This window comes from Paenibacillus sp. MCAF9 (assembly GCF_052114265.1).
GTDB lineage: Bacteria > Bacillota > Bacilli > Paenibacillales > Paenibacillaceae > Pristimantibacillus.
Genome location: NZ_JBFREL010000003.1, coordinates 1 through 230,686 on the forward strand (window position 1 = coordinate 1; position 230,686 = coordinate 230,686).

At 44.8% G+C, this 230,686-nt stretch carries 212 protein-coding genes, 1 pseudogene, 2 riboswitches and 1 other annotated feature; of the genes and pseudogenes, 54 read left to right on the plus strand and 159 right to left on the minus strand.

The window, feature by feature from the left end; all coding sequences use genetic code 11:
* Positions 1-166: 166 nt before the first annotated feature.
* On the minus strand, positions 167-706 hold the full coding sequence (locus AB4Z45_RS05445; RefSeq protein ID WP_441908252.1) for an NADPH-dependent FMN reductase: 540 nt from the start codon (positions 704-706) through the stop codon (positions 167-169).
* Positions 707-910: 204 nt separating this feature from the next.
* On the opposite strand from AB4Z45_RS05445, the gene AB4Z45_RS05450 reads away from it, so the two are divergent.
* Entirely contained in the window at positions 911-1,909 is a 999-nt protein-coding gene (locus AB4Z45_RS05450) for an NAD(P)/FAD-dependent oxidoreductase (protein WP_441908253.1), read from the plus strand.
* 39 nt (positions 1,910-1,948) lie between these two features.
* Here the strand turns inward: AB4Z45_RS05450 and AB4Z45_RS05455 are convergent, their stop codons facing one another.
* Positions 1,949-2,602, minus strand: coding sequence for a helix-turn-helix transcriptional regulator (locus AB4Z45_RS05455; RefSeq protein WP_441908254.1), 654 nt, complete (start codon positions 2,600-2,602; stop codon positions 1,949-1,951).
* 234 nt (positions 2,603-2,836) lie between these two features.
* On the opposite strand from AB4Z45_RS05455, the gene AB4Z45_RS05460 reads away from it, so the two are divergent.
* Positions 2,837-3,199, plus strand: coding sequence for a HesB/IscA family protein (locus tag AB4Z45_RS05460; RefSeq protein WP_441908255.1), 363 nt, complete (start codon positions 2,837-2,839; stop codon positions 3,197-3,199).
* A gap of 127 nt (positions 3,200-3,326) precedes the next feature.
* Complete coding sequence (locus AB4Z45_RS05465; protein ID WP_441908256.1) at positions 3,327-3,941, plus strand: superoxide dismutase; 615 nt, start codon at positions 3,327-3,329, stop codon at positions 3,939-3,941.
* 58 nt (positions 3,942-3,999) lie between these two features.
* Here the strand turns inward: AB4Z45_RS05465 and AB4Z45_RS05470 are convergent, their stop codons facing one another.
* From AB4Z45_RS05470 to AB4Z45_RS05505, 8 genes are all read right to left on the minus strand, one after another.
* A complete protein-coding gene (locus AB4Z45_RS05470) occupies positions 4,000-4,773 on the minus strand; it encodes a polysaccharide deacetylase family protein (protein ID WP_256710856.1) in 774 nt (257 codons plus the stop codon).
* An 83-nt stretch (positions 4,774-4,856) separates the two neighbouring features.
* On the minus strand, positions 4,857-5,558 hold the full coding sequence (locus AB4Z45_RS05475) for a YhcN/YlaJ family sporulation lipoprotein (RefSeq protein WP_076267616.1): 702 nt from the start codon (positions 5,556-5,558) through the stop codon (positions 4,857-4,859).
* Positions 5,559-5,645: 87 nt separating this feature from the next.
* Positions 5,646-6,482: a polysaccharide deacetylase family protein gene (locus AB4Z45_RS05480; protein WP_441908257.1), complete on the minus strand. Its 837-nt coding sequence runs from the start codon at positions 6,480-6,482 to the stop codon at positions 5,646-5,648.
* A gap of 246 nt (positions 6,483-6,728) precedes the next feature.
* Complete coding sequence (locus AB4Z45_RS05485; RefSeq protein WP_076267615.1) at positions 6,729-7,619, minus strand: transglutaminase family protein; 891 nt, start codon at positions 7,617-7,619, stop codon at positions 6,729-6,731.
* Positions 7,616-8,611 (minus strand): alpha-E domain-containing protein, encoded by a 996-nt coding sequence (locus AB4Z45_RS05490; RefSeq protein ID WP_441908258.1) that lies wholly within the window; start codon positions 8,609-8,611, stop codon positions 7,616-7,618. Before AB4Z45_RS05490 ends, AB4Z45_RS05485 begins: the two co-directional genes overlap by 4 nt.
* A gap of 18 nt (positions 8,612-8,629) precedes the next feature.
* The gene (locus AB4Z45_RS05495; RefSeq protein ID WP_441908259.1) at positions 8,630-10,087 is read right to left on the minus strand and encodes a circularly permuted type 2 ATP-grasp protein; all 1,458 of its coding nucleotides are present in this window, start codon (positions 10,085-10,087) and stop codon (positions 8,630-8,632) included.
* 224 nt (positions 10,088-10,311) lie between these two features.
* Positions 10,312-11,319, minus strand: a complete 1,008-nt coding sequence (locus AB4Z45_RS05500) for a globin-coupled sensor protein (RefSeq protein ID WP_339204376.1) — start codon at positions 11,317-11,319, stop codon at positions 10,312-10,314.
* Positions 11,320-11,483: 164 nt separating this feature from the next.
* Positions 11,484-13,379 carry a PrkA family serine protein kinase gene (locus AB4Z45_RS05505; RefSeq protein ID WP_339204377.1) on the minus strand — a complete coding sequence of 632 codons (1,896 nt, stop codon included), beginning with the start codon at positions 13,377-13,379 and terminating at the stop codon, positions 11,484-11,486.
* Between the two features lie 242 nt (positions 13,380-13,621).
* Between AB4Z45_RS05505 and AB4Z45_RS05510 the strand changes: the two genes are divergently transcribed.
* Positions 13,622-14,347 (plus strand): DUF2161 family putative PD-(D/E)XK-type phosphodiesterase, encoded by a 726-nt coding sequence (locus AB4Z45_RS05510; RefSeq protein ID WP_339204379.1) that lies wholly within the window; start codon positions 13,622-13,624, stop codon positions 14,345-14,347.
* Here AB4Z45_RS05510 and AB4Z45_RS05515 read toward each other — a convergent pair.
* The 3 genes from AB4Z45_RS05515 to trmL all read right to left on the minus strand — a co-directional run bounded on the left by AB4Z45_RS05515 (position 14,331) and on the right by trmL (position 16,757).
* Complete coding sequence (locus tag AB4Z45_RS05515; protein WP_441908260.1) at positions 14,331-15,527, minus strand: aminotransferase-like domain-containing protein; 1,197 nt, start codon at positions 15,525-15,527, stop codon at positions 14,331-14,333. The two genes, AB4Z45_RS05510 and AB4Z45_RS05515, sit on opposite strands and share 17 nt — an antisense overlap.
* A 340-nt stretch (positions 15,528-15,867) precedes the next feature.
* Positions 15,868-16,116 (minus strand): AbrB/MazE/SpoVT family DNA-binding domain-containing protein, encoded by a 249-nt coding sequence (locus AB4Z45_RS05520; RefSeq protein ID WP_054023539.1) that lies wholly within the window; start codon positions 16,114-16,116, stop codon positions 15,868-15,870.
* Between the two features lie 176 nt (positions 16,117-16,292).
* Positions 16,293-16,757, minus strand: coding sequence for a tRNA (uridine(34)/cytosine(34)/5-carboxymethylaminomethyluridine(34)-2'-O)-methyltransferase TrmL (gene trmL, locus AB4Z45_RS05525; RefSeq protein WP_339204382.1), 465 nt, complete (start codon positions 16,755-16,757; stop codon positions 16,293-16,295).
* A 149-nt stretch (positions 16,758-16,906) separates the two neighbouring features.
* On the opposite strand from trmL, the gene AB4Z45_RS05530 reads away from it, so the two are divergent.
* Positions 16,907-17,629 (plus strand): response regulator transcription factor, encoded by a 723-nt coding sequence (locus AB4Z45_RS05530; protein ID WP_076267607.1) that lies wholly within the window; start codon positions 16,907-16,909, stop codon positions 17,627-17,629.
* Between the two features lie 99 nt (positions 17,630-17,728).
* On the opposite strand, the gene serC is transcribed toward AB4Z45_RS05530, so the two are convergent.
* The 11 genes from serC to liaF all read right to left on the minus strand — a co-directional run bounded on the left by serC (position 17,729) and on the right by liaF (position 30,520).
* Positions 17,729-18,814 (minus strand): 3-phosphoserine/phosphohydroxythreonine transaminase, encoded by a 1,086-nt coding sequence (gene serC / locus AB4Z45_RS05535; protein WP_441908261.1) that lies wholly within the window; start codon positions 18,812-18,814, stop codon positions 17,729-17,731.
* Between the two features lie 217 nt (positions 18,815-19,031).
* Complete coding sequence (glnA, locus tag AB4Z45_RS05540; protein ID WP_076267605.1) at positions 19,032-20,456, minus strand: type I glutamate--ammonia ligase; 1,425 nt, start codon at positions 20,454-20,456, stop codon at positions 19,032-19,034.
* A gap of 289 nt (positions 20,457-20,745) precedes the next feature.
* Entirely contained in the window at positions 20,746-21,807 is a 1,062-nt protein-coding gene (gene aroF, locus AB4Z45_RS05545) for a 3-deoxy-7-phosphoheptulonate synthase (protein ID WP_441908262.1), read from the minus strand.
* A gap of 296 nt (positions 21,808-22,103) precedes the next feature.
* Positions 22,104-23,084: a 4-hydroxy-3-methylbut-2-enyl diphosphate reductase gene (locus tag AB4Z45_RS05550; protein ID WP_441908263.1), complete on the minus strand. Its 981-nt coding sequence runs from the start codon at positions 23,082-23,084 to the stop codon at positions 22,104-22,106.
* Positions 23,085-23,121: 37 nt separating this feature from the next.
* Positions 23,122-24,645 carry a sensor histidine kinase gene (locus AB4Z45_RS05555; protein WP_441908264.1) on the minus strand — a complete coding sequence of 508 codons (1,524 nt, stop codon included), beginning with the start codon at positions 24,643-24,645 and terminating at the stop codon, positions 23,122-23,124.
* Between the two features lie 4 nt (positions 24,646-24,649).
* The gene (locus AB4Z45_RS05560; protein ID WP_076267601.1) at positions 24,650-25,342 is read right to left on the minus strand and encodes a response regulator transcription factor; all 693 of its coding nucleotides are present in this window, start codon (positions 25,340-25,342) and stop codon (positions 24,650-24,652) included.
* An 84-nt stretch (positions 25,343-25,426) separates the two neighbouring features.
* Complete coding sequence (locus AB4Z45_RS05565; protein WP_441908265.1) at positions 25,427-27,115, minus strand: S1C family serine protease; 1,689 nt, start codon at positions 27,113-27,115, stop codon at positions 25,427-25,429.
* A 192-nt stretch (positions 27,116-27,307) separates the two neighbouring features.
* Positions 27,308-27,721, minus strand: coding sequence for a YugN family protein (locus AB4Z45_RS05570; RefSeq protein WP_076267599.1), 414 nt, complete (start codon positions 27,719-27,721; stop codon positions 27,308-27,310).
* 75 nt (positions 27,722-27,796) lie between these two features.
* Positions 27,797-28,462 carry a response regulator gene (locus AB4Z45_RS05575; protein ID WP_441908266.1) on the minus strand — a complete coding sequence of 222 codons (666 nt, stop codon included), beginning with the start codon at positions 28,460-28,462 and terminating at the stop codon, positions 27,797-27,799.
* A 17-nt stretch (positions 28,463-28,479) separates the two neighbouring features.
* The gene (locus tag AB4Z45_RS05580) at positions 28,480-29,493 is read right to left on the minus strand and encodes a histidine kinase (RefSeq protein WP_430060077.1); all 1,014 of its coding nucleotides are present in this window, start codon (positions 29,491-29,493) and stop codon (positions 28,480-28,482) included.
* A 7-nt stretch (positions 29,494-29,500) separates the two neighbouring features.
* Entirely contained in the window at positions 29,501-30,520 is a 1,020-nt protein-coding gene (gene liaF, locus AB4Z45_RS05585; protein ID WP_441908267.1) for a cell wall-active antibiotics response protein LiaF, read from the minus strand.
* A gap of 263 nt (positions 30,521-30,783) precedes the next feature.
* Here liaF and AB4Z45_RS05590 point away from each other — a divergent pair, with 263 nt between their 5' ends.
* Positions 30,784-32,079 (plus strand): ammonium transporter, encoded by a 1,296-nt coding sequence (locus AB4Z45_RS05590; protein ID WP_441908268.1) that lies wholly within the window; start codon positions 30,784-30,786, stop codon positions 32,077-32,079.
* 68 nt (positions 32,080-32,147) lie between these two features.
* Here the strand turns inward: AB4Z45_RS05590 and AB4Z45_RS05595 are convergent, their stop codons facing one another.
* The 9 genes from AB4Z45_RS05595 to metA all read right to left on the minus strand — a co-directional run bounded on the left by AB4Z45_RS05595 (position 32,148) and on the right by metA (position 41,623).
* The gene (locus AB4Z45_RS05595; protein ID WP_441908269.1) at positions 32,148-32,531 is read right to left on the minus strand and encodes a hypothetical protein; all 384 of its coding nucleotides are present in this window, start codon (positions 32,529-32,531) and stop codon (positions 32,148-32,150) included.
* A gap of 181 nt (positions 32,532-32,712) precedes the next feature.
* Complete coding sequence (locus AB4Z45_RS05600) at positions 32,713-32,841, minus strand: hypothetical protein (RefSeq protein ID WP_256710855.1); 129 nt, start codon at positions 32,839-32,841, stop codon at positions 32,713-32,715.
* 61 nt (positions 32,842-32,902) lie between these two features.
* On the minus strand, positions 32,903-33,496 hold the full coding sequence (locus tag AB4Z45_RS05605) for a 3D domain-containing protein (protein WP_441908270.1): 594 nt from the start codon (positions 33,494-33,496) through the stop codon (positions 32,903-32,905).
* A 60-nt stretch (positions 33,497-33,556) separates the two neighbouring features.
* Positions 33,557-35,494 carry a threonine--tRNA ligase gene (gene thrS, locus AB4Z45_RS05610; RefSeq protein WP_076267592.1) on the minus strand — a complete coding sequence of 646 codons (1,938 nt, stop codon included), beginning with the start codon at positions 35,492-35,494 and terminating at the stop codon, positions 33,557-33,559.
* A 448-nt stretch (positions 35,495-35,942) separates the two neighbouring features.
* Positions 35,943-36,875 carry a sporulation protein YtxC gene (ytxC, locus tag AB4Z45_RS05615; RefSeq protein WP_441908271.1) on the minus strand — a complete coding sequence of 311 codons (933 nt, stop codon included), beginning with the start codon at positions 36,873-36,875 and terminating at the stop codon, positions 35,943-35,945.
* Positions 36,876-37,039: 164 nt separating this feature from the next.
* Complete coding sequence (mqnC, locus tag AB4Z45_RS05620; RefSeq protein WP_076267590.1) at positions 37,040-38,176, minus strand: cyclic dehypoxanthinyl futalosine synthase; 1,137 nt, start codon at positions 38,174-38,176, stop codon at positions 37,040-37,042.
* A gap of 166 nt (positions 38,177-38,342) precedes the next feature.
* The gene (locus tag AB4Z45_RS05625) at positions 38,343-39,509 is read right to left on the minus strand and encodes a trans-sulfuration enzyme family protein (RefSeq protein WP_430060067.1); all 1,167 of its coding nucleotides are present in this window, start codon (positions 39,507-39,509) and stop codon (positions 38,343-38,345) included.
* Entirely contained in the window at positions 39,509-40,675 is a 1,167-nt protein-coding gene (locus tag AB4Z45_RS05630; RefSeq protein ID WP_441908272.1) for an aminotransferase class I/II-fold pyridoxal phosphate-dependent enzyme, read from the minus strand. Before AB4Z45_RS05630 ends, AB4Z45_RS05625 begins: the two co-directional genes overlap by 1 nt.
* Positions 40,676-40,705: 30 nt before the next feature.
* A complete protein-coding gene (metA, locus tag AB4Z45_RS05635) occupies positions 40,706-41,623 on the minus strand; it encodes a homoserine O-acetyltransferase MetA (protein ID WP_441908273.1) in 918 nt (305 codons plus the stop codon).
* A gap of 100 nt (positions 41,624-41,723) precedes the next feature.
* Positions 41,724-41,833: riboswitch (SAM riboswitch) on the minus strand.
* 307 nt (positions 41,834-42,140) lie between these two features.
* On the opposite strand from metA, the gene corA reads away from it, so the two are divergent.
* From corA to AB4Z45_RS05660, 5 genes are all read left to right on the plus strand, one after another.
* Positions 42,141-43,076 (plus strand): magnesium/cobalt transporter CorA, encoded by a 936-nt coding sequence (gene corA, locus AB4Z45_RS05640; RefSeq protein ID WP_076267586.1) that lies wholly within the window; start codon positions 42,141-42,143, stop codon positions 43,074-43,076.
* 147 nt (positions 43,077-43,223) lie between these two features.
* Positions 43,224-44,126 (plus strand): LysR family transcriptional regulator, encoded by a 903-nt coding sequence (locus AB4Z45_RS05645; protein WP_076267585.1) that lies wholly within the window; start codon positions 43,224-43,226, stop codon positions 44,124-44,126.
* Positions 44,127-44,171: 45 nt separating this feature from the next.
* A complete protein-coding gene (locus AB4Z45_RS05650) occupies positions 44,172-44,981 on the plus strand; it encodes a histidinol-phosphatase (protein WP_441908274.1) in 810 nt (269 codons plus the stop codon).
* Between the two features lie 164 nt (positions 44,982-45,145).
* Complete coding sequence (locus tag AB4Z45_RS05655; protein WP_441908275.1) at positions 45,146-45,991, plus strand: EamA family transporter; 846 nt, start codon at positions 45,146-45,148, stop codon at positions 45,989-45,991.
* Positions 45,992-46,134: 143 nt separating this feature from the next.
* On the plus strand, positions 46,135-46,443 hold the full coding sequence (locus AB4Z45_RS05660; RefSeq protein ID WP_076267582.1) for a winged helix-turn-helix transcriptional regulator: 309 nt from the start codon (positions 46,135-46,137) through the stop codon (positions 46,441-46,443).
* 162 nt (positions 46,444-46,605) lie between these two features.
* Here the strand turns inward: AB4Z45_RS05660 and sdhB are convergent, their stop codons facing one another.
* The 3 genes from sdhB to AB4Z45_RS05675 are packed head-to-tail and all read right to left on the minus strand — an operon-like array spanning position 46,606 to position 49,826.
* Complete coding sequence (gene sdhB / locus AB4Z45_RS05665; protein WP_441908603.1) at positions 46,606-47,370, minus strand: succinate dehydrogenase iron-sulfur subunit; 765 nt, start codon at positions 47,368-47,370, stop codon at positions 46,606-46,608.
* Between the two features lie 2 nt (positions 47,371-47,372).
* Positions 47,373-49,130: a succinate dehydrogenase flavoprotein subunit gene (sdhA, locus tag AB4Z45_RS05670; RefSeq protein ID WP_441908276.1), complete on the minus strand. Its 1,758-nt coding sequence runs from the start codon at positions 49,128-49,130 to the stop codon at positions 47,373-47,375.
* 24 nt (positions 49,131-49,154) lie between these two features.
* The gene (locus AB4Z45_RS05675) at positions 49,155-49,826 is read right to left on the minus strand and encodes a succinate dehydrogenase cytochrome b558 subunit (protein ID WP_441908277.1); all 672 of its coding nucleotides are present in this window, start codon (positions 49,824-49,826) and stop codon (positions 49,155-49,157) included.
* Between the two features lie 304 nt (positions 49,827-50,130).
* Here AB4Z45_RS05675 and AB4Z45_RS05680 point away from each other — a divergent pair, with 304 nt between their 5' ends.
* Positions 50,131-51,039 (plus strand): LysR family transcriptional regulator, encoded by a 909-nt coding sequence (locus AB4Z45_RS05680; protein WP_076267578.1) that lies wholly within the window; start codon positions 50,131-50,133, stop codon positions 51,037-51,039.
* A 101-nt stretch (positions 51,040-51,140) separates the two neighbouring features.
* Here the strand turns inward: AB4Z45_RS05680 and AB4Z45_RS05685 are convergent, their stop codons facing one another.
* Positions 51,141-51,803, minus strand: coding sequence for a potassium channel family protein (locus AB4Z45_RS05685; RefSeq protein WP_076267751.1), 663 nt, complete (start codon positions 51,801-51,803; stop codon positions 51,141-51,143).
* 18 nt (positions 51,804-51,821) lie between these two features.
* Positions 51,822-53,162 (minus strand): TrkH family potassium uptake protein, encoded by a 1,341-nt coding sequence (locus tag AB4Z45_RS05690; protein ID WP_441908278.1) that lies wholly within the window; start codon positions 53,160-53,162, stop codon positions 51,822-51,824.
* A 90-nt stretch (positions 53,163-53,252) separates the two neighbouring features.
* A riboswitch (cyclic di-AMP (ydaO/yuaA leader) is annotated at positions 53,253-53,458 on the minus strand.
* A gap of 245 nt (positions 53,459-53,703) precedes the next feature.
* Here AB4Z45_RS05690 and AB4Z45_RS05695 point away from each other — a divergent pair.
* On the plus strand, positions 53,704-55,332 hold the full coding sequence (locus AB4Z45_RS05695; protein ID WP_441908279.1) for a CPBP family intramembrane glutamic endopeptidase: 1,629 nt from the start codon (positions 53,704-53,706) through the stop codon (positions 55,330-55,332).
* Here the strand turns inward: AB4Z45_RS05695 and uvrC are convergent.
* The gene (gene uvrC / locus AB4Z45_RS05700; protein WP_441908604.1) at positions 55,298-57,187 is read right to left on the minus strand and encodes an excinuclease ABC subunit UvrC; all 1,890 of its coding nucleotides are present in this window, start codon (positions 57,185-57,187) and stop codon (positions 55,298-55,300) included. The two genes, AB4Z45_RS05695 and uvrC, sit on opposite strands and share 35 nt — an antisense overlap.
* Positions 57,188-57,410: 223 nt before the next feature.
* Here uvrC and AB4Z45_RS05705 point away from each other — a divergent pair, with 223 nt between their 5' ends.
* A complete protein-coding gene (locus tag AB4Z45_RS05705; protein ID WP_144376731.1) occupies positions 57,411-57,557 on the plus strand; it encodes a YqzM family protein in 147 nt (48 codons plus the stop codon).
* Between the two features lie 76 nt (positions 57,558-57,633).
* Here AB4Z45_RS05705 and AB4Z45_RS05710 read toward each other — a convergent pair whose 3' ends face one another.
* The 8 genes from AB4Z45_RS05710 to AB4Z45_RS05745 form a co-directional block, all read right to left on the minus strand.
* Entirely contained in the window at positions 57,634-59,568 is a 1,935-nt protein-coding gene (locus AB4Z45_RS05710) for a hypothetical protein (protein WP_441908280.1), read from the minus strand.
* 98 nt (positions 59,569-59,666) lie between these two features.
* Positions 59,667-59,909 carry a YezD family protein gene (locus AB4Z45_RS05715; RefSeq protein WP_076267573.1) on the minus strand — a complete coding sequence of 81 codons (243 nt, stop codon included), beginning with the start codon at positions 59,907-59,909 and terminating at the stop codon, positions 59,667-59,669.
* A 24-nt stretch (positions 59,910-59,933) separates the two neighbouring features.
* Complete coding sequence (cysW, locus tag AB4Z45_RS05720; protein ID WP_441908281.1) at positions 59,934-60,818, minus strand: sulfate ABC transporter permease subunit CysW; 885 nt, start codon at positions 60,816-60,818, stop codon at positions 59,934-59,936.
* A gap of 17 nt (positions 60,819-60,835) precedes the next feature.
* On the minus strand, positions 60,836-61,669 hold the full coding sequence (gene cysT / locus AB4Z45_RS05725; RefSeq protein WP_076267571.1) for a sulfate ABC transporter permease subunit CysT: 834 nt from the start codon (positions 61,667-61,669) through the stop codon (positions 60,836-60,838).
* 34 nt (positions 61,670-61,703) lie between these two features.
* Positions 61,704-62,810: a sulfate ABC transporter substrate-binding protein gene (locus AB4Z45_RS05730; RefSeq protein ID WP_441908282.1), complete on the minus strand. Its 1,107-nt coding sequence runs from the start codon at positions 62,808-62,810 to the stop codon at positions 61,704-61,706.
* A 388-nt stretch (positions 62,811-63,198) separates the two neighbouring features.
* The gene (dnaI, locus tag AB4Z45_RS05735; protein WP_076267750.1) at positions 63,199-64,155 is read right to left on the minus strand and encodes a primosomal protein DnaI; all 957 of its coding nucleotides are present in this window, start codon (positions 64,153-64,155) and stop codon (positions 63,199-63,201) included.
* Between the two features lie 21 nt (positions 64,156-64,176).
* On the minus strand, positions 64,177-65,709 hold the full coding sequence (locus AB4Z45_RS05740; RefSeq protein WP_441908283.1) for a helicase DnaB: 1,533 nt from the start codon (positions 65,707-65,709) through the stop codon (positions 64,177-64,179).
* Between the two features lie 208 nt (positions 65,710-65,917).
* Complete coding sequence (locus AB4Z45_RS05745) at positions 65,918-66,208, minus strand: YuiB family protein (RefSeq protein ID WP_076267568.1); 291 nt, start codon at positions 66,206-66,208, stop codon at positions 65,918-65,920.
* A 164-nt stretch (positions 66,209-66,372) separates the two neighbouring features.
* Here AB4Z45_RS05745 and hemQ point away from each other — a divergent pair, with 164 nt between their 5' ends.
* Entirely contained in the window at positions 66,373-67,119 is a 747-nt protein-coding gene (hemQ, locus tag AB4Z45_RS05750) for a hydrogen peroxide-dependent heme synthase (RefSeq protein ID WP_441908284.1), read from the plus strand.
* 130 nt (positions 67,120-67,249) lie between these two features.
* Here hemQ and AB4Z45_RS05755 read toward each other — a convergent pair whose 3' ends face one another.
* Positions 67,250-67,522 (minus strand): hypothetical protein, encoded by a 273-nt coding sequence (locus AB4Z45_RS05755; RefSeq protein ID WP_441908285.1) that lies wholly within the window; start codon positions 67,520-67,522, stop codon positions 67,250-67,252.
* A complete protein-coding gene (locus AB4Z45_RS05760; protein WP_076267566.1) occupies positions 67,522-68,715 on the minus strand; it encodes an NAD(P)/FAD-dependent oxidoreductase in 1,194 nt (397 codons plus the stop codon). The genes AB4Z45_RS05755 and AB4Z45_RS05760 overlap by 1 nt, the downstream gene beginning before the upstream one ends.
* Positions 68,716-69,048: 333 nt before the next feature.
* Between AB4Z45_RS05760 and AB4Z45_RS05765 the strand changes: the two genes are divergently transcribed.
* Positions 69,049-70,050, plus strand: coding sequence for an NAD(P)/FAD-dependent oxidoreductase (locus tag AB4Z45_RS05765; RefSeq protein WP_441908286.1), 1,002 nt, complete (start codon positions 69,049-69,051; stop codon positions 70,048-70,050).
* A 117-nt stretch (positions 70,051-70,167) separates the two neighbouring features.
* Positions 70,168-70,407, plus strand: coding sequence for a hypothetical protein (locus AB4Z45_RS05770; RefSeq protein WP_441876756.1), 240 nt, complete (start codon positions 70,168-70,170; stop codon positions 70,405-70,407).
* 31 nt (positions 70,408-70,438) lie between these two features.
* Here the strand turns inward: AB4Z45_RS05770 and sda are convergent, their stop codons facing one another.
* From sda to AB4Z45_RS05805, 7 genes are all read right to left on the minus strand, one after another.
* The gene (gene sda, locus AB4Z45_RS05775; protein WP_076267563.1) at positions 70,439-70,582 is read right to left on the minus strand and encodes a sporulation histidine kinase inhibitor Sda; all 144 of its coding nucleotides are present in this window, start codon (positions 70,580-70,582) and stop codon (positions 70,439-70,441) included.
* A 428-nt stretch (positions 70,583-71,010) separates the two neighbouring features.
* Positions 71,011-71,841 (minus strand): metallophosphoesterase family protein, encoded by an 831-nt coding sequence (locus tag AB4Z45_RS05780; RefSeq protein WP_441908287.1) that lies wholly within the window; start codon positions 71,839-71,841, stop codon positions 71,011-71,013.
* 27 nt (positions 71,842-71,868) lie between these two features.
* Positions 71,869-72,210, minus strand: coding sequence for a DMT family transporter (locus AB4Z45_RS05785; protein WP_076267561.1), 342 nt, complete (start codon positions 72,208-72,210; stop codon positions 71,869-71,871).
* Positions 72,200-72,994 (minus strand): HAD family hydrolase, encoded by a 795-nt coding sequence (locus tag AB4Z45_RS05790; protein ID WP_441908288.1) that lies wholly within the window; start codon positions 72,992-72,994, stop codon positions 72,200-72,202. Before AB4Z45_RS05790 ends, AB4Z45_RS05785 begins: the two co-directional genes overlap by 11 nt.
* 14 nt (positions 72,995-73,008) lie before the next feature.
* The gene (locus AB4Z45_RS05795) at positions 73,009-74,355 is read right to left on the minus strand and encodes an extracellular solute-binding protein (protein WP_441908289.1); all 1,347 of its coding nucleotides are present in this window, start codon (positions 74,353-74,355) and stop codon (positions 73,009-73,011) included.
* Positions 74,356-74,408: 53 nt separating this feature from the next.
* Positions 74,409-75,251, minus strand: a complete 843-nt coding sequence (locus tag AB4Z45_RS05800) for a carbohydrate ABC transporter permease (RefSeq protein ID WP_076267558.1) — start codon at positions 75,249-75,251, stop codon at positions 74,409-74,411.
* 31 nt (positions 75,252-75,282) lie between these two features.
* Complete coding sequence (locus AB4Z45_RS05805; RefSeq protein ID WP_441876741.1) at positions 75,283-76,152, minus strand: carbohydrate ABC transporter permease; 870 nt, start codon at positions 76,150-76,152, stop codon at positions 75,283-75,285.
* A 248-nt stretch (positions 76,153-76,400) separates the two neighbouring features.
* On the opposite strand from AB4Z45_RS05805, the gene AB4Z45_RS05810 reads away from it, so the two are divergent.
* The gene (locus tag AB4Z45_RS05810; RefSeq protein ID WP_441908290.1) at positions 76,401-76,967 is read left to right on the plus strand and encodes a GbsR/MarR family transcriptional regulator; all 567 of its coding nucleotides are present in this window, start codon (positions 76,401-76,403) and stop codon (positions 76,965-76,967) included.
* A gap of 160 nt (positions 76,968-77,127) precedes the next feature.
* On the opposite strand, the gene AB4Z45_RS05815 is transcribed toward AB4Z45_RS05810, so the two are convergent.
* From AB4Z45_RS05815 to AB4Z45_RS05830, 4 genes are all read right to left on the minus strand, one after another.
* Positions 77,128-77,799, minus strand: a complete 672-nt coding sequence (locus AB4Z45_RS05815; RefSeq protein WP_441908291.1) for a YheC/YheD family protein — start codon at positions 77,797-77,799, stop codon at positions 77,128-77,130.
* Positions 77,800-77,878: 79 nt separating this feature from the next.
* Positions 77,879-78,466, minus strand: coding sequence for an NAD(P)H-dependent oxidoreductase (locus tag AB4Z45_RS05820; protein ID WP_441908292.1), 588 nt, complete (start codon positions 78,464-78,466; stop codon positions 77,879-77,881).
* 86 nt (positions 78,467-78,552) lie between these two features.
* Positions 78,553-79,164, minus strand: coding sequence for a TetR/AcrR family transcriptional regulator (locus tag AB4Z45_RS05825; RefSeq protein WP_441908293.1), 612 nt, complete (start codon positions 79,162-79,164; stop codon positions 78,553-78,555).
* Between the two features lie 204 nt (positions 79,165-79,368).
* Entirely contained in the window at positions 79,369-81,534 is a 2,166-nt protein-coding gene (locus tag AB4Z45_RS05830) for a DNA topoisomerase III (protein WP_441908605.1), read from the minus strand.
* Positions 81,535-81,815: 281 nt separating this feature from the next.
* On the opposite strand from AB4Z45_RS05830, the gene AB4Z45_RS05835 reads away from it, so the two are divergent.
* Entirely contained in the window at positions 81,816-82,964 is a 1,149-nt protein-coding gene (locus tag AB4Z45_RS05835) for a metallophosphoesterase (RefSeq protein WP_441908294.1), read from the plus strand.
* Positions 82,965-83,125: 161 nt separating this feature from the next.
* On the opposite strand, the gene AB4Z45_RS05840 is transcribed toward AB4Z45_RS05835, so the two are convergent.
* Together AB4Z45_RS05840 and AB4Z45_RS05845 are read right to left on the minus strand one after the other, a co-directional pair.
* Positions 83,126-84,016, minus strand: a complete 891-nt coding sequence (locus AB4Z45_RS05840) for a hypothetical protein (RefSeq protein ID WP_441908295.1) — start codon at positions 84,014-84,016, stop codon at positions 83,126-83,128.
* A 21-nt stretch (positions 84,017-84,037) separates the two neighbouring features.
* Positions 84,038-84,325, minus strand: a pseudogene (locus AB4Z45_RS05845) (iron chelate uptake ABC transporter family permease subunit); the annotation flags it as partial.
* A gap of 546 nt (positions 84,326-84,871) precedes the next feature.
* Between AB4Z45_RS05845 and AB4Z45_RS05850 the strand changes: the two are divergent.
* Positions 84,872-85,621, plus strand: a complete 750-nt coding sequence (locus tag AB4Z45_RS05850; RefSeq protein ID WP_441908296.1) for an MBL fold metallo-hydrolase — start codon at positions 84,872-84,874, stop codon at positions 85,619-85,621.
* A gap of 54 nt (positions 85,622-85,675) precedes the next feature.
* On the opposite strand, the gene uvrA is transcribed toward AB4Z45_RS05850, so the two are convergent.
* Positions 85,676-88,189: an excinuclease ABC subunit UvrA gene (gene uvrA / locus AB4Z45_RS05855; RefSeq protein WP_441908297.1), complete on the minus strand. Its 2,514-nt coding sequence runs from the start codon at positions 88,187-88,189 to the stop codon at positions 85,676-85,678.
* 205 nt (positions 88,190-88,394) lie between these two features.
* Between uvrA and AB4Z45_RS05860 the strand changes: the two genes are divergently transcribed.
* Positions 88,395-89,099, plus strand: coding sequence for a MerR family transcriptional regulator (locus tag AB4Z45_RS05860; RefSeq protein ID WP_441908298.1), 705 nt, complete (start codon positions 88,395-88,397; stop codon positions 89,097-89,099).
* 3 nt (positions 89,100-89,102) lie between these two features.
* Here the strand turns inward: AB4Z45_RS05860 and AB4Z45_RS05865 are convergent, their stop codons facing one another.
* Both AB4Z45_RS05865 and AB4Z45_RS05870 read right to left on the minus strand, forming a co-directional pair.
* A complete protein-coding gene (locus AB4Z45_RS05865; RefSeq protein WP_441908606.1) occupies positions 89,103-89,432 on the minus strand; it encodes a low molecular weight protein tyrosine phosphatase family protein in 330 nt (109 codons plus the stop codon).
* Positions 89,433-89,461: 29 nt separating this feature from the next.
* Positions 89,462-90,571 carry a hypothetical protein gene (locus AB4Z45_RS05870; RefSeq protein WP_441908299.1) on the minus strand — a complete coding sequence of 370 codons (1,110 nt, stop codon included), beginning with the start codon at positions 90,569-90,571 and terminating at the stop codon, positions 89,462-89,464.
* A 51-nt stretch (positions 90,572-90,622) separates the two neighbouring features.
* Between AB4Z45_RS05870 and AB4Z45_RS05875 the strand changes: the two genes are divergently transcribed.
* Positions 90,623-91,012, plus strand: coding sequence for a hypothetical protein (locus AB4Z45_RS05875; RefSeq protein WP_441908300.1), 390 nt, complete (start codon positions 90,623-90,625; stop codon positions 91,010-91,012).
* Positions 91,013-91,091: 79 nt separating this feature from the next.
* Here AB4Z45_RS05875 and AB4Z45_RS05880 read toward each other — a convergent pair whose 3' ends face one another.
* The 9 genes from AB4Z45_RS05880 to AB4Z45_RS05920 form a co-directional block, all read right to left on the minus strand.
* Positions 91,092-91,508, minus strand: a complete 417-nt coding sequence (locus AB4Z45_RS05880) for a VOC family protein (protein WP_441908301.1) — start codon at positions 91,506-91,508, stop codon at positions 91,092-91,094.
* Between the two features lie 145 nt (positions 91,509-91,653).
* Positions 91,654-91,959 carry a DUF7667 family protein gene (locus AB4Z45_RS05885; RefSeq protein ID WP_441908302.1) on the minus strand — a complete coding sequence of 102 codons (306 nt, stop codon included), beginning with the start codon at positions 91,957-91,959 and terminating at the stop codon, positions 91,654-91,656.
* 165 nt (positions 91,960-92,124) lie between these two features.
* The gene (locus AB4Z45_RS05890; protein WP_441908303.1) at positions 92,125-94,206 is read right to left on the minus strand and encodes a glycoside hydrolase family 43 protein; all 2,082 of its coding nucleotides are present in this window, start codon (positions 94,204-94,206) and stop codon (positions 92,125-92,127) included.
* Positions 94,207-94,245: 39 nt separating this feature from the next.
* Positions 94,246-95,052, minus strand: coding sequence for a carbohydrate ABC transporter permease (locus AB4Z45_RS05895; protein ID WP_076267542.1), 807 nt, complete (start codon positions 95,050-95,052; stop codon positions 94,246-94,248).
* A gap of 19 nt (positions 95,053-95,071) precedes the next feature.
* The gene (locus AB4Z45_RS05900) at positions 95,072-95,962 is read right to left on the minus strand and encodes a carbohydrate ABC transporter permease (protein ID WP_339204444.1); all 891 of its coding nucleotides are present in this window, start codon (positions 95,960-95,962) and stop codon (positions 95,072-95,074) included.
* A 126-nt stretch (positions 95,963-96,088) separates the two neighbouring features.
* On the minus strand, positions 96,089-97,438 hold the full coding sequence (locus tag AB4Z45_RS05905; RefSeq protein WP_441908304.1) for an ABC transporter substrate-binding protein: 1,350 nt from the start codon (positions 97,436-97,438) through the stop codon (positions 96,089-96,091).
* A 125-nt stretch (positions 97,439-97,563) separates the two neighbouring features.
* A complete protein-coding gene (locus tag AB4Z45_RS05910; RefSeq protein ID WP_441908305.1) occupies positions 97,564-99,195 on the minus strand; it encodes a response regulator transcription factor in 1,632 nt (543 codons plus the stop codon).
* Positions 99,188-100,969, minus strand: a complete 1,782-nt coding sequence (locus tag AB4Z45_RS05915; protein ID WP_441908306.1) for a sensor histidine kinase — start codon at positions 100,967-100,969, stop codon at positions 99,188-99,190. Before AB4Z45_RS05915 ends, AB4Z45_RS05910 begins: the two co-directional genes overlap by 8 nt.
* A 128-nt stretch (positions 100,970-101,097) precedes the next feature.
* Positions 101,098-101,685, minus strand: a complete 588-nt coding sequence (locus AB4Z45_RS05920) for an NAD(P)H-dependent oxidoreductase (RefSeq protein ID WP_441908307.1) — start codon at positions 101,683-101,685, stop codon at positions 101,098-101,100.
* Between the two features lie 210 nt (positions 101,686-101,895).
* Between AB4Z45_RS05920 and AB4Z45_RS05925 the strand changes: the two genes are divergently transcribed.
* Together AB4Z45_RS05925 and AB4Z45_RS05930 are read left to right on the plus strand one after the other, a co-directional pair.
* On the plus strand, positions 101,896-102,660 hold the full coding sequence (locus AB4Z45_RS05925) for a VCBS repeat-containing protein (RefSeq protein WP_441908308.1): 765 nt from the start codon (positions 101,896-101,898) through the stop codon (positions 102,658-102,660).
* Between the two features lie 100 nt (positions 102,661-102,760).
* A complete protein-coding gene (locus tag AB4Z45_RS05930) occupies positions 102,761-103,144 on the plus strand; it encodes a hypothetical protein (protein WP_441908309.1) in 384 nt (127 codons plus the stop codon).
* A gap of 70 nt (positions 103,145-103,214) precedes the next feature.
* Here AB4Z45_RS05930 and AB4Z45_RS05935 read toward each other — a convergent pair whose 3' ends face one another.
* The 9 genes from AB4Z45_RS05935 to erpA all read right to left on the minus strand — a co-directional run bounded on the left by AB4Z45_RS05935 (position 103,215) and on the right by erpA (position 111,574).
* Complete coding sequence (locus tag AB4Z45_RS05935) at positions 103,215-105,158, minus strand: FtsX-like permease family protein (protein WP_441908310.1); 1,944 nt, start codon at positions 105,156-105,158, stop codon at positions 103,215-103,217.
* A complete protein-coding gene (locus AB4Z45_RS05940; protein WP_076267534.1) occupies positions 105,133-105,909 on the minus strand; it encodes an ABC transporter ATP-binding protein in 777 nt (258 codons plus the stop codon). Before AB4Z45_RS05940 ends, AB4Z45_RS05935 begins: the two co-directional genes overlap by 26 nt.
* A gap of 124 nt (positions 105,910-106,033) precedes the next feature.
* Positions 106,034-107,131, minus strand: coding sequence for a sensor histidine kinase (locus AB4Z45_RS05945; protein ID WP_441908311.1), 1,098 nt, complete (start codon positions 107,129-107,131; stop codon positions 106,034-106,036).
* The gene (locus AB4Z45_RS05950) at positions 107,128-107,868 is read right to left on the minus strand and encodes a response regulator transcription factor (RefSeq protein ID WP_441908312.1); all 741 of its coding nucleotides are present in this window, start codon (positions 107,866-107,868) and stop codon (positions 107,128-107,130) included. The genes AB4Z45_RS05945 and AB4Z45_RS05950 overlap by 4 nt, the downstream gene beginning before the upstream one ends.
* A gap of 10 nt (positions 107,869-107,878) precedes the next feature.
* Positions 107,879-109,018 (minus strand): PAS domain-containing sensor histidine kinase, encoded by a 1,140-nt coding sequence (locus AB4Z45_RS05955; protein WP_441908313.1) that lies wholly within the window; start codon positions 109,016-109,018, stop codon positions 107,879-107,881.
* Positions 109,011-109,667, minus strand: coding sequence for a response regulator transcription factor (locus tag AB4Z45_RS05960; RefSeq protein ID WP_441908314.1), 657 nt, complete (start codon positions 109,665-109,667; stop codon positions 109,011-109,013). The genes AB4Z45_RS05955 and AB4Z45_RS05960 overlap by 8 nt, the downstream gene beginning before the upstream one ends.
* Positions 109,668-109,786: 119 nt before the next feature.
* Positions 109,787-110,218 carry a GAF domain-containing protein gene (locus AB4Z45_RS05965; RefSeq protein ID WP_441908315.1) on the minus strand — a complete coding sequence of 144 codons (432 nt, stop codon included), beginning with the start codon at positions 110,216-110,218 and terminating at the stop codon, positions 109,787-109,789.
* A 479-nt stretch (positions 110,219-110,697) separates the two neighbouring features.
* Positions 110,698-111,090, minus strand: a complete 393-nt coding sequence (locus tag AB4Z45_RS05970) for a hypothetical protein (RefSeq protein WP_441876661.1) — start codon at positions 111,088-111,090, stop codon at positions 110,698-110,700.
* 121 nt (positions 111,091-111,211) lie between these two features.
* The gene (gene erpA / locus AB4Z45_RS05975; protein ID WP_339204459.1) at positions 111,212-111,574 is read right to left on the minus strand and encodes an iron-sulfur cluster insertion protein ErpA; all 363 of its coding nucleotides are present in this window, start codon (positions 111,572-111,574) and stop codon (positions 111,212-111,214) included.
* A gap of 250 nt (positions 111,575-111,824) precedes the next feature.
* Between erpA and mqnE the strand changes: the two genes are divergently transcribed.
* Together mqnE and AB4Z45_RS05985 are read left to right on the plus strand one after the other, a co-directional pair.
* Positions 111,825-112,928 carry an aminofutalosine synthase MqnE gene (gene mqnE / locus AB4Z45_RS05980; RefSeq protein ID WP_076267527.1) on the plus strand — a complete coding sequence of 368 codons (1,104 nt, stop codon included), beginning with the start codon at positions 111,825-111,827 and terminating at the stop codon, positions 112,926-112,928.
* A gap of 62 nt (positions 112,929-112,990) precedes the next feature.
* Entirely contained in the window at positions 112,991-114,058 is a 1,068-nt protein-coding gene (locus AB4Z45_RS05985) for an NAD(P)/FAD-dependent oxidoreductase (RefSeq protein ID WP_441908316.1), read from the plus strand.
* 9 nt (positions 114,059-114,067) lie between these two features.
* On the opposite strand, the gene AB4Z45_RS05990 is transcribed toward AB4Z45_RS05985, so the two are convergent.
* Positions 114,068-114,340 (minus strand): YuzB family protein, encoded by a 273-nt coding sequence (locus AB4Z45_RS05990; protein ID WP_076267525.1) that lies wholly within the window; start codon positions 114,338-114,340, stop codon positions 114,068-114,070.
* A gap of 86 nt (positions 114,341-114,426) precedes the next feature.
* On the opposite strand from AB4Z45_RS05990, the gene AB4Z45_RS05995 reads away from it, so the two are divergent.
* The gene (locus tag AB4Z45_RS05995; protein ID WP_054026871.1) at positions 114,427-114,672 is read left to right on the plus strand and encodes a NifU family protein; all 246 of its coding nucleotides are present in this window, start codon (positions 114,427-114,429) and stop codon (positions 114,670-114,672) included.
* A gap of 119 nt (positions 114,673-114,791) precedes the next feature.
* Here the strand turns inward: AB4Z45_RS05995 and AB4Z45_RS06000 are convergent, their stop codons facing one another.
* From AB4Z45_RS06000 to AB4Z45_RS06100, 21 genes are all read right to left on the minus strand, one after another.
* Positions 114,792-115,574 (minus strand): SDR family oxidoreductase, encoded by a 783-nt coding sequence (locus AB4Z45_RS06000; protein ID WP_076267524.1) that lies wholly within the window; start codon positions 115,572-115,574, stop codon positions 114,792-114,794.
* 19 nt (positions 115,575-115,593) lie between these two features.
* The gene (locus AB4Z45_RS06005; protein ID WP_339204464.1) at positions 115,594-116,310 is read right to left on the minus strand and encodes a Cthe_2314 family HEPN domain-containing protein; all 717 of its coding nucleotides are present in this window, start codon (positions 116,308-116,310) and stop codon (positions 115,594-115,596) included.
* Positions 116,311-116,371: 61 nt separating this feature from the next.
* Entirely contained in the window at positions 116,372-117,301 is a 930-nt protein-coding gene (locus tag AB4Z45_RS06010; RefSeq protein WP_441908317.1) for a COX15/CtaA family protein, read from the minus strand.
* A gap of 156 nt (positions 117,302-117,457) precedes the next feature.
* Positions 117,458-117,805 carry a thioredoxin family protein gene (locus AB4Z45_RS06015; RefSeq protein ID WP_441908318.1) on the minus strand — a complete coding sequence of 116 codons (348 nt, stop codon included), beginning with the start codon at positions 117,803-117,805 and terminating at the stop codon, positions 117,458-117,460.
* Positions 117,806-117,850: 45 nt separating this feature from the next.
* Positions 117,851-119,470, minus strand: coding sequence for a copper amine oxidase N-terminal domain-containing protein (locus AB4Z45_RS06020; protein WP_441908319.1), 1,620 nt, complete (start codon positions 119,468-119,470; stop codon positions 117,851-117,853).
* 144 nt (positions 119,471-119,614) lie between these two features.
* Positions 119,615-120,796, minus strand: coding sequence for a polysaccharide deacetylase family protein (locus AB4Z45_RS06025; RefSeq protein WP_441908320.1), 1,182 nt, complete (start codon positions 120,794-120,796; stop codon positions 119,615-119,617).
* Between the two features lie 96 nt (positions 120,797-120,892).
* Positions 120,893-122,236 (minus strand): sensor histidine kinase, encoded by a 1,344-nt coding sequence (locus AB4Z45_RS06030; RefSeq protein WP_441908321.1) that lies wholly within the window; start codon positions 122,234-122,236, stop codon positions 120,893-120,895.
* Between the two features lie 66 nt (positions 122,237-122,302).
* Positions 122,303-123,001 (minus strand): response regulator transcription factor, encoded by a 699-nt coding sequence (locus tag AB4Z45_RS06035; RefSeq protein WP_076267519.1) that lies wholly within the window; start codon positions 122,999-123,001, stop codon positions 122,303-122,305.
* A gap of 156 nt (positions 123,002-123,157) precedes the next feature.
* Complete coding sequence (locus AB4Z45_RS06040; protein ID WP_441908322.1) at positions 123,158-124,591, minus strand: ABC transporter substrate-binding protein; 1,434 nt, start codon at positions 124,589-124,591, stop codon at positions 123,158-123,160.
* A gap of 221 nt (positions 124,592-124,812) precedes the next feature.
* Positions 124,813-126,456: a putative polysaccharide biosynthesis protein gene (locus AB4Z45_RS06045; RefSeq protein ID WP_441908323.1), complete on the minus strand. Its 1,644-nt coding sequence runs from the start codon at positions 126,454-126,456 to the stop codon at positions 124,813-124,815.
* Between the two features lie 20 nt (positions 126,457-126,476).
* A complete protein-coding gene (locus AB4Z45_RS06050) occupies positions 126,477-127,202 on the minus strand; it encodes a ThuA domain-containing protein (RefSeq protein ID WP_441908324.1) in 726 nt (241 codons plus the stop codon).
* 32 nt (positions 127,203-127,234) lie between these two features.
* On the minus strand, positions 127,235-127,717 hold the full coding sequence (locus AB4Z45_RS06055; protein WP_076267515.1) for a DUF456 domain-containing protein: 483 nt from the start codon (positions 127,715-127,717) through the stop codon (positions 127,235-127,237).
* Between the two features lie 7 nt (positions 127,718-127,724).
* Positions 127,725-128,477, minus strand: coding sequence for a Cof-type HAD-IIB family hydrolase (locus AB4Z45_RS06060; protein ID WP_441908325.1), 753 nt, complete (start codon positions 128,475-128,477; stop codon positions 127,725-127,727).
* Positions 128,478-128,654: 177 nt separating this feature from the next.
* Positions 128,655-130,109, minus strand: a complete 1,455-nt coding sequence (locus tag AB4Z45_RS06065; RefSeq protein ID WP_441908326.1) for an ABC transporter substrate-binding protein — start codon at positions 130,107-130,109, stop codon at positions 128,655-128,657.
* 141 nt (positions 130,110-130,250) lie between these two features.
* Positions 130,251-131,120 carry a metal ABC transporter permease gene (locus AB4Z45_RS06070; protein ID WP_076267512.1) on the minus strand — a complete coding sequence of 290 codons (870 nt, stop codon included), beginning with the start codon at positions 131,118-131,120 and terminating at the stop codon, positions 130,251-130,253.
* Complete coding sequence (locus AB4Z45_RS06075) at positions 131,117-132,058, minus strand: metal ABC transporter permease (RefSeq protein ID WP_441908327.1); 942 nt, start codon at positions 132,056-132,058, stop codon at positions 131,117-131,119. Before AB4Z45_RS06075 ends, AB4Z45_RS06070 begins: the two co-directional genes overlap by 4 nt.
* 3 nt (positions 132,059-132,061) lie before the next feature.
* Positions 132,062-132,868 (minus strand): metal ABC transporter ATP-binding protein, encoded by an 807-nt coding sequence (locus AB4Z45_RS06080; RefSeq protein WP_441908328.1) that lies wholly within the window; start codon positions 132,866-132,868, stop codon positions 132,062-132,064.
* Positions 132,869-132,902: 34 nt separating this feature from the next.
* On the minus strand, positions 132,903-133,856 hold the full coding sequence (locus AB4Z45_RS06085; RefSeq protein WP_441908329.1) for a metal ABC transporter solute-binding protein, Zn/Mn family: 954 nt from the start codon (positions 133,854-133,856) through the stop codon (positions 132,903-132,905).
* A gap of 202 nt (positions 133,857-134,058) precedes the next feature.
* Positions 134,059-136,134 (minus strand): peptidoglycan D,D-transpeptidase FtsI family protein, encoded by a 2,076-nt coding sequence (locus AB4Z45_RS06090; RefSeq protein WP_441908330.1) that lies wholly within the window; start codon positions 136,132-136,134, stop codon positions 134,059-134,061.
* Positions 136,135-136,166: 32 nt separating this feature from the next.
* Complete coding sequence (locus AB4Z45_RS06095; RefSeq protein WP_441908331.1) at positions 136,167-137,330, minus strand: transglutaminase domain-containing protein; 1,164 nt, start codon at positions 137,328-137,330, stop codon at positions 136,167-136,169.
* A complete protein-coding gene (locus AB4Z45_RS06100) occupies positions 137,330-137,779 on the minus strand; it encodes a hypothetical protein (protein WP_441908332.1) in 450 nt (149 codons plus the stop codon). The genes AB4Z45_RS06095 and AB4Z45_RS06100 overlap by 1 nt, the downstream gene beginning before the upstream one ends.
* Before the next feature lie 162 nt (positions 137,780-137,941).
* Here AB4Z45_RS06100 and AB4Z45_RS06105 point away from each other — a divergent pair, with 162 nt between their 5' ends.
* Positions 137,942-139,105 (plus strand): MFS transporter, encoded by a 1,164-nt coding sequence (locus AB4Z45_RS06105; RefSeq protein WP_339204485.1) that lies wholly within the window; start codon positions 137,942-137,944, stop codon positions 139,103-139,105.
* Positions 139,106-139,289: 184 nt separating this feature from the next.
* Here AB4Z45_RS06105 and AB4Z45_RS06110 read toward each other — a convergent pair whose 3' ends face one another.
* Positions 139,290-139,466, minus strand: a complete 177-nt coding sequence (locus tag AB4Z45_RS06110; protein WP_441908333.1) for a hypothetical protein — start codon at positions 139,464-139,466, stop codon at positions 139,290-139,292.
* Between the two features lie 45 nt (positions 139,467-139,511).
* Here AB4Z45_RS06110 and AB4Z45_RS06115 point away from each other — a divergent pair, with 45 nt between their 5' ends.
* Positions 139,512-139,883, plus strand: a complete 372-nt coding sequence (locus tag AB4Z45_RS06115) for a toprim domain-containing protein (RefSeq protein WP_441908334.1) — start codon at positions 139,512-139,514, stop codon at positions 139,881-139,883.
* Here the strand turns inward: AB4Z45_RS06115 and AB4Z45_RS06120 are convergent.
* Positions 139,880-140,485, minus strand: a complete 606-nt coding sequence (locus AB4Z45_RS06120; protein WP_441908335.1) for an SCO family protein — start codon at positions 140,483-140,485, stop codon at positions 139,880-139,882. The genes AB4Z45_RS06115 and AB4Z45_RS06120 overlap by 4 nt on opposite strands.
* Positions 140,486-140,509: 24 nt before the next feature.
* Entirely contained in the window at positions 140,510-141,367 is an 858-nt protein-coding gene (gene cyoE / locus AB4Z45_RS06125) for a heme o synthase (RefSeq protein ID WP_441908336.1), read from the minus strand.
* 261 nt (positions 141,368-141,628) lie between these two features.
* Here cyoE and AB4Z45_RS06130 point away from each other — a divergent pair, with 261 nt between their 5' ends.
* Positions 141,629-142,051, plus strand: a complete 423-nt coding sequence (locus AB4Z45_RS06130; protein ID WP_076267501.1) for a cell wall hydrolase — start codon at positions 141,629-141,631, stop codon at positions 142,049-142,051.
* A 36-nt stretch (positions 142,052-142,087) separates the two neighbouring features.
* Complete coding sequence (gene gerQ, locus AB4Z45_RS06135) at positions 142,088-142,651, plus strand: spore coat protein GerQ (RefSeq protein ID WP_441908337.1); 564 nt, start codon at positions 142,088-142,090, stop codon at positions 142,649-142,651.
* Here gerQ and AB4Z45_RS06140 read toward each other — a convergent pair.
* Positions 142,641-142,949 (minus strand): hypothetical protein, encoded by a 309-nt coding sequence (locus AB4Z45_RS06140; protein WP_441908338.1) that lies wholly within the window; start codon positions 142,947-142,949, stop codon positions 142,641-142,643. The two genes, gerQ and AB4Z45_RS06140, sit on opposite strands and share 11 nt — an antisense overlap.
* An 87-nt stretch (positions 142,950-143,036) precedes the next feature.
* Between AB4Z45_RS06140 and AB4Z45_RS06145 the strand changes: the two genes are divergently transcribed.
* Complete coding sequence (locus tag AB4Z45_RS06145) at positions 143,037-144,023, plus strand: metal-dependent hydrolase (RefSeq protein WP_441908339.1); 987 nt, start codon at positions 143,037-143,039, stop codon at positions 144,021-144,023.
* Between the two features lie 166 nt (positions 144,024-144,189).
* Here the strand turns inward: AB4Z45_RS06145 and AB4Z45_RS06150 are convergent, their stop codons facing one another.
* Complete coding sequence (locus tag AB4Z45_RS06150; RefSeq protein WP_054023438.1) at positions 144,190-144,402, minus strand: alpha/beta-type small acid-soluble spore protein; 213 nt, start codon at positions 144,400-144,402, stop codon at positions 144,190-144,192.
* A 132-nt stretch (positions 144,403-144,534) separates the two neighbouring features.
* Here AB4Z45_RS06150 and AB4Z45_RS06155 point away from each other — a divergent pair, with 132 nt between their 5' ends.
* Positions 144,535-144,711 carry a DUF5325 family protein gene (locus AB4Z45_RS06155; protein WP_179089778.1) on the plus strand — a complete coding sequence of 59 codons (177 nt, stop codon included), beginning with the start codon at positions 144,535-144,537 and terminating at the stop codon, positions 144,709-144,711.
* 34 nt (positions 144,712-144,745) lie between these two features.
* Here the strand turns inward: AB4Z45_RS06155 and trpS are convergent, their stop codons facing one another.
* A complete protein-coding gene (trpS, locus tag AB4Z45_RS06160; RefSeq protein WP_339204492.1) occupies positions 144,746-145,735 on the minus strand; it encodes a tryptophan--tRNA ligase in 990 nt (329 codons plus the stop codon).
* 62 nt (positions 145,736-145,797) lie between these two features.
* Positions 145,798-146,060 (minus strand) — a binding site (T-box leader).
* 120 nt (positions 146,061-146,180) lie between these two features.
* Here trpS and AB4Z45_RS06165 point away from each other — a divergent pair.
* Together AB4Z45_RS06165 and AB4Z45_RS06170 are read left to right on the plus strand one after the other, a co-directional pair.
* The gene (locus AB4Z45_RS06165) at positions 146,181-147,200 is read left to right on the plus strand and encodes a permease (protein ID WP_441908340.1); all 1,020 of its coding nucleotides are present in this window, start codon (positions 146,181-146,183) and stop codon (positions 147,198-147,200) included.
* Positions 147,197-148,081, plus strand: a complete 885-nt coding sequence (locus AB4Z45_RS06170; RefSeq protein WP_441908341.1) for a TIGR03943 family putative permease subunit — start codon at positions 147,197-147,199, stop codon at positions 148,079-148,081. Before AB4Z45_RS06165 ends, AB4Z45_RS06170 begins: the two co-directional genes overlap by 4 nt.
* A gap of 44 nt (positions 148,082-148,125) precedes the next feature.
* Here the strand turns inward: AB4Z45_RS06170 and AB4Z45_RS06175 are convergent, their stop codons facing one another.
* Complete coding sequence (locus AB4Z45_RS06175; RefSeq protein WP_076267494.1) at positions 148,126-148,530, minus strand: O-methyltransferase; 405 nt, start codon at positions 148,528-148,530, stop codon at positions 148,126-148,128.
* Between the two features lie 510 nt (positions 148,531-149,040).
* Between AB4Z45_RS06175 and AB4Z45_RS06180 the strand changes: the two genes are divergently transcribed.
* Positions 149,041-150,303: a methyl-accepting chemotaxis protein gene (locus tag AB4Z45_RS06180; protein ID WP_430060426.1), complete on the plus strand. Its 1,263-nt coding sequence runs from the start codon at positions 149,041-149,043 to the stop codon at positions 150,301-150,303.
* Positions 150,304-150,385: 82 nt separating this feature from the next.
* On the opposite strand, the gene AB4Z45_RS06185 is transcribed toward AB4Z45_RS06180, so the two are convergent.
* Both AB4Z45_RS06185 and AB4Z45_RS06190 read right to left on the minus strand, forming a co-directional pair.
* Positions 150,386-151,195: a (2Fe-2S)-binding protein gene (locus tag AB4Z45_RS06185; RefSeq protein WP_441908342.1), complete on the minus strand. Its 810-nt coding sequence runs from the start codon at positions 151,193-151,195 to the stop codon at positions 150,386-150,388.
* A 92-nt stretch (positions 151,196-151,287) separates the two neighbouring features.
* Positions 151,288-152,172 (minus strand): fumarylacetoacetate hydrolase family protein, encoded by an 885-nt coding sequence (locus AB4Z45_RS06190; protein WP_441908343.1) that lies wholly within the window; start codon positions 152,170-152,172, stop codon positions 151,288-151,290.
* 88 nt (positions 152,173-152,260) lie between these two features.
* On the opposite strand from AB4Z45_RS06190, the gene AB4Z45_RS06195 reads away from it, so the two are divergent.
* Positions 152,261-153,139 carry a polysaccharide deacetylase family protein gene (locus AB4Z45_RS06195; protein WP_441908344.1) on the plus strand — a complete coding sequence of 293 codons (879 nt, stop codon included), beginning with the start codon at positions 152,261-152,263 and terminating at the stop codon, positions 153,137-153,139.
* A gap of 62 nt (positions 153,140-153,201) precedes the next feature.
* Here the strand turns inward: AB4Z45_RS06195 and AB4Z45_RS06200 are convergent, their stop codons facing one another.
* The 9 genes from AB4Z45_RS06200 to yicI all read right to left on the minus strand — a co-directional run bounded on the left by AB4Z45_RS06200 (position 153,202) and on the right by yicI (position 162,169).
* The gene (locus AB4Z45_RS06200) at positions 153,202-153,840 is read right to left on the minus strand and encodes a 3D domain-containing protein (protein WP_076267489.1); all 639 of its coding nucleotides are present in this window, start codon (positions 153,838-153,840) and stop codon (positions 153,202-153,204) included.
* Between the two features lie 119 nt (positions 153,841-153,959).
* On the minus strand, positions 153,960-154,832 hold the full coding sequence (locus AB4Z45_RS06205) for a CAP domain-containing protein (protein WP_441908345.1): 873 nt from the start codon (positions 154,830-154,832) through the stop codon (positions 153,960-153,962).
* A 230-nt stretch (positions 154,833-155,062) separates the two neighbouring features.
* A complete protein-coding gene (locus AB4Z45_RS06210; protein WP_441908346.1) occupies positions 155,063-155,749 on the minus strand; it encodes a peptidoglycan recognition protein family protein in 687 nt (228 codons plus the stop codon).
* 137 nt (positions 155,750-155,886) lie between these two features.
* Positions 155,887-156,726, minus strand: a complete 840-nt coding sequence (locus AB4Z45_RS06215) for a DUF4097 family beta strand repeat-containing protein (RefSeq protein ID WP_441908347.1) — start codon at positions 156,724-156,726, stop codon at positions 155,887-155,889.
* Positions 156,723-157,280, minus strand: coding sequence for an HAAS signaling domain-containing protein (locus AB4Z45_RS06220; protein WP_441908348.1), 558 nt, complete (start codon positions 157,278-157,280; stop codon positions 156,723-156,725). The genes AB4Z45_RS06215 and AB4Z45_RS06220 overlap by 4 nt, the downstream gene beginning before the upstream one ends.
* Positions 157,277-157,597 (minus strand): PadR family transcriptional regulator, encoded by a 321-nt coding sequence (locus AB4Z45_RS06225; RefSeq protein ID WP_076267484.1) that lies wholly within the window; start codon positions 157,595-157,597, stop codon positions 157,277-157,279. Before AB4Z45_RS06225 ends, AB4Z45_RS06220 begins: the two co-directional genes overlap by 4 nt.
* A 220-nt stretch (positions 157,598-157,817) precedes the next feature.
* Positions 157,818-158,837, minus strand: coding sequence for a Gfo/Idh/MocA family protein (locus AB4Z45_RS06230; RefSeq protein WP_441908349.1), 1,020 nt, complete (start codon positions 158,835-158,837; stop codon positions 157,818-157,820).
* Between the two features lie 34 nt (positions 158,838-158,871).
* Positions 158,872-159,642: a sugar phosphate isomerase/epimerase family protein gene (locus AB4Z45_RS06235; protein ID WP_441908350.1), complete on the minus strand. Its 771-nt coding sequence runs from the start codon at positions 159,640-159,642 to the stop codon at positions 158,872-158,874.
* Between the two features lie 205 nt (positions 159,643-159,847).
* Positions 159,848-162,169 carry an alpha-xylosidase gene (gene yicI, locus AB4Z45_RS06240; protein ID WP_441908351.1) on the minus strand — a complete coding sequence of 774 codons (2,322 nt, stop codon included), beginning with the start codon at positions 162,167-162,169 and terminating at the stop codon, positions 159,848-159,850.
* Between the two features lie 171 nt (positions 162,170-162,340).
* On the opposite strand from yicI, the gene AB4Z45_RS06245 reads away from it, so the two are divergent.
* The 3 genes from AB4Z45_RS06245 to AB4Z45_RS06255 all read left to right on the plus strand — a co-directional run bounded on the left by AB4Z45_RS06245 (position 162,341) and on the right by AB4Z45_RS06255 (position 164,701).
* Positions 162,341-163,252: an AraC family transcriptional regulator gene (locus tag AB4Z45_RS06245; protein WP_441908352.1), complete on the plus strand. Its 912-nt coding sequence runs from the start codon at positions 162,341-162,343 to the stop codon at positions 163,250-163,252.
* Positions 163,253-163,393: 141 nt separating this feature from the next.
* Positions 163,394-163,621: a hypothetical protein gene (locus AB4Z45_RS06250; protein ID WP_053372108.1), complete on the plus strand. Its 228-nt coding sequence runs from the start codon at positions 163,394-163,396 to the stop codon at positions 163,619-163,621.
* A gap of 180 nt (positions 163,622-163,801) precedes the next feature.
* Entirely contained in the window at positions 163,802-164,701 is a 900-nt protein-coding gene (locus AB4Z45_RS06255; RefSeq protein WP_339204507.1) for an ArsR/SmtB family transcription factor, read from the plus strand.
* Between the two features lie 3 nt (positions 164,702-164,704).
* Here AB4Z45_RS06255 and AB4Z45_RS06260 read toward each other — a convergent pair whose 3' ends face one another.
* From AB4Z45_RS06260 to AB4Z45_RS06300, 9 genes are all read right to left on the minus strand, one after another.
* A complete protein-coding gene (locus AB4Z45_RS06260; RefSeq protein WP_441908353.1) occupies positions 164,705-166,330 on the minus strand; it encodes a response regulator in 1,626 nt (541 codons plus the stop codon).
* Positions 166,323-168,146, minus strand: coding sequence for a cache domain-containing sensor histidine kinase (locus AB4Z45_RS06265; protein ID WP_441908354.1), 1,824 nt, complete (start codon positions 168,144-168,146; stop codon positions 166,323-166,325). Before AB4Z45_RS06265 ends, AB4Z45_RS06260 begins: the two co-directional genes overlap by 8 nt.
* 10 nt (positions 168,147-168,156) lie before the next feature.
* Positions 168,157-169,461, minus strand: coding sequence for an ABC transporter substrate-binding protein (locus tag AB4Z45_RS06270; RefSeq protein WP_441908355.1), 1,305 nt, complete (start codon positions 169,459-169,461; stop codon positions 168,157-168,159).
* Positions 169,462-169,491: 30 nt separating this feature from the next.
* Positions 169,492-171,243: a family 43 glycosylhydrolase gene (locus tag AB4Z45_RS06275; RefSeq protein ID WP_441908356.1), complete on the minus strand. Its 1,752-nt coding sequence runs from the start codon at positions 171,241-171,243 to the stop codon at positions 169,492-169,494.
* 84 nt (positions 171,244-171,327) lie between these two features.
* Positions 171,328-172,161: a carbohydrate ABC transporter permease gene (locus tag AB4Z45_RS06280; RefSeq protein ID WP_076267474.1), complete on the minus strand. Its 834-nt coding sequence runs from the start codon at positions 172,159-172,161 to the stop codon at positions 171,328-171,330.
* The gene (locus AB4Z45_RS06285) at positions 172,162-173,058 is read right to left on the minus strand and encodes a carbohydrate ABC transporter permease (RefSeq protein ID WP_076267473.1); all 897 of its coding nucleotides are present in this window, start codon (positions 173,056-173,058) and stop codon (positions 172,162-172,164) included.
* Positions 173,059-173,164: 106 nt separating this feature from the next.
* Positions 173,165-174,451: an ABC transporter substrate-binding protein gene (locus AB4Z45_RS06290; protein ID WP_441908357.1), complete on the minus strand. Its 1,287-nt coding sequence runs from the start codon at positions 174,449-174,451 to the stop codon at positions 173,165-173,167.
* A 313-nt stretch (positions 174,452-174,764) separates the two neighbouring features.
* Complete coding sequence (locus AB4Z45_RS06295; protein WP_441908358.1) at positions 174,765-175,424, minus strand: hypothetical protein; 660 nt, start codon at positions 175,422-175,424, stop codon at positions 174,765-174,767.
* A gap of 97 nt (positions 175,425-175,521) precedes the next feature.
* Positions 175,522-176,772, minus strand: coding sequence for an MFS transporter (locus AB4Z45_RS06300; RefSeq protein ID WP_441908359.1), 1,251 nt, complete (start codon positions 176,770-176,772; stop codon positions 175,522-175,524).
* 254 nt (positions 176,773-177,026) lie between these two features.
* On the opposite strand from AB4Z45_RS06300, the gene AB4Z45_RS06305 reads away from it, so the two are divergent.
* From AB4Z45_RS06305 to AB4Z45_RS06330, 6 genes are all read left to right on the plus strand, one after another.
* The gene (locus AB4Z45_RS06305; protein WP_441908360.1) at positions 177,027-177,917 is read left to right on the plus strand and encodes an ROK family protein; all 891 of its coding nucleotides are present in this window, start codon (positions 177,027-177,029) and stop codon (positions 177,915-177,917) included.
* A gap of 230 nt (positions 177,918-178,147) precedes the next feature.
* Positions 178,148-178,753: a DUF4183 domain-containing protein gene (locus AB4Z45_RS06310; RefSeq protein ID WP_441908361.1), complete on the plus strand. Its 606-nt coding sequence runs from the start codon at positions 178,148-178,150 to the stop codon at positions 178,751-178,753.
* A gap of 83 nt (positions 178,754-178,836) precedes the next feature.
* The gene (locus AB4Z45_RS06315; RefSeq protein ID WP_441908362.1) at positions 178,837-179,121 is read left to right on the plus strand and encodes a DUF4183 domain-containing protein; all 285 of its coding nucleotides are present in this window, start codon (positions 178,837-178,839) and stop codon (positions 179,119-179,121) included.
* A 117-nt stretch (positions 179,122-179,238) separates the two neighbouring features.
* A complete protein-coding gene (locus AB4Z45_RS06320; protein WP_441908363.1) occupies positions 179,239-179,673 on the plus strand; it encodes a BclA C-terminal domain-containing protein in 435 nt (144 codons plus the stop codon).
* A 237-nt stretch (positions 179,674-179,910) separates the two neighbouring features.
* Positions 179,911-180,462 (plus strand): glutathione peroxidase, encoded by a 552-nt coding sequence (locus AB4Z45_RS06325; protein WP_441908364.1) that lies wholly within the window; start codon positions 179,911-179,913, stop codon positions 180,460-180,462.
* A gap of 48 nt (positions 180,463-180,510) precedes the next feature.
* Positions 180,511-180,960: a methyltransferase domain-containing protein gene (locus AB4Z45_RS06330; protein ID WP_441908365.1), complete on the plus strand. Its 450-nt coding sequence runs from the start codon at positions 180,511-180,513 to the stop codon at positions 180,958-180,960.
* 50 nt (positions 180,961-181,010) lie between these two features.
* On the opposite strand, the gene AB4Z45_RS06335 is transcribed toward AB4Z45_RS06330, so the two are convergent.
* The 3 genes from AB4Z45_RS06335 to rbsK all read right to left on the minus strand — a co-directional run bounded on the left by AB4Z45_RS06335 (position 181,011) and on the right by rbsK (position 183,313).
* On the minus strand, positions 181,011-181,577 hold the full coding sequence (locus AB4Z45_RS06335) for a TetR/AcrR family transcriptional regulator (protein ID WP_441908366.1): 567 nt from the start codon (positions 181,575-181,577) through the stop codon (positions 181,011-181,013).
* A 19-nt stretch (positions 181,578-181,596) separates the two neighbouring features.
* Positions 181,597-182,307: an MBL fold metallo-hydrolase gene (locus AB4Z45_RS06340; protein ID WP_441908367.1), complete on the minus strand. Its 711-nt coding sequence runs from the start codon at positions 182,305-182,307 to the stop codon at positions 181,597-181,599.
* 79 nt (positions 182,308-182,386) lie between these two features.
* A complete protein-coding gene (gene rbsK, locus AB4Z45_RS06345; protein ID WP_441908368.1) occupies positions 182,387-183,313 on the minus strand; it encodes a ribokinase in 927 nt (308 codons plus the stop codon).
* Between the two features lie 87 nt (positions 183,314-183,400).
* Here rbsK and AB4Z45_RS06350 point away from each other — a divergent pair, with 87 nt between their 5' ends.
* Positions 183,401-183,946, plus strand: a complete 546-nt coding sequence (locus AB4Z45_RS06350) for a hypothetical protein (RefSeq protein WP_441876492.1) — start codon at positions 183,401-183,403, stop codon at positions 183,944-183,946.
* Between the two features lie 23 nt (positions 183,947-183,969).
* Here the strand turns inward: AB4Z45_RS06350 and AB4Z45_RS06355 are convergent, their stop codons facing one another.
* Positions 183,970-185,250: an adenylosuccinate synthase gene (locus AB4Z45_RS06355; protein WP_441908369.1), complete on the minus strand. Its 1,281-nt coding sequence runs from the start codon at positions 185,248-185,250 to the stop codon at positions 183,970-183,972.
* A 110-nt stretch (positions 185,251-185,360) separates the two neighbouring features.
* On the opposite strand from AB4Z45_RS06355, the gene AB4Z45_RS06360 reads away from it, so the two are divergent.
* Positions 185,361-186,239, plus strand: coding sequence for a LysR family transcriptional regulator (locus AB4Z45_RS06360; protein WP_441908370.1), 879 nt, complete (start codon positions 185,361-185,363; stop codon positions 186,237-186,239).
* A 41-nt stretch (positions 186,240-186,280) separates the two neighbouring features.
* Here the strand turns inward: AB4Z45_RS06360 and AB4Z45_RS06365 are convergent, their stop codons facing one another.
* From AB4Z45_RS06365 to AB4Z45_RS06390, 6 genes are all read right to left on the minus strand, one after another.
* Positions 186,281-188,059 carry a sensor histidine kinase gene (locus AB4Z45_RS06365; RefSeq protein ID WP_441908371.1) on the minus strand — a complete coding sequence of 593 codons (1,779 nt, stop codon included), beginning with the start codon at positions 188,057-188,059 and terminating at the stop codon, positions 186,281-186,283.
* The gene (locus tag AB4Z45_RS06370) at positions 188,056-189,597 is read right to left on the minus strand and encodes a response regulator (protein ID WP_441908372.1); all 1,542 of its coding nucleotides are present in this window, start codon (positions 189,595-189,597) and stop codon (positions 188,056-188,058) included. The genes AB4Z45_RS06365 and AB4Z45_RS06370 overlap by 4 nt, the downstream gene beginning before the upstream one ends.
* A gap of 127 nt (positions 189,598-189,724) precedes the next feature.
* Entirely contained in the window at positions 189,725-191,380 is a 1,656-nt protein-coding gene (locus AB4Z45_RS06375) for an extracellular solute-binding protein (protein ID WP_441908373.1), read from the minus strand.
* Positions 191,381-191,460: 80 nt separating this feature from the next.
* The gene (locus tag AB4Z45_RS06380; protein WP_076267455.1) at positions 191,461-192,357 is read right to left on the minus strand and encodes a carbohydrate ABC transporter permease; all 897 of its coding nucleotides are present in this window, start codon (positions 192,355-192,357) and stop codon (positions 191,461-191,463) included.
* A 34-nt stretch (positions 192,358-192,391) separates the two neighbouring features.
* On the minus strand, positions 192,392-193,354 hold the full coding sequence (locus tag AB4Z45_RS06385; RefSeq protein ID WP_076267454.1) for an ABC transporter permease: 963 nt from the start codon (positions 193,352-193,354) through the stop codon (positions 192,392-192,394).
* Positions 193,355-193,530: 176 nt separating this feature from the next.
* On the minus strand, positions 193,531-194,310 hold the full coding sequence (locus AB4Z45_RS06390) for a YheC/YheD family protein (RefSeq protein ID WP_441908374.1): 780 nt from the start codon (positions 194,308-194,310) through the stop codon (positions 193,531-193,533).
* A 298-nt stretch (positions 194,311-194,608) separates the two neighbouring features.
* Between AB4Z45_RS06390 and AB4Z45_RS06395 the strand changes: the two genes are divergently transcribed.
* Positions 194,609-195,910: a glycosyltransferase family 39 protein gene (locus tag AB4Z45_RS06395; protein ID WP_441908375.1), complete on the plus strand. Its 1,302-nt coding sequence runs from the start codon at positions 194,609-194,611 to the stop codon at positions 195,908-195,910.
* 673 nt (positions 195,911-196,583) lie between these two features.
* On the opposite strand, the gene AB4Z45_RS06400 is transcribed toward AB4Z45_RS06395, so the two are convergent.
* The 13 genes from AB4Z45_RS06400 to AB4Z45_RS06460 all read right to left on the minus strand — a co-directional run bounded on the left by AB4Z45_RS06400 (position 196,584) and on the right by AB4Z45_RS06460 (position 219,461).
* On the minus strand, positions 196,584-197,462 hold the full coding sequence (locus AB4Z45_RS06400; protein WP_441908376.1) for a carbohydrate ABC transporter permease: 879 nt from the start codon (positions 197,460-197,462) through the stop codon (positions 196,584-196,586).
* A gap of 82 nt (positions 197,463-197,544) precedes the next feature.
* Positions 197,545-198,405, minus strand: coding sequence for an ABC transporter permease (locus AB4Z45_RS06405; protein WP_076267739.1), 861 nt, complete (start codon positions 198,403-198,405; stop codon positions 197,545-197,547).
* A 335-nt stretch (positions 198,406-198,740) separates the two neighbouring features.
* Entirely contained in the window at positions 198,741-200,438 is a 1,698-nt protein-coding gene (locus AB4Z45_RS06410; RefSeq protein WP_441908377.1) for a sugar ABC transporter, read from the minus strand.
* Positions 200,439-200,541: 103 nt separating this feature from the next.
* Positions 200,542-202,182, minus strand: coding sequence for a response regulator transcription factor (locus tag AB4Z45_RS06415; protein WP_441908378.1), 1,641 nt, complete (start codon positions 202,180-202,182; stop codon positions 200,542-200,544).
* Between the two features lie 20 nt (positions 202,183-202,202).
* Positions 202,203-203,918, minus strand: a complete 1,716-nt coding sequence (locus AB4Z45_RS06420; RefSeq protein ID WP_441908379.1) for a sensor histidine kinase — start codon at positions 203,916-203,918, stop codon at positions 202,203-202,205.
* 214 nt (positions 203,919-204,132) lie between these two features.
* A complete protein-coding gene (locus AB4Z45_RS06425; protein WP_441908380.1) occupies positions 204,133-205,608 on the minus strand; it encodes a glycoside hydrolase family 53 protein in 1,476 nt (491 codons plus the stop codon).
* A 198-nt stretch (positions 205,609-205,806) separates the two neighbouring features.
* Positions 205,807-211,344: a glycosyl hydrolase 53 family protein gene (locus AB4Z45_RS06430; protein WP_441908381.1), complete on the minus strand. Its 5,538-nt coding sequence runs from the start codon at positions 211,342-211,344 to the stop codon at positions 205,807-205,809.
* A 276-nt stretch (positions 211,345-211,620) separates the two neighbouring features.
* On the minus strand, positions 211,621-212,487 hold the full coding sequence (gene hflC / locus AB4Z45_RS06435; protein WP_076267445.1) for a protease modulator HflC: 867 nt from the start codon (positions 212,485-212,487) through the stop codon (positions 211,621-211,623).
* On the minus strand, positions 212,484-213,560 hold the full coding sequence (gene hflK / locus AB4Z45_RS06440; RefSeq protein WP_441908382.1) for an FtsH protease activity modulator HflK: 1,077 nt from the start codon (positions 213,558-213,560) through the stop codon (positions 212,484-212,486). The genes hflC and hflK overlap by 4 nt, the downstream gene beginning before the upstream one ends.
* A gap of 152 nt (positions 213,561-213,712) precedes the next feature.
* Positions 213,713-215,776 carry an alpha-galactosidase gene (locus AB4Z45_RS06445; RefSeq protein WP_441908383.1) on the minus strand — a complete coding sequence of 688 codons (2,064 nt, stop codon included), beginning with the start codon at positions 215,774-215,776 and terminating at the stop codon, positions 213,713-213,715.
* Positions 215,777-215,846: 70 nt separating this feature from the next.
* On the minus strand, positions 215,847-217,463 hold the full coding sequence (locus AB4Z45_RS06450; RefSeq protein WP_441908384.1) for an ABC transporter substrate-binding protein: 1,617 nt from the start codon (positions 217,461-217,463) through the stop codon (positions 215,847-215,849).
* A 94-nt stretch (positions 217,464-217,557) separates the two neighbouring features.
* Positions 217,558-218,445: a carbohydrate ABC transporter permease gene (locus AB4Z45_RS06455; protein WP_441908385.1), complete on the minus strand. Its 888-nt coding sequence runs from the start codon at positions 218,443-218,445 to the stop codon at positions 217,558-217,560.
* Positions 218,446-218,471: 26 nt separating this feature from the next.
* Entirely contained in the window at positions 218,472-219,461 is a 990-nt protein-coding gene (locus AB4Z45_RS06460; protein WP_339204553.1) for an ABC transporter permease, read from the minus strand.
* A 196-nt stretch (positions 219,462-219,657) separates the two neighbouring features.
* Between AB4Z45_RS06460 and AB4Z45_RS06465 the strand changes: the two genes are divergently transcribed.
* Together AB4Z45_RS06465 and AB4Z45_RS06470 are read left to right on the plus strand one after the other, a co-directional pair.
* On the plus strand, positions 219,658-221,232 hold the full coding sequence (locus tag AB4Z45_RS06465; RefSeq protein ID WP_441908386.1) for a response regulator transcription factor: 1,575 nt from the start codon (positions 219,658-219,660) through the stop codon (positions 221,230-221,232).
* Positions 221,233-221,248: 16 nt separating this feature from the next.
* Positions 221,249-223,006 carry a sensor histidine kinase gene (locus tag AB4Z45_RS06470; protein ID WP_430059808.1) on the plus strand — a complete coding sequence of 586 codons (1,758 nt, stop codon included), beginning with the start codon at positions 221,249-221,251 and terminating at the stop codon, positions 223,004-223,006.
* A 71-nt stretch (positions 223,007-223,077) separates the two neighbouring features.
* On the opposite strand, the gene AB4Z45_RS06475 is transcribed toward AB4Z45_RS06470, so the two are convergent.
* The 3 genes from AB4Z45_RS06475 to AB4Z45_RS06485 form a co-directional block, all read right to left on the minus strand.
* A complete protein-coding gene (locus tag AB4Z45_RS06475) occupies positions 223,078-226,110 on the minus strand; it encodes a carbohydrate-binding protein (protein WP_441908387.1) in 3,033 nt (1,010 codons plus the stop codon).
* Between the two features lie 198 nt (positions 226,111-226,308).
* Positions 226,309-227,235, minus strand: a complete 927-nt coding sequence (locus AB4Z45_RS06480) for an SPFH domain-containing protein (protein WP_339204557.1) — start codon at positions 227,233-227,235, stop codon at positions 226,309-226,311.
* Between the two features lie 6 nt (positions 227,236-227,241).
* Positions 227,242-227,670, minus strand: coding sequence for an NfeD family protein (locus AB4Z45_RS06485; RefSeq protein WP_076267437.1), 429 nt, complete (start codon positions 227,668-227,670; stop codon positions 227,242-227,244).
* A gap of 141 nt (positions 227,671-227,811) precedes the next feature.
* Here AB4Z45_RS06485 and uraA point away from each other — a divergent pair, with 141 nt between their 5' ends.
* Positions 227,812-229,113: a uracil permease gene (gene uraA / locus AB4Z45_RS06490; protein ID WP_339204559.1), complete on the plus strand. Its 1,302-nt coding sequence runs from the start codon at positions 227,812-227,814 to the stop codon at positions 229,111-229,113.
* A gap of 72 nt (positions 229,114-229,185) precedes the next feature.
* Here the strand turns inward: uraA and AB4Z45_RS06495 are convergent, their stop codons facing one another.
* Positions 229,186-229,656, minus strand: coding sequence for a DUF523 domain-containing protein (locus tag AB4Z45_RS06495; RefSeq protein WP_441908388.1), 471 nt, complete (start codon positions 229,654-229,656; stop codon positions 229,186-229,188).
* Between the two features lie 109 nt (positions 229,657-229,765).
* Between AB4Z45_RS06495 and AB4Z45_RS06500 the strand changes: the two genes are divergently transcribed.
* Positions 229,766-230,035 carry a zinc-binding dehydrogenase gene (locus tag AB4Z45_RS06500; protein WP_441908389.1) on the plus strand — a complete coding sequence of 90 codons (270 nt, stop codon included), beginning with the start codon at positions 229,766-229,768 and terminating at the stop codon, positions 230,033-230,035.
* Positions 230,036-230,150: 115 nt separating this feature from the next.
* The gene (locus AB4Z45_RS06505; protein WP_076267434.1) at positions 230,151-230,489 is read left to right on the plus strand and encodes a L,D-transpeptidase; all 339 of its coding nucleotides are present in this window, start codon (positions 230,151-230,153) and stop codon (positions 230,487-230,489) included.
* Positions 230,490-230,686: the final 197 nt, after the last annotated feature.

Below are 230,686 nucleotides of genomic sequence, written 5' to 3' on the forward strand. Positions count from 1 at the left end.
TCTGATGAAGAAAGCAACCATAGACCAAAAGAAAAAAATAGCCGTACAGGAATAGACCACCCTGTACGGCTATTTTTCATATTTTGCAATATTTCTGTTCAAAGCGAGCTATCCCTTCAGTGAGCTTAACGCTTTTGGGACAGCCCCTTCCTTATTTATTCTTTGCTTAACCTTTTAGCCTAGTCTGCATAAATACAACTTCATCGGCTAATTTCTCGATACGCGCAATGATGTCCTCATTTGCAATTTGCTGCTGCTCATCAAAATGTTCATCATGAATATAAACATGCCCCGGTGCTACATAAGCTCTAAAATAACCAGCTATCGGCTTCAGCTGATTTTCAACTACGAGGTAATGATGACTGGTTCCTCCAGTAGCGATAAATCCCATTACTTTGTTCGATATTTTAGGAACGGGAACGAGATCAAATAGATTTTTTAATACGCCGGTAATCGACGACTGAAAAATCGGTGTGCCGATAATATAGAAATCAGCAGCTGTTATCATCTCAATTACCTTTTGTGTATCTTCATTGTAGTCAGATATATTGCTTCCGTCGCAAAATTGCACGTTTTTGTAATGCCGCATATCCAGAAAATCGACTTCAATATCCGGATATTTGTTCCTGACAACGTCTAAGCTCGCATCTACAGCCGCAGCTGTTTTTGATCCCAAAATAGTACCTGAAATGCCCAACAATTTCATCCTTTTTCACGCTCCCGCAAATTTTATATTGATTTTTATTCCGTTTTTGATTAGACACTTTTTAAACTATAATGTATATTATATTGAGGTCATTTGTTCTTTGTCAATGACCATATCCACAGCGTTGACATGATCTAACAGATAAGATACATTTATTATATATTTTAATATACTATATATAAATAAAAAGGGAGAGAACCTTTCGTGAGCAATGAACAACCAGATCTATTTACAGATATAACAATTATTGGTGGCGGCCCAACAGGGATGTTCGCTGCGTTTTATGCTGGGATGCGGCATGCAAGCGTGAAAATTTTGGACAGTATGCCTCAGCTCGGCGGGCAGTTGGCCGCTCTTTACCCTGAGAAATATATATATGATGTTGCTGGATTTCCTAAGGTGACAGCTCAGCAGCTTATTCATAATTTACAAGAACAAATGAATCATTTCCCTGTGCAGGTTTGCCTGGAAGAAAAGGTTCAGCAGGTGATTAAGAAGGACGAGCATCATTTTGAAATCATCACCGATAAAGGAACACACTTTAGTAAATCTGTCATTATTACCGGCGGCATAGGCGCATTTGAGCCGCGTCGATTAGAGCTTCCAGAAGCCAAACCTTTCGAAAATACAAACTTGCAGTATTTTATAAGTGACTTGAATCAGTATAGCGGCAAAAGGGTGATCATTAACGGAGGCGGCGATTCCGCGGTCGACTGGGCGCTTATGCTTGAACCGATTGCTGAAGAGGTTACGCTCATTCATAGGCGGGACAAGTTCCGCGCTCACGAGCACAGTGTCGAAAATCTACTAAAATCGAAAGTGAATGTCATTACACCAGCGGAGATTACAGAGCTGCACGGGGATGAACAGATCGAGAAAATAACGATTACGTCTGGCAAAACAGGAGAAACACGCGAACTCGCATGCGACGCGCTCATCGTTAATTTTGGTTTTGTTTCCTCGCTTGGTCCCATTTTGGAATGGGGATTAGAAGTGGAGAACGGCTCTATCGTCGTTGATACTCGAATGGAAACGAATATTAAAGGGATCTTTGCAGCTGGAGACATTACAAGCTATCCCGGCAAAATAAAGCTTATTGCAGTTGGTTTCGGAGAAGCTCCTACTGCCATTAATAACGCTAAGGTTTATTTGGACCCTACAGCTAAACTCTCGCCCGGCCACAGCAGCAATCTGAAACTTTAACCACAGAAAAAACAAGAACAGTGAGATATAAATGCTACCTCACTGTTCTTGTTTTTGTCTCTTTTTTATGGAATAGGTACATCTTTGTCCGCCTTTGGCAAGACACTCGGATCTCGAAACCTCTACATCGCCAAGCATCGTTTCAAACAGCTTCAATTCACATTGGCAGGCATGCTGATATTTGGTCGCTACTTGCTCAATTGGGCAATTATTTTCTTTCAAAATAAATTGTTCGTTGTTGATCTTTTCCCATTCCACCATATATCCATTCTCGTTCTGAATTTCTGCGAGTGCCTTCACTCTATCCTCAAGCTCTTTGCTTTGCATGCTCAATTCGTATTTTTTAGTCATTTTGTTTTTGCGGCCTTCAAATAACGACTCTACCGCCGACGAGCCAAGCTGATCGGTAAGCTCATCCAATAATTCAAGCGTTAAGGTATGATATTTGCGCGGGAAAAATCCGTCTGCATGCTCCGTTAAACAATAAACCGCTGTTGGTCTGCCCATTGCTTGTCTGATGGTCTTCGATGAGATAAGATTATCCCTCTCCAGCGATTGAATATGACGTCTAACGGCCATTACCGTAATTCCCAGCTCTTCCGTAAGATCCTTTGTACTTAAATTACCCTTCGTCTTCAGCAGCTGAAGAATATATTCTCTTGTTGAAAGCTGTCCTTGATCTATATTGGTCATTCCTAATCACCTTCCGATAATTGTCATATGAAATATTTCATGTCTGAAATGAATACTGCAATAATAACATTTTCTAAAATCAATGTCTCCACTCTGCAATAATTCATCCTGCTATTCATCTTCATTTATCGGAATGGATCATCAAAATTAGATTTGATCTTTTATATACTATTATATATAATAAATTTAATAATTCAACTCCATCCTTTTTTCCAATTCTAAGCGAGGTGCATAATGATGATAGAAATAAGCGAAAAAGCAGAGTCCATTATTAATCAAATGGTTATCGAATCAGGAAATGATCGTACGTTTTTGCGAGTAGGCGTTGAAGATGGCGGCTGCAGCGGATTATCCTATAACATCAAATTGGATGATACCATAACAAACGATGACCACTCCTTGCAAACGGATCATATCAACGTGGTGTGGAACACTCAGAGCGAGCCTTATTTGGCGGGGTTAAAAATTGATTATGTGGAGCAAGGCATGACTGGCGGCTTCACGATTGATAATCCCAATGCTAAAGCAACCTGCGGCTGCGGAGCTAGCTTTCGTACGGCGACCTTCAAAGGCAAACGCGAAAAATGCGATGAATAACCCTCTCCTCCCATTCGGAAAGAGGCATTTTTTTATCACACTTATTATACATTTATATTGACTAAGTATGAAATATCAATTAAGCTGTAAGTATAACTTACCAAATCAACTTATGGAGGAATGAACCATGTCACATCAATTACCTGAACTGCCTTATGCAAACAACGCTTTGGAACCGCATATCGACGAGCAAACGATGATGATTCATCATGACCGCCATCATAATACGTATGTAACAAACTTAAACGCCGCTTTGGCGGACTATCCTGAGCTTCAGCAAAAAAGCTTAGATGAGCTGCTTCAAGATTTAAAAAGCGTCCCTTTAGATATTCGGACAGCCGTACAGAACAATGGAGGCGGACACGCCAACCACTCTTTATTTTGGGAATCGATTGGACCAAGTGGCGGAGGATTGCCTGCTGGTCATTTGGCAGAAGCTATCGATAAAGAATTAGGCGGCTTCGACTCGTTTAAGGAGCAGTTTACGAAAGCAGCTACAACTCGTTTCGGCAGCGGGTGGGCGTGGTTAAGCGTAGATCATAAAGGCCATTTGTTCGTTTCGAGCACGCCTAATCAAGATAGTCCGCTTATGGATAATCTGACTCCCATTTTAGGACTCGATGTTTGGGAGCACGCTTATTATCTGAACTACCAAAACAAACGCCCTGATTATATTTCAGCATTTTGGAATATCGTGTTATGGGATGTTGTAGCGGAACGATACGAAGCGGCTATAAAATAAGATGACAACGGATTATAAAAAGCTAGGCTGCTGCATGGCAACCTAGCTTTTGTCATGCTTATGGCGACTCCAAAATGCTGCCGTCACTGCCGTCGTCAACCTTTGATTCTACGCTTGTCATTGATTTCATTAGCTCCGTTACGGTCACGAATTGAAAACCCCGTTTATCCAGCTCGTACAGTATCGTCTCCAAGGCTTTGACTGTTTGCTGAGAACCAGGAATGTAATCATGCAGCAATACAATGTCTCCGTTTCTTGCGTTATTCAAAACTTTGTTTACAATTTTGTTCACTCCAGGGCTTCGCCAATCATTTGTATCTTGATGCCACGACCACAAAATCGTTGTGTAACCTAATGTTTTCGCAACCTGAATTGAATTTTCATTGTAATAGCCTCCCGGCGGGCGAAATAAAAGCGGCTTTTTCCCCGTCAAGGCTTCTAACGCATTTTCAGTTTTTACGATCTCATCTCGAATAGTCGCTTGGCTTATTGATTTCAAGAAGTAAACATGATTAAACGTATGATTGGCTACCTCATGCCCTTCTGCAATTTCTCGCTTAATTGTTTCCGGGTAAAGCTTCACCTTGTTGCCCAGTACAAAAAACGTTGCTTTCGCATTGTATTTCTGCAGCAAATCGAGAATAACTTCCGTTGTTTTCGGATATGGCCCATCGTCAAAGGTTAAAGCAATTTTCTTATCCTCAGTAGGAACCTCCCACACAATTTCCCCCCGCTTCTCATAAAAAAAACGGTCCTTTTTAATTGGTGCTGAGAAACCTACCAAAAAAACGAACATGAGCAGCAATAGCAGGCCACGCTTACTAATGGACAACGGTTTTCCTCCTAGCGGCTTATCGATATGTATGACAAGATGGATTCGGCAGCTCCATATGGAGCTGCCGATATCAAGTCTTATTAACGGAGCGGAGCGGTTACGGCATTGCCAATATCGCGAATCATGATGGTCACGTCATTCGCTAATGTCTTCAATGGATGACCATTAGTCATGCTCGTGTTCATCGATTGTATTTTCTTATGCATACCTTGATCGGATGTCACATGAATGTTGTACTCAGGGTATTGTCCTTTTAAGGCAGCATGCACTTGTTTCTCAATAATGGCTTTTTTGCCGATGTTATCAACATCTAGGCCTACGATTGCATCTTTATTATGAATGACGACTGTTGCTTTTTTCACACCGCTAACTTGCTTAGCACGGTTAGCTAATTGACCAGCGCTTTTATTATGATCCATTCCGAGGCGATGTACAGTTCCATCAGTGCCATTCATACGATTTGTGCCATTGAGACTGTTGGTTCCATTCATTCCATCACCGTCAATACCATAGGTGCGGTTAGCACTATAAGGATTGGCGCTGTATGAATTGTTATTATTCACTAAAGGATCGACACCATATGCTCTATTATCCAAATTGTTATATCTTCTATCCGTCATATTAGTGCCGTGAGGAACCATTTTTGATTCAATACGATTCATGTCGTTTTTAACTCTCATCGATTTTTGGTTCACCGTATGGTTTTGACCGCATGCCGATATCGAAAATCCAATTGCAAGCACCATAACTGAAGTAAGAACCGGTTTTAAATGTTTTTTCACTACATAACACCTCCTGTTTGATGATAATAAGTTGTGCTAAAAGTGATCATTCATACATGGAAAAAATATTTCAAGCAACAACGGCATTTAAGTTAACCTTTTTATTCGTTTATAAAGCACCTCAGGCGTAATATCGGGACTGCCTGCATTAATGCGCGGTATTTCCAATTTATTTATCCCTTTTTTGGCCAAACCAGGTTTTGTTGTATAGCCATAAATAACGCCTGACCCCAGCATCGTTGGAAACAAAGACTTAGAATATATGCCAAAAGGATAGCTGATTGAATCCGGATTTTTCACTCCTGCTTTTTTCAGCAGATTCACGCATGTTTGAGTGTCCTGTTTAACGCGTGACTTATGAAGCTCCAGTGCATTTTTCCCGCCTGCTTTTTTATTTACATAAGTTAATGCGCTTTTCTCCCCAACCTTCTTATGCAATTGATTCGTATGGCATTGAAAATCGATACTTGTTGATTTAGCCATCATTTGTTTTATTTGCGCGTAAGATAAATGCGGTATCGTCTTAGATGGCTTCTCTAAATAGCTTGTAATCGTAAAATTAACTGCTGGAATGGATAATTCTTTTAGGATCGGATAAGCCACTTTGTAAAAACTTTCGTATCCGTCATCAAACGTAATCAATACGGCATTACTCGGTACGGTTCCGCCAGCCAAAAAATGACGAAAGTCCTCCAGCCTAATGAACTGGTAGCCCTTGCTCTTTAAATAAATCAGCTGATCCCGAAAGAGCATCGACGAAATCGTCGAAGAGCTTGAATCTTTATCGTGAACATGATGATACATTAGAACAGCGACTTTATCCTTATACACGCCAGATGAGCTCTTTGCCGAAACAGAGGAGGAACTTATAAGTATTAGAAAAGCCAGACTCAGCATGAAGGTCATTCGAAAAATGATGTTCATTTTGTCGATTTGCTCCTTTCTCATGAACTCAGCTGTTCTCAAATTTTTGCTATATCCTCTGGAGGGTCATAGTCATAAGGTCTGCAAAGCACCAGCAATCATACATGGTAAAAGTAGCTTCCATGCCTTGAATCAACATGCTTCTTATCCGTCCAAGCAGTTTTTGCACGCAAAAAAGGAACAGTATCCGCATTCTACATAAGCGGTTAACTGTTCCCTCTACATTTGATTGTCCATCGTCATCGTTTAATCCTCAACATTTCTTACATCTACAGATACATGCAATATTTGCTCGCCCGTGCCTCTATATACACCTTTAACCGGCACAATATCTTTATAATCCCGCCCGTGCCCAAGCTTTACATAACGCTCCCCAACAGGATCAACGTTAGTGGGATCAAAGCTGCACCAGCCTAGTCCAGGTACAAACGCTTCAACCCAAGCATGCGAAGCTTGCTCGAAATCAGCGCTTCCTCCCTGCAAATCACCAACAAAGTGATAGCCGCTTACGTATCTGGCTGGGATGCCAAAAGCTCTGCAGCTTGCGATCATTAAATGCGCAAAATCCTGACATACGCCGCGTTTGCTCAAAAACATATCCGATGTTTTCGTCTTTACATCTGTCGCTTCAGGATCATAAATGAACTCGCTCCTAATCTTTGTAGACAGTGCACTTAGCCAATCTAGAACGCTGGCTTGACTGCTTGAGCTTGCGCTCAAAATTTCACCAGCAAATTGCTCCACCTCAGACGTAACAGCTGTATATTCTGTCGTAAGCAAAAACTCGGTGAACCGGTTGGCAGCTTCATCTGTTCTTAACCAGTTCCATGCCTGCTCTGGCGGCCGCTTGCTTAAGTATTGTTCACGTTCCTCCGACGTTGGCGCCTGCTTTGTAACAACGGTCATAGATGTTCGAATGGTAAGCCGCTTATGGGGACCATTAACCGAGAACGCATGAACACGATTGCCAAAATAGTCCTCATAGGTGAACAAAGAGGCATTCGGTTCAATCGAAATCGCTTGCTGGTAACAGGACTGTCTTTCATTGGTGCTGGGCGTTAGTCTAATTTCATTGACACTGTCCGTCACTGACTCTGCATACTCGTACTGCGTGACATGTGAAATACTGAGCTTCATGCGCTTGCCTCCCCCATACGAAAAAAGGTTTTGGCAAAAGCCATCCCAAGCTGCTGACAAGCATCCAGCAAATGAGCAACGATCGTTCCATTCCGATCAATGACCATATCCTCTCGCTCAAGACACGCCAAATCCGCTTTCACCTTGCTCACTTGGCGGATTACTTTCTCATGTGCTGTGCGAAGCTGTTTATCCTGCAGTTCAATATGCCGCATATGTTCATCAAGGGTATGCAGTGCAAAATGAAGAGACCGCGGAAACACACCATTAAGAACAACAAATTCAACGATCGACTCCACAGAGATGCCATCAGCATAATAACGACGAAACGCTTGATAACCGCTAACCGAGCGCAGTACGGCCTGCAAATAAGGATATGCCCTTGCATTGTCCCAATCCTCGCCGCTAGCTGCGTTGCCCACTGCCTTAATGATGCGCAGCGTATTCTCAGAGCGCTCCAAGTAACGCCCGCATTCAATGAAATGCCATTCATTTTCCCTTGGCATGACAGATTGGCTGACCCCTTGAAAAAGCGCCGTCCATTCCTTGATTCTTCCGAAAAACAAATGCGGAGATTCACGCAGCAAATCATCCGGCTGCTTCTCACGCAGCCACAAATAAAAAGCATTTGTTGCGTCCCACATTTCACTTGGCACCTTCTCGCGCAATGTACGAAGATTGCCGCGAGCATGACTGACGCAGGAAACTAAAGAGTTCGGATTATCACGATCAAGCGTCGTGTAGAACAGAACATCACGTTCATTGTAGCTGCTATATTGCTGTTCATAAGCCTCTCGGCTGCCAAGAGCGTCTACGATTCTTGCCCATTTAGAATAAGACACCATATCGTCGCCCTCCAGCTTTCCTTTTAGGCTTGGCGTGTCGTCGTCAACCTGCAGGTGGTAATGAACATCAATTAATCTAGCATGATTCTCAGCACGCTCCATGTAGCGGCCTATCCAAAACAACGCTTCTGCATTTCGGTTCAACATAGCAATCCCTCCTGTTAATTATCGTTTTAGGACCCACGTATCCTTGACTCCGCCGCCCTGAGAAGAGTTGACTACAAGTGAACCTTCCTTCATTGCAACACGTGTTAAACCGCCCGGAATGACGTGTGTCTCTTCACCCATCAAAGCAAAAGCGCGCAAATCAATATGCCGAGGCGTCATGCCGCCATCCACCATAACCGGCGCTCGCGAGAGCTTCATCGTCGTCTGGGCGATATATCGCTCAGGTTCCCGCTTAATAGCTTCAGCAAATGCATGAATCTCGGGCAGGGAAGCGCTTGGACCAATCAACATGCCATAGCCCCCCGAGAGCGATGTCTCCTTCACGACGAGCTGATCTAAGTGTTCCAGCACGTAATCACGTTCCTCCTTGCGCGTTAAAATGTACGTTGGAACGTTATGCAAAAGAGGCTCTTCTCCCAAATAGTAACGAATCATGTCTGGAACATAAGCGTAAACGGCTTTATCGTCCGCCACGCCTGTTCCCGGCGCATTAGCGATCGCTACATTTCCGGCACGATAAGCGTTCATGAGTCCAGGTACACCAAGGAAGGAATCCGGCTGAAAGGCAAGCGGATCAAGAAAATCATCATCAATGCGTCGATAAATAACATCCACTTGACGAAGTCCGCGCAAATCACGCAAATAAATTTTGTGGTCTTTGTATACGAGGTCCCTGCCTTCAACGAGGTGAATGCCCATCTGCTGCGCCAAAAAGGTATGTTCATAATAAGCTGAATTATAAGCACCAGGAGTGAGCAGCACGATCAAGGGGTCGCGTTTGCCGCTTGGAGAAAGCGCGCGAAGTGAGCTTAGAAAACAATTTAAGCTGCGGTCAATACTTTGTACGGAGCTTGATAAATACAAATCATGAAATAGCTCATTCATTAATGTTCTGCCTTTAAACAAATAAGAAAAGCCTGATGGAGATCGCAAATTATCCTCCAGCACATAATATCGGCCCTTCTCATCACGAATCAAATCAATGCCCGATGCTGTAATATATACACCGCCTGGAACATGTAGACCAGCCATTTCAGGCCGAAAATAAGTATTTGAAACAATCATTCTACGAGGAATGATACCGTCTGCTACAATTTTTTGTCCGTGATATACATCATGAAGGAATGCATTCAAAGCTTTGATTCGCTGCCTTACTCCTCGGTCAACGCCATCCCATTCATGCTTCGGTATGACGCGAGGGATATAATCGAACGGAATCGTTCGCTCAAGCGGCTCATTTTGCGCACCGCTGTACAGCGTGAAGGTAATGCCCTCCTCCATCATTCTTTGATTAATCGCGTTTTGCCTCACTGCAAGCTCAGATGGATTCATTCTTCCGAATAAACGATGAACGCTTTCGTAGTGATCACGAACAGAAAAGTCCTTATCGAACATTTCATCGTAAAAGGTCTGGGCATCGTAATATTGCGATTGCGACTGTTTGGCCGTCGACATGACAACCGCCTCCTTCATGATGGCCGCTATACCAGTTTGGTACTAGCTAGGTGAAAAATCGATCTAATTTGTTGATTTCACGTTAAAAAACTTAACATTAATTCCAAAATTGTACCGGAATGTTAGGATAATCATACTAAATTCTGAATATTGTGTCAACTTATATAACACGAAAGCAGGAACCCTCAAGTGAGAGAATTCCTGCTTTTTCTGAGCTGCATTTCCTATTCGGATTGGTTTAATTGCTGCAAATCCTTTGTAACTTTATCAACCATATTAACGAATGAAGCCAGTTCTTGGGATCGAGCTGCTTGATTACGGGCCTCAACCGAGGTTTGCTCAGATTCAAGGCGCACTGCGGATAGCTTCTTATCGATTTCCTCAAGCTTTGACTGTATCCCTTCAAGTGCGTTCCTTGATGACGCGGCCAGCTTGCGCACTTCATTCGCAACAACCTCGAAGCCTCTCCCATTTTCGCCAGCTCTCGCAGCTTCTATCGCAGCATTAAGACCTAACAAATGCGTCTGATCCGATATGCCTCGAATCAAAGTTCCCATCTCGTTAATGCCTTCAAGCTCTTCACGAAGCTCACCTAATAGTGTATGCGTCTTATCCTGAGATTGCGAAGTCGAAATCGCAGTTGCCGCAATCGATTGTGCACCCTCGTCCAATTCAAACATAAGTGAAGCAAGCTCCTGCACAGCACTCGTAACAGTCGTCAGCATGATGGAACGATTGTCCGCCAGCTCTTGAATTTTTTTCTGTTCATGCTGATTGTAAGCTTCAAGCACGAATTGCGAGTCCAGATTGAACAATTTCGTCAAAGCATGCACAACATCCTTCCAGCGTTCAGGAAGAACTCTTTTCAGTACGTTCGTCGATATGTCCAGATAAGTCATATATGTACCCAAATACCAGTCCGTCGTCAGTCCAATTCGGGAATGAACAGCGCCTATTTTTATGCGGTTATCAATGTAAGCCTGGTCGATTACCCCCTCGGTAAGCGACATGTAATACCATATCTGCGTTTCCTTCAAACGCTCAATGGTGCTTACGTTAGAAATAATAGCTACAAGCTCCGGCTGCTGGCCAATAGTTTCATAAAATCGGTCGACTACTTCATGGACAATATTTTGAAAAATGGGCTTGCATTCCGCTAAAATTTTGAGATCCTGCTCCGTAATGCCCGTGTATTCAATCTGCTTCTTGCGCTCTGCTGATAAATTAATCAAAATAGCCCGACTCCTTCGGTATATAGTAGACCACTATTACCTATTATATCGGAAAATATTCAAGAAACAGTATGATCATCTCAAATTCTTTTTAAACCTACAGGAAGAAAAGAAAAGCCGATAGACAAATGTCTATCAGCTTCTCTAATAATCAGGTCAATCATTTATCGATTGAGCAGGCTTCCTACATAACGAAGCAATTCATTTGAACATACCGAGCAGTAGCTATGCTCATCCATAAGACGTTTCGTTACTTCATTAATTCGCTTCAATTGACTCTCATCCGGTGTTTTTGTAGAAGTCGTTATTTTCACAATATCCTTCAGATCGGCGAACAGCTTCTTCTCAACGGCTTCGCGCAAACGCTCGTGACTTGTAAAATCAAACTTTTTCCCTTTCCGCGAATAAGACGAGATTCGAATCAAAATCTCTTCGCGGAACGCTTTTTTCGCATTTTCGGAGACGCCAATTTGCTCCTCGATGGAACGCATGAGGCGCTCATCCGGATCCATCTCTTCGCCTGTCAGCGGATCTTTAATTTTTGCCCAGTTGCAATACGATTCAATGTTATCCAAGTAATTTTCAAATAAGGTGCGGGCAGATTCCTCATAGGAGTATACGAATGCCTTTTGAATTTCTTTTTTCGCGAGCAGATCATATTCCTTGCGGGCCACCGAGATGAAATTCAAGTAGCGCTCACGCTCATCCTTCGTAATGGATGGATGGTGATCCAATCCTTCCTTAAGCGCACGCAAAACATCAAGCGCATTAATACATTGTGTATCCTGCTTAATAAGCGCGCTGGAAATTCGGTTAATGACGTAGCGCGGATCAATCCCTGTCATGCCTTCCTCTAAGTATTCGTTTTGCATTTCCTTCAAATCTGCTTCCTTGAACCCTTCGACTTCCTCGCCATCGTACATCCGCATTTTCTTCACAAGATCCATGCCTTGCTTCTTCGTTTCCTTCAGCCTCGTTAAGATGGAGAAGATGGCAGCAGCACGCAGCGCATGCGGTGCGATATGGATATGGCGCATATCGCTTTGTGCGATTAGCTTCTTATAAATTTTTTCTTCGTCGGACACTCGCAAATTGTAAGGGACCGGCATAACGATCATCCTGGAATGCAAGGCCTCATTTTTCTTATTGCTTATGAACGATTTGTACTCCGATTCATTCGTATGAGCAATAATAAGCTCATCCGCGCTGATCAAAGCGAATCGGCCTGCTTTAAAGTTGCCTTCCTGCGTCAGTGAGAGCAAGTTCCATAGAAACTTCTCATCACACTTGAGCATTTCTTGAAATTCCATCAATCCGCGATTTGCCTTATTAAGCTCTCCGTCAAAACGATAGGCGCGAGGATCGGATTCAGATCCATACTCCGTTATCGTCGAGAAATCGATGCTTCCTGTAAGATCGGCAATATCTTGCGACTTCGGATCGGATGGGCTGAATGTGCCAATACCAACACGGTTATCCTCAGAAATAAACACCCGCTCAACGAGTACGTTTTCAATATCGCCGCTGTATTCCGTCGTAAGCCTCATTTGGCATGAAGGGCATAGATTCCCTTCAATTCGAACACTAAGCTCTTTTTCAATATCAAGCCGAAGCTCATGGGGAATAAGATGAAGCGGATCCTCATGCATCGGGCAGCCTTTAATCGCATAAACGGCTCCACGCTCAGTTCTGGAAAATTTCTCAAGACCTTTTTTGAGCATCGTAACGATCGTGGACTTTCCTCCGCTGACCGGACCCATCAACAATAGAATCCGTTTGCGAACCTCCAGCCTGCGAGCTGATGAATGGAAATATTCTTCAACCAGCTTCTCCACCGCACGATCCAGCCCAAAAATTTCTTGATCGAAAAATTTATACTGCTTGTTGCCGCCAACATCTTCCACCCCATGAGATTCAATCATTTCATAAACGCGAGAATGTGCTGTCATGGCCGGGGACGGGTCCTTCCTTAACAAATCAACGTAATCCTTGAATGTTCCTGTCCAAGCAAGTTTCTCGCTCTCAGCCTGATACTCCGATATTCGCTTGAAAATGTCCATACCGTGCCTCCTCCCATCGCTTCCGCATTCCACTTATCATTCTACGCCCGGGATTTGTCTCTAGACGCTCTATCGAGTGGTGCCAACTTTTATTGAGGTATTACATTCCTATGCTTATTCTAGGAGATAATTGCACACTATTTTTGTCCTTCATCCATCAAAAAACGACAAGTGCACAAAATCCTTTGCTATAATGATTCATAAGCATCAATGGAAATGAACGAGGAGAGGAGTTAGCAAACGTGGCAGTAGCACGCGAAGAAGAGCTCTACAAACCTATAAAAAAGTATTATGAGCAGCTTGGGTATGCGGTAAAAAGCGAGGTCCTTCATTGCGATTTGGTCGCTATACATCCTGAGCGAGCGGATACGATAATTGTCGAAATGAAAAAAACATTCAACCTCGCCTTGCTTTTGCAAGGGGTTGAACGTCTTCGATTAAATAGCCATGTCGTGCTGGCGGTTGAACGCAATCGAACGAAAAGCGGAGCGCACAACCAGCGCTTTGGCGATTTGACTGAACTTTGCCGAATGCTTGGACTCGGGTTTATGACCGTAACCTTCTACAAAACAAAGCCGCCGGTCATCGATTGGTTGTGTCAGCCGGGCGATCCGCCGCTGCGCGGAGTAAGGCGCAAGAAGCAAGCACAGCTGCTGACCGAGTTTAAGGAGCGCAGCGGCGACTATAACGTCGGCGGCAGCACAGGCCGCAAGCTTGTTACAGCATACCGCGAGAAGGCTCTGCGCTGTGCTTATGCGCTTCACACCTCGGGACCACTAGCACCGCGCGAGGTCGCAGCCATTACTGGCTATAGACGCAGCGGCGAAACGCTGCGCAGCAATTATTATGGCTGGTTCGATCGCATTGAACGCGGCAAATACAGCCTGCGCCCTGAGGGCGCGGCTGCATTATCTGAATATAGCAATGTTATCGCTGAATGGTCGGCATCGGTTAGCTCCGCCCCGTAAATTCACCGATCGCTTCAACAAACCGCAATACGCCTTGTTCTGTACGCGCTCCTGTATTATATGTGTAATTCAACCTTGCAGTGTTGCGCTGTGGATGATCGGCATAGAAAGAACTGCCCGGCACAAACGCAACCCCTTTTTGAACCGCACACCGCAGGAGCGCCTCTGCATCCAAACCGTCAGGCAGGTCCAGCCATAGGAACATGCCGCCTTTCGGTTTTACCCAAGTGACGCCCTCAATTGCCTGGCGCTCAAGAAGCCCATGCATCTCAAGCATACGCTCGCCGTATGACTTTGAGATAAGACGGATATGACCATCGAGATCAAACCCTTTAAGCAATTGACTTAATATTTGTTGATCAATCGTACTCGAGTGAAGATCGGCAGCTTGCTTAGCTTTGGCTACCATGTTGATGACTTCACTGTCTCCGATAGCCCAACCTGACCGCAGCGCAGGTGCTACCGTTTTAGAAAACGTACTCGTATAAAAAACCGCGCCGCCCTCTACTTGTCCTTCTAATGAGAACAGTGTAGGGAATTGCTCACTCTCATCAAATTTTATGTCACCATAAGGATCATCTTCAATAATTGGCATTTCGTTTTGCTTGCAGAGAGCAAGTATTTTCTTCCTTCGATCAACGCTCCATACACGTCCCGTTGGATTGCCGAATGTCGGTACAGCATAAAGCAGCTTCGGACGATGCTCGCGAATAAGACGTTCTGCATCCTCAGGAATGATTCCATGCTCATCACTCTCCGCAGCCACTACCTTTAAACCATGAAGAGCAAATACTTGCAAGCTTGCCAAGTAAGTAGGCTTCTCAACCAAGATTACATCTCCAGGCTCTGTAAGTACGCCAACGAGCAAATCAATCGCCTGCTGCGACCCAGTCGTCAGAATCATCTGATCTGGATTAACATGCATTTGCTTAACTGCCATGCGCTCACTAAGCTGCTCCCGCAATGGCAAATACCCAGCTGTCAAACCATACTGCAATGCGCTTGCTCCAGCAGTAAATACACGGTCCGCTGCTTCGCGCACGGCTTGTACGGGGAACAGCTCCTCAGCTGGAAGTCCTCCAGCAAATGAGATCATTTCCTTTCCTTGCGTCAGCTTAAGTATATCTCTGACCGCTGAAGATTTAAGCTCTGATATTCTAGATGAAAAACGATAATTCATATTGATTGCTCCTCCTCGCAAGCTATATTGCTATGCTTATACTCTCTATGTTAACAATGTGTTCACAACTTTTAAAGTTTTCTTTTTTGCCATCGTTGGTTATAATAAAGACAGCATACTTGGAGGTGTCCCACAGATGAACTTTATTATCGTTATGACTGTGTTTGCATTGTTCATTACGGCGATGCTTACCAGCTCTTACAATGATGACAAAACAAAAGGACTATAAGCCTGCTTTATCCGCTTATAGCAAACGCAACAAAAAAATGAAGCTTCCCGAAGAGCAACAATACTCTTCTCGGGAAGCTTCATTTCGTTATACAGCATGCCAAAACGCTGATTAGCGTTGAAGAACTGCCATTTCTTCCATACATACACCACAAACATAGCGATCCTTGAAATCACGCACTTCAACCATTGAACCGCAAAAAACACACTTTGGACGGTAACGCTCCAAAATGATATGGTCACCTTGGACGAAAATTTCAACGGGATCGCCCTCGTTCATCAAATAACGTTTACGTAATGATTTTGGAAGTACAATACGTCCGAGTTGGTCCACTTTTCTTACTACACCTGCTGGTTTCATCACTTTCACCTCTTCTGTGTCTGGTTTCGCAAGCTATTTTTGAGAAACCTCTGCGTTATAGTCTTTCGATGGCACTTCAGTATTTCCTTCCTAATTTAATAATTTCTTAATATCCTGCAATAATTCTTTTTATTAGAGCAAAAAAATTCCAAAAAATGAGAAATAAATCAACATTTTTAATCGAGTCCTGGAAAATGATTTTGTCTAAGCGCTTCATACACGATAATTGCTGCAGAATTGGACAGATTAAGTGATCGCACTTTATCCGTCATCGGCAATCTAATGCAAGTTTCTATATTCGCATCTATAAGCTCCTGTGGCAAGCCCTTTGTTTCTTTCCCGAATACAAAGAAATCGCCATCCTGATACTCGAACTGTGAATACGTCTTCTTTGCTTTTGTACTTGCGTAGAAGAATCGGCCTTGCGGATAACTTGCGAGCACCTCATCGAAGGAATCATGATACTCGATATGTACCGAATGCCAATAATCGAGTCCCGCTCTCTTCAAAGTACGATCGTCCGTATCGAAGCCTAGTGGTCTTACCAAATGCAAAATAGTGCCGGTTGCAGCGCATGTACGAGAAATATTACCTGTATTTGCAGGAATTTCTGGTTCTACCAAAACAATATGAAATGGCATAGTTTTGTTTCTCACCTCTCATTTTGCCTATTATACACGAAAATGACGAATATTTTTACACCCACTTTACGTACCGTTAATCTCAAGCATAATTTCAACCTTCATAATAGAACCATAATAGGCGGAAACACATGGAGGAGAGCTGAATCATGCGAAAAAAAATTTTGATCGTGGATGACGAACCATCTATTTCAATGTTGATTGAATTTAACTTAAAGCTGGCAGGTTATGATGTACGTTGTGTAGGTGATGGTGAAGCTGTATTCGAAATGCTTAAGCCTTTCCGTCCCGACTTAATTGTTCTAGATCTCATGCTGCCAAAAATGGACGGACTCCAAGTTTGCCGCGAGCTGCGCAAGCAAAGCAATGCTGTACCCATCGTTATGCTGACTGCACTTCAAGACGTAACCGATAAAATAGCTGGTCTTGATAATGGTGCCGATGACTATATGACTAAACCTTTTAGCCCGCAGGAGCTTGTTTCTCGTATTCAAGCTATATTCCGCCGAGTTCAATCGCTTCCTGGCACTGCTGATGACACAACGTTCAACATTGGCCGCTTGAAGGTTCAGGTTGAACAGCGTGAAGTATTCATAGACGGCAAATCCGTTGAGCTTACGCCAAAGGAATTTGAACTGCTATTGTTCCTATGCCGCCACAAAGGAAAAGTGCTTAGTCGCCAGCAGCTGCTGCACGGCGTATGGGATTACCATTTCCTCGGCGACACACGAATCGTCGATGTTCATATTAGCCATCTGCGCGACAAGATCGAGAAAAACGCACGGACGCCGGAATATATTATGACCGTCCGCAATGTCGGTTATAAATTAAACGGTCCTCATATTGCTGAGAGCAGTCTTGCCCAAGCTTAATGAACTTATAACGTCTATATCAAAAAAACAGCCTGCTTCTATATTAGAAGCAGGCTGTTTCTATTCTAGCAATTATAGGCGTGAAATTAAAACTACTTATTAACCGTTCCGTTTTTGGAAGTCAGCCATGAATTGTGCAAGGGCTTGGCAGCTCTCAAGCGGAACCGCATTGTATGTCGAAGCTCTTAGGCCGCCAACATCGCGATGACCTTTCAAGCCTTCAAAACCTTCTTTCAACGACTCCTTAACGAACAGAGCCTCAAGCTCCTCCGTTTGAATACGGAAAGTAATATTCATAAGCGAACGGCTTTGCGGCTGAGCACAGCCCGTGTAGAAGCCGCTGCTTTGATCTATAGCGTCATAGATCAGCTTCGTTTTGTCGCGGTTGTACTGCTCTAGCTGAGAAACTCCGCCTTTTGCCTTGATCCACTCCAGAACCAGCTTCACCATATATACCGAGAAAGACGGCGGTGTATTGTACAACGAGCCGCTCTTTGCATGCGTGCTGTAACGGAACATCGTTGGAATCGTTTTGTTGCTGCTCTCGATAAGATCCTTACGAATGATGACAACGGTAACGCCTGATGGACCTAGGTTTTTTTGTGCGCCGGCATAAATGACGCCAAATTTGCTTACATCAATCGGTCTGCTCAAAATATCACTGGACATATCCGCAATAAGTGGCACATCACCAGTGTCAGGGAATTCTTGGAACTGCGTTCCGCCAATCGTTTCATTTGATGTTAAATGTACATAGGAAGCATTGCTCGGAACTTCAATTTCTGACAAAGTCGGCATACGCATAAATTTGTCAGCTTCAGTCGAAGCGGCAATAACCGTTTCTCCGACAAGTTTCGCTTCTTTAAGCGCTTTGTCAGCCCAAGCTCCTGTCATGACGTAAGCGCCTGGCTTGCCAGGCTGCAGAAGATTCAGAGGAAGCATAGCAAACTGTGTGCTCGCGCCGCCTTGCAGCAATAAAACCTCATAGTTTTCTGAAATTCCGAACAATTCACGAAGCAGGGCTTGCGATTGATTGTTCACTTCTTCATACATTTTGCTGCGGTGAGACATTTCCATAATGGACATCCCTGCGCCCTGATAATCAACAAATTGCTCCTGGGCTTGCTTCAGCACCTCAAGTGGTATTGCGGCTGGTCCTGCATTAAAATTAAATGCTCGTGTCATCTTCGGATACCCACCTCTGTTTCTTTATTTATGATATGGATATGATAGCAATTTTGAAGGGCTGCATCAAGTGTATTCCGCATATTAAATAAATTAAAAGTCGAACGTATGACGCAATACTGTCAATAAACATTCGGATTTCGTTCATTTTATCTTTACAAACGATAAAAAAACGGGTCCCAGAGGGACCCGTTTCTTATATTTCTTGAACGATTGATTAGCAATCGTAGTAAAGGCTGAACTCATGCGGATGAATACGGATTGCAACAGCTTTAGCTTCTTGACGTTTTACTGCAACATAGTTATCAATGAAGTCTTTAGAGAATACGCCGCCTTCAGTCAAGAAATCGGAATCTGCTTCAAGGGCATTAAGCGCCTCGTCAAGCGTTCCAGGAACGCTGCGGATTTCTTTTTTCTCTTCTTCTGGCAATTCGTAGATGTTTTTGTCGAAAGGACCGTAACCAAGAGCTACTGGATCAAGCTTGCGCTTGATGCCGTCCAAACCTGCAAGCAGCATCGCTGCAAATGCAAGGTAAGGGTTAGCCGTGTTGTCCGGTGTACGGAATTCAATACGACAGCCTTTAGGTGTTACAGCTGCAATCGGAATACGAACGGCTGCAGAACGGTTGCCTTTTGAGAATACAAGGTTAACCGGCGCTTCGTAACCAGGCACAAGACGTTTGAATGAGTTCGTGCTTGGGTTAGTGATTGCGATCAAAGCCGGAGCGTGGTAAAGCACGCCGCCGATGTAGTGCATAGCCATTTCGCTTAGGTTAGCGTAAGCGCCTTTGTCATAGAACAAAGGAGTATCGCCGTTGAAGATAGAAGCATGAACGTGCATACCGCTACCGTTGTCACCGAATAGTGGCTTCGGCATGAAAGTAGCCGTTTTGCCATATTGGCGAGCTGTGTTGTGAATAATATATTTGAATTTCATAAGATTGTCGGCTGTTTTTGTCAATGTGTCAAAACGGAAGTTGATCTCTGCTTGGCCAGCAGTTGCAACTTCATGGTGATGACGTTCTACGCGAAGGCCCGATTCCTGCAATAGGCGAACCATTTCGCTGCGGATGTCTTGTTGGGAGTCGATAGGAGCTACAGGAACATAGCCGCCTTTAACTGGAATTTTCGAACCAAGGTTTCCGCCCTCTTCTTTACGGTTCGTGTTCCAGCCAGCTTCCTCGGATTCAACAACATAAGAGGATGCATTCATTGTGCTTTCATAGCGAACTTCGTCGAAAATAAAGAATTCAGGTTCTGGTGCAAAAAATGCTGTCGTACCAATACCTGTAGTTTGAAGATACTCTTCAGCCTTTTGAGCGATGCTGCGCGGGTCACGGTCATAACGATCGCCTTCAGGTGTATGAATATTACACATAACGTTCAGTGTAGGATGATCAGTGAAAGGATCAATAAATACGGATTCTGTATCCGGCATCATAACCATATCGGAATTTTCGATACCGCGGAAACCGTGGATTGATGATCCATCAAAAGCTACTCCGTTTACAAAAGTATCAGCATCAACCTCAGCAGCAGGAAGCGTGATGTGGTGAGCCTTACCTAGAAGATCCACGAAGCGGAAATCTACAAACATAATGCTGTTTTCTTTAATATTGTCCAAAACATTTTGAACTGACATTATAATTTCCTCCATTTCCGAACATTAGCGTAGTGTTGAACAAGTATTGTTCAATTATTGCTCCAAATCCATGTCGTTATTATAAAACTAGCCCTCAATCTCCGTCAATAGCTATGTAAGGTATTTTTTGAACTCATGTTAGGTATACTTACAAGTTTGTACGTTTGTTCACAAATCCTCAATAAAAAAAGCTGAGATCCTTCTATTTATAAGGCTTTTTGAGAACGGTTACACAAAAAACAAAAAAACTTTGCCATCCTAAGACGACAAAGTTTGGTTTGATGTTATGTTAGATTTTCCACTCTACAAAGGCTTCTGCTGGTGCTTTTGGCGTATCAAACTGTTTGCCTACGATCGGTGCCAGCTTCTCTAGGTCTTTCAATAAGTTAGCGAATTGGTCCGGGAACAAGGATTGTACCCCATCGCCAGTCATCGAGTTATCTGGATCGGTATGCATTTCAACGATCAATCCGTTCGCGCCAGCCGCTACTGAAGCTTTCGACATAGGCTCAACCAGCTCACGACGGCCTGTTCCATGGCTCGGGTCAGAAATAACGGGCAGATGGCTAAGAGATTGAAGCACTGGAATTGCAGATAAATCAAGCGTATTGCGCGTGTAAGTTTCGAATGTTCGGATTCCGCGTTCACACAACATGACATTTGGATTACCGCCTGCCAAAATGTACTCTGCCGCATTCAAGAACTCATCATAGGTTGAGCTGAATCCACGTTTAAGCAGTATAGGCGTTTGAATCGTTCCAAGCTTGCGCAGCAAATCGAAGTTTTGCATATTGCGTGTGCCTACTTGAAGAATATCCGCGTATTCTGCACATACATCCACATATTCTGGCGTCATGACCTCTGTAATCGTCAGAAGGCCGTGCTTCTTGCCCGCTTCCGCCATCATAACAAGCCCTTCCACGCCTACGCCTTGGAAGCTGTAAGGCCCTGTGCGCGGCTTGAAGGCGCCTCCGCGCAGCACCTGTCCGCCAGCTGCTTTTACTAAACGAGCAATCTCGTCGATTTGCTCCGGTGTTTCAACAGCACAAGGTCCGCCCATTATAACAAGATTGCTTCCGCCGATTTTCACGCCTTTTATGTCAATAACTGTATCATCCGGATGAAAGTCACGGCTTGCTAGCTTGTATGATTTCGAAATTTTAATAACGTTTTCCACACCTTTCATTTGACGCAAATGCTCAGCAAGCGTAGGTTCTGCTTTGCCAATAATTCCAATTACCGTGCGATCCGTACCTCTTGATACATGTGCTTGAACTCCTGCTCTTTCAATATGAGCAACAATTTCTGTAATGCGTTCTTCTGCAATATTTGAATTCGTGATAACGATCATAGGGATCACTCCTAAATTTATTGTGGGATTTGGGCAAAAAAAATGTACAAACTTTTGCTTAATAAATGCATGGCATCGCACGAAGCGCGCCTCATTTTCTCATATCTCATTGGATATCCACTTTATGACTTTTATGCTTCGTAGCTTTTAAGCTTCTACGCTTTTAACCGCTAAAGTAAATATACAAGAGAAACTCATTTTCGTCAACCCCGTCATAATAAAAAGGAGATGAAACTCATTCATGATGCTTCTTCTGCATCAATCACTAGTCTCATCTCACTCTTCATGTTAGCTATTTATTCAGGTTTCTCTGCGGTTGCCGTTGCCGCTGGCGTCGACTTCACTCGAACATTAGGCAGCAGCTTATTCATATTGACCGTACGACGGATTTCCCATGTCTCCGGATTATTATGATCGTACTGCTCTAAATAAGTAATAACCTCTTTCGTAAGCGGCGTCGGTGTAGACGCACCAGACGTAACTGCGACACGATCGATGCCTTTCAGCCACTCCTGTTCAATCTCTGACACATCGGAAACTCGGTAAGCTTTCACTCCTGCTATTTCCTCGGATACTTGTGCTAGACGGTTCGAGTTGTTGCTTCGCGGATCGCCAACTACAATTGTAAGCTGCGCTTCGCCTGCTTGCTCTGCTACCGCCTCTTGACGAACCTGAGTTGCCATGCAGATTTCATTATGAACCTCTGCAGTAGGATAACGCTCAAGAAGCTTGCTAATCACATGACGAATATCCCATTGCGACATCGTCGTTTGGTTCGTTATAAGAATGCGCCCTTCCGGCACATTAAGCGCAGCAATTTCCTCTTCCTTTTCGATGAGGTGAACATGCTCCGGCGCAACGCCAATCGCTCCTTCGGGCTCAGGATGGCCCTTCTTGCCAATATAAATAATATGATAGCCTTCCGCCGATTTATCGCGAATGAGATCATGAGTTCTCGTAACGTCTGGGCATGTCGCATCCACAACGGAAAGCCCCTTGTCACGAGCACGCTGACGCACTTCTGGCGAGACGCCATGCGCTGTAAATATAACGGTGCCTTGTTCGATTTGATCCAAAATGTCGAGTCGGTTGGCACCATCAAGCGTAATGACGCCTTCCTGCTCGAATGCTTCTGTAACATGGGCATTATGGACAATCATACCTAATATATAAATAGGTCGCGGCAGCTCCAAGTTTTTGACCGTTTGCAAAGCCAGTACCATCGCGTCTACGACGCCATAGCAATAACCACGCGGTGATATTCTAACGATTTCCATTTATTGCACCTGCTTTCTGACCGGATATGCGTAACAGCTATGAATCCTTCATTTCATCCGTTGCTACTATTATAGACGAATGAGACGTGTCAGAAAAGCTAATTGGAAGCCAAATCGTAAACTTCGTTCCATTTCCTTCGCTGGTGAGCACTTCTACAGAACCTTTATGCTCATCAATAATCCATTTTGCAATGGATAATCCTAGACCTGTACCGACGGTAACTCCCCGTGATTCGTCCGCTCGATAGAAGCGATCGAAAATATGCGGGATTTCATCTGGATTCATCCCAATCCCTGTATCTTGGATAACGAAGCCGATTTGTAAATCCCTTCTGACCGCACTCAGCTCAACCGTACCCTCCGACGTATATTTGAATGCATTCTCAATAAAAATAAATAACAGCTGCTGCAAATAATTGTGATTGGCATTGACGCGCACCCCATCCAATGCCGATAGATCGCCAAGCTTCCATTCAGCTGTACGCGGGAGCAGCTGTGCTCTGCGCACAACCTCCTCTGTAAGTGGCAGCAGGTCAAGCGGCGTCTTCTCCATCGTATAACCCGCATCTGCTCTCGCAAGCGCAAGCAGATCATTAACCAGCGTACTCATACGAATCGCCTCAGCAGATATATCGCTCATCGCTTCTTTGGACATATCCCATCGATCCGAATCCAGCGGCAGCCACTCGCCCGTGTCGATATCTCTATTCGTCTCTCGAACTCGCGTCCACATCCGCTCGAGCAGCTCAATATTGCCTCGAATCGTTGTCAAAGGCGTCCTAAGCTCATGAGACGCGTCAGATACGAACCTGCGCTGCGCTTTGTAAGCTTCATCAAGCTCATTGTATGCCATCTCCAAACGCGCAAGCATCACGTTTAACGTACTCACAAGCCTTCCTATCTCGTCCTTAGGCCCCATGACAGGAATCCGCACACTGAGATCAGCACCATTTTCAATTTGCTCTGTAGCACGAATGACACGTTCAATTGGACGAAGTGCCTGACGTGCAATTAACAAGCCTATAGTAAAGGCGATAAGTACAACGATTAAAGAGGCGAAAATGAGCGTCGTACGAACACTGTGCATAAATTTTTCTTCATTGTAAGGGATTGCACCAACTTGAAGAAGGCCAACTAAAGTTCCATCATTTGTATAAATAGGACGTTGATGAATTAACATATTGTACTTTTTCTTATTAATTTCCACTCGTTTTTCGATTACTCCCTGCTCAGGCTTATCCGATGCTTCAGCATAAGGGAGGACAATTCCAAATTGATTTAAATTGTTTGACTGACTAATTGCACCTTCAATATAATTGACGATTTGAATATACATATCCTTCTCTTCAATTTGGGATTCTCGTCCCAAATTCAAATCATATTGATCCCAAAAAGTAGTTCCACCTCTAACGACGAGCTTTTGATCCTGTTTCTTTAATTGCTCCTTTAAATCAGAATAGGTATTCCAATTTAAGAAAACATAAATGGAAACGCCAAAAACAAGAAGTGTTACCGCAAGCAAACCCGAATACCAAAGCGTAAGCCTAAGCCTAATGGACATATGCTTAACCCGCCTCTCCGCGAAGCACATAACCGGTGCCGCGAACCGTCTGAATGAGTCGGTTTTTGCCTCCGTCCTCTACCTTTTGGCGCAGCATCGCGATATACACCTCCAGCACATTCGACTCCCCGCTGAAGTCATAACCCCAAATCTTCTCCATAATTGCATCTCTCGTAAGTACACGGCGAGGATTTTCCATGAATAGCAGCAGTAAATCGTATTCCTTGGACGTCAACTCAATTCGGCGACCCGAGCGAATCGCTTCTCTGGCATCCATATCCAAAATCAAATCCTCATAAAGCAGCTGATTGCTTGACTGCTCGATTTTATCGGCTTTGCGGCGCAGCAAGGCGCGTGTCCGCGCAAGCAGCTCCTCCAGCGCAAACGGCTTGACCAAATAATCGTCAGCCCCAAGATCGAGCCCTTTGACCCGGTCATTGATATCATCCTTTGCCGTCAGCATCATAATTGGCACCGTACTGCCTCCCTCGCGCACGCGCCGGCAAACTTCCCAGCCATCCACTTGAGGCATCATCACATCAAGAATGAGCAGATCCGGCTCCGTCTTAAGCAGCACCTTCAGCCCTTCCATTCCATTCGAAGCGGTAGTTACCTCATAACCTTCAAACGCTAGACTTCTGCGAAGCAAAGAAATAATTTTATCATCATCATCTACAACTACAATATGCTGTCTCAACGGCATGTCCCCCTCTATTTGCAGCAAAAAGCACAGAGCCTGCTGTCTCTCTGCGCTTTTTGTTTCAATCCATCATGTAAGGCATTATTGAGCGCCTGACGTATTTTTATCACCAATCTCAACCTTCAAGTTCATCGCACTGCCTTTGCGCAAAATGTTCAGCTCGATCTTATCGCCAACTTTTTTGGTTTTAATTTGATCAATAAGAGCTTGCGTGTTTGCGTACTTCTTGCCGTCAATGCCGACGATGACGTCGAACTGCTGCAATTCAGCCAAGTAAGCTGGTGAATTATAGTACACATTACGTACAATGGAGCCTTCTACTTTATCCATGCCTAATTGCTTCGCAATATCCGCTGTTACATCCTGCAGCTCTGCACCGATGTATGGAGCGGCTGGCTTAGGAATGGTCTTGTTGTTTTTAAGATTTTCCAGCACATCTTGAATCGTGCTCGTCGGAATCGCAAAGCCGATGCCTTGTGCTTGCGAGCTTACTGCCGTATTAATGCCAACGACCTCACCGTTCACATTCAGAAGCGGACCGCCAGAGTTGCCTGGGTTAATCGAAGCATCCGTTTGCAGCAAATGCTCGTATTTACGTGCTCCCTGTGTATCAGGGATATCGATCGGACGTTCTTTGGCACTTAATACGCCAACAGTAACCGTATGATCGAAGCCGTATGGGTTACCGATTGCAACAACCCAGTCGCCGATATTAATCGTATCCGAGTTGCCAAGCGGAAGCGTTGGGAACGCTTTGTCTCCCGTTACTTTAAGTACCGCTAAGTCTAAGTCATAGCTAGAGCCCAGCAATTCAGCCGTGAATGGCTTATCATAGCCTTGAACAATAACTTTGATTTGGTCAGATTCTCCGATTACGTGCTGATTCGTTAAAATATAGCCTGTTGAATCGAAGAAAAACCCAGTTCCGATGCCTGATTGCTGCATGTTGCCTTCTTCATTCTTTTGTCCTGCATCCGGCTGTGTCGTTCCAGGGTAATCATCGCCAAAAAATTGGCGGAAAAATGAATCATCGAGCATGTTGCTGCTATTGTTGCGTTTTGCCGTATTAACGAAGGTTTCGATTTTCACTACTGCTGGACTTGCTGTCTCGAACAATTTAGCGATGTTGTCTGGTCTATCCGCGACTGTTGCCGCACCGCCGTTGCTGGTCGTACCTGCAGAAGCAGTGGAACCCGATCCGCTAGATTGTGTATTTGATGTTAATGCGGCTTCTTTCGTGAACCAGTTGTTTAAGTCCGCTGTATACATCAAGCTGCCTACTACGAGAACACCTGCTAGAAACGATGAAAAAATGGCCTTAAAGGAAGTCCGGCGCGGTTCCCTTACTTGCCATGGCCCTTTGGAGGACTGCGGCGACGGTGTGAACGTTCGAATTTGGGATTGCATAGGCGATTGCGATCTTGCCCGTTCAGATTCCACAGTTGAATCCGATTGTACATTCGCTTCTTCTGCACTGGATGCCTGTGCTTGCGTATTGTGTGTATTTGTATTGCCGTACGGCTGATCTTGAATCAGCTTAGGCTTTTCCGATCCGTAGCCAGAAGCTGAAGGATTCCCGCCTTCTTGAGAATTCGCCTTATACGGCCCATACGAATAATAATAAGATGGCTTTGCCGGCTGCTCCGATGACTCATTTGAAATAGGCTGCGCGGAGTCATTTACGCTTTCGCTGTTATCAGCTGAGCCATGTCCCTCTTCATTTTTGCGGAAAAAGTCGTCAAATCCCTTTTTGTTGTTTTGATCGTCCATGTACGTTCTCCTCCTTGAATCTTATTGCATCATGCGTCCAATTGGCATTCTATCCGGAAACATGTTATTTGATATAGTTCTATCATGCACATTCTACCTTAAAACAAACTTAAAAGGAATTTAAACAGAAATAAAAAAAACGCTCCCAAATGATTTTGGCAGCGTTTTTTTTGAGTGCTTCTACGATGTGAATCAATGCGGAAAAAGCTGCTCTACTTCATTTAATGTTTCTTTTGCGCGATCAATCCACTGCGGTTCTACCTCAGCATCCGGATTCGACGGCGATTGGAATTGATCAAACAGAGCTCCGACTACACGTACCGATGCTTCCGGATCATTTCCTTCTCTGTACTCATGCTTAAGCACGTACGGTGTACCGAGTATAATCCTCGCTTCATTATCTTTTTCCCCAACATCAATATGACCAGCAATGACTTCAAAAGGTATGCGAAGCCAAATCTTATTCGCATCATCAAGCGCGCGGTCAAAGGAACCAGCAGCATACTCCCAGTTGCCGCCAAGCGTGAATTGCTGCGACTCCAGCAGCTCTTTCGTTTCTAAGAAATGTTGCTCCCGTGATTCCAGCACGGACGAAATGGGTATCATGAAGGCGTCTCCTTTGCACTAGCTTATTTCTAATCTCTTTTTGCTAGTAGGTAGTATACCCTTCCATTTCCATCTTTATGTGCGATTAGCCCAGCCCTTGCGATGGGCCAGCACGGCAAGCTGTGTCCGGTCGTCAAGCTCACATTTCATCAATAAATTGCTGACATGTGTTTTCACTGTTTTTACGCTTATATGCAGCTCTTCTGCAATTTCTTTGTTCGATTGTCCATCTGCAATAAGCAGCAGAACTTCCTTCTCACGTTCCGTCAACCCCTCATCACCAGACTGAGCGGTCTTCTGTCTTAAGCCTCTCGTTAACGCCTGCGATACGTCAGCAGTCATAACCGGCATTCCTTTGAATGCGCCGCTGATTGCATAAATAAGCTCTTCTGCAGAAACGGTTTTGAGCACGTAGCTGACAGCGCCAGCCTCTATTGCGCCATAAACCTTGTCATCTTCGAGGAAGCTGGTCAGCATTACGATTTTCATATCAGGAAAATGCGAGATAATCGCCCTTGTCGCTTCAATGCCATCCATGCCTGGCATCATCAGATCCATTAAAATAATATGGGGCCTGTCTTCATCCGAGCTTTCCTTAAGCATGTCAATTGCTGATTGTCCATTGCTCGCCTCTGCAATGACATGAAACTTTGGCTCCAGCATTAGATAAGTTCGAAGGCCCGTCCTTACCATATCATGATCATCCACGATCATTACTTTTATTAGTTCAGATGCATTCATTATTCATGCTCTCCCCGCTACATTTTTGGTATCGTAACCTTTACCCTCGTCCCGCTCCCAGACTTGCTCCAAATTTCGGCTGCACCGCCAAGCTTCTGTGCTCTCTCCTGCATCGTAGACAGTCCATATGAGCCGCGTCTCACCTCATCTACCTTGAAGCCAACTCCATCATCCTGCAAAATCATGCTAACCTGCCGTTCCGTATCTGCCATTGTCAGCGTGCAGCCCTTTGCGCTTGCATGCTTTACGATATTCGCCATCGCTTCTTGAACGATAAGAAAAAGCTGATGCTCCTTCGCTTCGGATAAACGCTCCTTCAAGCGCCATTCCAGCTCACCTTGCAAATTGTTTTGGCGGCAATAATCAGGGAACCACTTATCAAGCGCTTCATATAAAGTTCGACCTTCAAGCTCCATAGGCCGCAGCTGAGCGATGAAATTCCTCATTTGCTTCTGAGCCAAATTAGACATATTGACGAGCTGCTCGAGCACAGAATCCGCTCGTTCGCGATCAACCTGCTGCAGCTTTGGAAGCGATGAAGCGCACATATGGATAGCGAATAACTGCTGGCTTACCGTATCATGCAAATCCCTTGCCAAACGCTTGCGCTCCTCGAGCACTGCCGCTTCATTAGAAGCAGACTCCGTCATCACATATTCTTCGCCGCGAACTTGCAGCCATTTCATCTTTTCTTCCATCTGCTGAGCGAGCTCATTAAACTCACGATAAACCTCATTAAATGAATTATGTCCGCCCTCTGTAATCCGAACGCCGTAGTTGCCGTTTGATGCTTGCTTCAGCGATAAATGAAGCGTATCAATTCGGCGTCCAATGCGCTGTGCCGCCCAGTAACCGAACGCCACGCTGACAAGGAGGAAGACGGAGGCAGCCCCTAGGCGCACTTCCGTCTTATTGACTTCATCTAAGAGTCCATTCCACACCACCGCTCCAAGTATTAGAGACACGGTTGATGCGATGACAAACATTCCGATGAGCTCCCACTTTCCGCTCCTCAAAAACCGAACCATCATACTCGAATCACCCTACCTTTGTAACACGAACATCTCCGATAAACGTGCTGACGACCAGCTTAATTTTTTTGTTAGCTTCCTGATAAGTTGGCGATTGGATATTGATATTCGTAAACAATCCGCCTTCTTTCTGGCCAAGCACCTTCACATCGCCAATAAAGGCGCTTGATACAACCTGTACGCCTACTTCATAATCATTCGGAACGTATACCTTTACATCGCCAATAAATGATGATACATGAATTTTGGTTTCGCCCATGGATACTTGTGCCTTTGTTAAATCAAGCACGGTATCGCCGATGAAATGGGAAATATTAAGCGGCTTTAAATCCCAATAATCATGACCGATATGAATATCCCCAATAAACCCGGAGCGATTCTGCACATTGGAATCATTATGGTTCCACCATTCCACATGCTCCTTATGATTTCGTTTCCATTCTTTTTCATTTTTTTTGTATTCTGATTTATGGTGATTTTTCCATTCCTTATACTCTTTCTTGGTGGCAGAAAAATCATCATATGGTTTGTTTGATGCGCTTTCCTGCTTCTCTTCCTTAGTGTGCGTGTCCGCAGGCTGCTTCGTTGGATCAGGGTGAAGAGGCGGCGCTGGCGGAACAGACGCTTCATCTGTGTAAGGGCGGTATGATTTCCAATCATCTGTTGGCGGAGTTTGGCGTTTTGATCTTGGTCTCCAAATAATATTGATCCCGACTAAAATCACAACTATTGGCCAAATGTAAGGAATGATGTCGCCAATAGACCATGAGAACAAGTTTAAATTGCGTCCCAAAAATACACATCCGATTAATAGGACAATCGCGCCCCACCAGCTCGAACCCGAGCCGTACGTTCTGCTGGACAACAATCCGCGAATACCTACAATCATAACGATTACAGGCCAATAGGTAGAAAATAAATCTCCAATATCAAAGGTCACATGACCCGTTTGATTCAGTAAAAACAAGACGCCAACTGCAATGATGATTAACCCGGTGAATAACCGGTTTGCGAAGTTTCCGTTCATGCGGCACCAGCTCCTTACGATTCCATCGTCGTTTGATATTCTTAGTATAACGGACAACATGCAATAGAAAAAGGGACGACCGATTGAATTGTTAGTCAGTCTCTAGACTGAGCTTTTGTTGATTCTATCCATTTCAAACCTAACATGCGTCATGAAACGTAACGCAGAGCGTTGACATTGTTAACGTCTTCTATTTATAATGATGAACGGATTAAGAAAATAGAGACCGCTATGCATGAATATTAGGAATAGGAGATGAAGAAATGGACGTTATCGAACTGTCAAAAGGACTAGATACCATCTGGGTCGTTTTGACAGCAGCCATGATCTTGCTCATGGAGGGCGGTTTCGCATTGCTTGAAGCAGGGTTTGTCAGGCAAAAGAATGCCGTCAGCATCATCATGAAGGTTTTTGTCGACATCGCTTTCGGCGCACTCGTTTTTTACTTTTTTGGCTTCGCACTCATGTATGGGCAGGACGCAGGCGGAATAATCGGAACGACCGGCTTTCTCATCAACGGAGACCTGTCTCACATAAAACTAAATATTACGCACGAAACCTTTTGGTTATTCCAATGCGCATTCGTTATAGCCGTCATTTCAATCGTGTCGGGCGCAGTAGCGGAAAGAATAAATTTTAGAGCTTACATTTTACTCACTATTGCAATGACTGGCTTCATTTATCCGTTAGCCGGACACTGGGTATGGTCAAGCAGCGGCTTTCTTGGCAAGCTTGGCATGATCGATTTTGCAGGCTCTGCTGTCATTCATGCCTTAGGAGGTTTCTCCGCTCTCGCCGCAGCCATTTTCATTGGTCCGAGAATCGGTAAATTCAGTCCAGACGGCAAAGCCAATATCGTTCCGCCTTCCAACTTGCCGCTTGCTTCTGTAGGTGCATTCATTCTATGGTTTGGCTGGTTCGGGTTTAATGCAGGCAGCACACTTAGCGCTACAAACGGCTCAATCGGACATATTGCGATTACAACGATGCTCTCGGCAGCTGCTGGCGGCGCAACATGCATTCTGTTTACGATGTTCCGCTACAAGAAAGCAGATCCGCCAATGGTCATCAATGGCTCGCTCGCCGGCCTCGTAGGCATTACTGCTGGCTGCGCATTCGTATCTGACATCGCTGCAATTGGGATCGGCGCAGTATCCGGCATCGCGATGGTGCTGATCACTGAATGGCTCGAACGCAGGGAGATCGACGATCCAGTCGGCGCCTTTGCCGTACACGGCGTCAGCGGCAGCATCGGAACAATTGCAGTCGGCTTATTCGCACTTCCCGAGCTAACCGAGGGCGTAGGCAAGGGCTACTACGGTTTATTTTATGGCGGAGGCTTCAACTTGCTAGGCGTTCAAGCATTGGGGCTCGTAATGGTTTCCCTATGGGGCTTCGCTTTAACTTGGGGCGCACTATGGCTGATCCGCAAAATTATGCCCGTCCGTGTCTCCAAGGATGAGGAGCTCATCGGCCTCGATGTTGGCATTCACGGCGTTCCCGCATACAGCCAGGAGCATGATTTCCTCGATTATGATCGCTTAAAAAACAGCAAATAAACATAAAGAACCGCCCAAGCCGGAATGGCCTGGACGGTTCTTTGCTATTATTGCGAATGATCATTCCATTAATCGTTCATCTCATTGGCCAGCTCATAGGATACCGTTACAATATCGCTTGGAGCTGCTACGTTTTTGATGGAGCGAGCACTTTCGATTTCTAATCTTAGCGCACGGACCTTCTCCATCGGTTTTCTTACAAAATGAATATATTCAACGGCCAGATGATGATCAGGCTTCCTGCCAGTCAGCATTCTTCGAAGAGTAGACATCGATTGATACGCACGGTCTTCCATCAGCCTTCTTTTCTCATAACGCTCAACCATCTGTTCAATTTCAGCTATTTCCTGCTCTTTCTTAGCAACGTAAGCATCAATAAAAGGTAAAACCTCGCCCGCTTTACGATGATGGGCAGCAATTACAAAGCCTGAATGAATGATCGGATCTGTCATGAGTATTCACCTGTCTCGTCATGTTATTATTTCTTACATATGTAATCATACAACAAACCGAGGTCATTTGAAAACTGTTTTTTATTAGATTAAAATAACGGTGTGATGAGCAGAGGATAATAAAAAGAGGAACCGATATCGGTTCCCCATTGTTTCCTTCTCATGGCATAGCAAAAAAATATTACTTCTCAGCTTTTTGCTGAGCATTATTTGCCGCTTGTTTGTTAGCAGCGTTATTTTGGTTAAACTCTTCTGCGAATTCTGCATTGTATTGATTGTTTTGGGCTTTGTTGTTTTTGTTTTTAGCCATTGTATTCACCTCCCCGTTTCATTGATAGTATGGCATTCTTGCCGCTTATTATACGACTCCTTTACGATTCTAAATAAGTCTGTGGAATAGGCTTTCCAGCCTCTATAGCCAAGTTGATTTTGTTCAGCCATGCCTGCGAAAGCTTGCCCGTTCCCATACGCAGCACCTCTACATGAACGGTACGCTTGCCCCACTGCTCGTACACCTGCTTGATCGTTTCAAAATACAAGTCGATGCGTTTTCCCTTAATCGCTGAACCCGTATCAGCCACCACGCCATAGCCATAGCCGGGTATATAGAGCAGCGTCCCAATGGGAAACAGCCTCGTATCCGCCGCAATCGTTGAGACTTGATCCCTGCGTACCTTTACGCCCGAATAGGTGATTCCGTATTGTGGATGCCCAGGCCGTTTACCGGTCGATTCTACGCCAGCTGTGTAGCCTGTAGCAACAACTTCAACCTTTTTCGGCTTCGTGCGCGCAGCTGCCTCTGACTTGCCGAGGTTGTCGCTTTTGCTTGCAACAGGGCTTTGCTCAGGTGCTGATGCATCAGCATGAACCGTATCGCCGCCCTTTGTATCTAAACCAATTACGATAACAGTTAGGAGCAGCAATGCCGTTAATCCTTTTTGAATATAAAAAAAGCTTGTAGCCATCTGGGTACTTCCTCCTCAGAAGAATAATGCCCCGATGGCTCAAGCTTTATGCGTTACTTATTATTGTTCTTTGTTTGCGATCTGCTTTTGCAGCTGCGAAATCAGCTCTGCAACTGGAATAGCGCCAAGATCGCCTTCACCGCGTTTCCTTACGGAGACGGCTTCAGCTTGCATTTCATTCTCGCCCACTACGAGCATGTAAGGCGCTTTCTCCAGCTGAGCTTCACGAATTTTGTAGCCCAGCTTCTCATTGCGCAAATCACTTTCTACACGAATGCCGTTTTCTTGCAGCTGCTCGGCAACTTTACGCGCATATTCCTCATAAGCTGTCGATACTGGTATAACTTTCGCCTGTACTGGCGACAACCACAATGGAAGCGCCCCAGCAAAGTTCTCAAGCAAGAAAGCTGTCATTCTTTCCATTGTGCTTATAATGCCGCGGTGGATAACGACCGGACGGTGCTTCTTGCCATCATCGCCGACATATTCAAGCTCGAAACGCTCAGGAAGCAAGAAATCAAGCTGTGCAGTCGACAACGTTTCTTCTTTGCCAAGCGCCGTTTTAATTTGAACGTCAAGCTTAGGACCGTAAAATGCAGCTTCGCCTTCAGCCTCGAAGAATGGAAGCTCCAGCTCCTCAACCACTTCACGCAGCATTCGCTGTGACATTTCCCACATCTCATCATTTTGGAAATACTTCTCTGTATCCTTAGGATCACGATAAGATAAGCGGAAACGATACTCTTTAATTCCGAAATCTTCATACACTTTGCGGATCAAGTTAACCACGCGTGCAAATTCTTCTTTGATTTGATCCGGACGGCAGAAGATATGCGCATCATTTAGCGTCATGGCACGTACACGGTGCAAGCCTGTAAGCGCGCCTGACATTTCATAGCGATGCATTGTGCCAAGCTCAGCAATCCTAACAGGCAGGTCGCGGTAGCTGCGCATGTCGCTTTTGAACACCATCATATGGTGTGGACAGTTCATTGGACGAAGAACAAGCTCTTCGTTGTCCATAATCATTTTTGGGAACATATCCTCGCTGTAGTGCTCCCAGTGGCCGGAGGTTTTATAAAGCTCCACGTTCGCAAGCACCGGCGTATAAACATGCTCATAGCCCAGTCTTTCCTCAAGATCCACGATATAACGCTCCATTGTTCTGCGAAGCTTCGCGCCATTCGGCAGCCATAGCGGCAAGCCTTGGCCAACCTCACGTGAGAATGTAAACATTTTTAGCTCGCGGCCTAGTTTACGGTGATCGCGTTTTTTAGCTTCCTCGAGGAAGTGAAGATGCTCATCCAATTGTGCTTTCTTAGGGAAAGCTGTTCCGTAAATACGCTGCAGCATTTTGTTTTTGGAATCTCCGCGCCAGTAGGCACCAGCAACGCTAAGCAGTTTAAAAGCTTTAATACGGCCTGTAGATGGCAAATGCGGTCCACGGCATAGATCGAAGAACTCCCCTTGGTCATACATCGTAATAACTGAATCTGCGGGAAGATCACGAATAAGCTCCAGCTTCAAGTTATCATCAAGCTCAGTGAAAATCGCAAGCGCCTCGTCTCTGCTAACTACACGACGACGAATGTCGATGTTTTGCTGAACGATTTTTTCCATTTCCTTCTCGATCTTTACAAGATCCTCAGGCGTCAACGATTGCTCCATATCAATATCATAGTAGAAGCCATCTTCGATTACCGGACCAATTCCGAGCTTAACATTAGCATTGCCGTATATCCGTTTGATCGCTTGTGCCAGCAAGTGAGCTGTACTATGGCGGTATACCTCAAGGCCGTCTGCCGAATCTACAGTAACGATTTCAATTGCAGCATTGTTCTCGATAGGTGTGTATACATCGACTACTTTGCCATCGATTTTTCCGGCAATCGCATTTTTACGCAAACCCGAGCTGATCGAGCCTGCTACTTCTTCGATAGTTGTGCCAGCCGCATATTCTCTTACCGCGCCATCTGGCAAAGTGATTTGAATTGTCATTTTGGTTCATCCTCCATTTTGTCCGTAAGCGAATTACGCTTCCATTCATCATTTCAAGCAAAAAAATAGCACAAAAAAAGCACGCATCCCTAAAAAGGGACGAGTGCTTGTGTGCTCGTGGTTCCACCCTACTTCGACTGCTCTTTATTCCTAACGCAGCAGTCCTCGTATTATCTGGTAACGGAGATTTCCGGTACAGCATACTGCTATAGCGCTCAGCTTCTTAAGAAACCTGCTATAGGTTGGGCCATACAGCTTCAAAGGGGTACGCCTGTGGACATTGTGGAAGGAAATTACAGCCAAGTTTCCTCTCTCTGGACCAAATATCATAAACAGACACATGTCTTTTTCATTGCCGATTACATCGTATATGTGTGTCATTATAGCTCGACTTACGCGTTTGGTCAAGGCTATAAGCTTCAAATAGACAGTAATTTCGTTAATTCGCCTATGGCTGAACGAGTTCATCAAGGCTGCTGCTGCAGGATGCGCATTGCGTGCAAAGCGTGACACGCTGGTCAAAAATCGTTTGAATCGTTCGAATCACTTGCATATCCTGCTGCCTCGTATGAATCGTAATATGCTTGGGAGATACAGCAATCAGCGAGCTGATTACCATGTCTTCAATGTTCATTTCCGTTTCAAGCATTTCGGCTACGATACGATCGGTTGGAGGGTTCGGATCAAGCGGTTGAAACTTTTCGTCATAGAGCATGAATTCATGACCGCCCTTATGCAGCAAATGCACCATAGGCAGCTTTGTATCTTGAAGAAAAACAAAATATTTTAACAGGGAAATAAACTCCTGATATTGTTTATCGAGCACATACTCATCTAATGCGTATTCCACAACTTCTGCTAGTTCTTTACGATAGGGCTCAAGCCTGAAGGTTGTAAACCCCTTTACATTAAGCTCCGTGTTATCCTGCAAAAAAAGCTCGACCTCTGCAGCCACTTTGCTTTTCCTTCTTAGGCGATCCGCATCCAAAAATCTCGTACCAAGGCTATCCCATTCTTTCCCATGCAGCAAATCATGACAATACCGCTCAATAGCAGCTGTATCGGCTGAACTGTTGTGGCGATACTTTCTGCGAATAATAGCAGCAAGCATCCCCGGCTCCATCTCACTTACCACAAATTCAGCTATGGCTAGTGACGCCGCTTTATATACGATGTGACCATGCGTTTTTAACTGAAAATTTGGCAACACCGCTAGACAGCTTATATTTTGATCCGATACCTGCTGAAACTCGATGACGGCTGTTTGCTCCGTTTTTGAGCCAATATGTAAATCGACGAGCGCTTGTTCCTTCAACAATTGAGTTAGTTTATTAACCGACTTTTGGAGACTTGCAGGTAACGATACCGTGAATAGCTCCATCAGCTCACCCCTTTCTTTCCTTATCAGTATATGGTGACGCGTTCGGGGATATACGATGAAGACATTGGAATGTAAGGGAAGCAAGCATACAAAAAAACGTTTGCCGAACTTCCCACTATGCAGCGAGAAGTTCAACAAACGTATTGATATCGGTCTAAAAAGCATTAATTTTGCATAACAAAATCGAGATCTGCTTTATCGGATTCATTGTAAACCTTCAAAATATTATATTTTGTATCCCGTTGAGCCGGAATTTTGCCGCACTCGCGAATAAGCTGAAGAATAAGTTCAATGTTCACTTTATGTGTTGTTCCAGCTGCTGAAACGACATTTTCCTCAATCATGGTGCTTCCGAAGTCATTGCAGCCATAAGACAGTGATAACTTGCCCATTTCAGGCCCCATCGTTACCCAAGAGGATTGGAAATTCGGAATATTATCAAGCATGATTCGGCTAGCAGCAACAATACGCAAATATTCCTCTGGCTTTGCTTTCTCAAGCTTCAGGTTTGTATTGTCTGGCTGGAAAGGCCACGAAATAAACGCCAGGAAACCCGTCGAATCATATTTGTTCGCGATGCACTCATCCTGAGCATCACGGATGCGCAGCATATGTAATGCGCGCTCTTCAACGGTCTCGCCAAGGCCATAAACCATCGTTGCAGTCGTATTCATACCATGACGGTGTGCAGATTTCATCACATCCATCCAGTCCGTCCAAGAACCCTTCATGCGGCTGATCTTGCGGCGAGTGCGATCGTCCAAAATTTCTGCGCCGCCGCCAGGCAAAGAATCAAGTCCAGCATCATGCAGTTGTCTAATCACTTCATCGAGAGAAAGGCCATCTGATACAACCTTCATCTTCTGAATTTCCGCTGGAGAGAACGAATGCATCGTTATGCCTGGGAAATGCTGTTTAATTTTGCGAAGCAGATCCAAATAATACGTAAACGGCAAATCTGGATTCGTACCGCCCTGCATCAAAATTTCAGTTCCACCCACATCGATCGTTTCTTGAATTTTGCTCAAAATCGTATCGTCAGGCAGTACATAACCCTCTTTAGAGCCTGGAGCGCGATAAAATGCGCAAAAACGGCAATAAACATCACATACGTTTGTGTAGTTTACATTTCGACCAACAACAAAAGTCGTTATTGGATCTGGATGATGCTTGAGCATAATTTGATTAGCTACATGCCCCATCTTTTCAATCTGATCCGAAGCTAATAATTCCATGCCTTCTTCGAGCGAAACACGCTCGCCGCGCAACGCTTTATCCAAAATATGGTCCAACGTTCCCATTCCGCAAGACCTCCTTATTTCCGTTCTATTTATGCTAACCATCACTTCATCCTAACATAGATCTCTAGTGCAAGTCACCCGCCGTATGATGGCATCTCGCCCTGAAATAAGGAAAAACACGGCATGTTCGTTAGAACATCCGTGCTTTCCTTTCTTTTAGTCCCATTTAGGCACGAAGCGCATTATCCAAATCTTCAATAAGATCCTCAATATCCTCTAGACCAACTGAGTAACGCACCAAGCCGTCCGTAATGCCGCGTGCATGACGCACTTCTCTTGGCATTGCTGCATGCGACATCATAGCTGGGTAAGAAAGAATGCTCTCTACTGCACCTAAGCTGACAGCTACTAAAGGAATTTGAACCTTGCTCAGCAAAGATTTGGCACGCTCTCCACTTCCAACATCGAAGGATACAACAGCTCCATACCCAAGCGACTGCTTCTCATGTATTGCCCGGCCGGGATGATTCTCTAAACCAGGATAATAAACCGCTGTTACTTCCTTATGCTCCGACAACCATTCAGCTAGTCTGCGAGCGCTTTGTTCGCTATATTCCATCCGAGCTTTCAATGTTTTCATGCCGCGCATCAACAGCCATGATTCTTGGGCGCTCAGAACCGTTCCCATTCCGTTTTGAAGCTGTTTCAAGCGTTTGCCTAATCCTTCATCTGCGGTAACTGCAAGCCCAGCCAGCACATCGCTGTGGCCGCCTAGAAACTTTGTCGCACTATGCAGGACAATATCGACGCCATGCTCGATTGGACGCTGATGATACGGAGTCATGAACGTATTATCAAGCAGTGTAAGCAGACCATGCTCTTTGGCCCAAGCTGTCGTTTCTGCAATATCTGTGATTTTGAGCGTCGGGTTGGAAGGCGTCTCCATAAATACAGCTTTTGTATTTGGCTTAAGCGCCGCCTTAACCGCTTCAAAATCCGTCATATCAACAAAAGTAGACTCAATGCCCAGTCGATCCAAAATCGTCGTCAGCAAGCGGTAAGTTCCGCCGTAGACATCCTCTGTTACGATGACATGCTCACCTGCAGAAAGCAGCAAAAACGTGGTTGAGATTGCAGCCATGCCTGATGCAAAGGCGAAGCCGCGAGCACCGCCCTCAAGCAAAGCGATATAATCCTCTAGCGCTTGGCGTGTAGGATTGCCCGAACGGCTGTAATCATATTGAGGCGGATTGAAAATATCATGATGATGGAACGTTGAAGCTTGATAAATAGGTACGCTTGAAGCTCCTGTATGCTCGTCAATTTCTGCTCCGAAATGCAGGAGCTTCGTTGCAAACCGGCGATCTTGAGGTTGAATTTTGTCGTTGCCCATTAGTTGTTAACCTCCTCAATTTCGCGTTTGGCAGCTTCGAGTGCTTGCGCCAAGTCACTGATCAAATCATCTGCATGCTCAATTCCTACGGAGAAACGAAGCAGACGGTCGTCAACGCCTATCGCTTGACGAATTTCAAGCGGAATATCAGCATGCGTCTGAACCGCTGGGTAGGTCATCAAGGATTCAACTCCGCCCAAGCTCTCAGCAAATGCAATGAGCTTAATGTGACGAAGAATTGGCTCCACATAACGAGCGTCCTTTAATCGGAATGAGAAAATGCCAGTATTGCCGGATGACTGTTTGTTCTGAATTTCATGGCCAGGATGGTGAGGCAATGCCGGATAATAAACATCCTCAACGGCTGAATGCTCAAGCAAATAATTAGCAATTGCGGTAGCATTATATTGGTGGCGCTCCATACGGAGCGCGAGCGTCTTCATTCCCCTCATTAGAAGCCATGAATCCTGAGGCCCGAGCACCGCTCCAATTGAATTGTGCAGGAAGGCCATCTCATCCGAGAGCTCCTTGCCTTTGGTTACAATAAGACCAGCAAGAACGTCATTGTGACCACCTAAATATTTGGTTGCGCTATGAATGATAATGTCAGCACCCAGTTCTATAGGACGTTGGAAGAAAGGCGTAAGCAGCGTATTGTCTACAATAGTAAGCAAGCCTTTTGATTTCGCCCACGCAGTTACTTTCTCAATATCCGTAATCATCATAAGCGGGTTAGTTGGCGTTTCGATAAGTACCGCTTTTGTGTTCGGCGTCCATAATGCCGCCATCGCATCGATATCGTTGGTATCCACATAAGATGCCGTCACACCAAATCTCGACATGATCCGCTCCAACAAGCGATAAGTACCGCCATATAGATCAAGAGATACAATCAAATGATCGCCCTGACTAAATAAGGCGAATATCGTTTGCAGCGCGGCCATGCCAGAGCTACAGGCAAATGCCGCATCGCCAGCTTCTAATTGTGCAGCCGCTTCTTCTAATACCGCTCTCGTTGGGCTTTTGGTACGCGCATAATCAAATCCTGTACTCTGTCCCAGCTTAGGATGACGAAATGCTGTTGATTGGTACACTGGAAAACTTACCGCTCCAGTTACAGGCTCTTTAACAGATCCAATCTGTGCTAAATGGCTCTCTATCTTCATCTTTATATAGCGCTCCCTTATTATATGGTTTTAAATGCCTCCACCCAAATCATACGGTGTTTGCTGGTAAACATAATAATTAAGCCAGTTCGAGAATAACAGGTTGGCATGCGCACGCCATGTTGACACCGGCGGGTTAGCTGGGTTATCACCTGGGAAATAATTTTTTGGTACATCTATTTGGTGCCCTTTGGCTTGATCGCGATCATATTCATATTTAAGTGAAGTTGGATCATATTCGGAGTGGCCTGTAACGAAAATTTGTCTGCCGTCTTTTGAAGCCACGATGTATACGCCCGAGTCCGCTGATTCCGATAAAATATCGAGTGAATCAAGCTTCTCGATGTCCTCGCGGCGTACCTCTGTGTGACGAGACTGCGGCACAAAAAACATTTCATCAAAGCCTCTCAGCAAATTAACATTTCGTTTTTCAATCGTGTGCGGGAACACACCAAACATTTTGCTGTCCAAGCTGTATTTGGGAACATTAAAGTGATGATAGAGCCCAGCTTGTGCGGCCCAACAAATATGGAAAGTTGAAGTTACGCGCCTTGCGCTCCAATCCATAATTTCTTTCAGCTCTTCCCAGTAGTTTACATCCTCAAAAGGCATATGCTCTACCGGCGCGCCTGTAATGATGAGGCCATCATAATATTCATCCGAAATTTCATCGAATGTTTTATAGAAGGATTCCAAATGATCGGCTGAGGTATTTTTTGATGTATGTGTTCTTGGATGCAGCAGTACAACCTCAACTTGTAGCGGCGTATTGCCGATTAATCTAAGCAGCTGCGTTTCGGTTGTTTCCTTGGTAGGCATTAAGTTCAAAATCGCAATTCTGAGCGGCCTAATATCCTGATGGTAGGCGATGCTCTCATCCATGACGAAAATGTTCTCGTTGTTTAATACCTCTTTGGCTGGTAAATTGTCAGGCACTTTAATTGGCATAGGTATCACTCCTCTAGAAGCAGTATGACCGCTTGAACATGAAAAAGACCCTTTCTGCTGTGAGAAAAGGTCGTATGCTCAGTAAATAAGCCATCCGCCTCTCTCATCTCTCAGAAACATTAAAGTTTCCGCAAGAATTAGCACCGTGCGTTTTACACGCCGGTTGCCGGGCTTCATCGGGCTAGTCCCTCCGCCTGCTCTTGATAAGAAAGTAGTCTATTCAATTTTCCGCGGTTTCATTTCACCTTCACTTTAATGCATTCTGACAATTGCGTCAAGATCCTCTATTCATATCCTTGACATTTTAATGAAAAAAACGATTGTTTTTAGGCTTGAATGTAAAGCTGACGCGGGAGTATACTAGACAAGAATTATTTCATTTATTTGACTTATAAAGGGGTGYATATGGACATGGAAGGCGACCGACCGAAGCCTGAAAACGATCGAATACGGTTACTGCCGGCCAAGTCCGATTCAGCCGGCAGTTTCCTCTGAAGAAAGAAAGGAGTGACTCCGGATGAAAATCCGCCTTGTTAGCAATGGCATGTTCACCACTATTGAAGATATTAACGAAACACTTATTCCCTCGAAAGAAGGATTTTACTGGATTGACGCTGATGTGGAGGATCTTGCTATTTTACAGCCCCTATTCAGCATGCACGATCTGGCAGTTGAGGATTGCCTCAGTGAAGAGGAGCAGCGTCCAAAAATTGAAATTTACGAAAGCCATTATTTTATCGTAATCAACAGCATACGATTTGATGACGAAGAAATCTTCCTAAGGGCACTCAATATTTTCCTTGGCCGCCACTTCATAATTACGGTCACCAAGCAAAAAATTAACGAGCTTCGTTCTCTAAAGCCTGTGCTGTGGGAACAAGAGGTTAGCCGGCCCGATTATTTCTTGTATCATCTCGTCGACATTGTTGTCGATAATTATTTCCTCGTTGGCGATCGCATTGATACGCGCATCGAAGCGCTTGAAGAAGATATATTAATGCATACTAAGAAATCGCATTTGAACGAAATCATCGGTCTCCGCGGTGAAATATTGTGGCTGAGGAAAGTGCTCGGTCCACAACGCGACGTCATTGCAACGCTTAACAAAAAAGATCTGAAGCTCATTGACGATCAACTGCAAAAATATTTCAGCGATATATACGAGAACGCCTTGAAAATTGCCGAGTCCTTCGATACGTACCGCGATCTCATGGGCAACTTACGCGAAGCTTATCAGTCCAGCGTATCCAACCGTGCTAATGAAATTATGCGCGTATTTACAGCAATTACGACTATATTCATGCCGCTGACCTTTATAACCGGCATCTATGGGATGAATTTCGATTTCATTCCAGGCCTTCACCTTCGCTTAGGATCATATATTTTACTTGGCATCATGCTGCTGCTTGGCATAAGCATGTTTTATATTTTCCGCAAAAAAGAATGGCTCTAGAGACCTGTGCCATATTCATTACAGAGCTGCACTCGTACGGGCAATTTATGCCGAACGAGCTGCAGCCTTTTTGCTGTAATGGCCGCTATCCTTTATAATAGTAGAATATAAGTTTGAGCATTAAGTACCTATGAGAGGGGGATTGACGTGAATATTAGTCAGCTTGAAACACTCCTTACGATATCCAAAACGATGAGCTTCAGGAAAGCTGGCGAGCTGCTGAATCTCACACAGCCTGCTGTTTCGGCACAAATCAAAAGCCTTGAGGATGAATTCAAAACGATTCTCATTAATCGCAATCAGCCAGTTACATTAACAGAACACGGACAAGTTTTTTTGGAGCATGCGGAGCAAGTTCTTTCAATCGTGGAAGAACTGAAGCAGAAGCTTTCCGATATGAACCTTACGCCGCAAGGACACATATTACTCGGAACTACGGCTTCAATAGCGATTCAGATTTTACCGCGCGTGCTATCCTATTTTCAAAACCAATTTCCTTTTATTAAAACAACGATTCATTCCATGCCCTCATCCCAAGTTATGGCCAGTGTCGAGAACGGGTCAGTCGATATAGGGATTACATATCTTTCTGAAAAAAATCCGAACGTTTCCTCCTCCGTCCTTTATTATGATACATTCGAGCTCGTCGTCCCTCCTTCCCATCCCATGAGCAGGTTGACGCATACGACAGTTGATACGCTTAAGGACATTCCAATGATTATGCTTGCTCCAGACACGCTTGGCAGGCGATTTGTCGATCAAATTTTTCGTAAATACAATATTCAGCCCAATATCGTAATGGAGGTTTCCAGCAGCGAGGAAGTGAAGCGCATGGTTGAAATTAATTTAGGCGCCGCAGTCGTATCCAAACTTTCGATAGCAAACGAACTCCGTATGGGTACACTAAAAATGATAAAGGTCAACGAGCTTGAAATAAGTCATCCCGTTGGCGTGGTTTATAAATCAGGCCGTTACATCAATACCGCACTGAAGCAATTTTTAAGTGATTTAAAAGGCATGCCTGAGCATCAATTCATTAGCAGCGAATAGTCGACAAGATGCTTCCACTAGACAAACAACTAGGAGAGATAAAAAATGAAATTCGACTTACATACCCATCATTTTAGATGCGGCCACGCCGACGGCAATATCGAGGATTATATTTTAGCCGGAATTGAAGCAGGGCTTCAGGTTATCGGTATCTCGGATCACTCCCCCTTCTTTTATCATGAGAATGATCAGCCTTCGCCAGGCATTGCAATGGCAAGAAGCGAATTCACCAATTATGTTAATGAAGTATTGCGGTTGAAGGAGAAATACGCAGGCAAAATCGAGGTTATGCTTGGAGTAGAATCCGATTTTTTTCCCAAATATGTAGACAGCTACAAAAAAGCCTATGAGGGCGTGCCCTTCGATTATATCATTGGTTCTGTTCATCAAGTTGGCGATGTCAGCATATTCAATCGCAATCGCTTTAAAAACTTAAATGAACAGCAGCATATTGAAGTGAAGCAAAGCTACTATGAGCTTATCAAACAATCTGCACGCAGCGGCATGTTTGATATTTTGGGGCATATCGACGCGATGAAGGGGTATTACCCTGCTTTCTCCGATATACCAGCTACAAAGGAAATTGACGATGCTTTGCAGACGATTGCCGAATGCGGCGTTTCCATAGAGATTAATACATCAGGCAGCACCAAAGATGTAGGCGGATGGTATCCATCGGATGCAATCTTGGAGCGAGCACTTCATTTTGGCGTAAATGTGACGTTTGGTTCGGATGCGCATAAGCCAAGCAGAGTTGGCGAAGATTGGGAGCTCGTGCAGAAAAGGCTGAAGGAAATCGGCTTCTCGCAGTGGGTTTTTTATCGCAAGCGCCAGCAAGTTATTGTACCGATATAAGAGCTCATGAGGGGCTTTAGACAAAAAAAAGTGGACCTGCACGTCGCAGGTCCCAAAAGGATATATTAAAAAGGGGGTCTTGTTTATTATAATAGCCCACTAATGTAATGAGACGATAACAGAACTATTTCATTTGTGTAACAAATTTGAGGGGTTGGAAAACGATGTGGCTCATTACAGCCATCAGCAGCGCTGTTTTATTTGGACTAGCAGGCTGGTGGATGAAAGTATCACAAATGCGGGGCGGCTCTACAAGAACGCTGCTGCTCGGATTGTATGCTTCTGGAACGTTAGGTTTTGGAGTGCATGCGGCGCTTGAAGGAACGTTTTTCTTTCTTGCTGATCCGAGGGTATGGATTGCAGGCATCATAATAGGAGCAGGCTCAGCATGGGGAAACGCATTGTTTATGAAAGCATTGCATTTTGGACCCGCCAGCTTGACCTCTCCCCTAACGAATATGAACATTATCTTAGTTGTCGCTTTAGCGACCTTGTGGTACAACGAGCCGCTCAGCGCTTCGGAGGCAATAGGCATTACGCTGCTTCTGCTTGCTGTCGTCTTTATTGCTCATAAACGAAAGGAACCGTTCACGATTATAGAAAAAAGATGGTTCATTCTCGTCTTTTTGGCAGTCGTGCTATTTGCGCTGCGCAATGGCGGATTAAAGGTCACCGATGAATTGGATCTTCCTAGCGCCCCGATCCTGTTCATCGCTTATGCCCTCTCTCTCTGCTGGTTTCTCATCCCGGTCAAAGCGACCGCTGCACGTTCTGCAGAGCGAACTGGTCTTTGGCTCGGTATTGTTGCGGGTCTGTTCTCATACGGAGGATTGCAGCTTTATGCAGTCGCGATTGCTACTGGACAAGCGAATCTTGCAGCGCCTATCTTTGCTACGAACAGTCTTGTCGTAGCAGCTGGCGCTATTATATTTTATAAAGAGAAGTTGACGATCCTGCAGTGGACAGCCTTTGCTTGTACCATTCTTGGGTTGATTGTTATTCGATTGTAATTAGCGAACGCTTTTCCTGTATTTTCCTAACTTTTATATAGTAAATATAATATACGATCAAACAATCGCATTCCCACTGAAATTAACTTACTTTTAGTTTGTTCGTATGGTACAATAATATTACAAAAAGCGGGGTGATACGGTTGGATTATTCGACAATGTGCCCAAAGTATGAAGCCGCAGCCGACATTTTAGGCAAGAAGTGGACTGGCAGAATTATTCGGGTATTGCTTGGAGGACCAAAAAGGTTCAAAGAGATTAAGGAACAAATTCCCGAAATGAGCGACAAAATGCTAACGGACCGGATGAAAGAGCTTGAAACATTAACGATTATCAAACGTCAAGTTTATCCAGAAATGCCTGTACGTATTGAATATGAGCTAACCGACAAAGGCAGGGAGCTTCAGCCAGTCATTGAGTCCATTCAAACTTGGGGCGAACAATGGATGTAAGATAAAAAACCGCTTAGGCGGTTTTTTTTATTGCCTTCTCTTCTTTTATCTAGAATTGACAAAGGATTATTTATCTACTATCATTGATAATAATAATCAATATCACAATAAACAAATAAAAAACCCCCGATCAGATCGAGGGTTTCCTATAAATCAATTGGACTACATGCCAAGCCATTTCTTGAATAGATGTTTGGTTGTATCTTTATTGATTGCTGCGATTGAAGTCGTAAGCGGAATGCCCTTCGGACATGCGCGAACACAGTTTTGCGAGTTGCCGCAGCCTTCGATGCCGCCATCTGTCATCAGTGCATCCAGACGTTCTTCCTTGTTCATCTCACCTGTTGGATGAGCATTAAACAAACGAACCTGTGAAATTGCAGCAGGACCGATGAAGCTGTTCCGATCATTTACGTTCGGGCACGCTTCAAGGCACACACCGCAAGTCATACATTTGGAAAGCTCGTAAGCCCATTGACGCTTCGTTTCTGCCATCCGCGGCCCAGGACCCAGATCATACGTTCCGTCGATTGGAATCCATGCCTTAACGCGTTTCAAGGCGCCAAACATGCGCTCACGGTTAATAACAAGGTCACGAACTACTGGGAATGTTTTCATTGGTTCAAGACGAATCGGCTGCTCAAGCTTATCGATCAATGCGCTGCATGCTTGACGAGGCTTGCCGTTGATGACCATTGAGCATGCGCCGCATACTTCTTCCAAGCAGTTGGAATCCCAGCATACAGGAGCCGTGCTTGCTCCATCTGCCTTTTTCGGATTACGTTGAATTTCCATCAGGCCGCTAATAACGTTCATATTAGCGCGGTAAGGAATTTCAAACTCTTCCGTATATGGTTGGGACTCAGGAGTATCTTGGCGAGTGATGATAAACTTAACCGATTTTGTAGCTACAGTCGTTTCAGCCATCATTATTCTCCTTTCTTCTTGTCGCTCGAGTAATCACGTTTACGCGGCTTGATCAAGCTTACGTCGATATCCTCGTAAGAAATTTGTGGACCTTCCTTCGTCCATTTCGCAATCGTCGATTTCATGAAATGCTCGTCGTCGCGTTCTTGGAAGTCTGGTTTATAATGAGCGCCGCGGCTTTCGTTGCGCAGCAATGCGCCTAGCGTCATCGCTTCAGAAAGCTCAAGCATGTTCCAAAGCTGACGAGTAAAGGCAACGCCTGCATTGTTCCATTGCGCTGTATCGTTAATGTTGATATTCGCATAACGCTGCTTCAGCTCTTTGATCTTGTGGATCGTTTGCTCCAGCTTGTCATTAAAGCGAACTACCGTCATATTGTTCGTCATCCATTCGCCTAGCTCTTTGTGAATGACATATGCATTTTCAGTACCCTTCATATTTACGATGCTGTTGTACTTGTCCGTTTGACGCTTGTTCTCGCGGTCAAATACGGAGGAAGCTACATCTTCAGCTGATTTCTTCAAGCCTTTGATATACTCAACAGCTTTTGGTCCAGCTACCATACCGCCATAAATAGCGGATAGCAAAGAGTTCGCGCCAAGTCGATTCGCTCCATGGTATTGATATTCGCACTCACCGGCTGCAAACAAGCCAGGAATGTTCGTCATTTGATTGTAGTCAACCCACATGCCGCCCATTGAATAGTGAACTGCAGGGAAGATTTTCATCGGGATTTTCCGTGGATCGTCGCCCATGAATTTCTCATAGATTTCAATGATACCGCCGAGCTTAACATCAAGCTCCTTCGGATCTTTGTGGGACAAATCAAGATAAACCATGTTTTCTTGGTTGATGCCAAGCTTCTGATCTACGCACACGCTGAAAATTTCACGAGTCGCAATATCACGAGGAACAAGGTTTCCGTAAGCTGGGTATTTTTCTTCTAGGAAGTACCAAGGCTTACCGTCTTTGTACGTCCAAATCCGTCCGCCTTCACCACGCGCTGATTCCGACATCAAGCGGAGCTTGTCATCGCCTGGAATAGCTGTTGGGTGAATTTGAATGAACTCGCCGTTCGCGTAGTTAACGCCCTGCTGGTAAACTGCGCTGGCAGCTGTACCGGTGTTGATAACAGAGTTCGTTGTTTTGCCGAAAATAATACCAGGACCGCCTGATGCAAGAATAACTGCATCTGCACGAATCGTGTGAACTTCCATCGAGCGAAGGTCCTGTGCCGAAACACCGCGGCAAATGCCGTCATCGTCAACAACAGCGCCAAGGAATTCCCAGTGCTCGTATTTGTTAACTAGTCCTGCTGCTTCCCAGCGGCGAACTTGCTCATCCAGTGCATAAAGCAGCTGTTGACCTGTCGTTGCGCCTGCAAATGCTGTACGGGAATGCTTTGTGCCGCCGAAGCGACGGAAATCCAGCAAGCCTTCAGAAGTACGGCTGAACATAACGCCCATCCGGTCCATCAAGTGAATAATGCCTGGTGCCGCATCACACATTGCTTTAACTGGCGGTTGGTTGGCGAGGAAATCTCCGCCGTATACGGTATCGTCGAAATGCTCCCATGGAGAATCGCCTTCTCCTTTTGTATTAACAGCGCCATTGATGCCGCCCTGTGCACATACTGAGTGGGAACGTTTGACCGGTACTAGTGAAAACAGATCAACGTGAACGCCAGCTTCTGCTGCTTTGATGGTAGCCATCAAGCCTGCAAGACCGCCGCCTACGATGATAATTTTATTTTTAGCCATAACGTTTCGCTCCTTGTCTACAAACTAACCGATATTCGTAAGTGCCAATGCAGCACTTGCAGCTTCTTTGAATTGATCTCCGCTAAATGCGATAAGCGAAAGAATGAACAATGCTGATACGACTACAAAAACGCCCATGCAAATATATGAAGAGATGCGTTGAGCTTTCGGGCCAATCGTAATGCCCCAGCTGATCAGAAACGCCCAAAGGCCGTTGCTGAAGTGGAAAACAGCTGCTAATACACCAATAACATAAAGTACGAAGTAAGTAGGGTTGCTCGCAATTTGATTCATCGTTGATCCCAGTTCCTCATGGGTGATGTGGCCGAGATAAACTTGAATCCTAGTTTGATATACGTGCCAGAAAACGAATACAAAAGTAATTACCCCAGTTACCCGTTGAGCGGTAAACGCCCAGTTCCGGCCGTACTTAAAACGTCCCGTATTCGTGTTCGATTGGTAAGCGACATACAAGCCGTAAATACCATGAAACAATAGCGGGAGGTAAATGCCGAAAATCTCGAGCAGCGGCAGCACGGGCATGCTGTTAATGAGAGTTACGCCTTTGTCAAAGCCTTCAGGCCCGCGTTCAAACGCCTGGTAGTTAGTCAGACCATGCACGACGATAAATCCGCCGAGTGGAATGATCCCGAGAAGCGAGTGAAGCTTGCGCGAGAAATACGAATTTCCTTTCATGTCATTCCTTCTCCTTTCAAAACTGTGAGTGCTAGCATGCTTTTTCTTAAAATATAAGAATGTATCGGTTTCCCCTTTATACATTGCTTATATTCCAGCGCAAACGAGGTGCTGTGCAGCCAATGGTTGTCATCAGCAGTTTACGCTTGGCAAATCATTCTACATTGTAACCCCAGCATGTATGTCCGTCAACAAAACTCGACACATATTAGCCACACTTCCCATCCTACTCCTTTTAAGCTTATAATGGAATTGCTTATTTTTTATAATTTCTTATAACAAAATGACATAAGGGGTTTCATTCATGAATGAAGAGATGCATGTCTTCACCGTTATTGTGGAACAGTCCAGTATGAACAAGGCTTCCGCCTTGCTAAACCTGTCTCAGCCTGCACTTTCTCGCAAAATTGCCAAGCTTGAGCAGGACCTGGGCTCTCCTTTGTTTCATCGCATCGGAAAGCGGCTGGAGCTTACTCGAATTGGGCAATTGACCTATGAATATGCTTTGGAGCTTCGCCAGCTTCATCGCAAATATTTGCAAACCGTCTCTGAGTTCACCTCGGCTGGACATACGACCCTTACCATTGGCGCAAGCTTGACGACGCTTCAAACGACTTTGCCCGATCTCATTCAAAGCTTAACTTCTACCCATCCGGAGATCGACATTAAAGCGATTACCGGCAAGACGCATGAAATCGTATCGCTCGTGCGAGATCACAAAGCCGATATCGGCATTGTCGCCTCTAGTATTGAGGATTCAACACTGCGGTGCATTCCGCTGTTTGAGGATCATCTATCGCTCGTGGTGCCTCGCAATCAGGTCATTACCGATAAAGGCACGCTGGGTATACAGGATGTGACCGGCATGCCGATGATCTTGTTCTCCAAAGGCACTTGGTACAGGTTGTTGACCGACGAGCTGTTTGACAAATATCATCTTCAGCCGGATGTGCGGATGGAAATTGATTCGTTTGAAGCTATTCTTCGGTTGCTGCATACTTGCCGTGCTGCGACGCTCCTGCCTCAATCGTATATGCGCAATCAACTGCTTGAAGACAATGATCTTACCGTCATTCCCATTCGAGAACTTGAGGATACAAAGCGCACCACCTCGCTCATTCATGCGGATTCGGCCGCCCTCAGCCCGTCCGTTCGTCTTTGGATCAACGAGCTTGCAGCAGGCTTCCCCAGCAAAAAGGACAGCAGCTTTTAAAATAGCTGCTGTCCTTCAGCATTTCCAATATTACACTTCCAAATCCATTTCAACCTAATCTGCTTTTTCTAATAATAAGCCTCTTCCACTACATAAAACAATTAACGGATAACGGATGCTTCGAAGTCTTCTATTTGCTCATTTGTTCCTATTATAACCATGACATCACGAAGTGAAAGGACATCCGTTGCTGTCGGTGCGATGATGATGCCATTTGGCTTATTTATGGCTACGATGCTGCATCCAAATCTAGCTCGCGGATTAAGATCATGCAATGACTTGCCATCCAAGCATTGCGGTACAGCAAGCTCGGCGATCGTATACTCTTTGGAAAGCTCGATATAATCTAATAGATTTGGGGATACAAGCTGATGCGCAACTCGAATACCCATATCGCGCTCAGGATAGACCACGCGGTCGACACCGATTTTCTCAAGTACCCGGCCATGCAGTTCAGTCAAAGCTTTCGCTACAACTTGCTTCACTTCCAAATCCTTAAGCAGTATGGTTGTCAAAATGCTGGATTGAATGTCATCGCCAATCGCGACAACTCCGCAATCAAAGTTTCTTACACCCAAGGAGCGCAGCGCTTCTTCATCCGTACAATCAGCTGATACAGCATAGGTTAGAATACCGCTCATGTCCTGAACGGCTTCCTCATCCTTATCTATTCCAAGCACCTCATGGCCAAGCTGGACGAGTTCGCGCCCTAAGCTCGAACCAAATCTCCCTAAGCCGATGATGACAAATTGTTTCTTTTTAATTCCCACTTGCAAAGTCTCCTATCCAATCGTAATTTTGCCTTCTGGATGCCGATAAAGCTCTTTCTCTGTACGAGGCCCAAGCGCGTATGCGAGCGTCAGGGGTCCAAGTCTTCCGGCAAACATGGTTAATGCAATGACTATTTTCCCAACAATGCTCAGCTCTGGTGTAACACCAACGGATAATCCTACTGTTCCAAATGCTGATGTCGCTTCAAATAATAGCTTTATAAAAGCTTGATCCTCCGTCATCGACAAAATCATCGTTACGATAATGACAAGCGATAAAGAGATCAAAGTAATCGTGAGTGCTTTAAAAATTCTGTCTTTGCCTAATCTGTAACGGAATAGAACGATGTCCTCTCGTCCTCTAATCATTGCAAATACAGCGCCGACCAGCGTTGCAAAAGTTGTTGTTTTGATACCGCCGCCCGTCGAGCCGGGCGAGGCCCCAATAAACATTAATATAATGGTGAAAAACATTGTCGCTTGCCGGATAGCCGTATAATCAAGCGTATTGGCTCCTGCCGTCCGCGGCGTTACTGATTGGAAGAACGAGGACAATATTTTCCCGCCCCAGTCCAGTGAGCCCAATGTCTTCGTATTGGAAAATTCAAAAATAAATATGACGAGCGTCCCTACTGCAATAAGCGTCCCTGTCATCGATAGAACGACCTTGCTGTGCAGCGACAGCTTGCGGTTTTTGCGGAATTCCATCAGATCCGACATAACGACAAAGCCGAGTCCACCCGAAATGATCAGCATCATAGCTGTAATATTAACGACTGGATCAGAAACATATAAGGTCAAGCTGCGATAGTTCCCAAAAATATCAAAACCAGCATTGTTAAACAATGAAACCGCGTGAAAGGCTCCAAAATACATCGCTTTTCCCAGCGGCATATCAAATGCAAACCTCGAAGCAAACAACACAGCGCCAACAAGCTCTATTGTCAATGAATAAACAATTACTCGCCTAATCAAACGCACGATGCCTTCCATGCTCGTCTGGTTCATCGATTCCTGCAGCAAAAGCCGCTCACGCAGCGAAATCCTCTTGCGAAGCACGAGCGCTACCAGCGTTGCCATCGTCATAAATCCGAGTCCTCCAAGCTGGAACAAGCACATTAATATGATTTGACCCCATATAGAGAAATAAGTTCCGGTATCAACGACAACTAACCCAGTTACACAGGTTGCCGAGGTTGCAGTAAACAGTGCATCTATAAAAGGCAATCTCTCGCCGCTTACCGATGCAAAAGGCATGGATAATAATAAGGCACCCAGCAATATAATAAGAGCGAATCCACTTACCAAAATACGCGGAGGTGACCACTTCATAACATTCCAATCAACCTTCATTCATTACCCTTCTTTTTGATTATGTCATATTGTCATTTATTGTTTTTAAGCATAAAAAAAAGCACTGGAAACTCAAGTGCTCGTGCGATGAGTCCTGTTCCAATACGCCTTCGAGGTTAGCTGACGGATTCGGGCCTGGACAGGCAGCCCTATTCAGCGGAAGAAGACGAAGCTTCACCGCTAAAATTCACCCCATGCTATCAAATGTTGAACTGCTTTGCTTTTAAGCTTGTTCATCCATCTGGATAACTTTATGGTTCCCCCGATTTCCTTAGGAAATTCGGCTATGCTATGCAATTAGTATGACGATAACGATTATAATCCCTAAGCACTCCTGATATAAAGGTGACGTTTATGACAAACAGGACGATATTAGCTCAAATTAGGGCAATGGGACGAACCAGCGCATAGCTAGCTTGCTGGACATCGTTATTTCGCATTTTTTTGAAAACAAACGGTCATTTTCATTGGATAATTTAGGGATTCATATGTTAAGGTAATAAAATGAGCTATTTATTATGAAGACAGTTGAGGTGAAACTATGATTGATTCTATTAAACCCAATGAATGGAAACGATTTATATGGGCAGCAGTTGCTTGCTTTATTATTTATGGCGCCGTACAAATCGTTCCAATGATTACAGCCATCTCATCTGGCGAAATGAATACCAAGGTCATTACGAAATCAGCGGCGGCGGATAAGGCGTCTGCATTTGTTGAAAAAGAAACAGGCTTGAAGGTGAAATCGGCTAAAGCCGTACATCAAACCGATAAAATTATGAATGGCTACTTATCTAAATATGAGCTGGTCAAATCATATACGGATAAATACGACCCTAGGTTTCCTACAGATACGTTTCAAGTTGATCTTAAGTTCATAGGCGGCGGCAGCGGATATGTTTATCTGCATATGCACAGCGGGAAAATAGTCGCTTGGAACTTGAAGCTTGAGGGTGAACAGCTGTCAGATTTAGATAAAGTTAAAGAAGCTATCGCCTTTCTAACTGCAGAAAATTTCAGTGGTACTGAATTTATAGGCGGGCAAATATTGCCTAATGGTGATTGGCAGCCCAAGCCTCCGGCAGGTTATTCCATTAAAAATGCTCATCTTAACTTATTGGTTAACTCTCTTGTCGTGAATGACCGTACGATCATTACTAAATATAAACCGGCATTCGTGGCTCCCTCCGATTACATAAACTATGTAGAGAAACAAGATAAAATAGCTGGGTACCTTACATCAATCGGTTATCTGTTCATGAGCTTCGTTTTATTCGTCTTAGCTATTATTTACTCCGTTTTGTATCGAAAGCATACATCCTTTAAATACGGAATCGTATTAACGATCATTTATTTAATTACTTATACGATCATGAATTTAAACGTTCTGGATGGTATTCGGGCTACGCTCGGCGAGACGGATATGGCAGGCGCTACCGTTTCGATCACTGCCATCGTAAGTGTTCTGCTAGCAATTCCAATGGCAGGTTCCATTTATGTATCCATCGTTGCCGGAGATGGCCTCTGGAAGGCGCAGGGCCGCGCTTTATGGCCGCGCTTTGGTCAGAGAGGGTATGGCAATTATGTTTGGCGCAGCGTGGGCTTGTCCTATTTATTCGCGATCATCCTATTCGCAATTCAATCGGTTATCTTTATCGCCTTGAAGCTGTCCATTGGCACTTGGGAAACATCAGATGCCTCGCAATCCCCATACAATATGGGTATTCTTTGGCTGATGCCCGTGCTTGCTTGGGCTGCCGCAATTGGCGAAGAAGCCGTATTCCGCTTCTTCGGTATTGGACTATTTCGCAGGTGGTTTAAAAACACGTTTGCCGCTGCACTGCTGCCTACCTTCTTCTGGGCGCTCGGCCATGTGATGTATCCTTTTTATCCATCCACCACGAGATTGTTTGAGTTGATGATTATCGGGCTATTGTTCAGCTTTATCTTCGTCAGATACGGCTTCATTACAGCCATGTTCACCCACGCCATCTTCAACAGCGTTGCAGTTGGCCTATCCTTGCTCACTATTGGAACAGCACCGAACATAATCTCGGCTATTTTCTTCTCCGTGCTGCCGGTACTGATTGCATTTGTTCTAAAATATTTAAGTCACAAAAAAGAGAAGAAGCCGTCTATGACGACGACTCCTCCCCTAGAGCAGCTATAATTTGCGAAGCTAATTTATCACCAATAGATAGAGGCCGGAAGTCTTCGACTGAGGCCTCTTTTATTTTTTTGATCGAGCCAAAATGCTTGAGCAGCAGCTTGCGTCGTTTCTCGCCAATGCCCGGAATCGAATCGAGCTTCGACTCCACCATGGACTTGGCGCGCTGCTCGCGGTGGAATGTAATCGCAAAGCGATGCACCTCATCTTGAATGCGCTGCAGCAAATAAAACTCCTGGCTGTCCCTTGGCAAAGGAACTATCTCTGCAGGATCTCCAGTCATAAGCTGCGCTGTCTTATGCTTCGCATCCTTCACAAGACCGCAAACTGGGATGTATAATCCAAGCTCATTCTCAAGCACGTCGAGCGCGGCAGATATTTGCCCTTTGCCCCCATCGACTACAATCAGATCCGGCGGAGCTAATTCCTCTTTCACCACACGCTCGTAGCGGCGCCGTATGACCTCGCGCATCGTTTCGTAATCATCTGGACCTTGTACTGTCTTAACCTTGTATTTGCGGTACTCCTTGCGGTCTGGCTTGCCGTCCGTAAAGACAACCATAGCCGAAACTGGATTCGTACCTTGAATATTGGAGTTATCAAATGCCTCGATTCGGCGTACTTCATCCAGTCCTAGCCAGCCTGCAAGCGACTCTGACGCTTTAACGCTTCGTTCCTCATCTCGTTCGATGAGCCTGAATTTCTCGTCCAGCATCACCCTTGCGTTATCGATAGCCATCGTTACGACCTCGCTCTTGCGTCCGCGCTGCGGCATAAGCACCTTAACCTTCAGCCAGCTGTGCAAGGATGCAATGACATCGTCAGCGTGCGTAGCGGCTGCCTCATCAACTGCTGCCACTCCGCCCGCTGATTCCACCGCTTCCAGCTCAGGCGGTATTGGCAGCAGGATTTGCTTTGGCAATGCCGGATTATCGCTATAATACTGCGTAACGAATGTCATGAAATCATCATACTCTTCCCCGTAATAAGGAAAAGTTGTGCCGTGCCGCTCAATAAGCTTCCCTTGGCGCATGTACAATATTTGAACGCACATCCAGCCCTTATCTACTGCAAAACCAAAAATATCACGGTCAAGCGCATCGGACATCGTAATCTTCTGCTTCTCCATGACCGCATCGATTGCAATCAGCTGATCCCGAAGCTCCTTCGCCCGTTCAAATTCGAGCTTCTCGGCTGCTTCCTCCATCTTGCGCTGCAGCTCATTTTTCACGACGTCTTGACCGCCGTTCAGAAACTTTGATATCTCTTGAATCATCCGATCATATTCGCTCTGCTGCACATCAAATTCACACGGTGCAATACATTGTCCTAGATGATAATACAAGCACACCTTATCTGGAAGTGTCTTGCACTTGCGAAGCGGATATAGCCGGTCCAGAAGCTTCTTCGTCTGCTGAGCAGCATACGCGTTCGGGTAAGGGCCAAAGTACTTGCCCTTGTCTTTAATGATACGTCTTGTGACCTCGAGCTTCGGATGTTTCTCGTTCGTAATTTTGATATAGGGGAACGTTTTATCATCCTTTAACAGGACGTTATATCTTGGATGGTATTGTTTAATTAAGTTGCATTCTAAAATGAGTGCTTCCATATTGCTAGAGGTAACAATGAATTCAAAATCACGAATTTCAGATACGAGCCGCTGCGTCTTGCCGTTGTGGCTGCCGTTAAAATAAGAACGTACGCGATTTTTGAGCACTTTTGCCTTGCCTACATAAATGATGACGCCTTCGCTGTTTTTCATGAGGTAACAGCCTGATTGATCCGGGAGCAAAGCTAGTTTGTTCCGTATCGTCTCTTTTGCCTCTGCAAGCTGCTGCTCTGCCTGCTCCCGATCCATTTGCTGATGATCCATGCTCTCGCCTCCGACTGCCAAATGATTCTGTTCATATTTTATCATAACTCGGCTATACTTTGTTTTACAATTGTCACCGGTTCTGGCTTTACAACTGTTTATCTGTTTGAGTATACTAATATAAGTTGAATAAACCGATACTACATAAAGACGACCGTAAATTGGTTGTTACTTACGCAATCGGTCTTTTTCAAGGAGGACGTCAACGATGGAAAACGTAAGAGACCCGCGCGAGCATTTTAACGAAGAGCCTCGCCATGACTTGATGGACGTCGTGTTCGGCTTTGGCGGCATGCTCGGTTTAATGACCGTCATTTTCGCTGTTGCTGTAATCGTGAAATTCATCATTTCATAAGAAAAAGGAGCAGCTTGCTGCTCCTTTTTTTGTTGCCTATCAACGATACGCAGCTGATAAATTAGATATAATTCCGCTATGCCTGTTGTTTTCTCATTAAATAAGGATACAAGAATATAAGTCCGAGTATATAAAGCAATAACGCAAACAATGCAGGTGAAAGATGCAAAAAATCGATATAACCGATGGATAGATGAACACTTAAGCCCGCATAGAAGCCCGGTGCTCCGCCAAGCAGCAGCGTCCACCATATCCAGCGCGATCCCTGCTGGATTCCCCACAGCGCAATAATAAGAATGGCCAGCGCAGCACAGAACAACGCTCCGCCAAATCCTGCTCTATCATGGGCTATCAACGGGATGAGTTTCAAGTTCGCCCCGTTCAGCTCGTTATGAGTCGTATTCAAGTAAACCAAATCCGACTGTACGAACACCTCTGTAATCCCAACGCCTGCAATCGTTAAACCGCCTGCAGCCAGCGCGAAGCCCAAAACAACAAAACAAAATTGTCCATACATCGCCAAACGCCATAATCGATCATTACGAACATTAACCGGCAAGCGATAGGGCTGATCCGGATTTCTGCGCATGGATAGCAGAAACATCGGGAACAAAACCGCAGCAGCTAGCGCATGCAGCGGGTCGAAATAACCGTAGCCAAGAAATAAGAAAAAGCTTAAAAAACCAACAACACCAGAAGTCATCAAAGCTGTTCGAGCCCAGTGCAGACTATGCTTTAATCCATGTCTAGCCAGCTGAACATACAATATGCCGATTGTAATCATCGTTCCGGAAAGCGTAATTCGGTCATGAGACATAAAATGCAGCAGATGATGGTTCACTTGCTTCAGCTCGTCCAACGTCATGTCTATAAAATTCAAGTCATAGGATAGCAGCACCGTAGTCGCAGCAATAATCCAAGACAATATCCCGCCAATAATCATGCCGATTCCAAGCAGGAGCATCCAGCCCCAATGCTTCCAGAATGATGGAGTCACTTGCGCAGGAAGATCTCGCACCTGCTCATAAATGACAGCTTCATTAATCCGTTTTGGCAGACCAGGCCCTGCATAAATCAGTCCGCTGTGAAGTATAACAGCGTTAGCGCCTGCTTTCAGCAAATCTAGCGCATCCTGCGGCTCATGCACGCCCCCGCCCGCTTTGATTAGCAAGTGGGAACAGCATTCCTTTCGCAGCAGCTTTATTTTTGCCAAAGTAAGTCCCTTAGCCTCTTTACCAACGCTTGCGCCACAGCCCTCGTTGTTATCATCGCAAATTGCTTCTCCAATGACTACGCCTCTCCAAACACCCTTTGCTGCGTGGAGCAAGGAGAGTAAGCTGTCATTAGAAAAGTCAGGCGGAACATAAATAAACAAAGGTTTATTAGCATGCGGTTGTTCGGAAGCGTATCCGGCTATTCCTTTCAAAATAGCGAGGGCTTCTTCGAGGCTCCTTGATGAATGCAGGACATCAACATAAAAACCAGCCGCACCTGCTGCATTTAGCAGTACCAGCATGCTTTTAAGTTCGATTAGAGCCTGCTCGCAAGAAGCATGCGGCATTGGAGCAATTCTTGCCAGCTGCGGCAATGAATGTCCGGGCTTTCCCATACGATCAACATACTGCTCTACACCGTCGTTTTCATAATAATCTGGATATCGAATGGTTTCATTTAGGATGTCATTCGTTATAGGCTTATCACTCTTAATTTGCTTGACGGTGATTGGACCATGCTCGATAAAACCGATTCCAAACTGAGCCAGCGCTTTATGCGCCACTCCTTGCGGATCTAGACCGCCTGACAATCCCACGCTTGTAGTTAAGGAAATGCCTGCTAGCTTCTGCTCCAAGTGAGGAGATGGCTCCATATGACCAAGTGTACGAATGACAAAAGTACCGCCTGGGATGCTGCTCAGCGTTCCCATTGCTTTTAGAGTCAGTGTTCTGCTCAGCCTAGAAGGAAGCCTGAATAAAAGAGGTCGAAACAAGGACTGATAAGACCAATCCGGCATTAATATTCTCCTTATGGATACTTTTCTTCCAGTATACAACAAACCCAATGCCTGCGCGGCATTGGGTTTGTTGTATATTTATCGAATCTATTAGGAAGCTACTGCACAATTCTAAGTGCTTCGCCCGTTGATGAATTGTCCCGCTGCTTCGATTGCTGTGAAGATTCGGACGGAACCTGCTGCTTCTGAGAGGGACCATCATAACGTGTTCTTTCCGTCCGGTCGATCTGTACAATTCTTCCATCATGAACAGTGATCGTTACATGCCCATAATTAAGACCCGTTACTTGTTCAGAAATACGCTCCAGCCATTGCGCATCTAACTCTAGCGGTTTTGCCATTTCAAACCCCTCCATTATTGTCATTTATTCAGCTTTCTCCACCGGCTTCTGCGTGCCAGACTTCCATTCTACAATGCTCTTCACGATCATCGTTACGACCGCTAGCATGACGAGCAAAGAAGCAACAGCGAATGAGGCCGAAAATTGATATTCGTTGTACAAAATCTCAATATGCAGCGGCAGCGTATTCGTTTCTCCGCGGATATGGCCGGATACGACAGATACAGCGCCGAACTCGCCCATTGCTCGTGCATTACACAAAATAACGCCATACAATAATCCCCACTTGATGTTTGGCAAAGTAACCTTCCAAAAGATCTGCCAGCCTTTAGCGCCTAAGCTTGCAGCTGCTTCCTCCTCTTGGACACCCTGCGCCTGCATCAACGGAATAAGCTCGCGAGCAACAAATGGGACCGTAACAAACACGGTTGCAAGCACGATTCCAGGAACTGCAAATATAATTTGGATGCCACGCTCGTCGAGCCAAGGACCCAAAAAGCCCTGTGCGCCAAATAACAGCACATAGATCAATCCAGAAATGACTGGCGACACAGCAAACGGCAAATCGATTAACGTAATTAAAATATTTTTACCGCGAAAGCGAAATTTACTGATCGCCCAGGCCGCAGCAATACCAAAGACCGTATTCACAGGAACTGCGATTAATGCAACGATAAGCGTGAGCTTAAGCGCTGACAAAGCATCCGGCTCCGTAATCGAATCAATGTATACGCCTACACCTTTTTTTAAGGCTTCAACAAATACCGATGCCAGCGGCAGCAGGACAACTAATCCTAGAAACAGCATCGCTATTATAATAAGCAGCCATTTGACGGGACCTGATTCTGTAATATGCCTCGGCCGTTTGGAAGCTTCTGCATTCGTGTGTACTGTAATTGCTCCAGCCATTTGTATGAGCTCCCTTCTTAGTCTGATACTGTGCGGCGATTCATTCGCCACTGCAGTAAATTAATGACTAGCAGCATCAGGAAGGATACAACGAGCATTACGAGTGCAATGGCAGTAGCGCCAGCATAATCATATTGCTCCAGCTTCGTCATGATGAGCAGTGGAGTTATTTCTGTTTTCAGCGGCATATTGCCCGATATGAACACGACCGAACCATATTCTCCGATACCTCTTGCAAAGGCTAGAGCAAAACCAGTTAGTAGTGCCGGCAACAGCTCAGGCAAGATGACCTTCCAAAAGGTTCTTAAACGATAGGCTCCGAGCATTACTGCCGCTTCTTCCGTTTCTTTCTCCATATCCTGCAGCACCGGCTGTACCGTACGAACAACAAACGGAAGTCCAATAAATATTAGTGCGATGGTAATTCCGAGCGGGGAGTAAGCAACCTTGACGCCGAGCGGTTCGAGCAATGAGCCAATCCAACCATTCGGTGCATAGATCGCAGTTAAAGCAATGCCAGCCACTGCAGTTGGCAGTGCAAATGGCAGATCCACTAAACTGTCGACGATTTTTTTGCCTGGAAACTGATAACGAACGAGCACCCATGCAATTAATAGGCCAAATACCGCATTAACAAGTCCGGCAAAAAATGCGGTTAGAAAGCTGACTCGATAAGATGCAACGACGCGAGCATTCGTAACCGTGCTCCAGAATTCAGACCAGCTGAGCTCTGCCGTTTTGAAAAAAACGGCAGTCAGCGGAATCAATACAATAATGCTGAGGTAAAACAATGTGAATCCAAGCGACAAACCAAATCCCGGCAGTACGTTACGGGGCTTGGAACCTTTCATGTGAAGTCAGCTCCAATCTTGTTTATGCTTTGCATTATGAGCCTGGTGTGTAAATTTTGTCGAAAATGCCGCCGTCTGCAAAGTGTTTGGTTTGCGCTTCTTTCCAGCCGCCAAAATCTTTATCAATCGTGAGCAATTCTAGAGTTTTGAATTGATCCGCATACTTAGCAGCAACTGTCTCCGAAATTGGACGGTAGTAGTTTTTTGCTGCAATTTCTTGGCCTTCTTCTGTGTAAAGGTATTTCAAGTAAGCTTCCGCTACTTCACGAGTTCCGCGCTCGTCTACCACTTTATCAACTACAGCAACTGGAGGTTCAGCAAGAATACTTAAAGAAGGATATACGATTTCGAATTTGTCTGGACCAAGCTCATTGATCGATAGGAAAGCCTCATTCTCCCAAGCAAGCAGTACATCGCCAATGCCGCGTTCTACAAACGTTGTTGTTGATCCGCGTGCACCGGAATCCAGTACAGGTACATGCTTAAATAATTGTGTAACAAACTCCTGTGCTTTCGCTTCGTCATTTCCATTTTGCTTAAGCGCATAACCCCATGCAGCAAGATAGTTCCAGCGAGCTCCGCCAGATGTTTTAGGATTTGGAGTAATAACTTCAACTTTGTCCTTGATTAGATCGTTCCAATCCTTAATGCCCTTTGGGTTTCCTTTACGAACTAGAAATACGATTGTTGATGTATAAGGAGCGCTGTTGTGCTCAAACTTTGATTGCCAATCCGCATTAATTAGCCCTGGCTCAACGATTGCATCGATGTCATAACCAAGTGCAAGTGTTACAACATCCGCCTTCAAGCCATCAATAACTGCGCGGCCTTGTTTACCAGACCCGCCATGCGATTGTTTAATCGTCACGTCTTGACCTGTTTCCGCTTTCCAATGTTTCGAGAATGCTGCGTTAAATGCTACATAAAGCTCACGAGTAGGATCGTAGGATACATTCAAAAGCTCAACTGGCGGTTTTGGTTTATCCGTAGGTGCGTCTGTTGCAGCTGTATTCGTTGCCTCGTTAGTAGACTTATTCGTTTCTTTGTTTGTTTTGTTGTTGCCGCCTTGACCGCAAGCAGCCAATACAAGCACTAATGCCAATAGAATAACAACGGAACGAACATGAGTAATTTTCTTCATCTTTCCATACACCCCTTTTTTAAATTAACAGGCTTTCAGAAACATTTATGAAGTTTACTTCCTGTGAGGATGTTTCTCCTGGATAGGTGTTTGCTCCGGTTCGTCCGGTCGGAAAACATTATTCCTACCTGCTTAGTTGGTTATGGAAGAATCTTACCAGCGAGCCCCACTTTCTGTCAATACTTAATTTCAAATAATTGATAAGTCCTATAAGAAAGCTTTATATGCTAGCAGAACGAACGACACAGTATAAAAACAGCGCTCATTCTGAATACGCTTTCAACCATACTGAGATAAAGCTTGATGCTGCTGCCAGCCTTAAACAAAAATAAAAGCTTTGGTCAACAAATTCCTCGAATAGGAATCCGTAAACCAAAGCTTTAATCGATTACTTTTGTCCGCGCTTGTTTTCACCGGTAACCATGACGACTTCAACGTATGGCCGTATACGGTCCATTATACGCTGTCCCTTATGCAGCTCATCGCCATCCTTGCTCGTGAAGCTAAAATGCCTCTCCAGCGCCTCCAGCTCGTAGTTGGAGGTGTAGAACGTTGGCTTGCGCTGCATCCGATAATTCAAGATCGCGCCAAGTACATGATCGCGAACCCATGGATTTAAATTTTCTGCACCCATATCATCAAAGATAAGGAGGTCGGTTTCCTTCATCATCTCGACCGTTTCCTTCAGCTTGCCAGGCTCATGCATAAGCGTCTTCAGATCTTCTACAAAGTCAGGCATGTAGACGATCACACCAGAATATCCAGCCTTCGCAAGCTCATGAAGCAAATAACACATTAAAAATGTTTTGCCTGTACCAAAGCGGCCTGCCAAATACAAGCCTTCCTCCTGCAAGCCATGCTCTTTCGTGCGATCGATATATTTCTGAACCTGCCCAACCGCCTTTGCACGCTCAAGATCTCTCGTAATAATCTCAGCTGACGAGTAACCGCGCTGCAGCGCCTTCTCGTCTATGTAGAAGCTTCTGATCCGGCTTCTAATCTGATCCTCATTCTGACGAGCGTTAAATTTCTTGCATGCTACCTTACGGTCATATAACTGCGTTAGACCATTCACCGTATCAGAACTAAGCAGCGTATAGTGGCCTTCAAAATCATTCGGGCAATTGTCTAAGCCCGGACAATTGGTACAGTTCCTGTATTCCGTCACATATTGATAAACCCGATTCAAATTAAGACGGATTGTCTGCTCATCCAAATCCGGATATTTAACGCGAAGCTTCTCAACAAGCGGTTCTGCAAGCAGCTCAGTCAGCTTATGCTCCGCCTTTTCCGTAAAGGCTTTGCCGGAAGGCCAAGCCTTCAGCAATTCGCCCATCGACTCCATCATCTGCTTACACCGCCTTTATCATTTACCGTCTAATTTCCGAGCCAGCTTCAACAGCTCTTCAAGCTCATCGGCCGAAACTGCCGAAGCCGATTGATCTTCCTGTACGATTGGAATAGAAGGCTTACGGGATGTGCCCCTGCTGCTGCCTCCGCTTCTGGAGCCGCCTTTCGAGCCGCTATAGCCTCCGCCAGCGTAACTGGTCGCAGCTTCCTTGCGGCGCTCCTTATCCTGCTCCACCTGCGCTTGCTCTCGCACATAAAGCACTGCTTTCTCGAATGTATCGATTTGTTTCACAAGCATATTCGATGCTACGGCGTCCAAAAATGTTTTTGTCACCCGCTGCGCATCGTTAGCTCCAATAACATAATGTATAAGTACGTTTATAACGGGGGCAGCTAATTTATAATTGAGGTCGATGCGTTCAAACACTCGTTCAATCCAATCCGGTACTGCTCCGGGGAAAAAGCGCTGAAGAAACCGTGTATGTGGTTCATTTCGCATCAGCATATTATACTGCTGAACATCACAGCGGCCGCTAAGCTGATTGGGAACTTGCAAATAATGCTGCTCTTGCACTTCGTATTCCTCGGTCAATTCATCAGGATCAACCGTCTCCTCGTCCGCAACAACTTGCGTGCGTGACAACGCTCGCTGCCGTTCGCCTTCCCGCTTCTTGTCCTGCCTATAAAATTGATTAGCCCGCAGTTGAAGCTCGTCAACATTAAGTGTGCCGCTCTCTCCAAAAATGCCATCCTCATCAAGCAAACGACATATATCCACTACAGCCAAATTATATTTGTAAGCTACATAGTTCACCTGCGAGAGTTGTTCTTCATCACTTCGCAGCCGCTCCACGAACCGCCGATTTGCGGAATTACGAGGAAAACGCAAAATAATTTCTCCATAAGGTATGCCTGCTGTTGCTTGTGCCGGCCTAGCGGCTGATTGCCGCGATGGCGCAACCTCTGTCAACGCTTGCTCAAGCTCATTGTCTACGGACTGCATATTAAGCTTAAACAGCTCATAGAAAGGCACTGATATATTTTCTTTCGTTAATTTCGCTCCTGCCAGCTCATCCGGTTCATTAGCGCCAAATGATTCTCGAAGCGAGATTACCGCATACTTGCCAACCTTATCGCGCAAGAGCATCGTTAAATGCATGTTGCGAAAAAATTCGACTGGCGACAACGGCTGCGACATCTCGTATTCATAAATAACATCTGCATTATCGGGAACGCCTAATCGTGACGTTTGCAGCAATCCAACAGCCTCCAGCTTCGAAGCCTGCTCGATAAGATGCTTGCGTCCGCGCTCGTTCATCTCCAGCCCTAAGCCAAGAAACAGCTTGCGCTGCGGCTCAATCGAAGAGTAGCCCGAGGTGCCTTCGGCAATGCCATGATACAGCTGCTGGTAAAATGCGACGGCAAATGCGCCAATCATCGGCTGATAGATTAGCGACAGCATTTTGTAGTCGAGGCTGCTTAGCGAAAAATCGCGAAAAATGTAATATCGGTGGTGTTCCGTGTACTGCAATATATTATTGATGCGCATAGCATCAGCTCCATCCTTCACTAACATTCTATCATTTTAACATAAAAACCGATGTTCAGGACGAGTCGGAAAATAGAAAAATCCCCCGAAGGAGGGATTTTTTTTTCAAATATAAGAAGGCATATCATTCGTTCCTTCTGCTTATCTTATATTTCTCCGTCAAAGCTGCTTCAGTATTCAGTGGACGCTGAAGGCGTTTTTGCTTGGCTTAAAACATTTTGTAGCCGCCCTTGCGCAGCGCCTGAATCGCCCATCCGCTTACGTATGCACCGATTAGCGCTCCGATTACCGGTATGTAATCAAAAACCGTGTAGTGAGCAAAGTTTTCAATCGTCGTTGACGCCGACTGATCCCAAGGAGCCCAAATGCCTAATACAATTAATGCGATAACAAATAAATATATCGGGAACCACGTTGTTTTCAACAACATATTCAAAATAAAGCCAATGCCGAACATCATAACTAAAAACAGCACGGTTGCAATAATTAATTGAAGCATCCAAACTTCCCCTTTCACACTCTCGTTTATTAGTTTAATTAATGGTTAGATGGAAGTCAATTATATGAGGACAAATGTCACAAGACCGCCATTTGCTCACTCCGCCCTCCTTACGATACAATGATTAGAGCATCATTATGGAGCTTGAAGGGAGCATTTATACGATGAGTGAAGCAGCACAAACATTAGAAGGCTGGTACGCGCTGCATGATTTCCGCAGTGTGGATTGGACCGCTTGGCGCTTAGCCGATGAAAGTGAACGAAGCCGCGCGCTGGACGAACTGCAAACGTTTTTGCAGCAATGGACCACAGTGGAGGAAAATAAAGAAGGCAGTACAGCCGTTTATTCCATCGTTGGTCAAAAAGCAGACTTCGTATTCATGCATTTGCGTGAAACACTAGAGGAGCTTAACGAACTTGAAACGGCGTTTAACAAAACAACGTTCGCAAGCTTTACATATCCGGTATTTTCATATGTCAGCATTGTAGAGCTGAGCAACTACATGGCACAACCGGGCTCTGATCCGATGCAAAACCCGGATATTATCGCTCGATTGAAGCCGACGCTGCCAAAAGCAAACCACATCTGCTTCTATCCGATGAACAAGCGCCGAGATGGACAAGACAACTGGTATATGCTCGCAATGGACGAGCGTAAAACGTTGATGCGCAGCCACGGGATGATCGGTCGTCAATACGCTGGCAAAGTTAAACAAATCATTACTGGCTCTGTCGGCTTCGACAACTGGGAATGGGGCGTTACACTGTTCGCCGACGATGCGTTGCAATTCAAGAAGCTGATTTATGAAATGCGCTTTGATGAAGTGAGCGCTCGTTACGCTGACTTCGGCGATTTTTATGTCGGCAATTTCTTGAACGTAGAAAAATTCCAAGCTTTGCTGAAAATATAATAGAAAGAAAGCCCAAGCCTTTTCTTCAAATGGCTTGGGCTTCTTTTTTTTTCGAGAGAATCAACTGAATGAAAAAGGCTTCCGCCTTGGAGCAGCTTCGTTGCTACTCCAATGAGCGAAAGCCTTTATTTTAATTATCGTCGTCGTCATCTTCGTCATTATTTTCAAGACCATGCCGCTTCGCTTCCAAATACTCTTGTGTAGCTCGGTCACGAGCGCGGCCTTTGTCCTTCAACCGCTCGATCGCTGGCTGAATAAGGAGGTCAACTTCCTTTTGCACCGTATAGGCCAAGTCGTATCGTGTTTGCGATTCTAAGAAGGAGCCGACTTCCATCAATGCATTGTAACGATCCAGCTCATCTCTGGTCAGCAATCCGCGGACTTGTACGCTGCAATGTCTCATTATAGAAACTTCCCTTTGCGAAGTACAAGCGAAATGCCGCCGATGATGAACAGATAACGAAGGTCGATCGCTTTTTTCAGCCAAGCGGCTACGCGGCCTTTATATTTTTTGCCAAAAGCTACTCCGATTGCTTCGCCTTTGCCAAGTGATGCTACCGTTCCTTTGTTGCTGAACGTGAAGCTCTTCGGCGGTTGATTGCGAATGGAAGCGACAAGGTTATGTGCGCATACGACACCTTGCTGCATTGCAATTTGAGCAGTCGGCGGATAAGGACGGCCTTCTGGATTAAACATCAGCGAGTTGTCGCCAACGATATAAATGTTCTCATTGCTCGGCGAGCGAAGGAATTCATCCACCTTCACGCGTCCGCGCATCGTTTCGAATCCAGCTTCCTCAATGAGGCGATTGCCGCGAATACCGCCAGTCCAGATCACGGTAGCCGACTTGATTTCTTCGCCTTCGCCAACGATAACACCCTCTGGCGAGCACTCCTTAATGGCTGTGCCAATACGGAACGTTACACCCTTCTTGGTCAACACATCCATCCCATACTCTACGAGTTCAGGATCAAAGCCTGGCAGCGCCGTTGGTGCTGCTTCGATGTTGTAGATTTTTACAAGCGCAGGATCTACGTCAAATTGCTTGCACAGCTCAGGAATACGGTCGGAGAGTTCTCCAACAAATTCGATTCCCGTAAAGCCTGCACCGCCAACAACAAACGTCAAATAATCCGTACGATGCGGTTCACGTTTGAAGCGCGCGAATTGGTACTCGATATGCTCGCGAATCAAACGAACAGAGTTGATGCTGCGAATATTCATTGCATGTTCGCCTAAGCCTGGAATTCCGAAAGTCTCAGGCTCGCCTCCAAGACCAATGACCAAATAATCATAAGACAAAGTACCGTCTTCAAGGATCACTTTTTTATCTTGCGGACGAATTTGAACGACCGTTGATTTCACGAAGTCGATTTTAAATTCATCGATCAATTTCGAAATGCTCACCCGTGCATTTTCCGGATTATCCGTGCCTGCCGCTGGCATATGAAGATGTGTTGTAATATAGTGGTAATCATGTTTATTAACTAACGTAACGTCAGCTTCATTGTAATTTAATTCTTTTTGCAGTCGAAGTGCGGTCAAAATGCCGCCGTACCCTGCGCCAAGAATAACGATTTTAGGTATGTTACTCATCGTTTAATCCCATCCATTCCTTATTTATCTTTGTATTTATACTTTGTGAAAAATTACACATGCTAAACCGAATATTTATAATGATGAGTTCAGTGTGTTCTAATTAAAGTGCTTTTATCAATGAGCCTATGGCATTAAACCGACAACTTTCGACGTTTTATGCAACCACTCCCATGCATAACATACATCAGAAATTCTACAGAGTTTTCGGGCAAAGTTCAAGGGCAAAATATACGAAATTGTTTAGAACTCTATACAAATTAAATATTTCCTTCTTATATCTGGAAAGTTTATAATTGAAGTCGTAAAGCTTATAACGTGGAGGTGGCTACAATGTCAAACCCTGAATCAGCAGTAGATCCCGTCGATATTTTAATCATCGGAGGCGGGCCTGCAGGAATGTTTGCTGCTTTCTATGGCGGTATGCGCCAAGCTTCAGTTAAACTCATCGAAAGCATGCCCCAGCTAGGCGGTCAGCTTGCAGCGCTTTATCCTGAAAAATACATTTATGATGTTGCTGGATTTCCTAAGGTAACGGCACAAGAACTAGTTGACCGTCTACGAGAGCAGCTTTCTCATTTTCAGCAGGAAATCTGCCTTGAGGAAAAGGTATTAAACGTAAACAAACTTGATGAACGTCTATTTGAAATTATAACAGACAAAACAAAACATTATGCTAAAGCGGTCATTATTACTGCCGGTGTTGGTGCATTTGAGCCGCGGAGGCTTGAATTGCCTGAGGCCGCTGGATTTGAGAAGAAAAACCTTCATTATTTTGTGGGTGATTTGCAACGTTTTCAGGGGAAAAAGGTGTTGATAAGCGGCGGCGGCGACTCAGCCGTTGACTGGTCGCTCATGCTGGAGCCCATCGCTGAGAGCGTTACGCTAATTCATCGTCGTGACAAATTCAGAGCGCATGAGCATAGCGTTGAGAATTTAATGAATTCGAAAGTTAACATCCTTACACCAAAAGAAATTACAGCGCTTCATGGTGAGGAGAGCATTACGAAAGTCACGTTATCCGACGTCAAAACATTAGAGACAATTGAACTTGAAGTCGATGCCGTCATCGTCAACTTTGGTTTTATTTCCTCACTCGGTCCGATTGCTGATTGGGGTATTCAAATTCAAGGCGGGTCGATTATCGTTGATACACGTATGGAAACTAATATTGCTGGAATCTTTGCAGCCGGCGATGTGACTACTTATCCCGGTAAGCTTAAGCTGATCGCTGTTGGTTTCGGAGAAGCCCCTACTGCTATTAACAACGCTAAGGTTTATGTTGATCCCGGAGCAAAGCTGTCCCCAGGACATAGCAGCAACATGAAGCTTTAGCGCATTTATATTGAACATAACGGTAAAAAAATAAACATAAGGGTATCCTAACCTTGGCTTAGCTCATTCATACACCTATTGCATTCATATGCACGGTGAGCCTAGGAGGATACCCTTATGTTTTGTCCTGTTTGTAATGGCTTTCAATATTTGCATGTTCGCTGCTCCTCTTGCGATAGCGCAGTTATCGATTGCGGTCGTGCATCTGATCTGACGAGTCCTTACGCTCCCTATGAACAGATCGAAGACGAGCCGCTCATAAATAGTGTGCATGTGCAAAACTCTTTATCTTGCAAGCATCTTGTATATTGTCAGGCCTGCAAGCTTACTGCCGAGGTTTGGGTGAAGGAAATGTAGTCGCTCTGCTATCTTGAAGAATCGCGACTTTTTATGCTGTAATTTTGATGTTTTCTGGTTTGAGTCGTCTGCGTGTCATTTCGATGGCTAACATTCGAATAAACTCGGGTTCCAATTCAAACTGCACAGCTGCATAATAAGTGTCTACTAACATTTCGTCAGACAGTAGCTCCATACTACACACCCTTTCTTCCATACTTTGTTTACTACTTTTTCATAGTAGCATGGCACTATTAGAAGGACAACAGCCCCGGTTATACACAAGATGTTGTGGATACGATGTGAATAGCATGTGTATATACGTCGAATTTTAAGCATTATCAAGGTGGATAATGTGGATAGAGTTATCCACAGGCCTTTTTTACATCCTCTCAATAAAAAACTTTAATCGCTTTATATGAATCTATTAATGGAATATATTGAAACCTCTCCCTATTTCCTACACTAGCCCATATACAATCACACAAGCAAAAACGACTTCGGCGTCCTCTGGATGCTGAAGCAGCTTTGACGGAGAAATATAAGCCCTTTATAAGCTAACAAACTTATAAATTCTTATATTTTAAAAAAAGCCCCAATGGGGCTCATATGAGAAATGATTCATTACCAATTCAATTCATATTGCTCATTTTCGATCCATGAGGAAGTCGTATAGTCTCTGCCGCGCACAATAATCTTATTTGCGTACACGTCAACCTGATAACCTTGGCTGCCCTCTTTGTACTCGTCCTCATTTGTCCATAAATAAGCGACCGATGCCGTATTAAATATGGTCGCCGTTTCACCTTTTCCTTCAAAGCAGGTATGTCCCGCTTCCAGCTCCCAATGGGTATGTCCGTTAAACATGATTGTCTGAGGATGCTTTTTCAGTATTGCTTTCAATTCTTTGTCCTGAGTCACACCATACCAGCCCTGCTCCTCGAGCGACCCGGCAACCGTATCCTTCAGCGGCTGATGCAGGAACAAAAATACCGGCTTTGATGCTGATGCCTGCTCACCAAGACGCTCATCAAGCCAGTCAAGCTGCTCTGTACTCAAATAGGCGAAATCCTTTAATCCTTGCTCCGAGCCAAGAAAAATAAAATGATAGCCCTCCAGCCATTTATCATAATATGGACCTTTCATGCCGGTGCTAGATTCATAGAGTTTAAGTTGACTGCTCCATTCACCTAAAAAAATATCATGATTGCCATACGTAAGCAGCATCTCTGGCAGTCCGGCTTTGTTTGCTTCCCAAATGCGGGTAAACTCCTCATATTCAGGTCGGAGTCCATGATCCGTCACGTCTCCAACATGCATTATGCCTATACTGTTAGAGGCATGTGCCGCAATATCAAGAAGCGCTTGCTCGAAATGCTTATTGTGAATATGATCCCGGTCATTCGTAACATGGGTGTCCGTAATGACTTGAAAACTAATAATTGGAGACAGCATTTTATTCCTCTCCCTTTCTGCTTGCATTTAATGGTTTTTTACACTCATATTCAAGCCCACTACTCCAACAACGATAACAGCGATCCAGAGCAATGAGGTAATAGGCAGCTTTTCATGAAAAATCGTAACGCTGACAATCGTAATGAGAATAATGCCAATACCTGACCAGATCGCATAGGCAACGCTCACATTCATATAAGATAGAGCGAAGTTTAGCATCGTGAAGCTGACACCATAAAATAAAAACATGAGTACAGATGGCCAAAATCGTGAAAAGCCCGCTGAATATTTCATAGAAACGGTTCCCGACAGTTCTAATACGATAGCGAGAAGAAGAAATGTCCATCCCCAGCCCATTTCACTCTTCATTCACTCGTCTCCTAATCGTTAGTTCGCTATACGAAGCAATAACTTCATCTGCATTAGGAAGCGCCTTGTGGACGCGAGATCCTTCGGCAACATCTGCGATACCAACTTTTACACAAGCTCCAGCCGCAAGTCCCATCCGCATATCTCCATTAGTATCGCCTATAATCGCAGCCTCCGAACAATCAATTCCAAGCTTCAGGCAGGCCAGCTCCATCATATCCGGAAACGGCTTGCCTCGCTGAGCCAAATCAGTGCCGATTACGACATCAAAATAATTGCGTATTCCAAGCCACTCCAAATGTTTATTTGCAGCCTCCGTTTCATCAGCAGTGACAACGCCAAGCCTAATGCCATGCTCTCTGCAGCTATCCAGAAAATTAATGCTTCCAGGCAGCGGGAGAGCTGGGCGCGAGAGCTCCAGCTCAATATCCGCTTGCTTCTTGCAATGCTGAACAAGCTCCATCGCTTCGGCCCACGATACGCCTTGGCTGTACAACTGCCAAGCAAGCACTGCATACAAGTCATTCATCGTGCCCATAGCAAGCGGGCCATTTCGATCATAATTGATGATCTTGTTGTCAGCATCATGTTTCGTGCCCCAAAGGCTAGGAATTTGATCATGCTGAAAAGGAATTCCTCGGTGCTCTAGCTGATTCTTTAGCTCAATGAATATGAACTCGCTCCAGCTGCCCCACATCCCGATGAAATCCAGCAGCGTTCCATCCTTGTCAAACAAGATGCCTGACACCTTGTATGCTCGATTATTTATCATTAAGTCAGGCATATTAACAATTCCTCCTATTTTAATCTGTCGAGCTCCTTCTGTGCTGCTTCCTTCGCTTCCTTGAGCGCTATCTCAGCAGAAACATTTCCGATTTGCACTTTATCAGCTGCAATCTTAAGCGCATCGTTTATTTTGCCGCCTGTCGGGTCCTGGAATGGCGCAGATGCATGAGCTGCCTGCATAAGCGGCACTTTAATTTGAGGGTTTTTCTCGCTGAATGCTTTGTATTCCTCGTCCTCAAGTGCGGATGAGCGAACTGCGATATAGCCCGTACCAATCGACCATGATGCGGTATTTTTCGTTTCAGAGAAGAACGTAAGCCATTTGTATGCCGCCTCTTTTTGTTCTTCACTTACGCCAGCTGGAATGCCTGCCATAATTGCACTTGCAACAGGTTTGCCTGTACCTATGCCGTCCCAGCCCGGTTGCTCCATTGCCCCAACGATATTGAAATCAAGATCACCTTGATCGCCGCTTGAGCCCGTATAGCCTGCAGCTTGTCCCTTCATAACATCGTCGATCGTTTTGTACCAATATTCCCATCCTTGGCCGCCGGAGTGGATCGTCATCACTTTATCTTCATGAATCCATTTGCGGAACATCTCCCATGTCTCTACCCATTCTGGAGAGTCAATCATCACGGTTTTGCCATCATCACTTAGAACGGTACCGCCTTTGCCTAATACTGCATCCATCATATTTTCCATGCCCCACATCGGCTCCCAGCCGTAGAAGCTTGTTTTTCCATTCGCTTTAACCGCCATCTTCGACGCCGAAGCAGCTAAGCTTTCCCATGTCTTAAAATCTTCTGTTGTAAGTCCGCTCTTCTCAAGTGCGTCCTTGCGATAATACATGACCTGCGTCGTGCCATACATCGGAAGGAAATATTGTTTGCCGTCCAGCTGTCCTTGTTCAAGAAATGTTTGTACAAAATCTACTTTATTGAAAGAAGAGTCAGCACCAATTAATTCGCTCATATCAGCGAATAATCCTTTTTTTGCCCAGTTCATATTAGAGGAAAGAACAGCAGCAGGCGCTTGCTTCGCTGCAATCGCAGCTTGGAGCTTCTGCTCGGTTTCGGAGTAATCCGCTTGAGCGATCCCTTTCACGATTACCTCCTGCTGCGAGTTGTTGAATAAGTCGATTTTTTCCTTCATCGTTTCGCCAAGCTTGCCGCCAAGCCCATACCAGAACTCAATCGTAACTGGCTCTTTAGGAGCAGGAGCTTCGCTTGCCTCATTGGTTGGATCTGCGTTAGCTCCATTATTCGTTTTCGTATTTCCTGCTGTTTGTCCACACGCTGCCAGTACCGCAAAACTGGTTACCATCATCAGAGCTAAACCTTGCTTCATTTTCAACATTGTAATTGATTCCTCCACTCGATTTGTATAAAACAATAAGCAATGCCTATTTTCTACCCTTTGTTCACGCCAACTGACATATTGAAGCTTTTCATAATCGTCTTCTGCGCAAAAAGAAACAGCACAAGCAGCGGGATAATCGTAAAGGAACTTGCCGCCATAATAAGCGGCCACTTCAAGCCATAGGCTCCTCCTTCCACAAAGAAGCTTCTAAGGCCTGCCGAGACAAGCTGCAGATTCGGATTTTTCGTGATCAGCATCGGCCAAAAATAGTTATTATAATGTTCAATGAACGTAATAAGAGCGAGCACAATGAAGGAGGAACGCGTCACCGGAATAAGAATCGACCATAATATCCGCATTGATGACGCACCATCGATTTGCCCTGCTTCTACCAGTTCATGCGACACCTGTAAAAAAGCTTGTCTGATTAAAAAAATGGAAAAGACGCTGACGCAGTTGGATAAAATGAGGCCAGCATAGGAATCGAGCAGGTGAAGCTTGGCCAAAATCATATAGCTCGGCAAGTAAACCGCTGTGCTAGGAATCATATAACCAAGCATTATGATTGCTGTGATGGCTTTCTTCAATCGAAATCGCATATGCGTCAAAGCATAAGCCATCATCGCAGAATTCAGTGCCTGCAGCAGAACAATGACTGAAGCTACGAGAATGCTATTCGTTAAATACCGCCAGAAAGGCGCTTCTAGCCAAGCCGCCAAAAAATTGCTCCACTGAGGAGAACTTGGCCAGAAGGTGGGCGGGAATTGCCATATTTCATCATTTGTTTTGAGCGCGCTTGTAATCATCCAATAGAATGGAAAGGCCATAACGGCACTGAAGAGCAGCAATAACAAATGCCTGATCGTACGTCGAAAAACATTTTGAGCTTGCATAACAATCTTTCTCCTCTCCATCGGTTGACGATTATGAGCTGTAATGAACGGTTTTACGGCTGATGGCAAAGGATACGATCGACAGCACCATACAGATAGCTACGAGCACAACCGCCACAGAGGAAGCTTCTCCGATATCAAACGACTCAAAAGCCGATTGATAATACATATATAGAAGCGTTCTTGTTGAGCCGGCCGGGCCACCCTGCGTTAACACGTTAATTTGGTCATAAGCTTGCAGCGCCGATATCGTTTGTACAATAAAAAGAAAAAAGGTCGTTGGCGATATTAGCGGAATCGTAATATATCTAAGCTTGCTCCAGCTTCCCGCCCCGTCCAGCTCTCCAGCCTGCAACAGCTCTCGCGGCAAATTTTGCAAGGCGACTAAGAAAAACACCATCGACCAGCCCATCAGCTTCCAGATGGTAACGATCAGCACCCCTGCAAGCGCCCATCTCGTATCTTGAAGCCAGCCAATTCCGTCAAAACCGAACCATCTCAGCACCGTATTGGCCATTCCTACCTTAGGTTCGAATATCCAAGACCATACAATAGATACAGCAACCGTTGGTGTAACCCAAGGAGAGAACAATAACGTCCGGTAAATAACCGAGCCCTTCATCTTCCGGTTTAGCAACAACGCAAGCGCAAGTCCAAAAGCCATCACCGGAAGCACACTTCCAAGGCAAAAGAGGAGTGTTACGCCAAGGGATTGATAGAATGCTGAATTATTGAACAAATAAATATAATTTTCAAAACCTACAAATGTTTTAACGGGACTCATAAAATCCCAATCCGTAAAGCTCAAATAAAAAATAGTTCCCAGCGGGATCAACCAAAATACAATCAATGGAATCATAGCCGGCAGCGTGAACAATAGAGCCTTCCATTCCTTAGCCATATCGCGTTTTATCATCTCCTGGTTATCGTTCAATTTTTTCTTAATGTTTGCTATAATTATCATTAATAACTCATTTTCACCTCTATTGTTCAAAAATTATTGTACACTCAGTTTAGAACAGCCACATTATCTGAACGTTAACGTCTGATAAAGATCTTGTAAAAGAGTTGTTTTCCTGAAAGATTCACTTTCAACTAATATTGTTGCTGTATAATGAATCATAAAATCTTAATCTTGTAGGTGATGTTGTGAAAAGAGCTTCCACCAGCGATCAGAATAGTTTGGCCACGACTCAGGAGCAAATAAGAGGGAAAATAATAGACGCTATTGCCCAGACGATGGATTTATATGGTGCTAATTATTCATTCGGACAGCTTTACGGCATCATGTTTTTTGAAGATAAACCGATGACACTTGAAGAAATGAAGCAGCAAATGAATATGAGCAAAAGCAATATGAGCTATGCCGTTCGATCCTTGATGGATTCAAAGATGATAATGAAATTGGATGAAAAACTGGAACGCAAAGATTTATATGTAGCGGAGACTGACTTTTTCCAAGCCTTCCAAAACTTCTTTGCTGCTAAGCTGCAGCGCGAGATCGATGTCATGCTCGGGGCAATAAATGAGGTTATACCTCCGTTATCTGAAATCATCTTAGATATTGATACGGAGGCTGAGGAGCGGCTCCTATGCCTAAAGGACTTGAACAAACTGCGCCATGGCATTGAGTATTACAGCTGGCTTCAGCAATTCGTCGACGGGCTTCGTAACGGAGAGTTTTTTCGTCAAAATGAGACCAAGGCCGATCTCTAGCCTATGAATCAAGCAAAAACGGCATCGGCGCCCTCTGGATGCTGAAGCCGCTTTGACGGAGAAAAATAAGATAAGGATGAGAAAATGATCTTCATTCTTCTATTGAACAAAAGGATGCTAAGAAGTGATTTCCACTTCTACGCATCCTTTTGTTTGCCTGTTATTGTGGCCTTGTATTCACTTCAAATATCCATATTTTACCTTGTTTATCAATGCCGTAATCAAACCCTAGCTGGCCAATTCCGGGGTACTTGGCTTCAAGCACATTTGTCGATAATACGGTAAGCTCACGCATCTTCCGCTTCTTTTCCCCTACCTGTGCTGAAGATAGGGATCTGCTAATCCCGTCTGCTGCTGAAACCAATGTGCCGCCTCGGCATAAATTAGTTACGAACAGCCCTTTTCTAGCAATTCGCCCTACAATTGCACGATAGACCCAGCCGCTCTCCGTCTTCACATATTTTACTCGGTAATCAATAGGCCTGCCGTCCACCGTTGCCAAATATATCCCTTTTTGAATAATATAAGCACGGCCTTTACGTTGATTGTTAAGCGATCCTACTAAAGCTGCAAAACTAGCGAATCGTTTCATCTGCGAATAATAAGTATAGGTATACCCATCGCCGTCTCGCGTAACCTTAATAACGCCGTGTCCGCCAGCACCGACTACTGGCTTAACAACAACCATTTGATGTGTATCCAACATGCTTCTGAGGTTATTGGCCGTAAATCTCCTAGTTGGAGGAATATGCGGTGCGATGCTGGAATGAGAAAGCAGTATTGCCGTCTTAGCCCATTTGCTAGCTAATTGCCTACCCTGATTATCACCCAATGAAATCTTTCCCCTTTCCTACCTCTTCATCCATAGCATATGACAGAACACTATCTGCCTCTTGGATGAATGACATAGGTTAGGAGCCTTTATTACCAAGCTTACCAACAATCGCTAGCCATTTGCCTCGTTTCGTATCCGTAGAACCTTTTACTGGACCAATATTCGTAATCCGTACTGGTTTAATTCCACAAAATTGAAGTGTCGCATTCTTCATTGCGCGATGCCCTGGCTGACCGTATACAAAGCGGTTGTACCATACTGGCGTATCCAGTGTAACGATCAAGCGAGCTGTTTTGCCAGACAACAGCTTATCCCACAATATAGAGCCTTCGCGATATTTAAAAGCAAAGCCTGGCAACAGCACCCGATCCAAAAAACCTTTGAGCAAAGCCGGCTGCGTTCCCCACCAAGTCGGATAAATAAAGACGAGATGATCCGCCCACTTGATCGATGCTTGAGCTTCTAGCAAATCCGGTTCAAGCTCTGTACGCTTCGCATAGCCGAAGGCAAGATTAGGATTAAAGCTTAGCTCATGCAGCTGTATGATTCGAACCTCTGCGCCGCCCTGCACCGCGCCGTCAGCATAAGCCTTTGCCAAAGAGCTGCAATAGCTGGTAGGGTTGGGATTTCCTTGAATGATAAGTATTTTTTTGTTTGAGCTCATTTTGGCTCCACCACCGTTTCAGTTAATAAAATAATTGCAAGAAAACTAATCATCGGTACTTATCCTTGTCGTGATTATCTTTGACACTATTCAGAAGTTCCGTCTTGTAAAATGAGCAGCATAAATTTATAAAAATCTTCTTTCTCGAATGCACGAGCTGGTGATGAAAGCGTGTCGGCTAACATAATGTTCCGAACGCACATGCCGTATGACAGCATTACGCCTTGCTCCGCTGCTTTACGCGCATCCACGGTTTGAGCAATGAGACCCTCTTTTTGTCCGCTTTCTATCCACTCTAGCAAGGTCGCTGTTGAACGCTCGTGAAATTGCTGCAGAACACTTGCAATACCTGGCTTATCCTTCTGACTAAGCAGATAAGTTAAGATTTGATTAGCTACACTATCCTTCTGCTGAAGCTGATCAAGCCCCTCAGTAATAGCAAGCAATGGAGCTGTAAGACTGCAGCTTTTCTCTATCGTAAGCAGGAAGGAATCATTAATGAGCTCCACTTGCGAAGACAATATAAGTCCAAAAAGCTCTTCTTTGCTTTTTACATAATGATAGATAGCACCTTTGGACAATCCGGTACTAAGCATAATTTGCTGCAATGTGGTATGTCGGCAGCCTTTTTCCTGAATGAGCTGCTCTGCTGTTTCCAACAATAATTTATAACTCGCATTTGCAGTGTAATCTACCATAAGCAGCCTCCTTTATTATTAATTGTTTATTATGAGTTGCAATCGACGATAACTTATTTAGAAGGACAGCAGACCGTCGGTCGGTTTGTTGATGTCTTTATAATACAGACCGCCGGTCGGTTTGTAAAGTGGTATCTTATTTTTTCTTTTCACAAAAAAACCGGCAAGCAGCCCTTTAAGGATTGCTTGCCGGTTTTCTCTAATTTATTTGCCTGATTGTTTCTCGAGTGCTGCCTTAAGCTTATCTGCCAAGCTATTGGACATCGACGTATTATCGCTGTACTGTTCAATCAGTTTCTGGTTTTGCTTGCGATTCACTTTGCCGCTTTGCTTATCGCCAAGCATTTCGATGACATTGCATGGTTTGCATTGTGCAAATTTCCCTGCTTTGCCGTCTTTAATCTCCATTTTCTTATGGCATTGCGGGCAGCGCTTATTGGAGAGCATTGGCTCTGCTGAACGGCGATAGCCGCATTCACGATCTGAGCAGACGAGCGATTTGCCTCGTTTTCCGTTAATTTCGAGCAACGGCTTCTCGCATTCAGGACAGCGTGAATGGGTCAAATTATGCGGTTTATATTCCTTCGTCTCTGCAATAACCTCAGAAACCCATTTCGCAGCCTGCTGTCTGACATTTTTCATAAAGGCAGCCGGGTCGCCTTTACCTTTCGCAATGCGCTCCAGCTCCTGCTCCCATTTTGCTGTTAAATCAGGACTTCTAAGCTCGTTTACTACGAGTTCAATCAGCTGCTTTCCTTTACCCGTTGGCATCAGCTTGTTTTGCGTCCGAGTTATCGTATCTGTTCCGAGCAGCTTTTCAATAATATCAGCTCTTGTTGCCGGTGTTCCAAGACTGTGCTTCTCCATGCGAGTAAGCAGTGTCGCTTCTGTATAGCGTGCTGGTGGCATTGTGCGAAGCTCGCGTACCTTTTCCTGCTTCACAGGGAGCGATTGTCCGATGGATAGCGGCGGAAGCAGCTGAGCAGGCTGTCCGTCGGACTTCCCTTGACCTGAGCCCGCTCCGTCTTCGTCATCCTCATCTTGAACGGAAGAATAAGCATCTGATTGATAAATTTCCTTCCAGCCCTTTTCTTTCTCGATCTTTCCTTTTGCGTATAATATATCCTTGCCTACAGCAAGCACGACACTCGTCTCATCGTAGCGATAAGGTCCATAAAATAATGAAATAAACCGTTTTACGATTAAATCGTATAATCTGCGCTCATCATTGCTTAGAGCAGACAGATTTACGAATTGTTCTGTAGGAATAATAGCATGATGATCTGTTACTTTACTGTCATCTACAATTCGCTTCGTTATTGGAAGCTGCATTCTGACAAGCTTGCGAGCCAGCTGTGTGTAAGGCCCAACAGCGATGCTCTCTAACCGTCCCTTTAAGGTAGGAACCATATCGCTCGACAAATATCTGGAATCTGTACGCGGATACGTAACCAGCTTATGCTGCTCGTAAAGCTTCTGAAGCACGTTGGACGTTTGTTTGGCCGAGAAGCCCAGTCGTTTATTTGCATCTCGCTGCAGCTCAGTAAGGTCATAGGCCTGAGGATGCGGCTCCGATTTCTCCAAGGTGCGAAGCTTGCTTACTTTTGCAGTTCCCTGCTTGATACGAGCGGCGATCGCATCAGCATCAGCACGGCTCCATACTCTTCCATCATGTGCATCCTGCTCCCGCCAATGCGCAGAGAATGAGCCAAAATCAGCGGACACATTCCAATATGGCTGTGATTGAAACGATTGTATTTCTTGTTCCCGCTCCATCAGCATGGCAAGCGTTGGCGTTTGCACGCGTCCAGCTGCTAGCTGTGCGTTGTATTTGGTCGTTAATGCTCTCGTCACGTTTAATCCAATCAACCAATCCGCTTCTGCTCGGCAAACGGCCGAAGCATACAAATTGTTATAGTCCTTGCCTGGCTTCAAGGTGTTGAAGCCGTCCTTTATCGCTTTGTCCGTCTGAGATGAGATCCAAAGACGCTTAAACGGCTTGCGCCAATGAACAAGCTCCATAATCCAACGAGCTACTAACTCGCCTTCTCGGCCAGCATCAGTAGCGATGATAAGCTCACTAATATCTTGCCGTTTACAAAGCTGAGCTACTGTGCGATATTGCTGTGATGTTTCCTTCATAATTTTTAAATTCATTTTTGGCGGGAGCAGCGGCAAATCTTCCAAATTCCAAGTTTTATATTTCGGATCGTAATCCTCAGGTTCAGCCAGTGTCACCAAATGTCCCAGCGCCCAAGTTACAACATATTTAGGGCCTTCCATGTAGCCTTTATGTTTCTGTCCGCAGCCGAGTACACGGGCTATTTCCTTCGCCACACTCGGTTTTTCTGCCAGTACAAGCGATTTCATTCGGATTATTCGCTCCATTCCATTTAGATGCCTCATTCGCATCAATCATTATGACGAAACGATACCATAGGCTCGCAGCCTGCGCAACGCCTGCAGCCTTAACTCCCAGCATGCTGTAAAACGTTTATGCATCGATTTCGCATCCTTACTATCGTATTGAAACACTTGGCGATTAGCAATCTATTCCTGCTATTCTTATGAATTTTACTGCTATATTCTCGGTGTGATATAGTAGGTTCAGCTTATAAGAAAGCAGATTAAGAGCTAGGGAGCGTTGATGGATGAAGCTGCGTGTTGTTGCTATTGTTTTTGGTGTTTTGCTCTTATACAGCGGCATTTCCTTCTATATTGGCTGGAATGGGTGGCTGTTCTTATCTCATTTATTCCATTTAGAAAATGCGACTGTATATACGATCATTGCTAGTGTCATTGCATTTTCGTACATTATCGGCCGGCTCGCTTACCGTGCGCCTTTTAAACCGGTTGCCGAGGTACTGAAGCTGATTGGTTCCTACTGGTTTGCCGTATTGGAATATGCCGTAATCATTTTGCCGCCTGCCAATCTTGTTGCCCTTATCTTAAAAGCAGCGGGCGCTGAAAAATCAATTTATATTGTCGGTGTAGGCGGACTGGCCTTCCTTATTATGGCTGTACTCCTTATCCGCGGTTCATGGAATGCATGGAGTCCGATTGTTCGAACCTATCACGTTCAAGTGCCAAAGCCTGCTGGAAAATTGAAGAAGCTGCGCATCGCAATGGCTTCTGATCTTCATTTGGGTACAATCGTAGGCAATCGGCATTTAGTTAGGCTGGTGAATAAGGTTAAAGAAATTCAGCCGGATCTTATCCTGCTTCCTGGCGATATTCTTGATGATGATATTGAGCCTTTTCTACGCAAAAACATGTCAACCGAACTTGGTAAGCTCAAAGCGCCACTAGGCGTTTACGCCGTAACTGGAAATCATGAATACATTGGCAGGAAAGTGCCGGAATTTATTGCGGCAATGGATGCAATCGGCATTCGCGTCCTTATGGACGAGACGGCGCTCATTGCTGACAGCTTCTATGTCATCGGTCGTAAAGATAAGGCGGCTGCGGGATTCAGCGGTAAAGGAAGGCTACCTATTCAGGAGCTTGTCGCTCCTCTAGATCAATCCAGGCCGCTGATCATGCTCGATCATCAGCCTTCCGACATCGCAAGCGCAGCAGATAACGGCATCGACATCTCCGTATCCGGCCACACCCATCGCGGCCAGATGATGCCTAATCATCTGATTACGAGAAAGCTGTTTGAGCTCGATTGGGGTTATTTAAAAAAAGGCGGACTGCATGCCATCGTATCATCAGGCTTCGGTACTTGGGGACCGCCGGTACGAATTGGCAGCCGGTCTGAGGTTATTCATATCGAGGTAGAATTCACAACCGTCTAAAAGGTTGACGAAAATAGCGGCAGCAATGATGTAAACCACTCTCATTTCCGGCTAATCAGCCTATAATGAGGGTATAAACACATTTGCTGCCGCTATTTTTATAGCTTTATAGTATGCTCCGAGTTACGACTATATCGGTTTGAATGTCCATTAATTAACGATTAATCTACATCAGCAATCCGCCATTCAGCACCTTTTTCCTTGCTCTTTCGAAACACATACACTGAGCTTCCACCGCTATCTTCATTGTTCCTGATCTCCGAAACTTGAACGACAGCCTCAAACAACGACTTTTGCTCTTTAATAGCTATTGGTTGTTCGACCTTTATGCTTGTAATGGTGAATCCGGTAAAGCCGCTTGAATCTTCGCGTGACTTGCGTGCACTTTCCGTGTATAAGCTTAAAAAATCATCCCATTTTTTCTCATGCAAATACTTTATTCGCAAATTAATTAGCTCGATAAGCGGCTTCTCTTCTTCCGTGAAAGCTGAGCTTTCCAAATAAGCTGGCTCTAGTGCTTCGTTATTCGGCGACTCGGACGACTGTATAGGAATGGGAGTTGGAGACTCGATTATAGGTGATGGCGACATGTTCTGTGTATTCTGCTGTTCTCCGTCTAGTTGCTCGTCTGCTCCTTCTTTGCCAGAACCACTCACCGAATACGCATCTTCCAGCAAAATCCAAATCTTCTTCGTGGATGATTTCCCTAATCGATAAAGCGTTCCCGTGTCACCCGGCTTCATGAAATTCCCATGCTCGCTGCTCTTCGATATCCAAAGAAGGTAACGCGAGTCCCCTAAGATTACAGAATAGGGTGGTGCCGCGATATCGACCTTTCCCTTCATTTGCTTTCCAAATCGGAACGCATATTCGAATGCTCGAATGGACTCCCGATCCTCCCACACCACTTGCGAGGTCGGCTCTGCCTGCTCGAAATCAAGCATGCGCTGGACGGTAACCTGATTCTCATTTACCCGAAACAAAAACATCAAAATTGCAGCAGCCACAACTACGACGCCAACCAGAATTATGTAGCCACGTTTCAAATGCACACTTCCTTTCTCCAAAAAATTTCACCCGTTGCTACCTGTTATTTCGTGTCCGATATAATAAATAGATAAATCTAGTGCGATAACCATTAAGACGAAGGTCCATGGTAAAAGGTTCCATACATAGGTCCATGTTGTGCCATAAACTGTTCCGGTCAGCCAAATATAGGAGGAGCTGGCAGAATGGGCAGGGCTGAACACAAGCATAAATGTCGTCATCGCCGACAATAAGGAAGCCACACCTATGCCGACTAATACGAGGCGAAAGGGATTTACACCTTTATTCCAAGCAATCAAATAAACAAGAAGAAAGGCGCAAAAAGCCGTCGATCATTCCAGCAGCTGGGAGCCATATTTAAGGACTATTGCCACGCGAGTTAATAAGGATCGTCAAGCAGAACGCATCATTCGGTAAATGATCATGGCCGAGCAGGACGCAAGAAAAAAGCTTGCTTCGGTTACAAAACAAGGAAAATGGGCAATTATAAGATTGCTGCCAAATAATTGCCGCCTTTATGGAAATAGTGAACATACCTTTACGGATTTATTTTACGATCGCTTGCAGTTCCAATGTGATGAGCGCATCACGCATCCCATTTACAAAAACAATGCGCTTGAGCACATTATCCCGATTCATGAGAATGGGATCCTTGGGGCCCCTTTGGGCGTGAACATATGATTCGTAAAACGAAACGTTATTTCATCAAAAATGCTACTAATGCATATTGACAAATAATTATTTTTGTGGTATAATATAATATTTTACTATTTACATACATTTTAACTACTGGTACGATGTTACTTGAAATGAGCAACTCACCTGCAGCAAAAACTTCTAAACAGTAGCGGAGGGTTAAAATGAACATTGCAATCGGCGTTAATATGATGCCAATATCAGCGGTCATGATGGGTCGAATGGAAACGATTTATCCCACTTTAATTTGGGATAACGACACCGTGATCTTGGTGGATACTGGCTATCCGGGGCAGCTGCCATTAATAAAGGAGCAAATGGAGCGTGCTGGACTTGCGTTTGAGCGTCTTAACAAAATCATTATTACCCATCAAGACCTTGATCACATTGGAAGCTTGCCTGCAATTTTACAGGAATTGCCTCATAAGGCGGAGGTGCTTGCGGACAAAGTAGAAGCTCCTTACATTCAAGGTGAAGCACATTTGCTCAAAGTTACTCCAGAATCGATTGAGCAAGCTGTCAAAGCCTTGCCGGCAGAGGTGCCTGAGGAATGGCGAGCCGCATTCAGGAAGACGCTTGAAAATCCGCCTAAAGCGAATGTCGATGTTATCATTACGGATGGGCAGCAATTGCCGTATTGCGGAGGAATTATCGTCATTGGCACTCCTGGGCATACGCCCGGACATCTTAGCCTTTATCATACTGCTAGCAAAACGTTGATTGCAGCTGATGCTCTAATCGTTGAAAACGACCAGCTGCTAGGTCCGACACCACATTATTGTCTCGACCCGGATACCGCAAAAAAATCCATCAAAAAATTAACGCAATACGACATAAACACAGTCATCTGCTACCATGGCGGGTTATATTCTGATCATGTGAATGAGCGGATTTTAGAGCTCGCTGCCGAATAGCGAATAAGGGAGCTGCCAACGCAATCGACGTTGACAGCTCCCTTTTATATATGTCTACAATCCGCCAGCCAGCGCTTTTTTCAAAAACTGTCCTGTATAGGAAGCAGCAACAGCCGCTACTTGCTCTGGCGTTCCTGCTGCGACAAGATTGCCGCCTGCTGCACCGCCTTCGGGCCCTATATCGATGACCCAATCGGATTCCCGAATTAGTTCCAAGCTATGCTCAACCAGAACGACCGTATTGCCGGCATCCACTAATTTATTGAGTAGAGCAAGCAGCTGTTCAACGTCCGCTAGATGCAAGCCCGTTGTTGGCTCATCCAGCAAATAAAGGGTATGTTTGTTCGATCTCTTGTTCAGCTCCTTAGCCAGCTTAATTCGCTGACCTTCCCCGCCTGACAACGTTTTTACCGACTGTCCCCACTGCAGATAACCTAACCCCACTTCACACAGCAGCTCGGTCATGCTCGCAATTTTTGCTTTATTTTTAAACACAGCTCGGCTTTCTTCAACCGTCATATTAAGCAAATCCGATATCGAATAACCCTCGTAGGTGACTCTCAGCACTTCATCTTTGAATCGTTTTCCTTTGCAAGCCGTGCAGCGAATTTCAAGATTAGGGAGAAAACTCATGTCTACCGATAATACGCCAAGTCCTTGGCAAGTCTCGCAGCGTCCCCCTGGTGTATTGAATGAAAAATGCTTCGAGGTAAGCTGATTGCGCTTCGCTTCTGGCAGCCCTGCATATAAATTTCGCAGCTGTGTAAATACTTCTGTATAAGTCGCAATATTTGAGCGCTGCATACGGCCTAATGGTGACTGATCGACCGTAATTTGATTTCCGATATGCTCAAAGCCCGCTATGCTGTCGCAACCCGCAATACGCGGTTTCCCCTGCCCTCCCTCCGCAAGCAAATCAAATAACAAGGTCGATTTGCCTGAGCCTGACACTCCCGTCACCGAGATGAGACAGCCAAGCGGAAAAGCAACGTCAAACCCTTTCAAATTACGAGCATGCGCATGGACAATCGACAGTTGTTTACCGTCGCCTGACCTTCTTGTCCGTACCGCCGCTGGCAAGCTTTCCTGACGCAAATAAGAACCTGTAACGGAACTCTCACTTGCGATCAGCTCCTCCAAGCTGCCTTCGCCAACGACCGTCCCACCTAAATATCCTGCTCCTGGACCGATATCGATAATATGATCTGCAGCTCTCATGACCTCGATATCATGCTCAATAACGAGTACCGTGTTGCCCAAATCACGAAGCTGCATGAGAACGCGAAGCAAACCTGCTGTATCGCGCGGATGTAGACCTGTTGTTGGCTCATCCAATATATAGAGTACACCAGTAAGTCCAGACCCAAGGAGTGACGCTAATCGCAGACGCTGAGCTTCCCCGCCTGACAGGGAGACGGTCTGCCGATCGAGAGATAAATAACTAAGCCCAACATCGATGATTCTCTCCAAACGTATCGGCATATCGGTCATGACTGGCGCAAGCAGCGGCCGTCCATGAGGAGGCACAGCATCCTGAAGCTGCTTGGTCCAAGTAAGCAATTCCTCCAATGACCAAGTGGATACTTCTGATATCGAAGCCCCTGCCACTAAAGCTGACCGGCTTTCTTTTTTTAGACGCATGCCCTTGCAATCCGTACACCCATCTTGCTTAAAATAATCGTTTTCCTTTTCTGCTGCCCCTTGCTCGCTTTCCTTCTCTTTATACCTTCTCCACATTCCAGTTACAATGCCTTCGAACTTGCCTTTTCCGACTGTTTTTGGCGGCGCGGCAAGAGGAAAATGCCTCATGAATGCATCGCTCTCCACGCCGTAATAAAGCAGATCACGCTGGATTTCCGTATAATCCTTTAATGGCAGGTCGAGATCAAATGTAAATCCATAATGGTTCCCTGCAGCCTTTAAAATGACAGCATAATATTCGAGTTGTACTTCGTACAGGTAAGTCACACAGCCGCCGCGGAAACTCAGCTCTTGATTGAATACCGCTTCTAAGTCAAGCGTGGCAACATGTCCTAACCCACTGCAGGTTTCGCAGGCTCCCTCCGGCTTATTGAATGAAAAATGAGCCATTCCGAGCTTCTCATGTTCCTTATTGCAGCCCGGGCATACGATCGTCTGGCGTCCCTCCTCTTCCTCTACAGCTGCGAAATCATTCTCTTCATCGAATACAGGCGGTATAGTTGTACCGCAGTTGCTGCATTTACGGCTGCTAAGCCTAGAGTAGACAAAACGCAAATACGTATAAATATCTGTAACCGTACCAACCGTAGAACGCGGATTGCGATTGGTGACGTGCTGACCAATGCTGATGGAAGGAGAAAGTCCAGCAATCGATTCCACCTTCGGCTTGCTTATCGAATCCGATACCATCCCCATTGACTCCATATACTGCCTCTGACATTCCCTTTGCAGTGTGTCCATGGCAAGCGTTGATTTGCCGGAGCCTGAGGGCCCTGTCAACACAACCAATTTGTATTTGGGGATTGAGAGTGAAATGTTTTTCAAGTTATTTTCGCGTGCACCTGTAATGACTATCGTATCGTTCATGCATGTCCTCCTCATTGACAATAAATTTTTGGGGTAAGCAACGCTTCGCCTATTTAGAGCTCTTTTCCAGCATTTATTCCAGCATACTACATTGATGCAAGTGAGAAGGTTACGCAAATAAACACCCTATTTAAACCCGTTTCGTTGACAAAAAGGTTCTCATGGTTGTTTAATGTTTTTAGAAAATGTTCGGAGGTGTTTTTTTGTGATTATTCGACCGATTGATATTGCCAGGAGATTAAATATTAGTACTAACGCGTTGAGGCACTACGAGGATTGGGGCATCATTCCACCCGTTGAACGAGGGACAAACGGTTATCGCATATATACAGCAGAACACGTCGCTTACTTTGAGTGCATAAGAGCGATGAATGAAGGTTTTGGAATGACGCTTACCAAAGCAGTGATGATTAAATTGATTGATGGCGAGATTGATGAAGCGTTGTGGCTTGTAAACAGCGCACAGGCAGAGCTTCACCGTGACAAAACGATCGCCGATAAAACGATTCTTGCGCTGGAGACAGATGAAATTCATTTGCTGCATAAAGCAAGGAAAAGAAAAGGGATGACCATTGGGGAAGTATCCGAGGCAACAACCATACCTAGCTCCGCTATTCGTCACTGGGAGAAGATGGGTCTCCTTATTGTTAATCGCAACAAGGAAAATGGTTACCGCATCTTCAGTCCAGCAAATCTKCGTCAAATCTTAATTATTCGCACCTTCAAGGCGGCGGTATGGTCGCTTGAGATCATTCAGCAGGTGCTGAAAGAGGTTGATGATAACCAGGTAGAAAATGCGATAAAAATAGCGCGTGAATCGATGCAATTTCTAAATCGAGTCAATAGAAACCAACTGCTCGGAGCCCATTCTTTGTATAAGCTTCTGCTCGCCATTGAACAAAAACATTAATCATTAGCACAGATCGCTGACATAGGAAGCTGCACTTGAGCGAAGCAGATCGATTAAATCATCGTTCATGTATTCGAATTCATCTGGTATATGAAGACAGATTAGCTGCTTGCCCGAAAGCTCATGCCCAAACTTGCTTTGCAGCCTTCGAATATGTTTTTTCTCCATTGTAAAAATATAATCAGCCCAGCCAATATGACCTGCTGTCACCTTAATCCGGGCATTCTCTTCCGTACCAGCAGACCTCACCTCATGGCCGCCAACACCTTGAAAAATCGTTTCCGCAGTCAAGCTTCGCCACTTGTTTCTGCTGCATACAAACAATAGATTTATCGAGAACACACTCCTCATTGATATTTAATTTATTGGTCAACCAGTTCAAGCAAATTACTCAGCTCATGATATAGCTCCAGCTCCGACAATACGCGCTTGCAGCGTCTAAGCATCAGTCTGTCATCCAAAATTAACTTCTTGTGCTGCGCATCACGAAGGAAAGCAAGCTTTCTCTCTGCGCTCGCATCTTCAACAATAGCATCGAGCGCCCGCCTATCATCCCAATTAATAGAAAGCGGCCCTTCAGCGGTATAATCAACCTGACCCGAAAGCGGTACAACGCCAATCGAATCCAGCGTCTGCATACAAATTGCTTGTGCCCTTTCCTCACGTACACTTTGGATATACTGTTCCAAGTCAGTAATTTCACGCAGTCCAAAAAGCTCTTTCAGCCTTTGCAGCGCCGCTGACTGCTCCTCCGCCAAGCTTTCATTTTTCTGCTCTCGCATCTTTTTAAAGAAATCATCAAATGACGCAGGATTATTATACAGTAGACTTCTATCCGTAATAATAAGACGAAGGAAATCCTTAATGTTTTTGGCAACAAGCCATATTTCCGAGTCAAAATCCATTGGCGATACGACAGCTATATAAGCTTGCTCCAAATCTTTGACAGCTCCGAAATCCGTTACAAAGCAATAATGAATGCCATCACAACCAGAGCTGGCAAAAGGAATAAAATCGGGCGGCGTACATGAATAGCGAAAGTCATATTTTTGCATGATTAGCCCCAGCTCTAGATCCATTGCTCTTCCGAGCTCAGTCTCCAGCTCGTACAGCTGATTAATCGCCTGCGGCACCTCGTAGTTGCCATATTGCCGATGAATACGCGGCTTATCCCATTTTTGTTCCGTTTTGACGATCGGCCCAAATGATATTTTCGATGGCAAATTCGCCCTATCGATGCTGGCGTAGGCTTGAATGATATCCGGTACGTATTCACGAGTCAGTTTATGCCCAGACAGAATTTGGTACAGCTGCGTAAGGTCATCTTCTTCCCACGCCGACAAGCTCTCCAACGATATGCCTCCCTTATGACCGGATAAACGCACAATAATCGCATCAAACTGTGCGCGGTTATCCTCCTTTACGAACGCATATTCTTCCAAAATGAAAGCAATCATCGATTGTTTATCCATGCTCAGCTCCATCTCCCTATCGTAAATACGATTCAGTATTTTAGGCATTTAATGCTAATTATACCAAATGAATCAGTCGAGAAGTTGTTCCGTAAGTCAGGAGAGCCTTTTTTCCTCGAGTCGGAAATTTTGTTTATAGTCGCTGTCGCTCCGATTTTAGCCAAAGCATTAATAAAATACGCTTTGGAGCTTCCGGCAGCGGAGGGCGTTGCAGGCTTAGAGGAGCCTGGCTTCTTGGTGCTGTCCGAGCAGCTTCAATTAAATTCCTCCAAAGATGCTGCCCGCCGCTGGCTTTCCGCCTTAAGAGGCTTAGAGAAAATAGAAGGCGATACACTGCCAAGACCAATCAGAGCTATTTGCTTTCGGGCGCTGGCGAAGCCAGCCTCTTCAGCGGATGAAACAAAGTCAGCAGAGCAGCGCTTAGGGATTCACGCAGTCTAAGCTCCATTAACAAAACAAAGCAGGGACTGTCCCAAACGCAGATAAATCTACGTTTAAGACAGCCCCTGCATTATTCCGCTTACCCTTGTTCAATCGCACTTGGGTCCATATACACCAGTTCCCATAGATGATTATTTATATCTTGAAAGCTCCAGTTATACATAAAGCCATGGTCTATTGGATCTTTAGCAGGTTTACCGCCTGCTTCCAAAGCCTTATTCACGATTTCATTCACTTGCTCTCTGCTTTCGGCGGACAAAGCCACTATGACCTCAGCTGTTTTCGATGAATCTGCAATTTCTTTATCAATAAACGTTTGGAAGTATTGCTCAACCAGCAGCATAGCAAAAATATTAGGTCCGATGATCATACAGGTAGCTTTCTCATCCGTAAATTGAGGGTTGAACTCAAACCCTAATTTAGTAAAAAAATCGACTGTCTTATTCAAATCTTTAATCGGTAAATTCACAAAGATGTTTGCGGACTGAAAAGCCATAACCTATCACCTCTTAATTAGAATGCCCTGCATGTGATTCGTCACTATCATAATAACCTATATTCTAGCTTTATTACTAGTGAATGATCGTTTGACGATTTCTTTTTTCATACCAATACACGCTCATTAATAAGCCGTTTCTTGCTTACTTTTCCGTTTTGCCTTCAAAAAACAAAGGACGCTTGCATTCATGAGTTCTCTCCAGCTTGTCAATTTCGACTGCGATTTCCTGAAGCCAAACCTCATCACCTGTCATGCTCGCCATATAGCCAAAATTATATTGTTCGGCAAGTCTTTGTGCATACCTGGCATTCAATTTCATGCAGGCGTTTAGCTCTGAGCTTTCTTGCTCCGTTAAGCTCCGTTTCTCCTGCAGCAGCCACAGCTCAGCAAGGCGCCAATGAACATTCATCATATCGATCATTCCCATCGTTCTATTAATGACCTTCACCTCTATTCTTTCCCAGTCGTAGCCAAAATAATCTCCTTGCTATTAAAACTCACAAAAAATTAATAGATTTGCTATAAAAAAAAGAAGAGCCCGTCCCTCTATGTCATTGGCGACCTAGAGAAACAGACTCAATATTTCATAAACCATCATGACAACATTCACTTATTAAAGCATCGTATACCGCGTTTCACGGAATGAAGCTTCACCTGCGCCCACCAGACCAGGCAAGCCTGCAAGGCAGGATACAGCACCTGCAAATACGACTTGATCGTCCAGACGAATGGTCAAGCAGCCGTTAACGACCGTACTCGAAAGCGTATGCCAGACTGTCCAATCGAAGTTTGCCGCATCTAAAGTAACGCTGGATAAGACAGATGCCTCCCCATCCATACATGACGATACGGTTACGGAACCGGCTGTACGATTCAATACCGCTTCTACTGAGTTGCGCTCATCCGTATAAGCGGCATAGACGCCATATTCGGAACCACGCTTCACGAGAATATCGGTATCAAAACGGTAATCCTCACCTAAGGCAGCATCACCTAGTTTGTCCAATAACCAAGCTGTACGCAGCCCTTGCTTGCTGCTGCAGTGAAGCTCGCCGCCGCTGACACGGCAGATGCCAACGCCGCTCGTCCGCTCAAGCTGCTCAGCGAATGCAGTGCTGCTCGCATCCGTTAACGCCAAATGACGCGTAACCTCAAAACCTGCAAATGAAGCAGCTGTATAGCGCGTTTGCAAACCTACGCTGCCGCTGGTAATCGGGAATCGCTTATCTATTACCGTAACCTCATCAAGCTGAATACGATAGTTGTCTCCTGTTTTATCCACACGCAGCAAATGGTATACGGCGAAGTTAAAGCTCTCTGGCAAAGCATGCTCGATAGCTTCATGCTGAATCCCTTTATAGACGGCATGAGCACGCAGTACTCTACGTCCGACATCCAATAAGACCGACACGTAATTGCTTTCGTCTTGATATGCGGCATAAATACCATATAAACCGCCAGTATGATCCTTCGACCATTTCACGCTAGCTTCAAGAACATAGTGGCTGTATGCAGACTTCGTGACCGCTCCGGCGATAACAGCACGGCTTGTCTGAAGGGCTTCGCCATTTGCTCTTGTCCAGTTGCCCGCAGCTGCTTGCCACAACTCGCCAAGACCTTCTTCACTGCCGTCAAACAGATCACGGAATGTTGGCTGCGCCGGCGCTGTCTGCGGCGTATAAGTCGGGCCGGCAATATAGATCCGATCACCGCTCCAAAGCAGAGGATCTGCTCGCATCGTCCGCTGCTCACGGTCCATGTCAAGAACATCGTCAGCATTCCGGCCGTGGTAAAATACCCATGAATCCACATTGTTTGGAGCTCTAACGACGGAATTGTGGCCTACGCCCTCGACGCCATCATTTTTGCGAAGAAGCGGCTCATATTGATCATCGGAAGGATACTTGTTCCATTCCAGCTCATGAAGCGGCTGGCCTTTGCTGCCGTCTGCCACCGAATAACCTAAAAAATAATTCGGACGTACATACGCATTTCCGCTGTACATCATATAATGCTTCGTGCCGCGCTTTAAATAAAAAGCTCCCTCGATCGTATGCCAGTCACGGCCGTCGCCAAACCGATTTTCCTCATAGATTTCCTCATCAATAGTAGGCAATACGACAATTTGAGGTTCACCGGCTGGCGTAACCATATCCAGCATTTTATCGACCAGGATGACTGTGCCCGCACGATCACGATCTACGCCTGAAAATTCATTATTGGAGTAAAACATATAATAATCGCCTTGCTCGTCCTTCACAACATGCGCATCCAATGAAAACGTGTCATAAAACGTTCGCACGTATTCAAATGGGCCTTCCGGCGTATCTGAAACGGCAACCATCAATCGCTCTTCATGCACATCATCTTCCGTAATCGGCATTGATGATACGTATAAGTAAAAACGGCCATTCTCATATACAGCGGCTGGCGCCCAATATTCCTTATGCCCTTCCAGCTGAAATCCATAGCCTAAGTGCTCCCAGCTTACAAGATCACTGGAGCGCAGCACAACTACGCCAGCTTTCGCGGTTGCATAGGTATAATAACGACCGTTAAATTTCAAAAGGTAAGGATCGGGATGCACGAGCGTCAGCGGTTCCTGCTGCCCTGCGCCCGCTCCGATCTCCAGCGGATTCAAATACGATGCGCCGCCATGATGCGGCAGTCCGATAGATGGTATATTTTTAGCCATAATAATAGTCCTCCTCCAGCTTATCTACTAGCTCATTAATTAGCTTTTTACTGCGCCTGCCGTTAAGCCTGATTTCATTGCATTCTGACCGAACATATAAACAATAATGGAAGGAATAGTCATTAAAATAAGCGCTGCATAAAGCTGTGCGACCATTTCTGGCGTCTGATTTGTTGTACCCGTAAAAAATTGCGTAGCCAGCGTAACGGTATACATCTTTTCATCACGAATGAGGAGCAGCGGAATGATATAGTCATTCCATGAGTAGATAAATGTAAGCACTGCAATATTAATAATAGCAGGTATGCCAAGCGGGATCATGATCGTTCTGTACATTCGGAAGGATGTGCAGCCATCAATCATGCCCGCTTCCAGAATCGCATTCGGAATGGAATCGAAATAGTTTTTGAGAATAAGAAGCATGAACGGTGCATTGAATGCAACCAATGGCAAAATGACGCCTGAATAGCTATTCATAATGCCAAGTGTTTTTGCTGTAAAAAAGAGCGGTGACATAACCGCTGTCGCAGGAATAGCCAAGCAGGCAACCAGCGAATAAAACAGGACGTTTTTCATCTTGAATTGCATTTTTGAGAAGGCATACGCAGCCAGTGTAGCTAGCAAACCTACTGCGAGAGTTGTGCATACCGCGATAAAAAAGCTATTGAAAACGACAAGGAAATAATTGACCTTTGGGTGATTGATAACGGCAAGATAATTGCCAAACCCATTGATGCCAAGCGATTTAATGACGGATTGTACAAGCGGATACAACCAAACGACCGCAACTATGGCTAACACGGCTTGAATGATCCATTTATCTAATTTGCGTAAATTAATAAACATTTGAGCTCACCCCTTACGGTTATAAATCACGTTGTTGACGGTTCGTATACTGAATTTGCAGCACGGCAAGTATGAGAGCGATGATGAGAATGGTGACTCCCGCAGCAGCCGACATCCCGCCATTAAACTCCTCAATCGCCTTCTTATACACGTACGTAGTCAGAAACTCTGTCGAGCGCCCCGGTCCGCCGCCAGTAAGCAGCGATACGATATCGAACGTTTTGAGCGAGCCGACAATGCCAAGAATGACGAGTGTAGACGTTGTGCCGCCAACGAGCGGAACCGTAATTTTGAACAGCGTCCTCCAAAAGCCGGAGCCGTCAATTTTGGCAGATTCATAGATTTCATCTGGAATGGCTAGAAGCGCTGAATAATAAAGCGTCATACTAAAGCCCATCCATTCAAAAATATTGACGATAATGATCGACATGAGCGCATATTTGGGATCGCCAAGCCAGGATACAGCTAGAAAATCTAGCCCCAAAGCGCGCAATCCTTCATTTAGACTGCCGAAGTTTGTATCCATAATGATTCGGAATATAGCCGCAATAATGATCGGTGCCATAATGGTCGGTATGAAATAGACCGATCTGAAGATGGAATGGCCTCGCAGCTTCGCACGAAGCAGTATCGCCAGCATTAACCCAAGCGCCGCTTGAATGCCAACTGTAAAAATAAAGAACACGAGATTATTGCGCAGTGCGATATGGTAAGACTTATCGTCAAACAGCTTGATATAGTTATCAAAGCCGATATATTTCATCTCCGAGTCAATGCCGTTCCAAGAATGAAAACTCGTATAAACCGTAAATCCTATGCAATAGTACAAAAATAAGCCCGATACGATAAGAATTGGTAAAATATATAAATAAGCTCTCCAGCCGGAAAGAACAGAACGATTGCCGTTCATGGTGTATCACCCCTTCATTTACCTATCAAATATAAGGTTTTGAGTATAAGAAAGAGCATGAATACCAACACGCATATCCATGCTCTTTATCTGCTCTAAAACTTATTGCTTGCTAAAAATTCGAATTTACTTGCGGTCAATACCATCGGAAACCTTCTGGATATCTTTAAGCGAGGTTTCAATGCTTTTACCTGCTGCAACATCCTGCATCGCTACACCAATCGCATTCGTAAGCTCAGGGTAATCAAGCAGGCGTTTGCCTACTGCATTTTCGATTGCATCGTTTACCGTTTTGATCGCTTCACGCTCGGATTCGAATTTAAATTGATCAAGCGATTGAATTTCAACGCCAATCTTAGCTGGTGATCCTTGAATGAAATCAGCCATAATTTGTTGGCCTTCGCCTTGTGTCATAAACTCAAGCAGTTTCCAAGCCGCTTCCTTGTTTTTGGAGTTTTTGTTGATTGAAAGTGCTGTATCTACGCTGGCAACCGCTTTGGATTCGTTTGGTCCGATTTGCGGAAGCAAGAAAATGCCCGTTTCATCGTTTTCAATCGCTGTTCCGTCTTTCTCTCCGCCTGGAAGGCTGAAGCCTGCATGCCAAGAACCAGTCAAGAACATCGCTGCTTTACCAGAATAGAAGTATTGGTCACGAGCATCTGGGTAAGTAGACAAGCCCAAAGCTCCGTCTTGCATTACTTTATCTGTGAATAGCTTGCTCCATGCTGTCATCGTGTCGACGAAAGCTTGATCGGTCCAAGCTACTTTGCCTTGCTCTGCTTCATAGATTTTGCCTGGCGCGAATTGATTGCTAAGCGCTACGAACATATCAACGTCATGCCAAATGTCCTTCGCTCCGAAAGCTACAGGCACGATGCCGTTGCCTTTCTCACGAATAGTCGCATTAACAGACAACCACTCTTCATACGTTGTCGGCACTTTTGTAATGCCCAATTTATCAAAAATCGTTTTGTTGTAAAGAACAAATTCTTGGCCAGTCAAGTTAAGCGGCAGCGCAACCATTGTGCCGTCTTTTGCTCTTACTTGATCGATAGAAGCTTTAACGAACTTGTCCTGCCAGCCAGCACCCCAATTTGTATCTGCAAGCGCTTCGATAGGCTCAAGCGTATTGGCATATTGGTTCAGCATGCCTCCAACCTGCATACCAAGAAGATCCGGTCCTTCGTTGGCAGCCATCGCTACTTGAAGCTTCTTCTGAAAGTCTGTTTGCTCGCCGCGCCAGTAATCTACTTTAATGTTCGGATTAGCTGCTTCAAATGCCGCAATCGCTTTCTCTGCTTGTACATCCGTAGGAACCCAAGACCAGAAAGTAACCGTTTGCTGTTCCGTAGAAGTTGATCCACTATTCTTGCCGTTGTTTGTGTCTGTGTTTTTGCTGCCGCAAGCAGCAGCCGTCAATGTTAAACAAATGGATAATGCCAATACAAGCGCAAATCTAAAAGATAATTTTTTCATTGTTCCATCTCCCCTTAGATGTATGTTTGTCATCTTGCCTCTTCATCATAGAAAAGAAGAGCCCACACGTGGACTCCATTATTTTTACATTTACTCTATCTTTTTTACTTTTCACTCAAATAATCTTATTTTTGTTGTTTTTCATATTCGATTGGCGTGTTTCCAGTAATTTTTTTGAATACCGTAAAGAAATAATTGTAATTGTTAAAGCCAACCTGCTTTACAACATCCTTTAAATCAACATCGCCTGACCTGATCAGCAGCTTAGCTTGTTCCACTCGCACATGGTTGACATAATCAGCGAAGCCTTGACCGCATTCCTCCTTGAACATTCGGCTCAAATAAGAGGAATTGACTCCAATGACATCTGCGGCCTCCTGCAAAGTGATTGGCTCTGAGAACTTTTTCCGCACCCACTCCATCGTGCGGCGGGTATTTTCAGAATAAAGATTGTCATGCACATACGGACGAAGCGCCTCGACAAGCTTCTTATACACCCCAACAATCCATTCCTTCAGATCGGAGAGCGTATCAAATTTACCAATCGCCAGATAAGGATTCTGGTCGCCTTCGAACAAATCCTGATCTGCAATGCCAGCTTCCTTCGCCTTGCGATTAACAAGATGAATGAGTTCTACCGCAACCATTTGTGCCGTTTTATGCGGTGCGCGCGCTTCATTCATTCGAGTAAACAGCTCTTCGATTTTGATGACCAGATCCTTTTCATTGGATGCTGCGAGAAGCGACAGCAATGTTCGCTCCAGCTTCACATCAACGGAGAAGCTTGCACCAGAGTCAGCCCCTGCCTTTCGCTGTATCCCCGGCCAAATGACGACATCGCCGCCTTCATAAAACCTCTCCTGCAGCGCTTTATCCGCCTCATTGAAGTATTCATGCAGCACATTCACCTTGCTGCACATTTCACTTACGCTAAAGCTTAACATCAGGTTAAGCTGCCGTTTGGCGCTCAATCTGATTCGGGAGAGCGCTTCCGATATAATCGTGTGCCAAATAAATTTGCTGTTCGTATCAAATGAAAATAAAATAGCAAACTTCCCATTTTCGATCGGCGTCATATAAGCGTTTCCTGTATCTGCAAGGATATTGTCTGTAATATCCATAAAAGTGTCCATAATATAGTCAAGCTCTTTGGCGTTATATTTATCATGAAGCATGCCCCGGCTGTCCCACTCTGCAACGACAACGGTGAGCATCCGCAGGTTCAGAGCTAAATCAAGCTTGTCCATCTGCACGAGAAGCTCTTCTTCGCTATTGTACGTGTACTGAACAAGACTTCGAATGATCCCCCTGATCAGCGTCGTTTGATTCTGCTGAATTTGCCGCTGCAAATCCAGCGTCTTCGCCTGCTCCTCCTGCTCAATCGCAAACCGCTCCCGTGCGCTTGCAAGGGCAGCAGCCAATGTTTCTGCATCCAGCTCATGCTTCAAAATATAGTCGACAGCGCCCTTTTTCATACTGTTCTTCACATAATGAACATCGCTGTAGCTGCTGATCGCTATCACTTGAATATGCGGATAATGCTCCTCCATATAACTGATCAGCTCTAAACCATCCATTCCCGGCATACTCATGTCCGTAATGACGATTTCAGGCTTGCGTTCATCCAGAAGCTTGATCGCTGCATAGCCGCCGCTGGCTTCTCCGCATATATTAAAGCTGCCCGCTTCCCAGTTCATGATGTTTTTCAGCTTGCTCAACATAGGCAGGTCGTCATCGACCAGCAAAACATTAATCATGCTTTTTGTCTCCCTTCACTTCAATCGGAATACGCACGGTTACCGTCGTGAATAAACCGGGCACGCTCTCGATTTGCAGGCCATAGCCCATTCCATAATGGAGCTTCATTCTCTCCTGTACATTTACAAGCCCAATACCGCTAAATCTAGACCGATTTTTTTCAGTGACTTTATTAAAAATAGTTTCCAGCCGCTCTTGCTCGATGCCTACACCATTGTCTGACACCTGTATTACGATATGTCCATCATCCTCATATCCTTTAACCGTGAGCTGTCCTCTTCCCTTAAGCGGCTCTAAGCCATGAATGAGGGCATTCTCAACGATAGGCTGCAGCAAAAACTTCAACATACGCACCTGCAAAATCTCTTCCTCAATGTCGAATACAGCGACAAACTTATCATAATAACGAAACTGCTGAATATTCAAATAATGCTCCAAATATTGCTGTTCCTCTTGAACGGTAACATACTCTCCGCCTTTGCCCATGCTGCTATGCAGGAGTGTAACGAGAGAGGTAACAAGCTGCTTAATATTGTCGGCTTTCTGTACATCTGCCAGCCATTTGATTTGATTTAGTGTATTGAATAAAAAATGAGGATTGATCTGCGCCTGAAGCGCTTTAAACTCAAGAATCCGTTTCTGCTCCTCCGTTTGCTTCACATCATCAAGCAGCAGCCGCAAGTTGGTAACCATCGCGTTAAAGCCATCGCTCAGCTCCTCCACCTCATCGCCTGATGAAATGGCAATAGGATCAGATAAATTGCCTTCACTGACCTTCTTCATGGCCTGCCTTAAACGGCCGATATTAATCGTAATTTGGTTGGACAAAATCGTAGCAACAAAAAGGGCAACAATGAGAGTCACCATAGGAATAATCATAATTGTATTGGCTGCTTTTCTGCTCTCTGCGAGCAGCTCACCCTGTGGAATTAGCCCCACTGTCGTCCAATTTGTAAAATCGGATGTATGATAGATAACAAGATGCTTCTCACCGTTTATGTTCATGCTTATCTTGCCCGAGCTGCCCTTCAGCTCAGGGAGCACATCTGCATAAGCTGTATCTGAAATCGGCTGATTAATATCCTTATTGCGCGGCGAGTAGACAAAATTCCCTTTTTCATCAATCAGAAACAGCTGACTTTTATTAGGCAGCGGGGTATTGAATATACGCTCAACAACCTCATAACTGAAATCAACCATGACGTAACCTGCCGCCTCCGAGCCGTCCATGATTGCCCTCGCAATAGAAACAACGTTTTGGTTCACATAGGAAGACACATAATTAAGTTTTTTATTGGAATGAGTCGTAATAAATATTTTGTTCCCTCTTTGCTCTAGAAGCTGCTCGAACCAGCTTGACTCCATAAATTCATTGGTTAGAACCGTGGCCCCCTGCGAGTAGCTGCGGCCTCCCAAACTCGCTACTTGTATGCTCGATATGTAATATTTGTAGCCATATAAACTAGAAATGAAGTTATCAAGCTTACGATCCTTCTCAAGTCGATTAATTAAACTTTCAGAAGGATCAGGCAAAAGCACATCAATCACGTTGGGGTGGTTGAGAGAAATAATCGTACTAATATAATCGATGTCCTTGAGAGTAAGCTCGAAGCTTTTATTTGCATCCAAAATGGTACGGGACATAAAGCTCTCGGCCGATTCGCGCTGGCTATCATAATATTTGTTGTACCACAACACGCTAACTATCGTCAGCGAAACAATGATTACTACAGAGAAGCTTGTGAATATCTTGGTGCGAATGCCGATTCTCATTCCAAATCTCCAATTCTATACATTTAGGCTTTTGGACTATATGATACTCCTCAACCTCGGACAGGACAAGCATGCTTTAAAAAAAGGAAAAGCTGATCGCATCGTTGCGACCAGCTTTTCTTGGCTTTCTATTCGAACAAGCTGACTGCCTTGCCCCGCACTTCTTCGAGCATCTTCTTTCGGGCTGCATCATCAATTTGCGGCACGCTGCCAAAAAATATATGACCAACTGACTTGATGCCGCAAAATTCATAAATACCCGTATCCGAAGTTTTTTTCAGCCCATCGTACATGCCAATCTGGCTGTAAATCTCCGAAGGCGTTCCATGTGTATTAATAATAAGCCCCTTCTTGCCCGCAAGCAGCTTGCTGATCGTTCCATCCTCACCATAGGCATAAGCGAAACCATACGAGAATACCCGATCAATGTAGCCTTTAATAAGTGCAGGCAGCCCCGTCCACCAAATAGGATATACCATCGTAAACGCATCCGCCCATTTCACATGCTCTTGCTCCGTTTTAATATCCATAGGTGTGTTGCCTTCGCGCAGCGCCTCAAAATCGCTGGCTTTGAGCACAGGGTCAAATCGCATCGCGTACAAATCTCGGACGACGACCTCATGGCCTTGCTCCTTTAATGATCCAATAAAAGCATCCACAATGGCGTTATTAAAGCTGTCTGGATTAGGATGACAATAGACGATTAAGTGCTTCATAAAAAGGCTGCACCTCCGTAAGTATATAGACATCAGTCCGCATTAGTGTTGCCTAATCATCTTGCAATATGTAATGCCTGAATGCTCTCTTTTCAAGCGATAGCCTGCTTTGGTTTGTTTGCCCGCTTCTAGGCATTCGCACAGTCCAATCGCAAGGGATTGGCATAGGTATAGACAGAAACCATGTATTTTAGGCTTGGAGGAATAGTTATGCACTCGTCTTTCCATACACATAGGTACCAGCCAGATCGGTTAGCAACAGACGAATATTTGCTCGACATGAAACAAGGAGATGTAACTGGTGACGGTATACCTGATCAGATTTATTTATTTGGCCATAAACCGGATGGACCATCCGGTATATTCGCAGATCATATTACGCTAGTCATTCAAGATGGATATTCACAGCAGCACACAGTCGTTCCTTTACAAAACAATGCCGGTTATAACGCTGTCCTGCTGCTGGGCGACTTTGATAAAAATCAAATACCTGACATTTTGATCAGCATCGATTCCGGAGGAAGCGGCGGTTACGGCATTTTTTACATTTACTCCTTCGCTCACCATGCGCTTCACAAGCTGTTTGATTCAGACAGCTACAATCAACAATACAAGTTTCGCGTCCAGTATGAAGATATGTACAAAGTATCGGTATCAAGTGCTCAGCTTGATTTGCTGTTTATCATTGATATAAGCAGCAAAGGGGCCGCTTATTTAGCCACTTATTACAACGAAAACGGAATGCTGAAGCAGCCTCTGCAAGGCGAAGTGCTGGCTATCGCAGCATTAAATCCAATCATAACTGCCGAGAACCGGGCATCCTTCGATCTGCAGGCTCTTCAGCGCATCATTGGACCTACAAACGCTGATACGCTCGGTTATGTAGAGAATCTGCTGACATGGAATGGAAACAGATTTGATTCCTCTAGATTAAACGTCGCTATAATCGGCACTCCGCTCCAATCGCATTTTTAACTTTTTTCAGATTGAATCGCTGACAATGATCGTTCGCCCAATCGTTGCTAGGTATTTCTGCATAACATGCATTAGCCCAATTGATAAGGAGTGATTTTGCATGGCATTTATGCCTCCAATAGGCCCTCAGGGGCCAATGGGACCGATGGGGCCTTTCGGACCATTTGGACCGCAAGGTCCACAAGGTCCACAAGGACCGATGGGACCAGGACAACAAGGTCAACCAGGTATGTCGGGTCCGACCGCTCCGCCACCACAATTCACGCCGCCGCAGCCTGCTGTTACGCCTTTTGCGATTGATCCAGGCGCTATCTCCGGCTGTTTGTTCCGCAACACTTACGTATGGTTGGATAATGGTCATGGTTTCTGGTTTTTCCCTGTATTTGTTGGACGTACATCTGTCTCCGGTTTCCGTTGGTTCGGAAGATCATGGGGTTACACCGGTATAGATTTACGGAGAATCAGCTCTTTCACTTGCTTCTAAATGTTCATATGAACATAAAAAAAACGACTTCTCCTCTTTTTCTGAGGAAAAAGCCGTTTTTTTAATTTTATTATGCTTTTGCCCCGCGAAGCATGCTCTTCATGTAGCTGCTGCATGCGGTTATGAAGTACAACGTCTGCATCACGATATAAATGCCGATAACGACGAAAGAGTAAATCCAGTTAGATGATTCCATAATGTTGTCGAGTGCTTTCATCGCGAACAAGGCGTGACAAATGCCAACAATGACGGGAACAAAGAAGACGATGCCGACCTGCGTTACAACAATTTTGCGAATCTCGCCCTTCGTCATGCCGATGCGGACTAAAGCTTTAAACTGGGCTTGGTCTTCTTGCAGCTCGGTGAACAGCTTGAAATAAATCATGCTTCCCGAAGCAATGAAGAATAGCAAACTAATGAACATACCGATGAATAAAGTCAAAGAAACCGTTTGATTCATTTCTTGCAGCGTTTTTACACGGCTAAAATCGGTTTGGGATTGAAATTGTTCTGGCACAAGCTTGCTAAGCTTCTCAACCGTAGCTGCTGTTTTCTCCCAATTGCTTAATTCATAGCCATACATCACATAAAGCTCATCTTCTGGCACACTCGATAGCAGCTGCATGTAGGAAAAATCATCCATTACGAAAGTAAAATAGTTGCTATCGAGATAATTCATTACATGCGCTTGTACCGAGCCGCTAATATCGAATGCCGTTTCCTTACCGTTAATGCTGCCTTTTACAGTACCTGCTTGTTCTCTTCCTTTTGATAAATAGGACTTTATAAGCGTTAGCTTGCCATTCTCAGGCTGAATGCTCGGCTGACCCGTCAATGCTGCAAGCTTGTTGTAGTCGGTAGCTGAAATAACCAAAGCATCATAATCATAATCACGCGCCTTTTCGTCTCCCCATTTAACCGAAAAGCGATTCAACAGTACGCCAGCTGCCTTTGCTTCACGCACAATTTTGTAGCCGTCCTCTTTGACTACTTGTCTAAGCTTACCTGGGTCAATAACCTCATGTGTATTCAAGCCTTTTTCACTATAAGCTAGCGAGAAAGGAGAGTATTCTATCATATTTTTTTTGGCACCGATGTTCATCACATATACCGTCCCAAGGGCAGTCATAACGATCGCGCTAAGAATTGATACAATAAATAAAATACGCGCATTATCCTTTATCTTATAGCCGAGCTGTGCAAACACGATCATATTGGTTCGTTTATAATATATCGATGATCTTTTTTGAATATAGCGGAGCAGCAAAATGCTCAGCTGAGTAAAGAGAAAGTACGTCCCGATAACGACAGTAATTAGTATTGGCAAGGCTAGCAGCATGAAATTTCCGTCGTTCATAACCAGAGCCATGCCATATGCAGCCGATAAGCAAACGACAGACACAGCAACCAGCCAAGGCGAGAATACGAGCTGTCCTTTTGGCTTGCGAGCCGCTTTCAGCAAATCAATAATTTCAGTTCGTCCAATGCGAAGCGCTGTCCAAATGGAGATCAGCATGAACAGAACAAAAAAACCGCCTGCCGTTAAGCCAATGGCTTTGATTGGAGCCGCAAAAGATATCGCTTCCTGCAAATTAAGAAGCACCGTTAGAGCCATAAAAAACAGCTTGCTGAACAGCATGCCAAGACCGATGCCTACAGCGATGGCCAGCGCAGCGATGGCTGCATTTTCATAAATAACAAGCTTTCGAAGCTGAACTTTTGTCATCCCGAATAAAGAGAACAAACCAAATTCCTGCTGCCTCGTTTTGAGAAATGCTGAATTAGAATAGAGCACAAACAAAAACGAGAATATGACGATAATATATTCACAAAACACCATGCCTGTACGAATTTTTGATGCCGCCATAATGTGGCCGCTCGTTACTTCTGGATGGTATAGAAACGCTGCATAAATATAAAAGATCATAACGGAAAAGACGCTGCTCAGGAAAAATGCGCTGTACGACCGCCAGTTGCCCCGAATATTACTAAGCGCGAGCGAACGGAACGTCATCGAAATTACCTCCCAGCACGCTGAGCGCATCTAATATTTGTTGGAAAAACGCTTGCCTGTTCGAGCCGCGGCGAATTTCCGAGAAAAACTTGCCGTCCTTGATGAATACGATGCGCTGGCAGTAGCTCGCAGAGAATGGATCATGCGTTACCATCAATACGGTCGCCTTAAAACGCTCATTCATGTCCTTCAGGGAATCCATAACATCCTTCGCTGATTTGGAATCGAGATTGCCCGTCAACTCATCTGCAAGCACGAGCGAAGGCTGATGAATAATAGCACGGGCGATTGCTGCGCGCTGCTTCTGACCGCCAGACACCTCATACGTCCGCTTATTCAAGATTTGTTTGATTTGCAGCAATTCAGCGAGCGAATCCAGTTTTTGTTCAATTAGCTTCGGTGCCATGCCCTCCATTACGAGCGGCAAAATGATGTTTTCCTTGATCGATAATGTGTCTAGCAAGTTAAAATCCTGAAAGACGAAACCGAGCTCGCGACGGCGAAATAAGGCCAGCTTCTTATCCGTTAGCTTGCTTGGGTTTACGCCGTTGATTTCAATTTGACCAGAGGTTGGACGATCGATCGTGGACAATAAATTCAGCAGAGTTGTTTTTCCGCTGCCTGAGGGCCCCATTACCCCTACGAATTCTCCCGCTTCCACTTGAAGCTCTATATCCTCAAGCGCTTTGTAAGCGACGTTGCCTTTACTGCTGTATATTTTGCCAAGCCCTTCTGCTTTTAGTACGCTCATTGCTTTGTTCCTCCCCAGATCTATCTGTAATGTGCTTCATTACCGTTAGTATAGACGAGGGGAAGAGGTTAAACCCATCGATTTCCCTTTCATTCACACCCTGCCAACCTTACAAGTTTGTCACCTAACCTGAGCTTCCGTTACCTCCGCTGCCCATAATATGAATGCCGCGCGGTTTGAATGCGACACTGACCGTCGTACTTTCTCCGAGAACCGAGGAAACGGTCATCTCATGACCTAACCGATTGCATACCTGCTTAGCCAAATAAAGCCCCATTCCTGTTGACTCGCCCGCCGTTCGTCCATTCTCACCTGTGAAGAAAGGATCAAAGATGCGTGGAAGATCATGCGGCGCAATACCAATGCCTTCATCGATCACCTGCAGCCTGCCTCCTCCGTCATTGAACGCTTCCAATTGAAAAAGCAGTTTTTTGCCGCCTTCTTTGCTTTTACTATATTTGATTGCGTTGCTAATAAATTGATTAAGCACAAAGGTCATCCATTTCTCATCGGTTTCCACGAATGCTTCCCCCTCGACACGAGGGAAAATGGAGTAACGGATGCAAAGCTTCTTATGGGCGTTGATGACCGAGCGCACAAGCTCATGAAGCGCTACCTGCTTGACATGCAGGTCGATTTCAAACTTATCCAGACGAGCTGTATACAGCATCATCTCAAGCCCTCGCGTCATCCGATCGGATTCCTCCTGCATACTTAGCGCCAGCTGCTGCTGTTCCTGCTGCGAGGACGAGTTCTGCTGCAAAACCTCCTGAGCGAGCAAATCGATGACAGATACCGGCGTCTTCATATGATGCACCCATTGCAGCACAAAATGATTATGTATTTCCTGCTGCCTTCGATATTTGCCAAGCTCGTTCAAATAAGCCCTGCTCTGCTCCTCCAGCATTTTAGCGACAAGCTTCTGCTCCTGTGTCACTGTAGCTTGTACGATTGTTGAAGCTTGCAGTTCTTCAGACCGTGCAATCGCCTCCAACATTTGCTTAAAGTACGTGCGCTGCCGCAAATAATCAACGACCAGCCACGTCCCTAGCAAAAATAAAGCAATGACGATAAAATAATAAATCGTACCCAGCTCGACTAACCCTGGGTATCGCTCACGCTCAAGGAGAAGCAGGCTGACGGCGAGTAAAATAATTAAACAAACCATAAATATAAATAACAGACGATCACGTAAAAATAACGCCAGCGATAAGCCTCTCATCGTGACGTTTCTCCTACTGCATTTTCGATTACGAGCTTATAGCCCTGTCCCCGCACCGTTTCAATCGCTTTAGGAAGCCCAAGCTCCTCCAGCTTTTTCCGAAGCCTGGTCACATTGACCGTAAGCGTATTATCATCGACGAATTGCACATCGTCCCAAAGCGCTTCAAGCAGCTGCTCGCGCGAAACAACCATGCCATGCCGCTTCATCAAGCATTCAGCCAGCAGCTGCTCGTTTTTTGTCAGCTCAATGCGGCAGTCTCTCCATTCAAGCTCATTACGGTTCAAGTACAGACGAAGGTCGCCAGCTGACAGCTCCCCTGTTTGAGAGGCAACGCCAGTTTCTGTAGCTGCAGACCCGGACGTCGCATATTCCCCGTAAGCTCGCCTTAGCACGCTCTTCACCTTTGCCATTAATAAATCCAAATGGATAGGCTTCGTAATATAATCATCGCCGCCGTTCTCTATAGCCATAACTTGATCCATTTCGCCCGCACGGGCAGAAATAAAAATAATAGGGAGGCTTGAACGTGTTCGAATTTGTCTGCACCAATAATAACCATCATAGTAAGGCAAATTAATATCGAGCAAAATGACATGCGGATCAAAAGCCTCCAGCTCCGGCATAATTTCTCGAAACTGTGTAACAACGGCTGCCTCAAATCCGTATTTATCCATATTTTTTTTGAGTATTGAAGCAATCTTATCGTCGTCCTCTATGATGAAAATTCGATACATGAAATTCCTCCTATAGGTTTACGCCTTTTCCTTCCGAATTCTTATCTTTAGGAACAATAAGCTTCACCTTTGCTCCTTTGCCAGGCTCCGAAACAATATCCAAATAACCGCCGATGCTGCGAGCTCTCTCCTCCATGCTGAACAAGCCTACACCGTGGCCGATGCGCTCAGGACTGAAACCGAGCCCTTGATCTGTTACGCTGACGACGACCTCTTCCTCCAGCTCCTCAACCACCACTTCAGCCTCGCCTACATCAGCATACTTCGCGATATTCGTTAATGCTTCTTGAATGACACGATAAATAGCTGTTTCCTTCATAATGCCCAGCCTGCTCTTTAAATTGCATGTGAGCGTCAATCGAATGCCAAAATGCTGTGAATAATTGTCCACATAAGTTCTTATTGCCGGAACGACACCTAAATCATCGAGAACCGATGGCCTCAGCTCCCAAGCCAAACCACGAATATCCTCCATCACGCCAGATACATCGCTGCGAAGCGCGCCCAGCTCAGAAATGTCATCATGATCGCCGATGATGCGGTCAAGCCGAATAAGCAGCGAAAAGAGACTTTGGCCAATCCCGTCATGCAGCTCTCTCGATATTCGTTTTCGCTCTTCCTCTTGGATTTCAATCACCTTAACCATCATTTCCTTCAGCTCTTGCTCAGCCCGCTTCCGCTGTGTCACTTCACTGCGTATGGCTAAATATTGATAAGGGTTGCCCGCTTCATCAACGAAGGGAACAATCGTCGTGTTAACCCAGTAGTAGCTGCCGTCCTTGGCACGATTTTTAATTTCGCCTCGCCATACTTCGCCGCTTGAAATAACCTCCCACAGCTTGCGGAAGAAATCGCGCCCATGAAATCCGGAGTTAATAATCCGATGATCCTTGCCTATTAACTCTTCACGGCTGTACTTAGAAATTTCACAAAACTTATCGTTTACATATTCAATCCGCCCTTTATGATCCGTGACTGCAACGATTGACGATTCATCCAGCGCAAACTTCACATCTGCAAGCTGCTTAAGCGAATGATTAACTTGCGTGAGCATCGACTTATCGTCAATCTCATCCTCTAGAACGGATAGAAGATAATCGACGTCTGACCCAATCATTCGCCGAAAATTGTTACCGTCATGCTTAATCATAATGCAGCAGCCCCTTCTCTAGCGCAAACTTAATGAGCTCCGGCCTTGTTCTAAGCCCGAGCTTATCCATCACATGGCTTTTGTGAGTCTCGACTGTCTTTACGCTAATAATTAAACTTTCCGCTATTTCCTTATTTGAATACCCTTTGGCGATCCAGCCCAAAATCTCCTTTTCACGCTCAGATAACGTATTGTAAGGGCTGTTGTCCTCCCCGCCTTGCTTCAGCTTGACGAGATATTCGCTCATCAACCGCTTTGTAGCCGTAGGATAAAGATATGCATTTCCTTGCGCTACCGACTGGATAGCTGATATAAGCTCATCATGAGGCGCATTTTTCAAAATATAGCCTGAAGCTCCGATATGAATCGCGCGGAACAAATATTCGTCATCGTCATGCATCGTCAAAATAAGAACCGCCGTCTCAGGCAGCAGCTTCTTCAGCTCCGTCGTTGCTGTCATTCCGTCTTTGCCATGCGGCATACTAAGATCCATCAATACAACATCCGGCACTAATTGCTGTGCCATCTGAATGGCTTCGTCCCCTTCCGAGGCTTCCCCTACTACCTCGATATCATGCTTGCCGTGCAGCAGCATCGCTAGACCCGATCTGACCATCGCATGATCATCACAAATAAGCAGCTTAATCATCTTGTTCTCCCCTCACTGGAATGATACCTCTGTCGATACGAGTCTATCATTTTTATTATCTATACTAGTATAGCTTACATTAGGAAGTGAATTGTATTTACAGTCAAAAAAAGCCATCATCAAACGAGCATTGATGAAAGCTCTACTGTAATATGTGAAGCCTTCTCCAGCTCTTCGGCGACATAGGTCTTCTCCGAGCGTCTACCGATAAGCAGAACGCCGCAGATGCCTTTAGGCGTTTGAATGGGTACGCTTGCAGCAATGCGCAGCTGTTCTGTCAGCAGAATCGGCTCTCCTAACTTGAACCGCACCGTATCGGTCATAGCCGAGCTTGTGCTTGCGGTTCTGCCGGAGCGTATCGCAGAACCGGACAAACCCGCAGACGACTTCTGCTCAACAAGCGAGGTGCGCTCACTTATGCTGCCTGATGCCTTGGACCAGCGCAGCTTACGTTTGCCCGTATCGATCAAGCCGAGTATAGCGAAATCGCTGCCTGTCTCCCTCTTCAATCGCTCGATGTATGCAGCGATTTCCGCTTCTATCGTCTTCATCCTCATTCCTCCTTCAGGAAATACAAGCAATCTCTAACCTTATTATAAAGCTAAGCAAATGCTTTGTATGTCAGGGAATTCCCTGAATTAATGCCAACCAAACCATTATTGCCTTAGTATGTACAGCGATTTCGGCATAGAAAAAAGGAGCCCTTTTACAGGCTCCTCCTTCGACGGTGTTTGATCGTACGAGTCTTCACATCTAACACTTCACATTGTTAAGATTACTTGGGCACCGCTTGTACACATTCCGTTTTAATGGATTGCGCTTAGCGTGTGTGTTCAGAGATGCTCTGCGACACAACCCCTCGCTTTCATAAAAGCTTAGTGATTAAATAAGTTCCTCCTGCAGCCCTAGCACCAAAAGGTCCAATGGAACCACACCTCTCTTCACACCGTCAAATCTAATATGCACATCATTTCACTGCCTTATACCTGTTTTGAAAATTTTTTTTATTCCTGCGTTCATCCCATAATGTTTAGAAGTTCTCCTGCGTTTGAACAACAATAAGGCTGGATGACTCTTTCTCTGCATCGTGTTGAGCGCTCTTCTGCTCCGCTTCATTTTTATTCAGCAAATAGAACATTTCACCTGCAAAAAATACGATCGTAAAACCAATCACTAACATTAGCTTAATCGTTGTCGCTTTATTTCTTTTCATCATGTCATTTTTTTCGGTTTTCATGGTTGTCCATGTTCTCTTGTCCTTTATTGCCGTACTCGCCATATGGCCGCAAGCACATTGGATCGGTGAATGAAACGCATAGCCTTCTGAGGAAATCGTATAGTTGTCTGTTTGAACTGTATGCTTTCTATTGCATGATGTGCAGCCTACCTCAATAAACTGTCTATAATCACGAATAAATTTCATGCGCTGTTATCCCCCAAGATGATCGATTTATAGACTTAAAGCCAAACCGACAACAAAAAAAACTTCCGGAATGCATATGAATTTCATACGCATTTCGGAAGATAACATTCACCGCTCGTTATTAGCACTCGCCTGCTGCAGCTGGTTTTCCTGCATCCTTCGCTGTGCGGAACGATGAACCGCAGCCGCAAGTTGCACTTGCATTCGGGTTCTCGATCGTAAAGCCGCCGCCCATTGCCGATTCCTTAAAATCGATAACAAGACCGGTTAAATATTTAACGCTTTCTCCATCTACAACCACTTTAAGGCCTTCCATATCTAAAGCCTTATCGCCTTCATGCTCTTCATCGTCAAAGCCCATGCCGTAAGAGAAACCACTGCAGCCGCCTTCTTTTACGCCTATGCGCAAGAACATTTCAGGGCCGCCCTCTTCAGCAAGCATTTCTTTTATTTTGTCAGATGCTGTATCACTGATTGTGATCATGCTACATCCCTCCGTTTATCCATCATTCGTTTTACTTGCTGATTGCTTTTCACTTACTTATTTGTAGTATACTCCAGTTTGTTCAGTTGCTCAATAGAAGCATGCCCACAAATGGAATTTACAATTTGTGTAAATGTCAATACTTTTCTTATTGCCCCTGCTACGTATGAGGTTTATAATAGTTACAGCTTCTTTAATCGGAAAAGAAAGTTATTTTTTTCACAAACTACTTAAATCAGGAGGCTTAGCCATGAACGTTATAATACCGACAGAGGATACAAAGATGCAGCACATTATTGAAAAAGTGCGTCATGGGCAGCGTTTAACGCTTGAAGATGGTGTTTTCTTGTATCAATCAGACGATCTGCTTACAATTGGACAGCTCGCAAATGAAGTTGCCCTTCGCAAAAACGGCAAGAAGGTTTATTTTATTGAGAACATGAGTCTTTACTTCACGAACGTATGTGAAGCCCATTGTGCATTTTGCAACTTCCGCAAGGATGAAGGCGAGGAAGGCTCCTACACGCTTAGCGGCGAGCAAATGATTGAATATGTAGAACAGCATTTCCACCCTGGCGTTCGGGAATTCCATATCGTAGGCGGTCATAATCCGAATGTTCCTTTCCAATATTATGTAGATTCTTTGAAAGCATTAAATGAGCGTTATCCCGACGTAACTCTTAAGGCTTATACAGCAGCGGAGATCGACTTTTTCTCCCGAATCAGCGGCTTGACTTACCGCGAGGTGCTTGAGGAGCTCATGAAAGCCGGCCTGAAGTCGCTAACAGGCGGAGGCGCAGAAATATTATCAGATCATTACCGCAAAAAAATGCGTGTAGACAAAGCCGACGTTACCCAATATTTGCAGGTTCACCGGACTGCTCATGAACTAGGCCTGCGCACGCACACAACCATGCTGTATGGTTCAATTGAAACGAAAGAAGACCGCATCCGCCACATGATGCATATTCGTGATCTTCAAGACGAAACAAACGGCTTCCAAGTATTTATTCCGCTTTCCATGCAGCCGATTAATCCAAGAGCTGGCATTCGCAGACGTAATTCAGCATTCGAGGATCTTAAGACGATTGCAATCAGCCGTTTGATGCTCGACAACTTCCAGCATATTAAAGCTTACTTTATTAACATTGGTGTACAGCTTACTCAAGTTGCATTAACGATGGGAGCATCGGATGCGCATGGCACGATTGTGAAGGAAAAGATCAGCCATGCTGCAGGTGCCCTAACTCCTGAAGGCATAACACGCGAAGATCTCATTTGGCTCATTAAAGGCGCAGGACGAATTCCGGTGGAACGCGATACTTTTTACAATGAAATTAAAGTTTACGAGTGAGTAATCTACAACACGAACGCACAAAATAGACCATCATCAAGAAACGTGGAGTTGGAAATCATATGAGAAAACTTATTATTTTGGGCGGAGGTTATGGCGGTCTTGCCATAGCTAACGAGCTCTTAGAAAAACAGTTGCCGATCGATGTTTCCATCGTACTGATTGACCGAATGCCTTTTCAAGGCTTAAAAACGGAATATTACGCGCTTGCAGCTGGAACCGTCTCAGACCTGGAGCTTCGCGTAAAGTTTCCGGTTGATCCAAGAATATCACTCGCTTACGGCGAGGTCACCGATGTGGATATGGAGCTGAAGCTTGTTCATATCGAAGACCATGAATCGATGGAATATGAATGGCTTGTTATCGGCCTAGGTTGTACGGACAAATATCATGGGATTGAAGGCGCTGAGCAGTATTCTACGAGCATTCAGACCTTCTCAGCCGCTAGACAAACCTACGCTCAGCTTAATGACGTTAAACCTTATGGCCAAGTGTCCATTGTAGGCGGCGGACTAAGCGGTGTCGAGGTTGCAGCGGAACTGCGCGAGAGTCGTCCTGATCTTAACATTCGTATTTTGGATCGCGGTCCTAAGGTGCTTTCGGCTTTCCCGAGCAAGCTGCAATCCTTTGTAGCGGAATGGTTCGGAGAGCATCATGTTGAAATGCGCGGCCATGTCGGACTTACAAAAGTCGAAGGCGGCATTTTGCATGATGGCAATTCACCAACACCTATTTATACAGACGTAACGGTATGGACAGCAGGCATCCAGCCTGTACCGCTCGTGCAGCGAATGGAATTGCCGAAGGATAATCAAGGCAGACTTATCATTAATGAGTATCATCAATTGCCGGATCATACCGATGTATTTATCGTTGGTGACTGCGCAGCACTGCCGCTCTCGCCAAGCGGTCAAGCCGCAGGTGCCCAAGGCAAGCAAATTGCCGAGGTACTGCAGGCTATCTGGCATGATAAGACACCTCGTCTTGGCAAAATCAAGCTAAAAGGCGTTCTCGGTTCACTCGGCAAAAAAAGCGGCTTCGGCTTGATGGGCGGAACCGCGATTATGGGCCGTGTGCCACGCCTTGTTAAGAGTGGAGTGCTTTGGAGATCTAAACGTCACCTTGGCTAGTACAACGTATTACAAATCATCGAGCAGCTTATCCAGCGCATCTTGATCTGCCTTTTGCTGCTCAATGGCTTTCAAAATATTGTCGTGCAGCTCGTCTACTGAGTCTGCGGATACGATTGCACCCTCAACTAACGCAAATGGGTTTAAATAACATTCGCCGCAGTTGCCTAAGCAGCCATATTCGGTTACTTCGTATTCATCATTTTGCTCAAATAATTGCATTATACGATCAGTGCCGTGGTGCATATTACTGGCACAAAACTCAATCATTGTTTTAAACATGAGGCCTCACCTAACTTTACTAAGTTACTATCCATTTTCAATTGCTTCACTTTGTACTATAATAGGGGAGAAAGGAGATGATTGCAATGAGTGAACAAGTACAAGACACGATGTACGATGAAGTATTGGACGTACTCGATAAGCTTCGTCCGTTTTTGCAGCGCGACGGCGGCGATGTTGAACTAGTCGATGTTGAAGGCGGCATCATCAAGCTTCGCCTAATGGGTGCATGCGGAAGCTGCCCAAGCTCGACGATCACGCTTAAAGCGGGTATCGAACGCGCACTTCTTGAAGAAGTTGAAGGTGTAATCGAAGTCGTTCAAGTATTCTAAAAATATAAGAACGAATCATGATTGCTCTAGGCATGACAAATGATGAAGAGTCTTATCGACAGCATAGGAGCTAGCTCCGAAGCTTAACGATAAGACTCTTTTTTTAAAATCCTATAAGATCAGAACATCCCTTTAATATTGGCGACGATTGGATCAAAGCCGCCCGTTACATCAATTACATTGCCCGTTAAGAAATTCGATTGCCGGTCACATAGAAACAGCACCACGCGCGCTACATCCTCGCCAGTACCTGGACGACCGATCGGCGATTCTTTATCGTAGTCTTCCTCAACCTCGGCAATAGATCGTTCCTTGTTGACGCCCCGGATATCTCCAGGCCCAATTAAATTAACGGTAATGCCATGCGGTGCTTCTTCGACTGCTAACGACTTCGTAAATGAGACAAGTCCTGTCTTCGCTGCGGCATATACCGCTCGATGCGGCCAAGCCCGCGCTTCTCCTGCATGTCCGAAGCCAAAGTGAACGATACGTCCCCATTTGCGCTCTCGCATGCCAGGCAGCAGGCGATGATCCAGCAGCATAACGCCTAACAAATTGCCGTGGAGCAGTCTAATAATAGTCTCTTCATCATATTCGCTGAATAGACGCCGCTTGCGGACAAATGGGCCTGCGTTGTTGACCAGTATATCTACGCCGCCAAATGAACGCTCAGCCTCGTCAGCAAGCCGCTCAACGCCCTCAGTCGTAGCAATATCAGCTTGCACGGTAATTGCCTTTACACCAAGCTGCTCGATCTGTGCCTTTACCTGCTGTGCTTCAAGCTCGCTCTCGTAGTAGTTAATGACAACATTGCAGCCTTGCTCAGCAAGCTGGAGCGCCGTTCGTTTGCCGAGTCCCTTAGCGCTGCCTGTTACTAATGCTGTTTTCCCTTTGAGTCCCACGAGTTTTCCCCCCTCGGGATTATGGTTGCTTGTTTCGCATCAATCCGCATGCGTATTGATACGTGAGCAGCAGCGATTCCATCGCTAAATATAGACCCTGCGTCAAATCAGCGGATTGCTCTGCTACATTTTCCAGCTTGATCTCTTCACCGTACATACGGCTGCTTTGAATAAGATCATCCTGCATCTCCGAATTCATGAAATGAATCTCGGTGTTTCTGCGCTTGCGCATCCTTGTTGTTGATTCCTTGTATTTCTCCTTCACATCATTCAGCTTCCAAGTAAGCCCTGGATGAGCTTTCTTCTCCCGCATGTTGCGCAAAACGGTGAAATAGGAAAAATGCGGCTTTATCCGCTCCGTTCTCATATCGAGAAGTTCATTAAGGAACGTACCAAGCTTATCCAGCAAAGAAAATACACGGATAAAAGCGTTTTTATCAAAGTAGATATAACGATTATAATGGATACGTTCCTCATCTGTCATTTGTTTGAGAGAGGAGGAAGTAATTTTATGTTGAAAATGAAGGGCGACATAATGGCTTTGCTCTAGCTCGTCCAATGAAGAACGAAGTCCAAGCGTCCAAATCTCATATTTGCGAAGCTTTTGAACGTCAGCTCCGTTCTCAGCCATTTTTTTGGACAAAATGGAGATGAACTGATCCATGAAACGATACGTTTCTGCAAGGGTTCCTTCCGCTTTTCTTAAGGGTTCATCAAACAGGAAACGCAGCATCATCGAACAGTCCCTTCTACATTAACCTGATTACAGCTGATTTTTGTCATTTCAAATGCTTTTTCTATCCTTTGAGCCCTTCTCTGAGGCGCCATGAACGAATTAATATGTCCATTAATAATCCAAACAATCCAGTTACAATCAGATTGTGCAATAAATTGGTGAACAGAAACCACTCTGAGTTTGTAATCGTAGCTGTCAAAAGCGCGCCGCTGAAAATTTGAGTAATGACAAGTCCGAGCGTCCACGCAGCAGGCTTCGTTAATCCAGCTCCGCCATGGCTGACCTTACGAATATGGAGATACAATCCTGCAAGGCTGATACCAAGCAGCAAAGCAGCCACACGGTGGATAAATACAGCTCCTGTTGCTCCGCTAATCTCTGGAATCACTTCACCGTTACAGAGCGGCCAGCCCAGACATCCGCCGCCAGACTCCGTATGCCGAATGAATGCTCCCAAATATACAACAACGTAACAAAAGATAGCGGTAAGCAGGACGCGAGGGAAAATAGAACGCGGTACTTTAAACTCCACTGGCGGTCCGTCTTTCGCTCTGAACGTCCAAATGACTAACAGCAGTGTTGCTGCAAAAGCGATTAATGAAATACCAAAATGTATGGCCATAATAGGTGGCGATTGAGGCCACATGACGGCGGCCGCCCCCATTAACGCTTGGATGATTGTGAATAACAATGCACCGCCAGCATAAAAAAGTGGCTCTTTGTAGCTTTTTCGGTTTTGCCTAAATTTACGGAACATTGCAACGGCAGTAGCGAGGACAAGAAGACCTTCAAAACCTGTCACAAGCCGATGTGAATATTCAATCATGGATTCAATTGTATAAGCAGGAATAAATTTGCCATGACACAAAGGCCAGTCATCACCGCAGCCTCGTCCAGAATCCGTATTCGTCACTAATGCTCCGCCGAGCAGTACAAGAAGCATTCCGATGCACGCAGCGAGAGCTAACGCGCGAAAACGCCCGGTTACCATAATAAAATCACCTTATTTCATGTTTTAATAACAGTTCAATTATAGCCATAAAAAAAGGCAAAAGCCATGTTGAAAATGTGACACTTCAAGTAGAAGCACTGAAAAAAAGGAAAGCCCGCGCTGAGAGAATGAATTCTCTAAGGCGCGGACTAACGATTACTTATGAGCCAGCGCATCGCTGACTTGGATGGCACGATCGACGAATTCCTCGATTTCCTCGCGTGATTTGCGCAGCTTGCTAACGAATCTAACTAGCTCCTTGCTTTCACGGAAAGCGATAAAGCTCGGTATGCCCAGTATGTTCAGTTCGGAGCAAAGATCAGGTAGATCGTCGCGATCCAGCTCGATGAAAGTAGCCTTGCCCTCATAATGACGTTCTAAATCCGGCATAAACGGATCGATAAAATGGCAATCCTTGCACCAAGTCGTCTTAAATACTGCAATCGTGAGCCCTTCGCTTGCCACTGCTTCGCGGAAAGCCTCATCTGTCGTTAACTTTTTCATCTCGCACCTCTGCACATCGTTGTATTTAACATGATCTTATGTTGCTTAGACTTCCCGATCCAGCGTAAATATTCTCATGTCATCGCCCATGTCGACCCAGCCAATCTTTGCTTTTAATGCTGCAGCCAAATTACGCGCTGGAACATAAGTCGTACCGTTAATTACGGTTACCGGGAACGCCCATTTTACATTTTTACCGTTAACGACGGCTGTATCGCTGCCATTTTTTAGAACAATGGTCGTATTTGTAGCTCCATCATTAACTTTTAAGCTTTTCGTTTTTGCGTCATACGTCAGAGTAGCACCCAACTGCTCAACCGTATCGCGGAGAGGAATAATTGTAATATTATCGGCAGTCAAAATGACTGGATTATAATAATCAGAAGGATACCATGTGATGTTCTGCTTGCCGATATGCAATTTATTTTTCAATAAATCATAAGCAAATGATTTTTCATCAAATTGCTTCAATACCTGATAACCTTGCATGCCAAGAAGCTTATCTACAGAAATATCCGTCTTGGATGCTACAGGCGCATCTGCCTTTACAGCGCCGTTTACATTCCAAGTTTCGCTCTCAACCTTGATTGTCAGCCCTTTAACCGGCAAAATACCGTATTCTAGGTCCACAGTTGGAACATAAGAAAGCTCATACGCTTGCTTCCGCATATCTAGCTTATTATCGAAATAAACATCTGCTTTGATGGTTAAGTCCTTGCTGAAAATTTCATCTAATGTTTCATCCGGCTCTTCCTCAAGCAGCTTCAACTCGCCCTGCAGCTCCGTTAAGAGAAGAGCGATAGCATCCGTTGCTTCCTTGATCGCTTCCTTAGGATCCTCGGCATCTAATCCGCTGCCTTCAAATGGGTTAATCGTACCTGCAGCTGCCCATACATTTGGATTGCTCTGAAGAATCTCAAATACCCCTGTTATCATCTTGTCTAAACCAACACGATCAGCAACAAGTGCATCAACATATTTTTTCACCCATGCCCAAATTTCAGGACCATCGAGGTCAACATGCACTTTCATCAATGAAGTCGGTGAACCATTAATGGATTCATTTACTGGCTTCACTTCAATTCGTTCTGGATTTGGCAGGTTATGTATAACATATGAGCCAATGGTATCCAGCATCTGGTGACCAAGCGCAGTTAGCGCCGCTTCATCAACTGCCGGAGCTTCAGCAGATGCTGCTCCCGCTGGCAAGCCCGTCAAATCTGATACCCCTGTCAAACCAAGCAAACCCTCGCTCGTCAGATCAAGCACAAAAGGATGCTTTGCTCCCTCAAGCTCCATCACAGCAAGTTTGTCAGACATTTTCAATGAAAATTTAATGCTTGCCGTTTCTCCAAAAACGAGGCTTCCATCCATGGAGATATTTGAGCTGTCCTGCGCTTTAACATGATCCAGTTGAAGCTTCATATTGGAAACCAGCTTCATAATGGCAAGTTCCTCTTCAGGAGCACCTTCATAGGCTTCCTCATCTAGCAAAAGCTTAAATTCTAGCGATTGCTTGCTTTCACTTGAAGTAACTTTAAGCGAGTTTTTGAGCGCCGTATTAAAATCAAGATTGGAAACCGCTTGACAACCGGCAACGAAAATAAGTGTTAAAGCTAATAAAAGAATCAATAGCTTGCTTGGTCTTGCAAAAAATGATTTCATCCACTCGTCTCCTTTGTTATCGAACATCAATAAGCAGGTTATTGTTATTCACAAACTCTACTCATTGTACAGGAGACTCTATTTGTTGTAAATGTATGGAAAGCACTAGTTTTGTCGAATTTTCAAGCCTTTTACAAGCAATCATTACGACTGTTTTGTTTGGATTTCCACTTGCTTTGTTTCACGATGCCAATTGATTTTCCAGTCATAATAATTTGCAATGTCTCGCAACACAATCATTTGCACCTCAGTACCGGATTTCTCGGAGAAATGGATGTCAGGGACCTCTTTCTCGTCAATAAACAGTTTAGCAGAGCGACTGCCCATCAGCTTATGCATAAGCTCTTCTTCGGTTTCACCTGCTCTTGCCCCATTGATTCGGAAACCATTGTGATGCAACTTAGAGTTAATGCCTTCTTTCGTCGTAAACGTAATAGGTATACCTACCGCTTTTGTAAGCTCCAAAACAGCTTCATTATAAGCACCATATGGAAACGCAAGTGCACTCACCTTATTGCCGAGTTCACTCTTCAGCCGATCCTCAGCCCTAAGCAAATCTTTTTTCAACCGTTCAACGTACTCCGCCTTTGTTTCCATCTTTTTCTTTTGTTTATCATAATTAAGCTTGGACATGACAGGCGCTTCATTACCGTGTTCGTTCACAGCTCCATAACGATGCATATCAAAGGTGTGGCTCATAAAGCTCATTCCCGCTTGCTGCATTTCCCTCATCTGATCCCAAGTCAGCTTTGGCGTTCCCGGCTTCGAACGGTCATCGATCGACGAGACGATTACAAAGTTGACAGCAGGATAACCGTATTCCTTCAGAATCGGATAAGCAAGCCTATAAAAGCTTTCATAGCCGTCATCAAATGTAATCAACAGCGCGTTGTCCGGCACATGGCCTTTTCCTTGCATGAAGTTAATATATTGTTCAATAGTAATAACTTGAAAGCCGGTTTGCTTCACAAGCTGCATTTGTTTTTTAAACCGCTCCACAGCAATAATGCCATCAGACTGAGGTTTTATTGCGATATCATGATACATAAGAACGGCGACCTGCTCTGAATAATAAACACTCTTTTTACTAGAAGACATATTGAATAAATCAAACTGCTTGTCAAACGCTTGCTCCAAATATTGCGCCGACACCATCAAGCGGTCGTTTTGAATCATAGCAGGCGCCTCGCCCTCTAGCTTTGTACCATTTACTATCAATTGAACGCTGTTTACCTTGTTCTCATTAGAACATCCTGCCAGCAGCCATCCAACCATCATAGCGACAGCAATGACGATTGCTAGCGCTGCTTTTTTCTTTTGATCCATTATGATTTCCCCCTCAACTACCCAACTAATGGATAGTGTAGAGGAGAAATCTTATCGACTGCGTTTATAGCCGCTTAACATATGCTTAAAGAAATCTTAAGTTTCAAGATGCGCCAACGGGAAGCTCATCTCGAATATCGTTTCCTTAGTGGAACTGCTAACCGATATTCGTCCATTTTGCGCTTCGATAATACTTTTAGTAATCGCGAGTCCAAGGCCCGTTCCTCCAGACCCCGATTCAGAAGATCTTGATCGGTCAACACGGTAGAAGCGGTCAAAAATAAAAGGAACATCCTGTGCCGGAATCTGCTCGCCGTAATTAATAACTCGAATGACAGCTCGATCCTCTATATTCTCGATCTGCAAATCGATAATTTTGCCTGAGCTGCCATATTGAATGGCGTTCGTCATTAAATTATCGAAGGCGCGCGCCAGCATATTCCCGTCCGCCATAATGAACAATGTGTTTTCCTTTGTTTGAATATTGCAGGTCATCTTGACCTTCTCTAGGCTTGGAACGAACTCCTCCGTAAGCTGAAGTGCGAAGCCGACAATGTCTAGTTCATCAAGCTCGAGCGGCATGCCGTTGTTTAGCTTTGTGTATTCAAACAGATCATCGATCAATCGTTTCAGATGCTTCGATTTCTCATAGGCGATGTTAACGAAGTATCTGAGCTCTACCTCATCCTGATACCGATCCTGATCGATCAGCTCAAGGAATCCTAAAATGGACGTAAGCGGTGTGCGCAGATCATGAGATACACCCGTAATTAAATCATTTTTTGATTTCTCGGCATTTCGCTCATCCTGCAGCAGCTGATTGAATTGCTTCCCTAGTCCATTTATGCTGCTTGCAATTTCTCCAAGCTCATCCGACGCTTTGACAGGAATAACATAATCAAGCTCCCCAGCACCCAGCTGCTGCAGGCCAAATCGGATTTCCTTCAAATAGTTAATCATGTTCCTGCTTGTCCAGAAAAATAACGCTAGAAAAAGCAGACATCCAAAAATAGCAATGACAGGGGCAGAACCAATATTGTTTACGATCCAAATTAATGTACGATTATACGATGTGTATTGTATAAGAAAATAGGCAAGCAAATGCCCTGCAATGACGCAGCATAACATAAGACCTAAGCTTTGCAAGAAAGCAATGATAAAGGATAAACGAATGGTACGGAAAAACTTATAGCCTTTCGGTTTATCACTCTCCCCACGCTGGTCAAGCTTCCTGTAGCAAATTACAAAGATCAATAAACCCGCAGCAGCTGCGATTGGCGTTGATCCGATGTTCTCAATTGCCCATTTGATTGTCTTGCCGTATGGGTTTATATCTAACATAAACCACAGCAGCAACCAGCCAATCACAGCAAACAGCACCGCTGCTCCTAAACTTGCTGCAGCTGCCTTTAAGTTGAATTTGTTCTTTTTCTTCATCATTTCAGCACCTTCATTTGCGAGGTTTGCATCTAAATAGGCAGGTGGAAGACGTGGTTCACACGATGCCTATAGCGCATCCATTTTATAGCCTATTCCCCAAACGGTTTTGATAAATCTCGGATTTTGGGCATCCTTCTCAATTTTCTCTCGAATTTTACGGATGTGAACCATAACGGTGTTTTTGGATTCCATAAAAGGCTCGTTCCAAGCGTTCTCATATATTTTGTCCATACTGAGGACAATACCGCGATTGACAGCCAGCAAGTTAAGAATAGAAAATTCACGAGGCGTTAGTTTAATTTCCTGCCGATCAACGGTTACCGTGTGCGTTGCTGTATTTATAATAAGATCATCGATGATGATTTCATTGTCATTATGACTCGCTTTCGAATGAAATTGCTTCGCTCTGCGGATATGCGATTTGACACTGGCAAGCAGTACCAGCGGGCTGAATGGCTTCGTGACATATTCGTCCGCCCCGAGGCTAAGACCCGATATTTTATCAATATCCTGCGATTTGGCGGACAGCATAATAATCGGAATATGGTTTTGCTCCCGAATTTTCATGCATGCTTCAAGACCGTCCATAACAGGCATCATCACATCAAGTATAATAAGATCCACCTTATGCGTATTAAGCTTCTCCAGCGCTTCAAGCCCATTGGATGCCTTTAGCATCGTAAATCCTTCATTTTTAAAATAAATTTCCATTAGGCTTAATATTTCCTTCTCATCATCTACCATAAGTATCGTTTCTCTATTCATCTCTCTGTACTCCCTCCTGCGGTGTGCTACTCATTAAATATAACATGATCTGTATCCATCGGTTCATTTATATATGTTAAAGAGTGGCGCCGCAAATAAAAAAAGGAGCAGACTTCGCTTGAAGGCGTAAGCAAGCTCCCCTTTATGTTTGATTCCTTACTCCGTTTTGGATGATGCTTCGCTGTTTTCACCTTTAACTGCGTCATTCGGCCGTGCAGCATCTTCTTTAGCAAGCATTTCTTGGCCTTTAACCTGCAATATACTAAGTGCCGCGTTTAAATCCTGTGTGTCTTCCTTCACCTTTTTAATCTCTTCCTTAACCGCCGTTGCGAATTCCCCATAGAAGGTGTCAGGCAGCTTGTCAAAATTTTTGTAGCCATTAAAAGCGCTTGGCTTTAGTTCATAGAATGCAGCATAATTATGCCCTTCAACATCCGTAATATATTTGGTTCGAACCGGCAAACCATTGTAGTTGTTCGACTTGGATTTTACTCTTGCATAATCATCGCTTGTCACATACTTGAGAAAATCCCATGCGACCTCCTTGTTTGGAGAGTCTGCTCGAATTGCAAACAGATTATTAAATGACATCATACTCGATTCATCTGGACTTTGCTGTCCGATTGGAGCAGTCACAATGTCCCAATTTTTTACGATCTTATCTTTCAGGCTTGGATAGTCGCTTGCCTGCTTGATTTGATTCGTGTAACCAACGTCTTGAATCGTCATCGCCAAACGACCGGACAAGAAAGGATCTGATAACAGGTAGTCCTCATAGGACTGTGACATCGCTCCCGATTGGCTGCTCATACTTTCAAAATAAAGCGCGTTTGATTCTACTGCATCCAGCGCCTGCTGAAATACATTTTTCCACGAATCCGTATGTATGGTCATTTGCTTTTGCCCAGCATTCACATAGCTAACTTTTTCAGACTCTGCCAGCATGATGGCCAAATCAAACAGCTCCTCGCGATATCCCATCTTTAAACCGTATACCCGCTCCTTCCTATCACCGTCCGTAGGGAAACGCCTCGCCAATTGTATCGTTTCATTCCAGCTCATTCGGCTTCGCGGAAGCTCAATTTTGTATTTTTCAAATAAATCCTTGTTGTAGTAAATAACTTGGCTGTAGAAGCTAGGCGCTAAACCGTATACTTTGCCGCCGCCCTGCTCTTTCAAATAGTCAAGCATACCGGGAATCAATCCCTCGGTTTCGTACTTTTCCTTTTCCATAACAGCATCGAGATCATAAAGCTTGCCTTCTTGTGACAGCTTTTGGTACCTCTCTGCATCCAGCATTAAAATATCAGGCTGTTTTTCTTCTATAAATTTGTTAAACGCAGTATCGTAGTCTGTATTTTCTTCACTATACATCGACTGATTGCTAATGACTTCAATTTCAACATTCGGATATAATGCCGAGAACACCATGCCATAATCTTGAAAGAACATGCCTTCATCGTAATACATGACCTTCAGTGACGACTGCTTCATTTTATTACTGTCCTTATTGTCACTTCCAAAGCTGCAGCCAGTTGCCACTAATGCCAAAACAACGACTGATAAAACAAACCTCGACCATGCTTTCATCTTTCGTTTCTCTCCCTCTCCGCTTATCCCTAGTGTGTATCCATATCCTACTGATATATAGTCTAGAGGAAAAAACTTACTAATTCTCTCTGCTATTTCTTAACATTAGCTTAATGAATGTTTAAGTTTTTCAAAGTTTTCGAAGCAGTAAGGGAGCTCTAACGAAAAAAAGGACACATCCCCTATAAGGGCTGTGTCCTTTCTTCCATGAAAACTTATGATTATACCGCTTTTTTGTAAAATGGCTTTAAAACAATCCCGAGTATTTTGCGGAGCGGCCCTGGGAACGAGCGCACATCCTCTGGTGTGATAACGCGAAGCGCAGCGAGCAATATGAGATAAAGTGAGCCTACAACAACAGATGCAACAGCAGCTGCCAAGAAATAGGAAAGCTTATCTGCCCATGCTCCCGTAATAGCCAGCACCCCGTACTCAGCTCCCCAGCCAGCGAGTGCAGGTACAGCAATTGCGATCAAATAGGCAATCCATTTGCCGCCTAGCACGTTCAAGTTAACGTCCTTGTTAATGCTTCTTAAGTTCAAATACGTTATGACAACGAAACAAATCGTAGATCCAATAATAAATCCGTATACGCCAAGCAAAGGAGCAAGCGCCAGACTGAACACCACTTTAAGCGCCAAACCAATAAATGTATGGTTCATCGGCAGCTTAGGTTTGTTGAGTCCGTATAGGATCGAATTAGAAATCATCATTGTAATTTGGAAGATCGCTCCGGCTGTAAGCATCGCTACCGTCCCGCTTCCGCTTGGTGTCGTAAATAACAGTCCAGTTACGGAATAAGAGGCTACTGCCAGCAGCAGCGCAACCGGTACGCCTGTAAACAACACAATCCGCATGACGAGCGAGGATTGACGCTGTACTTCCTTCATATTATTCAAGGCAAATGCCGAGGAAATGATCGGAATAATCGAAGCGCCGAGAGCAATCGCAAGAATCGGAGGTATGCCTGCTATCCCCATCGCCTTCGTGGAGTAATCCGCCAACGCTTTTGTTGCTGAATTTTCATTATAAAAGGATTCCGTCAATCGCATAAATATCGTTATATCAAAAAAGTACAAAAGCTGTACCGTCATCGCCGTTACGACAGCAGGAATGGAAGTGCCGAATATTTCTTTATAAATGGTCCGATAAGGCAGGTTGGAGCTTGTCTTTACCGACTTATCCTTCACATTAGTAGCAGATTTGGCATGCTCCGATTGATCTTGTTTTTTCAGCTTACGCCAAAACCACATCATAACCGAAAATGCACCAATACTTCCGAGCACAGAACCAAACGCAATAGCTGCAGCGCCGTACTTATCTCCCCAGCCCCAGCCGAGAACGATCAGGGCTAGTCCAATTCCACCGATGAGCCGCAAAATTTGTTCCATGATTTGAGAAATACCGCCTGCGGACATGATCTGCCGGCCTTGGAAGTAACCTCGCATCATCGCAATAATAGGAAATAGCAGCAGCGCAGGCGCTATAGCTTGCAGCGATAAAGCTGCATCCGGCACCTTCGAGAACCGTTCATAAGCAGGTGCAAAAACAAACATCGCAGTGGCAAGCAATATCCCTGTCACTGCTCCAAACATTAATGCCGCTCGATAAATTCGTTTGGCTTCATCGGGCCGGCCAAGCGCATAGCGCTGTGAAATCATTCGACTAATCGATAGCGGTATGCCGCCCGTCGCAATCGTTAGCAGTAATAAGTAAATCGTATTCGCTGAGTTGAATGCCGCTTGTCCGGCAGCTCCCAGCATGTATTCGAGCGGAATCCGCTGGAACAAGCCGAGAAACCGGACGACCAGCGCTGCGGCTGCCAGTATAATTGTGCCTTTAATTAATGAGTCTTTTTTTAGCATAATGGTCTGTCAAAGTCTCCCTATCCTTTATTTCCAATGGGCTCCAGCGGCTGATGATTGCCGCGTACAGGCACTGCTGCATGAGATGGAGAAGCCCAGCGCACACCATTTTGAATCACTTGCAGCACTTGCGGGTTATAGTAGGTTGGATAAGTCTCATGCCCCGGACGGAAGTAAAAGATTTTGCCTTGGCCGCGGTTAAAGGTACAGCCGCTGCGGAACACCTCGCCGCCTTCAAACCAGCTCACAAATACAAGCTCATCCGGCGCCGGGATATCAAAATGCTCACCATACATTTCCTCATGCTCCAGCGTAATGTATTCCGGCAAGCCGGCTGCTATCGGATGCGCTGGATTTACGACCCAAATTCTTTCCTTCTCGCCTGCTTCGCGCCATTTCAGATCACAGCCTGTGCCCATCAGCTTCTTGAAAATTTTTGAGAAGTGACCCGAGTGGAGCACGATTAAGCCCATGCCTGCGAGTACACGCTGCTGCACACGGTCTACAATGACCTCATCCACCTGGTCATGCCCCATATGTCCCCACCAGATTAGAACATCCGTATTGGCTAGACGCTCCTCTGTAAGGCCATGCTCAGGCTCCTCAAGCGTTGCTGTCGCCACTTCGATATCTCCACTTGCGATTCCTTTGGCTAAAGCTTGATGAATGCCATCTGGATATACATTTTTGACTTCCTCATGAATCTTCTCATGCAAAAACTCATTCCATACGGTTACTTTAATCATTGAGCTATCCACCTTTTATTCATTTCATTTCATTAAAAGACGAGCCATAGGACAAACACCACGATCATCGCCAGCTGTAAAATTACCTTCACGACTACGCTTGAAAACAATCCTACAACTGAACCTAAACCAACCTTCAGCGATTTGTCAAAACGTGTTCCGATAATCATCTCACCAATGACGGCACCCACAAAAGGACCGATAATAAGGCCAAGTGCTGGGATAACGAAAGGACCAAAGATAAGACCAATTGTACTGCCGATCACTGAGGCTCGCGAGCCTCCAAATCGTTTGACGCCCCAGGCGCTAACCGCATAATCGGCGACAAACAGCACGATTAAAGTTACCGTCTGAATAAACCAGAACCAAAAACCAAATTCACTAAACGAGAAAAATAAGCCATAAACAAAAAATGCCCCATAAATGGCAAGAGCTCCCGGAAGAATCGGATAAATAGCCCCTGCCATCCCTACTACAAATAATAGAATAACTAACGTCCAGCCTAAAATATCCATACCTTTCTCATCCCTTCAGAAGGTAACGTCTAATCACTTCTGCAACTCCATGCTCATTATTCGTAAAAGTAATGAAGTCTGCAGCTTCCTTGACTGTTTCCTGCGCATTGCCCATCGCTACGCCTAACCCAGCTTCGCGAATCGCCGCAATATCGTTCAAGCTATCGCCAACAGCAATGACTTGCGACATCTCGATGTTAAGCAAGCCGCATAGCTCTTGAAGCGCGCTTGCCTTTGAAACGCCGAGCGGATTAAGCTCCAAATTAAACGGTGAGGAATTCGTAATCTCAAGCGCTCCCCAGCTTTGTACTTCAGCGAGCAGCTTCTCTCTTATGCTGTCATCCTCTGTGTAATAGCCGAATTTCAACCAGTGATGTGATGCATAATCATCAGCAGGTGTAATCCATTTCTCTTTATTGTAAATTTCATCAGCTGTATACGCCCAGAACCACGGCTCGCCATGTGCCAGAGCAAGCTCATGCAGCCTTTGCACGTAAACATGGCTTAGATGAGTACGTTTATGAAGCACATGCGGACGATGCCAAATCTCACTGCCGTTTACTGTGATCATAGGTGTTTCCAGCTTCAATTGCTCAGCGTAAGGCAATGCACTGCGAAAGCCTCTGCCCGTTGAGAAGCTGACAATAACGCCAGCATCAAGTGCTTTTTGAATCCATTCTGCATTTTCTGTACTAATTTCACTCTGTTCATTTAGCAATGTCCCGTCCATATCAAGCGCAAGCAATTTATAATATCCCAATATTGTGCCTCCTCGTAAATGCCGTATCGTTGTTGTACCTAACTAGTAAATTATTTTAGCACATTTACGACAGATTCCAAATGAAAGTCACTCTAAAAAACACGAATTCATCATACTTGCTCAGAAAAAAGGAGCAGCCTCCGCTAATTTGCGTAAGCATGCTCCCCATCTCTTATCTTACTCCGTTGTTTCAATGGTAGTAACAGATCCACTGCTTTCCGAAGTTCCAGCTCCTTCAGCACCTTCAGTAGGTACAGGATCTTCCTTCAACAGCATTTCTTGGCCTTTCACCTGCAAAATATCAAGCGCCGCATCCAGTTCCTGTTCCTTTTTCTTCACTTTTTCAAGCTCTTGACTGGCTGCCCCTCTAAATTCTCCCCAGAAGCTTTCCGGCAGCTTGTCAAAATCCTTGTAGCTATTAAATGTACTTGGCTTCAAATCATAAAATGCCGCAAAATTATGTCCTTCTGTATCCGTAATATATTTAGTGCGGACAGGCAAGCCATTATAATTGTTCGACTTCGACTTGACTCTTGCAAAGTCCTCACTCGTTACATAGCTAAGGAATTTCCAAGCAGCGTCCTTACTCGGTGATTCCGAGCGAATGGAGAAAATGTTGTTAAAAGACATCATGCTTGATTGATCCGGATTTTGTTGTCCAACCGGAACAGTTACAATATCCCAGTTTTTCACAATCTTATCTTTTACTTTTTCATTTTCAGCCGCTTGCTTGATTTGATTGATAAAATTAATATCGCCCATCGTCATCGCCAATCGGCCCGCTATGAAGGGATCACTTAACAAATAGTCCTCATAGGATTGCGCCATCGGTTCGTCGCCACCTTGGTTGCGCATGCTATCAAAATAAAGCGCGTTCGAATCCAATGCATCAATTGCTTGCTTAAATGCATTTTTCCATGAATCTGTGTTTATCGTCATTTGTTTTTGCGAAGCATTCACATAATTAACGTTTTCTGAATTAGCAAGAATGCTTGCCATTTCAAATAAATCTTCGCTGTAGCCCATTTTCAGCCCGTATACGCGTTCCTTTTTGTCACCATCAGTAGGGAAGCGGCGTGCCAATTGTATCGTCTGGTCCCAACTCATGCGATTGGTTGGCGGCTCGATTTGGTACTTCTCAAATAAATCCTTGTTGTAGAACATAACCTGACTATAGAAGCTTGGCGTCATACCAAAAACCTGTCCGCCGCCATTTTCTCTCAAATAATCAAGCATGCCGGGAATCAAGCCCTCTGTATTATACTTTTCCTTCTCCATAACCGGATCAAGATCATAAAGTTTGCCGTCGAGTGCCAGCTTTTTGTATTGATCAGTATCAAGCATCAAAATATCCGGCTGCTCCTCTGTAATAAACTTGTCGAGTGCAGCATCCATATCCTTGTTGTCGCCTTGGTACATTTTCCTATTTTCTACGACTTGAATTTCGATATTTGGATATAATGCCGAGAACACCATGCCATACTCCTGAAAGAAAGAACCTTCATCGTAATACATAATTTTCAGTGTAGATTGCTCATTTTCTTTTTGTTCGTTTTTGCCCCCAAAGCTGCAACCCGTTACCAATAATGTAAAAACAACTAGCGGTATGACGAATTTTGACAACACTTTCATTTTCAATTTTCTCTCCTCTTCAGTTTCCTCCTAATATGTACCAATTATATTACGATTCTTTTTGGATAAAAGTTGCAGTTATACACCTTTTTTTGAAATAAATATGAAAAAAGCATCCATTAAGGATGCTTTTCGCAATGATTATGCTAACTTTCTTAGACGCAGTTTCTTGATTACAATGCCATGTGATGGCGAGAACAAAAAAGCGATAACGAACAGCAATGCCGCTGCGCAGACCATACATCCAGCAATTGAAGCATCTAATAAAACAGCTGCACCATACCCGATGAATGTGCTTGCTACGCCGGCTGCCACACTCAAAACGATCATCAGGCCGAGCCGATCTGTCAGTAAATAAGCGGTAGACGCCGGGATAATCAGCAGTCCTACAACGAGTATGGCTCCTACGCTTTCAAAGGAACTGACAGTAGCCATCGAGACAAGACCCATTAATAAATAATGAAAGATAGCTACAGGTATGCCGATTGCAGCCGCAAGGGCGGGATCAAACGCGCATAACTTGAATTGTTTATAGAACAAAACGATAACTGACGTTATGATCAGCAGCGTTGTACCGAGCAGCCATACCGCTTTCGGGCCCATATTTACGCCGCCAAGCTCCCAAATATTCCAGTGCACATACGCAATCTCACCGTACAAAATCGCATCCTGGTCCAAATGCACCTGACGAGCATACAAGCTTACGAGAACGACGCCAATGGCGAATAATGCTGTAAAGACAACACCGATCGAGGCATCGGATTGAATGCCGCTTTGCTGAAACATTTGAATAAGAAAGGTCGTCAGCAATCCGCATAATAGTGCTGCGAACATCATTAGCAGAGAATCGCGCGAGCCGCTGAGTAGAAACGCGATAACGATACCGGGCATGACGGAGTGGCTAATGGCATCGCCGATCATCGCCATTTTGCGCAAAACAAGAAATACACCTAGAATACCGCAGCAGCTTGCTACTAGAGCACCTGTAAGCAAGATCCAGAAGTCGCTCATAATGCCGCCTCCTTCTTCACTTTGCCCTCAAGCAGCATTTCGGAGTCACGATTATAGCTTTGCTTCACTCTTTGGCGCACCAGTCTTTTTGCAAGCAATCCGCGCTGTGGACCAAATAGAATGGAAATGCAGAAGAGTAAGGTTGCTGCCAGCACCGTAACGGGTCCTGTTGGCAAGTTAGACACCGATGCGCTAATCCAAGTGCCTGCCGCACCGCTGACTGCACCGAATATGCCTGACAATACAACCATGAGCCCAAGGCGATCCGTCCAGTATCTAGCCGATACGGCCGGTGTAATAAGCAGCGCAGCTACAAGTACGACACCTACCGCTTGAATGCCTGCTACCACAGCAACGACGATTAGAAGCATGAGCAGCTGCTCAAGAAAGGCTACGGGATAACCGATGCCTCTAGCAAACCCGGGATCAAAGGAAATAATTTTAAACTGTTTAAAGAGCAGCGTGCAAACCGTTATAAGAGACACACATACGACCGTCATCGTAATAACGTCAGATGCAATCATGGAGGCCGCCTGCCCAAACAGGAATTTATCCAATCCGGCTTGATTGCCATAGCTGCCATGCTGGATGAGTGTAAGCAACACGATACCAAGGCCAAAAAATCCTGACAAGACGATTCCCATCGCTGCATCCTGTTTAAGCTTAGAGTTACGGGTAATATATCCAATACCGAACGTTGCGATAAGACCAGATATGCCTGCTCCTATGAGAAACAGTCCTATCGATTTAACGCCAGTAAGCATGAATGCAATGCATATGCCTGGCAATGCCGCATGGGCTAACGTATCGCCCATTAAGCTTTGTTTCCTAAGATACGAGAAGCAGCCGATCACACCGCTGCTTAAGCCAAGCAGCGTACAGCCTAGAAAAATCCATTGCATATTCGGATCGGTCAGCATCGACCATATTTTATCCATGAATTACTCACCCTTTCCGTCAAAACGTGACGGAGACTGCATGCTGCGATCAAGAAACGCCAGTCTGCCGCCGTAAGTACGCTGTAATTTCTCCTGCGTAAAGGTTTGTTCTGTTTTGCCGAATGCTTGAAGCTCTACATTCAGAAGCAGTACCGAGTCGAAATAATCTTGCACAGTCGCTAGATCATGATGGACAACGATGACCGTTTTCCCTTGCAGCTTCAGCTCTTGCAGCAATGTGATAATGGCTTTCTCTGTCGCTGCATCCACGCCTGCAAATGGTTCATCCATAAAGTACAGCTTCGCGTCCTGCGCCAGTGCACGCGCTAGAAACACGCGCTGCTGCTGTCCGCCAGAGAGCTGACTGATTTGCCTGCCCGCATAATCGGCCATGCCAACCTTGTTCAGGCACTCCAGCGCAATCGCCTTATCCTTCGCGCTTGGGCGGCGGAACCAGCCTAAATGGCCATAACGGCCCATAAGTACAACATCAAGCGCATTCGTTGGAAAATCCCAATCCACCGATTCTCGCTGCGGGACATAACCGATCATTTTCCGCTGCTGCTTATAAGACTTGCCGTATACTAACACTTCTCCGCCAATACTCGGTATGAGGCCAAGAGCCGCCTTCATCAGTGTCGATTTACCTGCGCCATTGGGTCCGATTACCCCGACGAGCTCACCCTCGCTTACTTCAAACGATACGTTCCGAAGCACTGGCTTCTTCTGATAAGCAACGCTTAGTCCCTTAATCGTAAGCGGTGCAATTTGTTTCGTATTTTGCTTGGCTGCTGTTGTGGAATGGTTCATTTTTATCACTCACTTTCCTTGCCTTTTTTATGTGCTATTTCAAAGCGGCTGCAATCGTATCCACGTTATGCTTCACCATTCCGATATAAGTCCCTTCAAACGTACCGGCATCTCCCATTGCGTCGGAGTAAAGCTCTCCGCCAATTTTCACCTCATGGCCTAAGCTTCTTGCCCCTTCTATGACCGATTCAATTGATTTTTTCGGAACGCTGGATTCGATAAATACAGCTTTTATTTTTTTCTCCACTAAGTAGTCGCGCAGCTTGCTAACATCCTTTGAGCCGTACTCCGACATCGTATTCATACCTTGCAAACCCGTGACAGTTAGACCATACGCTTCGCCAAAATATCCAAATGCATCGTGTGCTGTTACTAAAATGCGGTCTGCCTCTGGAATAAGTGCAATTTGCTCTCTCGCATAATTGTCCAGCTCCTCCAGCTGCTTGATGTAGGCTGCTGCATGCTCTTTGTAGTACTCCGCATGGACCGCATCCTTCTCCATCAGCGTGTCGCGGATCACCTCTGTTGTAGAAATCCAAAGCTTCACATTGAACCAAATATGCGGATCATGCATGCCAGCCCCTTGCCCTGGGGCAGAGTGTAGCTGATCTTCCGTCAAATATTTGGAGACGGCTACCGTCGGCTTGCGCTTCTCCAATTTCTCGAACATCTCGCCCATCTTGCCCTCTAAGTGCAAGCCGTTATAAAAAATAATGTCCGCATTATCCAGCTTCCGCACGTCTCCTTGAGATGCCTTGTATAAATGGGGGTCAATTCCTGCCCCCATCAATCCGCTAACATCGACATACTCGCCGCCTACCTGCTGCACGACGTCCGTGATCATTCCTGTTGTTGTCGTAATTTTCAATTTCCCATCGCTCGTTCCTTGCTGCCCGCAAGCTGAGGTTACCATTGCCGTCATCGCCAAAAAAGCGATAACCATAATAAATCTCCGAAGAGCAGAATTTGTTTTGTACGTTTTACGCATTGTGCTGCCTCCTCCATCCCTATCATTTTTTATATGCTCTAAAGTTTGCCCTTATGAATCTTAGTTTGCCTAGTGCCTTTTTTTTAATAATACACAAAAATGTTTCACTAGTGCAACATTTATTTTAAAATGGGCGATTTACACAGCAAAAAAGGCAGATCGGAGCTGATGCTCCGACCTGCCTTTTTGAATTTTTAGACCACTATTCGTTTGTTCCTGTTCCTGTTTCAGTTCCTGCATCAGCACCATCCGCCGCATTATTCGCAGCATCATTTGTGGCTGGTGCCTTCTTTTTCGGTACGCCGTACAAACCAATTTCCTCGTCATAAGCATCAAAAATCTTACGAGCGATTGGAGAAGCGCCGTAACCCCCGAACCCGCCATCAGGTACTACAACAGCTACAGCAAGCTTCGGCTTATCGGCAGGCGCATAGGCGATAAATACCGCATTTTCTGCAGTCCGGCCTTTTACTTGTTGCTCTGACGTACCTGTCTTACGGTTATAGGTGTAATCCACACCTTCAAAGCCTTGCGAGCTAACCTTCGACATGCCTAGCTCAATTTCTTTCCAATATTCAATCGGGTAATTTACTTCATTCAAAATAACAGGCGTATAGCCTTGAATAATATTTCCGTCTGCATCTTTAATCTCATTTACAAATTGCGGCTTCATTCGTTTGCCGCGATTGGCAAGCATTGCAGTATATTGCGCGAGCTGCAACGTCGTATAACGCCCTTGCTGACCGAAGGAGGCTTGAACGAGCGCAGATTGCGAACTCGCATTTTTAGCCTCGTTAAAGTACTCAATAACGCCCTTCGTTTCGTTAGGCAAGCCGCTTTCCGTCAGGACGCCAAGACCGAATTGCTTCATGTATTCGTCCCAAATTTCCACGCCTTTTTGCGGGTCTCTTCTATAAAGCCTATCGCCAATCATAGCTGCCATAAACGTATTGGAAGAATGCTGAATGCCTTTGGCTCCATCAATGTAGCCAAACGATTTGAATTGGGAGTTACGGATATATGTCTCGTACCCTGCTCTACCATACGAGAATCTCCCAGTATCATTATAGGTATCTGTCGTCTTAAACAATTTCTCATTCAGTCCGACTAATACGGATAACGGCTTCATTGTCGAGCCGAGCGGCAGGATGGAAGATGGATGTTGATTGCGCTCCTCTTCGGAATACTTGCCATAGACCGTTCGAATCGTACCGTTCGATAAGATATTTTGGAAGTTCTCGTAATCCTCTTTGCTAATACGGCCGCCTGACCAAATATTAGGATCATAATCCGGCATGCTCGCCATCGCCACGACTTTGCCCGTATCTACTTCCATCGCTACTGCGAATCCGGTTTGAGCATATTTGGCACGCTCATATTTGTTTGTAGACGTTGATATTTTTTTGAGCTGATCCATAATGGCTGTTTCCGTCGTTAACTGCACGTTTTTGTTAATCGTTAAATAAAGATCCGACCCCTTTGTAGGGTTCGTTATTTCCATAGGGCCGATAATACGTTCCGCATTGTTAACGGGGTAGGTTTTCAAACCATTTTTGCCGCGCAGCACGTCCTGATACATTCGCTCAAGACCGTCGAAGCCAACGTCCTCTTCATCCAAGTATCTCAGCGTAGGATCTTCCTCTGTCGTCTTTTCCTTGTAGAAGTCAACGTTTTCTCGAACGGTATTAAATTTTTTCAAATACCCAACAAGCTGCACCGAAATCGAATCTGTATCATAGTTCCGTACGCTTTCCTCCATGATATCTACACCTTTGAACGCCGTGCGATTTTCCATGAAATAGGCAACTTCTTTATTGGTGAGGCCGGATTTAATCCGCCGCGGGGTCGAGATGTTATTTCGCTTAAAATCAAGATCCATCTGGCGAATAATATCGTCAACCGTCATCGCTTTAGCAGGATCTCCATACTTCGAAAATATTTCAAAAAGCTTCTGTGCCATCTCTTTTGCACTTGCAGTCGCTTTCTCCAGCTTAAGCTCAGGCTGAATCGTAAAATAGATGGACTGGGTCGAAGTCGAATACGCAATTGCATGACCCGTAGCGTCGTAAATATTGCCCCTTATCGGCGGAATCTTCACGCTGCGTGTACTTTTGCCGATCCCTTCAGCACTCAGCGTCGGCCCTTCTACAAACTGTAAAATGGCTAGCCTTACAATCAAAACACTAAACAATGCGAACGTAATAAAGAAAAATAAGTTCAATCGAAACGAAAAATGACGTCGATTTATAATTTCCCGTTTCTGCGGATCATCTTGCATGTCTAATCACCTCATAACCTTCTCATTTTGAGCTATGCATCACGTATGTGAGTATCGTCAAATGCCGGCGGATTAAACCAATTCCCGGTATTTGCCCAAGTAGCATCCAGTGGAATCCAGCCATTTTCCCCTTCGCTGATTCGCACCTCATTCCAAGCATGCGGACCGAAGCCTCCCTTGCCGTTAGCTCCCATTCCAGTTACAACCCGTACCTCTAGACCTGCCGACCTAGCCATTACAGCATATAAACGAGCTATATCTATACATACGCCTTTGCGCGTATCAAATGTTTCGGGAGGTGTCTGTTCCTTCCAAATTCCCTGCTCTTCATAATTCCGAGCTTTGTCCCAATCGTAAGCAATTCTTGTTCCAAGAAAGTCATATAGCTTTCTCGCCTTATCCTCATTCGTTTGCGCATCCTTGGTCACATAAATAGCAGCTTTCTCAATTTCAGCTGGGATGGCGTAATCAATAATCTCATATTTTCGTTGTAAAATTTGTTTGAACTGCGCTTCAACCGCTTGGGCGAGCACGGGTCCTTGCCCTGCTAGAACGTCTCCGGCAACTGGACTCAGCCACGAAGCCGCTTTGGTATAAACCATCGATTCGGAAATTTTGTCGACATACCAGCCATTTGGCACAAGGGACACATAAACGAATAAAAGAACGACGAATACAAATGAACGACCCGCTCCGTGAGCAGCACCAATTAAAGCCCCTATGGCACGGCTAGTACTTCGCCTGCCTTGCAAGTGAGCCATAGGTTCTTCCTTGCCGCTCCTCAGAACGCCTTCTACTGCTCTTTCCAGCAAAGGCTCAATTAAAGCTGCCAATGCCCGCAGCAGTAAATAACTGAGCAGGAACAAGACTCCATAGCGCAGCAATGCAAAATCCCTCAAACTCGTAAGCAGCGTGTACCATGCTTGCTCCACCCCGCTGAGGTCATGAAGAGGCACCTTCACCTTGCTAGTCAACCATTTCGCTACAGCTGGTGACAATGTATTCGTAAGCTGTGCTGCCAGTATCAAACATACGATAACTGCTAAACCTTCCCAAACAAAAAAGAAAAGACGCCTCGCAGATCCCGATGCGCCTCTCCTCATCCCCTGTATAAGAGAGCCAATTAGCAATAGAAGCACAATGATAGCAATGGGCTCCGGCTCTCTAAATAATTGATCCCAGCTTGTCATCGGCATTACCCGTTCTGCTTCGCTTGGTCGATGAAGGTTTGTATCGTACTATCGAGCTCCCACTTGCCGAGCGCCGTTCCGCGGAATGAAATGGCAACCTCATTGGCACCCGGCTCTCCGGTAAGCTCTACATTTTTAGTTTTCACTGTAAAGGTTCCATCCCCGTTATTCACGAAAGTAGCATCCTTTGCTTCGCCTACCATTGCATTAACGGCTTCCTGTTTCACTGTATCTGCAACCTTAGTGCCAATCTCTTTCAAATCATCCATGGTGTAGCCGCTATATACGACAATACCAAGCACGATTGCCACCACAAGTGCCCATTTAACTACAGTTTTCACGATGCGGATAATAATTAATAGTAAGATAAGCGCAATAACAAGCACAAGCCAATGTTCTTTAAGAAAAGCTGTCCAAGTGTCCCAATCATAGGTCGAAAAATTCAAAAAATCCAATTGCGATCCCCTCCATTATACCTCGTACAAAATCCCATTACAAAATATTATAACCTACGGAATATAGGGCGTAAACGCTCGTTTCCTTTTTATGCAGACATATCCTGTCCCAATTAGACGTACAAGTATATAAGAATGTAATTGGCAAGGAGGGTCAGCTCTGTGAAAACCGCGGTTTGGCTGTACTTATTTTTGTTTATCGCCTTTTTTGATTTGCATGCGCAATACCCCATTTTAACACCTTTTGCCATCTCTTTAGGTGCAGCGCCTTCCTTCATCGGACTCATGATGGGCATGTACTCCATTACGCATTTGCCTGGAAATCTCATTGCAGGCTTTGGCGTTGACCGTTATGGCAGCAGATTGTTTATCGTGTTCAGTCTTATGGCAGCCGGCATTGTTCTCCTGTTTCAATCGCATGTAACTAATCCTTGGCAGCTCCTCACGCTCCGCTCCATCAGCGGTTTTGTGCTTGCATTTCTGTCTCCGGCTTGCTTGTCCCTGCTCGCAAGAATAACAAGCGATCGAACGGAGCAAGGAAAGCTTATGGCCGGCAATGGACTAGTTCATACACTAGCATCAGTCGTCTCTCCAGCAGCAGGAGCGTATCTCGTTGCAAAAATTGGATTTTCAACCGCTTTTACGCTGCTTGGATGGGTTCTGATCGTAACATCTGTCTGCGCTCTGTTCTTTATTAAAGAAGTTCGCCAGAAGGTAGAGCAAACGGAAGCTGAGGGCAACGACGGGAAAAAGAAAACGAAGCTCCCGCTTGAACCTGCAGTGCCAATTCCTTGGCTCGTCTACCTGCTGCCTGTTGCAATAAGCTGCGCGCAGGGTATCCTATCGTTCGAGCTGCCGCTGCTTGCCAAAACGCAGGAAGCGATGATGACGACCGGACTTTTATTTTCCGTTATCAGTATCGGCGCACTCGTCACATTAAGCATGCTGTTTCTGAACCGCGTATCCGCGTATCTGCGAACGTTGTGGGGCTCGCTCATTCTTGCCATTATTTACTTTGGCATTGCATCCGATATACCGGCACCTCTAACATTGATGCTGCTCTTTGTCGGTATGGCGAAAGGAGTCATTTTGCCCGCGCTGTCCACCTTATTAATTGAGCTTAGCGGCGGAGCACGTTACGGCCGTACTTTTTCCGTATTATCCATCGCCTTCTCCATCGGTGCGTTTATCGGACCGATGGCGGCAGGACAGCTTCGCAACTATATATCACCTTACTACATAGCGTTTATTGCATTGATGATAGCAGTCGCTCTGCTCCCGCTGCGAATTTCCCGTTCACTTTCTTCCCGCACCCATTTTTCGTAGGCATAGGTAAATGCACAGGGCTAATTCCCCATCATGTCATATGCTGTACTATGACAGGTGACTAGTTAGAACAGCTAAGCTCAGCTGTTTGCATTCATCCTTCTAACACTACGGAAACGAGGTGACCCCATATATGTCTGCAAATGTAAGTTCAGAAAATCGTGGTTATGGCCACGGCGGTTTCTCAAACCTTGGCATTATCCTTGTATTGTTTATCCTGCTCGTAATCATAGCTTGCACTTGTCTCTAGTCTTAAAATAATAAACGGTCTGCAAACTGCAGACCGTTTATTCATTTTCAAACGAAAGAACCAATCATTCCCAATCTCGGTAAAATCGATTTTTGGTGGTAAACTATACATATGCTTCATGACCCTGCTCTACATTCACTACGCGAGGTGAGTTCCATGGATATAGCCATTATCGTAGAAGGAAAAAATGACAAGGCAAGACTTAAGCGCGTCCTTCACCCGGATGTACCGATTTTCTGCACCTTCGGCACTCCCGGTTCGGAGCAATTGGACAAGCTTAAGAAACAAATTGGCAAAAGCCAAGCTTATATTTTCACCGACAATGATTCCTCTGGAAAACGGATTCGCTTCTTATTGCGCGACGTATTTCCAGATGCTGAGCATATTTATACCCGCAGAGGTTATTCAGGCGTTGAGCATACGCCAGAGGAATATTTAATTGAGCAATTAGAAAAAGCGGGCCTCGATGCGCATATCCTGTACCCTGCGCAGAGTCCCGCTTCTATTTGGAGCAAAGATGAATTTTAAAGCACCTTGTTTAATTGATTTACGATTTCCTCAGCCGTCAAATCTTCTTTGCTGCCATCAATCCATTTGCGAATTTGACCGTCCTTATCCACAATCGTAATGACATTGGAGTGAGAGAAGGAGCCATCCTCATTTTTAATGACGCCAATGCCAAAATCTCTAGCAATTTGCATCGTGTTTGACTCATCGCCCCGCAGGAAACGCCAACCATTAAGATCAGCAAAATTCCGCTTTGCAAAATCACGAATGACTTCAGGTGTATCCCGTACTGGATCAAACGTAATGGAGATGAGCTCTGCTTTAGTGCCGAGCTTGTTTTCCTCTTTAAGCTGCTCCTGTACTTGCGACAGCAAGAAGGTTGTTGGCGGACAAACATCTGGACAATTTGCGAAATAGAAATATACAATTCGCGCCTTCCCATTTGTTGAAGCAAGCGTTACCTTCTGATCATCCAGATCCGTCAGCTCAAACGCTGGCGCAGCCTTTTCGATTGGAAGAGTCTGCTTCTCCGGCATGCCGTACGTAATAAATAAATAAATTCCCATTGCTGCGCAAAGCGCAAGTACTGCAATTTTGAAGCTATGCTTTTTGACAAAATCCACGCCAGTCACTCCTTAAGACGATAATTATGATCCGGTCGTATTAAGAATCATAACGATAAATATAACCATTAAATAATTGACCGAGATAAGAAAATTGGTTTTTGCCCATTTGTCGGTATCCTTGGCCTTTGGCCCGCGCAACGTATGGATGAGCCAGATTAAGCCGCCTGCAACGGATATAATCAAGAAGAAAATACCAACGTAACCGTAGGAATAAAACAATATGCCCGTTGGCAAAAGCAGTACGATGTAAGGAATCATTTGAAACTTCGTACGTTTGATTCCTTTCACGACAGGCAGTAATGGAAAACCTGCTGCGCGATATTCTTCTACCCTTCTAATGGCAAGCGACCAGAAATGAGCCGGCTGCCATAGGAACATAAGAGCAAACAATATCCAAGCACCCGCATCGATTTCACCTGTTACCGCGCAATAACCGATAACCGGCGGCATCGCGCCAGAGATGCCGCCAACCGATGTACTCCAAGTTGAAGTACGCTTGAGCCACATCGTGTAAACCACAATGTAAACACCCCAGCCTAGCAGTCCAAGCCAGCCTGATAAAGGATTCACGAGCAGGAAGAGAACAGCTAGTCCAACAACCCCCAAAATAATACCATAAGCCAGAACAGAGCCCGGCGTCATTCGACCGGTAGGAAGCGCGCGATCCTTCGTACGTTCCATTTTCAAATCAAGTTCCCGATCCCAATAATTATTAATCACGGTTGCTGACGCTATCGTCAACGTTGAGCCGATAATCGCCCATATAAGCAATAGAACGTTAATGTCCCATTTGGAAGCAACCATGAAACCACCTATCGCAGCAAATACATTAAGTCGAAGTAGCCGCGGTTTTGTCAATGCAATCCAGTCTTTAAGCACGAAGCTAGCCTCCCAAGTTATGCGACAAGACGCTGATGGCGTCTATCATCCATTGATGAATCGTTTTTAATCATACCGAAAAAAGAACACGATGACAACGTTCGACGGTTTTGTTCATCATTTTGCCACGTAAATTGTGACAAATCATTTAGTAACCAAATGGGCGGGTGCACAATACAATAACTATGTAGTTTGATGCCTATGCCGAACAGCACATCAAACCGTCCTAAAGTCTACGAAAGGAAGTGATCTGTCAATTCCATGGCTGTCATCAAAACCAATTCCGAAGATACGAAGATGCTCGCTAGGCTCATGCGAGCGGAAGCAGAGGGCGAGGGCGAGCTCGGCATGCTTATGGTAGGCAACGTTGGCGTAAACCGTGTACTAGGAAATTGTATCGACTTTAGAAATCTTCGGTCCATCCCAGACATGGTCTATCAAAGTCCTGGCGGTTTCGAAGCAATCACCAAAAGCTACTTTTATCAAAGCGCTCGTGATAAAGATATTCGATTAGCAAAGCGGGTCATTAACGGCGAGCGTCAGCACCCGGCTTCTAATGCATTATGGTTTTTCCGCCCAGCAGGCAGCTGCCCTGATACATGGTGGGATCAGGCCAACAGCGGAAGGTATAAGAAACATTGCTTCTTCGTTCCAACGCCAGAGGATTGTCCGGCCGTTTATTAAAACTATTTCTAAAGTATGAAAGTGAGGAAATTCTAAATGTCTAATGGTTATGGTTACAAAAATCAAGTAAGCCCCGCAAATACAGGTCCTGTTCAAGGATTCGGCTACGGCGGATATGGTCAATATCAATATCCAATGGGCATGGGGATGCAGCAGCCAATGGGCATGCAGCAGCCAACCACGCTTCCAGCTAACTTTCAAACCCAACAAGCACAAGTCATACCGCCAAACGTGCCAAGCGGATCGTTTATTACGCCACAAGGCGGCACCATCGTTTCAGTGCCTACTGTTGAAGAATCCTATGTAGAAAACATTTTGCGTCTGAACCGCGGAAAAATGGCAACTTTTTATATGACTTACGAAAACAACCGCGAGTGGAACGCCAAAATTTTTAAAGGAATCATCGAAGCTGCTGGACGTGATCACATCGTTATTAGCGATCCAACGACTGGTATGCGCTACTTACTTTTGACGCTTAATCTTGATTATGTGACATTCGATGAGCCGATTGCTTATGAATATCCATTCCAAGGCGGAGTAGTAAGCTCTTCCACTCCACTTGGTATGGCTACTCTCGGCACTGCAAATTCTAGCCGTTAATCGCTGCTTCGCCCTTTAGATGTGCTGGCTTAAACGTCCAAATGTGCATTTTCGCAGCTCCCCCAACAATAAAGCTCGAAATATGCATCCAAGAGGAACGCTCATTGCAGCGTTCTTTTTTGATTTGCTCCGCTTGCTCGCAGGTAGCTGCGTTCCATACCTCTACAAATAAACCCGGCTGATCTGTTCCTTCATATAATTGCACATCGTGTCCTTCCTTTAGCAGCGAAGCTGTGTAGTCAAGATATTGTGCCCGAAATTCTGGTGAAACACGATATTCTGCAAAACAAATGTACATTTGCCTTCAGTCTCCTTTAGATAATATTGATAAAGTTGCTCCCTTCCGCCGATACTACATCTAATTATTGATTGGGGAGGACTTGTCATGGACACAGGCACACATCTTATTATGGGCATCGGTTTAGGGGGACTTGCCGCAATTGATCCCGTAGTAGCAGCAAATCCAGCCATTCACACTGCTGTATTGCTCGGCACAGTTATCGGATCGCAAGCGCCCGATTTAGATGGCCTACTTCGTTTAAAAGGCAATGCGATTTACATTCGCAATCATCGCGGCATCTCTCACTCCTTGCCGGCTATCGCCATTTGGACTGCGCTAATTACCGGCCTCCTCCAATTGTTTTACCGCGGCTCACTGCCTTGGCTGCATATTGGGGGCTGGGTGCTGCTCGCCGTGTGCGTGCATGTATTCACCGATTTATTTAATACTTACGGCACTCAAGCGATGCGGCCCTTCACGGACAAATGGATCTCTTGGAACATTATACACATATTTGATCCCATCATTTTCACAACGCATGTCATAGCTATTTTACTGTGGGCAGGCGGATTCGTAAATCCAGCTTCAATATTCCCGCTTATGTACTTGTTTCTAGCCGTTTATTTTGTATGGCGGACAGTTACCTCCAGAAGTACGCTGCAACGGATGAAGACGCTGGACACTGAATATCATGAAGGCGATGCTTATATCGTCATTCCAACGATATCTCTGACGATATGGAATGTAGTCAAGCAAGTTAAAAATGGTGGATTCGCTATCGGAAATTTACGCAATAACAACTTAGTCTGGATTGATTATGTAGAATGCTCTGATCATCCAGCAGTCGCCAAATCCAAAAACGATCCCGCTATTCGATCCTTTTTATATTTCACCAGCTTTGCCTGCGCAGACGTTCGGGAGCATTCATGGGGCTATGAGGTCAGATGGTGCGACGTTCGCTACCGTCATCGCAAGCAATATCCATTTGTAGGCGTTTTGCTTATGAATAAAAAAGATGAGACGATTGGCTCTTATGTCGGCTGGCTCAGCGATGAACGTTTATTGAAAAGATTGCGCATGGATACTTTTTAGTATTGACGTTAGAAAGCCCTTTGCTTCAAAATAAAGGGGGCTTTCTTTTTTTTGTTTTATATTATAGAAGAAAGTCGATCAGCCCTGTGCTAAAATGATGGTTAGCATAATAAAAAGCCCAAGGATTACCCTTGGGCTTCATTTCATCACTGTGTATTAGAAGCGATTAACGGGAGCCGCCTGACAATTGTTGTTCAGCAATTTGAACAAGCTTTTTCGTAATATAACCACCTAGGGAGCCTGCATCACGAGTTGAAACATTACCGTAGTAGCCATCTTGAGGAATTTGTACGCCCAGTTCTTGCGCTGCCTCAAGTTTCATTTGTTGTAATGCTGCAGTTGCTTGTGGAACAACAAGTTGATTTCTGCTTCCTGCCATAATGTATTTCTCCTTTCGTCCTCTGCACTTTGATGTGTGTTGCAAGCTTGCAAGCTTATTATGCGCACCATCAAAGAATCTATTCTTAAACCATTAAATTATATTGACGATTTATTAAGGAGAGAAAACAAGATGTCCAAACCGCTTTCTTTGTTCTTTTCCGTACTAGCTATCGTATTTATGAGCGCTATGGCTATCTCCATCAGCTATAATGGCTGGTTTGTATTATTGTTTGGTTTGTTGAGCCTTTTCACTATAGGAGCCGGCTTTATTACAAAAGCTCGCCTGCGCAGAAAAAAACAAGGCTGACGCTATGGCGTCAGCCTTGTAAGTACCAATCAGATTAACCGCGAGGCGGCAGAAAACCCATAAGCTCTTTCACGTCTGCAAGTGTACGATCTGCGACCAAGGAAGCCTTTTCTGCGCCTTGCTTCAAGATTTGATGAATCTCGCCTGAACTGCGGATTTCATTATACCGAGCTTGAAGCGGTTCTATAACCGCAACCACCTGCTCCGCAAGATCCTTCTTGAAAGGTCCATAACCTTGACCCTCATAACGAGCCTCGATATCTTCAATGCTCATATTTGCACAATGAGCATAAATACTCATTAGATTGCTAATCTCAGGTTTATTTGCTGGATCGTATTTCACTTCGCGGCCTGAATCTGTTGTCGCTCTGCTAATTTTTTTGCGAATCACATCTGGAGAATCAAGCAGCGCGATGAAGCTTCCTACGTTTGGATTGCTTTTGCTCATTTTTTTGCTGGCATCATCAAGCGACATTACCCGTGCGCCTACTTTCGGAATATAAGGCTCCGGTATCGTAAAGTATTTGCCAAACCTTGTATTGAAGCGATGCGCCAAATCACGAGTAAGCTCCAAATGCTGCTTCTGATCGTCGCCAACTGGTACAAGATCAGCATTATAAACCAATATATCGGCAGCCATCAGCGTCGGATAGACGAACAACCCCGCCCCAACAGAATCTTTGCCTGCAGATTTATCTTTGAACTGCGTCATTCTTTCCAGCTCGCCCATATTGGCAAGCGTTGTAAACAACCATCCAAGCTCAGCATGCGCGCGAACATGCGATTGTACAAATACATTCGCTTTGAGCGGATCTATGCCTGCAGCAATAAATAATGCGGCTACCGCTTCCGTTTGTTCTCTTAAGGCAGCCGGTTCCTGTGGAACCGAAATCGCATGCAAATCAACGATCATAAAAAAGCATTCTTCTGTATGCTGCAGCTTTACGAAGTTTTGCATGGCGCCAATGTAGTTTCCAAGTGTAAGCTGACCGCTTGGCTGAATACCGGAGAGTACTTTTTTCATAATGCTTCGACCTCTTTCCTGTCAATTTTAGTCTAAAAAAAAAACGCAAAAAATCCCCCGCCGCAAGGGACGAGGGACCGTGGTGCCACCCTAATTCGCTTATGGTACGCTTTGTTATACAATCGAAGCGTATTAAAAATCCCACAAGCCTTGTTGCTCCGTAACGGGGAGCGTCCGTACAAACATCTTCGGCTGCTCGTGCAGCCAGTTTCCGTTCATAGGCTCCGGGGCCCATTCAGCATCGTTGTTTGCACCGGTTCGCAGCAACCACCGGCTCTCTGTACGCAATCCAATCGAGCTTACTTATTCCCATCATTGCATTTAAAACGATTATACATCTGTAATCGTTAATGTCAAGCGATACGAAAGTTGTCCTATTGATGAAATAATGAGCATAAGCTATAATGATAATCGTAATCCTTACAAAAAAGAAAGGGTTTTGATAATGATGAAATTTCTTTTACGCTTTGGAACACCCTTGTTCGGTGTAGGATGCCTCATCATGCTTGCACTCATCGTCACGAATCGCGAACTTCCCTTACATATGTTTAATGGAGCTAATCTGCAGTCTTTTAAAATTTTATTTCTAAGTATTATATTAGAAGCTTTCCCTTTTATTTTGCTTGGCGTTTTGTTTTCCGCTTTACTTCAAGTTTTCGTAACTGATGAGCATATTCAGAAATTCACTCCAAAAAATCCAATAGCGGGTGTTTTGTTTGGTGCATTGTTAGGCATCTTGTTCCCACTGTGTGAATGTGGAATGATTCCAGTCGTTCGCCGGCTTATTCGCAAGGGAATGCCTGCTTATATCGGAATCGTATATCTTTTGGCGGGACCTATCGTGAACCCTATCGTTTATGCATCAACTTTCACAGCTTTTCGTACGTCTCCGGCTATGGCTTATTCACGAATGGGACTAGCATTTGCTGTATCTGTGGTCATAGGTTTGCTTTTTTATAAATTCATGAAAATGAGTCCCCTTAAAACAGCAGCTCCAGCCTTTAAAATGATCCAGCATAACCATAGTCACAGCCATGAATCAAGCAATCGAGGCTTTCGAAGCAGATTGGCTTCGATATTGTCACATTCTTCAGATGAATTTTTCGAAATGGGTAAATATTTGATTTTCGGTGCTTTTTTAACCGCCATCCTTCAGACAGCTATTGAGCGCAGCACCTTTGAAGCTTTTGCCAATCAGCCCTTATTCTCTTACCTATTTATGATGGTTTTTGCTTTTATCCTATCCATATGCTCCACATCGGATGCGTTCATCGCTTCATCGTTCAGCGGCATGTTTGACTTTGGCCCACTGCTCGCTTTTCTTGTATTCGGCCCAATGATCGACCTAAAAAACACCCTCATGCTGCTTACGACATTCCGTGTTAAAATCGTGTTTATTCTGATCGTATTAACCGCTTTGTTAACCCTCATTGGAGCTATGATAACGGAGGTTATATTATTATGACACATCATCTAATACGAGCTGCAATCTTAACTGGCTTTGCAATGCTGATTGTTTATTTAAATCAAACTGACCAATTGAATTTATATATTGCTCCTAGAATGGAGCTATATATAAAGCTATCGGCAGTTGGACTTTATGCCGCAGCCATTTATCAAGTATATGCAGCCCTTCAGGTCCGTTTGGACAAACATGGGAAGGACTGTGATTGCGGGCATGAGCATTCTTCATCCATTTTCAAAAACATAATGATATACGGCTTGTTTATATTCCCTCTTCTGCTTGGATTTTTAGTGCCCACTGGAACGCTAGGAAGCGCGCTTGCATCCAAGAAAGGCATAAGCTTTACTGGAAACTCCACCGGACTAATTACATCTGCAAGCACAGCGTCTCCTTCTCCATCGCCGCCAACTAAAGAACAAGAAATTACCGTTGCTGCCAGTATCGATCACTTATTTCCTTACGATGAGTATACTGAATCTAATGCAGCTTATGGAAAACAGCTTTATACGCAATCATTAATATCAGTTCCAGAGGAGCTGTTCATTGAAACGTTAACAACATTAAATATGTATCAAGATGCTTTAGTAGGAAAAGAAGTTGAAATTACTGGTTTTGTTTATCGCGAGGAAGATATGGGCAAGGATCGGTTTGCTGTCAGCCGTTTTGTTATGAATTGTTGTTCCGCTGATGCTCTGCCATACGGCTTAATGATTTCATGGCCAAAAGCAATGGATTACGTGGAAGATGAATGGGTTACCGTGACAGGTAAATTATCAACTTCAACTTACTTGGATAATAAAATTTTAACTTTAGAAGCGACAAAGCTGGTACGAGTCAAAAAGCCTGAATCCCCGTATGTGTATCCTGACATTAATTTTTAATCCTATTGTTAAGAGCTGGCGGAAATCGCCAGCTCTTTTTTTTGTTATTGTGAATCCCATAAATCATTTCTTTTCGGATAATAGCGAGAATTCCAATTGGCCATATTGTAATTAGATTCAAAAAGTATGCTTGCCGACCAAGAATTAGCGCTTGAACGAACGGAAAAATCATATAAAATTTCGCCATGCGACCAGTCTTTCCTAAACTTAAGCGATTCAATGGCCATTTGTTTAAATGCCTGTACCTGAACCGCTGTCAGTCCTTTATCGACACTCTCGAACTTTCCATTTTTGCATTCGATTGGATGGTGCCTAACCCCAAATTTACCCACCGCATTGTTTCGAATATGTATTAATACTGTACCAGCCGTAGCGTTTGTCAGTTCACTTTCAAGCTGACGAAACACAAATTCAACTTGACGAGCGAGAGCTGCAGATTCCGTTTGCATACTTATTATCCTCCTTTATGATTTATTAGGCATGAGTTTCCACTTAGGTCTCAACGCATATTATATAGTCCATTTCTATCATTATCAATATACTAAACAACATTATTTTTGTTTATTTGATATTATTCGACTCTTATTAAACGATTATATAACTATATTTTACATAATTAAAGAAAGATCATTTCATTACATCTAAATAAAATGAACCTTACGAACTAAAATGATATTTTTTATTTAATTTTTCAATTCTAATTTCAAGATGCTTTTCTTTCTTACTTAGGAGTTATGTACCATGCAGTCTAAACCATCAATTAATAATAAAAATGATTTCTAATTACCGATAATGGTATCATTTTCTATTTATTGTTACACCGAAAACGTATTTAGTATTTTCCGAAGTGCCGCATGCGGTCATTATTTATCTATTTTTTATGAATCGACAATTATAGACCAATTTCGCAGCTGGTGCTATAATATGGATATTCTATTAAAAGGAGCGCTTACATAATGATCCAATGGTACTATTCGCTTTCCGTGCGCAATAAGCTGCTGATTACTTCTTACCTAAATTTAGCAGTGTTTGCCCTCATTATGCTTGTCATATTATCAGTATCAGGCGGCTCGCTTATCGCTGGAATTATTTTCACAATCATTATGGCAATCGCTACGCTTCCACTCGTTTCCTTCATCGAGAGATCCATCAATAATTCATTTGATGAAATTAAAGGAACTGCGCTTCGTATTTCCAAAGGTGATTTCACTCAAAAAATCGACACAACGTCTTCATCAGCTTTAGGCGAGCTTGGACATTCGTTTAACAGTATGATTGATAAACTTCGCGACATTCTTACTGAAACGACGAACATCATCCGTCATGTGTCCGATACAAGTCACAGCATTTTTGACAAAAATAATAATATTCAAATCGCGATGCAGCAGGTTGCTGCTTCCGCAAACGAGCTTGCTACTGGCGCAAACGAAATTTCCGAGGACGTATCGGAGATGAGCGAATCCATTACCGAGATCGAAGAGAAAGTTTCCGATTACGCTACCTCAACTAAGGAAATGAACACACGCTCTGAGCAAACGCTTCAGCTCGTAGATAAAGGCATGAAGGCTCTTGATATTCAAGCCGACGGCATGCGCCGCAACGTTGAGGCAACCGAGAAGGTATCAGCTACAATTGAAGATCTAGCCCGCAAAGCAAGAGGCATTAGTGCAATTACGACGACTATTTCCGATTTGGCTGAGCAAACTAATCTGCTTTCATTGAATGCCTCTATCGAGGCCGCAAGAGCAGGCGAGCACGGACGAGGCTTTGCCGTTGTTGCACAGGAAGTCCGCAAGCTTGCTGAGGAATCCAGCGCTTCAACTAAACAAGTATTCAACCTAGTGAAAAGTATTGACGAGGGTATCAAGCAAACGATCAGCAATATGAAAACAAACGAAGAGGTCGTTAAGCTGCAAACGGAGCATATTAAGGAATCCGAAGTCGTATTCTCAGAAATTGTTCAAAGTGTTCAATTTATTACGGATAAAATTTATGTTTTCTCCCAAGAAAGCGACGCTATGCTTGAGAGTGCCCGCAAAATTTCCGGAGCCATCCAAAATATATCCGCGATTACGCAGCAATCGGCTGCTGGCACGGAGCAAGTATCCGCTTCGATGAATGAGCAGATCGCATCTGTACAAGCAGTGGTAGAAGAAACGGAACGTATGCGTACAATGGCGGCTCAGCTGCTCAGAACCATTAATGTTTTCAAAATGAAATAATCAAGTTTTTGATTGCTTATCACGCAACAAAAAAAGACCATAATCCTTCCATTCAAAATGGATGATTATGGTCTTTCTTATTTTACGCCTGCTGCTTGCAGCGATATTCTTCACGCTGTTCTGCACGAACACTTTCTTTAACCCTTGGGCAAGTATAACAATAATAGCCGCCATCAACTAAATAATACAAGCAGCATGCTGCTTTCAGCCGAACCTGCTTATCTTTGTCTCCCAATGACTCTGTCATACGGAATTTCACATCAAGCGGATTTTTGCTTCTGCCGAAAACCTCGCCATCAAGCGATTTGACCATATTGAAATTGGTCACAATGCTTAGCTTTGCCTGTTCATCTACTTCGGCACTCAGCATTCTGTCATACCCATATTCAAGCGAGGTAGGAAGCTGGCTCCAAATCATGCCTACTTTCAACGTTCCTACCTTTGCAATCATGTCAAATACAGGACGTATCGTATGCTCAAAAAAAGAGCTGATTTTATCCTTAATCCACATGTCTTGTTCATCTAAAGGTAGTGGAGCCGCTACAAATTCAGAGTTATGTAAGTAAAAGCTGACAGCAATATATTCATGATTGTTATATTCAGCCTTGTATATTTGAACCGTTAAATTGTTAAGTGATAAATCCGGCGCTTGTTTCAAAACAGACAACGTATAAAGCAAGCCCAGCATAGGCCCGCGAAACCAACCTGCCATGTACACTTCCCCTACGGAAGGGTCCATGCCTTTAACTAACGGTGTATAGAAAGCTAATAATTGCTTCAATTTGTTCTCATCCAACAGATCTATTGCAGGGCAGGTAAACAGAAGATTTTCTCGTTTATTTACCGTTAAATCATAGCTGTCATCCAACATCGCAAACAACGCTTCATTCATTGATGTTCTCGTCCTTCCATAACATGAATGTACAATAATAAACGATACGATTTATTATACATCGGACGAAAATGATTATCAATTGCATTTCGTTATCTCATTGTGACAGTTAACTCACCAAGCTGCTCGATTTCCACAGTTACCACATCACCTGATTTTAAATAAACCCTTTGATCTCTCGGGTATCCGATTACTACCCCTTCCGGAGTCCCTGTTAATATGATATCGCCTGGTACGAGTGTCATATGCTTAGAAATATAACTAATGATAGATCGGCAAGAAAAAATCATATCTTCCGTATTCGAATGCTGCTTTTGAACACCGTTTACGCGGCAAGAAATAGTGAGCTTATCCGGATCATTTACTTCATCTGCCGTTACGATATAAGGACCAATTGGTGCAAATCCGTCGCAGCTTTTGCCAAGCATCCACTGGGATGTACGGCGCTGCAGGTTCCTCGCTGACAAATCATTAGCGCAGCTATAGCCAAAAACATAATCAAGCGCTTCCGCTTCTTCGATGTTTTTTGCCGTTTTTCCTATAATGATCGCAAGCTCAGCTTCATAATCCACCTCATTGCTCGTAAGCGGCAGCTCCACCTCATCACCATGCGCACTCAGGGCATTGGCAAATTTATTAAACAAAATAGGGGTGGTCGGAATTTCAGCTTTCGTCTCCTCTGCATGCTTGCGGTAATTTAAACCGACGCAAATTATTTTTTGCGGGTTCGAAACGACCGGTGCGTAAGCGAAATTTGTGTCCTCAAGCACATACATGTGGTTGTTAGTTGCAACGACAGCCTCAATAACCGCTTGAAGTTCCGCTAATGCTGTTTTACCGCCTCTTATAACTTGTTCTATAGAAAGCGGAGCTGGAATATCCAGAGCTTGAGAGGCCGTTTTAATATCAATAATTCCTAAGTCAACCTGCACGCCGAGTCTTAGTTGATCGGATTGCTTAAACTGCAATAACTTCATAAAAGATAACCTCCCTGCCATGAAATGGTGAACTATATTTAGTTTAAGCCTCTCTTTTTTTAAAGTAAAGCGCATGAAAGTATGCAGCATGGGTAAAATAGCGGCACGGCTTGTTTACAATCAATCATGGGGACTGATGCAAATGTGGAAAACACCACATAAAATGGGGAAGACTATGGCGGGCATTGCTTTAATCGGTTGTATGCTGCTTAACCTTTCAACCGATTCCTATGCTTCAGCTGCCGATAAGCAGCAAATAGCTCAGTTCAAACCTGCAAAAGAATCAAAAAAACGAAAAACTGCTGTCGTGTCATGGGATAGGCTTCATAGGCAATTTCCTAATGCCTTTCTCCTTAATGGGCCTCGTAATAAGAAAAGAGTCGCGCTAACGTTTGATGATGTTCCCGATCCAAGATATACACCAGCTATTTTGGATATATTAGCGGAGCATGATGTTTGCGCTACCTTTTTTATTGTAGGAAATCGTGCTGCCAAATACCCTGCATTAGTAAAGCGGATACATAACGAAGGGCATGTCATTGGTAATCACTCTTATGACCACGCCATTTTTTCAAAGCTTACTTTAACGAAGTATCAGAAGCAAATTTGGCGAACGGACACCATAATAAAAAATATAGTCGGATATTCTCCTCATTTTATACGACCGCCATATGGAGAACTGCTTCCTCAGCAAGTAAGATGGAGCAAGCAGGCTGGATTTGCTATCGTCAACTGGGATGTGGATTCCGTAGATTGGAAAAACAATCCTAGCAGCGCATTGGTGCTGCAAAATATAAAAAGAACACTTCAACCTGGATCGATAATTTTACAGCACGCAGGCGGAGGAGTCGGCCAAAGCTTATCCGGAACGGTTGCTGCACTCCCGAAGCTCATCCATTTGCTGGAAAGCAAAGGGTATGAGCTCGTTACATTGCCTGAGCTCGTCGGACAATCCGCAGCCCGTTGAGTTTTCTGTACAAAAAAAGGCAATCCCTCATGAAGAGTGGATTGCCTTTTACATCTATATTTTTATTCAAGAACGAATACTTTCACGTTTTGGATACCAAAAGACATGGCTTGGCTTGTTGAGCCTGGTACAAAAATATCAACGCGATTGCCTTTAATCGAACCGCCAATATCTGTTGCTGTTGCAATCATTCCGCCTTGCGGCAAACCATTATAGGAATACCCTGTCACATAAAGCTTTGTGCCAAGAGGTATCATTTTCGGATCTACGGCAATCGTACCAACCTGGAGCTTGTCTCCAAAGTAGTCGACTGCTCCCCACTTGCCATTCTCAGATGCTGCTGCTGTATAAGCTGTAGCTTGTACGAGAAGCGCTTTCGAGTAAGCGTATTCTTTACCATTCATGGCTTTAACTGTTTTTGAGGAGTCGTCAGCTGCTGAATTCATCGTTGCCGGTTTCTTCTCTACAGAAGCTTCTGTGGAAGGTATAGTAAGCTTTAAACCTTTATATAGGTTAAGCGGATCGATTTTTGGATTAGCCTCCATTAGTGTATCCAAAGGTACACTGTACTGCTTGGATAGCTTCCAGAATGTATCATTGTCATTCGCTGTATGTGTTTTCGAAGCTGCACTTACTGTTCCTGCTGCCATCATAACCGATAATCCTACTACTGCTGCTGCTAATGTACGTTTTTTAAACATGGGGTAAATCCTCCTGTGCGTTCCCGAAGTTTCACAACTTCGATCACGTGATTATAAATCTTGTTAAGGGCGGTTGTCCGCCCTTAACGTATTGATGTTGTCTAAGGTGTAAGGAAAGACTAGCCGATAAACATTTGAACCCATTCGCCGTTTACATAACCAACGCCGATTTTTGTAAAGTTGCCGCTAAGAATGTTTGCTTTGTGACCTGGGCTGTTCATCCAAGCTGTCATAACATCTTGTGGTGTTTTTTGACCAGAAGCAATGTTCTCACCAGCATAAGAATAAGTCACTCCGAAAGAACGCATCATATCAAATGGAGATCCGTATGTCGGCGATGTGTGGCTGAAGTAATTGTTAACGTCCATATCTCTTGCTTTCTCTGACGCTACTTTCGTAAGAAGCGTATCGCTCTTCAAAGCGGACAAGCCAACTTTAGCACGTTCCTTATTAACTAAGTCGACAACTTGTGATTGATAAGCACTCAAATTGGAAGCTCCTGTGTCGGTACCTGTGCCTGGTTTTGTTTCAGTTCCTGTACCAGTGCCTGTTCCCGGTTTTGTTACTGTCCCAGTGCCTGTTCCCGGTTTTGTTACTGTTCCAGTGCCTGTTCCTGGCTTAGTTACTGTTCCAGTGCCTGTTCCTGGCTTAGTTACTGTTCCAGTGCCTGTTCCCGGATTAGTTACTGTTCCAGTACCTGTTCCCGGATTAGTTACTGTTCCAGTACCTGTTCCCGGTTTTGTTACTGTTCCTGTGTTACCGCCTGTCGTAGGCCATTGAATGAAGCTGCCATTCAAAAGCTTGCTAATATCTATTCCATATTTATCACCGATCTGTTTGATCGTATCTTGGCTAATGAGGCATGGTTGTTGAATCGTGGAGAAAGTTTTCACAGCCGGTGCTGCACCTGCCGTTGGAGCCGTAAAACCTGCGCCGATCACCGTTGCTGCGATTATGCCAGCGACACCTACACGTATTGGTTGCATCTTCATGAATGAATCCTCCTAATAAGATAAGTTTTTGTAAAAAAGCGTCTGACGACTGAAGCTTTTTCAGCTGCGCATTCGTTTTGTTTGCGCATCGTTCTTCCTGACGCCACTTATCTTACCATGGGGTTTTTGGTGTTTCATGACACAAAAACTGGTAATAGCCTGAAAATAGCTAGCAAAACAGCACCATTACTGCTTTATGAGAATATGCTCATCACCGTTTTTTGCTGCTTTTAGAGCTGTCCGCTAGCTTTTCGAAGCTCATTTGCGAGCCGATGAATTTCATCTTTCTCCGCTTTGGTGGTTGCTGCAAACCATGCTGGAGAGAGCCAAGTAGAGATAATTTTGTTAGCATCTGATGCGCTCATATCAACATCCCTCCAGTCGCGAACAAGCTCTAAGAAAGCCGCTTTGTTAACTGAACTTCCTGGACATGTTTTCGCTGGATTCATTTCGCGATGAAACAAAATTTGACTCTCTGGCAGCTTCCACATGGCAGCAATTTGACTTGTCAGCTTAACGGCTGAAGCAAGCTGAGCACCTTCCAGCTTCTCAGCTCCAACATCAAAATTACCGATCATCTCGAACATAAACGGATGTATGCGGTCTGGATCAGGGTCGTTGTAGCCAACAGCAGAGGCCGGAGCCTCCAGAAGAGAACGCCCCTCCCATATATAGCCGTCAGGGTCGATCGTTGCGTGCTGGGCGATATCCCCCCAATTTTGTGTAATCGCATGAAATCGCCACATCCCTTGAATGATTTTCATTTTATCCGCAGCTCTGCGATAATCCACAATAGTCGGCTTCCATGTTCCATGCACATGAATCTGCGAAAACTTCACTTTTGATACGAATGGTTTCAAATATTCAACATACTCCGCAAAAGTAAACCTTTGAAAATATTTGCGCTCTACGACCATTTCGTTTCGCATCCTCTCGATAAACAATTGCTATATTTTATGCGATACATGAATGAATCGAGACGGCAAACACATAAAAAAGCAAGCCATGGATATATTCCACGACTTGCTTCTTGTTTTTATAAATTTTTTTTTGCTTATCGAGTACCGAGTTTGATGTTGCCCGTCTCCGACTCCATGCTTATTTTGATATCACCGCTGCCGATTACACCTTCAATATTGTTTTCCGTTTCCTTGTTAACTGTGAAACCATCCCAATCCACCTTGCTGTTTCCGGTATCCTTCTTGATACGAATAGAAGCCGAAGCAGGCTGTTTGTCTGCATTAACGATAATATTCCCGGTATCCGTCTTAATTGAAAGATCGCTGCGCAATTCGTCTGTTTCAACTCGTACATTTCCCGTCTCAGATTCCGCTTTTAGAATGCCTTTTCCGTCCACTATATTAATGTTTCCAGTATCTGTTTTTAATTCAAGCTCCTGAGCCGTGTAATTCGTTAATTTTATATTGCCGGTTTCTGATTTTAATTTCATTTTGTTAGCTTCCATCTGATTCACTACAATGTTTCCTGTATCGGTTTCGATATCAACTGAGGTCCATAGCTTAGCAGGCACCTCAATCGTCAGCTTCAAGTTAACGATTGAAATACCGAATGTAAAACGATCCTTCGTATTTGCCTCAATATTAAGCGTATCCCCTTTAGGAGCTGCCGTTAGGATGACGTCTTTAGCAAGCTTTTCACTTACATCTCCTTCAAGTCTCACTTTAATATCATCTGCTGTGCCGGGAACGAAAGTGATATTGAACGTATCCGTCTCCGCATGGATCGAACGAATAGACGATGCATCAATCGTTTTTTCCTGCAAAAAAGGTTCGCCCTGAAATTTCGTTACAAGTTCATCTTTATCGAATACAAAAAACGCGCAAAGTACTCCTATACCAAGCAAAATTAAAGCGAATGCCGCTAGTTTTTTCATTTGTTATTCCCCTTTACAATTCTTGTGTTGAATTTCAAATATTTTAAGGTCATTTTATAGAAGGAAGTTGTAAGTGCCTTTAAGCCGATGATGAGTAAAATCGTAATAGAGCTTGTAATCAAGCCTATCGTCAATGCCTGCGGCATAGTAAATGTACCGTTCCATAAGCTCTCCACCATGATTCCGATACCGCCTACGCCTATTCCCAAAGCTGACGCCCATAAAGCAATAATGACCGACGCCAGAGCCAGATAGGGGCCTAGAACGAATATAATATTGAATAAACCAAGGCTTGCTGTTGCAAATACAGCCTTAGAGAGCTTTCCGAAGCCCTTGTTCGTCTCTGCCTGATTAACTCGGTATCCAAGCAGCATCTCGTTCGCAATCATTCTTGGATCTCCCAGCTCGCTTGCTGCTTGCTCCTCGGTTTGACCATTCTCTACCGCTTGCTGAAAATGAAGATAATAATCGTACAGCCATTCCTTCCGCTGCGGCTCTGGAATGACTTTGAGCATGCTCTCAAGCTCCAACATATATCGATCTCTTGTCGTCATGGTCTTAAACCTTCCTCTACAATTTCATTTACGGATTGCGTGAAACTTTCCCATTCTGCAATTAATTTGCGCATATGACTCCAGCCCTCTGCTGTTAATTGATAATATTTCCGAGGCGGGCCTTCAGTTGATTCCTTCAAATAGGTTGAGAAATAGCCGTCCTGCGTCAATCTGCTTAGTAATGGATATACGCTTCCAACTGCTACTTCAAACTTTTCGGAAATTTTAACAGCCAGCTCGTAGCCGTACCGATCTCCCCGTGTCGCAAGCACAAGAACGCATATTTCAAGCACGCCCTTTTTAAATTGAATGTTCATTTCGTGTCCTCCATCATTGAAGTTCTAATTCTTCGGTACTGTATGTGGAAAGATACTAAGCATAACTTACTATTAATCAATACAGTATAGCACTGTACAGCAATTCCGTCTTTTGTATAATTTACCACACACTATTCTACAATGCAAGATAGTGTGCAAAAAAGAATACCTCCAACCTCACGGCTTGCGCACGTCGGTTGAAGGCATTCATGTACATTACTTAGTTTACGCTAATGAATTTACCTGTTGCTTGTGACTCGAATGCACACAAGATAACTTTCAAAGAAGCACGGCCATCTTCACCGCTTACAGCAGGTGTTGTGTTCGTAAGAATGCTTTCCAAGAAAGCATTGACTACGCCGCTTGTCTCTTGCTTATCGTTAGTTGAGATTGCGCCTACTTTATGCTTCTCAACTGTGCCATTGCGCAGTTCTACGATTACTTGATCGTCAGGATGCGTACCGATTTTCATAACGCCGTTCTCGCACCACAAAATAGTGCTGTTGTCCTCACCCTTATAGTAAGTCCAGCTTGCTACAAGCGTGCCGATTGCGCCGCTCTTCATACGAAGCAAGCATGATGCGTTATCATCAACATCGGTATCCTTATCAAGCGTGCCAACAAATCCAGCTACTTCTGAAACTTCGTCGTCAAGCATCCAGCGAATAAGATCGGATTTATGAACGCCAAGATCGCCCATTGCGCCCATAATAGCTTCTGGCTTACGGAAGAACCAGCTTTCTGCGCCATCGATGCTCCAGCCATCTGGACCAGGGTGACCAAATGATGTGCGGAATGTAAGTACTTTTCCTAGAATGCCGGATTGCAATACTTGCTTCGCTTTAACATGCGGCGGCATGAAGCGTTGGTTATGGCCAACCATCAAGTGAACGCCGTTTTTCTTAGCTGCTTCAATCATCGCTTCCGCTTCTTCATCTGTTACAGCCATTGGTTTCTCAACAAGAACATGAGCGCCCGCATTAGCTGCAGTAATAGACATTGGAGCATGCAATGCATTTGGCGTACATACGCTTACTGCATCAGGTTTGATTTCTGCAAGCATCGTTTCAAAATCAGCAAACGCTTTGCCGCCATGCAAGTTAGCATAGTGTTCTGCGCGCTCGATAATTGGATCTACGAATGCAACAAGCTCAACATTCTCATGAGCTGCATATTCCGGGATATGACGGTATTTCGAAATCGATCCGCAACCTATAACTGCTATACGTACTTTAGACATGAATATTTTCCCCTATCTATAATTAATTAGATTATTATTTGTTCAAAAAATTAGTTTTCAACCATTCCATGCTTTCTGCAACAGCTTCAATCGGAGGATTCGCACATGTGTCCTGCTCAACAATAATCCATTCTACAGATGCTTTCGAGGCAGCATCAATAATAGGAAGAAGCGGCAAATCGCCACGGCCAAGCTCTACTGTATCGATTTGCCCACCCTTCTCACCAGCGCGGAAGTCCTTTAAATGAAGAAGCGGCAAACGTCCTGCGTATTTTGCAATGTAAGCAAGCGGATCTACACCGGAGTATTGTACCCAGCCGATATCCATTTCAACTTGCAGATATTGCGGATCAATCCGCTCATACAAAGCGTCAAATACGATTTGGCCGTCGATTTCAACTTCAAATTCAAATTCATGGTTGTGGTAAGCAAAAGAAATGCCTGCTTCACGGAAACGCTTACCATACTCTTCAAATTTCACGAGATGACCACGCCATGCTTCTGTATCACGAGCATCTACCGGCAACCAAGGACATATAGCATATTTAGCTCCAATGGTTTGAAGATAAGCAATTTCCTCATCAAGATTGCCTTCAAGCAGATGCAAGCCGACGTGGCTGCCGATTGCTTTCAGATTCAATTCTTGAAGCAGGTCACGCATGTCTTCAGCTTTGATATCACCGTATCCTGCAAATTCTACGCCCTCATAACCCATTGCCGCAACCTTGCGAAGCGTGCCTTCAAAATCTTGTGCGGTAGCGTCTCTTAACGTGTACAATTGCAAACCAATATTCATTCGTGGCATGTGAGCTGCACTCCCTTATATTTATTATTTGATGTATTTGATTTTGTTTTCTGATCTTTATTATATCGACAGTCCTATGCGAAAACCAGTTGTATTATTAGTCTTTTCTTATGCGATTTTGGTCAATGCTCGTACAATGGCACTATAAAAGGGGCAGCTTCGGCCCAGCCTGTATACGGCTTAGACGAAGCTGCCTCTTATTTGTTTAGATATGAATCGTAAACGCCAGCTGCTTCGAGCCTGCAGCAATGTGCAGAACTGTATCCTTCACATCAGCTTTTACTCCTTCAACTGAACGAATTGGACCTAGCCCCTTCAGTTCCAACGAGAATGCTTTGCCGCTGCCCTCTAATTGAACAGTGATCGCTTCGCCTTGGCGTGTTGCCGAGATCGTCAATTCCGTATCGCCTTTGGTATTGCGTACAGCCGTTGCAGCTGTTTTTCCGTCTTCCAGATTATGAAGCTCAAACTGGACGCCATCCGCATAATCATAATCTGGTTTAACCTCATTCGCTCCAAGCGCAATAATGGAATTAGGACGAACGAATAGTGGAAGGCTAAAGAAGTCATATTTCTCTTTGCGCCATGTGCCGCCTACTACAATTTCTCCAGATAACAGATGAGTCCATTTTCCAGCTGGCAAGTAATATGTTACATGACCCTGCTCGTTGAAAATAGGAGCTACCAGTATAGAGTCGCCCAGCATGTATTGGCGGTCCAGCATTTCGCTGGTTGGATCTTCTGGGAACTCAAGCACCATGGCACGCATCGAAGGCAAGCCCAACTCAGTTGCTTGAACAGCTGTATTAAATAAGTAAGGCATGATCCGGCATTTCAGCTTCGTGAAGAAGCGAGTAACATCTACCGCTTCCGTATCGTATGCCCAAGGCACTCTATACGATTTGCTTCCGTGCAGGCGGCTATGGCTGGACAGCAGACCAAAGGCTAACCAACGCTTGAAGACATGCTCTGGCGCAGTATTCTCGAATCCGCCAATATCGTGGCTCCAGAAGCCAAAGCCCGACAGCCCAAGCGACAAGCCGCCGCGCAAGCTCTCTGCCATGGACTCATAATCCGCATAACAGTCACCGCCCCAATGTACGGGAAATTTCTGGCCGCCTGCCGTAGCTGAACGGGCAAACAAAGCGGCTTCGTTTCGGCCAAGCTTCTCTTCAAGCACTTCAAATACGACTTTGTTATAAAGCTGAGTATAGTAATTGTGCATTTTCATCGGATCGGAGCCGTCAAAATAAGCGACATCGGTCGGAATACGCTCACCGAAGTCAGTTTTGAAGCTGTCCACACCCATATCGACAAGCTCACGCAGATAACTTGCGTACCACTCGCATGCTGCTGGATTAGTGAAATCAACGAGCGCCATGCCTGGCTGCCACAAATCCCATTGCCATACATCGCCGTTTGGCTTTTTCACCAAATAGCCATTTTGTTTGCCTTCCTCGAACAAGCGCGAGCGCTGAGCAATGTAAGGATTGATCCACACGCAAATTTTAAGCCCTTTTTCTTTGAGGCGCGACAGCATCCCGACAGGGTCTGGGAATACCCGCTCATCCCATTTGAAATCGGTCCAATGAAACTCACGCATCCAGAAACAGTCGAAGTGGAACACATGCAATGGAAGATCACGTTCCGCCATGCCATCGACAAATGAATTAACTGTTGCTTCATCATAGTTAGTCGTAAATGAAGTGGTAAGCCATAATCCAAATGTCCATGCCGGCGGCAGCGCTGGCTTGCCAGTCAAATCTGTATATCTATGAAGAACATCCTTCATGCTTGGACCATCGATAATGAAATATTCGAGTGATTCTCCTGACACACTGAATTGCACTTTTTTCACTTTTTCCGAAGCGATCTCGAATGATACCAGCTCTGGATGATTGACGAATACACCATATCCCTTATTGGTCATGTAGAAAGGAATATTTTTGTACGATTGCTCCGAGCTTGTGCCCCCGTCTTTGTTCCAGAGATCTACTACTTGTCCGTTTCTTACGAAAGGCGTAAAGCGCTCGCCAAGGCCGTATACCCACTCGCCAACACCAACATCCAATTCTTCGCGCATAAACGTATTGCCGTTGTCTTCTTTAATGTAGGCCATCGATTTTTGCGTACTTCCCGTAATCCGCTCGCCCGCGCGATAGAAATCCACCGCCCATACGGCTCCTTTACGGATATGAACGCTGAGGCTGCCGCTTGTTAGAACAGCCCGCTCATCGTTTTCTTCAATTACAACATGGTCGCCAGTTTGCGAGGACAGCTCGAATACTGGGCCACGCTCCCGAACACCTGCATGATGCACAAGCTTAACGCCAATAATGCCTGGCAGCGGAGAATGAAAATGGACCGTTAATAACATCGTATCCAGCATATTAGAGCGATTATAGATAGGTTGTGGCGAAGCATAAGCCGTTAGTTTGCCATCCTTTTGCTCGAAATCATGGACTTGTACAGCCCCTAATACTTTGTATTCATCACGAATGAGCCAGTTGCCGTCTGTAAATTTCATCGACTGAACCAACCTTCCTGTTTAGTTTTATTTGCAATCCTATATAATTGCATTATACTGATAATTAATCGAATAATTCTAACAGAATACTGCTCATCTATAGCACTATTTTGACGATATGCCTCTATGGAATGGCAACTAACTCGCATCAAGCACAGGAGGCCTCTCAAAATGGATCAAACAACTAGGCACGCCTTAAAAGAAGACCGGCTGCATGGCGACAATATGTTCCCGCTTGCCGCCTACTGGATTGAACATGAAGAGGCTGGCGTCCCCGTTCTGGATTGTCATTGGCATGCTGAAGCAGAGTTTTTTTATGTGCTTGAAGGTGAAGTGCTGTTCCAGGTTGATACCGATTATTTCATTGTAAAAGCAGGCGAAGCTGTTTTTATAGACGGTGGCGACATTCATGCTGGACATGCACAAGGTGATACTGCCTGTTCTTTTTGCGCCATCGTGTTCGACACTCATTTGCTCGCCAGTGCCAGCTATGATGCCGTACAGGAACGGTTTATTTCACCGCTTCAAGACAAGAAAAAGACGTTTCCTAGACATATTCAGCCAAAAACAGAATGGGAAATCACGCTGCTTCAGCATTTGCAATGCATTATGAACGTATGTCAAAGTCAGAAGCCTGGTCATGAGACCGCGGTGAAGGGTCACTTTTATTTAATGCTTCATGAAATTGCCGCGCAAAGCAAATTTTGCAACAGAAGTGAAACAAGCAATGCCGACTCTACAAAAATTGACAGACTAAAGACCGCTATTGTTTATATGCAAAATCATTTCCAGCGCCCTATACGGATCGCAGAAATCGCTGATCAAATTCCGATGAGCGAAGGTCAGTTTTGCCGCTTCTTCAAGACGATGACCAGACAAACGCCAATTGAGTATTTGAATGCTTATCGAATTAGACAAGCAACGGAGCTGCTTTTGAAGCCAGAGCTCAAAATAGCAGCTGTAGCGCTTGATGTCGGATTCGATCATATTAGTTATTTCGTCAAAGTTTTTCGCAAAATGATGAAATGCACGCCTTCCCAGTTCCGCAAAAAACAGCTTGAATCGTCGGATCGTCGTCCATAATAAGAAAAAACGTGTATGATTTGGTCATTTACTCAAAAGTTACAGCTTTGTAACCAAATACTCACCGAATTTTAAGAATTATTTAATAATTGTACGTTACACTATAAAAAAAAAATCCTTCGCGGGATGGAGGTCCATACTATGAAAACGATGCTGATGTTCCAAAATAAAACGATACCTGTCTATTTAACAGATACAAATAAGCAAGCCATTGAGAAATTGACCGCAGTACTTAATCGTAAACTGACAACAGGCAAAAACGCACTTAAAACATGTATCAAATCGCTAATTAGCGTAGAAATTGTAGGCAGTGAGGCAACGCTTCATTCTTATTTCGAACGTGACACTCTAACCATTTCCCTATATTAATCTAGACTTCCCATATACCGAAATACGAAGAGGGTGATCCTTTTGGTCTATACAGGCCGTCAGGACACCCTCTTCTTTTATTTACAACGTTCAAACGCTTTAATTAGTAAACATTTGAGTTGTGTAATTAACTTTCGAATTATATAATGTTAGCAAACATAACGGAATGAGGATCAATCGATGAACATAGAGGTTAACAGCCGCAATATCAAATTTCTTGAATGCTTTGCATCGGACACAAGAGTGAAGATCATTGAATTATTAAATATTAAACCAATGAACATTAAAGAAATAGCTGAAGCGCTAGGCATTTCGTCAGCCATCGTGACTAAACATATTCAGAAGCTAGAAGAAGCATCCATTATTACGACAGAAAGTGTGCCCAGCACGAGAGGCCGCCAAAAGGTGTGCCATCTCACACTCGATTCTGCTACGCTGCAATTTCGTGTGAAGGAGCAAACCATTCAAAATAGGTATGCCGTATCCATTCCAATTGGTCAATATTCCTCGTATGAAGTAAAACCTACTTGCGGACTGACATCGGACACCAAAATTATCGGCATGGTGGATGACCCGCGCTACTTCTCCGATCCTGAGCATGTGAAGGCATGCCATCTGTGGTTCGGAAGCGGCTATATTGAATATCGCATTCCTAATTATTTAGTAGGAAAACAATCGGCAAAAAGCATTTCCATATCGCTTGAAATATGCTCGGAAGCACCGCATTACAACGAGAACTGGCCTTCCGATCTTTCCTTTTATATTAATGACATCTTGCTCGGAGTATGGACTTGTCCAGGAGACTTCGGTGCAGTAAAGGGTGTGTATACGCCTAGCTGGTGGGATTTGGGGACTCAGCATGGCTTGCTGAAACAAATAACCATCGACTCAGGAGGCTCCTTCATCGATGGCATTCGGATGTCTGATCGGACGATAACAGATCTTGATGTTGGCTTTGGCGACGACATCAGATTCCGTATATGTGCGCCGGAGACTGCAACGCACAGCGGCGGGTTAAGCATGTTCGGCAAACAATTCGGAAATTATGATCAAGACATTCAAGTTTACGTCGCCTACTAGCAGTTAGTTCTGCATAACATTTGGTTTGATATGGATATCTTCACGGTATTCCTTTGGCGACATACCGGTTTCATTGCGAAACACACGGTTAAAATGGCGGATATTCGTGAAGCCCGTATGTTCAGCTATCGTCGCAATTTTATTATCGGTTTGAACCATTTGCCGCTTCGCTTCAAAGATTCGAATCTCAGTAAGCCGCTCAACGAAGGATTTCCCGGTTTGCTTCTTGAACAAGGTGCTGAAATATGCTGCATTTAAATAGACGGAATCGGCTACCTCTTTAAGCGTCAGCGCCTTGGAATAATGCTGCTCAATATATCGAATCGATTTTTCAATGGGATCATGCTCAGGCTGCGCCGTACTCTCAGCGATACATATAGCTAAACGAACGAGCAGCTGTGAGCATGCTTCCATAAGCTCTTCTCTGGAAGAGATCGAGCAAATATCAAATAAAACGGTTTTCATATCCTTCATGCCCAGCCACTGCTTCGTTAGCCGCAGCCGCCCTGCTGCTTCATAATAATGTATGAGCAATTTGCATAGCTGCTGATGCACGGTTTCCGGCGTTTTGGCATTAAGGCAAAGCTCACTAACGAAAGCATGGGCTGCCGCCGCGACCTGATCCAGCTTCCCCTCATTCATGGCCAGATCCAGCTTCTCCCACGACCATGTTTTCAGCTCGCCTTTGAAACGGTCATCCGTGCCTAAATCACTGTAGACCAACACTTTATCTCCGCCAACGATGAGCCTGTGAAGCAAAGCAATTTCCGCTTCGTTGTACGCATCGGATATCGATTTAAAGCCTTTTGCCACCTGGCCTATGCCTATCGTGACCGTCATATTCGACAAGCTTGTAATTTGTCTGCGAATCGTCTCGCCTATTTCCCGCACGGCAGCCATCGCTTGGTCGCTGTCCTCAATATTTAACAGCGCCGCTACTTCTGTCTCCGACATGATGAAACAAAAGCCATTTGTTCTCCTGCTCAGCACTTCTTGCACGAGCTGTTGAATATATAGTTGAAACAAAGAAGGATCAGCTTGATTATACCGCTCACTGCCGATTGAATTTTTGTCTAATTTCACAACCATGCAGGTGAAGAAAGGTTGATGAAAGTCAATCCCAATGGTCCGAAGCAGCTCCAAATCCGCTTCATTCACGCTGCCCTTCAGAAGGCCGGTTAACAGATGTTCACTGACATGCTGCCTAATCCGGTGCTCATCACGATGGGGGTTGCTGACGGGAACCGCTTGGCTAAGCTGCACTTTCTCTTTAAGCATTTGAAGCACCTTATCCAGTTCTTCGCGCTCAATCGGCTTCATCATATAATCCTTCGCGCCTTGCCTCATCGATTGTTGAATATAGACAAAATCATCAAACCCGCTGATAACGACGCATAACACATGCGGAAAACGCTCCTTCATCATCTGCTGCAATTGAATGCCATCCATGCGAGGCATCCGAATGTCCGTCAGAATAGCTTCTGGCTCAAGCTCCTCCACCAGCTGCAATGCTTCATAACCATCCCGCGCTTCACCAACGACCTCCCATTCCGGGTCGAGTTCTATTATCATTTTGCGCAAGCCCTTTCGAAATATCGATTCATCATCTACAATAACGATTCTAGGCATGAGCATCCCCTTTCATTTGATCAGGCTTCTCAAATACAGCAGGAAAAGTCATCGTTACTTTCAAGCCTTGATATGGCATGCTCTCCAGCATTAAACCATACGATTCACCATAATGAAGAACAATTCTGCGATGGACATTTAATAATCCATTGCCGGAGCTGCCTCCTAAATCCTTCGAATGCTGCAGCCGACGGCGAATATCCGCAACCTGCTCCTCCGTCATTCCAATGCCATCGTCTTCAATGACAATACGCAGCACGTTTTCTTCTATTTTGCAGGTTAATGTAATTCGCCCGTTGCCCACACCCTGATCGATGCCGTGGTTAATGGCGTTCTCGACAATCGGTTGAATAATTAAGGGAATGACCATACAGGTCAAAGAAGCTTCTTCTCGGTCTAATCGAAAATCGATCCGATCCTCATAGCGCATTTTTTGAATCGTCATGTAACCCAAGACATGTCCCAGCTCATCCTCAAGGTTGACATGTTCTTTCTGGCTGCTCAAGCTGTAACGCAGCAGCCTGCTTAAATTGTTCGTCATTTTGACAACCTCTTGATTGCCGTCGACTTCTGCATACATACTGATCGATCCAAGCGTATTATACAAAAAATGCGGATTGATTTTGCTTTGCAAAGCCGCAATCTGCGCATCCTTCTCGCGAATCTCTGTCTCATAAAGCAAGTAACCAAGCTCGCTTAGCTTGGATACCATCGTATTGAACGCTTTGCCCAAATGGCCAACTTCATCCCATTGCTTGACGGGAAAGGATACGAGAAGATCGCCGCGTTCCACCTTTCGCATGAGCCTAATTAAACCTCGCAGCGGCTCAGTTATTCGAAACGCAAGGAATACCGACATAAGCATAGCAAGACCCATACAAATGACACCAAACAGAATAATCGAATTCCGCATAATTAAACTGTCCTTCATCAGCTCCGACACCGGAACAACTCCAACTGTCATCCAATTGGTGATCGATGACGTCACGTAAGAAACGAGCTGCCGCTCTCCGTTAAGTGCAGCGTGTGTAACCCCTTCCGGCGCTTTATCCTTATAAAGGCCTCCCAAAGCCTCTTGCGGCATCGTTCGATTTTTACCAACAACGACTCCGCCTTCTTGATCCATAATATATAAAGCTTCCTTCGTTCCGAGCGTAACCTGCGATATCATCTTATGAATGACCGTTGGATCTACATCAATAACGATATATCCAAGCTTTTTTCCGCTATCAAAGCTGCGCAGCTCCCTTGCAATAGAGAACACGGGGTATACCGTTCCGCTGGTAGACTGAATATTATGGGTTGTAATAAAAATGGATTGTCCGTTGCCGCCCTTCTCGTTTTGGAGCCACTGCGCATTCTCATCTAGTCGATACGTCGTGACATATTGGCTTTCCGGCAGTACAACGTAGGATGCGCCGCTTTCCCCAAATAACGAGACGCCCACAATATCGATGCGGCCGTTCAGAAATACTTGGGAGACAAAGCTGTTTAATTGCTTGATCTCTTCCAGTGTCAAAGCCTGACCCTGCTCACGCTTGCTCTCTAGAAAAGCTGTAATTTGCTCATATTGATAGGGCATAAGCGTCAAACGATCTAATTCTGCCATATAAGTATCCAGATTTAGCGTCAGCTGCTTCATCGTCTGCAGTTGATAGTCGCCGACCTTCTGCTCAAGCGTCGAAGCAAACCGAGTGAAGGCGAAATACCCCATAACGCTGAGTGGAAGCACGATGAGTATAAAGTTTATGAGTATGAGCTTTCGTGCCAGCTCCTGATTTTTGAACCACCCAATCACCGCGAGTACCCGCTTCATAGCTATCTCCTTACTTCCTCAGCTCGATGTTCACCCTTTTCACGGCTGCTTGCAGCGTTTCCTCAGGCGTTTGCTCCGAATAATTCATTTTTTCAAATTCTTGAATTAAAATTTCAACGATCGACCATTGCCGGACATGGCGCGGCCAATAAGCTACATAGTTTGCGGAAGCTGCATAAGAGCTTCTGTAATTCAAGCTGTTAAACGGTTCGCTGGCAACGACCTTTGTCATGCTTGGCACATGGCCCGCTTCCGCCCACATCGCACCGTTTTCTACACACCATTTGACAAAAGTAAGCGCCGCTCGCTTCTTCTCATCCGTCATCCCATGCTTGGTTGGTATGGCAATGGTGTGCGAATCTCCCCATACCGCAGCGCGGTCGAACAACGCAGGCATTGGAATTACGCCAAAGTCCAAATTTTTTGCTTTCTCAAAAGCACCCGTTCCCCACATCCCTGTAATTAGCACCGCAGCTTTTCCATCATAAAAAAGCTTGAATGCATCATTAATATCAGGCGGAATAAGCTCTTTTTTGTACAAATCATTCATATAGCTTAGCGCTTGCAGCGCTTGCGGATTGTTGAATACAGCAGCACTTGCATCCTCATTATAGAAGCTGCCCCCGCCGTCTATTTGGTTATAAAGACTCCACCAAAGCCATACGGAATCAATCCGAGTACTCGGCTGAGCCATCGGCGCAATGTCGGCTGGTATCGAAGACTTAAGCTTCTGCAGGAAAGCTTCGAATCCCGCAGCTCCTGCTCCGATCAATGGCTTATCCGCCTCATCAATTAGACCTGCTTTACGCAAATAGGTTTTATTGTAAAACATAACAAGCGCATGCGTATCAAGCGGCACGGCATAAGGGATTCCGTCATACATAGTAGAATCGAGAATATTGCGATTAAAGCCCGACCAGTCCAGCCCGATCTGCTTAGCAGGCTCTGTCAGATTCTCGATATAGCCGTTTTGAACGAACTGCGGCAAACTTGTCTGATGCAAAATCGCAAGCTCCGGCGCATTGCCAGACATTATCGCCGTTTTTAGCCTCGTGTAATAGTCATCCAATCGAGAGTTTACTTGCACAACGTTAATCGTCGGATTCTCTTCATTAAATCGCGTAACCATTTCCGTCATAAACTGATTGTCGCCGCCGCTAAACGGCGTCCAGTACTCAAGCCTTATAGCCTCAGGCTTCGTCTCTTCTTTCTGCTGATTTGCTTCTTGCTCGGAGGCGCAGCTTGTCAAGGCAATGACCAGAAGACCAATTAGTGTATAGGAGACCCACGGCGCGCTCCTTTTTTTTATATTCATGTCTAGCGCCTCCGTTGCCTGAGTTGTTAGTTAGTTTCTATCGGATACAACATCGATATAATCGATTTCAAGCGGCCCGGTCGCATTTCCAAATTGCAAAGCATTGTCATCTATTTTCAGCTTTACGCTTACGGTTATCTGCTGCACTGCATCTGCCTCGCTTGCGGGAATGCTTATCTTTTGTACTCGTCCGCCATTAACCTTCAGCTCCAGCATCTGATTGCTTCCTGTTCGATTAGCCACACTTAAATGTAAAGCATATTTCCCATTCATCGGAACTCTAACATGATCCAATCGAATCGCGTCCTTATCACCCTCTGCCAATTGAACAGAACGGCCATTCGATTTTGTCGAGCTTTCAATAAGCTCACTGTATGATGAGAACTGCGCGTACTCCGCTTCAAAACGTGGAATTTCAATCGCCGAGATCAGATTAGCTGCCTGGTTTCCTATAAAAGATAGCTTGTTTTGCCCTTCGTTCAGCGCAATTGAAGCATATACATATCCCACTTCATTTGGCTTAGTAGGTGGAAGTATAATTTCTGCACCAGCCGCATCATTTACATTGACCTGAATACGCTGCTCTGTTGCCGCATCGTTTGTGTAATGGACTAATAATGGGGCATCCGTATCAAGTGATGAGGATATCCCGCTGAAAACTAAGTTGTCTTTATCAGCAGCTGCTGCATGCTCAGCACGGATTAATCCTGTGCCCGCCGGTACTTCAATTGGTGTTGCAAGCGATAATGGAGAACCAAAGACAGGCAAACCATCCTTCTGCCATTCAATCCGCTGGGCACGCGCCTTTCGATTATTCCAGCCGTCCCCTTGACCGCTTGTCGCATGATAGACGATCCAATCCTCGGTTCCGTCTGGCGAGGCAACAAACGTATTGTGACCAGGACCGTAAACCTCAGCATCTCCATCCATTTGCATAAGCGGCTGCTCAGCTTTTGTCCATTTCGCCGGATCAAGCGGATCTGCTCCCAGCTCTAATGACAATAAGCCTATGCTATAGAACGGTGTCCAGCTTCCCGCACCAGAATAGGCAATCCATACACGGCCGTCTTTTTTCAAAATCGCTTGGCCCTCATTAATGAACGGAGGTCCGCCTGCTCTCTCCCACTCCAAATCCGGCTCGCTAAGCAATACTCGCGGTCCGCTAATCGTGTATGGATTGCTCATCGGTGCAATGTACGTATTTTGTTGTACATTTAAATCGCCTTCCCAGCCCGACCATACAAAATACAGCTGCCCCTCATGCTCAAGCGCTAGGCCGTCAATAGCCCATTTGTTTGTCGCATCCGTCACTTGACCTTTAAACGCATAGCTGCCCATCGGATCGCTGGTCTCCGCTTCGAGCGCATACATGCGATGGTTTTCATTTTCACCGTTATCTGCTGCAAAATAGATATAAAACTTTCCTTGAAGATATTGAATTTCCGGCGCCCACAAATTTGCCGAATACATCGTATCCACAGGCGGGTACCATACCACCTTCCGCTCTGCTTGATTGAAGTCGAGCGATCTTGATTTCATAAGCATAATATCCGTTCCGTTATGCGTAAACGTCATATAATAAAATCCATTGACGTAAATGATGCTCGGATCTGGTGTGTCCATAGATGCTAACGTATTTTTGAACGTTCCACCATGCCCATTATAAGCTCCCGCAGCCGTAGTGTCATGATTCATTTTATTCACGATCCAAGCCCCCAAAATAATAATAATTACCGCAATCAAAGATGCGATCAGAGTTATACGCTTACGATTAAGTTTCATGCCATTCCCTCCGCTTACTCGCCAACATGGACAGAAAGAGACCTTATCGGTCTCTTCTCCTTGCCATATCGGTGTAATCATTGATTATTTCACTGCCGATTGTGTAATGGCTCTCACAAAGGAACGCTGTCCAAGAATGAACACAATAACGACTGGCAGCGTTGCGACTGTCGTCATCGCCATAAGCTTGCCGTAGCTTTGGGTATAGCTTCCTGTTGCCATCATCGCTATACCCGCCGTGATCGTGCGCATCTCTGGTGATGTTGTCGCATAAAGCGGCCATACAAAATCGTTATAAATCCCCATAAAAGTGAAGATGGCTAATGTCACCATAATAGAAACGGCGGATGGCAATAAAATACGAGCATAAATTTGCCACTTGTTCGCTCCGTCAATACGCGCCGCTTCTTCGATTTCCTTTGGAAAGGAGGCGAAAAACTGATAGAGCAAAAAAACCCCAAACGCCCCCGCAGTTGCCGGTAAAATCAGTGCGGGATACGTATTGATTAAATTGAGGGCATTAAATTCCAAATACATGGGCAGAAACGTGAGCACGCCAGGAATCATAAGTGAAGCGATAAATAAGGAAAGCATAATTCTGCGAAGCGGCAAATCGTTTAATCTCGCCAATGCGTAAGCCGCCATAGAATCGATAATGAGTACGAGAATGGTGCCAATGAGCCCAACCGACAAGGAGTTAACAATCCAGCGCGTAATAGGTACGTTCATTAGTTCACCGGTCAAGCCTTGTACGAAGTTATCGATCGTTGGTTTTATCGGAAAAAAGTTCATTTTCCCAGACAATGCTTCGAAATCATTTTTAAACGATGTTGAAATCATCCAAACGAGCGGGAGTAGGAAAAATACCGCAATGATTATGGCAAGCACGATAAGCCACAACTTTTTTGTCTTTACCATTTAAACCTCTCCCTTTCTGCCGCTCGTCAGCTTGAACTGTACGATGGATATAATAATAATGAGCAGTGCCATAACGATTGCCATCGCTGAAGCTGAACCTACTTCTTTGCGTAAAAAGGCTTGATCCAGCACATTGATGAGCAGCACCTTCGTTGTATCGCCGGGTCCGCCGCGTGTCAATAAATAAGGCTGCGCATAAATATTAAAGGAAGCAATCGTCGATGTTATCATAATGAACAGCATAACCGGACGAATCGACGGTAGCGTTATTTTCGTAAATTTATTCCATGCGTTTGCCCCATCAATCGAAGCAGCTTCATAGAAATCCTCTGGCACTTCATTTAGTGCATTTATAAAAATAATCATATTGAAGCCAATTGTCCACCAAAGCGTCGTCACAATAAGTGAAATCCACGCCCATGGCGTATCCGTTAGCCAAGGAATGCTGTTGATGCCAAGCTTCGCAAGCATACTATTAAGAAAACCGGCATTCGTATCGAACATCATCAGCCAAATGACCGCCATAACGGAAGCTGACAACGCGTACGGAAGAAAATAAAAGGTACGAAACAAACCGCGTATTTTGGCAGGCAGCGCATTAACAAGCATCGCTAATGACAACCCAACAATGATTAAGAGTGGAACCGAAAATAAGACAAATTGAGCGGTTACCCACAACCCTCTAAAGAAAATATCATTGAGATATGTGCCTGGCGTGAAAATTTTGATGTAGTTGGCAAGTCCAACAAATTCATGTTCCTTCGATAGCAGCTCGAAATTTTGAAGGCTGATATATACGCCGTACAGAATCGGGAACAGCAAAAAAATACTGAACGCTGCTAAGTATGGCAGTACGAATAAAAAAGAAGTGAATCGTGACGCAAATGTCGTTTTCAATCGGAGTCCCCCTGACGCTTTCCATATTTTCTAGCACAAGCAATCGCAGCTTTAGAAGATGGGAACGGACTCTGCAATTCCCATCCTCCTCGCTGCTTACGAATATTTATTTTTTCATTGCTTGCTTCGATTTGGCTGCCGCATCATCAAGAGCCTTTTGTGCATCTTTTTTGCCAAGCAATGCATTGTTCAGCTCGCCCCAGATTGGCTCAGAGATCGTGCCCCAGTTCAATACATTTGGCGCAAATTGTACATAAGAAAATGCCGATGCTACATTGTTTTGGAACGTTAGCGCTTTAAACGCATCACTCTCAAGCATTGGTTTCGATGCCAGCGCTTGACCGGATTCCGCCCAGTCCATGGAATTAGTAGATACGTATTTCAAGAAATCGCCGATACCTGCTGTTTTGGCTGCATCCGTTACGCTTTTTGGAATAACGAAGCCATGGGAGCCTGCGAATACCGCTTGCTTCGCTTTACCGATTTGTGGAACAGGGGCAACGCCATAATTTAATCCTGCTTCATCAAATTGTGATTTCATCCACGGGCCGTTGAATTGGATCGCATTTTTTCCTTGCAGGAACAATGTGTTTTCGCCGTCTTGTTGAACATTCCCAGGCGAAACGCCGTTATCCACCATGCCGCGCAGCCACTGAACCATTTCAACCGCTTCTGGAGAGTTGTAGGCTACGTCTGTTCCGTTCCAAAGCTCGCCGCCATTTTGCCATACTAGTGTAGGGAAAATGAACTGCTGCGGCCATAAGGTTGGAACAACATAACCGTAAACACCTTTCTCTTTGTCCGTCAGCTTCTGAACCGCATCATCAAACTCTGTACGGTTCGTTGGAGCCGCAGAAATGCCCGCTTTATCGAACAAATCTTTGTTGTAATACATCACAAGCGGATGGATATCAAGCGGAATGGAATACCACTTGCCATCGAGCGTCGAATACGTCGTTGCTGCATCTGCAAAGTCCGCTTTATTGATGCCTGCACCCGCTGCAATCTCATCGATCGGCTGCAATTGATCTTTGCTGGCGTAAGTTGGTACTTGGTCAACGTGCATAATCATCATGTCCGGGCTTTCTTTGCCTGTGCTTAGCGCTACGTCCAATTGCTTGTAATATTCGCCGTTTGGCTGAATAACGAAATTCACTTTATATTGATCTTGCGAGCCGTTATATTTGTCTACGATTTTTTTCATGAACGGGCCATCCGAACCAGAGAATGGTGACCAGAACAAAATTTCTGTCTTTTTGCCGCTGCCGGCGCTTTTACCGCCGTCTGCTGGCTTCTCTCCGCCATCCTTGTTGCCGCTGCAGCCAGCTGCAACCAGCGCAATGATCGTGACCATCAGAAGCAGCATTGAAAACTTATTGCGTGCTTTACTCATTTTTTTGTCCCCCTAAAAATGATATTGGATAGACTTGGTGTCTTCCGTGGTTTCATCATAAGCGGAGGGGCAAAGCAAACATATGCCGCATTTATAGATGATATGGACATATTTTTGGATAGCTCTAGTTACCGAATGTGTGTACAACGCAAAAAAAGCCAACCAGTAAGCTCTGGTTGACCTAATAATAGGAAGGGACTTAGGAAGAACGATGATGTCCTCCCCTTATTATACTTATAGCTTACGAACCTAGTAGGCCTTATTTAAAGCATTCTTAATGGGTACCGCCGCAGGCGGATTCGAAGACAGACAGCTATTGCGTCGTTGTCTGCTGCTCCTGCTGCCTTGGCTGTCTGCCGCCGCCAGCGCCTCCGCCAAAACCACCGAAACCTCCCGTGCGAACAGTAATGGATTCTGCAATCTGCGTATCGTCAGTTAGCATAATAGACAAAATATCATCGGCTTTTAGATCTGCCAGCGCTATTTCTTTCTCGACCATTTGTTCATTCTCAAAGGTGACTGTCATGATTTTGGTCGTATCTGTCACCTGAATGTCCACCGTCTCCTCTGAGAACATAGCGTCCATATTCATCCTGCCGCCGCCCTCAGGAGCCGTTCCATCACCAGCGGGTGGTTGCGGAGCCTCACCTTCTGCTGGCATTTCAGCGCCTTCTGGAGGCAGCTGCCCCTCGCCGGCTCCAGGCATATTGCCCGTTCCATCCCCTTGCGGCGGACCGCCTTGTCCCATAGCCGATTTGTAGAGGGTAATCGTTTGGCCATCCACCGATTTCACTTTACCCATCAAATCCGCTTGAGCCCCCATCTGCCCCATGCCCGCTCTGGCTCCATTCCGCTGTACTTTGCCCTGAGCATCCACTTGCTGATCGGATGAAACCTGTTCGTCCTGAGCTCCGCAGCCTGCCAAAGCAGCAGCGATAACTACAGCGCTAAGCATCACTTTCCATTTGTTCATATCGTTCATCTCCTACGAATATGTAATGAATAGCTTCTATTCATAACATTCTAGCATTCGATTATGAACATGAGATGAACGGAAACTGAAGCGAAAATTAACCTTTTTGAGCAAGCGGATTCCGCTTCCAATTGCCTGATATAAATAGAAACGTACCGATCCATCCGCATATAGAAGCAATAACCAGCAGCAATGACAAAGATACACTATGCGAAAGCGATGTGCTTAAAGTCGGCCCAATCGTTCCTCGCACGCCAAAAAGCATCAAATGCAGCCCGAAAACCATTGCTTCCCGGCCAGGCGCCAGTCGGAAGACAAATGCCAATATGCCGATATCCCAAATCGCTTCCCCGATTCCTTGTATCGCATTGCCGGTTATGACCGCGGCATAACTGCCCCAAAGCCCATATAACATCGGCACTATAGCGTAAGCTGCAATGCCGCATAACAGCGTATATTTAATATCGATGCGATCGATCATCCAGCCCGCTATCCAGAACGTAAGCAGCAGCGCTGTAAAATAAGCGACACGAGCATAACCAATTTGCAAATTGGAAAGCTGAAGCACATCTACCTGTATAATTTGATACAACGGATTTGCAAACATATTGCCAAACCCGGTAAGTGTAGTCGCCGCTAAAAAAACAGCTAGCGTTCGATTTTCTTTAATGAGCTTCCACTGCTCCTGAAGCGGGAACCGGCTCGTTTTTTTCAGAGAAGCAGGTTTATCAGGAGCCTTCTGTACAGGCAGCTTCAGTGTATTAAATAGACTTATAGAGAGAAAACCCGCAATGGAAGCTGCAATGAGTGGACCTGACGGCCCAAAGGCATCCGACCAGCTGCCAACAAAGTAAGCAAGCGGGATCATAATAATCCCCATTGCCACCCGCACATACCCCATTAGTCTTCCACGCAAATCAGAAGGATACATACGCGATACTAATGCCGCATACGCAGGAGCCTGCACTCCCATTAACAGCTGAAATACAAGCGCAGCCACTACATACAAGGATGGATAAGCGAAAAAAGCCGGCAACAGCAGCAGCAATCTGCCGATGGCATTAGGAATGACGACGAACGGTTTGGGGTTGTTCGCTTTCTCAATCCAAGACGCCCAAAATGGCGAAAACAATAAACCAACGGCAGGTGCTGCTGACAATAATCCAACTTGAAAATTGCTTGCTCCTTGTTGAATCGCGAAAGCTACATAGAACTGGTTCATGACGACATTAAATAAGCTGAAAAGACAGGATGCACCTAAATCGATGCGGGCATTTCTCCATACATTTGCAGTCATTGGCATACCGAACTTCATGATTCGCGAACTTTCCTTGGCCTCGGATTCCATTTGGGCAGCTACCTTCTTCTCTAGGTTGATGATATACGCACGGAGGACCCCTTGCGCTGCAAAGGATCCTCTCTCAAGCACTTCATTCGATTGGATATTACTACACTCCTCACTTTTTGTACAGCATTAGTTGCTCAAAAAAGCATACGCTTCCAAAAGGCATTGATGCGTTCGGTTCTTTCTAATATTCCAGTAGTATGATAGACTTTTTCTCAAAGGTTCACAGTCATTTTCATATCATTGGAGGGTATTACGTGAGTATTGCAGTAGGAATTGATATTGGTGGAACAAAAATAGCATTTGGCTTCGTAGACGAGCAAGGAAACGTTATTGCGAAAGGTTCATTAAAAACTAATCTGCAGATCACGCCCGCAGACATGCTTGCGCAGGTTGCAGACGCGGTAAAGCAGCTGGCAGAGAAAAATGGGCTAGCGCTAGAGACGCTTAAAGGAGTCGGCGTAGGTGCACCCGGACCGCTTAATACGATAAAGGGTGAGCTGACTTGCCCTCCAAACTTAAAAAGCTGGTGGGGCTTCCCTGTTGTTGAGGCATTGCAAGCCCATCTGCCGCTTCCGATTAAGATGGAGAATGATGCCACCGCTGCTGCCCTTGCCGAGAAATGGGTCGGCGCTGCACAGGATTCCGAGCATTTCATCTTTATTACAATAAGCACAGGCATTGGCGCCGGCATCTTTATGCATGGCAAGCTGCTTACTGGATCAACAGGAAATGCCGGCGATGCTGGCTTTATGATTATGGATCAAGCCGGTACGCCATGGGAAGTTGTCGCTTCCGGTACAGCCGTTGCCCGTCAAGCGACGGAGCTGCTCGGCCGAGACGTTTCTTCCAAAGAAGCATTTGAGCTGGCTGCACAAGGCGACCCCCAAATGTCCGAGCTGGTTAACCGTGTATTCAAAACAATCGGCATGGGCTGCGTATCGCTAATCAATATTCTTGATCCGAACAAAATCGTTATCGGCGGCGGCGTCTCACAAGTAGGCGAACCACTTTTTGCAGCGGTTAGAGACTATGTATCCAAAAACGCGCTTAACCCATCAGGCAGGGAAACGGCTATCGTACCCGCGAAGCTTCAGCAGGACGCTGGACTAATCGGCGCTGCCGCATTAATTCAACAAGCTTACTAAGCAGTTGAAAATATAATATAGAAGGAGCTGCTGTTCGAGGCTATAAGCCTTGTACAGCAGCTCCTGTTTTGCGTGATGAATAAATAGAGTTATATTGGAACAGTTGGTTACTCCGTTACCTATTTTCATTTAAATAGTTTACAGCCTAATTGTGATGGATGTTTAGTCCATACCGCTGTTCGATAGCGTCATATCATACCCTATACAGTTTATTATTTAGGGAGGTATGAATGAGCTTGGGAAATCCACTCGCAACAAAGAAGAAAACAATTCGTATTTGCCCAATGAAAAGAAAGAAAAAGCACAAAAAGATCATTAATTTCAAGAAAAGGCGGCCTCATGCTGCCTGTCAACATGGCTCCCAAGGATTTCGAGGACCGCAAGGTTCGCAGGGGTCTTCAGGACATCAAGGTACACAAGGTCTTCAAGGGCTTCAAGGTGCTCAAGGACTCCAGGGACCTCAAGGTCTTCAAGGGCTTCAAGGACCTCAAGGTCCTCAAGGGCCCCAAGGCGAATCGGGAACTATTATCGTCCCTTCTATTCTCATTTTACCAGCTGCCCAAAGATTTTTTTATAAGATGACCTCAGATGCCGAATCCCCATTCACTATTCCAGCAGATGATTTTACAAACGATGAAGGAACATTCATAACTGCTTTTGTAGGCAATGGTCCAAATAGCTATAGCAATCTCTATATTAATGGGATACTGCAAGCAACCGGTTTGTATATCATTAATGAACATAATTTGAACATTAGTCTCGATAATCAAACTATTTATTCGGGTACACCAGTCATTCTCGAAACCGTTACATTCTCGGCTATCGTTGTTCCTTAGTTCAATCTATTAAACTCCGCGATTCAGACCTTCCCTTTTTCGAATACTAGCATAAGTTAGTAGAGAGAAGAGAGGTGATATACATGCCAATCACAAAACCATTCATGGCTGCCAGAAGATTTAGTGCCACAGCAGGGGACGGAACTGGAGTCGGTGCTGCGTATAATATTCTTGCAACAGCAACTACGAATGACGCCGGTACAGCTGCAACAGCATTTCCAACTGCTCCCGCTTACTACAATCTTTATATTAATGCACAGATTCAAACTGCAGACACATCAACGGTTACGACTACTGCTATTACCATACCAGACGGTGATACACTCGATCCTTTGACTCCAATTGTACTCGAATTTGTTGTAAACTAACCTAATTTGTTGACTTGGTGCCGACAATCCTTTTTTTTATATTGTCGGCATTATTTTTAATTAGAGGTTATTAACTCCTTACATAGCTTCTAATCATAAACAAGGAGTTGAATATGAATGCCGATCATTTACCCTATCTCTCCCCCAATAGGTTCCGGATATATTTATAATATCAGCGCTCAAACTGTTCCGGTGGAGGCAGATATTATTTTTGATACAAGTGTTATTTTCACACCCGGTATTACGCATTCCCCTGGAACCAGTCAGATTGCCATTTCCACCACTGGAAAGTATGAAGTTACTTTTTCAGTACCGGGAGTAGAACCGAATCAATTCGCCCTATTCTCAAATGGAACGCTAGTTACAGGATCCATATATGGTTCAGGAGCTGGTACTCAGCAAAATAATGGGCAGTCTATCATGGCTCTAGCGGCTGGCAGTACTCTCACACTGCGAAATCATAGTTCAGCTGCTGCCGTTACGCTGCAAACTCTAATCGGTGGCACTCAAACAAATGTAAATGCTTCTGTTATAATCAAAAAATTAAGTTGATTTCTAATCCACAACCTCACGAGGATATGGATTTTTCTTTCCTGCATAATTAGTTAACTTTATAATTATTGCTAATTGCATCGAATGTTTATTGCATTTTCCTATAACGCTTATTCCCTTTATATATTAGACCAATAGAATATTTGGCTATATGATAGATTGAATCATACAAATGGTTTCCATATTACGCAGTTATTGAGGAGAAAATAAATCAGTAACACAGGGGAGGTTAACCGCATGTCGATTTATGATTTTCAAGCGCTCTCCATTTTCGGAGAAACAGTAAAGCTGTCATCCTACCGTGGAAAAGTTATCTTGATCGTCAACACGGCAAGCAAATGCAGTTTTTCACGTCAATTCAATGATCTGCAGGTGTTATACGAAAAATATCAGGAACAAGGATTCGAAATTCTCGCTTTTCCTTGCAACCAATTCAACGAGAAAGAGCCAGGCAGCAATTCGGAAGTGAAGCAATTTTGCGAGGTCAACTACAAAGTTACGTTCCCGCTATTTGAGAAAACGAATGTGAGAGGAGCATCAGCTCTTCCATTATTTCAATATCTGACGCAGCAAGCTCCGTTCCAAGGCTTCGACTCAGAGACTGCGAGCGGACAATGGATGCAGCACTTCCTGCAGGAGAAATACCCAGAAATATATGCTGGGGACGGGATCAAGTGGAATTTTTCCAAGTTTTTAATTAATCGCGGCGGATTTGTTCAAGAAAGATTCGAATCGACGATAGAGCCCATCGCTATTGAGCCTGCCATCATATCACTTCTATGTACCTAAGGAGTAAGCCAGTGAGAACATATTCGAGTAGTCTAGGAGGGTAAACGGATGGGAATAGAATGGTACGATCGAATTGCAAGAAAAAATGGCGGATATCGAAGCAATGCGGTATTTACGATCGAAGGTGTGTCAGCTGAGCAATTATTTGAAGAAAGATTAGTTGAAATGCTGCCTGCATTTGATACGGTACTTGATGCGGGTTGCGGACACGGAGATTTTACACTAAAGATGTCACGTCATGCTAAGTCGATTGTTGGATTTGATAATTCAATGGAAATGATTAAGATTGCCAACTCCATGAAAGATGAGAGCCAAGCTGTTTTCTATTTTCCAGACACAAATGAATTTGCTAAGTTTCTCACAGGCATTCCCGGGAATCCTGACTATACTGATCCTTCATTAAGCAAGGATTTCGACGCCAAAGTTGAAGAGAATCAAATCAATGGAAAACTAGGCGTAAAAGAATACAAGTATATTTGGAAAGCTAACAAACCTTAAATTACTATCGAAGCGGGAGTCAAACATCTCTGGCTCCTGCTTCTTTTCAATCATGATTTAACACGGAGACCGTTCAAATACGTTTGGATGACAATTTTTAAGCTTTCGTCGATAGCCTGCGGCATGCCAAATCCACCCTTTTGTTCAATCGAAGCGAATCCGTGCAGCAAGCTGCGCAATCCCCGTACACTGTGAATGGCCTTCTCATACCCAAGTTCATAATAGCTTAGCGTCTTAACGAGCAAATCCACAAGCTGCTCTCCAATTGCTACGTATTCTGCTTCATCCGAATCTGGCGAGCGCAACGTCAGCTCATACACGCCTGGATGTTTTCTGGCAAAAGAAATGTAGGCAGAAGCAATAGCATGAACCGCTTCATCGCTTTCTTTATTTTGTAACGATTCATTTATCGCTGCAAGCAGCTTCTGTAAACCGTAGATAGCCAGCTGTATGCGCAAAGCGTTTAATCCATCCACATGGTTATATAATGAAGGAGAACGCACTCCAAGCTTCTTGGCGAGCGTCGCCAGCGTAACCTCTTCGATGCCTAGCTCATCTGCTATGGCAGCTGCTTCCTCTACGATAGTCGCCAAATCAAGCCCTCTTCTAGGTGACATAGAATCCCCCCTCTCCTATTTATTTAACTAAAGAACGTTCCGCTGTGGCAATCGCCTTATCCAATAAACGTTTAGGCTGCAGCACCATGTTGCCATGGCCAGCAGCGAGCAACGATGGTTTCAAATCTCTTAACCTTCGAGCCGTCTCCAAGCTCGTTTGTTTATCCCAAGTAGCCATTGCTGGAAAAGGAAACAGCAGCTTTATCTGTCCTGATACTGCAACGCCTGCTCTAGTTTGAAAAGCATCCCCTACGATGAGAATATCATTCCTCGTATCTAGAAATGCCATCGAACCAGGCGTGTGTCCTGGTGCAGCTACCGCAAGCAAAGAGCCCACTCGATCACCATCCACCAGCAAAACATCAGGTTTTGTTCGAACGTTTTTAGGCAAACCGCCACGTATGGGCAAGCTGCTCTCATTAGGATCTAACGTATGATCACCGCTAAGCAGTCTTGCATCTCTCTTTGATATAAACACCTGTGCATTTGGAAGCCTTTCTTTCAGCCCGTCGAGCGAACCGATGTGATCCGCATGAGCATGAGTCAAAACTATACGGGTAATCGGCTTGCCTAGTTGCTCCGCTGCCCTCAGAATGGCATTGACGTTGTTTGGAAGTGCGGCATCCACCAACGTCAATCCTTCCGCCTCCTCTACCAAGTAACAATTTACTGGAAATACCTTAGGTAAATAGGTCAGCTGTACAACCGTTTTCTCGCGTGTCATTCGCATTTCAAATGGCCTCCTCAACAAAAACTAATGATATTAGTTTTATAATAAACTAATATCATTAGTTTTAGCAAGCCTATTTTTAATTTTTCTGTTCGCTTTGAAGAAAAGCTTCAATTTCTGCTTTAGTGGGAATCGATGCTTGGGCACCTTCCTTCGTAACGGCTAGTGCTGCTGCTCCTGCAGCAAAGATCAAAGCCTGTTCAGCCTGGCATCCATCAGCGCTTGCAGCGGCGAATGCACCGAAGAAAGTATCGCCCGCTGCCGTCGTATCAACAGGTTTTACTTTGAACGCAGGAACGGTAGCTGTGTCGCCTTGCTTATTTTGATAGAAACAGCCTTTCTCCCCTAATGTAATAATGACGTTTTTTGTTCCTTTGCCCATGACTACTTCTGCTGCCGCTTGCGCTGAGGAAACATCGTTTACCGTTAAGCCCGTAACAACAGCCGCCTCGGTTTCATTTATAATAAGAGTATCAATAAGCGGAAAAACATCCTCAGGAATAGCCCTTGCCGGGGCAGGGTTATAAAATACTTTACTGCCGCTGCTGCTAGCACTATTCATGACGGATAGCGTCGTCTCCCACGGTATTTCATTTTGAAGCAGCACGGCATAAATATCCGACCACTCTCCATAACCCGCTGCTGCATCCTTGTCTGTCAGTTGACCATTCGCACCCTCAGATAAAACAATATGGTTTTCGCCTTCACCATTCACAGTAATAATAGCGAAACCTGATGTTCCTTGCTTGCGTAATACTTGACTAGTGGAAATTCCATTATCTTGTAAAGATGTGATCAATGCCTGAGCAAAAGGATCCTCGCCAACTGCGCCGATCATCACACATTCCGCACCTGCGCGAGCCGCTGCAACCGCTTGATTTGCCCCTTTGCCGCCCGGAAAAAACGAGGTGGCTGCGCTTGATATTGTTTCACCCGGCAGCGGGAATTTTCCGACCTGACTAACGATATCCATATTTATGCTTCCAACAACGAGTATTTTTTTCATAGTTTGTTCATACCCTTCCCTAATTAACGATTCAGTTCATTCTTTTGACTGCATGTACCTATTTTAACAGAAGGAGTAGATCTTCACATGATTACCGCTTTTATTATCGGCTGCGAGATAGGATTTTGGTTATTTGTACTTATCGGCTTATTATGCCGCTATATTTTCCGTTTAAAAAAGCTTGGCGCTATATTTTTGATTGCAACACCTCTCATCGATTTGGCATTGGTTATCGCTACTATTTATGATCTCCGCGGCGGCGCAACAGCTACCTTCGCACATAGCTTGGCTGCTATATATATCGGGGTTTCCATCGCTTGGGGACATCGGATGATCAAATGGGCTGATGAAAGGTTCGCTCATCGCTTTGCCGGCGGACCTGCTCCTGCTCGCAAGCCGAAATATGGCAAAGATCATGCTCGCTACGAGCGAAATGGCTGGCTGCATCACTTGCTCGCATGGGTGATAGGCGCTGCCATCTTGTATGGCATGATTTTAATGGTCGGCGATGCGGTGCGAACGGAGGTTTTATTTAACACGCTTCGTTTATGGTCGATCATACTCGTCATTGATTTTGTCATCAGCTTTAGCTATAGCCTATGGCCACGCGCCAAAAAAGCAGAATCCAATTAGGATTCTGCTTTTCTTATACTAAATCATCGTGTGATTAGCTGCTCACGACGCGGTCCTACCGATACGCTTGCAACTTTTACGCCAATCGCTTCTTCCACAAACTGAACGTATTGCTGCGCTGCTTCAGGCAACTGCTCAAAAGTTGTAGCTTGTGAAATATCGCAGTTCCAGCCTGGCAAACGCTTAAGCACTGGCTTAGCGGAAGCAAGCGCTGCTGTCACTGGGAATGAATCCTTAATGATTTGTCCACCCAATTCATAACCTATGCATACTGGAATTTCATCTAAGTATCCTAGAACATCAAGATTGGTCAGCGCAACCTCCGTAGCCCCTTGCAGCATGCAGCCATAACGCGTAGCCACCGCATCAAACCACCCCATTCGGCGCGGGCGCCCTGTATTCACGCCAAATTCTCCTGCATCGCCTCCCAAACGGCGAAGCTCATCAGCTTCCGCACCTGTCAGCTCACTGACGAACGGTCCGGCTCCAACACAGCTGGAATACGCCTTAACTACCGCAATGATTCTCGTAATTGCATAGGGTGGAAGACCCGCGCCTACTGGCGCAAAGCCCGCCAGCGTAGACGATGATGTGGAGTAAGGATAGATGCCGTGATCCGGATCACGCAGCGCCCCAAGCTGTCCTTCCAGCAATATCGACTCTCCGGCTCGATACGCATCATTTAACAGCTTCGTTGTATCACAAACGAAAGGCCGCAGCTTCTCCGCTTGCTCGAGCAGCACGGTCAGAAGCTCCTCCGCTTTGATCGGCTTTCTATTGTACAACTGCTCAAGCAGTACATTCTTGGCTGCCAAAGATTGCTCTAAACGCTGCAGCAATCGCTGCTCATCATATAGATCCGCAACTTGTACGCCAAGCTTTGCATATTTATCTGAATAAAAAGGAGCAATGCCTCTTTTCGTCGATCCGAAGCCGTTTGAGCCAAGCCTTTCCTCCTCCAGCTCGTCAAATAAGCGGTGAATAGGCAGTACAACCTGTGCTCGTTCGGATATTCGAATTTGCGGCTCCGGTACTCCTCGTGCTATCAGCTCAGTCCTCTCCCGCAGCAGCACTTCAATATCAAGAGCTGTGCCTGGGCCAATGACGTTCGTAATCTCTGGATAAAAGACGCCAGACGGCAGCATATTCATCGCGAATTTACCGTAGCTGTTAATAATCGTATGCCCTGCATTGCTGCCTCCTTGATAACGTACAACAAATGAAGATTTGGCAGCTAACGCATCTGTCATTTTCCCCTTGCCTTCATCTCCCCAATTCGCTCCCACTATAGCGGTTACCGTCAATTCAATCGCCTCCTAATGTTGTTATTGCCCTTTAAGGTTTATTATAATGAATCATGTGACATTAAAATAATTGATATAACTAATACTTCATATTAGGTGGGATTATATCTATGATCGTAAACATGGAGTGGTATCGCGTCTTTTATTGGACGGCTAAGACAGGAAGCTTATCGCGCGCTGCAGAACAGCTTTATATTACACAGCCAGCCGTCACGCATACGATTAAGCAATTAGAGGCAAAGCTAGGCGGCCAGCTTTTTTTCCGTATGGCCAAGGGCGTTAAGCTTACGACTGAGGGCAAGGTACTCTTTCGATATATCGAGCAAGCGTATAGCTTTATTGAGATAGGGGAAAAAATGCTCGCGGAAATGCACAACCTGCAAAGCGGTGAAATTAGTATCGGTGCAAGCGACACGTTATGCAAGCATTATTTGATGCCGTATTTGGAGCAGTTCCATACGGAATATCCAGAGATTCGCATTCGTGTGACGAATCGAACTACACCTGAAACCATCCAGCTTCTAAAAGAAGGAAAAATTGATTTTGGCATCGTACATATGCCTGCTTCAGACAGTCAGCTAGACTTTCGGTTAAGCGTGCCCTTGCAGGATATACTCGTCGGTGGTCCCGCTTATTCATCTCTTGGCGATACCACCATCGAGCTTGAGGATATTAGCAAGTACCCGTTATTGCTTCTGGAAAAAGGGGCGAGCACACGAGAGTTCCTTGACGAGTATGCCGCTGCGCATGGTACAAAGCTCAGGCCAGAGCTTGAGCTTGGCAGCATGGATTTGCTTGCAAAGTTCGCACGAAGCGGCTTTGGGCTGGCCTTCCTCGTTCGCAGCTATGCTGCTGATGAGCTTGCTTCTGGCAAGCTCGTCGAAATTCCGCTGAACCCTCCCATCCCCGCACGCAGCATCGGTATCGCAACGCTTCGCGGTGTGCCGCAATCCGCAGCATCCAAACGATTTTTGGAGCTGCTGCCTTAGCCGCTTGGCAAAAAACTAAATGCATAAAAAAACGTCCTATTCTAAATAGGACGTTCTGGTTCCATATCTTTTTTTCTAGCTGGAATAGTGATCGAAATGGATGTGCCCATTCCTCTTTTGCTCACGATACGAACGCCGTATTCTGCTCCAAAATGAAGCTTGATCCGCTCGTCCACATTCCGAACCCCGTAGCCCACATTCACTCTCTCAATAGGATCGGACATTTGGCGTAAAATCTCAGGATTAATGCCAACGCCGTCATCAATGACTTGGAAAGTTATTAAATCTCCCTCCATCTTGCCTACGATTCGAATGTTAATCTGTGCTCCATACCAAGCATGCTCAAGCGCATTTTCGATAAAGGGCTGTAAAATAAGCTTTACGGTCGTAAATCTTAAAATATTAGGATCAATGTCAAACCAGATTTGCATACCGTCTTCGAATTTCGTCTTCTGAATATTGATATATGCATTAATCTGCTCCAGCTCATTCCGAATCGGAATAACGGTTCTACCTTCATTCAGAGATAGCCGGTAAAATTTCGCTAAATCAAGCACCATTCGCTGCAGCTTATCTACCTGTCCAAACTTAGCCAATCTACTGATCGAGGACAATGTGTTATATAAAAAATGCGGATTGATTTGCGCTTGCAGCGATTCCAGCTCCGCTTCCTTTTTCTTCATATTTGTCATATAGACTTCTTGAATTAATCCGTCAATATTATGACCCATATCGTTTAAAGCAAAGGAAATGCGCGTAAATTCATCCTTCCCTTTAAAATGAATCTTTTTCTTGAAATTCCCTTCTTGAAAGGCATCCAGCACACGAACGATCTTGATAACCTTACGGGAATAAAAGCGAGAAATATACAAGCCTGCAAGTGAAAATACAATAAAGCAAGCCAAGCAAATTAAGAAGGTCCAAAGCTTTACCTTGTCAGTAGCCTTCTCCATAATATCGGTTGGAACGAGTGCGAGCAGCTTCCAATTCAGCTGTGGAATCTTTTCCTCTACGGCCCAATAGTCCGCCATTTCCGCTTCACTCAGCGATTCACCAATATTAAAATCGGTATCTCCGGAAGAGAACATAATTCTTCCATTCTCGTTGAGTGCAAAAATTTTCGTTCCTTTACCGATTTTCTCAGAATCAACGCTCTCGAGCAGATCGGTAAGTCTCAGGCTAATACGAACGAAACCAATTTCCTCAAGCGTAATGGGATCATTCATATTAACAAGTCTTCTGAGCAAGGAAATATGCCCGAATTTTGTATCCCCTTCAACCTGCTTCCACTGCATGGTCTCGCCATACCGCTCCACGGGGTAATCTATATACCATGCCCTGTCCTTGATTCTAGAAATATGGTACAAATCAAATAATGGCCCCTCCGCGTTAAGCGGATCGGTATTATTATAATTGTGATAAATTTCCGGCAATGTATTGTTATGTAGATAGACTGCAAGACGCATTTTGTTGCTTGCTGCCTCCACCGTTGTTTGCATTTTTGGAAGGAGCTGCTTCGTCGTGGCTTCGTAGCTAACCCAGCCTTCTTCATAATGACGCAAATAGGATGCAAGATTACTGTCAAAATAAAGCATGCCGGATATACGTGACACATCCTCCATTTTGTACATAATATTGTCCTTCATCTGAGCCAGCGTACCAAGATTAATCTCGCGGGTTCGCTCTTGAATGGAGCTTGTAAAAATAACATTCGCTGCATAGCCAATTAGGATCACCGGCACCATGATAAACAAGCTGTAGGTGAGCATAATTTTAATTCCAAACGGAATATAACGGTGCTCCTTCTTATGTTTGGTCATTTTCGTCTAAACTCCAACGGCGTCATACCGTACATTTCTTTAAATTGCTTGCTGAAATATGGCAAGTGACGATAGCCTACCTGATCTGCTATCTCATAAATTTTCATATTTGTTGTTTTGAGCAGCTCACACGATTTCTCCATGCGCAGCTGAATAAAATATTCGCTGAAGTTTTTACCTGTCTCCTCTTTAAAAATAAGGCCAAGGTAGTTCGGCGATAATGAAAATTGCTCCGCCAAATCACGCAATGTAATGTTATCATGTGTACGTTCTTTCATATAATCAATCATTTGTTTAATAAGCTTCCAATTTTTTTTATGCTTGTTTGCCTGCAAAGTTTCGGATATTTCGTAAACCCTGCGTCTCAGCCACACATGAATATCGTTGATCGTCTCAAACTGCATAATGATATCGTAATTATTCAGCTCCATGCCAAGCAGCTGAAATACATTTTCATTCGTTCTTTGCAAATAATTATCAAGCTTCATTACGATATAAAGCGCATAGTTGCGCAGCGTAAACTTTGACTTTAAGTTTTTGGCAACCTGAAATAAGTCATCCAGCTCATCATGAATGCGAACGAGCTCATAACCCGACATCGCAACAAACAAGGCTTCCAGCTTCGCATCGAGATGCTTAACATCCTCTTTCTCTGCCGGCCTAACCTCGCCGTGACCAATGACCTTTCCTTTGCCGTAAAACATTTTCAAGTCCAAAGCTTCAACTGCCTGACGATAGGAGGCCGAGAATTCGTTGATCGAATCACAGAACTCACCAACGCCTGCGGTAATGGAGAAGGTATGCTGTTCGTTGACTCGATTTACGATCTTGAGTGGCAAAAAATCTTGATCCGATTGCTCAATGAGAATCGCAACCCGGAATTTGCTTATTTTGCAAATATGCGAAATGCCAAACTCCTTACAGATCGATACCACTTGCTGAATCTCATCCTGCTCTGCCCGCGTCTCATCGTTCAGTTTCCAAGACAAATCATCGACTTCAATTACGGCTACTAAGCCAGGATAGAGAAAACGATTCATCTCATATTCTTGACTCAATACCTCGATGGTTTTGTCATCGCTCGTTCCTTCAAGCAATTGGAGCATATATTCATTTTTTACGATCGGAACCATTTGTCCATACGTATTTTGCCGCTCTTGCTCATGATCCAAAACATCTCGAACCTTAAGCAGGGAATCAATCAGCTCCTGATCATCCATCGGCTTTAAAACATAATTGACAGCATTAAGCGACAATGCCTGCTTAACATAGCTGAAATCCTGATATCCGCTTACGAAAATAATTTTAATATCCTTCGACATCTCGAGTGCGCGTCTAGCCAGCTCAAGCCCCGTCATATTAGGCATACGGACGTCAGTTACAAGAATATCTATTTTTTCCGTATCCAGCACTTTACAAGCATCAAATCCGTTCATCACACCCGCTACGATTTCCATACCGAGATCTGTCCAAGGAATAAAAGCACGCATGCCTTCCAAATCCAGCTTCTCGTCGTCCGCCAGCAATACTTTATACATGATGTTATCAGCTCCAATTAGGCAAAGGCTTTACGTTCATCGAACATTTCATCGTTCTATTAAAACGAAAAAACTCGGGTACACTAAATATCTTAGTATACCCGTCGTTTTTACGAAAAGCTATGGCTTATTCAGCTTTCATTTTTGCAAGGTTAGCTTGCCATTTCTCTGTTTTGAATGCTAGCAATTTATCATAACCAGCAGCTTGAGCATCTTTTTCGCCTTTATCAAGAACAGCTAGTACTTCAGCATCATTTTTCGCGAACAATGCTTTTGCTCTAACTTCTAGGAACAAGTCCTCGATACGTTGACGGATGATACCTTCTTCTGTATCCGGTTGTGGATCGATGTTAATGAATTCTGTTGCATTGGATTGCGTTTTCCACGTAATTTCACGTTGATAACGAGTAGACCAGTTTTGTTGCTCAACTGGCAACGACTCTTCAAATTTAGCTTTTGTTGTATCTAGGAATACTGTGTTACCAACCCAGTTAAGGTTCGTTGTAATCGCTTGAAGCTTGCCAAGACCGCCTGCATCGGAAGTGTATTTTTCTGTGAACTTCGGAGTTTCGCCGTCAGCTTCTACGCCATCCCAATAGATTCCTGGAGGTCCCCACATCAAAGCGCTTTGTCCTTCAGGACCAGTCAACCAGTCATAGAAAGCGAAGATTGCTTCTGGGTTTTTAGCGCTTTTCGTAATAACCGTTACGTTCCAGCCTAACATACCATACGTACCAGGGAATACTTTGTTTTTGTCAACGCCTTCTTTGTGAATCGGCCAGATCATGAAATATCCAGCTTCTGGATCGTTTTTCGTAAGCTCAGCATGTGCTTGCATTGCAATTTCAGTCGGGCTTGCTGATGCAAATACGGCTACACGGCCAGTCATTACTTTTTCAGTAATTTGGTCAACCGTTTGCGTCATTGCATCTTGCGTAATCAATTTTTCACGGAACAGCTTGGAAGTGTATTGCATTGCTTCACGGTACTCAGGGTCAAGGAAGATCGAAGTCAGCTTGTCGCCGTTAGGCACAGCACGCATGCCTGGGAACTTCTGATCGTTTTCTTTGAATGCAGAGTACAATACATCAAGGCCTTGTCCATCTTTTGCTAAATGCGGCTCGTAAGGAACAACATTCGGATATTTTTCTTTAACCAGCTTCAAGTAGCTGTACAGATCGTCTGTTGTTTCAAGCTTAGGTGAACCAAGCTCTGTGTAGATCTTTTTGTTTACAACATAACCAGCGTTGCCGTTAGGTTGTTTAGTATACCAGTTAGGGAATTGATAAAGCTTGCCATCTTCTGAACGTAGCATGTTGATGCCTTCATCGCCCAACCATTTTTTCAAGTTCGGATATTTATCAAGATAGTCGTCGAATGGAACAAGCAGATCAGCTGTGCGCAATTTCTCAACATCAACGCGCTCTAGCCAGATCGCATCAGGAAGCTCGCCAGTCGCGATCATCGTATTCAGCTTTTGTGGAGCCGCACCACCGGAGTGGATTGGTTTTACGTTTACTTTCTTTGTATCTCTAATCCAAGTACTCGTAATGTCGCCGCCCCATGCTGGCATTGTGTACCAGTCATAATGGCCATAAAGGGTGAAATCAAGCTGCTCCTTGCCAAGTTCATAAACCGATGCCGGCTTATTGCCGCTATTTTCCTCCGGCTTGCTTCCTGTTTCTCCGTTTTCTGTTTTACCGGAATTACCGCTACAGCCTGCCATTAAAGAAACGGCCATAAATGCAGAGACGATTGGGACGAGTAGTTTTCTTTTTTTCATCTGTTTAATATCCCCTTTCAAGCTCATTTTTATATGTTCAAAGCTTTCGCTCTAAACCACATGTCTTATTAAACTGCCTGCTACTCTTTCAATGATCCAACAAGAACACCTTTAACGAAATATTTTTGAACGAATGGATACACCATAATGATAGGAATCGTGGCAACCATCATCGTTGCCATAGACAACGATTTGCTCGTTACCGTTCTCATTTTGGCTAACTGCCCTTGCGCTGCAGAATCTAGCTGTGACATTTGATCCGATACGATATTGGAGTTCAAAATCTGCTTAAGCATCGTTTGTATAGGAAGCAGCTTCTCATTGGTGATGTAAATACTTGGACCAAACCAATCATTCCAATGAAAAACAGCCGTGAAAAGCGACAACGTTGCAATAACGGGACCAGAGAGTGGAACAACAATGCGGAAGAAGATACCCCAGTTGCCGCTTCCATCGATTTTCGCCGATTCCTCAAGCCCTGCAGGCAAGCCTTGGAAGAATGTGCGGAAGATGATCATGTTCCAAACGCTGACTAGTGTTGGAATAATGAATACCCAGAATGTATTCATGAGATGAAGCTCACGAATGAGCAAGAAAGAAGGAATAAGTCCACCACTGAAGTACATCGTAATGATACACAAGATCATGTAAAACTTGCGGCCCATCAATTCTTTCTTCGAGAGGCCATAGGCGAATAATGCCGTTATAAATATGGATGCGATTGTACCGACAACCGTCCGACTGATCGATACCAGAAACGCAGTTACCAATCGTTCATCCTTGAATACGATACCGTAGTTTTCTAAAGTCCAATCACGCGGCCAAAAGGTTACGCCCCCCATGGAGGTGTCAATTCCGCTGTTGAAGGATATGACAAGTGCATTCCAGAATGGATAAAAGGTCATAAAAGCTAATAACGTTAGTAAGATGTAGATGGTCACCGTCATCACGCGGTCTCCAAAACTGAGCCTGATCACTGCATCATCCGCCTTTCCGGGCTAATTGTATAGTTTACCACAAGCTGCTGCCGGCCCTGCGTGCCAGAAAGTTCGCCATTGTCAAAAGTCCTACGCTGATAACGGCTTTGAACAATCCAACCGCTGTTGCGTATGAGTATCTAGAGCTTTGTATCCCGACTCGATAAACGTACGTATCGATAACATCTGACACGTCCCTGAGTACAGGGTTTACAGCAAGCAATAGAATGTCTTCGAAACCTGCATTGAGTAGATTGCCAATCGCCAGAATCATGAAGATAAGGACAACCGGCATGATCGAAGGCAATGTGATCAAAAAGATTTGTTTGAACTTACTCGCACCATCCATAGATGCTGCTTCATACATGCTAGGATCAATACTTGCTATTGCTGCTAGATATACGATGGAGCCAAATCCAATTTCCTTCCATACCCCAGTCGAAACGAGGATGGACCAGAATAATTCTGGAAGTGATAGAAAGTTGATCGGTTCATCGATAAAGTTCATTTTTTCAAGTACGATGTTAATGCTTCCATTGTCCGTGGACAGCATCGACATAATCAGTCCCGCAACGATTACCCATGACATAAAGTGAGGCAGGTAACTTACCGTTTGAACCAGCCGCTTAAACATTAGGTTTTTCACTTCGTTAAGCATAAGCGCCAGCAAAATCGGTGCCGGGAATCCAATGAAAAATTTCAACAAGCTGATAATAACCGTATTTCGCATGACCTTGAAAAACTCCGGGGAGCTGAAGAACATGTCAAAATGTTTTAATCCAACCCATTCGCTTGCCATAAAACCTTTGAAGATGCTGTAGTCTTGAAATGCCATCAATATACCGTACATTGGGATGTAACTAAACACGATGATTAGTAACAATGCCGGCAATACCATCATTTGAATGTCCCATTGTTTTGCGAAACGCAGAAACGCATTTTTAGTTTTAGGTTTTGGTTTTTTTAATAGTTCTTCATTAACGGATAGTTGCGCCACTACTCAATCCCCCTTGCTCTAGTTGTTCTACTAGTATTCTATCGCGATCATAAACGCACTAATAGCTATCTGAACAACTAAAAATGATACTTTTCAATCATTGGAGTAAGCGCAATCATTAATAAGTATAAAAAAAGCAGATCGAGAAATCGTCTCGATCTGCTTTACATTTTTTTTCATTTTGCATCGCGCCTTCCGTAGCTGGCAGCAAACTGTTTCATTTTTTTATAGGCCGAAGGATCAAGCTTTTTAAGGGGATGAAATTGCGGATGATTGGAATTCACCTCTAGAACCCATAACTGCTGCTTCTGATCATATGCAAAGTCGATGCCAAGCTCATGCATACCCGAACGTTTATTGCTTAATGTCCGCGATATTCGCAAGGCCACCTTGCTTAGTCTGCTGATCCGCTTATCCGTTGCTTCAATAGAAAGTCCTTGCCTTTTTCCAAGTTTTTTCATCGAATAGATTGCTCCGCCTTGGTAATAGTTCGTTACAATTTTATGGCGAGCCCCTACCTTTACCATAAAACCCGTACAAACCCACTTGCCTTCCGGCTTCCGCTGAACCATCGCTCGAATATCGTAGGGACATCCATTCACGCGATCTAATGAAATTCCTTTTTGAATAATGAGCCTACTCGATTTCATTTTCTTTATTTGCGAATAAGCCTCGGAAACGGAATTATATTTTTTTTGTATTTGCTTTTTCTTAACGATTGAATAAAGCTCATAGCCTGAATTTACCCGTTTCAGCTTAAATATGCCCAAACCGAGCGAGCCAATATCTGGCTTGACATAAACCGTGTCATGACGGTTTAGCATCATCTGCAAGTGCTCACGGCTGAATGATACCGTATGCGGTACATACCGCTTCAATTTTTTATTCGCACATAAGTATTTGCAGACGCGCAGTTTTCCTCTTATATTGCGACTTGCATACTTTTTTTTATACACAAAAGTTCACCTCAGCTTACTTTATGACAGGATGAACAAGTGCAACTGTACGAACGTTTATAGACATCAAATATACTAATCCATTTTTCTTCCAACGGATTGGAACATTTTTCATATGATACACGTTATAATGGAGTTAATATAAGCGAAAGGTGAGCAGCAGAATAAAAACTAGGAATGATAGGAATGGTTGTATCTTGAAAGAACTCGTTTAACCCAAATAGACCCATTAGACACAAAGCTTGAGGTCACATTATTATTTATAAGAGTTATAAATCATGAAAAGCGGGGCAATGAAATGAAAATTTTTCAAAAAGTAGACAATGAGGCACTTTTATACCGTATTATTTTAGCAGCTGTTGTTGTGTTTTTCATTGCAATAGGAACATTCATCACGTTTCAGCAAGGCAGCGATATGTATTTAGGCAATTTCGAAGAATATAATAACGATGATGTAAAATATATACGAAGTGCCGAGACCTTACTTAATGAAGGTACATTTACTTATCACAAAGTAGAAGATTCGACTGTATTTATTATGCCTGCCCTTACGATGGTGTTGGCATTTTGTATGAAGATATTTGGATATTGGAACGGAATTACCGCATTCCGCATTCTTCAAGTACTAATGATGGCAGGAACGATGATTCTTCTTTATCAAGTTTGTCGCCGATTTTTCCATGAACGAATCGGTGTAATAGCAATCCTGCTGTTCGCGCTATATGCTCCTAACTATATGGCAGCAAATTTGATTTTAACGGAAGCCTTTGGGCAATTATTTTTATGGCTGTTTATTTATACCGGAATTGTAGCAGTAGATAAAAAGAAATTGAGTTGGTTCGCCATTGCAGCAGTATGTTTAAGTATCGGGATATATGCAAGGCCAAACTTTGCACTCCTTCCGGTCGTATTTTTAATCTACATGCTAGTTAGAGGATATAAAATAAAAGAGATTATTAAACCAGCTATTGTTGTATCTGCTGTAATATTAATTTGCATTTCCCCTTGGTGGATAAGAAATGCTGTCGTATTTGATAAATTTATTCCGCTCACGCTCTCGTCCGGCAATCCATCTGTATTGGGAGCTATGATCGATTGGAGATATCCAGCTGGTGCAGAAGAGAAATTCAGTGAGGACTTTAAGCGGTTAGGCGAGGCAAAGGATGCCATCGAATCCAATGAAATTCAAGTTGAGCTTGCCAAAAAAATTAGAAATTATGGATTTGAAACGGATCGCAATCGTTATATTAAACATTACACCGTTGATCGGGTAGTCGATATGGTCAAAGTACCTTATTATTGGAAGCCTGTACTTCATATTTCAAAACCCATCGTGGGCGTATATCACTACGTGCTGCTATTGCTCGGAGTAATTGGATTGCTCATGACGGTTATTTTTAAAAGCAAACGCAAAGAACTATCGATATTGATAATAACCATTTTATATTTCATTTTTACTTCGCTGCCATTTATTACGTTTGAACGATACGGTTACTTCATTATGGCGTTTATCACCATATATGCAGCCTATCTCATTCATGAGCTAGTTGAAGCTGTGCGTTCGAAGAAGAGAAGTTCTTTGAGACAACCAAACCATTAAAGGGGGAACCAAACCTTTAGAGGCTTCTACCAGACCTTCAAAGGCTTTTCCAAACCTTATAGGATTACTACCGGACCTTCAAAAGCGTTTCGAACCCTCCCAAACCCTCCCTTCCAAGGGAGGGCCCCAAGGGCTGCGCCCTCTGGACACCCGCAATTGGACTAACGTTAAAGCTAGCCATGCGCTCGTTTACTGCGTTTGCGTTGGAACGCTTTCGTCCCTTTGGGACACGCTTTACTTTGGGTGCATAACCCGCTGATTAGTATTAGAGTCTGATTTGATTGTGTAAGTGGCTTATGCATGTTGTATGTTTGTAATGTGCGTGAACCGATAGTGGAGAGTAAATAAGTGCAAAAGTACACCTGTTTTTAACAAACAAGATTGAAATAATGCAAATACCTCTAATTGAGCAGATTTGAAGAAGAGTTCGTTAAATAAGTGCATTTCTGCGCTTAGATGAAGCTGCTGCAGACGCTGCCTCAAAAGTCTTCGCATAACAGGGGAACATCCCCGTTTCCAAAGGAAAGGACCTCAAATTCCACTGTATAGTGGAGGTTGAGGTCCTTTTTCTCAAAGAAAATAAGTTCTAATTAGTACTCAAAAAATCGCAAAATGACTTTTGAGACAGCCCCTGTTTTTTGGTGGGATGTGAGTGTGTGTTGTGTTTACTCGATTACTCTTTGACCGAACCCATTACCAGACCTTTGACAAAAAACTTTTGGAGGAATGGATATACGATAAGTATCGGGAGAGCGCCGATGAAGATTTGGGCTGATTTTACTGTTTTTTGTGAGATTAGCGCTAAATCAGCTGGGTTCATGCTCATTGAGCTCATATCGCGCTGAATAATGACCGTTTGAAGGAATGTGGCCAGCGGATAACGCTTTGGATCTCCGATATAAAGCAGGCCGTCAAACCATGAATTCCAATGAAAGACCATGCTGAACAAAGCAAGCGTTGCAATAGCCGGCAAAGAAACCGGTAGATAGATGCTGAACAATGTACGAAAATGTCCTGCTCCATCAATGAGCGCTGCTTCCTCCAGCTCCTTGGGTACTCCGCGGAAAAAGTTGAGCATGAGGATCGTTAAGAAGACATTAACCGCTCCTGGAAGGACGAGTACCCAAAAGTTGTCCATAAGGCCAATCTTTTGAATGACCATATAAAACGGGACAAGTCCCCCGTTGAAGAGCATCGTGAATACGAATAGCCATGCATAAATATTTCTGCCGCGGAATGCGGTGTTTTCTTTGGATAATGGATAGGCAGCCAAGAAAGCTAACACCAAGGTCAGCAGCGTTCCAATTACCGTCCTCTGAACGGCGATCCACATCGAGTTTAGAAAGATCGGATTGCTTGTCGTTTTTCGGTAAGCATCCAACGTGAAATCGACCGGCCATAGACCGACGATATTGGCATCCGCTGCCGCCTTTGCACTTAGCGAAACCGCAAGCACATGCAGCAGCGGAATCACACACAGCAGGGCAAGAACGATCAATAGGATCGTATTAAACGTGTTGAAAACGCGATAGGATGGTGATTTATGATACATTCGGCAGGTCCTCCTTTGGCTAGCGTAAACGGTCATCGCGTCCTCAGACGGCTAACTCGTTTCGCGATCTTGCTTATATTTTTTAAAAAATTCTGTAATTGGCTAGTTTGTAAGCAAGGCGATAGGAGATAACGACTAAGACAAAGCTGATCACCGATTTAAACAATCCGATTGCCGTACCAAAGCCCATTTCGCCGCTTAAAATAGCAGTGCGGTATACAAACGTATCAATAATATCGCCCTTCGCGTAAACCAAGGAATTATAAAGGTTGAAAATTTGATCGAAGCCCGCATTCAGCACGTTTCCGAGCGCCAGTGTACCGACTACAATAGCAATCGGAATCATCGACGGAACCGTAATATGAAGCGTCTGCTTCCAGCGGCTTGCGCCATCCACCTCTGCAGCCTCGTAAAGCGATGGGTTAACGTTGGCGAGCGCTGCAAGGAATACGACGGTACCGAAGCCAAACTCTTTCCATACATCAGAGAGGATAACAGTGAAGCGGAACCAGTCGCCATCGCCTAGGAAAAAAATCGGCTCGATTCCGAATATTCCTGTTAGGAGACGGTTCACCAGCCCGCCTTCCGTCGATAGAAGATCTGTAAGAATACCGCCCAAGATAACCCAAGATAAAAAATGCGGCAAATAGACTAGCGTCTGTACAAAACGTTTGACAAGCTGTTTTCTAATTTCATTTAATAGAATAGCGAATACGAATGGAGCAAAAAGATTCAGTACCATTTTGAAAATAGCGATGATTAGCGTGTTCCAGATCACCTGCAGGCTGTCTTGCCTCTCGAACAAATAGCGGAACTGGTCCAGTCCAACCCATTCCGAGCCTGTCAGGCCTAGCCATGGTTTATAATCCTGAAAAGCCATTACAAGTCCACCCATTGGCAAGTATGCGAAGATGATTAGAAAGACGAGGGATGGAAGCACCATAAGATGGAATGGCCATTGCTTTATAAGGTAATAAAACAGCGGTTTTCCTTTTGATTTGACAACAGATACCGAAATGTCATCTGGTTGAATTGTTTGCTGCTGAGACATGTTTTGTTCCTCCCGCTGGATGAAATGTAGAACGCAATCAGCCTGTCACGGCACGTATGCATCGCGTTCCTTATATAAAAATTATATCAGCGACGGAAAAATTGAAGTAGCTAACAAACCCAACATTCATGGCACAAATGCAACCACTTTTGCGATCCAACATGTGAATTTAGCTTGCTCCATAACACAAAAAAATGCGGCCCCTCAGGGACCGCATTTCGTCAAGCTTATTTCGTTAAACCAGCATACCACTCATTAACTTCTTTCGTCATATCGTCGCCGCCGGATGACTTCCAGCTTTTCACGAATTCATCGAAAGCTTCAGCCGGTTTTGCGCCATAAATGATTTCATTAAACGTTTGAGCTTCGATTTTTTTCAAATAGTCCATGCGTGATTTCATTGTTTTGGTAGGAGGTCCTACAAACATATCCTTCTTGGAAATCGCATCTTGCTCCATAACGACAGTTGCCGCAAGTGCCGTTTCTGGCCCGTACTGCGCAACAACTTCCTTCTCGCGATAAGTTTTTGCTTCTTTGCCGTCAGCTAGGTTAAGCAATGCTTTAAACTGTGCATCAGGAATACGCGCACCGTCGCGTACAATGAAATAACGTAGTGGAGCCGTAATGGCACCGCCTGGAACATCATCCAAGTACAGCGGTTTGCCGCTAGCATCAAGAGCGTAATCATAACCTTCAAAAGCGCCTAGCTCGAACGGGCTTCCTTCTTGCGGGTCAGCTAGGTTGTCGAATAGATAGTTCTCGTAAGTGAAGAAAGCTTCTGGATTTTTCATATCTTTATTAATCAGAATAACGCCATTTACAAAGGAAGTGCCGTGACGCATTGCTTTACCGTCTTCACCAGTTGGAATCGCATAAGGCTTCCATACTGCGCCTTCAGCATTTTTTGCTGTATCCAATAGCGGCCAGCCGCTCATCCAGTAAGGTCCAGGAATAATGCCTGCTGTTCCAGCTACAGCTGGTTCAGACGTTTTATTCTCATCCCACAGTGCTGCTTCTTTCGGAATATAACCTTTGTCGCGCCACTCTTTAAGTTTAATAAGACCTTGCTTCATGCCTGCGTTCGTAGAACCGTATTCCAAAGTTCCATCCGCTGCCTCATTCCATTGTGCTGGAAGTGTGCCATATGCGCCAAATACCCATGATGGATCACCCATCCAAGTGTTCATCGACGTTTTAAAGCCAACGCTTAGTGGAACAACTTTTTCTGGCGACAATCCTTGTGGATTATTGTTTTTAAAAGCTTCCATTACCGTTTCCAGCTCAGCAATCGTTTTTGGAGCTTTCAAATTAAGCTTATCCATCCAGTCTTGACGAATCCAGAGCACATAGTCGTTGTTGTAAGCATAATCAAGTAAAGGAATACCGATTCGTTTTCCATCACGCATATAAGCATTCCATACGCTGGTATCAAGATTCATTGCCGCTTTCCATTTCTCGCCGGCATATTTATCAAACAGCTCGCCTGCGTCTTGGAACATGCCGGAGTCAATTAGATCTTGTGCCAGCAGTTTGTCGCCAACGACAGCAACATCCGGCATTTTTTGTCCTGAAGACATCGCAAGGCGCATTTTTGTTGCAAATGCTCCATTTGTATCTGTCACTGACCAAAGGGAATCTACTTTAATACCAAGCGTATCGAGCGCCCATTTTGTTGCCACGTTGTTTTCAATCGTTTCTCCCTCACGGAAGGTTAGCGCAGGGTCTACTCCCCATACCGTGGAAATCGTAACCGGCGGATCGTATTTCTCTTTGTAAGGGTTTTCCTCATTGCCCGCGGAAGTGTTGTCGCTTGGCTTATTCGACGGCTCTGCCTTGCTGCCGCTGTTCGAGCAGCCAATGATGGCTGATACGATTAGAAGCATACAAAGCATGAACGTGAACCGTTTCTTTGTTTTCATATTCATTGTAATCCCCCTCATGATTATGTTCTACATGCTTAATTATAGGCTTAGGGGCAATTTCAGCCTATGACACAAAGCGAACATATCAGCACCTTTTACAACCACTTTACTGTTCGCGAAACTCCTGAGGTGTCATACCATAATATTTTTTGAACGTTTTGCTAAAATATTGCGGATTCTGATAACCAAGCTCACTCGTTATTTCATATATTTTTTTGTTCGTATTTTTCAGCAAATAAAGCGCCCGCTCCATCTTCATTCCGATGATCCATTCACTTAAGCTTTCTCCCGTTTCCGCTTTAAATACTTTCGAGAGATAGACCGGATGAAGAAACACGCGATCAGCAATCGTTTTTACAGTCGTATCTAAGCTGAGGTTGTTCGCAACAATTTCCTGCACCTGCTTAACGATAAAGCTTTTGGAGCTCTCCTCTTTCACTGAAAGCACGCTTTGCAGCTTATGCAATACGCCAATTGACCAATCCTCCAGCCGATCAGGCGATAGTACAACCGTTTGATCCAAAATAAAATCGATACCCAGCTCATTGATTTGGGATACGTATTGGCCCTGTCTATGCGTAATATACATAAAAGCATTGGTAAGCGCTAAGTATACCTCGTATAGATGCTCTCTTGAGAATCTGGTATTTTTCAAATCGGCAAAAACATCTTTAATTTTCTGCTCTACCGCATCCCAGCGCTTCGACTCCAGCAAGGTTATCATCGTAGGCGGCTTATATAAGCTTTCCATCGATTTAACAAAAGTGTTGTCCTTGCCCGAGCGATCCTCCAAATAATGAATAGAGTGCTGTTCTTCATTTGCAATCATGAACATCGCTCCTAGGCCGGAACGATACGCAGTCGTAATCGCACTTGGAAACTCAAACCAATCCGTAACGACAATCGAGATATCTCCTTTGAGATAGTTGCTCACATTTGTACGAAGCTTTTTGGTTGCTTCGGCAAGTATCGTTTTACGCAAATTGCGGCTTTCCATACTAAATTCTGATTTCTCGCCAGCTTCCGTTTTAGGCTGCGCCATAATAAGCAAATATTCATGCGGAGCTTTGCAATGCCATACATGGAAATGCTGAGCAAACGACTCCTCCGCAATATTCCCTACGGCAAACTCCATAAGCGAGGAAGAGCTATAATCCAGATGTGAAAATTGTTTGCCCAGTTGGACGAGCATCATGACGGTTGGACGTTCTATCTCAAGAGAAATTTCGTATTGCGTCAGCTTCTCTTTAATCGTCTTTGGCGAAAGCTGTCTGCCTAATACCAAGTCAACCATAAAATTGGCGCGCAGCACCTTGAAATCAGATTTGCGGTCATACAGCAGCTGCTGATATTTCTCTGCCTGCTCCCATTCATCCTTTAGCGCTTCGATTGCTCCCGATATCGTTTTCACAAATTCATCGTCATTTACCGGCTTTAATATATAATCAAATGCTTGCAGCTGAACGGCCTTTTTAGCGTATTGAAAATCAGAATGCCCTGTAAGCAGAATGCATTTTATGTTAGGCCAGCGCTGGCTGATCTCTTGAACGAGCTCAAGCCCGTTCATTTCCGGCATCGCAATATCGGTAACGACAATATCTATCGAGTTTTCTTCAAGAAGCTCCAACGCTTCAAAGGCAGATGTCGCTTGATACACGCTTTTTATGCCAATCGAGAGCCAGGGAATGGTCTTCTCCAAGCTTCCTGTAACATACGACTCATCATCAATCAATAAAATTTCAATCATTTGAAAACCCCTTTTTTTATCTAGCTTGGTGACCAAGTAATCGTGACTTTTAGACCTCCAAGATTTGAGGATGAGAAGCTAACCCCTGCTGATCCGCGAAATCTTAAGTGCATGCGCTGATGCACATTCCATAGCCCGCAGCCCATTTGCTCATCCATTTGGTTTTGCATTTTGTGCTGAAGAATAAGAATATCCTCCATGCTCATCCCCTTGCCGTCATCCTCTACGACAAGCCGTGCTCCTTCTTCATGCCACTCTCCCGTTATTTGAATAATAGATGCATCCGTCCATGCCTCAATACCATGAATAACTGCATTCTCAACGAGCGGCTGCAGCATCAGCGGCGGAATTTCAAGATGGCGCATATCCGCAGGCAAGCTGATCGAATACTCCAGTCGCGGCATGCGCATTTTTTGAATTTCCAAATAGCTGGTTACAAAATTAATTTCCTCTGACATCGCAACAAGATCGCGTTCCTGCCTTGTCGTATAACGGTAATAGTTGGACAAATGATGCGACATGGCAACGACTGCTTCATTCTTTTCAAGCTTGGCCATACTCGAGATGAACGAGAAGCAATTATAGAAGAAATGCGGATTAATTTGTGATTGCAGCTGTTTCAAACGTGCTTCCCGCACATGAATTTTTTCCAAATATACCGTTTCGAACAGCTCTTGAATTTGAGCGACCATTAAGTTGAAGCGCGTATAAAGAAAACCAAACTCGCTCCTGCCGCGCGGCTTCATTCGAACCGAATAATCACCATTTTTCAGCTTCTGAAACCCAACGATGAGATGCTTAATAGGAACCTGTACCTGCGCATATAAAAGATAAGCAGCGATGCAGCATAACAGCAATAAGCCTGCCAAAGATACATAAAATAATTGATTAGTCTTTTGAATAGGTCGAATGATTTCGGAAATCGGAATATAATCGATCAAATGCCAACCAATCGTTTCTGACTTCACAATATTGACCAAATATTTTTCCCCGCCCAAATCGATCGTACGGCTTTCCAAGTCCTGAAGCGGCTGCTGCTTCAACAAATGGATTACGTTGTTCGTCAGTTCCTTATCTGCCGAGCGATTATAAATAACGCCGACGCCTTCCAAATAATAAAAGGGCTCTCGGCGGCCATCGCTCTTGAACTTGTCCAGCATATCTTTAATGTTCGAGCTGTCGAACTGCACCTCAATGACCAGGTTCGAGCTGCTTGGGTCCAGGTAACTGGAATACGGTGTTACCGCATAACGAGAGAAAACAAATTCATTATTTTCAGCGGCCTTCACTTGCCAGCCGGGCTTTAATCTTTTTTTCAAATCGGCGTCGTCATACAGCACAACGTCATTATCCGAAATATCTCTATGGAGAATCGGTGAATAGATATGAAGGCTGCTTCGCCATTTCGATGAATTTTGCTGAATGGCCAGCTTCGTTTGAATTCTTTTGATCAAAGTAATCATACTCAGACTCAGCTCCGGCATTTCCGTAAAAATATCGCGAAGCGACGAAATATCGGGGTCCTGTATCAATAAGTCAGGCCAAAGGGCCATCGAATCGATGCTTGTATTGACTTGATTCTGAAAGAATAGGAGCTGATTCGTGTTCGACTTGTTAAGCTCCTCGCCAAGAATGTCAGTGCTAGTCTTATTAGAGTAGAAATAGAGCAGCATAATCGGAACCAGCATAATGATGATTAGAGCGACGATTTTAGTAAATAAATTAATTTTAGGCATATTGCTTTGCACCTCTGCTGGATGTCATTTGGGCTGCTGCTTAAAAATCATTTTCTTCCTCTTCACCATACGTGGACATTCCATTCAATTCAACCCGTAAAATCGAAATGTATGTTATGTTTTTACAACTACTTTATCGCACAACATTTCTATTCTTTCAAAAAAAGAACCAGAATATCGGTTTTCACTCCGACATCCCAGTTCTTACGTTACGTTAATTGTTATATTTGTACGCAAGCATGGAGGGCAGCGCGTTTCCTTCAAAATCAAACAGCGTCGTGTTATCAACTACATTAGGAGCGTCCTTCTGCCAGCCTACACCTGGTACATAAATCATGACGGGGTCCCAGTAGAGCACGCCAAGGCATCTTCCCCCATCTACCTGCTTAATGCCGTTCATCAGAGAATACATGAAATCACGTTGACCTTCTGGCGTACTCTCGTACGGCTCGGGCCCATTGTTCTCAAGCTGACCGCGCATGCCAGCCCCCGTAACCGCGCTCCAGTTAAAACCCGCTTCCATGAGCAAAATATCCTTATCAAATCTGGCAACCAGCTTATTGCAAAAGGCCACTAGCTGCTGAACCGATGCCTGTGTCCAGAACGGATAATAGGATGGTCCGATAATGTCATAGGGAACGCTATACCGCTCGCAATTGCCAAAAAACTGCTCGTATTTCTCATCCTCCGTCGCGCCGTCTAAATGAATAACGACCTTGCTCGTTTCAGATACTTCCTTCACCGCTTGATAACCTGCCTTTAGAAGCTCAGCCAGCTGCGGCCAATTCGCAATAGCACCATCGGGATAACACATGCCGCCTTGTATTTCATTGCCAAGCGATACAAACTCAGGAGCTGTGCCTTGTTCGACCAAACGCGTCATAAAGGCTCGTGTATATTGATATAAAGCTTCTCTCAGCTCCGCAAAAGAAAGTCCTTCCCAGTTATGTGGCTTATGCTGAGCCAAACCATTTGTCCAGTAATCACTGTAATGGAAAGAGAATTGAATTTGGAATCCCATGTCCTTCGCTCTTTTTACTAAAGCGAGCGTTCTTTCCTCGTTCTGATAACCTCTAGCGTCCAGCTGATTCGAAGGCCAGTAGTCTTTGTTTCCAGGATCATTATATAGTCGAATCCGAACGATGTTATGCCCGTAAGCTTTCAATATTTCAAGGCCGTCCATCGGTTCATGATTATCTTTATAAATACCGCCATTTTCCTCAATCCGCGGCATCTCGGAGATGTCCCCGCCCTTCAGCAGCTCATAGGACTCATCACTTTTCACAAGTTCAAATGACTTTACCTTACACCAGTCCCCGCCGTTCCCTTCGGTAAAGAGACCAATGGTGCACTTTCCATCCCTTACTTCTATGCCTCGTATAATAACAGGTATCCACTCCGATGATACTGGAAGGCTTGTTATCCGAGTCTCACCAGTTACAGCCTCCGCGAAAATATAGCAGGTTTGTTGCCCTCCGCTGTTTTGCGTCAATGCTGTCAATGTATAATAGCCGTTCTCAAGCTTTTCAATAGCCCTAGACGCCGCTGAGCAATAAGAAGCGGTATGTTGAAGCATGAGATACTCAGTAGACGACGGATGATCCTGCTGGATGCCCTCTGCGACTTGATTGCCGTTAGAAAACAAGCTCCAGTCAGCCCGCTCGTTTGTCTCAAAAGAAAAATGCATCATATACCTCCGATTTCATTCGTAATCGTTCTTTGCTATCGTATCAAACCGATTCCACGCCATACAGGGCATATTCACAACATATTGGTTGCTTTTTAAACCATACGCATAATTAGGCATGTTGAGTGAACGTACAAATGGTTTTTTAATACAAACAGGGCATATCCGTCTAAGGATATACCCTGTTTGTTGTCTAACTATTTAATGGGCAGAATACATCATTTGAAACAATCTTTCTAAAATAACAGCAGCCTGTGCTCTTGTCGCATGGCCTTTCGGTGCAAATACACCCTGCCCGACTCCGCTGACTAAACCGGCTTGCTGCATCTGTTGAATAGCTTCTGCGGCATAATCAGCTATTTGCGCTTGATCAGCAAAAGCTTCGACGTTTGTTAGATTACTCAGCTTTACGTTGACTGCTTTTACAGCACGGTACATCATAACAGCCATTTCCTCACGGCTTATGACATCATGCACACCGAAGCTGCCATCATCTTTGCCCTTCACAATACCGAGCTTTTGAGCGTTTATGATCGCTTCTGCATACCATGCTCCTTCTTTAACATCCGAGAAGCCTGGTCCATCTCCCTTAGCTGCTGTATCCAAAATCCCCATTAACATTTGCAGAAATTGTCCTCTTGTTACGGCATCTGTCGGCTTAAAGGTTTGATCCTCAAATCCGCTTATGATGCCTCTTGCCGCAAGGAACTCGATACTCTGCTGTGCCCATCCGGCCTTAGCTAGATCGGTAAATGAAACAGCCTTATAAACCGCTGCATATTTACTGAAATGCGATGGACTAAAAGTGATTGTCGCCTTCGCAGTATCATATATCGCGTTTTTCACTATTTCCAGCTTACCATCCTCGTTGATGTAAAAAATAACAACGTTATGAGACTCTTCTCCTTGACGCAACGTATACGGAAGTTCGATTATGACCTTGTTCTTATCAAAATGAGGAACTTTCACCCCATCGACGGTAAGATTAAAATCATAAACCGTATGGTCGCCTACAGCCTTCTTCACTTCATTGGATAAGGCTGAAGCATCCACTTTATCAGCTGAAAATTGTACGTTGTTTGATGCTGGGTTGATTACATCCTTGAACAGGTCAGGTGCGAACGAGATCGTTGCAAAGCCAGTTTTGAAAATAACCGCTTGCAGTCCTTCATTTGCTAACTCTGTCATCTGCTTTGCAGCCATATTCGCAATGATGCCTAAAGCTCCCGTTGTCGGCATCGCGGTTACTGTGATTGAATGATCCTTATCATTCTTCAGCCCTTGCCTCAAATCAACATTCACCGCCTGCACTGTTTGTGTAGGCTGCGGTGTCACCGGTGTGGCCGGTGTCGGTGTTGGCTCCACCGGCGTCGTTGGTGTTGGTTCTGGATCCACTGGTGTCGTCGGTGTTGGTTCTGGATCCACTGGTGTCGTCGGTGTTGGTGACGGTCCCGCTTCTGCTGCCAGCACAATCGTTACTCCAGATGTCACCTGCTTATCGGTAACAGCCACCTCAGTTACTGAGCTCGTGATATAGCCTGCTTTACTCACAGCAATAGAATAACCCGATCCTTGCGGTATATCTGACAAGGTGAATTCACCTGCAGCACTCGAAACCGCCGCATATTCTACTCCTTTAATGACAGTTTTTACGGCAGCATCCGCCAGCTTGTTGCCCGCTGCATCCTGCACTTCACCGCTGATCGCACCGGTTCCTTCACCTAGAAAACCTACTGCAACCGCATCAACTAAAGCCCAGTTTCCTGCATTGGCGTTTGCATAGAAGCCAAACGTCAGCTCCCCGCGCTCTACCTTCACAACCATGCTGAATTGTGTCATCGCATTCGTTTTCGGAATATTTAGACGTGCCAGTTCACCGTTCGAGTCCTTGGCGTACATATAATATTCCTTCTGCTCACCGCCATTATAGAACCATGCGGAAACCGTATAATAACCGTTTTTTAGCCCTGTAATCGTCTGATTAGCATCCGATTCATAGGCTCCCGCATGCCAAAGATTTAGTACATAACTTCCATCCTTAGGATTATCTTTCGAAGCAAAGGTTGCATTAGCTGTTCCCGTTATGTTCCATCCTGGAAGCGTGTATTTATCGGCACCCTGCTGCTCAAAACCAGCATTTATTAACGGTATTTTCGCAGCTAAAATGATGTTGCCTGCTTTTGTTGTCTGACGAGTCGTAACATCAACCGCTGAGGCCGAGCCGTTTAAATATCCTTCTTTGCTTGCCGAAACGGAGTAACCATTGCCGCCTAATACATCAGCAAGTACATATTGTCCCGCTGCATTCGTCTTTGCGGTATAGGTTTTCTCACCCTTAACTGCAATGACCGTCGCATCTTCAACAGGCGAGTATGAGCTGTCTAATACGATACCTGTTATCGCCCCAAGATTATTCAATAGCGTCAAATGAACATCACTAGTCGTTTCGCCAACTTTAACCGATATAAGGGATGACTCTGCATTTAAATAACCTGATTTTATAGCAATAACCTTATAGTTGATTCCCGCAGGAATGTTCACTAGTCGATATTCACCAGCTGCATTGGTCAATGCGGAATACACTCTTCCTGCTGCAGCAACGCTAACCTGCGCTTTATCGATTGGTGCTTTGTCACTTCCAATGATTGTACCTGTTATCGTGCCTGAATTTAATGCTAAAGATAAATCAATCGACGAAGTCGTCGACCCAATTGCTACCGAAGCATGGGCAGCTCCCTCGCTAACATATCCTTCTTTAGCAGCCGTCACGGTCACATTTGTAGCAGCAGGCAAATCTGCAAGCGTATACTGGCCTGTGCTATCCGTAACTACGCTGTATACAACGCCATCAATAATCGTACTTACCTTCGCATCAATAACCGCGTTATCGTTTTGATCCTTAACGGTTCCCGTAATAGCGCCGCCGATCAATGCAATATTCTGATTCGACGTGAAAGCTCCCGGTTCCATGAGTTTAACTGAAATATTTCCGCCTTCATAGCCGCTTTTTGCAGCTGTAATCGCATAGACTTGGCCGATTGGCAAATCCGGAATGAAATAGTTCCCAGCTGCATCCGATTTTGTCGTCAACATCGTACCATTTACATCAACAGCTATCGTCGCATGAGCGATGCTCTTGCCAAGCGCGCCTCGCACAACACCCGAAATATGTCCAAGCGTCGACCCTTCCGTATTTTGCTTGTAGGCATCATGAGCGGGCAATGCTTTGCCATCAAAATCAAACAAAGTCGTATTTGACACCACATTCAAATCGGGTTGATCGTCAATTTCTTTAATTGCCCAGCCTACACCCGGCACAGCAATCATAATCGGGTCCCAATATAGATCGCCGATAACTCTGCCATTATCTACACTCTTCAGACCGTTGAATAAATTAATCATAAATTCTTTTTGCCCTTGAGGTGAGCTCGTATCTGCTGGATATGGACCATTATCGTTTAGCTGGCCAATTGTGCCATTTGGCAGCGTAGGATTCCAGTTATATCCAGTCTCCATAATCATAATATCTTTATCATATTTTTTGCTGAAATAATTACAAAACGCAACGATTTGTTCAATCGTGTCATCCGTCCAGAACGGATAATAGGACGGTCCGATAATATCATAAGGGACCTCTCTTGCCTCTATCTCATTAAAAAAGTTTTCATATTTGCTAGTATTGCCTGCGTCATCCAGATGCAGAATGACCTTTGAGGTCGGAGAAGCCTTCTTAACCTCTTCCGCTCCAGCTTTAAGGAATCTTGCTAGATTAGCCCAGCTCCCTCCAGATGCTCTGCCATAAGGGAACAAAATACCCGATTGCATTTCATTGCCTAACGACACGAACTCCGGCGTCGTGCCTTGGTCTACCATTGCTTCCATAACGTCTAGCGTATATGCACGCAAAAGCTCCTCCAGCTTAGTCACCTTTGCAGCATCGTCTGCCAAATCCTTAATCGCCGTTTGCCATGCGTTAGGGATATTATGCGTAGCGCCGTTCGTCCAGTAATCGCTATAGTGGAAAGACAATTGAATTTGCAAACCAGCAGCTTTTGCGCGTTTGGCAAGCTTCAGAATGTCCGCCTTATCCATAATGCCTGCTGGTCGGTAATAGCTGCCGTCGCCATGGCCTTTGCCCGGCTCATTATAGACGCGCAGACGCACGATATCGTGGCCGTTTTCTTTCAACAGCTGAAATAAATCCTTCTCATTCCCTTTGCTGTCGTAAAATTTGCCGCCTTGCGATTCTACATAAGTAAGCTCTGAGACATCGCCGCCTTTGAGAAATTTGTACGGCTGGTTATCCTTCACCAGCTCGACAAAATCAAGCTTCGTCCAGTTGCCTGCTTTTGCATCTGAGAATAAACCGATCGTCGCTGTTCCATTCGTAACCTGTATGCCGCGCAAATACACCTTTGTCCATGTGCTGCCGATCGGTACCGCAGCTCTCGCCTCCGAGGTGCCATGGTCACGGGCGAATATGTAGCTCGCATGCTGACCACCGCCATTTTGCGCCCATGCTGTCAGCGTGTAATACCCGTTCTCTAGTCCCGTCATCGTCTGGGAGGTAGTCACCTTATAATCGTGATCAGAATAATGCGTTAAGCCATAGCTGCTTAAATAGCCCGGTGCTTCCGTATAGGAAGCGTCCATATCGCCTTCCTCTGACCAGGAGCTAATGACCTGAGCTGGTTCTTCCGCTTCGAAGCCCTGATTGCCAATCGCTACGCCAACAGGCTCCAGCTGGGCTTCCTCTTCTTTAACCAGTGAAATCAGATCGACACCAAGCCATTTGTCTGCAGCTCCGTCTGCATAAAAGCCGATCGTAACCTGATTATTTTCAATAACGACTGGTAAACTAATTTTGGTCCACGAGGATGAGCTGACCGGAATATTCACCTTCACCTCTGCTCTTCCCGTGTTTTTCGCGTACATATAGCTTTGTGTAAAGCCGTCGCCTCTTGCAACCCAAGCCGATAACGTATAGGTACCGTTCTCCAGCCCCGTTGCGGTCTGAAACGTATCCGCTGTATAAGCGTTAGCGCTCCAGTAGCTCAGACGCTTCGTGCCGCCATTCGCAGGAGTCCAATCTTTAATAGAGATAGGCGTCTCGCTGCCTTCTGGTCCAAAGCTCGTCTCCCATCCTGTTAAATCCTGCTCAAAGCTCGTATTTTCAAGAGCTCTTGCCGGAGCAGCTTCATCCAAGACGAGCGTAATCAAATCAACGCCCATAAAGTTGTTTGCATTGCCATCCGCATAGAAACCCAATGTCAGCTGGTTGTTTGCAACGACTAATGGCATGCTGATTTGTACCCATGTGCCGCTCTCCGGCACATTTACTTTTACTTCAGCAAGTCCCGTGTCTTTGGCATACATATAGCTCTCATTAAATCCTGCTCCGCGCTCTACCCATGCGGATAACGTGTAGGAACCATTTTTCAAACCAGTAATAGTCTGATGCGTGTTAGCCGTATAAGCTGACGCGCTCCAATAATCCAATCGTTTGGTACCGCCTCCGGTTGGAATCCAGCTTCCCTGAATCGTAATCGGCGTCGTTCCTTCAGCCGGTGTAAACGATGTATTCCACGAAGCAAGATCACTCTCAAAGCTTCCGTTTGGCACAATAATCGGCGTGCCTGCTGCATAAACTACAGGCCTATGAACACCTGTAAACAGACCCAATACGATACAAAACATTACAAAAATACTAATACCCTTTTTACTGCTTCTTCTACTCAATTGGTTCACCCCTTCATCCCTGTTATCGATCCCCTGCGTCAAACACGAACCAAATAAAGCGCTGTCATTTATGGCAATGAAAATCGCTTTATAAGATATTACCTCTTTAACTTTAAAGGATTTGAAGTATACTACAAGCAGTACAAATGCAATATTTATGCAGGTTTGATAGCCTTTTCTATACAAAAAAACAGCATTTCGAGTTTTCTCTCAAAATGCCGTTAGCTGGCCTTTACAAAAAGAAATCCCCAACGCCGAGGCGAAGGGGATTTCCGGTTATTGACCTAATAGTATTTTTGCATAAGGCGAATCGATTGGCATCATAATGACTGGCTCGTTTTTCAACGTCGTTGCATAGCTCTCCAAAGTCCGATAGAAATTGTAGAACTGCGGGTCGCTGCCGTATGCTTTGTTATAAATAACGGCTGCTTCACGCTCGCCCTCAGCGACGATTTTTTTGGCATCAGCCTGCGCTTGCGCTAATAGCTCCGTAGCTGTACGATCCGCTTTGGAAGTAATTTTTCGCGACTCCTCATCACCTTCGGACAAGTAGCGTGCTGCGATCGATTGACGATCCGAAATCATCCGGTTGTATACGCTTTGCTTGTTTTCTTCCGGCAAATCGGTACGTTTAATGCGAACATCGATAACTTCAATACCATAATTATCACGAGTCAACGCCGACACAACATCCTTCGTAATCTCATCGTTAATATTGCCGCGCGCTGTGTTCTCACTAATGATATTATCGTAGTTGACCTCTGATAGCTTACGGCGAACAGAGTTGTACACGGCCTCATCGATCCGCTGTATACCGCCGCTGACCGACTGCACCGTTCTTAAAAACTGTGAAGCATTCGTGATGCGCCATACCGTATAATTGTCTACTACGATCGGCTTCTGATCCTTCGTTAGAATCGTCGTCGGCGTGCTTTCATATGTCATTTGATATTTCGGCAGCGTCGATACGTTCTCAATAAACGGAAGCTTAAATTTAAGGCCCGGCTCTGGCACAGCTCTCATCGCTTCACCAAATCGAAGCACAACCTTATATTCGCCTTCCTTCACGATATACATCGAGCCTGAGCCCAATATGACAACAACCAGCACAACTATAATTGTTAACCATTGGTTTCTTTTCATTGTGCGTCACCTCCTTGCGGAGCTTCTGCGACTGGCGGCGGCGTAGTTACCGGCGGAGTCGTTGTGCTGCCGCTGCCGCTGCCGCTGCGCAGCAATTCATTTAGCGGCAAATAATTTACGGTATCGCTGTTCGAATTCGTAATAAAGATTTTCGCGTTCGGCAATATTTTTTCAAGCGTTTCCAGCACCAAACGACTTTGGGTAACATTCGGATTTTTTTTGTACTCGCCGAATATTGCATTAAACTTGGCAACGTCACCCTCGGCGTTCAGAATCCGAGATTTCTTCTGTCCTTCGGCATTTTCAAGAAGCGCCTGCGCCTCACCGCGCGCTTTCGGAATACGGTCATTCTCGTACTTCGCAGCGTTATTAATTTTTGTGTTTTTCTCCTCGCGAGCATTCGTTACCTCACGGAAGGCCTCAGCCACTTGACCGCTTGGCGGCTCGATATCCTGGAACTTAATGTCAATGATTTGTATGCCGGTTTTGTACTTGGACTGCAGCTCAATCAGCTTCTCCCGAACCTTGTCTTGGATGACTGTCTTACCGTCAGTAATGGCGTAATCAAGCTTCTCCGAGCCGATTACTGCACGAATCGAGGAGCTTGCTGCATTTCGCAGAAACTGCTCCGCATCGGAAATATTGTATAAGTAATCATGAATGTTGCTTATCTTCCATTGTACAACCGCATCCGCGGAAACGATGTTTTCATCACCCGTGATCATCATCGCTTCATCATCATTTGGAATGGCTTCAGAGCCCACTTGACGATAACCGATATGAATCCGCTGTGTCAGCTCCGCTTTTACAATTTTGACATCTTGAATCGGATAAGGCCATTTAAAATGCAAACCTGCTGAAGTTTCATTCGAATACTTGCCAAAGGTTAAAATGGCTGCCCGTTCCTGCTCCTGTACTGTGTAAAAGGAGGTTGTTCCTAAATAAATGACGATAACTGCGGCGACGATACCGAATACGATTTTTTTAACCGTACTTGGCTTTAGCTCTGGCGGCCTTCGACCGCTCATACTGTGATTCTCGCCTAGGTTCTGATTTTGATCTGTAAAGCTCAAAGAAATCTCCCCTTCCAAGCGTCTTTTATATGGCTATAGGGGATAATACGCGAAAACGATGAAAAAGTAACCGATTTTGTCATATTTTTCTTAGCTTTCGTATTAAATAGCTCGTTTCCTGCATTTTACTTGCTATTAATCCATTTTAGTCGCTATTGCGCCTGTACATAGAGAAGCAGCTTAGACTCCGATGGTGCCAGCTCAATACGATGTCCGTCACCCGCTGTCACGGCTTGACCCTCCTGTCCACTCCACAAATCCCGAACGACTATCCCCTTAGAGGAATCTATGCCCATTCTTGCAAATGATGCGTGCAACAAGCTTTCCTTCTCCACTTCGAAATTAAAAGCAGCGACATAAGTCCCTTCCTCTGCACGCAGCATGAACAGATTTTCACTTTTGTTCCCGCTGCTGCACTCAACCGGACGGAAGGTTACACCTCGTTTAGCTAACGCCATAATTTCTGGATTTGTCATCCATTCCTTGGCTCGCCGCGCTGCCTCCTCCATTCGGTAATCATCGCCGAGCAGAAGCGAGGTACCTGCAATCACCGCACTGTTCAAACGGCTTCTCCCTTCATGCTCGCTAATCGCACGCTGGTTGTCGCTTTTGTAGAGAACAACATGATCGGGATCGTTGAAACGGTACAAGCTATCGTTAATCCACCAGCCGTACGTTAACGCGTTAAGCATATATTCGGTATCATTGATCGTTCCGAATGCATCGCAGGATACACGGCGGCTGTGTGCATAGCCATGCGGAAATAACGGAGCAATAGACAAATTAATTAAGAACGGTCTGCCAATTTTCTCAGGATTCAGTGTCTCACGTACACAAGCCATACCTTTGTTGTAAGCCTGTATTCCTGTTCTTATATCGGGGTCATAGAAAACGCCTTCCATTGCGCCATGCGTCAGAAAATCCAGCTTAACATAATCAAAGCCCTGCTCTACAAAGCTCTCCAGCCTTTTTCTAATTCGCTCCAGCGCGACTGGATGCGATGGATCTATCGCAAATGCGCCATCCAGCTTCGGCAGCGGCTGTCCAGCTGTATCCTTGATCAAAATCTCACGGTAAAGCACTGCCCCATCTGTTCCTTCTACTGGCGTATCCGGATCGTTGCCCCAGAAAGCGAATGGCGTATAATAAGTGCCCGGCTTTTGACCGTTCGCCTTTACCCGTCTTAGTGCGTCCTTTAGCTGCTCTTCCGATAAATTGTCCCAGAAGGAGTCGAAGTTGACGTAAAGGCTTCCCTGATCGTCAGCAAAGCTGTTTTGCTGCAAATGTCTGGAGAAGAAATCAGATGTATACGTATACACATCATAATCAAGCTTCCCCATGACGGCTGACCAGCTGTTCCAGCCCATCGGTACGCCGCCTTCCCAAGGAAGTGCTGGTGTCAATACGGCATTCGCCTTGCCATACACTTCAAGCCCATCGCGGTAATCCGAGAACGCACCGACAAAAATCGTCGGAGATACAATGCTTTTACCGCGAATTGTTCCGTGTGCAACCGTATCTCTCGTCTGCATATCAGCGGCTCCGCCATAAACGCGCAGCCTGCCCAGATCCTCAGGGAACGTCCCTTCTACAACTACGCCTGTTTTCCAAATATCATGTGTGACTGATCCAATAACAAATCCGTTTCTGCTTTGCGCACGATAAATGGCGGTTGTCTCATAGCTGTGTACACTGCAAGGAATAGCATGTGAGGCAAAACGAACCCATTTGTCATTATCGAATGGAACGAATAACGCCCTGATTTCCTCGCTGGCACCTGCATCTGCTCCAAATTGTGCAATACTTCCATCATTTAAATATGCGGCTAGCGGCGTGATTTCATTCGTCTCCCATTCGAGCTCGCTTTCCACTTCAAGCTCCATCAACAAATAAGGCAGCTGCTCGTACATACGGAAATGCTGACGCATTGATGGCTTGCCAAGCTCTTCATGCTCAAAGCTCCAGTGCACTCCTTTGCCAAACCCATCCTCAATGGCGTGGGTAGACGTTTCGTTTACAACATGCTTGCTGTAAAAAGTAGAGCGAAGCTGCTCCAAACCATAACGCGCTTCGGCATAAAGGCCAACCAGCGCCGCGCCGCTGCTCCACTTCAGCGATACATGCCCATCCGTCAAATGTACGATTGCCTGAATGACTCCGTTATCAACAACATATTCCTCCATGCGCTGCTCCAGCTCGAATTGCCCAATCTTCATCTCTCATCCGCTCCTCTTTTATAATGGAAGAAGGCCGGCAGCGCCGGCCTCCATCATGCTTGCATTATGTTTATTTCCAAAGCTCAACACGATTTTTGTAATTGGTTGTATAAATCGCTTCAACCTTTGCATCTCCAGCAGCTTTCATGTCACTAAGCATTTTATCAAAAATGCTGTTTGCATCTTCAGGTGACTTCGCCATAATCGCTTTCGTCAGCCCCTGCTTCACAATATCATTAACCTTCTGCTCATTCAGTGCTTCAGGCGTTCCTCCCTGCGGTCCAAGACCATCGAAGAGTACGGAGTCATACACCGAGTCAGACAAGTTTTTGAGTGCCATCTTATCGACAGCGCCGCGTTCGAAGCGGCCCGCTAAGTCATAAGGTGTTCCGTCGGAACCATTGCCGTTTTTGATAAACCAAGTCCATTTGCGAATGCCTGATTCCTTTGTATAGGCATTCCAATCGTCTTTAAAGCTTTGCAGCACTTCTGGACGCGGCGTATGCTTGCCATCCTTCATATCCCAGTGCTGGCCTTCAATTCCCCACATCAGCAAATATTGACCTTCTTCGCTCGCGAGGAAGTTCATAAATTTCATCGTGCGTTCCGGGTTTTTATTTTTCTTCGTAATCGTAATCGCATCCCAGCCAAGTGAGCTGCGTCCGCCGTATGTCGTTTTTGTAGGATCTACGCCATCTGCTACAACCTTGTAAGGGAACAGCTGTGATTCTTCACCACGATCCTTCTTCAGAATCGTGTTTGCTCCTCCAGCATCCCAGTACGCGCCTGTTGAAGCAAACACAGAACCTGTCGCCAATTTTTGTTCCCAAGCTTGCTTTTTGTTAATCGCCCATTCCTTATCGATCAGGCCTGTCCTGTACAAATCATTCATGTACATAATCATTTTGCGGTATTGCGGGTCTTTCACATCAAACTTCAGCTCACCATTCTCATCGTAGAAAGGCAGCATACCGAACATACCTTTGAAAGTGCCTAGTGTACCGCCAAAGTTCTCTCCATCCATCGATAGAGCGATTGTTTCTCTACCGTCCATCGTAGGATATTTCGCTTTAAAATCAAGCAATAGCTGCTTGAATTCAGTTTCCGTGAAAGGCACTCCGCCTTCTGCTTTATCAGGAGCCAGCTCCTTCAAAATATCTTTACGCATATTGAAGCCAAATACGGGCTCATTCTCAAACCCATACCAGTTGGAAAGGTAATAGTTTTTACCGTCTTTATAACGCGTTTTGTTAAGCACATCGCCATACATTTTTGCTACATCCGGGCCGTTTTTTTCAATCAAATCATTTAGTGGAATGATAGCACCCGACTCAATGTATTTGTTAACCAAATCACTGCTTCTCTCAAACATGATGAGATCCGGCAGATCATCACTTGCAAGCATCAGATTCAGCTTCTCCGCTGGATTGCCGGTTGGCTGCTGAATTTCTACTGTAATTCCTGTCCGCTTCGTAATTTCTGCCGCTACCGCGTTGCTGAATTTATCTCCCGTATTTTTATCGAAAAAGGTTATGGTCAGTGGTTCGTTAGACTTGTCATTTCCAGCGCTATTCTCGCCAGCGCTCGAGTTGCCGTTTTCTTTAGCATTATTGGAGCCGCAAGCTGATAATACGGAAATGACAACGATCATGCTTAAAAATAATACGATCCATTTTTTAGTACGCATAGTATAAATCCCCCTCTTAAGTGATTCTATTATAGTACATTTTTATCCCTACTTAAGCCTGATCGGCATCACCTCCAACAAAGTTCCCGCTTCATTAGCTTTTTACTGCACCAAGGGTCATGCCTTTAACAAAATATTTTTGTAAAAATGGATAAACCATTAATATCGGAAGCGTTGCTACCATAGTTGCCGCCATCCGAATCGTATCCGGAGACACGGCCAGTCGTTTCGAAGCATCAGCGAGCTGCTGCGCGTCGCCAACCATGGAGCTGGTTTGATACTGATTCAAGATTTTTACAAGCACGGCCTGAAGCGTCTTAAGATCAGAGTTATACGTGAACACGTAGGAATCGAACCAAGCGTTCCAGTGGCCAATGGCCGTAAACATGCCGATCGTCGCGAGCACTGGTGTCGTTAGCGGCAGTATAATTTTGAAGAAAATTTGCATGTAATTAGCGCCGTCTATTTTTGCTGATTCATCCAGCTCCTGCGGAAGCTGCTGCATGAAGGTTCGAACAATAATCATATAAAAGACGTTCATCATGCCCGGTAAAATAAACACCATAAAGCTGTCAATGAGATGCAAGCTTTTGAGCACCATGTAATAAGGAATGAGTCCGCCGCCAAAATACATCGTGAACACAAAATACAGTGACCAGAACCGATTTCCAACGAGCTCGCGTTTACTTAGCGAATAGGAAAGCATACTAATGACAATAACCGCGAGTGGCGTTCCGATTAGCGTCCGCAGCGCCGTAACTTTAATGGCCGTCCAAATCTCGCTATCGGATAAAATTTGCTTATAGCTGGCTAAGCTGAAGTCTCTTGGCCACAAATACAGATTTCCTCGCAGCGTATCTTCAGCACTATTGAACGAAATGATAAATATGTTCCAGAAAGGATAAAAGGTTACGATAAAAACCGCGATGATGAATAAGTAGACGATCGACATAAACAGAAAATCATTTTTAAATTTTGCCATGAAGTGTTCTCCTTTTCTTGTTTGTCCTAGAACAACGACTGTTCATTCATTTTTTTGGCCATCTTATTGACGCTTAGAACAAGGATAAACGCGACGACCGATTTGAATAATCCAACAGCTGCTCCGTAAGAGAACATTCCGTTTTGCAAACCATATTTGTACGTGTACGTGTCAATAACTTCCGAATATTGGAGCACCGTATTATTTTGCATCAAAAATTGCTGATCAAAACCTGCGTTCAATATTCCGCCTACTGCTAAAATGGCAAGAATGATAATGGTCGGTTTAATAGACGGCAGCGTGATGTGCAGCATTTGCTTTAATCGGCTTGCCCCGTCTACCTTCGCCACCTCGTACAGCTCCGGGTTAATAGCTGAGATAGCGGCCAAATACATAATGGCGTTAAAGCCCATGTCCTTCCATGTGTTGGAGAAAGCGATAATCCACCAGAACAGCGGACCATTTTGCATGAACTGAATCGGCTCATCGATGATTCCAAGCCCCGTCAACAAATTGTTGATGACACCGCTTGAAGAAAGTACCGTGATAATAATATTTGCGGCAATGACCCACGAAATAAAATGAGGCATGTAAGAAACCGTTTGAAACGTCCGTTTGAACCAGCCATTGCGCATTTCATTAATCATTAAGGCAAGAATAATCGGCATTGGGAATCCGAATAACAGAGATAGAAAGCTTTGTGCCAGCGTATTGCGCATTACTCTGACGAAGTCGCCATTCGTAAAGAAGTAGTTAAACCACTCCAGCCCTACAAACTCTGTTGTAAAGAACTGTCCAAAAAATGATCCTCCGCCTGGCGAGTAATTAATGAATGCCATGTATAAGCCAAACATGGGAACGTAAGAAAATATGAGTGTGACGATTAAAGCCGGAAGCATGAGCACAAATAACAGCCGCTGTTCCTTCAATCTGCCCCATACATTTGAATTTCCAATGCTGCGCTTCTTTTGGGGTGGAACAGATTTACTTGATTCCGCTTTCATTATGGATTCCATTTAATAACCTCCTGCCAATCTTGCGTTGCTTAGTGACTTCATTATAGGTCGGCCGCCCTGCCCATTCTATACAAGCATTTACCGATTTGTAACGCAAAACGACACACTTCCACATGCTCCATTGTTGAAATGCGGTATTGCAGATAAACTAAATAAACATTCAAAAACAGATACATGATAAAAGGTGGGAACAAGCGTGTACAGCATTTTGATAGTGGATGATGAAGCCATTGAGCTCGAAACGATGGAGCATTATGTGCCATGGGACAAAATCGGCATTACGGTCGCGGGGACGGCGCGAAATGGCAAGGAAGCGCTTAGCAAGCTGGCTGAATTAAAGCCTGACATTATTTTGACAGATGTCCGCATGCCCATTATGGACGGGCTGGAATTCGGAAGAAGGGCAAAGCAAATCGATAAGAACGTAAAAATCATATTTTTGAGCGGACATAACGAGTTTCAGTATATTAAGGCAGCGCTGAATATTGAGGCGACTGGCTACTTGTTAAAACCGATAGATATGGAGGAGCTGATCGCGTTAATTGAGAAGGTAAAGAAAAAATGCGAGGAGGAACAGTTATCAGATCAGGGCGGAGAATGGCTGCGTGAAAAATGGATGACCCGTATTATACGCGAGCCGCATGAAGAGAAGCGAAAGGATTGGATTCGGAAATGGGAGCTGAGCTCATCTGATTTCAGTGCAAACAGGGAGTTTGCAGCCTTTTATGCAACGATAGATGCGCCGGCAGACTACCCGATTTTGGCGCAGCCAGCAAGCGAAGCCTCTCCCGATAGAGTGGAGCTCATGCGGACTATTGCCCGGCAGTACCTCGATTCCTTTATTGTTGTTGAAAGCGAGCCGCATGCTTTATTCGTTCTCTTTCAATGGCGCAATGAGCAGAGAGCCGCGAAAGCTACAATAGATTTCTGGGAGAAGTTCCGAGAGGAGCTCTCCCTCTCCTTCGGAACACAAATTACGATAGGATTGTCCGCGCCGCATATCGGGTTTGATCTTATTTGGGATGCCTACTTGCAGGCGCGAGCTTGCAATGAGGAGAAGTTTTTCAGGCTCGGCGGAGCCGTCATAACGCCGGATGATTTATTGCCTACCAAACAAACGGATGATGATGGCGAGCAGCTTGCAGCTCGGCTTGCTTCCGCCTTGCAGTCAGGAGACGCCAAGCAGGTAACCATGCAGTTAGAAGCGCTCTTCTCAACGATTCGCATAGAACGTATCCATCGAAATTTTACTATCCGAGCCATTATTCGACTAATGGCTGCATTAGAGCAGCATTTCTCCATGCTGCTTGCAGGCTCGCTCAAGGACTTGCTGCTTGTGGACCATTGGAAGGAAATTTCGTCGATGAGCTCATCCTCACAGATTCAAGCTTATGTCTTGCACTTCTGCGAAGAAATAAGAAAGGCATTAAGCGAAAGAGATGTTGACCGCAATCAAGCCGTAGCCGACCAAATCGTTAAGCTTATTAGCGAGCGGTATCATTTGCCGCTTACAGTCGAGGAAATCGCCAAGGAGGTCTACTTATCACCCAACTATATTCGAAGCATTTTTAAAGAAAAAATGGGTGAGACGATTCTTGATTATATAACGAAGGTTCGTATGAACCGGGCAGCTGACTTGTTAAAGGACAAATCCCTTAAGGTGCGTGAGGTCGCTCACAGCGTCGGGTATGAGAACGTCTCTTATTTTTGCTCCATCTTCCATAGGCACAAAGGCAGTACACCTAATGAGTTTCGGAAAATGTATCTATAGGCTGGAGTGAGAGCGCATGAAAAAGGTAACAGGCTGGCTGACGAGGCCTTTTAACAATTTGCGGCTAAGAGAAAAGCTGTTTGTCATGTTTTTACTCGGGGCCATTATTCCTTTAGTATTTTTTGTTCTATATTCTTATCAGACGATTAAGAGCGAGCTTTCTGACCAAATGTACACGAACTCCGTTGCGTCTGTTGCTCAAATCAATTCAAATTTAGAAAATAAGCTGGATACGTACACCAAGCTTTCAGCAAATCTTTATTTAAACAATTCGCTGCGCGCTTACTTAACGAATAACTATACAGAGGAGCCCTCTCTGTTTGTTGATGCCTATCAATACATTAATAACACCTTTTCGAATATGCTGACTACAAATCCAGATATTCATTCCATGTCTATTTATATTAATAACGACTCGCTGCCAGCTGACGGCATTTACATTAAACGAATGGATGATGCGTTCAAACGGTCGACTACGTACCGCTCATTGCTTAATAGCTACGGAAATGTTCGGTTTGTAGCAACGCCCCCTGTTGTTGACCAGCCTTCCATGTTTACGCTGACACGCATGCTTAATATTAGCAATCTAGACAATGCCTATGGAATTTTGACCATCAACATTTTGGAATCGGATATTTTCCGTTTGATGGAGAAAGAGACATCAGAGAAAACGATATTAATCGTTAATGATAGCGGCCTTATTATGTCCGCTAAGGACAAAAACATGTTAAATCGTCCGCTTAATCAATTTGTGAAGGAGAAATTTCCGAGCGCTAGAGAAGGAAGATTCGACAGCAGCTTTAATGGAGAGAAAATGCTTGTCGTCTATAATACGACCAAATTCGGTTGGAAAAGCATCTCGCTCGTCCCTTACAGCAGCTTCCTTACCAAGGCGAATAAAACAGCTAAGCGGATTTTAATTTTTGCGTTAATCAGCTTTGGGCTTATGACGCTGTTCATCTACGCCACAGCCAGACAATTTACGAAACGCGTCGATTATTTAGTCGGCATGATCCGGCGCATTGAAAGAGAGGAGTTCGATCTCTTCGACATGAGGCCGCTTGGACGCGATGAAATTGGCCAAATCGGAAATGTGCTGCGGAAGATGGCGCAGCGGCTCAGCAATTTAATTTCCGACGTATACAAGAAAGAAATCGATAAGCGAGAAGCCGAGATGAATGTGCTGCAAGCGCAAATTAATCCGCATTTTTTATACAATACACTCGCCTCCATATCGTCGCTTGCCATTCGAAATTCAGATCAGCGAATGAACAAAATGGTTACAGATCTAGCGAAGTTTTACCGGATCTCGCTCAACAAAGGGAAAAACAAGCTTTCAATCCATGAAGAAATTCAGCTTACCCGCTACTACGTTGCCATTCAGCAGGTGAGATTCGGCGAACTCATTCGCGTGCATTATCAAATCGAGGAATCCGTACTGCCCTGCCCAATCGTAAAGCTAACGCTGCAGCCATTCGTTGAAAACGCGATGAACCATGCCATTTGGGACGACACGCTCGGAATAAACATTATGATAAAGGCTTATCGCGACGGCCATGATATCATTCTCAAAGTTATCGATGACGGCATGGGCATGCATATGCGCGGCCATAGCGGAGAAGAGCTGCCGGTTAGCAGCGACAACTTGTCTGGTTATGGCATTCGCAACGTCGACAATCGAATTAAACTTTTGTACGGCGAATCCTATGGCGTCTCTATTTACAGCAGGCTAGGAATTGGCACGACGGTAACGATAAGAATTCCTGGACGTTAAAATGCTAGACAATAAAAAATCCCTCAAGCAATATTGCTTGAGGAATTTTTCAGTTTCACAGCGCTGCTGGTTTATTTTACGGTAATTTTGTAAAGCTTCGATTGCGCGCCATTCAAGTCCACCTTAAATTGACCTGCTGCCTGACTGGATGCATTCGTCCATAGGTCCGTAATTTTTACTTTGGAGGACGATGAAATGCCAACACGCGCAAAATCTACCGTTTTCGACACAGAGGCATTCGTATAATTAAATACAGCAAGATAGTAATCTTTCCCTTCTTGCATGATGAATGTATCCGCAGCCCCTGTACCTGTGTTGCCCTCTACTGGCTTGAACGCCTGACCTTTAAGTGCAACCTCATTCACTTGCTTGTTAGTGAGCAGCTTCTTCATCAATTCTTGTGCTGCCGGATTGCTGACATCGTCTGAGCTTAGAAATACAGTACCGGAAATAGCCGCTGAATTGACCCGAGACTGCGCAGCATCAGACGAACCGCCTTTCACAAGCGTCATATAATCTGGATCGGTATACGAATAGATCGTTCCATTCTGCCACCAGCCATAGGTAAGGTTGTTTAGCTGATATTCCGTGCGGCTCAGTGAGCCGTCAATATCACATGAGATCCGTCTTGCGTGGGCGTATTGACTCGGAAATACAGGAGCAATAGAGGCGCTGATGAACATTTTTCCGCCAAGCACCTTATTGATATGAGCCATGCCTTGATTGTAAGCCTGAATGCCTGTTTGAACATTAGGGTCAAAATGTTTGCCCTCGAAGGAGCCATGGCTTAGGAAATCGATTTTAATATACTCATATCCGTAATCAAGAAACCGTTTGAAATAATATTCAATCCGCTGCTTAGAGCCGGGATGAGTCGGATCGATCGCGTAGGCGCCGTCTACTTTCGGCAGCGGGCTGCCGCTTTGATCCCGCAAAATAATATCTCCATACGTGTATTTCCCGTCTGTACCCTCTACGGCCTGACTCATGTTATCGCCCCAATAAACAAAAGGGCCATAATAAATGCCGGCTTTTTGCCCGTTTTTGTTAATAACCTTGACTGCTTGCTTCAGCTGCTCCTCGGACAGATTATCCCAATAGGAGTCCAAATTAATATAAACATTGCCTTTGTTCGAGAAGGAATTTTTCTGCAAATTGTTCTTGAAGAAATCAGACACAGCGACTACTTTATCGTAGCTTAAATCACTTTCATATGCGCCCCAGCTGTTCCAGCCCACAGGCACACCCTTTGGCACACCGTGCTTAAATGCAAGCGGCGGAGCAACTGCAGCGTTCGCTTGGCCGAAGCTCTCAAGGCCATGGCGGTAGTCGGAATAGTAACCAACGAGAATTTGCGGTGAAGTAAGCGTCGTTCCCGTTACCTTTCCATGTGGAATCGTATCATGCGTCGAGGTAGGGGAAGAGAAACCGCCGTATACCTTGAGCTTATTTAAACGATTATCAGAACCGCTCCAATAGATTCCTGTTTTCCATTTATCATGTGTGACTGAACCAATAACCAACCCATTTCGGCTAGTATTATCATAAATAGCTGTCAATTCTGAGCTGACATAATTATTGTTGTTCAGACTTGTATTCATCGTCCGCGCTTGATATCTAGACCACGCGTCATTATCGAACGGAGCGACCAGCACCCTATTATCCGAGTAGCTTCCAATATCGATTCCACCCTTGGCATTAAGGACAAGAGGAGCCATATCATTTGTGCTGAGTATGTCTTTACCCGTTACTTGTTGACTAATTAGAAAATAAGGCAAACGCTCATAGATTTGATAAATTTGCTTCATCGTCGGCAGACCGGACTCACGATTCTCAATCGTTACCCGAATGCCTTTGCCATGACCGTCATTTATTTTCTCGATTTTTTTCATAGAGAACAAATGCTCAGCGTAGTTTTTGCTGTCGAGCTGCTTGTCCAATTGGATGCTGCTATACACCCCTTTGGCGATCGTCTTGTTGTTCCATTCAAACGCTGAAAGTCCAGACTCTGTGTTATAAATGATTTTGTAGACACCGTTTGATAAAGTGACGCCTGACTTATGCTGCTCCACTTTAATCGAGCCAAATTTGCTGGAATCGATTTGCTTGCCAATATTGCCGATCCCATCCACATCACCCGGATTTTCACCCGGTGCCTGCGAGCTGATGATCTCGATTTTATCAATATCCGGCGACCATCCGCCGTCATCATCAAATAAAATGGTATTGCTGCCCGCTTGCAGCTGTACCTCAATACTGAACACGCCAACCGTATCCCAGTTCGCAGTCGCAGGCGGGGAATAGGTCTCTTTCTCGTTATTGTTCACACGAATGGAAAATGAACGAGGATCGCCGGAAATATAGCTCACCTTTAAGGTATAGATCCCCTCTGCTTTTGCAGCAACCTTTTGGAAAAGCAGCGTTGATCCGCCCCAAATGTCGCCTATCTTTTTTCCACCGGAGCATTCCGTTTCCGCTTTGCAGGATTTTACAGCAGAATTTCCGGCTAGCTTATTGTCCAGTCCTTCCGCTTCATACACTTGCCCGCTTCCAGCTGGCGGTTCATTCGGATCTGTACCCGGGCCAGCATTCAGCAATTTCAGCTCGATCTTGTCAATATCCGGCGCGTATCCGCCTTCATCATCGAAACGAATGACGTTCTCGCCTTGATGAAGCTCCAGCTGGATCTCGTAAGTTCCTCGCGTGCTCCAATCTGCCGTTTTCGGCAAATCATAATGATCGGTTCCGCCTCCGTTCACACTGACGGCTAACGATCTCGGATCGCCCGATATATAATGCACCGTCATCGTATAGATCCCTTTAGTATCCACATTCACAGCGTTGAACTGCAAAGCAGAGCCTCCCCACAGACTGCCTACCAGCTTATTGCCTGAGCAGCCCACCGCAAGCTCGCAGTCCTTAACCTCTGCTTTACCGCTAAGCTGATTAATGGCTGCCTCAGCCTCATAGGATTGGCTGTTTACAGCAGCAACCGGCGTCTGAGCCTCAGCAACTGTCGTATTCGTACCGACTGCCGTTTGGAATAACACAAGCAATGCAAAAATAATGGACCAACCTTTCTTGAATTTAAATCGACTCAACATTATTTCCTCCTCTTACTCGTTTAATATAAAGCGCTTTCTTTTTAAGTTTAAGGGTGAATCCCATGTTGAACTATCCAAGAATGTTATGATTCATACTGCAAACCCACTGACTTTAGAGAAATAAAATATCGGATTGCAAAAAAAATATCCCAAAAGCAGAATACACTGCTCCTGAGACATTTTTTGCAATCACTATATTTATTTGCTCGCTTTAAGCATTTCCCCAATGGCTCCAATACTGCCAAGTGTATCGATTGCCCGTGTTGGAATGAACACTTTATTCGCAGCTCCCTGAGCGATATCGGATAATGCCTCGAGCGAGCGGTATGTCAGCACATTCTCATCTAGTCCCGCAGAGCGTATAAGCTCAATTCGGTTTTTCTCAGCTTCAGCGATGGATTGAATCGCCTTCGCTTCGCCAAGCGCTTCCAGCTCCTGCGCATGGCGCTGACCCTCCGCTTGACGGATTCTAGCTTCCTTATCGCCTTCAGCCTTCAATATTTTGCTTTGCTTGTCACCCTCTGCCCGCAAGATCATATCCTGCTTCGCCGCCTCTGCATCAAGCACCATTGCTCGTTTGCTTCTCTCCGCCTTCATTTGCTTATCCATTGCATCTTGGATGTCCGCTGGAGGCTGAATATCAATAACCTCTACGCGCTCGATGCGCACGCCCCACTTCTCTGTCGCTTCATCAAGGGCGATCCGAATGTCGGTTGATATTTTCTCGCGGCCTGATAATGTTTCATCAAGCTCCATTTTACCAATAATTTGCCTCATCGTAGCTGTGCTTATATTTCGCACCCCGTATACATAATCAGATATGCCATATGTAGCCTGTTCTGGGCCGGTCACTTGATAAAAAATAATCGTATCGATTTTGACCTGTACGTTATCCTTCGTTATGACCGTTTGCGGCGGAACGTTCGCCTGCTGTATACGCAAATCATGATACGTTCGTACATGATCAATAATCGGAATTAGAATATTAACCCCCGGCGTAAGCAGCCGATTAAACTTTCCTAGACGCTCGACAACGCCTATCCTTTGCTGCGGTACGATTTTGATCGATAATGATACAAACACTACAACGATAACCAATAAAATAATAGCAATAATATAACCCATATCTAGTTAGCCTCCCCATTTCTCAACTTGAAGCACTGCACTGCCGCGACTGACAACCCTAACTGTATCACCCTTCAATAACCGTTCATTCGATGCTGCACTCCACGTTTCATTTCCCACCTTGACGATACCGGGTACATCTGCCGCAATATCCTCAAGCACAATTCCTTGTTTTCCGACGAGCTCGTCCACGGCATCCTTAAAACCTTTCGAGGAATGGAAACGACGAGTAATTGGACCAGTGAAGATAGTCAAGATAAGGACAATGATACACCCAGCCACCAGCTCCACGACAAATGAGCCCGGCCAAAACCAATCAATGACAGCGGCGACTATGGCACCAATCGCAAGCCAAAGCAAATAAAATGTAAGCGTCAGCATTTCCACGACGATCAGTATGCCAGCGAGAATAAGATATATCACCCACAATTCCATCCTTTCACCTCCCCTTCTTCATTAATGTATTCGTATATGACCAACGTATGATAAGAAAACACTTGTCAAACCCCGCTTCACTATGTAGAATCAACAAGGGTCAAAAATAGACAACCTATTATATTGAAGGAGCTTATTCTCATGAAAAAAGCAATTGGGGTTCATGAAAGACCGCCTGCCCTGCAAAGCGCACTGCTAAGCTTGCAGCATTTATTTGCTATGTTCGGCTCTACCGTGCTCGTACCGAATATACTCGGTGTTGATCCGGCAATTTGTTTGCTTATGAACGGTATCGGAACACTTCTTTATCTCTGGATATGCAACAATAAGATTCCAGCATATCTCGGTTCCAGCTTTGCATTTCTCGCACCAGCAGGCGCCGTAATCGGCGATCAAGTGGGCGGAGGCAGCTATGCCGCTGCATTAGGCGGATTTATTATTTCAGGCGTTATCTTTACGATTGTCGCTCTCATCATTCAAGCAGCAGGCACCGGCTGGATCAATGTCGTATTTCCTCCAGCAGCGATGGGTGCAATCGTCGCGATTATCGGTTTAGAGCTCATTCCAGTTGCTGCTCGGATGGCAGGCTGGATTATTCCGACTGATGCCGATCCTGCCGTCGTATGGAGCCCGGATCCAAAGATCGTAATCCTCTCTACCGTCACCCTTGCCGTAACGGTGCTAGGTTCTGTCTTATTCCGCGGATTCATGCGCATTATTCCGATTCTGATCGGTATTACTACAGGTTATGTACTTGCTCATTTCATGGGCTTCACTGATTTCAGCAAGCTCGCTGAGAATAGCTTTGTTCAATTGCCGCATTTCACTTTCCCTGAGTTCCACTGGTCGGCGATTATTGCGATTGCACCTGCGTCGCTTGTCGTCATTGCCGAGCATATTGGGCATTTGGTTGTTACAGGCAATATCGTAGACAAAGATCTATCGAAGGACCCAGGTCTGCACCGCTCCATGCTGGGCAACGGTATTTCCACCATTCTATCGGGTTTTGTAGGCTCTACGCCGAACACGACCTACGGTGAAAATATTGGTGTTCTAGCGATCACAAAGGTTTACTCCACCTTTGTCATTGGCGGCGCGGCTGTCATTGCGATCGTCCTTTCCTTCTCTGGTAAATTCTCTGCACTTATTTCCGGTATTCCAACGCCAGTTATGGGCGGTGTGTCCTTGCTGCTGTTCGGTGTTATCGCTGCTTCCGGCTTCCGGATGCTCGTTGAGTCCAAAGTGGATTACAGCAAACCGACCAACCTGTTTTTGACAACCGTCGTTCTTGTGACTGGACTTAGCGGTGTAAAGCTTACAATCGGTGACTTCTCGCTTACTGGGATGGCGCTTGCAACCGTAGTAGCTATTATACTTAGTCTATTGTTCAAAGTATTTGACGTACTTAAGCTATCCAACGACCATGAATCATCAGGTCACTAAACAGTAAAGACGGGGCCTCCCAGGAGGCTCCTTTTTATTTATGATTCTATTATTTTCTTGAATTTATTTCTGCTAGAACCTCATTTCCACCAAAAATTCCCCAAGCTGCTCTTCGGATATCACTCTTATGCCGCTTCTTCTAAGCAGGGCGGTCGTGACCCCATTCCCAGTCCTCTTATTGCCTTTAAACTCTCCATTATAAATCATCGCGCTGCCGCAAGAAGGGCTGTATTCCTTAAGTACAACAACTTCCGCATTTACTTCCTTCGCTTTTTTGAGCGTAATGTGTGCACCATCCACATACATCGCCGTTACGTCCCTGCCCGATTTCTCTATTACTCTAGCTGTACCGTTTAACACATCATCGCCGTCGCCGCCAACAATTTCGGCTGACTCTCTTGGAGTAGAGAAACCGCCCAGCAATTCAGGACATACAGCAATGGCTTTCTTTTGCTGCACCAATTGTTGAATGATTTCATTTACACTATGCGTTGCATTATATCTTACCTCATACCCAGCCAAACAAGAGCTTACTAGGATCATAAACTGCACCTCTTTAAGAAAAATCATGATGTTCATTCATCTATTACTTTTATTGTACCATAGAAGCTGAGCAAGCTAATGTTAAGGAATAGTTACGATCCGAAAAAAAGTGCCTGCTTGCTTCCTTAATAGCATCAAGGTACATTTAACTCATATACAAATAGCCGAGCATTTGAACGATATAAAAAAATTAAAGGAGCTGCTTTCCTTCCCTACTCATGCTAACCTTGAACAGCTTGCTCAACTCCTTGCAGATGGAACGATCAAAGCAGAGATCAACACTGTCTATTCTCTAGCAGATGTAAAACAAGCGCATAGACAATGCGAGGGAAAACGAGGGCGAGGCAGAATATTGCTAGAGTTATATACTATAAAATAAAATGACCAAAGAGCCCTAGGACACATCCTTTGGGCTCTTTTTTTGGGCGCGCCTAAATCTTTGAAGCAAACCGCTGCCGCTCTACATAACATAGGAGAAAAGGAGTGAGTCCCCCATGCCCGACTACCGTATTATCATCGATCTTTCCGATCGTCAGCTCTATCTGCTGGACGGCGACGTCGTCACTCAAGCTTTTCCCGTTGGCATCGGCAAAATGGTAACTCAAACGCCTACAGGTGAATTTACGATTATTAATAAGCAGCCCAATCCCGGCGGACCGTTCGGCGCCTTTTGGATGGGGCTCTCGAAGCCGCATTATGGCATCCATGGCACCAACGATCCTTCTTCCATCGGACATATCGTCTCACACGGCTGCATCCGAATGTTTAACGATGATGTACTCGCCTTGTCCAAAATAGTGCCTATTGGCACGCGTGTTACCATTCGCCCTTAGCCTAGAACTAAATTAGGGCGTTTAGCCGGGCCCTCAGGGAAGTCGCTTCTTGTTGCTATGAGCCATCACCTGATTGCCGTACGCATAGGACTTGTTATTGTTAACCGCAATCATGCGTGGTGCATTAAAATCTTGAATTTGTTCGATCTCATTCATCAGATCCTGAGAAAAAGCAGCTAATCCGCATTCTCTAGGCA

Excerpts from the sequence above, each read along its gene's own strand:
- AB4Z45_RS05530 (WP_076267607.1), top strand. The coding sequence starts at position 16,907 with ATGCGAAAAAAAATTTTGATCGTGGATGACGAACCATCTATTTCAATG.
- AB4Z45_RS05930 (WP_441908309.1), top strand. The coding sequence starts at position 102,761 with ATGGCATTTATGCCTCCAATAGGCCCTCAGGGGCCAATGGGACCGATG.
- AB4Z45_RS06020 (WP_441908319.1), bottom strand. The coding sequence starts at position 119,470 with ATGAAATCATTTTTTGCAAGACCAAGCAAGCTATTGATTCTTTTATTA.
- AB4Z45_RS05595 (WP_441908269.1), bottom strand. The coding sequence starts at position 32,531 with ATGACAGATCCGATCATTCATTCAGGCTTTGTAATTGCTGCCCATCAT.
- AB4Z45_RS06090 (WP_441908330.1), bottom strand. The coding sequence starts at position 136,134 with ATGCAAGATGATCCGCAGAAACGGGAAATTATAAATCGACGTCATTTT.
- AB4Z45_RS05625 (WP_430060067.1), bottom strand. The coding sequence starts at position 39,509 with ATGGGCAACGACAAAATTCAACCTCAAGATCGCCGGTTTGCAACGAAG.
- AB4Z45_RS05835 (WP_441908294.1), top strand. The coding sequence starts at position 81,816 with ATGAAGCTGCGTGTTGTTGCTATTGTTTTTGGTGTTTTGCTCTTATAC.
- AB4Z45_RS06080 (WP_441908328.1), bottom strand. The coding sequence starts at position 132,868 with ATGAACCATTCCACAACAGCAGCCAAGCAAAATACGAAACAAATTGCA.
- AB4Z45_RS05800 (WP_076267558.1), bottom strand. The coding sequence starts at position 75,251 with ATGCAAGCTCAAAATGTTTTTCGACGTACGATCAGGCATTTGTTATTG.
- AB4Z45_RS06185 (WP_441908342.1), bottom strand. The coding sequence starts at position 151,195 with ATGAATGAAGCGTTGTTTGCGATGTTGGATGACAGCTATGATTTAACG.
- AB4Z45_RS06445 (WP_441908383.1), bottom strand. The coding sequence starts at position 215,776 with ATGAAGATTGGGCAATTCGAGCTGGAGCAGCGCATGGAGGAATATGTT.
- AB4Z45_RS05465 (WP_441908256.1), top strand. The coding sequence starts at position 3,327 with ATGTCACATCAATTACCTGAACTGCCTTATGCAAACAACGCTTTGGAA.
- AB4Z45_RS06395 (WP_441908375.1), top strand. The coding sequence starts at position 194,609 with ATGAAAATTTTTCAAAAAGTAGACAATGAGGCACTTTTATACCGTATT.
- AB4Z45_RS05965 (WP_441908315.1), bottom strand. The coding sequence starts at position 110,218 with ATGAAGACGATAGAAGCGGAAATCGCTGCATACATCGAGCGATTGAAG.
- AB4Z45_RS05630 (WP_441908272.1), bottom strand. The coding sequence starts at position 40,675 with ATGAAGATAGAGAGCCATTTAGCACAGATTGGATCTGTTAAAGAGCCT.
- AB4Z45_RS06010 (WP_441908317.1), bottom strand. The coding sequence starts at position 117,301 with ATGGTAACCGGGCGTTTTCGCGCGTTAGCTCTCGCTGCGTGCATCGGA.
- AB4Z45_RS05920 (WP_441908307.1), bottom strand. The coding sequence starts at position 101,685 with ATGAAGCACTTAATCGTCTATTGTCATCCTAATCCAGACAGCTTTAAT.
- AB4Z45_RS06030 (WP_441908321.1), bottom strand. The coding sequence starts at position 122,236 with ATGATGAAGAAAAAGAACAAATTCAACTTAAAGGCAGCTGCAGCAAGT.
- AB4Z45_RS06290 (WP_441908357.1), bottom strand. The coding sequence starts at position 174,451 with ATGAGTAAAGCACGCAATAAGTTTTCAATGCTGCTTCTGATGGTCACG.
- AB4Z45_RS05940 (WP_076267534.1), bottom strand. The coding sequence starts at position 105,909 with ATGAGCGTACTAAAAGCAGAAGGGCTTGGCAAAATATACAGCAGTAAA.
- AB4Z45_RS06330 (WP_441908365.1), top strand. The coding sequence starts at position 180,511 with ATGGGAATAGAATGGTACGATCGAATTGCAAGAAAAAATGGCGGATAT.
- AB4Z45_RS05505 (WP_339204377.1), bottom strand. The coding sequence starts at position 13,379 with ATGGACATTTTCAAGCGAATATCGGAGTATCAGGCTGAGAGCGAGAAA.
- AB4Z45_RS06130 (WP_076267501.1), top strand. The coding sequence starts at position 141,629 with ATGGCTGTCATCAAAACCAATTCCGAAGATACGAAGATGCTCGCTAGG.
- AB4Z45_RS05455 (WP_441908254.1), bottom strand. The coding sequence starts at position 2,602 with ATGACCAATATAGATCAAGGACAGCTTTCAACAAGAGAATATATTCTT.
- hflC (WP_076267445.1), bottom strand. The coding sequence starts at position 212,487 with ATGAAAAGAAACCAATGGTTAACAATTATAGTTGTGCTGGTTGTTGTC.
- AB4Z45_RS05740 (WP_441908283.1), bottom strand. The coding sequence starts at position 65,709 with ATGCGCATCAATAATATATTGCAGTACACGGAACACCACCGATATTAC.
- AB4Z45_RS05690 (WP_441908278.1), bottom strand. The coding sequence starts at position 53,162 with ATGAAGGTTGATTGGAATGTTATGAAGTGGTCACCTCCGCGTATTTTG.
- AB4Z45_RS05520 (WP_054023539.1), bottom strand. The coding sequence starts at position 16,116 with ATGAAACCAGCAGGTGTAGTAAGAAAAGTGGACCAACTCGGACGTATT.
- AB4Z45_RS05765 (WP_441908286.1), top strand. The coding sequence starts at position 69,049 with ATGTCAAACCCTGAATCAGCAGTAGATCCCGTCGATATTTTAATCATC.
- AB4Z45_RS06150 (WP_054023438.1), bottom strand. The coding sequence starts at position 144,402 with ATGGCAGGAAGCAGAAATCAACTTGTTGTTCCACAAGCAACTGCAGCA.
- yicI (WP_441908351.1), bottom strand. The coding sequence starts at position 162,169 with ATGAAATTTACAGACGGCAACTGGCTCATTCGTGATGAATACAAAGTA.
- AB4Z45_RS06480 (WP_339204557.1), bottom strand. The coding sequence starts at position 227,235 with ATGGGTTATATTATTGCTATTATTTTATTGGTTATCGTTGTAGTGTTT.
- AB4Z45_RS06455 (WP_441908385.1), bottom strand. The coding sequence starts at position 218,445 with ATGGCAAAATTTAAAAATGATTTTCTGTTTATGTCGATCGTCTACTTA.
- AB4Z45_RS05790 (WP_441908288.1), bottom strand. The coding sequence starts at position 72,994 with ATGCCTGACTTAATGATAAATAATCGAGCATACAAGGTGTCAGGCATC.
- AB4Z45_RS05990 (WP_076267525.1), bottom strand. The coding sequence starts at position 114,340 with ATGTTTAAAACAATGATTGAGTTTTGTGCCAGTAATATGCACCACGGC.
- AB4Z45_RS06245 (WP_441908352.1), top strand. The coding sequence starts at position 162,341 with ATGGATCAAACAACTAGGCACGCCTTAAAAGAAGACCGGCTGCATGGC.
- AB4Z45_RS06045 (WP_441908323.1), bottom strand. The coding sequence starts at position 126,456 with ATGCTAAAAAAAGACTCATTAATTAAAGGCACAATTATACTGGCAGCC.
- AB4Z45_RS05910 (WP_441908305.1), bottom strand. The coding sequence starts at position 99,195 with ATGATTAATGTTTTGCTGGTCGATGACGACCTGCCTATGTTGAGCAAG.
- erpA (WP_339204459.1), bottom strand. The coding sequence starts at position 111,574 with ATGATCACAATCAGTGATACAGCATCTGACAAAATAAAAGAAATGCTT.
- dnaI (WP_076267750.1), bottom strand. The coding sequence starts at position 64,155 with ATGGAGTCGATGGGCGAATTGCTGAAGGCTTGGCCTTCCGGCAAAGCC.
- AB4Z45_RS05820 (WP_441908292.1), bottom strand. The coding sequence starts at position 78,466 with ATGAGCTCAAACAAAAAAATACTTATCATTCAAGGAAATCCCAACCCT.
- sda (WP_076267563.1), bottom strand. The coding sequence starts at position 70,582 with ATGGAGCTACTGTCTGACGAAATGTTAGTAGACACTTATTATGCAGCT.
- AB4Z45_RS06235 (WP_441908350.1), bottom strand. The coding sequence starts at position 159,642 with ATGCCACGAATGAATATTGGTTTGCAATTGTACACGTTAAGAGACGCT.
- AB4Z45_RS06055 (WP_076267515.1), bottom strand. The coding sequence starts at position 127,717 with ATGGATATTTTAGGCTGGACGTTAGTTATTCTATTATTTGTAGTAGGG.
- uvrC (WP_441908604.1), bottom strand. The coding sequence starts at position 57,187 with ATGGATCGGGAGCAGGCAGAGCAGCAGCTTGCAGAGGCAAAAGAGACG.
- rbsK (WP_441908368.1), bottom strand. The coding sequence starts at position 183,313 with ATGAAAAAAATACTCGTTGTTGGAAGCATAAATATGGATATCGTTAGT.
- AB4Z45_RS06370 (WP_441908372.1), bottom strand. The coding sequence starts at position 189,597 with ATGTATAAAGTATTGCTGGCGGACGACGAGAAGCTGGATTTGGAAGGC.
- AB4Z45_RS06065 (WP_441908326.1), bottom strand. The coding sequence starts at position 130,109 with ATGAAAGTGTTGTCAAAATTCGTCATACCGCTAGTTGTTTTTACATTA.
- uraA (WP_339204559.1), top strand. The coding sequence starts at position 227,812 with ATGAAAAAAGCAATTGGGGTTCATGAAAGACCGCCTGCCCTGCAAAGC.
- AB4Z45_RS06190 (WP_441908343.1), bottom strand. The coding sequence starts at position 152,172 with ATGAAGTTATTGCAGTTTAAGCAATCCGATCAACTAAGACTCGGCGTG.
- AB4Z45_RS05905 (WP_441908304.1), bottom strand. The coding sequence starts at position 97,438 with ATGAAAAAATTATCTTTTAGATTTGCGCTTGTATTGGCATTATCCATT.
- AB4Z45_RS05590 (WP_441908268.1), top strand. The coding sequence starts at position 30,784 with ATGGACGTTATCGAACTGTCAAAAGGACTAGATACCATCTGGGTCGTT.
- AB4Z45_RS06035 (WP_076267519.1), bottom strand. The coding sequence starts at position 123,001 with ATGAATAGAGAAACGATACTTATGGTAGATGATGAGAAGGAAATATTA.
- AB4Z45_RS05850 (WP_441908296.1), top strand. The coding sequence starts at position 84,872 with ATGAACATTGCAATCGGCGTTAATATGATGCCAATATCAGCGGTCATG.
- AB4Z45_RS06415 (WP_441908378.1), bottom strand. The coding sequence starts at position 202,182 with ATGATTGAAATTTTATTGATTGATGATGAGTCGTATGTTACAGGAAGC.
- AB4Z45_RS06450 (WP_441908384.1), bottom strand. The coding sequence starts at position 217,463 with ATGCGTACTAAAAAATGGATCGTATTATTTTTAAGCATGATCGTTGTC.
- AB4Z45_RS06085 (WP_441908329.1), bottom strand. The coding sequence starts at position 133,856 with ATGCGTAAAACGTACAAAACAAATTCTGCTCTTCGGAGATTTATTATG.
- AB4Z45_RS06325 (WP_441908364.1), top strand. The coding sequence starts at position 179,911 with ATGTCGATTTATGATTTTCAAGCGCTCTCCATTTTCGGAGAAACAGTA.
- AB4Z45_RS06075 (WP_441908327.1), bottom strand. The coding sequence starts at position 132,058 with ATGGATAAAATATGGTCGATGCTGACCGATCCGAATATGCAATGGATT.
- gerQ (WP_441908337.1), top strand. The coding sequence starts at position 142,088 with ATGTCTAATGGTTATGGTTACAAAAATCAAGTAAGCCCCGCAAATACA.
- AB4Z45_RS05485 (WP_076267615.1), bottom strand. The coding sequence starts at position 7,619 with ATGAAGCTCAGTATTTCACATGTCACGCAGTACGAGTATGCAGAGTCA.
- AB4Z45_RS06280 (WP_076267474.1), bottom strand. The coding sequence starts at position 172,161 with ATGGTAAAGACAAAAAAGTTGTGGCTTATCGTGCTTGCCATAATCATT.
- AB4Z45_RS05795 (WP_441908289.1), bottom strand. The coding sequence starts at position 74,355 with ATGTTGAAAATGAAGCAAGGTTTAGCTCTGATGATGGTAACCAGTTTT.
- AB4Z45_RS06155 (WP_179089778.1), top strand. The coding sequence starts at position 144,535 with ATGTCCAAACCGCTTTCTTTGTTCTTTTCCGTACTAGCTATCGTATTT.
- sdhB (WP_441908603.1), bottom strand. The coding sequence starts at position 47,370 with ATGGCTGAAACGACTGTAGCTACAAAATCGGTTAAGTTTATCATCACT.
- AB4Z45_RS05900 (WP_339204444.1), bottom strand. The coding sequence starts at position 95,962 with ATGAACGGCAATCGTTCTGTTCTTTCCGGCTGGAGAGCTTATTTATAT.
- AB4Z45_RS05935 (WP_441908310.1), bottom strand. The coding sequence starts at position 105,158 with ATGACGTTCCGTTCGCTCGCGCTTAGTAATATTCGGGGCAACTGGCGG.
- AB4Z45_RS05945 (WP_441908311.1), bottom strand. The coding sequence starts at position 107,131 with ATGAGAGGCTTATCGCTGGCGTTATTTTTACGTGATCGTCTGTTATTT.
- AB4Z45_RS05650 (WP_441908274.1), top strand. The coding sequence starts at position 44,172 with ATGAAATTCGACTTACATACCCATCATTTTAGATGCGGCCACGCCGAC.
- hemQ (WP_441908284.1), top strand. The coding sequence starts at position 66,373 with ATGAGTGAAGCAGCACAAACATTAGAAGGCTGGTACGCGCTGCATGAT.
- AB4Z45_RS05770 (WP_441876756.1), top strand. The coding sequence starts at position 70,168 with ATGTTTTGTCCTGTTTGTAATGGCTTTCAATATTTGCATGTTCGCTGC.
- AB4Z45_RS06405 (WP_076267739.1), bottom strand. The coding sequence starts at position 198,405 with ATGGTGCTTCCATCCCTCGTCTTTCTAATCATCTTCGCATACTTGCCA.
- AB4Z45_RS05745 (WP_076267568.1), bottom strand. The coding sequence starts at position 66,208 with ATGCTTCAATTAATTATTGCAACCGTGCTGTTTTTAGTTATGATGTTC.
- AB4Z45_RS06095 (WP_441908331.1), bottom strand. The coding sequence starts at position 137,330 with ATGCCGATGACAAGCTGGGATCAATTATTTAGAGAGCCGGAGCCCATT.
- AB4Z45_RS05925 (WP_441908308.1), top strand. The coding sequence starts at position 101,896 with ATGCACTCGTCTTTCCATACACATAGGTACCAGCCAGATCGGTTAGCA.
- AB4Z45_RS06310 (WP_441908361.1), top strand. The coding sequence starts at position 178,148 with ATGAGCTTGGGAAATCCACTCGCAACAAAGAAGAAAACAATTCGTATT.
- AB4Z45_RS06275 (WP_441908356.1), bottom strand. The coding sequence starts at position 171,243 with ATGAAACTTAATCGTAAGCGTATAACTCTGATCGCATCTTTGATTGCG.
- AB4Z45_RS06145 (WP_441908339.1), top strand. The coding sequence starts at position 143,037 with ATGGACACAGGCACACATCTTATTATGGGCATCGGTTTAGGGGGACTT.
- AB4Z45_RS06460 (WP_339204553.1), bottom strand. The coding sequence starts at position 219,461 with ATGGAATCCATAATGAAAGCGGAATCAAGTAAATCTGTTCCACCCCAA.
- AB4Z45_RS05870 (WP_441908299.1), bottom strand. The coding sequence starts at position 90,571 with ATGGATAAACAATCGATGATTGCTTTCATTTTGGAAGAATATGCGTTC.
- AB4Z45_RS05970 (WP_441876661.1), bottom strand. The coding sequence starts at position 111,090 with ATGAAATTTATTCGTGATTATAGACAGTTTATTGAGGTAGGCTGCACA.
- AB4Z45_RS06050 (WP_441908324.1), bottom strand. The coding sequence starts at position 127,202 with ATGATTAAAGTAACCGTATGGAATGAGTTTTTGCATGAGAAGATTCAT.
- AB4Z45_RS05985 (WP_441908316.1), top strand. The coding sequence starts at position 112,991 with ATGAGAAAACTTATTATTTTGGGCGGAGGTTATGGCGGTCTTGCCATA.
- corA (WP_076267586.1), top strand. The coding sequence starts at position 42,141 with ATGAAAATCCGCCTTGTTAGCAATGGCATGTTCACCACTATTGAAGAT.
- AB4Z45_RS06270 (WP_441908355.1), bottom strand. The coding sequence starts at position 169,461 with ATGAATATAAAAAAAAGGAGCGCGCCGTGGGTCTCCTATACACTAATT.
- AB4Z45_RS05555 (WP_441908264.1), bottom strand. The coding sequence starts at position 24,645 with ATGTCCATTAGGCTTAGGCTTACGCTTTGGTATTCGGGTTTGCTTGCG.
- cysW (WP_441908281.1), bottom strand. The coding sequence starts at position 60,818 with ATGGCTGGAGCAATTACAGTACACACGAATGCAGAAGCTTCCAAACGG.
- AB4Z45_RS05460 (WP_441908255.1), top strand. The coding sequence starts at position 2,837 with ATGATGATAGAAATAAGCGAAAAAGCAGAGTCCATTATTAATCAAATG.
- AB4Z45_RS05880 (WP_441908301.1), bottom strand. The coding sequence starts at position 91,508 with ATGGCTTTTCAGTCCGCAAACATCTTTGTGAATTTACCGATTAAAGAT.
- AB4Z45_RS06365 (WP_441908371.1), bottom strand. The coding sequence starts at position 188,059 with ATGACCAAACATAAGAAGGAGCACCGTTATATTCCGTTTGGAATTAAA.
- AB4Z45_RS06250 (WP_053372108.1), top strand. The coding sequence starts at position 163,394 with ATGAAAACGATGCTGATGTTCCAAAATAAAACGATACCTGTCTATTTA.
- mqnE (WP_076267527.1), top strand. The coding sequence starts at position 111,825 with ATGAACGTTATAATACCGACAGAGGATACAAAGATGCAGCACATTATT.
- AB4Z45_RS06335 (WP_441908366.1), bottom strand. The coding sequence starts at position 181,577 with ATGTCACCTAGAAGAGGGCTTGATTTGGCGACTATCGTAGAGGAAGCA.
- AB4Z45_RS06260 (WP_441908353.1), bottom strand. The coding sequence starts at position 166,330 with ATGCCTAGAATCGTTATTGTAGATGATGAATCGATATTTCGAAAGGGC.
- AB4Z45_RS06315 (WP_441908362.1), top strand. The coding sequence starts at position 178,837 with ATGCCAATCACAAAACCATTCATGGCTGCCAGAAGATTTAGTGCCACA.
- AB4Z45_RS06375 (WP_441908373.1), bottom strand. The coding sequence starts at position 191,380 with ATGAAAAAAAGAAAACTACTCGTCCCAATCGTCTCTGCATTTATGGCC.
- AB4Z45_RS05680 (WP_076267578.1), top strand. The coding sequence starts at position 50,131 with ATGAATGAAGAGATGCATGTCTTCACCGTTATTGTGGAACAGTCCAGT.
- AB4Z45_RS05785 (WP_076267561.1), bottom strand. The coding sequence starts at position 72,210 with ATGAAGAGTGAAATGGGCTGGGGATGGACATTTCTTCTTCTCGCTATC.
- AB4Z45_RS05705 (WP_144376731.1), top strand. The coding sequence starts at position 57,411 with ATGGAAAACGTAAGAGACCCGCGCGAGCATTTTAACGAAGAGCCTCGC.
- AB4Z45_RS06320 (WP_441908363.1), top strand. The coding sequence starts at position 179,239 with ATGCCGATCATTTACCCTATCTCTCCCCCAATAGGTTCCGGATATATT.
- AB4Z45_RS05675 (WP_441908277.1), bottom strand. The coding sequence starts at position 49,826 with ATGAAAGGAAATTCGTATTTCTCGCGCAAGCTTCACTCGCTTCTCGGG.
- AB4Z45_RS05710 (WP_441908280.1), bottom strand. The coding sequence starts at position 59,568 with ATGCCGGATTGGTCTTATCAGTCCTTGTTTCGACCTCTTTTATTCAGG.
- AB4Z45_RS06350 (WP_441876492.1), top strand. The coding sequence starts at position 183,401 with ATGATTACCGCTTTTATTATCGGCTGCGAGATAGGATTTTGGTTATTT.
- AB4Z45_RS05955 (WP_441908313.1), bottom strand. The coding sequence starts at position 109,018 with ATGATTAAGCATGACGGTAACAATTTTCGGCGAATGATTGGGTCAGAC.
- AB4Z45_RS05495 (WP_441908259.1), bottom strand. The coding sequence starts at position 10,087 with ATGTCGACGGCCAAACAGTCGCAATCGCAATATTACGATGCCCAGACC.
- AB4Z45_RS06400 (WP_441908376.1), bottom strand. The coding sequence starts at position 197,462 with ATGTATCATAAATCACCATCCTATCGCGTTTTCAACACGTTTAATACG.
- AB4Z45_RS05480 (WP_441908257.1), bottom strand. The coding sequence starts at position 6,482 with ATGAACATCATTTTTCGAATGACCTTCATGCTGAGTCTGGCTTTTCTA.
- AB4Z45_RS06215 (WP_441908347.1), bottom strand. The coding sequence starts at position 156,726 with ATGAAAAAACTAGCGGCATTCGCTTTAATTTTGCTTGGTATAGGAGTA.
- AB4Z45_RS06015 (WP_441908318.1), bottom strand. The coding sequence starts at position 117,805 with ATGAAAAAGTTAACGACAGATGAGGCTTTCCGCGAAGCAGTGGCAAGC.
- AB4Z45_RS05825 (WP_441908293.1), bottom strand. The coding sequence starts at position 79,164 with ATGGTAGATTACACTGCAAATGCGAGTTATAAATTATTGTTGGAAACA.
- cysT (WP_076267571.1), bottom strand. The coding sequence starts at position 61,669 with ATGAAAGGTTCCAAGCCCCGTAACGTACTGCCGGGATTTGGTTTGTCG.
- AB4Z45_RS05575 (WP_441908266.1), bottom strand. The coding sequence starts at position 28,462 with ATGAATGCATCTGAACTAATAAAAGTAATGATCGTGGATGATCATGAT.
- AB4Z45_RS06025 (WP_441908320.1), bottom strand. The coding sequence starts at position 120,796 with ATGGATCAAAAGAAAAAAGCAGCGCTAGCAATCGTCATTGCTGTCGCT.
- AB4Z45_RS06255 (WP_339204507.1), top strand. The coding sequence starts at position 163,802 with ATGAACATAGAGGTTAACAGCCGCAATATCAAATTTCTTGAATGCTTT.
- mqnC (WP_076267590.1), bottom strand. The coding sequence starts at position 38,176 with ATGGGAACGTTGGACCATATTTTGGATAAAGCGTTGCGCGGCGAGCGT.
- AB4Z45_RS06220 (WP_441908348.1), bottom strand. The coding sequence starts at position 157,280 with ATGACGACAAGAGATCGATATATGTTGGAGCTTGAGAGCATGCTCAAA.
- AB4Z45_RS06230 (WP_441908349.1), bottom strand. The coding sequence starts at position 158,837 with ATGTCTAAAGTACGTATAGCAGTTATAGGTTGCGGATCGATTTCGAAA.
- sdhA (WP_441908276.1), bottom strand. The coding sequence starts at position 49,130 with ATGGCTAAAAATAAAATTATCATCGTAGGCGGCGGTCTTGCAGGCTTG.
- AB4Z45_RS06265 (WP_441908354.1), bottom strand. The coding sequence starts at position 168,146 with ATGAAGCGGGTACTCGCGGTGATTGGGTGGTTCAAAAATCAGGAGCTG.
- AB4Z45_RS05445 (WP_441908252.1), bottom strand. The coding sequence starts at position 706 with ATGAAATTGTTGGGCATTTCAGGTACTATTTTGGGATCAAAAACAGCT.
- AB4Z45_RS06425 (WP_441908380.1), bottom strand. The coding sequence starts at position 205,608 with ATGATGCATTTTTCTTTTGAGACAAACGAGCGGGCTGACTGGAGCTTG.
- uvrA (WP_441908297.1), bottom strand. The coding sequence starts at position 88,189 with ATGAACGATACGATAGTCATTACAGGTGCACGCGAAAATAACTTGAAA.
- AB4Z45_RS05760 (WP_076267566.1), bottom strand. The coding sequence starts at position 68,715 with ATGAGTAACATACCTAAAATCGTTATTCTTGGCGCAGGGTACGGCGGC.
- metA (WP_441908273.1), bottom strand. The coding sequence starts at position 41,623 with ATGCCAATTAAAGTGCCTGACAATTTACCAGCCAAAGAGGTATTAAAC.
- serC (WP_441908261.1), bottom strand. The coding sequence starts at position 18,814 with ATGACACGAGCATTTAATTTTAATGCAGGACCAGCCGCAATACCACTT.
- AB4Z45_RS05570 (WP_076267599.1), bottom strand. The coding sequence starts at position 27,721 with ATGATACCCATTTCGTCCGTGCTGGAATCACGGGAGCAACATTTCTTA.
- liaF (WP_441908267.1), bottom strand. The coding sequence starts at position 30,520 with ATGAACGGAAACTTCGCAAACCGGTTATTCACCGGGTTAATCATCATT.
- AB4Z45_RS05730 (WP_441908282.1), bottom strand. The coding sequence starts at position 62,810 with ATGAAGAAAATTACTCATGTTCGTTCCGTTGTTATTCTATTGGCATTA.
- AB4Z45_RS06165 (WP_441908340.1), top strand. The coding sequence starts at position 146,181 with ATGATGAAATTTCTTTTACGCTTTGGAACACCCTTGTTCGGTGTAGGA.
- AB4Z45_RS06040 (WP_441908322.1), bottom strand. The coding sequence starts at position 124,591 with ATGAAAGCATGGTCGAGGTTTGTTTTATCAGTCGTTGTTTTGGCATTA.
- AB4Z45_RS06360 (WP_441908370.1), top strand. The coding sequence starts at position 185,361 with ATGATCGTAAACATGGAGTGGTATCGCGTCTTTTATTGGACGGCTAAG.
- AB4Z45_RS05490 (WP_441908258.1), bottom strand. The coding sequence starts at position 8,611 with ATGTTGAACCGAAATGCAGAAGCGTTGTTTTGGATAGGCCGCTACATG.
- AB4Z45_RS06140 (WP_441908338.1), bottom strand. The coding sequence starts at position 142,949 with ATGTACATTTGTTTTGCAGAATATCGTGTTTCACCAGAATTTCGGGCA.
- AB4Z45_RS05565 (WP_441908265.1), bottom strand. The coding sequence starts at position 27,115 with ATGGACGATCAAAACAACAAAAAGGGATTTGACGACTTTTTCCGCAAA.
- AB4Z45_RS06295 (WP_441908358.1), bottom strand. The coding sequence starts at position 175,424 with ATGAACAAATGGAAAGTGATGCTTAGCGCTGTAGTTATCGCTGCTGCT.
- trmL (WP_339204382.1), bottom strand. The coding sequence starts at position 16,757 with ATGCCATTTCATATTGTTTTGGTAGAACCAGAAATTCCTGCAAATACA.
- AB4Z45_RS06210 (WP_441908346.1), bottom strand. The coding sequence starts at position 155,749 with ATGGTCGTAGAGCGCAAATATTTTCAAAGGTTTACTTTTGCGGAGTAT.
- AB4Z45_RS06205 (WP_441908345.1), bottom strand. The coding sequence starts at position 154,832 with ATGAAGATGCAACCAATACGTGTAGGTGTCGCTGGCATAATCGCAGCA.
- AB4Z45_RS06420 (WP_441908379.1), bottom strand. The coding sequence starts at position 203,918 with ATGCCTAAAATTAATTTATTTACTAAAATCGTCGCTCTAATCATCATT.
- AB4Z45_RS06475 (WP_441908387.1), bottom strand. The coding sequence starts at position 226,110 with ATGTTGAGTCGATTTAAATTCAAGAAAGGTTGGTCCATTATTTTTGCA.
- AB4Z45_RS05780 (WP_441908287.1), bottom strand. The coding sequence starts at position 71,841 with ATGCTGTCTCCAATTATTAGTTTTCAAGTCATTACGGACACCCATGTT.
- aroF (WP_441908262.1), bottom strand. The coding sequence starts at position 21,807 with ATGATCGTTATCACGAATTCAAATATTGCAGAAGAACGCATTACAGAA.
- glnA (WP_076267605.1), bottom strand. The coding sequence starts at position 20,456 with ATGTCAGTTCAAAATGTTTTGGACAATATTAAAGAAAACAGCATTATG.
- AB4Z45_RS05655 (WP_441908275.1), top strand. The coding sequence starts at position 45,146 with ATGTGGCTCATTACAGCCATCAGCAGCGCTGTTTTATTTGGACTAGCA.
- AB4Z45_RS06195 (WP_441908344.1), top strand. The coding sequence starts at position 152,261 with ATGGGTAAAATAGCGGCACGGCTTGTTTACAATCAATCATGGGGACTG.
- AB4Z45_RS05995 (WP_054026871.1), top strand. The coding sequence starts at position 114,427 with ATGAGTGAACAAGTACAAGACACGATGTACGATGAAGTATTGGACGTA.
- AB4Z45_RS06115 (WP_441908334.1), top strand. The coding sequence starts at position 139,512 with ATGGATATAGCCATTATCGTAGAAGGAAAAAATGACAAGGCAAGACTT.
- AB4Z45_RS06175 (WP_076267494.1), bottom strand. The coding sequence starts at position 148,530 with ATGCAAACGGAATCTGCAGCTCTCGCTCGTCAAGTTGAATTTGTGTTT.
- AB4Z45_RS06070 (WP_076267512.1), bottom strand. The coding sequence starts at position 131,120 with ATGAGCGACTTCTGGATCTTGCTTACAGGTGCTCTAGTAGCAAGCTGC.
- AB4Z45_RS05715 (WP_076267573.1), bottom strand. The coding sequence starts at position 59,909 with ATGGCAAAACCGCTAGAGTTAGATGCGCAATGGCTGGAGCGTATTTCT.
- AB4Z45_RS05600 (WP_256710855.1), bottom strand. The coding sequence starts at position 32,841 with ATGGCTAAAAACAAAAACAACAAAGCCCAAAACAATCAATACAATGCA.
- AB4Z45_RS06340 (WP_441908367.1), bottom strand. The coding sequence starts at position 182,307 with ATGCGAATGACACGCGAGAAAACGGTTGTACAGCTGACCTATTTACCT.
- AB4Z45_RS06005 (WP_339204464.1), bottom strand. The coding sequence starts at position 116,310 with ATGATGCTGCGTTTCCTGTTTGATGAACCCTTAAGAAAAGCGGAAGGA.
- AB4Z45_RS06470 (WP_430059808.1), top strand. The coding sequence starts at position 221,249 with ATGAAAAAGGTAACAGGCTGGCTGACGAGGCCTTTTAACAATTTGCGG.
- AB4Z45_RS06495 (WP_441908388.1), bottom strand. The coding sequence starts at position 229,656 with ATGATCCTAGTAAGCTCTTGTTTGGCTGGGTATGAGGTAAGATATAAT.
- AB4Z45_RS05580 (WP_430060077.1), bottom strand. The coding sequence starts at position 29,493 with ATGATGGTTCGGTTTTTGAGGAGCGGAAAGTGGGAGCTCATCGGAATG.
- thrS (WP_076267592.1), bottom strand. The coding sequence starts at position 35,494 with ATGACAATTCAAATCACTTTGCCAGATGGCGCGGTAAGAGAATATGCG.
- AB4Z45_RS05960 (WP_441908314.1), bottom strand. The coding sequence starts at position 109,667 with ATGATTAAGCTGCTTATTTGTGATGATCATGCGATGGTCAGATCGGGT.
- ytxC (WP_441908271.1), bottom strand. The coding sequence starts at position 36,875 with ATGGAGCTATTCACGGTATCGTTACCTGCAAGTCTCCAAAAGTCGGTT.
- AB4Z45_RS05515 (WP_441908260.1), bottom strand. The coding sequence starts at position 15,527 with ATGAATTATCGTTTTTCATCTAGAATATCAGAGCTTAAATCTTCAGCG.
- AB4Z45_RS05895 (WP_076267542.1), bottom strand. The coding sequence starts at position 95,052 with ATGTTTATTAATTTACGCAAATTAGATAAATGGATCATTCAAGCCGTG.
- AB4Z45_RS05915 (WP_441908306.1), bottom strand. The coding sequence starts at position 100,969 with ATGAGAATCGGCATTCGCACCAAGATATTCACAAGCTTCTCTGTAGTA.
- AB4Z45_RS05830 (WP_441908605.1), bottom strand. The coding sequence starts at position 81,534 with ATGAAATCGCTTGTACTGGCAGAAAAACCGAGTGTGGCGAAGGAAATA.
- AB4Z45_RS06485 (WP_076267437.1), bottom strand. The coding sequence starts at position 227,670 with ATGGAATTGTGGGTGATATATCTTATTCTCGCTGGCATACTGATCGTC.
- AB4Z45_RS05950 (WP_441908312.1), bottom strand. The coding sequence starts at position 107,868 with ATGTATCGAATTTTCATCATAGAGGACGACGATAAGATTGCTTCAATA.
- AB4Z45_RS06225 (WP_076267484.1), bottom strand. The coding sequence starts at position 157,597 with ATGAACATTCAATTTAAAAAGGGCGTGCTTGAAATATGCGTTCTTGTG.
- AB4Z45_RS06300 (WP_441908359.1), bottom strand. The coding sequence starts at position 176,772 with ATGGAATCCGAGGCCAAGGAAAGTTCGCGAATCATGAAGTTCGGTATG.
- AB4Z45_RS06200 (WP_076267489.1), bottom strand. The coding sequence starts at position 153,840 with ATGTTTAAAAAACGTACATTAGCAGCAGCAGTAGTAGGATTATCGGTT.
- AB4Z45_RS06110 (WP_441908333.1), bottom strand. The coding sequence starts at position 139,466 with ATGTATAGTTTACCACCAAAAATCGATTTTACCGAGATTGGGAATGAT.
- trpS (WP_339204492.1), bottom strand. The coding sequence starts at position 145,735 with ATGAAAAAAGTACTCTCCGGTATTCAGCCAAGCGGTCAGCTTACACTT.
- AB4Z45_RS05550 (WP_441908263.1), bottom strand. The coding sequence starts at position 23,084 with ATGGAAATCGTTAGAATATCACCGCGTGGTTATTGCTATGGCGTCGTA.
- AB4Z45_RS05875 (WP_441908300.1), top strand. The coding sequence starts at position 90,623 with ATGCTAATTATACCAAATGAATCAGTCGAGAAGTTGTTCCGTAAGTCA.
- AB4Z45_RS05755 (WP_441908285.1), bottom strand. The coding sequence starts at position 67,522 with ATGAGACATTGCAGCGTACAAGTCCGCGGATTGCTGACCAGAGATGAG.
- AB4Z45_RS05605 (WP_441908270.1), bottom strand. The coding sequence starts at position 33,496 with ATGGCTACAAGCTTTTTTTATATTCAAAAAGGATTAACGGCATTGCTG.
- AB4Z45_RS05890 (WP_441908303.1), bottom strand. The coding sequence starts at position 94,206 with ATGGCTAAAAATATACCATCTATCGGACTGCCGCATCATGGCGGCGCA.
- AB4Z45_RS06170 (WP_441908341.1), top strand. The coding sequence starts at position 147,197 with ATGACACATCATCTAATACGAGCTGCAATCTTAACTGGCTTTGCAATG.
- AB4Z45_RS06505 (WP_076267434.1), top strand. The coding sequence starts at position 230,151 with ATGCCCGACTACCGTATTATCATCGATCTTTCCGATCGTCAGCTCTAT.
- AB4Z45_RS05805 (WP_441876741.1), bottom strand. The coding sequence starts at position 76,152 with ATGGCTAAGGAATGGAAGGCTCTATTGTTCACGCTGCCGGCTATGATT.
- AB4Z45_RS05695 (WP_441908279.1), top strand. The coding sequence starts at position 53,704 with ATGATTGATTCTATTAAACCCAATGAATGGAAACGATTTATATGGGCA.
- AB4Z45_RS06410 (WP_441908377.1), bottom strand. The coding sequence starts at position 200,438 with ATGAATATGAAAACAAAGAAACGGTTCACGTTCATGCTTTGTATGCTT.